212 protein-coding genes, 3 tRNA genes, 3 rRNA genes, 3 pseudogenes and 1 riboswitch (2 of these 222 running past the window's edge) are annotated in these 229,081 nt (G+C 67.4%); of the genes and pseudogenes, 150 read left to right on the top strand and 71 right to left on the bottom strand.

Features of this window, described 5'->3' with window-relative positions; genetic code table 11:
• The 14 genes and pseudogenes from FGL91_RS17220 to argH all read left to right on the top strand — a co-directional run.
• Positions 1–187: the final stretch of a glutamate ABC transporter substrate-binding protein gene (locus FGL91_RS17220; RefSeq protein WP_047524335.1), read on the top strand. It extends 719 nt beyond the left edge of the window; the window shows 187 of its 906 coding nt (coding positions 720–906); its start codon lies off the left edge, out of view; it ends in the stop codon at positions 185–187.
• Between the two features lie 60 nt (positions 188–247).
• A complete protein-coding gene (locus FGL91_RS17215) occupies positions 248–895 on the top strand; it encodes an amino acid ABC transporter permease (RefSeq protein WP_047524336.1) in 648 nt (215 codons plus the stop codon).
• Complete coding sequence (locus FGL91_RS17210) at positions 892–1,818, top strand: amino acid ABC transporter permease (RefSeq protein ID WP_153244460.1); 927 nt, start codon at positions 892–894, stop codon at positions 1,816–1,818. The genes FGL91_RS17215 and FGL91_RS17210 overlap by 4 nt, the downstream gene beginning before the upstream one ends.
• A gap of 51 nt (positions 1,819–1,869) precedes the next feature.
• Positions 1,870–2,910, top strand: coding sequence for a phenylalanine--tRNA ligase subunit alpha (pheS, locus tag FGL91_RS17205; protein ID WP_047524337.1), 1,041 nt, complete (start codon positions 1,870–1,872; stop codon positions 2,908–2,910).
• Positions 2,910–5,419, top strand: a pseudogene (gene pheT, locus FGL91_RS17200) (phenylalanine--tRNA ligase subunit beta). The gene pheS and the pseudogene pheT overlap by 1 nt, the downstream one beginning before the upstream one ends.
• Before the next feature lie 73 nt (positions 5,420–5,492).
• Positions 5,493–6,455 carry an NAD-dependent epimerase/dehydratase family protein gene (locus tag FGL91_RS17195; protein ID WP_153244459.1) on the top strand — a complete coding sequence of 321 codons (963 nt, stop codon included), beginning with the start codon at positions 5,493–5,495 and terminating at the stop codon, positions 6,453–6,455.
• A 6-nt stretch (positions 6,456–6,461) separates the two neighbouring features.
• A riboswitch (TPP riboswitch) is annotated at positions 6,462–6,555 on the top strand.
• Positions 6,546–7,394 (top strand): hydroxyethylthiazole kinase, encoded by an 849-nt coding sequence (thiM, locus tag FGL91_RS17190; protein WP_153244458.1) that lies wholly within the window; start codon positions 6,546–6,548, stop codon positions 7,392–7,394. Its footprint overlaps the riboswitch before it by 10 nt.
• Positions 7,391–9,571, top strand: a complete 2,181-nt coding sequence (locus FGL91_RS17185; protein ID WP_153244457.1) for a bifunctional hydroxymethylpyrimidine kinase/phosphomethylpyrimidine kinase — start codon at positions 7,391–7,393, stop codon at positions 9,569–9,571. The genes thiM and FGL91_RS17185 overlap by 4 nt, the downstream gene beginning before the upstream one ends.
• Before the next feature lie 238 nt (positions 9,572–9,809).
• Positions 9,810–10,862: an N-acetyl-gamma-glutamyl-phosphate reductase gene (gene argC / locus FGL91_RS17180; protein WP_153244456.1), complete on the top strand. Its 1,053-nt coding sequence runs from the start codon at positions 9,810–9,812 to the stop codon at positions 10,860–10,862.
• Positions 10,859–12,016: a bifunctional glutamate N-acetyltransferase/amino-acid acetyltransferase ArgJ gene (gene argJ, locus FGL91_RS17175; RefSeq protein WP_153244455.1), complete on the top strand. Its 1,158-nt coding sequence runs from the start codon at positions 10,859–10,861 to the stop codon at positions 12,014–12,016. Before argC ends, argJ begins: the two co-directional genes overlap by 4 nt.
• Entirely contained in the window at positions 12,013–12,930 is a 918-nt protein-coding gene (argB, locus tag FGL91_RS17170; protein ID WP_131492606.1) for an acetylglutamate kinase, read from the top strand. The genes argJ and argB overlap by 4 nt, the downstream gene beginning before the upstream one ends.
• A complete protein-coding gene (locus FGL91_RS17165) occupies positions 12,927–14,132 on the top strand; it encodes an acetylornithine transaminase (RefSeq protein ID WP_131492604.1) in 1,206 nt (401 codons plus the stop codon). The genes argB and FGL91_RS17165 overlap by 4 nt, the downstream gene beginning before the upstream one ends.
• Entirely contained in the window at positions 14,129–15,058 is a 930-nt protein-coding gene (gene argF, locus FGL91_RS17160; protein WP_131492602.1) for an ornithine carbamoyltransferase, read from the top strand. Before FGL91_RS17165 ends, argF begins: the two co-directional genes overlap by 4 nt.
• Positions 15,058–16,488, top strand: a complete 1,431-nt coding sequence (argH, locus tag FGL91_RS17155) for an argininosuccinate lyase (RefSeq protein WP_131492600.1) — start codon at positions 15,058–15,060, stop codon at positions 16,486–16,488. Before argF ends, argH begins: the two co-directional genes overlap by 1 nt.
• 30 nt (positions 16,489–16,518) lie before the next feature.
• Here argH and FGL91_RS17150 read toward each other — a convergent pair whose 3' ends face one another.
• Positions 16,519–17,115, bottom strand: coding sequence for a DUF1349 domain-containing protein (locus FGL91_RS17150; RefSeq protein WP_153244454.1), 597 nt, complete (start codon positions 17,113–17,115; stop codon positions 16,519–16,521).
• Positions 17,116–17,175: 60 nt separating this feature from the next.
• Between FGL91_RS17150 and FGL91_RS17145 the strand changes: the two genes are divergently transcribed.
• On the top strand, positions 17,176–17,820 hold the full coding sequence (locus FGL91_RS17145; protein WP_153244453.1) for a SatD family protein: 645 nt from the start codon (positions 17,176–17,178) through the stop codon (positions 17,818–17,820).
• The gene (locus tag FGL91_RS17140) at positions 17,817–18,650 is read left to right on the top strand and encodes a hypothetical protein (protein ID WP_153244452.1); all 834 of its coding nucleotides are present in this window, start codon (positions 17,817–17,819) and stop codon (positions 18,648–18,650) included. The genes FGL91_RS17145 and FGL91_RS17140 overlap by 4 nt, the downstream gene beginning before the upstream one ends.
• 5 nt (positions 18,651–18,655) lie before the next feature.
• Here FGL91_RS17140 and FGL91_RS17135 read toward each other — a convergent pair whose 3' ends face one another.
• The gene (locus FGL91_RS17135; RefSeq protein ID WP_047524351.1) at positions 18,656–19,012 is read right to left on the bottom strand and encodes a MerR family transcriptional regulator; all 357 of its coding nucleotides are present in this window, start codon (positions 19,010–19,012) and stop codon (positions 18,656–18,658) included.
• 53 nt (positions 19,013–19,065) lie between these two features.
• On the opposite strand from FGL91_RS17135, the gene FGL91_RS17130 reads away from it, so the two are divergent.
• From FGL91_RS17130 to FGL91_RS17120, 3 genes are read left to right on the top strand one after another with little or no spacing between them, the layout of a single operon-like run.
• Complete coding sequence (locus FGL91_RS17130) at positions 19,066–20,019, top strand: aldo/keto reductase (RefSeq protein WP_131492595.1); 954 nt, start codon at positions 19,066–19,068, stop codon at positions 20,017–20,019.
• 38 nt (positions 20,020–20,057) lie between these two features.
• Positions 20,058–21,359 carry a tyrosine--tRNA ligase gene (gene tyrS / locus FGL91_RS17125; protein WP_194239266.1) on the top strand — a complete coding sequence of 434 codons (1,302 nt, stop codon included), beginning with the start codon at positions 20,058–20,060 and terminating at the stop codon, positions 21,357–21,359.
• A 9-nt stretch (positions 21,360–21,368) separates the two neighbouring features.
• On the top strand, positions 21,369–22,163 hold the full coding sequence (locus FGL91_RS17120; RefSeq protein WP_153244451.1) for a DUF4184 family protein: 795 nt from the start codon (positions 21,369–21,371) through the stop codon (positions 22,161–22,163).
• Here FGL91_RS17120 and FGL91_RS17115 read toward each other — a convergent pair.
• Positions 22,148–23,539 (bottom strand): CoA transferase, encoded by a 1,392-nt coding sequence (locus tag FGL91_RS17115; RefSeq protein WP_153244450.1) that lies wholly within the window; start codon positions 23,537–23,539, stop codon positions 22,148–22,150. The genes FGL91_RS17120 and FGL91_RS17115 overlap by 16 nt on opposite strands.
• A 593-nt stretch (positions 23,540–24,132) precedes the next feature.
• Between FGL91_RS17115 and FGL91_RS17110 the strand changes: the two genes are divergently transcribed.
• The 21 genes from FGL91_RS17110 (at position 24,133) to FGL91_RS17015 (ending at position 46,582) form a co-directional block, all read left to right on the top strand.
• Positions 24,133–25,653, top strand: a 16S ribosomal RNA gene (locus FGL91_RS17110).
• Between the two features lie 413 nt (positions 25,654–26,066).
• A 23S ribosomal RNA gene (locus FGL91_RS17105) occupies positions 26,067–29,162 on the top strand.
• A gap of 108 nt (positions 29,163–29,270) precedes the next feature.
• Positions 29,271–29,387, top strand: a 5S ribosomal RNA gene (gene rrf / locus FGL91_RS17100).
• Together the 16S, 23S and 5S rRNA genes form the textbook arrangement of a ribosomal RNA operon.
• Before the next feature lie 166 nt (positions 29,388–29,553).
• On the top strand, positions 29,554–30,303 hold the full coding sequence (locus tag FGL91_RS17095; protein ID WP_153244449.1) for a hypothetical protein: 750 nt from the start codon (positions 29,554–29,556) through the stop codon (positions 30,301–30,303).
• 47 nt (positions 30,304–30,350) lie between these two features.
• Complete coding sequence (locus tag FGL91_RS17090) at positions 30,351–31,097, top strand: hypothetical protein (RefSeq protein ID WP_153244448.1); 747 nt, start codon at positions 30,351–30,353, stop codon at positions 31,095–31,097.
• Complete coding sequence (locus FGL91_RS17085) at positions 31,097–32,134, top strand: HAD-IIA family hydrolase (RefSeq protein WP_153244447.1); 1,038 nt, start codon at positions 31,097–31,099, stop codon at positions 32,132–32,134. Before FGL91_RS17090 ends, FGL91_RS17085 begins: the two co-directional genes overlap by 1 nt.
• 52 nt (positions 32,135–32,186) lie before the next feature.
• Positions 32,187–32,363: a hypothetical protein gene (locus FGL91_RS18980; RefSeq protein WP_165875382.1), complete on the top strand. Its 177-nt coding sequence runs from the start codon at positions 32,187–32,189 to the stop codon at positions 32,361–32,363.
• On the top strand, positions 32,360–33,157 hold the full coding sequence (locus tag FGL91_RS17080; protein ID WP_153244446.1) for a TlyA family RNA methyltransferase: 798 nt from the start codon (positions 32,360–32,362) through the stop codon (positions 33,155–33,157). The genes FGL91_RS18980 and FGL91_RS17080 overlap by 4 nt, the downstream gene beginning before the upstream one ends.
• Positions 33,154–34,074 carry an NAD kinase gene (locus FGL91_RS17075; RefSeq protein WP_047521820.1) on the top strand — a complete coding sequence of 307 codons (921 nt, stop codon included), beginning with the start codon at positions 33,154–33,156 and terminating at the stop codon, positions 34,072–34,074. Before FGL91_RS17080 ends, FGL91_RS17075 begins: the two co-directional genes overlap by 4 nt.
• Positions 34,071–35,762 (top strand): DNA repair protein RecN, encoded by a 1,692-nt coding sequence (gene recN / locus FGL91_RS17070; RefSeq protein ID WP_153244445.1) that lies wholly within the window; start codon positions 34,071–34,073, stop codon positions 35,760–35,762. The genes FGL91_RS17075 and recN overlap by 4 nt, the downstream gene beginning before the upstream one ends.
• 17 nt (positions 35,763–35,779) lie before the next feature.
• The gene (locus FGL91_RS17065) at positions 35,780–37,474 is read left to right on the top strand and encodes a CTP synthase (RefSeq protein ID WP_153244444.1); all 1,695 of its coding nucleotides are present in this window, start codon (positions 35,780–35,782) and stop codon (positions 37,472–37,474) included.
• On the top strand, positions 37,467–38,048 hold the full coding sequence (locus tag FGL91_RS17060) for an NUDIX domain-containing protein (protein ID WP_134351627.1): 582 nt from the start codon (positions 37,467–37,469) through the stop codon (positions 38,046–38,048). The genes FGL91_RS17065 and FGL91_RS17060 overlap by 8 nt, the downstream gene beginning before the upstream one ends.
• 3 nt (positions 38,049–38,051) lie before the next feature.
• Positions 38,052–38,954 carry a site-specific tyrosine recombinase XerD gene (xerD, locus tag FGL91_RS17055; RefSeq protein WP_047521825.1) on the top strand — a complete coding sequence of 301 codons (903 nt, stop codon included), beginning with the start codon at positions 38,052–38,054 and terminating at the stop codon, positions 38,952–38,954.
• A gap of 155 nt (positions 38,955–39,109) precedes the next feature.
• On the top strand, positions 39,110–39,943 hold the full coding sequence (locus FGL91_RS17050) for a ParA family protein (RefSeq protein WP_194239375.1): 834 nt from the start codon (positions 39,110–39,112) through the stop codon (positions 39,941–39,943).
• Between the two features lie 43 nt (positions 39,944–39,986).
• A complete protein-coding gene (locus FGL91_RS17045) occupies positions 39,987–40,811 on the top strand; it encodes a segregation and condensation protein A (RefSeq protein ID WP_194239374.1) in 825 nt (274 codons plus the stop codon).
• Entirely contained in the window at positions 40,801–41,451 is a 651-nt protein-coding gene (scpB, locus tag FGL91_RS17040) for an SMC-Scp complex subunit ScpB (RefSeq protein WP_227991701.1), read from the top strand. The genes FGL91_RS17045 and scpB overlap by 11 nt, the downstream gene beginning before the upstream one ends.
• Entirely contained in the window at positions 41,448–42,254 is an 807-nt protein-coding gene (locus FGL91_RS17035; protein ID WP_153244443.1) for a pseudouridine synthase, read from the top strand. Before scpB ends, FGL91_RS17035 begins: the two co-directional genes overlap by 4 nt.
• Positions 42,251–43,387 (top strand): prephenate dehydrogenase, encoded by a 1,137-nt coding sequence (locus FGL91_RS17030; protein ID WP_047521833.1) that lies wholly within the window; start codon positions 42,251–42,253, stop codon positions 43,385–43,387. The genes FGL91_RS17035 and FGL91_RS17030 overlap by 4 nt, the downstream gene beginning before the upstream one ends.
• Complete coding sequence (cmk, locus tag FGL91_RS17025) at positions 43,380–44,102, top strand: (d)CMP kinase (RefSeq protein WP_153244442.1); 723 nt, start codon at positions 43,380–43,382, stop codon at positions 44,100–44,102. Before FGL91_RS17030 ends, cmk begins: the two co-directional genes overlap by 8 nt.
• A 40-nt stretch (positions 44,103–44,142) precedes the next feature.
• Positions 44,143–45,615, top strand: coding sequence for a ribosome biogenesis GTPase Der (gene der, locus FGL91_RS17020; protein WP_227992088.1), 1,473 nt, complete (start codon positions 44,143–44,145; stop codon positions 45,613–45,615).
• Between the two features lie 61 nt (positions 45,616–45,676).
• On the top strand, positions 45,677–46,582 hold the full coding sequence (locus tag FGL91_RS17015) for an NUDIX domain-containing protein (RefSeq protein WP_153244440.1): 906 nt from the start codon (positions 45,677–45,679) through the stop codon (positions 46,580–46,582).
• Between the two features lie 30 nt (positions 46,583–46,612).
• Here FGL91_RS17015 and FGL91_RS17010 read toward each other — a convergent pair whose 3' ends face one another.
• The 5 genes from FGL91_RS17010 to FGL91_RS16990 all read right to left on the bottom strand — a co-directional run bounded on the left by FGL91_RS17010 (position 46,613) and on the right by FGL91_RS16990 (position 50,267).
• Positions 46,613–48,028 (bottom strand): HNH endonuclease signature motif containing protein, encoded by a 1,416-nt coding sequence (locus FGL91_RS17010; RefSeq protein WP_153244439.1) that lies wholly within the window; start codon positions 48,026–48,028, stop codon positions 46,613–46,615.
• 63 nt (positions 48,029–48,091) lie between these two features.
• The gene (locus FGL91_RS17005; protein ID WP_194239265.1) at positions 48,092–48,463 is read right to left on the bottom strand and encodes an RNA-binding S4 domain-containing protein; all 372 of its coding nucleotides are present in this window, start codon (positions 48,461–48,463) and stop codon (positions 48,092–48,094) included.
• Positions 48,463–49,131 carry a lysoplasmalogenase gene (locus tag FGL91_RS17000; RefSeq protein WP_153244438.1) on the bottom strand — a complete coding sequence of 223 codons (669 nt, stop codon included), beginning with the start codon at positions 49,129–49,131 and terminating at the stop codon, positions 48,463–48,465. Before FGL91_RS17000 ends, FGL91_RS17005 begins: the two co-directional genes overlap by 1 nt.
• Before the next feature lie 59 nt (positions 49,132–49,190).
• Positions 49,191–49,646 (bottom strand): hypothetical protein, encoded by a 456-nt coding sequence (locus FGL91_RS16995; protein ID WP_153244437.1) that lies wholly within the window; start codon positions 49,644–49,646, stop codon positions 49,191–49,193.
• 36 nt (positions 49,647–49,682) lie between these two features.
• Positions 49,683–50,267, bottom strand: coding sequence for a GNAT family N-acetyltransferase (locus FGL91_RS16990; protein WP_153244436.1), 585 nt, complete (start codon positions 50,265–50,267; stop codon positions 49,683–49,685).
• 188 nt (positions 50,268–50,455) lie between these two features.
• Here FGL91_RS16990 and FGL91_RS16985 point away from each other — a divergent pair.
• Positions 50,456–50,529, top strand: a tRNA-Pro gene (locus FGL91_RS16985).
• Between the two features lie 234 nt (positions 50,530–50,763).
• On the opposite strand, the gene FGL91_RS16980 is transcribed toward FGL91_RS16985, so the two are convergent.
• The 11 genes from FGL91_RS16980 to FGL91_RS16925 are packed head-to-tail and all read right to left on the bottom strand — an operon-like array spanning position 50,764 to position 61,582.
• On the bottom strand, positions 50,764–51,954 hold the full coding sequence (locus tag FGL91_RS16980; RefSeq protein ID WP_194239264.1) for a tyrosine-type recombinase/integrase: 1,191 nt from the start codon (positions 51,952–51,954) through the stop codon (positions 50,764–50,766).
• Entirely contained in the window at positions 51,947–52,162 is a 216-nt protein-coding gene (locus tag FGL91_RS16975; RefSeq protein ID WP_153244435.1) for a helix-turn-helix domain-containing protein, read from the bottom strand. Before FGL91_RS16975 ends, FGL91_RS16980 begins: the two co-directional genes overlap by 8 nt.
• The gene (locus tag FGL91_RS16970) at positions 52,143–52,763 is read right to left on the bottom strand and encodes a hypothetical protein (RefSeq protein ID WP_153244434.1); all 621 of its coding nucleotides are present in this window, start codon (positions 52,761–52,763) and stop codon (positions 52,143–52,145) included. The genes FGL91_RS16975 and FGL91_RS16970 overlap by 20 nt, the downstream gene beginning before the upstream one ends.
• A 14-nt stretch (positions 52,764–52,777) precedes the next feature.
• Positions 52,778–53,251 carry a single-stranded DNA-binding protein gene (locus FGL91_RS16965; protein WP_153244433.1) on the bottom strand — a complete coding sequence of 158 codons (474 nt, stop codon included), beginning with the start codon at positions 53,249–53,251 and terminating at the stop codon, positions 52,778–52,780.
• Positions 53,252–53,301: 50 nt separating this feature from the next.
• A complete protein-coding gene (locus FGL91_RS16960) occupies positions 53,302–55,098 on the bottom strand; it encodes a TraM recognition domain-containing protein (protein ID WP_153244432.1) in 1,797 nt (598 codons plus the stop codon).
• The gene (locus tag FGL91_RS16955; RefSeq protein WP_153244431.1) at positions 55,095–55,637 is read right to left on the bottom strand and encodes a hypothetical protein; all 543 of its coding nucleotides are present in this window, start codon (positions 55,635–55,637) and stop codon (positions 55,095–55,097) included. Before FGL91_RS16955 ends, FGL91_RS16960 begins: the two co-directional genes overlap by 4 nt.
• A complete protein-coding gene (locus tag FGL91_RS16950; protein WP_153244430.1) occupies positions 55,637–57,184 on the bottom strand; it encodes an ATP-binding protein in 1,548 nt (515 codons plus the stop codon). Before FGL91_RS16950 ends, FGL91_RS16955 begins: the two co-directional genes overlap by 1 nt.
• Positions 57,181–58,338, bottom strand: a complete 1,158-nt coding sequence (locus tag FGL91_RS18975; protein ID WP_194239263.1) for a hypothetical protein — start codon at positions 58,336–58,338, stop codon at positions 57,181–57,183. The genes FGL91_RS16950 and FGL91_RS18975 overlap by 4 nt, the downstream gene beginning before the upstream one ends.
• Before the next feature lie 53 nt (positions 58,339–58,391).
• Positions 58,392–59,852 carry an SCO6880 family protein gene (locus tag FGL91_RS16935; RefSeq protein ID WP_153244429.1) on the bottom strand — a complete coding sequence of 487 codons (1,461 nt, stop codon included), beginning with the start codon at positions 59,850–59,852 and terminating at the stop codon, positions 58,392–58,394.
• A 4-nt stretch (positions 59,853–59,856) separates the two neighbouring features.
• Positions 59,857–61,269 carry a conjugal transfer protein TrbL gene (locus FGL91_RS16930; protein ID WP_153244428.1) on the bottom strand — a complete coding sequence of 471 codons (1,413 nt, stop codon included), beginning with the start codon at positions 61,267–61,269 and terminating at the stop codon, positions 59,857–59,859.
• Positions 61,270–61,312: 43 nt separating this feature from the next.
• Positions 61,313–61,582, bottom strand: coding sequence for a DUF6112 family protein (locus tag FGL91_RS16925; RefSeq protein ID WP_062764860.1), 270 nt, complete (start codon positions 61,580–61,582; stop codon positions 61,313–61,315).
• Between the two features lie 506 nt (positions 61,583–62,088).
• On the opposite strand from FGL91_RS16925, the gene FGL91_RS16920 reads away from it, so the two are divergent.
• Positions 62,089–63,579 (top strand): hypothetical protein, encoded by a 1,491-nt coding sequence (locus FGL91_RS16920; protein WP_153244427.1) that lies wholly within the window; start codon positions 62,089–62,091, stop codon positions 63,577–63,579.
• A gap of 78 nt (positions 63,580–63,657) precedes the next feature.
• Here the strand turns inward: FGL91_RS16920 and FGL91_RS16915 are convergent, their stop codons facing one another.
• The 18 genes and pseudogenes from FGL91_RS16915 to FGL91_RS19175 form a co-directional block, all read right to left on the bottom strand.
• Positions 63,658–63,924: a DUF6112 family protein gene (locus FGL91_RS16915; RefSeq protein WP_153244426.1), complete on the bottom strand. Its 267-nt coding sequence runs from the start codon at positions 63,922–63,924 to the stop codon at positions 63,658–63,660.
• A 50-nt stretch (positions 63,925–63,974) separates the two neighbouring features.
• A pseudogene (locus tag FGL91_RS16910) lies at positions 63,975–65,096 on the bottom strand (M23 family metallopeptidase); the annotation flags it as partial.
• A 15-nt stretch (positions 65,097–65,111) separates the two neighbouring features.
• Positions 65,112–65,810 (bottom strand): hypothetical protein, encoded by a 699-nt coding sequence (locus tag FGL91_RS16905; RefSeq protein WP_153244425.1) that lies wholly within the window; start codon positions 65,808–65,810, stop codon positions 65,112–65,114.
• Positions 65,811–65,880: 70 nt separating this feature from the next.
• On the bottom strand, positions 65,881–66,972 hold the full coding sequence (locus FGL91_RS16900) for a ParB N-terminal domain-containing protein (RefSeq protein ID WP_153244424.1): 1,092 nt from the start codon (positions 66,970–66,972) through the stop codon (positions 65,881–65,883).
• On the bottom strand, positions 66,969–67,835 hold the full coding sequence (locus FGL91_RS16895; RefSeq protein WP_153244423.1) for a hypothetical protein: 867 nt from the start codon (positions 67,833–67,835) through the stop codon (positions 66,969–66,971). The genes FGL91_RS16900 and FGL91_RS16895 overlap by 4 nt, the downstream gene beginning before the upstream one ends.
• Before the next feature lie 78 nt (positions 67,836–67,913).
• Entirely contained in the window at positions 67,914–68,372 is a 459-nt protein-coding gene (locus tag FGL91_RS16890) for a hypothetical protein (RefSeq protein WP_153244422.1), read from the bottom strand.
• On the bottom strand, positions 68,369–69,004 hold the full coding sequence (locus FGL91_RS16885) for a DUF2637 domain-containing protein (protein WP_153244421.1): 636 nt from the start codon (positions 69,002–69,004) through the stop codon (positions 68,369–68,371). The genes FGL91_RS16890 and FGL91_RS16885 overlap by 4 nt, the downstream gene beginning before the upstream one ends.
• Positions 69,004–69,918 (bottom strand): bifunctional DNA primase/polymerase, encoded by a 915-nt coding sequence (locus tag FGL91_RS16880; protein ID WP_153244778.1) that lies wholly within the window; start codon positions 69,916–69,918, stop codon positions 69,004–69,006. The genes FGL91_RS16885 and FGL91_RS16880 overlap by 1 nt, the downstream gene beginning before the upstream one ends.
• Positions 69,918–70,997, bottom strand: a complete 1,080-nt coding sequence (locus FGL91_RS16875; protein WP_153244420.1) for an ArdC-like ssDNA-binding domain-containing protein — start codon at positions 70,995–70,997, stop codon at positions 69,918–69,920. Before FGL91_RS16875 ends, FGL91_RS16880 begins: the two co-directional genes overlap by 1 nt.
• A gap of 228 nt (positions 70,998–71,225) precedes the next feature.
• Positions 71,226–72,065, bottom strand: a complete 840-nt coding sequence (locus tag FGL91_RS16870) for a helix-turn-helix domain-containing protein (protein WP_227991696.1) — start codon at positions 72,063–72,065, stop codon at positions 71,226–71,228.
• Positions 72,066–72,195: 130 nt separating this feature from the next.
• Positions 72,196–72,567: an SdpI family protein gene (locus FGL91_RS16865; protein WP_194239262.1), complete on the bottom strand. Its 372-nt coding sequence runs from the start codon at positions 72,565–72,567 to the stop codon at positions 72,196–72,198.
• A 135-nt stretch (positions 72,568–72,702) separates the two neighbouring features.
• Positions 72,703–73,398: a response regulator transcription factor gene (locus FGL91_RS16860; RefSeq protein WP_322619399.1), complete on the bottom strand. Its 696-nt coding sequence runs from the start codon at positions 73,396–73,398 to the stop codon at positions 72,703–72,705.
• The gene (locus tag FGL91_RS16855) at positions 73,356–74,567 is read right to left on the bottom strand and encodes a sensor histidine kinase (RefSeq protein ID WP_153244418.1); all 1,212 of its coding nucleotides are present in this window, start codon (positions 74,565–74,567) and stop codon (positions 73,356–73,358) included. Before FGL91_RS16855 ends, FGL91_RS16860 begins: the two co-directional genes overlap by 43 nt.
• Before the next feature lie 68 nt (positions 74,568–74,635).
• On the bottom strand, positions 74,636–75,448 hold the full coding sequence (locus FGL91_RS16850) for a hypothetical protein (RefSeq protein ID WP_153244417.1): 813 nt from the start codon (positions 75,446–75,448) through the stop codon (positions 74,636–74,638).
• A gap of 25 nt (positions 75,449–75,473) precedes the next feature.
• Entirely contained in the window at positions 75,474–76,286 is an 813-nt protein-coding gene (locus FGL91_RS16845) for a hypothetical protein (RefSeq protein ID WP_153244416.1), read from the bottom strand.
• Positions 76,283–77,203 carry an ABC transporter ATP-binding protein gene (locus FGL91_RS16840; protein WP_227991694.1) on the bottom strand — a complete coding sequence of 307 codons (921 nt, stop codon included), beginning with the start codon at positions 77,201–77,203 and terminating at the stop codon, positions 76,283–76,285. Before FGL91_RS16840 ends, FGL91_RS16845 begins: the two co-directional genes overlap by 4 nt.
• A 323-nt stretch (positions 77,204–77,526) precedes the next feature.
• Entirely contained in the window at positions 77,527–77,967 is a 441-nt protein-coding gene (locus FGL91_RS19180; protein WP_227992094.1) for a hypothetical protein, read from the bottom strand.
• Between the two features lie 46 nt (positions 77,968–78,013).
• A pseudogene (locus FGL91_RS19175) lies at positions 78,014–78,385 on the bottom strand (DNA cytosine methyltransferase); the annotation flags it as partial.
• A 217-nt stretch (positions 78,386–78,602) separates the two neighbouring features.
• Here FGL91_RS19175 and FGL91_RS16830 point away from each other — a divergent pair.
• Positions 78,603–79,451 (top strand): hypothetical protein, encoded by an 849-nt coding sequence (locus tag FGL91_RS16830; protein WP_153244414.1) that lies wholly within the window; start codon positions 78,603–78,605, stop codon positions 79,449–79,451.
• Between the two features lie 193 nt (positions 79,452–79,644).
• Here FGL91_RS16830 and FGL91_RS16825 read toward each other — a convergent pair whose 3' ends face one another.
• Positions 79,645–80,526, bottom strand: coding sequence for a hypothetical protein (locus FGL91_RS16825; protein ID WP_153244413.1), 882 nt, complete (start codon positions 80,524–80,526; stop codon positions 79,645–79,647).
• A gap of 74 nt (positions 80,527–80,600) precedes the next feature.
• On the opposite strand from FGL91_RS16825, the gene mobF reads away from it, so the two are divergent.
• The 5 genes from mobF (at position 80,601) to FGL91_RS16800 (ending at position 90,001) form a co-directional block, all read left to right on the top strand.
• Positions 80,601–84,146, top strand: coding sequence for a MobF family relaxase (gene mobF / locus FGL91_RS16820; protein WP_153244412.1), 3,546 nt, complete (start codon positions 80,601–80,603; stop codon positions 84,144–84,146).
• 157 nt (positions 84,147–84,303) lie between these two features.
• On the top strand, positions 84,304–84,654 hold the full coding sequence (locus FGL91_RS16815) for a sulfate permease (protein WP_153244411.1): 351 nt from the start codon (positions 84,304–84,306) through the stop codon (positions 84,652–84,654).
• Between the two features lie 177 nt (positions 84,655–84,831).
• A complete protein-coding gene (locus FGL91_RS16810; protein ID WP_153244410.1) occupies positions 84,832–86,646 on the top strand; it encodes a DNA cytosine methyltransferase in 1,815 nt (604 codons plus the stop codon).
• Positions 86,643–88,916: an ATP-binding protein gene (locus FGL91_RS16805; RefSeq protein WP_153244409.1), complete on the top strand. Its 2,274-nt coding sequence runs from the start codon at positions 86,643–86,645 to the stop codon at positions 88,914–88,916. Before FGL91_RS16810 ends, FGL91_RS16805 begins: the two co-directional genes overlap by 4 nt.
• Positions 88,916–90,001, top strand: coding sequence for a hypothetical protein (locus FGL91_RS16800; RefSeq protein WP_153244408.1), 1,086 nt, complete (start codon positions 88,916–88,918; stop codon positions 89,999–90,001). The genes FGL91_RS16805 and FGL91_RS16800 overlap by 1 nt, the downstream gene beginning before the upstream one ends.
• Positions 90,002–90,282: 281 nt before the next feature.
• Here the strand turns inward: FGL91_RS16800 and FGL91_RS16795 are convergent, their stop codons facing one another.
• On the bottom strand, positions 90,283–90,846 hold the full coding sequence (locus tag FGL91_RS16795; protein WP_153244407.1) for a dihydrofolate reductase family protein: 564 nt from the start codon (positions 90,844–90,846) through the stop codon (positions 90,283–90,285).
• Positions 90,847–91,018: 172 nt separating this feature from the next.
• Between FGL91_RS16795 and FGL91_RS16790 the strand changes: the two genes are divergently transcribed.
• The 5 genes from FGL91_RS16790 (at position 91,019) to FGL91_RS16770 (ending at position 96,087) form a co-directional block, all read left to right on the top strand.
• Positions 91,019–91,519, top strand: a complete 501-nt coding sequence (locus tag FGL91_RS16790) for a winged helix-turn-helix transcriptional regulator (RefSeq protein ID WP_153244406.1) — start codon at positions 91,019–91,021, stop codon at positions 91,517–91,519.
• Between the two features lie 284 nt (positions 91,520–91,803).
• Complete coding sequence (locus FGL91_RS16785) at positions 91,804–94,161, top strand: phosphoketolase (protein WP_153244405.1); 2,358 nt, start codon at positions 91,804–91,806, stop codon at positions 94,159–94,161.
• Between the two features lie 104 nt (positions 94,162–94,265).
• Complete coding sequence (locus tag FGL91_RS16780; RefSeq protein ID WP_131491319.1) at positions 94,266–94,874, top strand: TetR/AcrR family transcriptional regulator; 609 nt, start codon at positions 94,266–94,268, stop codon at positions 94,872–94,874.
• A complete protein-coding gene (locus tag FGL91_RS16775) occupies positions 94,871–95,467 on the top strand; it encodes a GNAT family N-acetyltransferase (RefSeq protein ID WP_153244404.1) in 597 nt (198 codons plus the stop codon). Before FGL91_RS16780 ends, FGL91_RS16775 begins: the two co-directional genes overlap by 4 nt.
• A gap of 143 nt (positions 95,468–95,610) precedes the next feature.
• Positions 95,611–96,087, top strand: coding sequence for a hypothetical protein (locus tag FGL91_RS16770; protein WP_153244403.1), 477 nt, complete (start codon positions 95,611–95,613; stop codon positions 96,085–96,087).
• Between the two features lie 153 nt (positions 96,088–96,240).
• Here the strand turns inward: FGL91_RS16770 and FGL91_RS16765 are convergent, their stop codons facing one another.
• Both FGL91_RS16765 and FGL91_RS16760 read right to left on the bottom strand, forming a co-directional pair.
• Positions 96,241–96,675, bottom strand: coding sequence for an NUDIX domain-containing protein (locus tag FGL91_RS16765; RefSeq protein WP_194239261.1), 435 nt, complete (start codon positions 96,673–96,675; stop codon positions 96,241–96,243).
• Between the two features lie 58 nt (positions 96,676–96,733).
• On the bottom strand, positions 96,734–97,741 hold the full coding sequence (locus FGL91_RS16760) for a helix-turn-helix transcriptional regulator (protein ID WP_153244401.1): 1,008 nt from the start codon (positions 97,739–97,741) through the stop codon (positions 96,734–96,736).
• Between the two features lie 102 nt (positions 97,742–97,843).
• On the opposite strand from FGL91_RS16760, the gene FGL91_RS16755 reads away from it, so the two are divergent.
• The 6 genes from FGL91_RS16755 to FGL91_RS16730 all read left to right on the top strand — a co-directional run bounded on the left by FGL91_RS16755 (position 97,844) and on the right by FGL91_RS16730 (position 101,797).
• Entirely contained in the window at positions 97,844–98,311 is a 468-nt protein-coding gene (locus FGL91_RS16755) for a VOC family protein (protein ID WP_153244400.1), read from the top strand.
• 72 nt (positions 98,312–98,383) lie between these two features.
• The gene (locus FGL91_RS16750) at positions 98,384–98,863 is read left to right on the top strand and encodes a MarR family winged helix-turn-helix transcriptional regulator (protein ID WP_153244399.1); all 480 of its coding nucleotides are present in this window, start codon (positions 98,384–98,386) and stop codon (positions 98,861–98,863) included.
• Complete coding sequence (locus tag FGL91_RS16745; protein WP_153244398.1) at positions 98,860–99,606, top strand: DNA alkylation repair protein; 747 nt, start codon at positions 98,860–98,862, stop codon at positions 99,604–99,606. The genes FGL91_RS16750 and FGL91_RS16745 overlap by 4 nt, the downstream gene beginning before the upstream one ends.
• Before the next feature lie 48 nt (positions 99,607–99,654).
• Positions 99,655–100,017 carry a hypothetical protein gene (locus tag FGL91_RS16740; RefSeq protein ID WP_153244397.1) on the top strand — a complete coding sequence of 121 codons (363 nt, stop codon included), beginning with the start codon at positions 99,655–99,657 and terminating at the stop codon, positions 100,015–100,017.
• Between the two features lie 120 nt (positions 100,018–100,137).
• Entirely contained in the window at positions 100,138–101,229 is a 1,092-nt protein-coding gene (locus FGL91_RS16735; RefSeq protein WP_153244396.1) for an ATP-binding protein, read from the top strand.
• Between the two features lie 13 nt (positions 101,230–101,242).
• The gene (locus FGL91_RS16730) at positions 101,243–101,797 is read left to right on the top strand and encodes a hypothetical protein (RefSeq protein WP_227991692.1); all 555 of its coding nucleotides are present in this window, start codon (positions 101,243–101,245) and stop codon (positions 101,795–101,797) included.
• A gap of 79 nt (positions 101,798–101,876) precedes the next feature.
• On the opposite strand, the gene FGL91_RS16725 is transcribed toward FGL91_RS16730, so the two are convergent.
• Complete coding sequence (locus FGL91_RS16725; protein WP_153244395.1) at positions 101,877–103,496, bottom strand: amidohydrolase; 1,620 nt, start codon at positions 103,494–103,496, stop codon at positions 101,877–101,879.
• Entirely contained in the window at positions 103,493–104,728 is a 1,236-nt protein-coding gene (locus FGL91_RS16720; protein ID WP_153244394.1) for an MFS transporter, read from the bottom strand. The genes FGL91_RS16725 and FGL91_RS16720 overlap by 4 nt, the downstream gene beginning before the upstream one ends.
• A gap of 181 nt (positions 104,729–104,909) precedes the next feature.
• Between FGL91_RS16720 and FGL91_RS16715 the strand changes: the two genes are divergently transcribed.
• The 3 genes from FGL91_RS16715 (at position 104,910) to FGL91_RS16705 (ending at position 106,628) form a co-directional block, all read left to right on the top strand.
• Positions 104,910–105,512, top strand: a complete 603-nt coding sequence (locus FGL91_RS16715; protein WP_194239260.1) for a TetR/AcrR family transcriptional regulator C-terminal domain-containing protein — start codon at positions 104,910–104,912, stop codon at positions 105,510–105,512.
• Positions 105,513–105,583: 71 nt separating this feature from the next.
• Complete coding sequence (locus FGL91_RS16710) at positions 105,584–105,958, top strand: DUF2255 family protein (RefSeq protein ID WP_134351575.1); 375 nt, start codon at positions 105,584–105,586, stop codon at positions 105,956–105,958.
• Positions 105,959–106,244: 286 nt separating this feature from the next.
• On the top strand, positions 106,245–106,628 hold the full coding sequence (locus tag FGL91_RS16705) for a hypothetical protein (protein WP_047521905.1): 384 nt from the start codon (positions 106,245–106,247) through the stop codon (positions 106,626–106,628).
• 30 nt (positions 106,629–106,658) lie between these two features.
• Here FGL91_RS16705 and FGL91_RS16700 read toward each other — a convergent pair whose 3' ends face one another.
• Genes FGL91_RS16700 through FGL91_RS16690 form a run of 3 tightly spaced genes read right to left on the bottom strand, consistent with a single transcriptional unit; the run spans position 106,659 to position 112,443 of the window.
• Complete coding sequence (locus FGL91_RS16700) at positions 106,659–110,123, bottom strand: error-prone DNA polymerase (RefSeq protein WP_153244392.1); 3,465 nt, start codon at positions 110,121–110,123, stop codon at positions 106,659–106,661.
• Positions 110,123–111,661 (bottom strand): DNA polymerase Y family protein, encoded by a 1,539-nt coding sequence (locus FGL91_RS16695; RefSeq protein ID WP_153244391.1) that lies wholly within the window; start codon positions 111,659–111,661, stop codon positions 110,123–110,125. The genes FGL91_RS16700 and FGL91_RS16695 overlap by 1 nt, the downstream gene beginning before the upstream one ends.
• Complete coding sequence (locus tag FGL91_RS16690) at positions 111,658–112,443, bottom strand: hypothetical protein (protein WP_227991690.1); 786 nt, start codon at positions 112,441–112,443, stop codon at positions 111,658–111,660. The genes FGL91_RS16695 and FGL91_RS16690 overlap by 4 nt, the downstream gene beginning before the upstream one ends.
• Positions 112,444–112,572: 129 nt before the next feature.
• On the opposite strand from FGL91_RS16690, the gene FGL91_RS16685 reads away from it, so the two are divergent.
• The 6 genes from FGL91_RS16685 to FGL91_RS16660 all read left to right on the top strand — a co-directional run bounded on the left by FGL91_RS16685 (position 112,573) and on the right by FGL91_RS16660 (position 116,963).
• Positions 112,573–113,043 (top strand): prepilin peptidase, encoded by a 471-nt coding sequence (locus tag FGL91_RS16685; protein WP_153244390.1) that lies wholly within the window; start codon positions 112,573–112,575, stop codon positions 113,041–113,043.
• A gap of 49 nt (positions 113,044–113,092) precedes the next feature.
• A complete protein-coding gene (locus FGL91_RS16680; protein WP_047521915.1) occupies positions 113,093–113,305 on the top strand; it encodes a hypothetical protein in 213 nt (70 codons plus the stop codon).
• Entirely contained in the window at positions 113,298–113,912 is a 615-nt protein-coding gene (locus FGL91_RS16675) for a CYTH domain-containing protein (protein ID WP_153244389.1), read from the top strand. Before FGL91_RS16680 ends, FGL91_RS16675 begins: the two co-directional genes overlap by 8 nt.
• Positions 113,913–113,975: 63 nt before the next feature.
• The gene (locus FGL91_RS16670; RefSeq protein ID WP_047521919.1) at positions 113,976–115,136 is read left to right on the top strand and encodes a type III polyketide synthase; all 1,161 of its coding nucleotides are present in this window, start codon (positions 113,976–113,978) and stop codon (positions 115,134–115,136) included.
• A complete protein-coding gene (locus FGL91_RS16665; RefSeq protein WP_153244388.1) occupies positions 115,133–115,858 on the top strand; it encodes a methyltransferase domain-containing protein in 726 nt (241 codons plus the stop codon). The genes FGL91_RS16670 and FGL91_RS16665 overlap by 4 nt, the downstream gene beginning before the upstream one ends.
• Entirely contained in the window at positions 115,845–116,963 is a 1,119-nt protein-coding gene (locus tag FGL91_RS16660) for an FAD-dependent oxidoreductase (protein WP_153244387.1), read from the top strand. Before FGL91_RS16665 ends, FGL91_RS16660 begins: the two co-directional genes overlap by 14 nt.
• A gap of 52 nt (positions 116,964–117,015) precedes the next feature.
• Here the strand turns inward: FGL91_RS16660 and lpdA are convergent, their stop codons facing one another.
• Entirely contained in the window at positions 117,016–118,413 is a 1,398-nt protein-coding gene (gene lpdA, locus FGL91_RS16655) for a dihydrolipoyl dehydrogenase (protein ID WP_047521923.1), read from the bottom strand.
• 9 nt (positions 118,414–118,422) lie between these two features.
• Positions 118,423–119,073 carry a copper resistance CopC family protein gene (locus tag FGL91_RS16650; protein WP_153244386.1) on the bottom strand — a complete coding sequence of 217 codons (651 nt, stop codon included), beginning with the start codon at positions 119,071–119,073 and terminating at the stop codon, positions 118,423–118,425.
• Between the two features lie 100 nt (positions 119,074–119,173).
• On the opposite strand from FGL91_RS16650, the gene FGL91_RS16645 reads away from it, so the two are divergent.
• The 3 genes from FGL91_RS16645 (at position 119,174) to FGL91_RS16635 (ending at position 120,990) form a co-directional block, all read left to right on the top strand.
• Positions 119,174–119,659, top strand: a complete 486-nt coding sequence (locus tag FGL91_RS16645; protein ID WP_047521927.1) for an FHA domain-containing protein — start codon at positions 119,174–119,176, stop codon at positions 119,657–119,659.
• On the top strand, positions 119,659–120,345 hold the full coding sequence (locus FGL91_RS16640; RefSeq protein ID WP_131491299.1) for a MerR family transcriptional regulator: 687 nt from the start codon (positions 119,659–119,661) through the stop codon (positions 120,343–120,345). Before FGL91_RS16645 ends, FGL91_RS16640 begins: the two co-directional genes overlap by 1 nt.
• A 99-nt stretch (positions 120,346–120,444) precedes the next feature.
• Positions 120,445–120,990, top strand: coding sequence for a MerR family transcriptional regulator (locus FGL91_RS16635; RefSeq protein WP_047521931.1), 546 nt, complete (start codon positions 120,445–120,447; stop codon positions 120,988–120,990).
• A 75-nt stretch (positions 120,991–121,065) separates the two neighbouring features.
• On the opposite strand, the gene FGL91_RS16630 is transcribed toward FGL91_RS16635, so the two are convergent.
• The gene (locus tag FGL91_RS16630) at positions 121,066–121,878 is read right to left on the bottom strand and encodes a ParA family protein (protein WP_047521976.1); all 813 of its coding nucleotides are present in this window, start codon (positions 121,876–121,878) and stop codon (positions 121,066–121,068) included.
• 93 nt (positions 121,879–121,971) lie between these two features.
• Here FGL91_RS16630 and FGL91_RS16625 point away from each other — a divergent pair, with 93 nt between their 5' ends.
• The 3 genes from FGL91_RS16625 (at position 121,972) to FGL91_RS16615 (ending at position 127,481) form a co-directional block, all read left to right on the top strand.
• Positions 121,972–125,379, top strand: a complete 3,408-nt coding sequence (locus FGL91_RS16625; protein WP_153244385.1) for a pyruvate carboxylase — start codon at positions 121,972–121,974, stop codon at positions 125,377–125,379.
• Positions 125,380–125,445: 66 nt separating this feature from the next.
• Entirely contained in the window at positions 125,446–126,990 is a 1,545-nt protein-coding gene (locus tag FGL91_RS16620) for a MinD/ParA family ATP-binding protein (protein ID WP_153244384.1), read from the top strand.
• Positions 126,990–127,481, top strand: coding sequence for a peptide deformylase (locus FGL91_RS16615; RefSeq protein ID WP_153244383.1), 492 nt, complete (start codon positions 126,990–126,992; stop codon positions 127,479–127,481). Before FGL91_RS16620 ends, FGL91_RS16615 begins: the two co-directional genes overlap by 1 nt.
• A 67-nt stretch (positions 127,482–127,548) precedes the next feature.
• Here FGL91_RS16615 and FGL91_RS16610 read toward each other — a convergent pair whose 3' ends face one another.
• Complete coding sequence (locus FGL91_RS16610) at positions 127,549–129,381, bottom strand: AMP-dependent synthetase/ligase (protein WP_153244382.1); 1,833 nt, start codon at positions 129,379–129,381, stop codon at positions 127,549–127,551.
• 151 nt (positions 129,382–129,532) lie between these two features.
• Between FGL91_RS16610 and FGL91_RS16605 the strand changes: the two genes are divergently transcribed.
• Entirely contained in the window at positions 129,533–130,222 is a 690-nt protein-coding gene (locus tag FGL91_RS16605) for a lysophospholipid acyltransferase family protein (protein ID WP_052193411.1), read from the top strand.
• Between the two features lie 48 nt (positions 130,223–130,270).
• A complete protein-coding gene (locus FGL91_RS16600; protein ID WP_131491295.1) occupies positions 130,271–131,611 on the top strand; it encodes a class II 3-deoxy-7-phosphoheptulonate synthase in 1,341 nt (446 codons plus the stop codon).
• Between the two features lie 75 nt (positions 131,612–131,686).
• Here the strand turns inward: FGL91_RS16600 and pknB are convergent, their stop codons facing one another.
• Both pknB and FGL91_RS16590 read right to left on the bottom strand, forming a co-directional pair.
• Positions 131,687–133,633: a Stk1 family PASTA domain-containing Ser/Thr kinase gene (gene pknB, locus FGL91_RS16595; RefSeq protein WP_153244381.1), complete on the bottom strand. Its 1,947-nt coding sequence runs from the start codon at positions 133,631–133,633 to the stop codon at positions 131,687–131,689.
• Between the two features lie 77 nt (positions 133,634–133,710).
• Positions 133,711–134,898, bottom strand: a complete 1,188-nt coding sequence (locus FGL91_RS16590; RefSeq protein WP_153244380.1) for a LysM peptidoglycan-binding domain-containing protein — start codon at positions 134,896–134,898, stop codon at positions 133,711–133,713.
• A gap of 121 nt (positions 134,899–135,019) precedes the next feature.
• On the opposite strand from FGL91_RS16590, the gene FGL91_RS16585 reads away from it, so the two are divergent.
• On the top strand, positions 135,020–135,388 hold the full coding sequence (locus FGL91_RS16585) for an Rv2175c family DNA-binding protein (RefSeq protein ID WP_416202653.1): 369 nt from the start codon (positions 135,020–135,022) through the stop codon (positions 135,386–135,388).
• 13 nt (positions 135,389–135,401) lie between these two features.
• On the opposite strand, the gene FGL91_RS16580 is transcribed toward FGL91_RS16585, so the two are convergent.
• Positions 135,402–136,490 (bottom strand): polyprenyl synthetase family protein, encoded by a 1,089-nt coding sequence (locus FGL91_RS16580; protein ID WP_227991688.1) that lies wholly within the window; start codon positions 136,488–136,490, stop codon positions 135,402–135,404.
• A gap of 97 nt (positions 136,491–136,587) precedes the next feature.
• Between FGL91_RS16580 and FGL91_RS16575 the strand changes: the two genes are divergently transcribed.
• The 25 genes from FGL91_RS16575 (at position 136,588) to FGL91_RS16455 (ending at position 163,343) form a co-directional block, all read left to right on the top strand.
• Positions 136,588–136,962: a DUF3040 domain-containing protein gene (locus FGL91_RS16575; RefSeq protein ID WP_134351547.1), complete on the top strand. Its 375-nt coding sequence runs from the start codon at positions 136,588–136,590 to the stop codon at positions 136,960–136,962.
• A gap of 244 nt (positions 136,963–137,206) precedes the next feature.
• A complete protein-coding gene (mraZ, locus tag FGL91_RS16570) occupies positions 137,207–137,638 on the top strand; it encodes a division/cell wall cluster transcriptional repressor MraZ (protein ID WP_017830220.1) in 432 nt (143 codons plus the stop codon).
• A 103-nt stretch (positions 137,639–137,741) separates the two neighbouring features.
• Positions 137,742–138,680 carry a 16S rRNA (cytosine(1402)-N(4))-methyltransferase RsmH gene (gene rsmH, locus FGL91_RS16565; protein ID WP_153244378.1) on the top strand — a complete coding sequence of 313 codons (939 nt, stop codon included), beginning with the start codon at positions 137,742–137,744 and terminating at the stop codon, positions 138,678–138,680.
• On the top strand, positions 138,677–139,237 hold the full coding sequence (locus tag FGL91_RS16560) for a hypothetical protein (protein WP_131491289.1): 561 nt from the start codon (positions 138,677–138,679) through the stop codon (positions 139,235–139,237). Before rsmH ends, FGL91_RS16560 begins: the two co-directional genes overlap by 4 nt.
• Before the next feature lie 30 nt (positions 139,238–139,267).
• Positions 139,268–141,034 (top strand): peptidoglycan D,D-transpeptidase FtsI family protein, encoded by a 1,767-nt coding sequence (locus tag FGL91_RS16555; protein ID WP_153244377.1) that lies wholly within the window; start codon positions 139,268–139,270, stop codon positions 141,032–141,034.
• A gap of 27 nt (positions 141,035–141,061) precedes the next feature.
• Complete coding sequence (locus FGL91_RS16550) at positions 141,062–142,474, top strand: UDP-N-acetylmuramoyl-tripeptide--D-alanyl-D-alanine ligase (protein ID WP_153244376.1); 1,413 nt, start codon at positions 141,062–141,064, stop codon at positions 142,472–142,474.
• Positions 142,471–143,577 carry a phospho-N-acetylmuramoyl-pentapeptide-transferase gene (gene mraY / locus FGL91_RS16545; protein WP_047522001.1) on the top strand — a complete coding sequence of 369 codons (1,107 nt, stop codon included), beginning with the start codon at positions 142,471–142,473 and terminating at the stop codon, positions 143,575–143,577. The genes FGL91_RS16550 and mraY overlap by 4 nt, the downstream gene beginning before the upstream one ends.
• Complete coding sequence (gene murD / locus FGL91_RS16540; RefSeq protein ID WP_153244375.1) at positions 143,567–145,102, top strand: UDP-N-acetylmuramoyl-L-alanine--D-glutamate ligase; 1,536 nt, start codon at positions 143,567–143,569, stop codon at positions 145,100–145,102. Before mraY ends, murD begins: the two co-directional genes overlap by 11 nt.
• Positions 145,071–146,276: a putative lipid II flippase FtsW gene (gene ftsW, locus FGL91_RS16535; RefSeq protein WP_047522004.1), complete on the top strand. Its 1,206-nt coding sequence runs from the start codon at positions 145,071–145,073 to the stop codon at positions 146,274–146,276. The genes murD and ftsW overlap by 32 nt, the downstream gene beginning before the upstream one ends.
• Entirely contained in the window at positions 146,273–147,349 is a 1,077-nt protein-coding gene (locus FGL91_RS16530; protein WP_153244374.1) for a UDP-N-acetylglucosamine--N-acetylmuramyl-(pentapeptide) pyrophosphoryl-undecaprenol N-acetylglucosamine transferase, read from the top strand. The genes ftsW and FGL91_RS16530 overlap by 4 nt, the downstream gene beginning before the upstream one ends.
• Before the next feature lie 41 nt (positions 147,350–147,390).
• Positions 147,391–148,791, top strand: a complete 1,401-nt coding sequence (murC, locus tag FGL91_RS16525; RefSeq protein ID WP_153244373.1) for a UDP-N-acetylmuramate--L-alanine ligase — start codon at positions 147,391–147,393, stop codon at positions 148,789–148,791.
• A 3-nt stretch (positions 148,792–148,794) separates the two neighbouring features.
• Positions 148,795–149,742 (top strand): FtsQ-type POTRA domain-containing protein, encoded by a 948-nt coding sequence (locus FGL91_RS16520; RefSeq protein WP_153244372.1) that lies wholly within the window; start codon positions 148,795–148,797, stop codon positions 149,740–149,742.
• Positions 149,743–149,904: 162 nt separating this feature from the next.
• On the top strand, positions 149,905–151,047 hold the full coding sequence (gene ftsZ / locus FGL91_RS16515; RefSeq protein ID WP_047522013.1) for a cell division protein FtsZ: 1,143 nt from the start codon (positions 149,905–149,907) through the stop codon (positions 151,045–151,047).
• Positions 151,044–151,751 carry a YggS family pyridoxal phosphate-dependent enzyme gene (locus tag FGL91_RS16510; RefSeq protein ID WP_153244371.1) on the top strand — a complete coding sequence of 236 codons (708 nt, stop codon included), beginning with the start codon at positions 151,044–151,046 and terminating at the stop codon, positions 151,749–151,751. Before ftsZ ends, FGL91_RS16510 begins: the two co-directional genes overlap by 4 nt.
• Before the next feature lie 43 nt (positions 151,752–151,794).
• Positions 151,795–152,268 (top strand): cell division protein SepF, encoded by a 474-nt coding sequence (locus tag FGL91_RS16505; protein ID WP_047524065.1) that lies wholly within the window; start codon positions 151,795–151,797, stop codon positions 152,266–152,268.
• A 3-nt stretch (positions 152,269–152,271) separates the two neighbouring features.
• Positions 152,272–152,571, top strand: a complete 300-nt coding sequence (locus FGL91_RS16500; protein WP_047524064.1) for a YggT family protein — start codon at positions 152,272–152,274, stop codon at positions 152,569–152,571.
• Positions 152,572–152,752: 181 nt separating this feature from the next.
• The gene (locus FGL91_RS16495) at positions 152,753–153,352 is read left to right on the top strand and encodes a DivIVA domain-containing protein (protein ID WP_047524063.1); all 600 of its coding nucleotides are present in this window, start codon (positions 152,753–152,755) and stop codon (positions 153,350–153,352) included.
• A gap of 9 nt (positions 153,353–153,361) precedes the next feature.
• Positions 153,362–154,018, top strand: a complete 657-nt coding sequence (gene lspA, locus FGL91_RS16490) for a signal peptidase II (protein WP_081997080.1) — start codon at positions 153,362–153,364, stop codon at positions 154,016–154,018.
• 1 nt (position 154,019) lies between these two features.
• Complete coding sequence (locus tag FGL91_RS16485) at positions 154,020–154,940, top strand: RluA family pseudouridine synthase (protein WP_153244370.1); 921 nt, start codon at positions 154,020–154,022, stop codon at positions 154,938–154,940.
• 48 nt (positions 154,941–154,988) lie between these two features.
• Entirely contained in the window at positions 154,989–155,588 is a 600-nt protein-coding gene (locus FGL91_RS16480; RefSeq protein ID WP_153244369.1) for a GNAT family N-acetyltransferase, read from the top strand.
• Positions 155,589–155,727: 139 nt separating this feature from the next.
• Positions 155,728–159,246 (top strand): DNA polymerase III subunit alpha, encoded by a 3,519-nt coding sequence (gene dnaE, locus FGL91_RS16475; protein WP_047524062.1) that lies wholly within the window; start codon positions 155,728–155,730, stop codon positions 159,244–159,246.
• Between the two features lie 71 nt (positions 159,247–159,317).
• Entirely contained in the window at positions 159,318–160,508 is a 1,191-nt protein-coding gene (locus tag FGL91_RS16470) for a hypothetical protein (protein WP_131491276.1), read from the top strand.
• A gap of 1 nt (position 160,509) precedes the next feature.
• A complete protein-coding gene (gene hisD, locus FGL91_RS16465; RefSeq protein WP_131491275.1) occupies positions 160,510–161,814 on the top strand; it encodes a histidinol dehydrogenase in 1,305 nt (434 codons plus the stop codon).
• Between the two features lie 10 nt (positions 161,815–161,824).
• On the top strand, positions 161,825–162,295 hold the full coding sequence (gene nrdR, locus FGL91_RS16460) for a transcriptional regulator NrdR (protein ID WP_047524059.1): 471 nt from the start codon (positions 161,825–161,827) through the stop codon (positions 162,293–162,295).
• Positions 162,296–162,305: 10 nt separating this feature from the next.
• The gene (locus FGL91_RS16455; RefSeq protein ID WP_131491274.1) at positions 162,306–163,343 is read left to right on the top strand and encodes a quinone-dependent dihydroorotate dehydrogenase; all 1,038 of its coding nucleotides are present in this window, start codon (positions 162,306–162,308) and stop codon (positions 163,341–163,343) included.
• Here FGL91_RS16455 and FGL91_RS16450 read toward each other — a convergent pair.
• A complete protein-coding gene (locus FGL91_RS16450) occupies positions 163,318–163,890 on the bottom strand; it encodes a DUF3043 domain-containing protein (RefSeq protein ID WP_047524057.1) in 573 nt (190 codons plus the stop codon). The genes FGL91_RS16455 and FGL91_RS16450 overlap by 26 nt on opposite strands.
• 46 nt (positions 163,891–163,936) lie before the next feature.
• Between FGL91_RS16450 and FGL91_RS16445 the strand changes: the two genes are divergently transcribed.
• From FGL91_RS16445 to FGL91_RS16425, 5 genes are all read left to right on the top strand, one after another.
• Complete coding sequence (locus FGL91_RS16445) at positions 163,937–165,340, top strand: dipeptidase (RefSeq protein ID WP_131491273.1); 1,404 nt, start codon at positions 163,937–163,939, stop codon at positions 165,338–165,340.
• Positions 165,341–165,410: 70 nt separating this feature from the next.
• A complete protein-coding gene (gene erpA / locus FGL91_RS16440) occupies positions 165,411–165,773 on the top strand; it encodes an iron-sulfur cluster insertion protein ErpA (RefSeq protein ID WP_017830247.1) in 363 nt (120 codons plus the stop codon).
• A 143-nt stretch (positions 165,774–165,916) separates the two neighbouring features.
• Complete coding sequence (coxB, locus tag FGL91_RS16435; RefSeq protein ID WP_153244368.1) at positions 165,917–166,819, top strand: cytochrome c oxidase subunit II; 903 nt, start codon at positions 165,917–165,919, stop codon at positions 166,817–166,819.
• Between the two features lie 3 nt (positions 166,820–166,822).
• The gene (ctaD, locus tag FGL91_RS16430; protein WP_047524054.1) at positions 166,823–168,556 is read left to right on the top strand and encodes a cytochrome c oxidase subunit I; all 1,734 of its coding nucleotides are present in this window, start codon (positions 166,823–166,825) and stop codon (positions 168,554–168,556) included.
• A 3-nt stretch (positions 168,557–168,559) separates the two neighbouring features.
• Positions 168,560–168,994, top strand: a complete 435-nt coding sequence (locus FGL91_RS16425) for a cytochrome c oxidase subunit 4 (RefSeq protein WP_153244367.1) — start codon at positions 168,560–168,562, stop codon at positions 168,992–168,994.
• 66 nt (positions 168,995–169,060) lie between these two features.
• Here FGL91_RS16425 and FGL91_RS16420 read toward each other — a convergent pair whose 3' ends face one another.
• The 7 genes from FGL91_RS16420 to FGL91_RS16390 form a co-directional block, all read right to left on the bottom strand.
• Positions 169,061–169,480, bottom strand: a complete 420-nt coding sequence (locus tag FGL91_RS16420; protein WP_153244366.1) for a rhodanese-like domain-containing protein — start codon at positions 169,478–169,480, stop codon at positions 169,061–169,063.
• Positions 169,481–169,569: 89 nt separating this feature from the next.
• Entirely contained in the window at positions 169,570–170,085 is a 516-nt protein-coding gene (locus tag FGL91_RS16415) for a GNAT family N-acetyltransferase (RefSeq protein ID WP_153244365.1), read from the bottom strand.
• 2 nt (positions 170,086–170,087) lie between these two features.
• Positions 170,088–170,495 carry a RidA family protein gene (locus FGL91_RS16410; RefSeq protein WP_131491268.1) on the bottom strand — a complete coding sequence of 136 codons (408 nt, stop codon included), beginning with the start codon at positions 170,493–170,495 and terminating at the stop codon, positions 170,088–170,090.
• Positions 170,496–170,575: 80 nt separating this feature from the next.
• Entirely contained in the window at positions 170,576–172,390 is a 1,815-nt protein-coding gene (locus FGL91_RS16405; RefSeq protein WP_131491267.1) for a cytochrome b, read from the bottom strand.
• Positions 172,387–173,463 carry a ubiquinol-cytochrome c reductase iron-sulfur subunit gene (locus FGL91_RS16400; RefSeq protein WP_134351499.1) on the bottom strand — a complete coding sequence of 359 codons (1,077 nt, stop codon included), beginning with the start codon at positions 173,461–173,463 and terminating at the stop codon, positions 172,387–172,389. Before FGL91_RS16400 ends, FGL91_RS16405 begins: the two co-directional genes overlap by 4 nt.
• 36 nt (positions 173,464–173,499) lie before the next feature.
• A complete protein-coding gene (locus FGL91_RS16395) occupies positions 173,500–174,300 on the bottom strand; it encodes a c-type cytochrome (protein WP_047524047.1) in 801 nt (266 codons plus the stop codon).
• Between the two features lie 20 nt (positions 174,301–174,320).
• The gene (locus tag FGL91_RS16390; RefSeq protein WP_226533298.1) at positions 174,321–174,878 is read right to left on the bottom strand and encodes a cytochrome c oxidase subunit 3; all 558 of its coding nucleotides are present in this window, start codon (positions 174,876–174,878) and stop codon (positions 174,321–174,323) included.
• A 287-nt stretch (positions 174,879–175,165) separates the two neighbouring features.
• On the opposite strand from FGL91_RS16390, the gene trpD reads away from it, so the two are divergent.
• Positions 175,166–176,236, top strand: a complete 1,071-nt coding sequence (trpD, locus tag FGL91_RS16385; RefSeq protein WP_153244364.1) for an anthranilate phosphoribosyltransferase — start codon at positions 175,166–175,168, stop codon at positions 176,234–176,236.
• A 2-nt stretch (positions 176,237–176,238) separates the two neighbouring features.
• Positions 176,239–177,225, top strand: a complete 987-nt coding sequence (locus FGL91_RS16380; protein WP_194239259.1) for a PHP domain-containing protein — start codon at positions 176,239–176,241, stop codon at positions 177,223–177,225.
• A 21-nt stretch (positions 177,226–177,246) separates the two neighbouring features.
• Here the strand turns inward: FGL91_RS16380 and FGL91_RS16375 are convergent, their stop codons facing one another.
• The 3 genes from FGL91_RS16375 to FGL91_RS16365 all read right to left on the bottom strand — a co-directional run bounded on the left by FGL91_RS16375 (position 177,247) and on the right by FGL91_RS16365 (position 179,509).
• Entirely contained in the window at positions 177,247–178,185 is a 939-nt protein-coding gene (locus FGL91_RS16375) for a 5'-3' exonuclease (protein WP_153244363.1), read from the bottom strand.
• 59 nt (positions 178,186–178,244) lie between these two features.
• Positions 178,245–178,745 carry a hypothetical protein gene (locus tag FGL91_RS16370; RefSeq protein ID WP_227991683.1) on the bottom strand — a complete coding sequence of 167 codons (501 nt, stop codon included), beginning with the start codon at positions 178,743–178,745 and terminating at the stop codon, positions 178,245–178,247.
• 275 nt (positions 178,746–179,020) lie between these two features.
• Entirely contained in the window at positions 179,021–179,509 is a 489-nt protein-coding gene (locus FGL91_RS16365; protein ID WP_153244361.1) for a hypothetical protein, read from the bottom strand.
• A gap of 290 nt (positions 179,510–179,799) precedes the next feature.
• Between FGL91_RS16365 and rpsA the strand changes: the two genes are divergently transcribed.
• The 11 genes from rpsA to FGL91_RS16310 all read left to right on the top strand — a co-directional run bounded on the left by rpsA (position 179,800) and on the right by FGL91_RS16310 (position 192,383).
• On the top strand, positions 179,800–181,254 hold the full coding sequence (gene rpsA / locus FGL91_RS16360) for a 30S ribosomal protein S1 (RefSeq protein WP_047524042.1): 1,455 nt from the start codon (positions 179,800–179,802) through the stop codon (positions 181,252–181,254).
• Between the two features lie 145 nt (positions 181,255–181,399).
• Positions 181,400–182,248, top strand: a complete 849-nt coding sequence (locus FGL91_RS16355) for an ABC transporter ATP-binding protein (RefSeq protein WP_153244360.1) — start codon at positions 181,400–181,402, stop codon at positions 182,246–182,248.
• Positions 182,245–183,285, top strand: coding sequence for an aliphatic sulfonate ABC transporter substrate-binding protein (locus tag FGL91_RS16350; RefSeq protein WP_153244359.1), 1,041 nt, complete (start codon positions 182,245–182,247; stop codon positions 183,283–183,285). The genes FGL91_RS16355 and FGL91_RS16350 overlap by 4 nt, the downstream gene beginning before the upstream one ends.
• 2 nt (positions 183,286–183,287) lie before the next feature.
• Positions 183,288–184,139: an ABC transporter permease gene (locus FGL91_RS16345; RefSeq protein ID WP_372492648.1), complete on the top strand. Its 852-nt coding sequence runs from the start codon at positions 183,288–183,290 to the stop codon at positions 184,137–184,139.
• Positions 184,130–186,139 (top strand): acetate--CoA ligase, encoded by a 2,010-nt coding sequence (gene acs, locus FGL91_RS16340; RefSeq protein WP_153244358.1) that lies wholly within the window; start codon positions 184,130–184,132, stop codon positions 186,137–186,139. Before FGL91_RS16345 ends, acs begins: the two co-directional genes overlap by 10 nt.
• A complete protein-coding gene (locus FGL91_RS16335; protein WP_153244357.1) occupies positions 186,136–187,440 on the top strand; it encodes an O-acetylhomoserine aminocarboxypropyltransferase/cysteine synthase family protein in 1,305 nt (434 codons plus the stop codon). Before acs ends, FGL91_RS16335 begins: the two co-directional genes overlap by 4 nt.
• Positions 187,437–188,021, top strand: coding sequence for a CoA-binding protein (locus tag FGL91_RS16330; RefSeq protein ID WP_153244356.1), 585 nt, complete (start codon positions 187,437–187,439; stop codon positions 188,019–188,021). The genes FGL91_RS16335 and FGL91_RS16330 overlap by 4 nt, the downstream gene beginning before the upstream one ends.
• A gap of 31 nt (positions 188,022–188,052) precedes the next feature.
• Entirely contained in the window at positions 188,053–188,652 is a 600-nt protein-coding gene (coaE, locus tag FGL91_RS16325; protein ID WP_153244355.1) for a dephospho-CoA kinase, read from the top strand.
• Positions 188,649–189,866 (top strand): MFS transporter, encoded by a 1,218-nt coding sequence (locus FGL91_RS16320; protein ID WP_153244354.1) that lies wholly within the window; start codon positions 188,649–188,651, stop codon positions 189,864–189,866. The genes coaE and FGL91_RS16320 overlap by 4 nt, the downstream gene beginning before the upstream one ends.
• A gap of 78 nt (positions 189,867–189,944) precedes the next feature.
• Positions 189,945–192,017, top strand: a complete 2,073-nt coding sequence (uvrB, locus tag FGL91_RS16315; protein ID WP_153244353.1) for an excinuclease ABC subunit UvrB — start codon at positions 189,945–189,947, stop codon at positions 192,015–192,017.
• Between the two features lie 15 nt (positions 192,018–192,032).
• Positions 192,033–192,383, top strand: coding sequence for a TfoX/Sxy family protein (locus tag FGL91_RS16310; RefSeq protein ID WP_227991682.1), 351 nt, complete (start codon positions 192,033–192,035; stop codon positions 192,381–192,383).
• 2 nt (positions 192,384–192,385) lie between these two features.
• Here FGL91_RS16310 and FGL91_RS16305 read toward each other — a convergent pair whose 3' ends face one another.
• Positions 192,386–192,628 carry a hypothetical protein gene (locus FGL91_RS16305; protein ID WP_081997077.1) on the bottom strand — a complete coding sequence of 81 codons (243 nt, stop codon included), beginning with the start codon at positions 192,626–192,628 and terminating at the stop codon, positions 192,386–192,388.
• A gap of 45 nt (positions 192,629–192,673) precedes the next feature.
• Between FGL91_RS16305 and FGL91_RS16300 the strand changes: the two genes are divergently transcribed.
• The 11 genes from FGL91_RS16300 (at position 192,674) to FGL91_RS16250 (ending at position 204,591) form a co-directional block, all read left to right on the top strand.
• On the top strand, positions 192,674–193,117 hold the full coding sequence (locus tag FGL91_RS16300) for a MarR family winged helix-turn-helix transcriptional regulator (RefSeq protein WP_153244352.1): 444 nt from the start codon (positions 192,674–192,676) through the stop codon (positions 193,115–193,117).
• A gap of 97 nt (positions 193,118–193,214) precedes the next feature.
• A complete protein-coding gene (uvrA, locus tag FGL91_RS16295) occupies positions 193,215–196,103 on the top strand; it encodes an excinuclease ABC subunit UvrA (protein ID WP_047524031.1) in 2,889 nt (962 codons plus the stop codon).
• Positions 196,103–198,010, top strand: coding sequence for an excinuclease ABC subunit UvrC (gene uvrC, locus FGL91_RS16290; RefSeq protein ID WP_153244351.1), 1,908 nt, complete (start codon positions 196,103–196,105; stop codon positions 198,008–198,010). The genes uvrA and uvrC overlap by 1 nt, the downstream gene beginning before the upstream one ends.
• Positions 198,011–198,044: 34 nt before the next feature.
• The gene (gene rapZ / locus FGL91_RS16285) at positions 198,045–198,917 is read left to right on the top strand and encodes an RNase adapter RapZ (RefSeq protein ID WP_047524029.1); all 873 of its coding nucleotides are present in this window, start codon (positions 198,045–198,047) and stop codon (positions 198,915–198,917) included.
• A 67-nt stretch (positions 198,918–198,984) separates the two neighbouring features.
• A complete protein-coding gene (gene whiA, locus FGL91_RS16280; protein WP_017830285.1) occupies positions 198,985–199,962 on the top strand; it encodes a DNA-binding protein WhiA in 978 nt (325 codons plus the stop codon).
• Positions 199,963–200,147: 185 nt separating this feature from the next.
• Positions 200,148–200,774, top strand: coding sequence for a superoxide dismutase (locus FGL91_RS16275; RefSeq protein WP_017830287.1), 627 nt, complete (start codon positions 200,148–200,150; stop codon positions 200,772–200,774).
• 116 nt (positions 200,775–200,890) lie between these two features.
• The gene (gap, locus tag FGL91_RS16270; protein ID WP_047524027.1) at positions 200,891–201,901 is read left to right on the top strand and encodes a type I glyceraldehyde-3-phosphate dehydrogenase; all 1,011 of its coding nucleotides are present in this window, start codon (positions 200,891–200,893) and stop codon (positions 201,899–201,901) included.
• A gap of 10 nt (positions 201,902–201,911) precedes the next feature.
• Complete coding sequence (locus FGL91_RS16265; RefSeq protein WP_153244350.1) at positions 201,912–203,126, top strand: phosphoglycerate kinase; 1,215 nt, start codon at positions 201,912–201,914, stop codon at positions 203,124–203,126.
• Positions 203,117–203,908 (top strand): triose-phosphate isomerase, encoded by a 792-nt coding sequence (tpiA, locus tag FGL91_RS16260; RefSeq protein ID WP_047524025.1) that lies wholly within the window; start codon positions 203,117–203,119, stop codon positions 203,906–203,908. Before FGL91_RS16265 ends, tpiA begins: the two co-directional genes overlap by 10 nt.
• 81 nt (positions 203,909–203,989) lie before the next feature.
• Positions 203,990–204,238, top strand: coding sequence for a preprotein translocase subunit SecG (gene secG / locus FGL91_RS16255; RefSeq protein WP_047524024.1), 249 nt, complete (start codon positions 203,990–203,992; stop codon positions 204,236–204,238).
• Positions 204,238–204,591, top strand: coding sequence for an RNA polymerase-binding protein RbpA (locus FGL91_RS16250; protein WP_017830291.1), 354 nt, complete (start codon positions 204,238–204,240; stop codon positions 204,589–204,591). The genes secG and FGL91_RS16250 overlap by 1 nt, the downstream gene beginning before the upstream one ends.
• 72 nt (positions 204,592–204,663) lie before the next feature.
• Here the strand turns inward: FGL91_RS16250 and FGL91_RS16245 are convergent, their stop codons facing one another.
• Together FGL91_RS16245 and FGL91_RS16240 are read right to left on the bottom strand one after the other, a co-directional pair.
• On the bottom strand, positions 204,664–205,890 hold the full coding sequence (locus FGL91_RS16245; RefSeq protein WP_153244349.1) for a hypothetical protein: 1,227 nt from the start codon (positions 205,888–205,890) through the stop codon (positions 204,664–204,666).
• Positions 205,891–206,013: 123 nt separating this feature from the next.
• Positions 206,014–206,084 (bottom strand) — tRNA-Gly (locus FGL91_RS16240).
• A gap of 108 nt (positions 206,085–206,192) precedes the next feature.
• Here FGL91_RS16240 and FGL91_RS16235 point away from each other — a divergent pair.
• From FGL91_RS16235 to FGL91_RS16185, 11 genes are all read left to right on the top strand, one after another.
• Positions 206,193–206,266, top strand: a tRNA-Pro gene (locus FGL91_RS16235).
• A gap of 62 nt (positions 206,267–206,328) precedes the next feature.
• Complete coding sequence (tig, locus tag FGL91_RS16230) at positions 206,329–207,810, top strand: trigger factor (RefSeq protein ID WP_153244348.1); 1,482 nt, start codon at positions 206,329–206,331, stop codon at positions 207,808–207,810.
• Positions 207,811–207,878: 68 nt separating this feature from the next.
• Positions 207,879–208,376: a tetratricopeptide repeat protein gene (locus FGL91_RS16225; protein WP_153244347.1), complete on the top strand. Its 498-nt coding sequence runs from the start codon at positions 207,879–207,881 to the stop codon at positions 208,374–208,376.
• Positions 208,377–208,457: 81 nt separating this feature from the next.
• On the top strand, positions 208,458–209,054 hold the full coding sequence (locus FGL91_RS16220) for an ATP-dependent Clp protease proteolytic subunit (protein WP_017830295.1): 597 nt from the start codon (positions 208,458–208,460) through the stop codon (positions 209,052–209,054).
• Between the two features lie 20 nt (positions 209,055–209,074).
• The gene (locus FGL91_RS16215) at positions 209,075–209,716 is read left to right on the top strand and encodes an ATP-dependent Clp protease proteolytic subunit (protein ID WP_047524020.1); all 642 of its coding nucleotides are present in this window, start codon (positions 209,075–209,077) and stop codon (positions 209,714–209,716) included.
• Between the two features lie 156 nt (positions 209,717–209,872).
• A complete protein-coding gene (locus FGL91_RS16210; RefSeq protein ID WP_227991681.1) occupies positions 209,873–210,808 on the top strand; it encodes a sugar-binding transcriptional regulator in 936 nt (311 codons plus the stop codon).
• Positions 210,805–211,806 (top strand): deoxyribose-phosphate aldolase, encoded by a 1,002-nt coding sequence (deoC, locus tag FGL91_RS16205; RefSeq protein WP_153244346.1) that lies wholly within the window; start codon positions 210,805–210,807, stop codon positions 211,804–211,806. Before FGL91_RS16210 ends, deoC begins: the two co-directional genes overlap by 4 nt.
• A 13-nt stretch (positions 211,807–211,819) precedes the next feature.
• On the top strand, positions 211,820–213,262 hold the full coding sequence (locus FGL91_RS16200) for an aldehyde dehydrogenase family protein (RefSeq protein WP_153244345.1): 1,443 nt from the start codon (positions 211,820–211,822) through the stop codon (positions 213,260–213,262).
• A complete protein-coding gene (locus tag FGL91_RS16195; RefSeq protein ID WP_153244344.1) occupies positions 213,259–214,110 on the top strand; it encodes an aldehyde dehydrogenase family protein in 852 nt (283 codons plus the stop codon). Before FGL91_RS16200 ends, FGL91_RS16195 begins: the two co-directional genes overlap by 4 nt.
• Before the next feature lie 169 nt (positions 214,111–214,279).
• The gene (gene clpX, locus FGL91_RS16190; protein WP_047524015.1) at positions 214,280–215,548 is read left to right on the top strand and encodes an ATP-dependent Clp protease ATP-binding subunit ClpX; all 1,269 of its coding nucleotides are present in this window, start codon (positions 214,280–214,282) and stop codon (positions 215,546–215,548) included.
• Positions 215,545–216,081: an NUDIX hydrolase gene (locus FGL91_RS16185; protein WP_153244343.1), complete on the top strand. Its 537-nt coding sequence runs from the start codon at positions 215,545–215,547 to the stop codon at positions 216,079–216,081. Before clpX ends, FGL91_RS16185 begins: the two co-directional genes overlap by 4 nt.
• A gap of 53 nt (positions 216,082–216,134) precedes the next feature.
• Here FGL91_RS16185 and FGL91_RS16180 read toward each other — a convergent pair whose 3' ends face one another.
• Positions 216,135–218,201: a M3 family metallopeptidase gene (locus FGL91_RS16180; RefSeq protein WP_131491244.1), complete on the bottom strand. Its 2,067-nt coding sequence runs from the start codon at positions 218,199–218,201 to the stop codon at positions 216,135–216,137.
• A 31-nt stretch (positions 218,202–218,232) separates the two neighbouring features.
• The gene (locus tag FGL91_RS16175) at positions 218,233–219,150 is read right to left on the bottom strand and encodes a LysR family transcriptional regulator (RefSeq protein WP_153244342.1); all 918 of its coding nucleotides are present in this window, start codon (positions 219,148–219,150) and stop codon (positions 218,233–218,235) included.
• Between the two features lie 83 nt (positions 219,151–219,233).
• Between FGL91_RS16175 and tdh the strand changes: the two genes are divergently transcribed.
• The 4 genes from tdh to FGL91_RS16155 all read left to right on the top strand — a co-directional run bounded on the left by tdh (position 219,234) and on the right by FGL91_RS16155 (position 222,364).
• The gene (gene tdh / locus FGL91_RS16170) at positions 219,234–220,277 is read left to right on the top strand and encodes an L-threonine 3-dehydrogenase (RefSeq protein WP_131491242.1); all 1,044 of its coding nucleotides are present in this window, start codon (positions 219,234–219,236) and stop codon (positions 220,275–220,277) included.
• Positions 220,277–221,455: a glycine C-acetyltransferase gene (locus tag FGL91_RS16165; protein WP_153244341.1), complete on the top strand. Its 1,179-nt coding sequence runs from the start codon at positions 220,277–220,279 to the stop codon at positions 221,453–221,455. The genes tdh and FGL91_RS16165 overlap by 1 nt, the downstream gene beginning before the upstream one ends.
• 70 nt (positions 221,456–221,525) lie before the next feature.
• On the top strand, positions 221,526–222,149 hold the full coding sequence (locus FGL91_RS16160; RefSeq protein ID WP_131491240.1) for an ArsR/SmtB family transcription factor: 624 nt from the start codon (positions 221,526–221,528) through the stop codon (positions 222,147–222,149).
• A complete protein-coding gene (locus FGL91_RS16155) occupies positions 222,146–222,364 on the top strand; it encodes a hypothetical protein (protein ID WP_131491239.1) in 219 nt (72 codons plus the stop codon). The genes FGL91_RS16160 and FGL91_RS16155 overlap by 4 nt, the downstream gene beginning before the upstream one ends.
• A gap of 97 nt (positions 222,365–222,461) precedes the next feature.
• Here FGL91_RS16155 and FGL91_RS16150 read toward each other — a convergent pair whose 3' ends face one another.
• Positions 222,462–222,629: a hypothetical protein gene (locus tag FGL91_RS16150; protein ID WP_416202652.1), complete on the bottom strand. Its 168-nt coding sequence runs from the start codon at positions 222,627–222,629 to the stop codon at positions 222,462–222,464.
• 47 nt (positions 222,630–222,676) lie between these two features.
• A complete protein-coding gene (gene valS / locus FGL91_RS16145) occupies positions 222,677–225,292 on the bottom strand; it encodes a valine--tRNA ligase (protein ID WP_153244340.1) in 2,616 nt (871 codons plus the stop codon).
• A 170-nt stretch (positions 225,293–225,462) separates the two neighbouring features.
• Here valS and FGL91_RS16140 point away from each other — a divergent pair, with 170 nt between their 5' ends.
• The 4 genes in view from FGL91_RS16140 to FGL91_RS16125 are tightly spaced (at most 28 nt apart) and all read left to right on the top strand, a layout consistent with a single transcriptional unit that may run on beyond the window.
• Positions 225,463–227,073: an ABC transporter substrate-binding protein gene (locus FGL91_RS16140; RefSeq protein WP_131491237.1), complete on the top strand. Its 1,611-nt coding sequence runs from the start codon at positions 225,463–225,465 to the stop codon at positions 227,071–227,073.
• Positions 227,074–227,101: 28 nt separating this feature from the next.
• Complete coding sequence (locus tag FGL91_RS16135; protein ID WP_227991680.1) at positions 227,102–228,058, top strand: ABC transporter permease; 957 nt, start codon at positions 227,102–227,104, stop codon at positions 228,056–228,058.
• The gene (locus tag FGL91_RS16130; protein WP_047524006.1) at positions 228,055–228,867 is read left to right on the top strand and encodes an ABC transporter permease; all 813 of its coding nucleotides are present in this window, start codon (positions 228,055–228,057) and stop codon (positions 228,865–228,867) included. The genes FGL91_RS16135 and FGL91_RS16130 overlap by 4 nt, the downstream gene beginning before the upstream one ends.
• On the top strand, positions 228,864–229,081 hold the start of the coding sequence (locus tag FGL91_RS16125; protein ID WP_153244338.1) for a dipeptide ABC transporter ATP-binding protein. It continues 1,291 nt past the right edge of the window; 218 of the gene's 1,509 nt are visible here — the first part of the coding sequence; its start codon is at positions 228,864–228,866; its stop codon lies off the right edge, out of view. Before FGL91_RS16130 ends, FGL91_RS16125 begins: the two co-directional genes overlap by 4 nt.

The raw sequence follows: 229,081 nt of genomic DNA, 5'->3' as shown, positions 1-229,081 counted from the left end.
CAACCTGAAGGTCGTCGGTGAGCCCTTCACCGAGGAGCGCTACGGTGTCGGCCTGGCGAAGGACGACGCCGCGCTGCAGGAGTTCATCAACACGATGTTCACCGATGGTGGCGACATCTGGCAGGCGATCTTCGACAAGAACCTCGGATCGTCCGGCATCGAAGTCAGCCAGCCGGCCGTCGACTGATCGAACAGAGGGGGCGGCTCCAGGGCCGCCCCCTCTCCGAATCGTGAAGGGGAGGGTGGCGTGGACGTCATCTTCGGAAACCTCGACCTGTGGGGCGAAGCGCTCAAGAACACGCTGATCATCTTCTTCGGCGGTGGACTGCTCGCGCTCATCCTCGGGATCATCGTCGGGGCGGCCCGCGTCTCACCCGTGCCCATCGCGCGTGGTGTCGGCACGGTGTACGTGAACCTGATCCGCAACACCCCGCTGACCCTCGTCTTCTTCTTCTTCATCTTCGGCTACCCGCAGCTCGGGCTGCCGAAGCTCAGCACCACGGTGCTGGGCATCCTGGCCATCGGCATCTACACGGCCACCTACGTGGCGGAGGTGCTGCGGGCCGGTATCAACACCGTCCCCGTCGGACAGGCGGAGGCGGCCAGGGCGATCGGCCTCCCGTTCGGACAGGTGATGACTCTGGTCGTCCTCCCGCAGGCGTTCCGCTCGGTCGTGCCACCGATGATGAGCGTCTTCATCGCGCTTCTGAAGAACACCACCGTCGCGGCGGGCTTCTCGATCCTCGAGCTCGGAGCCGTCCGCTCCTACCTCAGCGAACGCGGAGAGAACGCGCTTTCGGTGCTGCTCTGGGTGGCCGTCATCTTCGTCGCGCTCGTCCTGCTCCTCAGCTGGCTGCAACGGTATCTCGAGAACAAGTGGAGGATCGCGCGATGACTTCCGTCCTGTACGACGTCCCGGGCCCCAAGGCGATCCTGCGCAACCGTCTGATCGGTGTCGCCACCGTCGTCGTGGTGCTCGCCCTGCTCGGTTTCATCGGCTACCGCTTCTTCGTGAGCGGACAGTTCGACGCGTCCCGGTGGTACGTCTTCACCTTCAGCGCCGTCTGGGAGCAGATCTTCGGTGCACTCGGCCGAACTCTCGCGGCGTTCGGGCTCGCAGCGATCCTCGCCATCGCGCTGGGGTTCGTGCTCGCCATCGGTCGGATGTCCGATCATGCCTGGGTGCGTGTCCCCGTGACGGCGATCACCGAGATCTTCCGAGCCGTGCCGGTCCTCGTCTTCATGATGCTGCTCTACTACGGTCTGCCCGTCGCCGGCGTCAAGATGGACCCGTACTGGGCCGTCGTCCTCGCGCTCATGGCGTACAACGGATCCGTCCTCGCCGAGGTGCTCCGCGCCGGCGTCGAATCCCTGCCCCGAGGGCAGAAGGAGGCCGGCTACGCGATCGGTCTGCGCAAGAGCGGCGTGATGCGTCTGATCCTGCTGCCGCAGGCGATCCGGGCGATGCTCCCCGTGATCGTGGCTCAGCTGGTCGTGACGATGAAGGACACCGCGCTCGGTTTCATCATCACGTACCCCGAACTCCTCTACTTCGCGAAGCAGCTCACGTCTCAGCAGGGACGCCCCGTGCTGCAGTCGGCGTTCGTCATCGGCGGCATCTACATCATCATGTGTCTGATCCTCTCCGGGATCGCCAAGTGGCTGGAGATCCGCACCCGGCGCTCGCCGCGTGGGCACGACGGCGTTCCGGCCGGCGGCGTGGATCCGCGTCCGCACCAGGACGGCACCGATACCGAACTGATCACGCTGCAGCGCGGTGGGGGAGGGTTCGGCGGACCACCGCCTCAGGGCATCTGATCCGGTTGCGCCGTCGGTCGGTGGGGCGACGCGCCGGTAGACTCGACTCTCGTGTCAGAGTCTCCTGAAATCACCCCGGAAGCGGTCGAAGCCGCGGTCGCCGATGCCCTCGCGGCGATCGCCGCAGCTGCCGACACCGCCGAGCTGAAGGCGGCCCGCGCCGCACACGTCGCCGACGGATCGCCGCTCGCGGTCCTGAACGCCTCGATGCGACAGGTCGCCCCCGAGAACAAGGCCGCGTTCGGCAAGCTCGTGGGGCAGGGGCGCGGGCAGGTGACGAAGGCGCTCGCCGCCAAGGAGGCCGAGCTCGCCGAGGCGGAGGTCGCTGCGCGACTCGAAGCCGAGCGCATCGACATCACGGCCGTGCCTTCTCGCACCCGCGTCGGTGCCCGGCACCCGCTCACGCTCCTCCAGGACCAGGTCTGCGACATCTTCGTCGGCATGGGCTGGGAGATCGCGGAGGGACCGGAGCTCGAGCACGAGTGGTTCAACTTCGACGCCCTGAACTTCGACGTCGACCACCCCGCGCGCCAGGAGCAGGACACGTTCTACGTGGACCCGACATCGCGCCATCTCGTGATGCGCACCCACACGAGTCCCGTGCAGGTGCGCTCGATGCTCGACCGCGAGGTGCCGATCTACGTGCTGTGCCCCGGGCGGGTGTACCGGACCGATGAGTTCGACGCCACGCACCTGCCGGTGTTCACCCAGTTCGAGGGCCTCGTGATCGACAAGGGCATCACGATGGCGCACCTCAAGGGAACCCTCGACCACTTCGCGAAGCTGCTCTTCGGCCCCGAGGCCAAGACGCGTTTCCGCACCAACTACTTCCCCTTCACCGAGCCCTCCGCCGAGCTCGACCTGTGGCACCCGACCTTCAAGGGCGGCGCGCGCTGGATCGAGTGGGGCGGCTGCGGCATGGTCAACCCGAACGTGCTGCGCGCGGCCGGGATCGATCCGGAGGAGTACAGCGGCTTCGCGTTCGGCATGGGCATCGAGCGGGGCCTGATGTTCCGCAGTGACGTCCAGGACATGCGCGACATGGCCGAGGGCGATGTCCGATTCAGCGAGCAGTACGGGATGGTGGTGTGATGCGCGTCCCGCTTTCGTGGCTGCGTGAATACGTCGATCTGGCAGCGGATGCCACGCCCGAGGACGTCCTCGGCGCGCTGGTGACCGTGGGCTTCGAAGAGGAGGACGTGCACCGCTTCGACATCACGGGTCCCGTGGTCGTGGGACAGGTCGTCTCGCTCGAGGCCGAGCCGCAGTCCAACGGCAAGACCATCAACTGGTGCCAGGTGGACGTGGGCGAGGCGAACGGCGGCATCCGAGGGATCGTCTGCGGTGCGCACAACTTCGTCGCCGGCGACAAGGTCGTCGTGACGCTCCCCGGCGCCGTGCTGCCCGGTCCGTTCCCGATCGCCGCGCGGAAGACCTACGGTCACGTCTCCGACGGGATGATCGCGTCCGCGCGGGAGCTGGGCCTCGGCGACGAGCACAACGGCATCGTCGTGCTGTCCGATCTCGGCATCGATGCGCCCGTGGGCACCGACGCGATCGCACTGCTCGGCCTCGACGACGTGGCCGTCGAGATCAACGTCACGCCCGACCGCGGCTATGCGTTCTCCCTGCGCGGTGTGGCCCGTGAGTACGCGCACGCGACCGGTGCGGACTTCCGCGATCCCGCCGAGCGCGACTTCGCCGAGTTGCAGCCGGGCACCGGACACACCACCGTGGTCGACGACGCCGCTCCCGTCCGCGGCCGGGTCGGTGCAAGTGAGTTCGTGACCCGCGTCGTGCGTGGGGTCGACCCCACGCGTCCGACTCCGCCGTGGATGGTCGCGCGACTCAGCCTCGCGGGCATGCGCTCGCTGGGCGTGCTGATCGACATCACCAATTACGTGATGCTCGAACTCGGTCAGCCGCTGCACGGATACGACCTCGACAAGCTCACCGGCGGCATCACGGTGCGGCGCGCGACCCCGGGCGAGAAGATGACCACGCTCGATGGCGTCGAGCGCTCGCTGCACGTCGAAGACCTGCTCATCACCGATGAATCGGGTCCGATCGGCCTCGCCGGTGTGATGGGCGGCGGCACGACGGAGATGAGCGACACCACCCGGAACGTGCTCATCGAGGCCGCGCACTTCGACCCGACGACCATCGCCCGCTCGGCTCGCCGTCACAAGCTGCCCAGCGAGGCATCCAAGCGCTTCGAGCGCGGCGTCGACCCGCTCATCCCGTTCGTGGCTGCGCGCCGGGCGGCCGATCTCATGGTCGAGCTCGCCGGTGGCACACTCACCGAGGAGGGCGGCGCCCTGTTCGCCGAGGTCTTCGTCGGAGAGATCGAGCTCCCGGCCGGCTTCGTGCAGGGGCTCATCGGCGTCGACTACACCGACGACGAGATCACCGGGGCGCTGACCACCATCGGTGCCGACGTGACCGCTTCCGACGCAGGCTCCGGCTGGACCGTGATCCCGCCGACCTGGCGCCCCGACCTGACCGACAAATGGACGCTGGCCGAAGAGGTCGCGCGCATCCACGGACTCGACCGCATCCCCTCGGTGCTGCCGACGCCGCCGTCCGGTCGCGGGCTCACCGCGCATCAGCAGGGTCGCCGTCGCGTGGCCGATGCCCTGGCCGCCGCGGGGCTCGTCGAGACGCCGTCGTTCCCGTTCACCACCGAGGTGCAGAACGACCTGCACGGTTCCGCGTCGGGGGAGCACCTGCCGAGCATCCGCCTGGCGAATCCGCTCGATGGTCAGGCGCCCTCCCTGCGTCGATCGCTCATCCCCGGTCTGCTGCAGACCGCGCACCGCAACATCTCGCGCGGGCTCACCGACCTCGCGATCTTCGAGACCGGCGTCGTCTTCCTGCCCGAGCCCGGTGTGGAGTACGGCACGGAGGATGTGCCGCCCTGGGGGAGCGCCCGTCGGAAGAGACGCTCGCCGCGCTGAACGCCTCGATCCCGCCGCAGCACCGGTTCGTCTCGGCGCTGCTCACCGGCCACGTGTCACCGCGCCAGCCCGGTCGCCCGGCCGAACCCGCCGGTCTGGTCGAGGCGCTGGACGCCGTCCGTGTGATCGCCGCCGCCGCCGGAGTCGAGATCGACGTCGTGCAGGCCGAGCGTGCCGCACTCCACCCCGGCCGCACCGGATCCCTCCGGATCGCCGGGGAAGAGGTCGGCTACGTCGGCGAGCTGCACCCCGCCGTGGCGGAGGGCGCCGACCTCCCCGGCCGTGCGACCGTGTTCGAGCTGGACCTCGACCGCGTCCTGTCGCTCGCGGGCGGCCGTGTCGTGGCCGCGTCGCTGTCGACGTTCCCTGCAGCCACGCAGGACGTGTCGCTGACGCTGCCCGCCGGCACTCCCGCCGCGGACGTGCAGGCTGCTCTCGCCGAGGGCGCCGGTGCGATTCTCGAGTCTGTGCGCCTCGTCGACGACTACCGCGGACAGGGTGTGCCTGACGGCTCCAAGAGCCTGACCTTCGCGCTGCGGTTCCGCGCCGACGATCGCACCCTCACCGCTGCGGAGGCCACCGAGGCCAAGCTTGCGGGCGTCGCGGTGGCGGCCGAACGGTTCGGGGCGGCGCTGCGCGACTGAGCACGGCCTCTGGCGCGATCTGCTCTGAGCGGAAGCTCTTTCGCGGGTGGTCGATTCCTGCTGACATGAAGCCATGTCGAATGTGCTGATCCTCGGCGGTACGGGCTGGCTCTCAGGGCGGATCGCGCGTCGATGGGTCGATGCCGGTGCGGCAGTGACCTGTCTCGCCCGCGGAACACGACCGGCGCCCGAGGGTGCCGAGCTCGTGCGCGGAGACCGGGAGGCTGCCGAGGCGTACGACGCACTCGCGCAGCGCGACTGGGACCATGTGGTCGACATCTCCTCGCAGGCGTCGCACGTCGCTCGTGCCGTCGACGCTCTCGGCGAGCGTGCCGCACGGTGGACGTATGTGTCCTCGATGTCGGTGTACGCCGATGACGAGACGGTCGGGGCCGACGAATCAGCTCCCCGTCATCCGCCCGCCCGTCCCGGAGACGTCTACGAGTACGGGGCGCAGAAGGCCGCGGCCGAAGACGCCGTCTCGGCGCTCGGAGCGCGGGCCTTCATCGTGCGCCCCGGGCTCATCGTCGGGGACGGAGATCCGAGCGACAGGTTCGGATACTGGGCGGCGGCGTTCACGCGCGCCGGCGCGGAGCCGGTGCTGCTGCCACCGCTCGAGGGGAGAGCTGCGCAGGTGATCGATGTCGACGACCTGGCCGAGTTCATCGTGACGGCGACTCGGAGCGGGGTGGTGAACGCGATCGGTGACAGGCATTCGCTCTCCGACATGCTGGAGGCGGTACGTTCGGCAGCAGGGCACACCGGTGACACGGTCGTCGCCGACGAGGACTGGCTCGTCGCTCGGGAGGTCGAGCACTGGGCCGGACCGCGGTCGCTTCCGCTGTGGCTGCCGCCGGAGATGACGGGATTCATGACGCGGTCCAACGCAGCGTTCCGTTCGTCGGGAGGCTCGCTCCGCGCCCTCGCCGACACGATCGGCCGGGTCCTCGTCGACGAGCGCGCCCGCGGCGTCGATCGGCCGCGCCGTGCCGGACTCACCCGGGCGGAGGAACGCGCGCTCCTGACCGATCGCTAGACTGCGAGCAGTGACACGGGGTGCCGCATCCGCGGCTGAGAACAGACCCGTCGAACCTGATCTAGTTCGTACTAGCGAAGGGATGTCGCGATGAGCGATCTTCTGCGTCCTGAATCCACCACCGATCTCGTCGGCTCCGCCGCGGCGCTGTGGGAGGTGGTGCGTGAGGCTCCGCCCTTGACGCATTGCATCACCAACGCGGTCGTCACGGGGTTCACGGCCAACGTGCTGCTCGCCGCCGGTGCGGCACCCGCGATGGTCGACATCGTCGGCGAGGCCGAGCTGTTCGCCGGGGTCGCCTCCGGCCTGCTGATCAACCTCGGCACGCCCACGCCGGAGCAGCGGGCTGCGATCCTCGAAGCCGTCGCCGGCGCGACCGAGTCCGGGACACCGTGGGTGCTCGATCCGGTCGCGATCGGCACCCTGCCGATCCGCACGGCGCTGGCGCATGACCTGGCCAATCAGCGCCCGACCGCGATCCGAGGCAACGCCTCCGAGATCCTCGCCCTCGCCGGGGTCAGCGCGGGTGGCCGAGGTGTCGACGCGACGGACAGCACGGATGCCGCTGCCGACGCTGCGGCTGCCCTGGCGACGAGGACGGGTGCCGTGGTCGCGGTCTCGGGGCCGGTCGATCTCCTCACCGACGGCGAGCGGGTCCTGCGACTCGCGAACGGTCATGAGCTCCTGACCAGGGTCACCGGCGGCGGTTGTGCCCTCGGCGCAGTCATGGCCGCGCTCCTCGGCGCCGCCAGGGTGACGGGGCACGATGCGCTCACGGCGGTCGCCGCCGCGAGCCTCGGATACACGATCGCCGCCGAGCATGCCGCAACGACAGCGCGGGGTCCGGGCAGTTTCGCGGTCTCGTTGCTGGATGCACTCGCAGCGCTGCGCCCGGAAGACCTCGTCGCCGAGGCTCGCGTCGAGAGCGGTGCACGGTGACCGCCGATCTCTCGCTCTATCTCGTGACCGATCCCGAACTCTGCGGTGATCGTGGTGTCGTCGAGACCGTCCGTCAGGCTGTGGAGGGTGGTGTGCGCATCGTCCAGGTGCGGGACAAGACGGCGACGGAGGCCGAGATCGTCGAACAGCTGATCGCGGTGTCGCGGGCGATCGACGGACGGGCGCTCCTCGTCGTGAACGACCGGTTGGATGCTGCCGTCGCCGCCCGCGAACGGGGTGCGCGCGTCGACGGCGTGCATCTGGGGCAGGGCGATGCGTCCGTGCGGCGGGCGCGCGAGGTACTGGGACCCGATGCGCTGATCGGCCTCACGGCGAACAGTGCCGCGCACCTCGAGGCCGTTCTCGCCCTGCCGGTGGGGACGGTCGACTACCTGGGTGTCGGTGTGATCCGTCCCACCGCGACGAAACCGGATCACCCGGCGCCGCTCGGAGTCGACGGATTCCGTGACTTCGTCGCACGCAGTCCACTCCCGTGCGTCGCGATCGGCGGCGTGGGGCTCGACGATGCCGAGGCATTGCGGGATGCCGGTGCAGCCGGCATCGCCGTGGTCTCGGCGCTGTGCACGGCGGAAGACCCCGCGGCGACCGCCCGTGCTTTCCGGCGACGGTGGCTCGCAGGTTCCGTTCCGCGTGTGCTGAGCATCGCCGGGAGCGACCCGTCCGGCGGCGCAGGGATCCAGGCCGACATCAAGTCGATCGCGGCCAACGGCGGATACGGCATGGCCGTGCTCACCGCGCTGACCGCGCAGAACACCCAGGGCGTGCGCGGCGTGCACGTGCCGCCGGCAGAGTTCCTCCGCGCCCAACTCGACGCGGTGTCGGATGACATCGTGATCGACGCGGTGAAGATCGGGATGCTCGCCGACGCCGAGGTCATCCGGACGGTCGCTGCCTGGCTCGACCGAGCCCGTCCGCCGAGCGTCGTCCTCGATCCGGTGATGGTGGCGACTTCGGGGGATCGGCTCCTGGAGCCGGATGCGGAGCGGGAACTGCGGGATCTGCTCCGTCGCGCCACGCTCGTGACCCCGAACCTGGCCGAGCTCGCCGTGCTCTCGGGGCGCGACGTCGGGGACTGGTCGGAGGCGATCGCCGCTGCGGAAGACCTGTCGACGGATGTCGGGGTCGCCGTGCTGGTCAAGGGCGGACATCTCGCGGGGAACGACGCCCCGGATGCGCTGATCGACGCTCGTCACGGGCGACGTCAGGAGTACAGCGGGACGCGTATCGTCACCTCGAGCACCCACGGCACCGGCTGCTCGCTCTCCTCTGCCCTCGCCACGCTGTTGGCACGGGGTCTGGAGCCGGAGCAGGCGGTCCGCGCGGCGCGGAGCTGGCTGCGTGAATCGCTCCGTGCGGGGGAAGCACTGCGGGTGGGTCGCGGGCACGGCCCCATCAACCACTTCGCCGGACTGTGGGCGCGGGCGGACACGACGAGCGGAGTCGCTGCGTCGGAGGTCGCTGTCTCGGAGGTCGCTGCGTCGGAGGTCGCTGCCGAGTGGTGGGAGCGCATCGCCGACGTCCGCACACAGATCGACGAGTTGCCGTTCATCCGTGCCCTTGCAGACGGCTCGCTGGAGCGCGAGCCCTTCCTCGCGTACCTCGCGCAGGATGCCCTGTACCTGCGCGAGTACGCCCGGGTGCTGTCGGAGGCGGCGCGACGAGCCCCGACGTCGGCTGAGCAGGCGTTCTGGGCGCACTCCGCCCACGGGTCCATCGTGGGCGAGCTCGAACTCCATGCGTCGTGGTTGACGCCGCAGCAGGGGGTGAGCGCGGCGACGTTCGCCGCGGAACCGTCGGCGGCGACCACGGCCTACCTCGATCACCTCAGGTCGGTCGCATTCGGTGGCGACTACGCCGAGATCGTCGCAGCCGTCCTTCCGTGCTTCTGGCTCTACACCGACCTCGGCCGGCGCCTGCATGCCGGGGAGTTCGGCGAGTACGCGCGGGATCCGCAGCATCCCTTCGCCTCCTGGCTCGCGACATACGCCGACCCTGCGTTCGAGGAGGCGACCGAGACGGCGATCCTCTACGCCTCCGGGGCGGCCGCACGGGCGGACGCCGCGACCCGCGCGAGGATGAGCCGCGTGTTCGAGGTCTCGAGCGCGCACGAGCTGGCCTTCTTCGCCGCACCGATGGAGTTCTCGCCCGCCGGATGACGGCCCGGATTTGCGGTGGCAGCCGGGGCCGCGCTACTGTCGCGACATGCCTTCGGCCGCCACCGCTTCTCCGACGCTCGCTCCGAGCGTCATCGCTGTGCGCCGACGCCGCGGCCGCCGACTGTAGGCGACCCCGCCCTCCTGCCTGCCCCCTTGCGGCGGTGAGTGCCGGTGTCGCCGCCTCCGGCCCCGCCCCTCGGTCCTCCTTCGAGGAAGACCCGACCGTTAAGGTAGAAGCATGACGTATTCCGTCGCCGTCTCCGGCGCATCCGGCTACGCAGGCGGCGAGATCCTACGCCTCCTGGCAGACCATCCCGACATGGAGATCCGCACCGTCACGGCGCATTCGAACGCCGGGCAACCCCTCGTCGATCACCAGCCGCACCTGCGCTCCCTGGCGCACCTCGCGCTGCAGGAGACCACACCGGACATCCTCTCCGGCCACGACGTCGTCTTCCTGGCGCTCCCGCACGGGCAGTCCGGTCAGTACACCGACGCGTTGGGCGACGCCCCGCTCGTGATCGACGCCGGAGCCGACCATCGGCTGACGTCGGCCGCGGCCTGGGACGCGTTCTACGGCGGTGCGTTCCATGAGGCGTGGACCTACGGCGTGCCGGAGCTCCTGGTCGACGGCGTGAAGCAGCGCGAGCACCTCCGGGGTGCGACGCGCATCGCCGCTCCCGGCTGCAACGCCTCCACCGTGAGCCTCAGCCTCGCCCCGGGAGTGGCCGCCGGGGTCATCGACGCCTCCGACATCGTCTCGGTGCTGGCGGTCGGCCCGTCCGGTGCGGGGAAGAGCCTCAAGACGAATCTCCTGGCGAGCGAGATCCTCGGATCCGCGAACCCGTATGCCGTCGGTGGTACCCACCGGCACATTCCCGAGATCCGTCAGGCGCTCGCCGCAGCCTCGGGCGCAGACCCCGACGGCATCCGGATCTCCTTCACCCCGGTGCTGGTCCCGATGTCGCGCGGCATCCTCGCCACCTCGACGGCGCCGATCGCGTCCGGCGCGACCGATGCGCAGATCCGGGACGCCTGGCAGAGCGCGTACGGGGAGGAGACCTTCGTGCAGCTGCTCCCGGAAGGACGATTCCCGCGGACCGCCGACGTGATCGGCGCGAACACCGCGCTGATCGGTCTCGCGATCGACCGTTCCGCCAACCGCGTCACCGTGGTCACCGCCGTCGACAACCTCGTCAAGGGCACCGCCGGCGCTGCCATCCAATCCATGAACATCGCGCTGGGACTGCCCGAGGCCCGCGCCCTCTCACTGAACGGAGTCGCGCCGTGAGCGTCACCGCCCCCGCAGGATTCGAAGCGGCCGGTGTCGCCGCAGGACTCAAGTCGACAGGCAAGCCGGACGTGGCCGTCGTCGTCAACCGGGGACCGCGCAAGGTCGGCGCCGCCGTCTTCACCGGCAACCGTGCCAAGGCGAATCCGATCATCTGGTCGCAGCAGGCCGTGGCCGATCGCGTCGTCGAAGCCGTCGTGCTCAACTCCGGAGGGGCGAACTGCTTCACCGGCTCCTTCGGCTTCCAGACGACGCACCAGACCGCGGAGAAGGCAGCCGAACTCCTCGGGGTCAGCGCCGGCGACGTGCTGATCTGCTCCACGGGGCTCATCGGCACCGGAGACGAGACCTTCCGGGCGAGGGTGCTCGCCGGCACCGAGCAGGCGATCGCCGAGCTCAGCGCAGACGGCGGGGACGACGCCGCTCACGCGATCATGACCACGGACACGGTCGCGAAGACGGCGGTGATCAGCCGCGACGGCTGGACCATCGGCGGCATGGCCAAGGGGGCCGGGATGCTCGCGCCCGGACTCGCCACGATGCTCGTGGTGATCACGACCGATGCCGTCCTCGAACCGCTGCAGGCCGACGAGGCCCTGCGCCGCGCGACCGGGAAGACGTTCGACCGGCTCGATTCGGACGGGTGCATGTCGACCAACGATCAGGTCACGCTTCTCGCCAACGGTGCCTCGGAGGTCGCCCCGGACCTGGACGACTTCGCCGCCGCCCTCAGGGAACTGTGTCAGGAACTCGCGGTGAAACTGCAGGGTGACGCGGAAGGCGCGAGCCACGACATCACGATCGAGGTCCGGCAGGCGGTGTCCGAGCAGGACGCGGTCGAGGTCGGCCGGTCCGTGGCACGCAACAACCTCTTCAAGGCGGCGATCTTCGGCAACGACCCGAACTGGGGACGTGTGCTCGCCGCGATCGGCACCACGCACGCGCAGTTCGATCCCTATGACGTCGACGTCTGGATGAACGGCGTCCGCGTGTGCACCGAAGGCGGTCCCGACCGTCCGCGGGAAGAGGTCGACCTCACCCCGCGCGCCACCCACGTCGTGATCGATCTGAAGTCGGGCGAGGCCGCGGCCACGGTGCTCACCAACGACCTCACGCACGATTACGTGCACGAGAACAGCGCGTACGCCTCATGACCGACATCCAGGACACTCCGGCCGAGGTCGCCGCGCAGAAGGCCACGACCCTCATCGAGTCCCTCCCGTGGCTGAAGAAGTTCCGCGATCAGATCGTCGTCATCAAGTACGGCGGCAACGCGATGGTCTCGGAAGAGCTGCAGGACGCCTTCGCGCAGGACATCGCGTATCTCCGGTACGTCGGGGTGTTGCCGGTCGTCGTCCACGGCGGCGGTCCGCAGATCTCGAACATGCTGCAACGCCTCGAGATCCCGAGTGAGTTCAAGGGCGGCTACCGCGTCACCAACACCGAGGCGATCAGCGTCGTGCGCATGGTGCTCACCGGTCAGGTGAACCCGCAGCTCGTCTCCAAGATCAACTCCCACGGGCCGATCGCCACCGGGCTCAGCGGTGAGGACGCCGGTCTCTTCGGCGGACGCCGTCGCGGCGTCGTGATCGATGGAGAAGAGGTCGATCTCGGACGCGTCGGCGATGTCGTCGAAGTCGACCCGACCCCGGTGCACGACCACCTCGTGGCCGGGCGCATCCCCGTGGTCTCGAGCATCGCGCCCGACCTCGACCACCCCGGTCAGTCGCTGAACGTCAACGCGGATGCGGCGGCGGCGGCGCTGGCGGTTGCTCTGAACGCCCGCAAGCTCGTGATCCTCACCGACGTGCCCGGACTCTACGCCGATTGGCCGAACCGCGACTCGCTCGTCTCGCACCTCACATCGGAGGCCCTCATCGACATGCTTCCGACGCTCGAGTCGGGGATGATCCCGAAGATGCGCGCGTGTCTCGACGCGGTCGAGGGCGGCGTCGATGCCGCGGCGATCATCGACGGACGGGTGCCGCATTCGGTGCTCGTCGAACTCTTCACCAGCAAAGGAATCGGGACCGAAGTGGTCCTGGGAAGGAATGAGGTGACGGCATGACCGTCTGGCAGGACGATGCGGCACGCGATCTCGTGCTCAACGCGGGGGAGCGGCTCGCGCTGCTGGTCCGCGGCGAGGGTTCGTACCTGTGGGATGCCGACGGCCGACGCCACCTCGATTTCCTCGCGGGAATCGCGGTGACCTCCCTCGGGCATGCGCACCCGGCCTTCGTGGAGGCGGTGTCGGCCCAGGCGGCGACGCTCGCCCACGTGTCGAACTACTTCGCCACTCCGCCCCAGCTCGCCCTCGCCGCACGTCTCAAGCGCCTCGCTGGTGCCGGGATCGACGGACGCGTCTTCTTCTCGAACTCCGGTGCGGAAGCGAACGAAGCCGCGTTCAAGCTCGCCCGTCTGCACGGCGGCGTCGAACGGCCGCGCATCCTCGCGCTCGAGAACGGCTTCCACGGACGCACCATGGGCTCGCTCGCCCTGACGGCGAAGACCTCGATGCGCGCGCCCTTCGAGCCGATGCCGGGTGGTGTCGAGCACATTCCGGCCACGATCGAGGCGCTGCAGGCGGCGATGGATGATCGGGTGGCCGCCGTCATCGTCGAGCCCATCCAGGGCGAGGCCGGTGTGGTGGAGCTGCCAGAGGGCTACCTCGCCGCTGCACGCTCGCTGACCCTCGCGCACGGCGCGCTGCTGATCGTCGACGAGATCCAGACCGGTGCCGGCCGCACGGGTGCATGGTTCGGATTCAGTCATGAGGGCATCACGCCCGACGCGATCACCCTGGCCAAGGGCATCGGTGGTGGCTTCCCGATCGGTGCTCTGGTCACCTACGGTTCCGCCAGCGCGCTCTTCACGCCGGGGTCCCACGGCTCCACCTTCGGGGGGAACCCGCTCGCGACTGCGGTCGCCGACGCGGTGCTCGCCGAGATCGAGAGTGCCGGGCTGGTCGAGAACGCCGCCCGCCGGGGCGCCGAGCTGCGTGAGTTCCTGCTCGGCATGGACTCCCCGCTCGTCGACGGCGTGCGCGGACGCGGTCTGCTGATCGGCGTGGCGCTGTCCGCGCCGGTGGCCGGAGCCGTGGTCGCCGCCGCTCAGGAGCGCGGCCTCATCGTCAACGCTGCCAATCCGGAGACGGTCCGCATCGCGCCCGCCCTCACGATCGGTGACGCCGAGCTCGCAGAGTTCCGTGAGTTGTTCACCGCTGCCCTCGCCGACGTACAGGCTTCCCTCTCCGGAAAGGTATCCGCATGACCCGCCACCTGCTGCGTGACGACGACCTGACGCCCGCCGAGCAGGCCGAGATCCTCGACCTCGCCCTCGAACTGAAGAAGGACCGCTGGGCGGACAAGAGTCTTGCGGGGCCGCAGACCGTCGCGGTGATCTTCGACAAGTCCTCGACGCGCACCCGGGTGTCGTTCGCGGTGGGCATCGCCGACCTCGGTGGCTCGCCGCTCATCATCTCCACCGCCAGCAGTCAGCTCGGGGGCAAGGAGACACCGTCCGACACCGCACGCGTGCTGGAGCGCCAGGTCGCCGCGATCGTCTGGCGCACCTACGCGCAGTCCGGACTCGAGGAGATGGCCGCCGGAACGCGCGTGCCGGTGATCAATGCGCTCTCCGACGACTTCCACCCCTGCCAGTTGCTCGCTGATCTGCTGACGATTCGTGAGCACAAGGGCGAGTTGAAGGGTCTCACGCTCACGTTCTTCGGTGATGGGCAGAGCAACATGGCGCATTCCTACGCCCTCGCCGGCGTGACGGCGGGGATGCACGTGCGCATCGCGTCGCCCGAGGACTATGCGCCGCGCGCCGACGTCATCGAGGCAGCCGACCGCCGTGCGGCCGAGACCGGCGGATCGATCACGCTGTACACCGACGCGGTCGAGGCCGCCGCCGGGGCCGACGTGGTCGTGACCGACACCTGGGTCTCGATGGGCAAGGAGGAGGAGAAGATCGCGCGCATCCGTGACCTCGGCGGCTACAAGGTCACCCCCGAGACGATGACGCTCGCCGACCCGGAGGCGATCTTCATCCACTGCCTCCCGGCGGACCGCGGCTACGAGGTCGATTCCTCGGTCATCGACGGACCGCAGAGCGTCGTCTGGGATGAAGCAGAGAACCGGCTGCATGCGCAGAAGGCGCTTCTCGTGTGGCTGCTCGGCAAGAAGGACGCGTGATGACCGACTCGACGCATGAAGGCACCAACGAGGGGGCGCTCTGGGGTGCACGTTTCGCCACCGGGCCCTCGCCCGAGCTGGTCGAGCTCAGCCGTTCCACACATTTCGACTGGATCCTCGCTCCGTACGACATCGCCGGCTCGCATGCCCATGCGACCGCGCTCGAGGCCGCGGGATACCTCGAACCCGACGAGGCGCGACGGATGCACGAGGGGCTGGATGCCGTGGCTCGCCGTGTCGCAGACGGTTCCCTCCGCCCGGTGCCGACCGACGAGGATGTGCACGGTGCGCTCGAGCAGGCACTGATCGCCGAGCTGGGACCGGAGCTGGGCGGGCGTCTGCGCGCAGGTCGCAGCCGCAACGACCAGATCGCGACGCTCGTGCGCATGTATCTGATCGACCACGCCCGGGTCATCGCGCGAGACATCCTGCGCGTCGTCGACGCACTGGTCGCCCAGGCGGAGGCGCACCCGACGGCGATCCTCCCCGGGCGCACCCATCTGCAGCACGCACAGCCCGTCCTGCTCGCCCACCACCTGCAGGCGCACGGGTGGCCGCTGGTTCGGGAGCTGGAGCGGCTCGTGGATTGGCGTCGCCGCGCCGGTGTCTCGCCCTACGGCGGGGGAGCGCTGGCGGGTTCCACGCTCGGTCTCGATCCCGTGCTCGTGGCGACGGAGCTGGGCCTCGACCGTCCGGCCGAGAACTCGCTCGACGGCACTGCCGCTCGTGACGTCGTCGCCGAATTCGCCTTCATCACGGCGATGACCGGTGTCGATCTCTCGCGCCTCTCCGAGGAGATCATCCTCTGGAACACCCGCGAGTTCGGCTTCGTCACCCTCGATGACGGGTACTCGACCGGTTCCAGCATCATGCCGCAGAAGAAGAACCCCGACATCGCCGAGCTCGCCCGGGGCAAGTCCGGCCGTCTCATCGGCAACCTGTCGGGACTGCTGGCCACGTTGAAGGGCCTCCCGCTCGCGTACAACCGCGATCTGCAGGAGGACAAGGAGCCGGTCTTCGATTCGGTGCAGACGCTGGAGGTCGTGCTCCCCGCGTTCGCCGGCATGATCGCGACGCTCCGCTTCGATACCGCGCGGATGGCGGAACTCGCACCGCAGGGCTTCTCGCTCGCGACCGACGTCGCCGAGTGGCTCGTGAAGCGCCGGGTGCCCTTCCGCGACGCCCATGAGATCTCGGGTGCGCTCGTGCGCGCGTGCGAGGAGCAGGGGATCGGACTGGAGGACGCTTCCGATGAGCTGCTGCTCTCGGTGTCCCCGCATCTCGTGCCCGAGGTGCGTGAGGTCCTCACGATCGAGGGTTCGGTCGGGTCGCGGACCGGCGTCGGCGGCACCGCTCCGGAGCGGGTCGCCGAGCAGCGCGCCGAGCTCATCGCTCGCGCGCAGGCGGCCGCCCACGCCCTCGGCCTCTAGCCGACGGCGGGGCCGCCGGCCCGCAGCGGATCAGTGGAGGTCGGTGTCTGCCGACGACCGTTCCCACCGGGTGAACCGGACCGTGAGTCCGCTGCGCGTGGGCGCGGCGAGGAACGGTCCGGCGGATGCCGTCGCCGTGCCGTCGAACGGGGCGACCCGAACGAGACGCCACGGTCCGTCATCGGCGCGGGCGCGCACGATCACGGAGTCCGCCCAGCGGCTGACGCGTACCGTGATCTCGCTCTCGAGCCACTCATCGACGTGACCGACCGACCAGTCGGAGCCCCCGGCGGTGACCACGGCGCCGAGTCCGAGGTGGTCGTCGGCGTACTCCAGGCCGGTCTTGATCCAGTGCTCGTCGTCGATCCACACGAAGACACCCGCCTGGTCGAACTGTCCGTCCCAGGGCGCGCGGAACGACACCTCCATCGCCTCGCCGACCGCGAGGGGTGCGAGCAGGGCGTGCTCGGTGTCGTGCACGAAGCCGTAGGCGGTGTGCCGCCAGGCGTCGCTGCCCTCCACGGCGGTGATGTCGAGGGGAGCCGAGCCGTCGGGGAGACCGGAGGGGGAGGCGGGGGCGGTGGTCCATGTTCCGTGGGACCAGGGGATGATGTGCGATTCAGGCATGTTCGCAGAATATAGCCAAATAAAGAATAAGTCGAGAGTTATGCGTGTTATGGTTATGCCATGGTCATCGCGGTACTCGCAGACATCGTGGGCTCTCGCCGGCTCGACGATCGCACCGCCGCGCAGCACGTCCTCGACGACACCATAGCCAGGGTCGAGGTCGACTTCCCGCTGGCCGCGCAGCCGCTCACGCCCACCGTAGGAGACGAGCAACAGGGTGTCTACCTCGATCTGAGCGACGCGATGGTGTCGGTCCTGATGATCCAGCTGCGGCTGCCGGACGGTATCGCCTTCCGGTTCGGGATCGGGGTGGGGGAGGTGCGTCCGGTCGAATCCGTCCATCGCGAGCTCGCGGACGGGCCCGGCTGGTACGCGGCCCGCGCCGCGATCGAGACCGTGCATGAGCGCGAGGGTCGCGCCGTGCCGCGCACGCGGTCCTGGATTGTCGGAGCCCCGGGGCAGGATGAGGTCATGGAGAGCACGATCGCCGCATCGAACGCCTACCTCCTCGTCCGCGACGAGCTGGTCGGCGCGATGAGCGAGCGGGAACGGCGACTCACCTACGGCCGTCTGCTCGGTCGATCGCAGCAGGAGCTCGCGGCCGAGGAAGGGATCACGCAGCCCAGCGTCTCGAAGTCGCTGCGCACCGCGGGCACGGCCGCGCTCATCGAGGGAGTGGCCGCGCTTCGAGGGGACCGCGCATGATCGTCGCCGGCTTCATCCTGCTGGCGGTCGGCGCCGCCGACCTGGTGCGTCAATTCGCCCCGCGCCGGTGGATCGGCTACCTCACCGTCACCGTGGTCCTGCTCCTGCTCGGCAGCGTCAGCGACGCGCTTCTCCCCATGGCGCTCGCGCTGGTGGTCGGAGCGCTCTGGGTGTGGAGCATGCCCACCGAGCGCCCCGCCCCTCTGGGGTTCTGGCCCGCCGTCCTACTCGCGGTCGTGAGCGTCGGCGCCGTCGTCGGGCTCAGTGCTCGTCCAGACGCCGGCCTGATCGGCGCGGTCTGGCGCCTCCGGTCACCGTTCGGAGAAGTCCCCTTCGATCTTGCTCTGCTGGCACTGGGCGCCGGGGTGTTCCTCCTGGAATCCGCGAACCTCGTGGTCCGTGCGGCGCTCGACGGGGAGCACACCTGGCGCCCGGCAGACCCGGCCGCGACGCCGGTGACAGCGGTCGCCGACACCGCCGCCGCACCGGACACCGCCGCGGCCCCAGAAACCGCCGCCGCCAGTGAAACTGCCGCCGCCACGCAGACAGATGCTGAGGTGGCGTCAGCACCCCGCGATCCTCGCGGCGGATTCAAGGGCGGACGACTGATCGGACCGCTGGAGCGCATCCTCGTCCTGATCCTCACTCTCGCTGCGGCGTATCCGATCCTCGCCGCGATGCTCGCCGCGAAGGGCATCGTCCGATTCCCGGAGATCTCCCGAGACGGCGAAACCGGTGCTCGGGCGGAGTACTTCCTCGTCGGCAGCCTCGTCAGCTGGGTGATCGCCCTCGGCGCCGCTTTCCTGGTCTGGTGGGCGGCGCACAGCTGACGGAGTCAGTTCGACGACCGGTACCAGTCCAGCTTCTCCTGGAGACGCCGCTGCTGCGCGAGAACGTCGGCGAGTTGCTTCTCGACTGTCGCGGCGTGCTCTTCGAGAAGAGCTATCCGCTCCGGAACGGTGTCGTCGCGCTGGCAGAGCTGGCCGTAGCGACGCAGGCGTTCCACCGGCATACCGGTCTCCCGGAGGCACTTGAGGAATTCCAGGAGTCCGAGCTCGGTATCGGTGTACGCGCGATGGCCGCCGGCCGTGCGAGACACCGCGGGCAGGATGCCCTCGCGTTCGTAGTAGCGCAGTGTGTCGATGCTGAAACCGGAGCGTGCCGCAGCCTCCGCCGGCGTGTACGTGGTCATGGTCCGAGCATAGAGCTTGACCTGGAGCGCACTCCAGGTTGCAGAGTGAGGTCATGACCACTCGGAACACCCCTGTATCCCCGCTCGTCCTGGGAGCGATGTCCTTCGGCACACTCGTCGATGAGGAGACCTCGTTCGCTCTGCTCGACCGCTTCGTCGAGCGCGGAGGAGTCTGGATCGACACCGCCGACTGCTACAGCTTCTGGGTGAGCGACACGGGGCAGGGCGGAGCGTCCGAGGAGGTGCTCGGACGGTGGCTCGCGGCGCGACCACATGCACGGCAGCAGATCCGCATCTCGACCAAGGTCGGCGCCGAGCCCCTGTGGCCGGGGTCGTGGCCCGAGCACCGGGCCGGGCTCTCTCCGCGTGCGATCCGCGCTGCCGTCGAGGGGAGCCTCGAGCGTTTGGGCATCGACCGGATCGATCTGCTCTGGCTCCACCAGGAGGACCGGACGGTGGCGATCGAGGAGACCGTGGATGCTCTCGCGGCGCTCACCGCCGACGCCACCGTGAGCCGCGTCGGCGCCTCGAACCACCCGGCCTGGCGCATCGAGCGTGCCCGTGCGCACGCGAAGTCCCTCGGAAGCACCCCCATCGACGCGCTCCAGCTGAACAGCACGTACCTGCGCACGCGCCCGGGCACGCTTCCGCCCGGGGTGGCCCATCCCTTCGGCGTGCTGAGCGACGAGCAGCGGGACTTCGCGGTGGCGAACGGGATCGAGATCTGGGCCTACACCCCGCTGCTCTCCGGCGCCTACGACAACCCCGCGAAGCCCGTGCCCGAGGTGTATGAGCACCCGGGAACCGCACGTCGGCTCGCCGCGCTGGATGAGGTCTCCGACGCACGGGGTCTCGGACGGGGTCAGATCGTGCTGGCATGGCAGCTCGCGCGGGGCATCCGCCCGATCCTCGGTGGCAGCAAGCTCGACCAGCTGGAGGTCGCGATGGACGCCGCCGCGATCGCCCTGTCCGTCGACGAGATCGCTCTCCTCGACGGACCGCTGTGAGGCGATTCGCCCCTGCCCGCGCTGATAGCCTGGAGCGCGTGTCAACTGCTGATCTGACGACCGCACCCCAGGCGATCGACCCCACGTTCGAGAACGTGTGGGACGAGCTCGTGTGGCGTGGCCTGGTCCATGTGTCCACCGACCAGGAGGCGCTGCGCGCCCTTCTCGCGGGGGACCCGATCACGTATTACTGCGGTTTCGACCCGACGGCACCCAGCCTGCACCTCGGCAATCTCGTGCAGCTGCTGACGCTGCGTCGCATCCAGCTCGCCGGACACAAGCCGCTCGGGCTCGTCGGCGGATCGACCGGACTCATCGGCGACCCCCGCCCCACGGCGGAGCGCACCCTGAACACGCGGGAGACCGTCGAGGAGTGGGTCGGGCGCCTGCGGACGCAGGTCGAGCGCTACCTCAGCTTCGAGGGGGAAAACGCGGCTCGCATCGTCAACAACCTGGACTGGACCGCGCCGCTGAGTGCGATCGATTTCCTGCGCGAGATCGGCAAGTACTTCCGCGTCGGCACGATGTTGAAGAAGGATGCGGTCGCCGCGCGCCTCAACTCCGACGAAGGCATCAGCTACACCGAGTTCAGTTACCAGATCCTTCAGGGGATGGACTTCCTCGAGCTGTACCGCCAGTACGACTGCGTACTGCAGACGGGTGGATCCGACCAGTGGGGCAACCTCACCAGCGGCACCGACTTGATCCGGCGCGCCGAAGGTGTCTCCGTGCATGCGATCGGCACCCCGCTGATCACGAACAGCGATGGGACCAAGTTCGGCAAGAGCGAAGGGAACGCCATCTGGCTCGATGCCGCGATGTGCAGCCCGTACCGCATGTACCAGTTCTGGCTCAGCACGGCGGACAGTGACGTCATCGACAGGCTCAAGGTCTTCACGTTCCTCGGCAGGGCCGAGATCGAGGAGTACGCCGCGCTCGTCGAGACGGAGCCGTTCCGTCGCGCCGCTCAGAAGCGTCTCGCGCTCGAGGTGGTCGCGACCGTGCACGGCATCGATGCGACCGCAGCTGTGATCGCCGCATCCGAGGCACTGTTCGGGCAGGGGGACCTGACTGCGCTCGATGCCGGCACGCTCCGCACCGCGCTCGAGGAACTCCCGAATGCCACGGTCGCCGCGGATACCCCGGTGACTGAAGCGCTGGTGGCGACCGGACTCGTGGCGAGCCTTTCCGAGGCTCGGCGCGCGATCGGCCAGGGTGGCGTGACGCTGGACGGCGAACGCGTGGAAGACGAGGCCGCCACCGTCCGGGGGACGCTCCCCGGAGGCGTGTCGGTGCTGCGTCGCGGCAAGAAGACCCTCGCCGGCGTCTTCATCGGCTGACCCAGACGGATGCCGTTCACTCCCAGCCACGCGCTCGTCGCGCTGCCGTTCCTGCGGACGCCCCTGGTGCCCGCGGCGATCGCGATCGGTGCGATGACCCCGGATCTTCCACTGTTCGTGCGGGGCGTCGGACTGAACTACACCTTCACCCACACGTTCGGGAACGTGCTGTGGACGGCGCTGCTCGCGTTCGTCCTGTTCCTGGTGTGGCGTGTGCTGCTGCGCCCCGCGGTACCCGAGCTCGCTCCGCTCTGGCTGGCCCGCCGACTTCCCCGTGAGTGGAGTGAGGGTGGGGCTGCCGCGGCGGGACGAGCCGTCGGGACGGGGGAGAAGCGCTCGTATCCGGTCCTTCTCGCGGTGTCGTTCCTGATCGGTGTGCTCTCACACATCGTGTGGGACCTGTTCACGCATGAGGGCCGATGGGGTGTGCAGCAGATCCCCGCTCTCGATGAGATGTGGGGCCCGCTTCCCGGGTTCAAGTGGCTTCAGCACGGATCGAGCCTGATCGGTCTCGCGATCATCGGGATCTGGGCGTTGCTCTGGCTCCGTCGTCGTGTGCCGCGGCTGGACACCGCGCAATCGATCCCGCACGGGGTCCGCCTGGCGTGGTGGGTGTCGCTGCCGGTCATCCTGGTCGGAGCCTGGGCGGTGGGTCTCGCCGTGTTCGGTCCGCTCGATGCGGAGTTCACGGTTCAGCACCTCGCCTACCGTGTGCTGCCTCCGGCGTGTGCACTCTGGGGCGTGATCACCGTGGTGCTCTGCGTCGTGCTCGCGGTGCGCGGGCGTCGTCACCAGCGGGGCTGATCCGACCCCCAGGGGTGGGGAGCGTCGAACTCGAATCCGGGCAGTGCCGGACGAGCGGTCGTGAGGCTCGTGTCTTCGAGGACGAAGCGGGTGACGTGAGGATCGACGGCGAAGCCGAGTACCGCGTTCGGCTGCCGACGTCGCGGCATCAGGAGGAGTTCTGCGGCGACCCGGCGCAGCGACGTCCGAACCACCCACGAGCCATCCGGGCGCGGGGGACGCCGTCGAAGCAGCGTCGTCACCGCGGCCGCGAGGAGATAGCCGGCGCTGTGATCGAGGGCCTGCACGGGGAGTGCTCCCGGGCGGTCGCCATCGGGTGATTCGATGAGCGCGATGCCGGACTCGGCTTGGACCAGGCTGTCGAATCCAGCCCGATCCGGATGCTCCGTGCCCCAGGCGCTGAGCTGGGCGACCACCAGCCCGGAGTGGCGGCGGGCGAGCTCCTCCGGATTCAGCCCGAGCCGATCGAGCGCGGCCGGACGGTATCCGAGGACGACGGCATCGGCCCGCTCGATCAGCTCCTCCAGTTGCGGGTCACGCGCATCCAGCACCGCGGACCGCTTGCCGTGGCCCGTGTCGAGATGCTGCCATTCCGGCTCGGGCAGCTGCGGTGGATCGATCCGCAGGACATCGGAACCGAGCAGCGCGAGCGTCCGTGTGCACACAGGGCCGGCGATCACCCTCGTCAGGTCGAGTACGCGCATTCCCTGGAGGGGGCGGTGCTCTGAACGGGCATCGGCCGATGTCGAGCGCGACAAGGGGGAGGGCGACACCGCCTCCACGCGGTTGATCTCGAGCAGCGGGCGCGCACCGAGGAGCCGGTCGGTCGCGGGGGCCTCCGCCATCACCCGAACGGCCAGGCCCCCTGCGGCCGTGATGGTGGCGACGGCCGGTGCGCTCTGTTGCTCCGCGAGCACGTCACGAACCGCCTCGGCACCTGCCCCTTCCTGCAGGCCGAGACCTGCGCGCAGGCCGGCGGCGTGATGGGGGTAGTTCCCGTGGGTGCGGATCCAGCCGTCGGAGGTTCGCCAGAACCCGGAGTACGGCGACCACACCGGCGGAGCGGCGCCGTCGACGGTGAGCACACGGTCGCTTCCGTACGCGACGGCGACCCGCGCGGGGTCGAGGGCCTCGGGTGAGCGACCGGCGGCGACCATCACGGCGCTGACACTGGCACAGGCGAGAGCGGCGGTGTCCAGCCGCGAGGAGAGCGGGACGACAGGGAGCGCCGCAGACGACCGGTCAGTGACCGCGATCCCGAGCTCGCCGAGCACACGCTCGAACAGCTCACCGCCGTCACGCGAGCTCCGACGATCGTCGTCATCCGCATGTGCGTGCGCCGTCTCGAGGAGCGGCTCATCCGGGGGCGTGGGCATGGCGTGATCGTACTCCGTAGCACCTGGCGCAGCCGAAACGTCCCCTGATCCGGTGGAAACCTGACGGGCGAGGCGTCGACACGCCCGGGCGGTGGCCCTCGATTTGCCAGAACCCGGGAACCCACGTAACTTATTACTTGTTCGCCCCACAGGGACGCGGAGGAGCCGAGAGCTTCACCCCCCTCAAGCGGAGAACGAATCCCTTCCACTCTCTCTTGAGAGATCTGGCGCTTGCGTCTAGGATAGGGAATCCACCCTTCTGCGGCTGTCAACAGCTGCGCTGCGGATCACTGATCTGCACGGCGCGCCGATTTGACAAGCGAGACGGGCTGGGTAAGATAGAGAAGTTGCCCTGCGGGCCTGGTTGTGATGACTGGGTCGTGGGAGCATCCGATCCTTGAGAACTCAACAGCGTGCACTTGTCAAATGCCAAATTATCCTCGTCTAGCTTCGGCTGGGTGAGAATTCCTTTGGATCAAAGACCAGCCCTTCCGGGGGCTGGCAATGGATGAAGTCAGCAATGAATTTGTCTCTTTGGTCAGCATCAAACTCGCTGCGTTCATCGTTTTCCCGGTGTTCGTATGCATTTCTTTTTTACGGAGAGTTTGATCCTGGCTCAGGATGAACGCTGGCGGCGTGCTTAACACATGCAAGTCGAACGGTGAACACGGAGCTTGCTCTGTGGGATCAGTGGCGAACGGGTGAGTAACACGTGAGCAACCTGCCCCTGACTCTGGGATAAGCGCTGGAAACGGCGTCTAATACTGGATATGTGACGTGATCGCATGGTCTGCGTCTGGAAAGAATTTCGGTTGGGGATGGGCTCGCGGCCTATCAGCTTGTTGGTGAGGTAATGGCTCACCAAGGCGTCGACGGGTAGCCGGCCTGAGAGGGTGACCGGCCACACTGGGACTGAGACACGGCCCAGACTCCTACGGGAGGCAGCAGTGGGAATATTGCACAATGGGCGCAAGCCTGATGCAGCAACGCCGCGTGAGGGACGACGGCCTTCGGGTTGTAAACCTCTTTTAGCAGGGAAGAAGCGAAAGTGACGGTACCTGCAGAAAAAGCGCCGGCTAACTACGTGCCAGCAGCCGCGGTAATACGTAGGGCGCAAGCGTTATCCGGAATTATTGGGCGTAAAGAGCTCGTAGGCGGTTTGTCGCGTCTGCTGTGAAATCCGGAGGCTCAACCTCCGGCCTGCAGTGGGTACGGGCAGACTAGAGTGCGGTAGGGAGATTGGAATTCCTGGTGTAGCGGTGGAATGCGCAGATATCAGGAGGAACACCGATGGCGAAGGCAGATCTCTGGGCCGTAACTGACGCTGAGGAGCGAAAGGGTGGGGAGCAAACAGGCTTAGATACCCTGGTAGTCCACCCCGTAAACGTTGGGAACTAGTTGTGGGGTCCATTCCACGGATTCCGTGACGCAGCTAACGCATTAAGTTCCCCGCCTGGGGAGTACGGCCGCAAGGCTAAAACTCAAAGGAATTGACGGGGACCCGCACAAGCGGCGGAGCATGCGGATTAATTCGATGCAACGCGAAGAACCTTACCAAGGCTTGACATATACGAGAACGGGCCAGAAATGGTCAACTCTTTGGACACTCGTAAACAGGTGGTGCATGGTTGTCGTCAGCTCGTGTCGTGAGATGTTGGGTTAAGTCCCGCAACGAGCGCAACCCTCGTTCTATGTTGCCAGCACGTAATGGTGGGAACTCATGGGATACTGCCGGGTCAACTCGGAGGAAGGTGGGGATGACGTCAAATCATCATGCCCCTTATGTCTTGGGCTTCACGCATGCTACAATGGCCGGTACAAAGGGCTGCAATACCGTGAGGTGGAGCGAATCCCAAAAAGCCGGTCCCAGTTCGGATTGAGGTCTGCAACTCGACCTCATGAAGTCGGAGTCGCTAGTAATCGCAGATCAGCAACGCTGCGGTGAATACGTTCCCGGGTCTTGTACACACCGCCCGTCAAGTCATGAAAGTCGGTAACACCTGAAGCCGGTGGCCTAACCCTTGTGGAGGGAGCCGTCGAAGGTGGGATCGGTAATTAGGACTAAGTCGTAACAAGGTAGCCGTACCGGAAGGTGCGGCTGGATCACCTCCTTTCTAAGGAGCATCTGACGCTTCGGCGTCCAGAACCCAGTTCGGGAACGTTCGTTTCTCGCTGGGAGCTCATGGGTGGAACATTTGACATGGCATCGAGATCTGATCTTGGAATGAGTACGCCGCTTGCGGTTGGAAGGTTCTGGGTGAGGGGTCGGTGCCTGCACGCTGTTGGGTCCTGAGGGACCGGATGCGCTTTGACCTTCGGGTTGGAAGCATTTGGTTACTCTGGGCCTTTCGTTGTTTCCCCGGTGGGGAAGCGGTGAGGGGTACCGCCCGTACTTTGAGAACTACACAGTGGACGCGAGCATCTTGCAGCAGCCTTCGGGTTGTTGCACAAGATGATCTTAAAGATCATTAGTCAATTTCTGATTCCATTTTCGGATGGGTCGAGTTTTTGATTCAAACTCATGTGATTTCAAGTCTTTAAGAGCAAACGGTGGATGCCTTGGCATCTGGAGCCGAAGAAGGACGTAGCAATCTGCGATAAGCCTCGGGAACTGATAAGCAAGTTTTGATCCGAGGGTGTCCGAATGGGGAAACCCCGCTGGGCGGCGTGCCGACCTAGTGACTCCCGCCTGAATATATAGGGCGGGTAGAGGGAACGTGGGAAGTGAAACATCTCAGTACCCACAGGAAGAGAAAGCAACCGCGATTCCGTTAGTAGTGGCGAGCGAAACCGGATCAGGCTAAACCTAGCGTGTGTGATAGCCGGCAGGCGTTGCACGTTGGGGTTGTGGGACTTTTCAGTCATCTCTGCCGAGGTGGCGGCGTTACAAGAAGGTATAGACGAACGGTCTTGAAAGGCCGGTCATAGAGGGTGCCAACCCGTAGTCGAAATGCTTCTCTTGGCGCGAAGAGTATCCCAAGTAGCACGGGCCCGTGAAATCCCGTGTGAATCTGTCAGGACCACCTGATAAGCCTAAATACTCCCAGATGACCGATAGCGGACAAGTACCGTGAGGGAAAGGTGAAAAGTACCCGGGAGGGGAGTGAAATAGTACCTGAAACCGTTTGCTTACAAACCGTTGGAGCCTCCTTAGTAGGGGTGACAGCGTGCCTTTTGAAGAATGAGCCTGCGAGTTAGCGATATGTGGCGAGGTTAACCCGTGTGGGGTAGCCGTAGCGAAAGCGAGTCTGAATAGGGCGATTCAGTCGCATGTCCTAGACCCGAAGCGAAGTGATCTATCCATGGCCAGGTTGAAGCACGTGTAAGAGCGTGTGGAGGACCGAACCCACTTAGGTTGAAAACTGAGGGATGAGCTGTGGATAGGGGTGAAAGGCCAATCAAACTTCGTGATAGCTGGTTCTCTCCGAAATGCATTTAGGTGCAGCGTTGCGTGTTTCTTGCCGGAGGTAGAGCTACTGGATGGCCGATGGGCCCTACAAGGTTACTGACGTCAGCCAAACTCCGAATGCCGGTAAGTGAGAGCGCAGCAGTGAGACTGTGGGGGATAAGCTTCATAGTCGAGAGGGAAACAACCCAGACCACCAACTAAGGTCCCAAAGCGCGTGCTAAGTGGGAAAGGATGTGGAGTTGCTGTGACAACCAGGAGGTTGGCTTAGAAGCAGCCACCCTTGAAAGAGTGCGTAATAGCTCACTGGTCAAGTGATTCCGCGCCGACAATGTAACGGGGCTCAAGCACGCCACCGAAGTTGTGGCATTGACATTATTGGTAGGCCTTCGTGGTCCAGCCGTGTTGATGGGTAGGAGAGCGTCGTGTGGCCAGCGAAGCGGCGGTGTAAACCAGCCGTGGAGGCTACACGAGTGAGAATGCAGGCATGAGTAGCGAATGACGTGTGAGAAACACGTCCTCCGAAAGACCAAGGGTTCCAGGGTCAAGCTAATCTTCCCTGGGTAAGTCGGGACCTAAGGCGAGGCCGACAGGCGTAGTCGATGGACAACGGGTTGATATTCCCGTACCGGCGAAGAACCGCCCAAGCTAATCCAGTAGTGCTAAGTATCTGAATCCCAGTGACTGATCCCTTCGGGGTGACGCTCTGGGCCTAGCGTACGACCCCATTCTGGTGCGGTTAGCGTATTAACAGGTGTGACGCAGGAAGGTAGCCCAAGCCAGGTGATGGTTGTCCTGGTGCAAGTGCGTAGGCCGAGTCGTAGGCAAATCCGCGATTCATTGAGGCTGAGACACGATGCGGATAAAAAGTGGGTGATCCTATGCTGCCGAGAAAAGCATCGACGCGAGGTTCTAGCTGCCCGTACCCCAAACCGACTCAGGTGGTCAGGTAGAGAATACCAAGGAGATCGAGAGAATCGTGGTTAAGGAACTCGGCAAAATGCCCCGTAACTTCGGGAGAAGGGGGGCCTTCGGCGTATAGGGATTTACTCCCGAAAGCGTTTGGAGGCCGCAGAGACTAGTGGGTAGCGACTGTTTACTAAAAACACAGGTCCGTGCCAAGTCGCAAGACGATGTATACGGACTGACGCCTGCCCGGTGCTGGAAGGTTAAGAGGACCGGTTAGCCGTAAGGCGAAGCTGAGAATTTAAGCCCCAGTAAACGGCGGTGGTAACTATAACCATCCTAAGGTAGCGAAATTCCTTGTCGGGTAAGTTCCGACCTGCACGAATGGCGTAACGACTTCCCAACTGTCTCAACCGCGAACTCGGCGAAATTGCATTACGAGTAAAGATGCTCGTTACGCGCAGCAGGACGGAAAGACCCCGTGACCTTTACTACAGCTTGGTATTGGTGTTCGGTGTGGCTTGTGTAGGATAGGTGGGAGACTTTGAAGCATGGACGCTAGTTCGTGTGGAGTCATTGTTGAAATACCACTCTGGTCACTCTGGATATCTAACTTCGAACCGTAATCCGGTTCAGGGACAGTGCCTGGTGGGTAGTTTAACTGGGGCGGTTGCCTCCCAAAAAGTAACGGAGGCGCCAAAGGTTCCCTCAACCTGGTTGGCAATCAGGTGTCGAGTGTAAGTGCACAAGGGAGCTTGACTGTGAGACTGACAGGTCGAGCAGGGACGAAAGTCGGGACTAGTGATCCGGCAGTGGCTTGTGGAAGCGCTGTCGCTCAACGGATAAAAGGTACCTCGGGGATAACAGGCTGATCTTGCCCAAGAGTCCATATCGACGGCATGGTTTGGCACCTCGATGTCGGCTCGTCGCATCCTGGGGCTGGAGTAGGTCCCAAGGGTTGGGCTGTTCGCCCATTAAAGCGGTACGCGAGCTGGGTTTAGAACGTCGTGAGACAGTTCGGTCCCTATCCGCTGCGCGCGTAGGAAATTTGAGAGGATCTGACCCTAGTACGAGAGGACCGGGTTGGACGAACCTCTGGTGTGTCAGTTGTTCCGCCAGGAGCACCGCTGATTAGCTACGTTCGGGATGGATAACCGCTGAAAGCATCTAAGCGGGAAGCCGGCCTCAAGATGAGATTTCCATACCTTCGGGTGAGAGGCTCCCAGCCAGACTACTGGGTTGATAGGCCAGATGTGGAAGTGCAGTAATGCATGCAGCTGACTGGTACTAATAAGCCGATGACTTGATAACACACCGTTTGTTGGTGCTACGCGTCCACTGAGTGGTTCTCGATGTACGGTCGAGAACCGCATAACAACAATGACTTTGTTATGTGTTTGATTGAAACATCAATAGTGTTTCGGCGGCCATAGCGTGAGGGAAACGCCCGGTTACATTCCGAACCCGGAAGCTAAGCCTCACAGCGCCGATGGTACTGCAGGGGGGACCCTGTGGGAGAGTAGGACACCGCCGGACTCCTTTTAAACAAAATGGCCACCCAACGCTGGGTGGCCATTTTGCGTTTATACGAAGAGAACAGGGATCATCATGCCGGAAGAGGAAGAGCGCCGTCCGCGTCGCAACGACGACAAGGGATCGCGCAGCAATCGCCCTTCCGGCAAAGGCTCTGATCGCAGTCGTGATGGCGCTGCCCCCCGTCGTGAGGGTGGCGGGTACAACCGCGACGGCGCCGCCCCTCGTCGTGAGGGCGGGTACAACCGTGATGGCGCTGCCCCTCGCCGCGAAGGTGGCGGGTACAACCGTGACGGTGCCGCTCCTCGTCGTGAGGGCGGGTACAACCGTGACGGTGGCGCTCCTCGTCGTGAGGGCGGGTACAACCGTGATGGCGCTGCCCCTCGTCGTGAAGGTGGCGGGTACAGCCGCGACGGCGGCGCCCCTCGTCGTGCGGGCGGGTACAACCGTGACGGTGGCGCTCCTCGTCGTAAGGGCGGGTACAACCGCGACGGCGCCGCCCCTCGTCGTGAAGGTGGCGGGTACAAGCGTGATGGTGCTGCCCCTCGTCGTGAGGGTGGCGGGTACAAGCGTGATGGTGCTGCCCCTCGTCGTGAGGGTGGCGGGTACAACCGTGATGGTGCTGCTCCTCGTCGTGAGGGCGGGTACAAGCGTGATGGCGCTGCCCCCCGTCGCGAAGGTGGCGGGTACAACCGTGATGGTGCTGCTCCTCGTCGTGAGGGCGGGTACAAGCGTGATGGCGCCGCCCCGCGCCGCGAAGGTGGCGACCGGGATCGTTCGCGCTCCTACCCGCAACGTGGGGGAGTCGGACGCGAACGTCCCGCGCAGGCGGCGAACGAGCGTCCGCGGTTCGATGAGCCGCAGATCCCGGACGACGTCACCGCTCGTGATCTCAACGGCGCGGCTCGTAATGAGCTGAAAACGCTGAGCAAGGAGAATGCCGAGCACGTCGCGCGTCACCTCGCGATGGCCTCCCGCCTCATCGACGAGGACCCTGCGCTCGCCCACCAGCATGCGCTGGCCGCATCGCGCCGTGCCGGCCGTATCGCGATCGTCCGTGAGACTCTCGGCATCACCGCCTATGCCACTGAGGACTTCGCCCTCGCACTGCGTGAGCTGCGGACCTATCGACGGATCTCGGGCAAGGACGACCAGATCGCTCTGATGGTGGACAGCGAGCGTGGCATCGGCCGGTCCGATCGTGCGCTCGAGACCGGCAGGGCCGTCGATCGTTCGACGCTGGACACGCCCGTCCGCGTCGCGTTGGCGATCGCGATGTCGGGTGCGCGCCTGGATCAGGGCGACCTTGAACTCGCCCTCGGCGAGCTGGAGATCCCGGAGCTGGATCCGGATCGTGCGTTCGAGTGGAGCCCCGCGCTGTTCGCTGCGCGCGCTGCTGTGCTCGAAGACCTCGGCCGCACCGAGGAAGCCGAGTTCTGGTCGCACCGGGCCGAGGTCGCCGCTGAAGCTCTGGGAGTCGATGAGGCCGGTGACGAAGAGATCTTCATCGAAGACAGCATGATCGAGATCGACCTCGACGAGGACGACACCGATGCGCCGGCCGAGCCTGTTCAGGCCGAGCCTGTTCAGGCCGAGCCTGCACCGGCCGAGCCCGCGCCGGTCGAACCCGAGGCTGTGGAGCCCACGGTCGAGGACGAGGTGCGCGAGCTCCTGGGCGAAGACGAGGCCGACGACACGGACCCGGAGGCGTAGTGGCGCTGTTCTCTCGCCGGCGCGCGGTCCGCACGCCTCTCGACGGGGTCGACACCGTGCTGGCTGACCTGGACGGCGTGGTCTACGCCGGACCCGGCGCGCTGCCGTTCGCGGTGGACAGCCTCAACCAGGCGGCGAAGTCCGCACGGCTCGGCTACATCACGAACAACGCGGCACGGACCGATGTCTCCGTCGCGGAGCATCTGAGCAGTCTCGGGCTCCAGGTCGAGGCCTCCGAGGTCGTGACGAGCCCGCAGGCCGCGATGCGTCTGATGGCGACGATCGTGCCGGCGCCGGCGACGATCCTGGTCGTGGGGGGTGACGGTCTCGTCGATGAGGTGCAGAAGGCCGGCTACACGGTGACGCGCAGCGCGGACGACGCGCCGAGTGCTGTGGTGCAGGGATTCGCTCCTGAGGTCGCCTGGACCGATCTGGCGGAGGCGGCGTTCGCACTCAAGCTTCCCGAAGAAGAGGGCGGCATCCCCTGGATCGCGACGAACACGGACTGGACGATTCCTCGTGAACGGGGAGTGGCTCCGGGCAACGGAACCCTCGTCTCTGCCGTCCACACAGCCATCGGTCGGCTGGCGACCGTCGCAGGCAAGCCGGAGGCGCCCATCTTCGAAGAGGCGCTCGCCCGTTTCGGTGCCGAGAAGGCGCTGTTCATCGGCGACCGCCTGGACACCGACATCATGGGGGCGAGCCGTGTCGGCATCGACTCGGCGCTGGTGCTGACGGGGATCGACCGCCCCAAGCACGTCCTCGCGGCACCGGAAGGCTCGCGTCCGACGTACATCCTCGGCGACCTCCGCGAACTGCACGAGCCTTATCCAGAGGTGACGGAGCGAGACGGTGTCTTCGTCGTGAACGGTGCCGCCGTTCGTGTCTCCGGGGCTGACGTCGAGATCGTGTCGGAGTCCGGGTCGCAGATCGATCTGCTGCGCGCCGGCGCCGCCGCCATCTGGGCGTCCGGTACCCCGGTGTTCGTCCTTCGCGTTCCCGAGCGCCTCTACGACGATCCCTTCCACCGCCCCTGAGCGATCTCGCGTGGCTCCTTCGCGCGTCGGAGGGGCCGCGTACAGTGGAACCGTGAGTGAAGAGACGACGAGCGAGCCGACCGACGGCCTGTGGAGCCGTCTGCGCCTGATCGAGGGGCAGCCGCTTCCCGTGCGCGCCGCCGCCTACGCGGCCGTGCACGATGAGCTCTCCCGCCGCCTCGAGAGCGGCGCGAAGCTCGATCCTCGGGAGACCTCGGGATCCCGATGACGCGACTCGACGCTGCCCTCGCCGCCCGAGGACTCGCCCGTTCGCGCAGCCATGCGGCGACTCTCATCGCCGAAGGCCTCGTGAGCGTCGCCGGCCGCCAGGTCGTGAAGGCCTCGACCGCCGTGGACGATGAGGCCGAGATCACGGTCGCGGGCTCCGACCACTACGTCGGCCGTGCAGCCCACAAGCTCATCGCCGGACTCGACGGGTTCGGCATCCCGGTGGCGGGACGACTCGCGCTCGACATGGGGGCGTCCACGGGAGGTTTCACGCAGGTGCTGCGCGAGCGGGGCGCCCGAACCGTGCTCGCCGTCGACGTCGGGCACGGCCAGATGGCTCCGTCCATCGCCGCCGACCCCGGGGTGATCACCGTGGAGGGCTTCAACGTCCGACACATGACGCGCGAGAATCTCGCCGAGGCCACCGGCGTCATGGAGCCCCCCGACCTCGTGGTCGGCGACCTCTCCTTCATCTCCCTCGAACTCGTGCTTCCGGCCGTCGCGGCGGTCGCGACCGCGGAGTCCGACGTCCTGCTGCTCGTGAAACCGCAGTTCGAGGTCGGACGGACGGCCGTGCGCGGGGGACTGGTCACCGACCCCGCCACCCGTGCCGATGCGGTCGCGCGCACGGTGTGGAGCGCCTGGGACGTCGGCTTGGGGATGCTCGGCATCCTTCCCTCACCACTTCTGGGAACGCACGGCAACGCGGAATATCTCGTGCACCTCGCGCCGGGGCGCGGCAGCAATCCGACAGAATGGTTGGACACCATCAATCGACTGGCAGGAGGACGATGAACGAGCGCAACATCCTGGTCGTCGCCCATGCCGGCCGGGTCGACACCGTCGACGCGGCGCGACGCGTGATCGATGCCCTGCGGGAAGCAGGAGCACGGCCGGTCCTGGCCGCCGACGACCACGAGGCCCTCACGGCGGTGGACGCCTTCTTCGCCGGCACCGATGTTCTGGGCCGCTCCGTCGATCCGGCGGACCTCGAGCTCGCGATCGTGCTGGGCGGAGACGGCACGATCCTGCGCGCGGCCGAGCTGGTCCGCGATACGGGAGCGCCCGTGCTCGGCATCAACATGGGCCATGTCGGCTTCCTCGCCGAGATCGATCGAGACGACATGGACAAGGCCGTGCGCCGGGTGATCGACCGCGACTACGAGGTCGAGGAGCGACTCGCCCTGTCGGTGCGTGTGAAGGACGCCGCCGGCACGGTCGTGTATGAGACCTGGGCACTGAACGAGGCCACCGTGGAGAAGGCCAGCCGGGAGCGGATGATCGAGGTCGTCCTGGAGATCGACGGCAGGCCGTTGTCGAGCTTCGGATGCGACGGCATGGTCATCTCCACTCCCACCGGCTCGACCGCCTACAACTTCTCGGCCGGGGGACCGGTCATCTGGCCCAGCGTCGAGGCGATCGCGGTGGTGCCGCTGTCGGCGCACGCGCTGTTCGCCAAACCGCTCGTCGTCAGCCCCGGCGCCGCGGTCGCGATCGAGATGCTCGAGCGCACCGACGGGTCGGGGATCCTCTGGTGCGACGGGCGTCGCTCCCACGATCTCCCGCCCGGCGCTCGGGTCGTCGTCCGCCGGTCGTCGCGCCCCGTGCGGCTCGCGCGTCTGCACCCCACGGCCTTCACCGACAGGCTCGTGCGCAAGTTCCAGCTGCCCGTCGAAGGATGGCGCGGCCAAACCCTGGGGACGCCGTCATGATCGAGGAGATGCGTATGCAGGGGCTCGGCGTCATCGCCGATGCGGTGCTGCCTCTGGGCCCGGGGTTCACCGCGATCACCGGAGAGACGGGCGCGGGGAAGACCATGGTCGTCACCGGACTGGGACTGCTGCTGGGCCAGCGCGCCGACTCCGGGGCTGTCAGGGCCGGTGCCGCGCAGGCGTCGGTGGCGGGTGTCTGGATCGTTCCGGAGGGCGGAGACGTCGCCGAGATCGTCGAGGAGGCCGGCGGCGAGTTGGAGCCCGCAGGAGCGGGAACCGCGGAGTTGTACGTCTCGCGCACGCTCAGCGCCGAAGGACGCAGCAGGGCGAGCGTCGGAGGCCGGGCGGCGCCCGCAGGGGTGCTCTCGTCGCTGGCGGAAGAGCTCGTCGTGGTGCACGGACAGTCCGAGCAGCTGCGTCTGCGCTCCGCCGCGGCACAGCGCGACGCGCTCGACCGCTTCGGTGGGACGCCGATCACGGACGCGCTCGCGAAGTACACGGAGTCCTTCACCCGCTGGCGGGCACTGGACTCCGAGATCTCCGAGATCACCGAGAACCGGGACCGTCGTGCCGAGGAGGCCTCCCGCCTCCGTGAAGACCTGGCACTGATCGAGGCGACCGCACCGGAGCCGGGCGAGGACCAGGAGCTCGCAGATCGGGCCGAGCGTCTCGCGAATGCCGAAGAACTTCGTGTCGCGGCATCGCTCGCGCACGGAGCGCTCTCCAACGAGGACGGCGAACCTGACGCCTCCGCCCTCGTCGCGGAGGCCCGTCGCGTGATCGAGCGTGCGTCCGACGCCAAGCTGACCGAGATCGGGGAGAGCCTCGCGGACATCGGCTACCGGATCGCGGACGCTGCGGGACTCCTGTCCGCCTATCTCGCGGATCTCGACGAGTCCGGCCCTCATGAACTCGCCGCCGTGGAAGAACGTCGCGCGGCGCTGGGTACCCTCGTGCGCGCTCACGGCTCCCTCGACGAGGCGTTGGCGCTCTGGCAGACGGGCTCCACGCGGCTCGCGGAACTCGATGACGACGGCGACCGCCTCGAGCGGCTCATCGCTGAGCGCGATGCGGCACGAGCCGAGCTGGACGCCGACGCGGCGACGCTGACGGCGACACGTACCGATGCCGCCGTCCGCCTCGGCGAGGCGGTGACTGCAGAGCTCCACGCCCTCGCGATGCCCGATGCGCGACTCGAGGTCGCGGTCTCCGAGGGCGCGGAGAGCACCCACGGTCGCGATGACGTCGCGATCCTCCTCGCTCCGCATCCGGGCGCCGAGCCGCGATCGGTCTCGAAGGGGGCCTCCGGTGGCGAGTTGTCCCGGGTCATGCTGGCCATCGAGGTCGTCATCGCCGCGACCGACCCCGTGCCGACCTTCGTCTTCGACGAGGTCGATGCGGGCATCGGAGGCGCCGCCGCGATCGAGGTCGGACGGCGACTCGCCCGACTCGCCGAGAAGTCGCAGGTCATCGCCGTCACCCACCTCGCGCAGGTCGCGGCCTTCGCGAACAACCACCTCTCCGTCGTCAAAGCCAATGACGGCGCGGTCACCGCCTCCAGCGTCCGGCGTCTGGAAGGCGGTGAGCGAGAAGCGGAGATGGCCCGACTGCTCTCGGGACTCGCCGATTCCGACGCTGCTCTCACCCACGCGCGCGAACTTCTCAGCCTCCGCGCCCCCGCCGCCTGATAGGATCGAAGCCCGTGATGAACTCTTCTTCCGCGGGACCCAAGAACGACACGACCAAGCACATCTTCGTGACTGGTGGTGTCGTTTCGTCTTTGGGCAAGGGACTGACGGCGGCCAGTCTCGGCAACCTCCTCACCGCCCGCGGTCTGCGCGTCGTGATGCAGAAGCTCGACCCGTACCTGAACGTCGATCCCGGCACGATGAATCCGTTCCAGCACGGTGAGGTCTTCGTCACGGACGACGGCGCGGAGACCGATCTCGACATCGGTCACTACGAGCGCTTCCTCGACATCAATCTGTCCGAGGCCGCCAACGTGACGACCGGCCAGATCTACTCGCAGGTGATCGCGCGCGAGCGTCGCGGCGAGTACCTCGGCGACACCGTGCAGGTCATCCCGCACATCACCGACGAGATCAAGCGTCGCATGCGTCTGCAGGCGAGCGAGGACCCGCGTCCCGATGTGATCATCACCGAGGTCGGTGGCACGGTCGGAGACATCGAGTCGCAGCCGTTCCTCGAGTCCGCGCGCCAGCTCCGTCACGAGCTCGGACGGGACAGCGTGTTCTTCGTCCACGTCTCGCTGGTGCCGTTCATGGGCGCCTCGGGGGAGCAGAAGACCAAGCCCACCCAGCACTCCGTCGCGGCTCTCCGTCAGGTGGGTATCCAGCCCGACGCGCTCGTGCTCCGCAGCGACCGTCCGGTGAGCGCGAGCAACCGGAACAAGATCGCCCTCATGTGCGATGTCGACGTCGAAGGCGTCATCAACACGGTCGACCTGCCGAGCATCTACGACATCCCCTCCACGCTGAACGAGCAGGGCCTCGATTCGTACATCGTGCATCGGCTCGGTCTCGACCAGAAGGCGGCCGACGTCGACTGGACCCGCTGGAACAAGGTGCTGCACGCCGTGCACAACCCCAAGCACGAAGTGACGATCGGCCTGGTCGGCAAGTACATCGATCTTCCCGACGCCTACCTGTCGGTGACCGAAGCGCTCAAGGCGGGTGGCTTCGCACAGGAGACCAAGGTGAACATCCGCTGGATCCCCTCGGATCTGTGCGAGACGCCGGAGGGTGCCCAGGAGCAGCTGGCCGAGCTCGACGGCATCTGCGTGCCCGGCGGCTTCGGCATCCGCGGCATCGAGGGCAAGCTCGGTGCGCTCAAGTTCGCACGAGAGCAGGGCATCCCGACCCTCGGGCTGTGCTTGGGCCTGCAGTGCATGGTCATCGAGTACGCGCGGGACGTGGCCGGCATCGCGGGCGCGTCTTCCAGTGAGTTCGACCCGGAGACCGCCGAGCCCGTGATCGCGACGATGGCGGAGCAGGTGGACATCCTCGACGGCGGCGACCTCGGCGGCACCATGCGTCTCGGCCTGTACCAGGCGGCACTCGCCGAGGGATCCCTCGCGCGCGAGCTGTACGGGGCTCCGGAGGCCGCGGAACGGCACCGTCACCGCTACGAGGTCAACAACTCCTACCGTGATCGTCTCACCGACGCCGGTCTGGTGTTCTCCGGGCTCAACCCGGAACTCGACCTGGTCGAGTACGTCGAGCTGCCGCGTGACGTGCACCCGTACTACATCGCCACGCAGGCGCACCCGGAGCTGCGTTCGCGTCCGACCGCCCCGCACCCGCTGTTCCGCGGGCTCGTCGGCGCCGCGATCGAGCGTCACCGCGCGAGCGAGCTGTTCGACGTCAGTGCCGATGACTGAGTCGGCGGAGTACCTCCGCGACGAGCCTTTCGAGCCGGAGGTCCTCCAGAGCGACCGCGTCTACAAGGGCTGGGTCTGGGACGTCCGCTCCGACCGGGTGCGCTACGGCGACGGGGAGATCGTGCGCGAGTATGTCGCGCACACCGGCGCCGTGGCGATCCTCGCGCTCGACGACGAGGACCGCGTGCTGCTGATCCAGCAGTACCGCCACCCGATCCGTCACCGCGACTGGGAGCTGCCCGCCGGTCTGCTCGACGTGGACGGAGAGGCGCCGCTCGACGCCGCCCGTCGTGAGCTCGCCGAGGAGGCTGACCTCGTCGCCGCGCACTGGGAGCCGCTGGTCTCCTCGTGGACCACCCCGGGTGGCAACAACGAGATGATCCACATCTTCTTGGCCACCGGAGTCGCCGCGGCGTCTTCGGCACACGATCGGGAGGACGAAGAGGCGGACATCCGCGTCGAGTGGGTGCCGTTGGCGGACGCGGTGGACGCCGTCCTCGGCGGACGGATGCACAACGGCATCCTCTCGATCGGTGTGCTGGCTGCGGCGCAGAGGCTGCGCGACCGGGGCTGACGCATGCTGCTGGAGCGCGCTCTCGACGCCTACCTGCGTCACGTCACGATCGAGCGCGGTCTGAGCGAGCACACGATCGCGGCCTACCGGCGTGACCTCGGTGGGTACTGCGAGTGGCTGGCCGGGGAGGGGATCGCCGACACGTCGGAGGTGACGCCGGCCGTGATCGACCGCTTCATCACGGAGCGTGCGTCGGCAGACCCTGCTCCGGCCTCCACCTCGCTGGCGCGCCTGCAGTCGTCCGTGCGGGGCTGGCACCGGTTCCTGGCCCGTGAGGGCATCGAGGTCGACGATCCGAGCGGGAGACTGCGTCCGCCCAAGGCTCCTCGTCGGCTCCCCAAAGCGCTGACGATCGACCAGGTCGAGAGACTGCTCGCCGCCCCGTCGCCCGAGGACCCGATCGGGGTGCGGGATCGCGCTCTCCTGGAGCTCCTCTATGCCACCGGCGCCCGCGTCTCGGAGGCGACCGGGCTCGACGTCGACGACCTCGCCCACGGCGATGTGCTGCGGCTGCGCGGGAAGGGCTCGAAGGAGCGCATCGTGCCGATCGGCTCCTATGCACGAGAAGCGGTCGACGCCTATCTCACGAGGGTGCGGCCGGCGCTCGCGGCGAAAGGACGGGCATCGGCGCGGCTGTTCCTCGGCGCCCGTGGCGCGCCCCTGTCGAGACAGAGCGCCTGGCTGGTGATCCGCGCGGCGGCGGAGAAGGCGCAGATCACGTCGGAGGTGTCGCCGCACACCCTGCGTCACTCGTTCGCCACACACCTGCTGCAGGGGGGAGCCGACGTCCGTGTCGTGCAGGAGCTGCTCGGACATTCCTCGGTCGCGACGACCCAGATCTACACCCACGTCTCTGTCGATACGTTGCGTGACATCTACGCGACCTCGCATCCCCGCGCCCGCTGACACCGCCCATCCGGGAGAGCCCCCTGCCGCGTGCCGAGGCGGCTGCGGAACGGGCCGCCCGGTACAATCGACCAAGCACGAACGGAGCAGGAGAATCGGTGGCTGAGAAAGTGGCGAAGTCCAGGGCGAAGGCGCAGAAGGCCGACGAGACCCCCATGGGACCCACGGGCCGTCCGTATCACGGGTTCCCGACCCCCGAACCGTTGAAGTCCCACGGGCCCGCGCGCATCATCGCGCTGTGCAACCAGAAGGGCGGCGTCGGCAAGACGACCACGTCCATCAACCTGGCTGCGGCGCTCGCCGAGTACGGCCGCAAGGTGCTCGCGGTCGACTTCGACCCGCAGGGCGCCCTGTCCGCCGGGCTCGGCATCCCGACCCACGACGTGCCGACGATCTACGACCTCCTGCTCGACACCAAGCGCGACGCCCACGATGCGATCGTGAAGTCGAGCGTCGAAGGTCTCGACGTCATGCCGGCGAACATCGATCTGTCGGCCGCCGAGGTGCACCTGGTCAACGAGGTCGCACGGGAGACGATCCTCGCCCGGGTGCTGCGCCAGGTCGCGGGGGAGTACGACGTCATCCTCGTCGACTGCCAGCCCTCCCTCGGGATCCTCACGGTCAACGCGCTGACGGCGGCGCACGGTGTGATCATCCCGCTCGAATGCGAGTTCTTCGCGCTGCGCGGCGTGGCCCTGCTCATCGAGACGATCGACAAGGTCCGCGACAGGTTGAATCCGTCCATCACGATGGACGGCCTGCTGGCCACAATGTACGACCCGCGCACCCTGCACTCGCGCGAGGTGCTCGAGCGTGTCGTCGAAGCATTCGGTGACGACGTGCTCGAGACCGTGATCGGCCGCACCGTGAAGTTCCCCGACGCCTCGGTGTCGGGGGTGCCCATCACCGAGTTCGCCCCCGAGCACGCGGCCGCTCAGGCATACCTGCGGCTGGCGCGGGAGCTGGTCGCCCGTGGCGCTGTCGCCTAGCGGAGAGTCCGTCGACCCTTCGGCCATCGAGCGCGCCGAAGACGTGAGCAGCGGATCGGACGAGCCGGTCGGATCCGCTGCGATCGAACCGGGCTTCCGGGTCTCCCTGTCGAATTTCGACGGACCGTTCGACCTGCTCCTGAACCTCATCTCGAAGCATGAGATGGACATCACCGAGGTCTCGTTGAGCGCGGTCACGAACGAGTTCATCGCCTACCTGGGCGAGCTCGAGAACGATGAGGAACTCGATCAGGCCTCCGAGTTCCTCGTGGTCGCGGCGACCCTGCTCGATATGAAGGTCGCCGGACTCCTCCCGCAGGGCGAGCTCGTGGACGCTGAGGCCGTCGCGCTCTTGGAGGCACGCGACCTGCTGTTCGCCCGGTTGCTGCAGTACCGGGCCTTCAAAGAGGTGTCGGCGTGGTTCTCCCGTTGCCTGCAACGCGAAGACAAGCGGCACGTCCGCGCGGCACGCCTCGATGAGAAGCACCGCTCGCAGACACCCGAGCTCGTGTGGTCGCTCACCGTGGACGACTTCGCGGCGCTGGCGTTGCTGGCCTTCGCGCCCAAAGAGATCCCGCATGTCGGACTCGACCATCTGCACGCACCACTGGTCAGTATCCGCGAGCAGGCGGCGATCGTCGTCACTCTCCTGCGCGGCACCGAGTCGCTGAGCTTCCGCGAACTCGTCGCGGGCGTGAGCGAGCCGGGCATCGTGGTGGCGCGTTTCATCTCGGTGTTGGAGCTGTACCGGCACGCGGCGCTGACCTTCGAACAACTGGAACCGCTCGGCGAGCTCACGCTGCGCTGGGCAGCCGACTCCTGGTCGGACGAGACACTCGCGAGCCTGGGGGCCGACTATGACCGATGACCTGACCGAGACCGAGACCGAGACGTCGATCGACGCGGAGACCGAGACCGAGACGGCGGACGACGGGATCGGCGGGTCCACCGAGATCCCGCTCTCCGAGCGCATCGAGGCCATCCTGTTGATCGTCGACGAGCCGCTGGGGCTGGTGGCTCTCGCCGCCGCCGTCGGTTCGCCGGTGCCGGCGGTGCGGCAGACGCTCGAGACGCTCGTCGACGACTACGACGGCAACGGCACGGGCCCGCGGCGCGGATTCGAGCTGCGCGAGGTCGGCGGCGGCTGGCGATTGTACGTCCGCGAGGAGCTCGACCCGCTCGTGGCGGCGTTCGTCGGCGGACAGGCGCCCGCGCGGCTTTCGCAGGCCGCGCTCGAGACGCTGGCCGTGATCGCCTACAAGCAGCCCGTCACCCGCAGCCAGGTCGCCTCCATCCGTGCAGTGAACGTCGATTCCGTCGTGCGCACGCTGCTCGCCCGCGGTCTGATCACCGAACTCTTCGCCGACTCCGAGACCGGCGCGATCAACTACGGCACGACCGACGCGCTCCTGCAGCACCTGGGCATCAACTCGCTCGACGAGCTGCCCCCGATCTCCCCTCTGCTCGATGACGGCGCAGACGGTTTCGACGAAGGGACCATCCGATGACCGGTTTCGAGGCATCCGCAGGATTCGAGGGTGCGCCCGAGGGTGTGCGCCTCCAGAAGGTCCTCGCCGGCGCGGGTGTGGCATCGCGCCGAGTGGTGGAGCAGTACATCACGGAAGGGCGCATCCGCGTCAACGGTGTCGTCGTCACGGAGCTCGGACGCCGGATCGACCCCGAGCGCGACCTCGTGGACGTCGATGGCACCGCGGTGCAACTCGACGTCTCCAAGCGGTACGTCATGCTGAACAAGCCGACCGGCGTCGTCAGCAGCATGAAGGACGAAAACGGCAGGCCCGACCTTCGCCGCTTCACGGAGCAGTTCGAGGAGCGCCTGTACAACGTCGGACGCCTCGACGCCGAGACGAGTGGTCTCTTGATCCTCACGAATGACGGCGCTCTCGCCCACGTGCTCGCTCACCCCTCGTTCGGCGTGACGAAGGTGTACATCGCGAAGGTCGAGGGGACGGTGCTGCCCCAGACGATCTCGAAGCTCACCAAGGGCATCGAGCTCGAAGACGGCCCCATCGCTGCGGACAAGGCGCGGCTGCTGGACACCTCGCGCGGGTCGAGCCTGGTCGAGCTGACCCTGCACTCCGGACGCAACCGGATCGTCCGTCGGATGCTCGCCGCGGTCGGTCATCCGGTCACGGAACTCGTGCGCCGGCAGTTCGGGCCGCTCCACCTGGGAACCCTCCCGGTCGGGAAGACGCGGGAACTGACTAAAATCGAACTCGGCGCGCTTTTGACCTTGTCGCGCCGTGATTCCGGTGTCGCCGAGGCGCCAGGCGAGCAGGAGAACGAGTGACCGATACCACGAGTGCGCCCACGGCGCGGAGGGCAGGCGCCGTCGCGCCTCGTCTCTCCGGGACCGTCCGCGTCGTCGGCGCCGGTCTGCTCGGGGCGAGCGTCGGCCACGCACTCCGGTCGAAGGGCATCGACGTCGTTCTGACGGACGCGTCGCCCGCACAGCTGCGCCTCGCCGTCGACTACGGGGCCGGCCGCCTCGCCACCGAGGACGACACGCCCTCGCTGATCGTGGTCGCCGTGCCGCCGGATGTGACCGCGGACGTCATCCAAGCCGAACTCCAGCGCTTCCCGGACGCCGTGGTGACCGACGTGGCGAGTGTGAAGCTGGAGCCGTTCCGCACCCTGCAGTCGCGGGGCGTCGACCTCACCCGATACATCGGATCGCATCCGCTTGCTGGCCGTGAGCGCGGTGGGGCCATCTCCGCCCGCGCCGATCTGTTCGTCGGGCGACCGTGGGTCGTGTGCCGCGACGAGGACACGAAGGCGACGGACCTCGCCCTGGTCGAAGCGCTCGCGCTCGACGTCGGGGCGATGCCGCTCGAGATGACGCCGGAGGAGCATGACCGTTCGGTCGCGCTCACGTCGCACGTGCCTCAGGTCGTCGCGAGCCTGCTCGCCGCCCGCCTCGCGGAGGCGGAGGAGGGCGCGCTCCGTCTTGCAGGCCAGGGCGTTCGTGACACGACGCGCATCGCGGCCTCGGCTCCCGAGTTGTGGGTGCAGATCCTCGGCGCCAACGCCGGCCCCGTCGTCGAGATCCTCGATGCTCTCGCCGCCGATCTCGGAGAAGTGGCGGACGCATTGCGGGAGCCGAGCGCGCCCGGAGCGCGGCGCGTGGTCGCCGAGACGATCCGCCAGGGCAACGACGGCGTCGACCGCCTCCCCGGAAAGCACGGACAGAACCAGCGCTTCGAGTCGCTCGTCGTCATGGTCGACGACACCGCCGGTCAGCTGGGTCGCCTGTTCGGCGAGCTCGGCGAACTGGGCGTCAACGTCGAAGACCTCCGACTCGAGCACTCGCCAGGGGCCCAGTTCGGCCTCGCCGAGATCAGCGTCGACCCGGCCGCGCTGCACGGGGCGATCACCGGACTCCAGGAACGCGGCTGGCGGATTGCAGGGAACACCAATGACTGACACCTCGAACGCGTCCACGGCGCCCGCACACGTGGCCGATGCGACGAAGTTCATCGCGATCGACGGACCGGCCGGTTCGGGCAAGTCCAGCGTGTCGAAGGCCGTCGCGCGCACGCTCGGCTTCGGGTACCTCGACACCGGCTCCGCCTACCGCGCACTCGCCTGGCACGTGCTCGATCGCGGTGCCGACACCTCGGACCCCGAGGCGGTCCGCGCGGCGGCATCCGACTTCCCCGTGCGTCTGGGACTCGACCCCGACGACCGCACCGTTCGCGTCGGCGACACTGACATCACCGAGGCCATCCGTGATTCTCGGGTTTCCGCCGCGGTGAGCGGCGTGGCCCGCGTGCCCGAGGTGCGCGCGCAGGTCAACGAGCTGTTCCGCGCACTGGTCGCTGAATCCGCCTACCCCGCCGTGGTGGTCGAAGGCCGTGACATCACGACCGTCGTCGCTCCGGATGCGCCCGTGCGGATCCTGCTCACCGCGGCACCCGAAGTGCGTGCCGCTCGACGCGCCGGCGAACTCGCCGGCGAGAACGCGGCTGCTGTCGCCGCGGCGCTCCACAAGCGCGATGCCTCAGACAGTGCCGTCGTCGACTTCCTCAACGCCGCGGACGGCGTCGAGGTCGTCGACTCGACGGAACTCGATTTCCCCCAGACCATCGACGCCGTGCTCACGGTGATCGAGCGAATCCAAGGAGCACACCGTGGCTGACGACGAATACGAAGGCGGCCCCGACCAGCTCGCCGAGAAGATGGACCAGCTCGACGAGAATCTCGCCGAGCAGCGCGCGGAGACCCTGCGCGCCGGCCTCTCCGACTACGAGCTGGACGACGAGGACGCCGCGCTCCTCGCCGGTGTCACTCTCGGCGAGGACGGCATCCACTACAGCCCGGCTCTGCCCGTGGTGGCGATCGTCGGACGCCCGAACGTCGGCAAGTCCGCGCTCGTGAACCGCATCCTCGGACGCCGTGAGGCCGTCGTGGAGGACACACCTGGCGTGACCCGCGACCGCGTGACCTACAAGGCCGAGTGGGGCGACCGTCGCTTCTCGCTCGTCGACACCGGCGGGTGGGAGCCCGATGCGCGTGGCATCGACCGCTCGGTCGCGATGCAGGCGGAGGTCGCGATCGACCTGGCCGACATGGTGTTGTTCGTCGTCGACGCGATGGTCGGAGCCACCTCGACCGACGAGCACGTCGTGAAGCTGCTGCGCAAGAGCGGTAAGCCGGTGTTCCTCGTCGCCAACAAGATCGATGACGCCCGGCAGGAGCCGGAGACGGCACCGCTGTGGAGCCTCGGGCTCGGCGAGCCGTATCCCGTCTCGGCCATCCACGGGCGTGGTGTCGCCGACCTGCTGGATGCCGTGCTGAAGAAGCTTCCCGAGGTCTCGGCCGTCGCGAAGCAGGAGATCGGCGGCCCGCGTCGAGTGGCCATCCTCGGCCGCCCGAATGTCGGCAAGTCGTCGCTGCTGAACAAGGCCGCCGGTGAAGAGCGCGTCGTCGTCAACGACCTCGCCGGCACGACCCGCGACCCGGTGGACGAGGTCGTGGAGCTCGGCGGGAAGATGTGGCGCCTGGTCGACACAGCCGGCATCCGCCGCCGCGTGCACATGGCGCAGGGCGCGGACTTCTACGCCTCGCTGCGCACCTCTGCCGCGCTGGAGAAGGCCGAGGTCGCGGTCGTCGTGCTCGACGTCTCGGAGACGATCAGCGAGCAGGACGTGCGCATCATCGACCTCGTCCTCGAGTCGGGCCGTGCGCTCGTCCTCGCGTTCAACAAGTGGGATCGCCTGAACGACGATGACCTCGAGAACGCCGATCGTCGCCGCTACCTGGAGCGCGAGATCGAGCAGGACCTCGCACACGTCGCCTGGGCGCCGCGCGTGAACATCTCGGCGAAGACGGGGCGTCACCTCGACAAGCTCGTCCCCGCGCTGGAGACCTCGCTGGAGAACTGGGACCGGCGCATCCCGACCGGCAAGTTCAACGCGTTCCTCGCCGAGCTCGTCGCCGAGCACCCGCACCCGCTGCGCGGTGGCAAGCAGCCGCGCATCCTGTTCGGGACGCAGGCATCGACCCGCCCGCCGACGTTCGTGCTGTTCACCACCGGGTTCCTCGACGCGGGGTACCGCCGGTTCATCCAGCGCCGCCTGCGTGAGCTGTACTCCTTCGAGGGCACGCCCATCGTGATCAACATGCGGGTGCGCGAGAAGCGTCAGCGCTGATCTGTTCCGACGCGTGTCGCGCCGTGGCGCCACGTCCCCGATGCTGTGAAAGGCTGAAGGGGTGACGGTCGTACCTCCTGCCTCTGGCGAGCCGCGTCGCCCGGACGGGCCGCGGAACCCGGGCGATGCCTGGGTGATCGCGGCGTCGGGCGAGAAATACTGGGGGCGTTTCGGCGCTGCCGGGCTTCTCGCCTTTGACCCGGCCCGGGGCATCCTGCTGCAGCATCGCGTCTCTTGGAGCCACTTCGGTGGCACCTGGGGGCTTCCCGGTGGGGCGCTGCACGAGGGCGAGAGCGCGATCGCCGGGGCGATCCGTGAGGCGCAGGAGGAAGCGGGCGTGCCTGATGGTGCCGTTCGTCCTCGGTTCACCAGCGTGCTCGATCTGCGCATCTGGTCGTACACGACGGTCATTGCCGATGTGCAGGTGCCCTTTGACCCGGTGATCAGCGACCCGGAGAGCGTGGCACTCGAGTGGGTGCCCATCGATGAGGTCGACGAGCGACCGTTGCACCCCGGGTTCGCCGCGGCATGGCCGATGCTGCGGGCGCTGCTCCAGGTGCGGCCGGTGGTCGTGGTCGACGCCGCGAACGTCGTCGGGTCCGTGCCCGACGGCTGGTGGAAGGACCGTGCGGGAGCGGCGACGCGCCTTCGTCTCCGGCTGGAGGCGCTGGTGGTCCCCGCGGAGGATCTGGATCTCGGCGGAGACGAGTGGTTCCCCGAGGTCTCGATGGTGGTCGAGGGGCAGGCGCGGGACATCGAAGACAAAGCGAGCACAGTCGCCGTGGTTCGAGCCGAGGCTGCGGGTGACGACGCGATCGTCGCCGAAGTCGAGCGACGCGTCGCTGATGTGCGCACAGTCGTCGTGGTCACCAGCGACCGGGAGCTCAGCGAACGAGCTGAGCGCGCCGGTGCCGTCAAGGTCCGATCTGCCGGGTGGCTGCTCCAACTCCTCGCGGCGCACGGCTGACTTCTGCTCCAGCTTCTCCGTCATCGTCATTCAGACGAACATCACGCGTCGGGGTGGCGGGTCGACGTAGTCACGCCCCAGCGGACTGTGCCAGGTGACGCTGCCGTCCTTCTCCTGCTGGGCGTTCCAGCGATGCGTGTCGGGGATGTCCGGATGCTTGAGGGTGTGATGGCTGCGGCAGAAGTGGCCGAGGTTGTCGAGGCTGGTCTTTCCGCCCTTGGCGTGATCATGGTTGTGGTCGATCTCGCACCGGTGGGCTGGCATGCGGCACCCCGGGAACCGGCAATGACGGTCGCGTGCGCGGAGGAACCGGCGCATCCCTTCGGTGGGCGTGTAGGTGTCGGTCTCGACCACCATGCCGGACGGGTCGAGGAAGAGCCGGGTCCAGCCGGTGTTCCGACCCGCGAGGTCGCGGGCGATGTCGGGATGCAGCGGTCCGTGGCCGTCGAGTTCGGCGGGGTTGTCGTCCGCACCAGTGAGCGTGGTCGCCGAGACCGTGACCTGCACTCGAGCGTGAATGCCGTCGAGGCCGTCTCCGTGCGCGGCGCTGGGGTCTGCGGTCAGGAGAAGATCGGTGAAGAGATCGGCTTCCGTCTGCGCCCACGTCCGCGTGTCGACAGGGAGATGCTCGACCGTGGGATCGGTCGCGAACATGTCGCCGTCGGCGCCCTGGATCACCCCGCTGTCGTACGGGTCGAACGCTGGGTCGTCGAGCGAGAGATCTCCGGGATCGATACCTTCGCCGTCGTCGTCGAACCACCAGGGGAGAGGCGTGACTTCGCGGTTCTCTCGGGCGCGCACGACCGCGCGGGTCATGCGGTTCAGCCTGTCGGCGATCGCGGTGGCGATCCACTCGGGGACTACGGCGGTGAGCAGCGCCAACCCGTCGTCGAGCGACTTCACCGTCACGCACCGTTCTTCGGCGGCACGTCGGTGTCTCTCGACCAGCGTCTCGCCGACGAGGGCGGCAGCGACCTGACGTGCATGCGCTTTCGTGCGCGCAGCTGTGTCTTGTTCGGCGACAACGAGAACCGCGGCCTCGAAGAGCTCCATGACAGTGGCATCGACCTTGCGGTTGCGGATGGCTTCGGCGACGACGGCACCCGCCCTCGTGATCTCACGCACATGTTGGACGCTGACGGCCCCACTCGCGAAGGAGGCTCGGACGGCGGGGAGATGGGCCTGCAACGCCTGCGCATCGGCAAAGGCGAATTCCACCGAACCCTTCGAGAGATGGCCGGCCGCGGAGAACTCCGCGACCATAGAGCGGTAGATCGCTTCGCGATGGAACGGACTTGCGGCGACATCGGCGTCGTGGAGGGCGATCTGCTCGACGAGCAACTCTGCTGCTTCGGCTTCGAGCGCCGCGATCCGACGCCTCGTCGCGACCCACGCATCCACGATGCGACGCCTTTCGTCGAGGTCGAGATCGGTCGTGTTCGCCATGCCTCCAGTTTAGAACTTATGTTCTAAAGAGTCGAGGTGTCGGAGACGACGCATGCCGGGATATCAGTTCAGGCGGTCATCGTGGCGACCGCGCAGCTTGTCGATGTCGCGGCGTTCGCGTTTGGTCGGGCGCCCCGCGCCGCGATCCCGAAGGCCGAGGGCGGCCTGTGGCTCGCGTTCGGGTGTCTTATCCTCGTAGGCGAGCGCCGCGAGAGGCGCTCCGACGCGTTTGACCAGGAGCTGGCGGACGATGAGGATCCGGTCGAATCCCGCGATTCGGATGCGCAGTTCGTCGCCCACCCTGATCTGCTGCGCCGCCTTCACCTTGTCGCCGTTCACTCGTACATGCCCCGCACGGCATGCGGTGGTCGCCGCCGACCGCGTCTTGTAGACACGGATCGCCCAGAGCCAGCTGTCGACACGTGCGGCGTCCATCACCTGGTCCGCTTCCGCAACGCGATCAGGGCGCCGGCGACGATGAGGCCCTGGCCGAGGGTGTAGGTGAGCATCACCGCCGGGCTGCTCCAAGCCGGGAGCCCCGAGGGGAGGAACAGTCGGAATGCGAGGAGCGTGTCGCTGGCGAGGAAGAACGCTCCACCGACCGCGATGAGCGGGTGGCAGCGGGCCGCGAATGCCGCCGTGCCGCCGAGCACGAGTCCGTAGACGGCGACCGCGATCAGCAGCCCGCCCGTGTGCGGGCCCACGACCGCGATCATCGCGATCCACCAGCCGACGTAGACCGACGCCCACCACGGCATCCGCCGGCGTGCGAGGTGGCTAGCGAACAACAGGATGTATGCCAGGTGCGCGATACCGAAGAAGAGCAGCATCAGCGGCAGCTCCGGTGCGCCGGGGAAGAGGGCTCCCGCACTGTCGCCGAGCCAGGAGAACAGGACCGCTGCGAGGAGCAGGATCAGTGTCGCCGGAGGCTTCAGCCAGCGCGCGGACAGTGCCACCGGAACCGCCAGCAGCGGCATCAGGAGGAGTTTGGTCGGGCTGGCGAGCGGACGGTCCACCGCGAGGAGCACGACATGCAACAGCGAGACCGCGGCGTACGGGAGGAACGCCCACATGATGGACGAGGAAGGCGTCCGCCGCTGCATCTCCCCATCGTAGGGGCGCGGCGTTGCAGTCGCAGGGCTCGTGGTCTTCACGCGGACACTCAGGATTCGACGGTGACGTGATCGACGGTGTCGTCGACGCCCAGGTGTGCAGCGGGCCAGTAGCCCTCGGGGAAGTGTTCGCCGCAGGTGTCCGTCAGGTGCAGGACCACGGTTCCGTCGGAGGAGGCCTCGATCGTCTCGAGTGCGAGGTCGGCGAAGGCATCATCGAGTTCGTGTGGCTCGGGCTCACCGGTGCTGAAGTTCGTGACCACGGCGTCTGTCGCGAGCCGTCGCAACGCGTCGAGCCGCGCGACGACCTCGCGCAGACGGGGGAGGAGCGGCGTCACCTCATCGACAGTCGTTCCTTCGAGCATGAGGTCGAGGTCGGTGCCTGCGACCGAGACCGTGCCGACGAACCAGTCGTGGGTGAGTACGGAGCCATCGGTGAGTTCGGACGTTGCCCGGGTGAAGGCGCCGAGCTCGGGGTCGTCGATGGTCGGGTGCGCGTCGGTCATGCTTTCACGCTAGTGGCTGGCGAGCCCGCTGCACGCTCATGCGGCGAGGTCGAGCGCGACGAGAGTGCGCCCCGGCTTGAGTTCCGCCCTCTCGGTGAAGCCGGCGGCCAGGAATGTGCCGAGCGTGCCGTGGAACAGGTCGTTGGCGCGCTGCTTCTCGCCCCCGGTGTCGACCGGGTAGCCCTCGATCACTCGGGCGCCGGATCCGCGCGCATACTCGACGGCGGCGTCCAGCAGGATGCGGTTGAGTCCGGCTCCGCGATGCTCTCGCCGGACGACGAAGCACGTCACCGCCCAGACCGACTCGTCGTCGAAGGGCTCCGTCGTCGCGGCGGCGATGATGCGGGTGCGGGGGATTCGTGCCTGGCGGGTGCGGGGGCCGATCCGGATCCATCCGGCAGCCTCGCCGTCGACGTACGCGACGATCCCCGGCGGTGGTCCTTCGTCGATCTCGGCGCGGAACATCTCGGTGCGCTGCGGCGTCGTCGTCGCGTTCCACTCCTTGTTGGTCAGCACCGGCCAGATGCACTGGCAGCTCGCCCCGTCGCCGCCGCCCGTGAGCGCGTGCTGGACATCGTTCCAGCGAGGAGCGGTCGCCCGCTCGGTCGTGATCGTCGCCATGCACGTGACGGTACGCGCGACCTCCGACACCCGCAACGCCTCGGTTCGCGGAGGCGGTCGAGATGCGGCTAAGATAGGGGAGTTGCCTGCGCGAGAGTGCAGAACAACGGGCTGTGGCGCAGCTTGGTAGCGCACTTGACTGGGGGTCAGGTGAGTTAGAGCGGCGCAGCAGCACGAAAACTAAACAACGGGATGTGGCGCAGCTTGGTAGCGCACTTGACTGGGGGTCAAGGGGTCGCAGGTTCAAATCCTGTCATCCCGACAAAAAGCCCTGGTGAGAGGCAACTTTCACCAGGGCTTCGTCGTTTCTCGCGCTGGTCACTGGCTGGTCCACTCGCTTGATCCGCTCGAACTGGTCGCCGTCGAAGTGGACCAACCTCGTTCGGTGTCGTCGCCCACGAAGTGCACCAGAAGGTGCCCGTGGAGTGGACCAGAATCCGCACAGCGCGATGCTCCGGCCCCATCTGCGAGGGTCGGAGCGATCGTCGGGAGGTGATCACAGGCGGGGTCCGGTGCGGCGGGTGGTGTCCCTTCTGGTGGGGGCTGCGGAGAGGAACTGGTTGGCCTGCCGAGCGGCTTCGGCGAGGTGACGATGGTCGGGGTGCAGGTAGCCCTTGGTGGTCTCGATCGACTGGTGCCCGAGGATCTCTTGGAGCACGTGAAGGGCGATGCCGGCGTCGGCCATCCAGGTCGCTCCGGTGTGCCGGAGGCCGTGCCGGGTGAGGTTGTCGAACCCGAGCTTCGCCACGAGGTCGTCCCAGTGCGTCGCGTCCCGGACGGTGGCGGTGGTGAGGACGCCGCCGCGTGGCCCGCGCAGGAGCGGATCGTCAGGCTCCTTGCCGTCGGTGAGTCGTTCGAGGACGGGTTCGAGCGCGTCCACCATCGGGACCGGGCGGTCTCTGCGGCCTTTGGTCTGCTTGATGACGAGGCCGCCTTTGCCGGGGTAGTGCTGCCTTCTGATCCACACGATGCGGTTGCCCCAGTCCACGTCCCCGGCCCGCAGCCCTGCGACCTCGGAGCCACGGGCGGCGAGGAGAGCGGCGAGCATGACGTGATCGGAATACGACTGGTGCACCTTCCGACACGAGTCCGCGAGCTTCTGCAACGTCGGAAGATCGGGAAGCGCGTATTGGCGGAGCGCCCCGGTGGTGTGGGTGACGTGCTTGCCGAGGTTGCGGCGGGCGCGGTGCTTGGCGGGGTTGATCGAGATGATGTCGTCACGGACGGCTTCGTCCAGGACGCGGACGAGTGGGGCGATGGAGTTCTTGATCGTGGACGCGGAGTGCTCGGCCTCCCAGCCGTCGATCGTGCGATCGATCATCCCGGCGGTGATCTTCGCGACCCGGATATGCCCGAGCGCGGGCAGCACGCGGAGCCGGAGCCCGGTGTCGTAGAGCTCAGCCGTGGAGGTGGGGTCCAGCCCGCGCTGCCACCTGTCGCCGATCGCGGCGGCGTAGCTCGCGAGTGTGACGGTGGTGTCGTTGCCTGTCTCGGTCGCGGCGCGCATCTGCTCGAAGAACTCCTCGACCTCCTCCGTTGTGCGGACGTGGCTGACGCGGCCGACCCGTTTCTTGGTCGAGGGGTCGGTCCAGCGGACGCGGGCACGGAAGCCTTCGGTGCGGCGTTCGACGTCGGTGGTGAGCTTGACGCCGACTGGCGGCATCCGATGGTTGCGGGGGTCAGCCATGTGTGGTCTCCTGCTCGCGCACCCAGGCGCGCACGGTGACGGGGTTGTAGCGGTAGACGCCGCCGACCTGGAGGAACGGTGGCCCGACCTTCTCGCGCCGCCACCGGGACAGTGTGGCCTGGGAGACGGTCAGGAACTCCGACGCCTCCCTGGGGCACCACAGCGGCTCGACGGTGCCGATGCCGCAGTCACTGAGTGGGCTCGTCATCGTCGGGCACCTCGCCGGTTTCTGGATCGGCGCCGAGGCTGGCGTAGAACGCGTCCTCGGCGGCCTGGCGGCGGGCGACATCAGCCTCGACGAACTCCCGGAAGTCCGCCGCACGATCAGGGATCACAACATCCTCGATCGCCTCAGTGGGCGCCTCACCCGGCCATGCGGTCTGCCGGGTGGCGCGGTCGCGGTCCAGACGGGTGCCGCAGGCAGCAACCCAATCGCGCAGGCGTTGGCGGGCGTCGGCGAAGTCGCGGTGCCAGCCGTTCGGTGCGGACCCGTTCTCCTCCGGGTCGTAGGCGCAGAGCCAGTGCAGGTGCAGGGCGCTGAGCTCCCACACCAGTTCGGGGTGACGGTGCCAGAACGGCGGGATCACCGACGCGGGGAGTCCGTAGGTGTGGCGCAGCCAGGTCACCCACTTGTCCAGCTCGACCCACTCGCCGGCGGCCTCCTCAGCAGTGAGGAGGTTCCAGTTCACCGGATGCGGCGGCTCCGCGAGTACACCGGCGTCCTCCTCTGGCGCCTCCATGTCGGTGTCGTCGTGCAGCGGAGCGGGCTCAGGCTCGTCCGCCTCGGGGATGCCATCGATCTCGGCCATCACCATCTCCTCGATCACAGCCCGAGCCCCGGCGCGGCCGATGGGGAGGAGCGCCGCAGCTCCTCGTTGCCTGCGGCCTCTCTGCCCGCGGTCGGTGTCGGGGCTTCCTGCTCCGCAGTATTGGCAGCGCGCGGGTTGCGGTCGACTTCGTAGCTGGTGCGGGCGAGATCGTGGCCGATCTTCTTGGCAACGAACTCCTCACCCTGCACGGTCTGCCCGTCCCGCTCATACCCGTACGGGTGCGCGTAGCCCTCGGCGACGAAGCTGTCGCCCTTCGCGAACCGCTCATGCGCCCGCTCAGCGGTCGCCCGATACGCCACGAGGTCGTGGAACGTGGTCTCCAGCTCCGTGAACGAGCCATCCGGCTCCTTGCGGTAGTGCTCCTGCCCGACCCGGGCATAGAACCTCGCTTCGCCCTTGCCAGTGTGGCTGAGCTGCGGGTCCGACGCGATGAACCCTGTGAACGACTCCTGCGTGTGGATCGCCATGACGACCGTCCCTTCCTGGCGTCGGCGGCCCCATGACAGAACCGCTCTTGTCAGGCAGGTGCGTCAGGGCTCCCCAGCGGTCGGCGTTGCAGCAGTTCCTCGATGCCGGCACGTTCGGCGCGTAGCGTCTTGGCGTCGGGCCGGTCGGTCCATAGGCGCAGTCGGGTGACGATGGGCGGTGCGGCGCGCAGGAGGACGAGCGCGGTGCCGAACGGGAGGGTTCTGATGGTGTCGGGTGGCATGACGGGCACGCGGCGGATGGAGCGTTGCGCGGAGCGGGAGCCGTGGTCGCCGATCGTGGTGGAGTCGGTCACCTCGTCGCGTTCCCCGATGAGTGTGGTCAGGTCATGCAGGTCCTTGGAGTTCGATGCGCCGCCGAGGATGATCTTGACGATGGAAGCGTCCCAGATCGCGCCGGCCGCATTCTCCGACCACTTCTCCCGCGCCTGCGCGAGCGACTGCAACACCGGCATGGTCGTGATCCCGGTGCCACCGCCCTCAGCCATGAGCGTCGGCAGGGACGGCAAGGGCGCGAGGTTGCCGACCTCATCCAGCGCCAGCAACAGAGGCGGGTCGAGGCGTGCGCCGGGGCTGGTCGCGGCGATGCGGCGGGCGGCTTCCACGAGGTCTTCCACGAACGCCGCCACCAGCGCCGCGGAGTTGTTGGCGCCGGCGCCGGTGGCGAGCAGGTAGAGGGTGCCCCGTGCGCGGAGGAACGCTTCGGGGTCGAAGTCCTCGCCTTCCCGTGGGGTCACGGCGTCGAGGATGCGGGGGTCTGCGAGGGCGGCGAGGGCGAGGGAGACGCCTTGCCAGATGGAGTCGCGGGTGCGGGGGTCGGAGTCGATCATCGCCTGCAATGACTCCGCCCACCCGACAGCGGCGTGGGGGTCGGCGGTGAGGATCGCGACTGCGTCTGCGGCGGCGGATGGGTCGAGGGTCCAGCGGAATAGCTCGCCGGGCGGCCGGTGGTCGAGGGCTGCGGCATGGAGCAGGGCTTGGAGGGCGGTGCGGGTCTTTCCCTCCCAGAACCCACCGCCCTCGACACCTCCCGCGGAAAGGCCGGTGCCAGCAGCGAGCCCGGTGGCGCGGATCATTGCCGTCAGTGGGTCCTCGCACCCGCGGATGGGTGACCATCTGAGCCCGGCGGGGACGCCTTCGGCGAGGTGTTGCGGGTCGAACACGGCGACCGGGCCGATCTTCTGTCGGGCGCGGAGGGTGGCGGTGAGGTTGTCCGGGCGGGTGCTCGTGGTGACGACCGCGCCGGGCGCGTCGAGGATCATGTTGATGACGATCCCTGCGCCTTTCCCGGAGCGGGGCGGGCCGAGCAGCAGGATCGAGTCTTCGACCGAGGCCCACACGCAGTGCCCGCGAGAGGCACCGATGCGGTATCCGACATCCTCCGGTGTGGGTTTGTCCAGGGATGAGCGCAGGTGTCCGGCGCGGCGCAGCAGCGCGGGTTCGGAGGCCGCCCGAGCGACCTCGGCGCGGGTGGCGATCCCCGCGATCCGGTACGGGTCGGTCTTGATCTGCCGACCGTGATCGCGCAGCAGCCGCCACCCCCACAACCCGAGCACCCCAGCCGCGACGATCAGGACGGCGGCGGTGATCCAGTACGCCACGGCGTGCAGCCCTTCTGCGTCGAGCGCGGTTGCCGGGTCTGTGGGGTTCAGCAGCACGCCCAAGCCGGTCTCGATGCCGCCTGCGGGCTGGGCGGTGCCGGTGATCCACGCGGCGACCGACCCGGCCGCGCGCAGGATGCCGGCCAGGACCGCGGCGGCGATGAGGATGCCGATGCCGAGGTTGCTGAGCTCGTCACCGAACGACCCGGCGGGGTGTGGAGTGCTCATTCGGGGTGTCCGATGGTGAGGGTTCCCGAGACGCGGCCGAGCAGGACAACCTCGTGGGTCGGGCTCGCGGCGGCTTGCTCGGCGGTGAGGAGGGCGCGCATGGTGCCGTCCGGGCCGGCGTCGCTGTGCGCGATCACGATCGCGATCCCCACGTCCTCGCCGGGCACGAACCCCGCCCCGTGGAGCATGACGAGCTCCGGCATCGCCCGGCGTGCCGGAGCCTCGAGGACGGGCTCTGGCTCGGGACGGCGGCGTGTGCTGGGGGTGATGATGTCGGTGAACACGGTGCCGTCCGCCTCACGCACCTCGACTCGCAACGGCGAACGGCGCTGGGCGGCGAGCTGGTCCAAGATGCGGGCGAAGTCTTCCCTCCGCCACGCCGGGGCGAACGGCTCCGGCTCGTAGGGTGTCCCGTCGACGGTGACCGTCATCCGCCCGTCAGCGGCGATGTCCATGATGACGTGCGGGAGCACGACCGGGACGGGCTCGTCTCGGGGTTCGGGTTCGGTGCCGGTGCGCTTGTAGCGGGGGCGGGCCATCAGGATTCCTGCCGATCGTTCACGCTTCCCGAAGCGGCGTCGGGATTGCTGAACCCGCGGGTTTTCGAGGTCATGCGGGTGGTGGTGTCGAACGCAGCCAGCTCGGCGGGGTGGAGCTGGTGCTGGACGACGAAGGAGCGATCCTTGATCCGCCACAGCCCCTGCCCGGTGCCGAGCCCTGGGAGCAGCTTCTGCTCGGTGCCGGTCAGCCCGAGCGCGGTGGCGGTGGAACCGAGCTGGTCGGCCTCCTGCCGATACACGATCCGGGTCTCCGCGTTCGCCAACAGCGACGACGCCAGCGCCCGCATCGCGGAACCCTGGTCGCCGACATTGTCGAGGTCACTGAGCTTGTGGAAGATCAGCATGTTCGCGATCCCGAAATGCCTCGCCAGACGCCACTGCGCGTCCATGCGGCGCAACAGCGACGGGTAGGCCATGAGACGCCAGGCCTCGTCGTAGATCACCCACCGTTGCCCGCCGTTCGGGTCCGACAGCGCCGACTCCATCCATGCCGAGGAGCAGGTCATCAGCACCGAGATGAGCGTCGAGTTCTCCGCCACACGCGATAGGTCCAGCGACACCATCGGCAGGGACGGGTCGAACCGGACCGTGGACGGGCCATCGAACAGCCCTTGGAGGTCACCGGCCACCAAACGGCGCAGCGCGTGGCCGACCAGACGGCCGTCTTCCGCGAGGCGTCCGTCGGGGTCGTCGGAGGGGTTGGGGGCGAGGATGCGGTCGACCACCATCGGCAGGATCGGCACCTCCGCGCTGCGCACAGCGTCGCGGAGGGCGAGGTCGATCGCGGTGTGCTCCAACGGCGACAACACCCGATCCAGCACCGTCTCGGCGAGGGCACCGATCAGGTCGCGGCGGCGGGAGGCGACCTGCATCGCCCACTCCGCATCCGACACCGCAGAGGGCCGGTGGCCCTCATCGAGCGGGTTGAGCCGGTTCGACAGGCCGTGGCCGAGGACGATCGCCCGCCCGCCGACTGCCTCGGCGACGGCGGTGTGCTCGCCTTTCGGGTCGCCGGGGACGTAGACGCGGCGGCCGAAGGGCAGGGAGCGGGTATAGAGGGACTTGGCGAGGGAGGACTTGCCGGAGCCGACGATCCCGGCCAGCACGACGTTGGGGGCGGTGATGAGACCCCGCTGGTACAGCACCCACGGGTCGTACACGAAGCTGCCGCCGGAGTAGAGGTCCTGGCCGACGAACACCCCCGCCGAGCCGAGGCCCCCTTCGGCGAGGAACGGGTACTGCCCGGCCAACGTGGCGGACGTGTCCTGGTGCTTCGGGAGCCGCAACCGTCCCGGGGTCCGCAGCGCTCTGGGTCCGGGTTCCCCGGCGGCGGGCAGATAGGTCGTCGCGCGTTTCTCCGCCTGCTCGGCCTCCCACTTCGCTTTCGCGTCGGCCTTCCGGGTGTCGCGGGCGGTGGTCTCGATCCGGGTCGCGGCCTTCCGGCGGGCCTTGCGATGCTTGCGGCGCTCGCCCTCCGGGCCGACCAGCACCGCCGTGTGCAGACGGCCCTCCTCCCGCCCGCTCACAGTCCCAGCCCCCGCCCCTGAGACACGGCCGCGCCGGGCCTGCGGGCGAACCAGTCCGTCGCCTCCGCACGGCGCGCGGCCCGCGCCGACTCCGCTTCGACGGTGCGCCGCACCGGGACAGGGTCGGGAGTGACAGCGGGCCGGCGGGCCGGGTCGGGGGTGGTGTCGTGGGCGCGCAGCAGGGAGACGTGGCCGAGAAAGGAGCTGTAGGTGAGGGTGTAGTCGTCCTTGGTCGCGATGCGGTCCAGGGCGCCGGTCGGTGGCTGGTCATAGACGTACCCGTTCTCGAGCGCAGCCTGCGTCGTCTCCTCCCCGAAGTCGTAGCCGGCGAGGTGCTCGATCGCGGCGTCGGGGCCGTCATGGTCGATCACGTCGAGCACCTTGTCGGCTTCATCGCCTTGGAGGAAGACGACACTGATCCACCGACGGGGCATCTTCTCCGTCAGGTCGGGGTCGTGGTCGATCAGCGCCGCGAGCTCGTCCTGGTGCTGGCGTGCGGCGTCGGCCACCCACTCGGGGAACGCGCCCTCGTTGTCGGCGTGCTGGCCGGGATTGTCGATCGCGAACTGGCGTGACTCGGCTGCCGCTGCGAGGAACACCGCGAGCTCGCGCACTGCCCGTGCGGGTGAGACGGGCGCCCCGGCCCCGGTGAACAGGTCCCGGCCCTCCACGCTCTGCCCGGTGGCGGTGTGCTCGATGCGGTAGGCGTAGCGCTGATGCTCACCCAACGGGGTGTCCGGCCACACCGTCAGCCGCAGCTCCCCGGCCTCCACGCTCGCGCGTGCCGCAGGGTCCAGGGGTGCTGGTTCGGGGTGCCAGGCGATCCGCCCGGACTGGCCCATCGCGGCATCCACCCGATCGTGCACGGCATCCAGCAGCGTGCCGGCCTGGTGCAACTCATCCGCGGCGACGAGGGCCGCGGTCGCCCCAACGGCCTGGACGCCAGCATCATCGTGGGCGCGGGAACGCGCGGTGATGTGAGCGGCGGCGAGCTGGTCGAACACTTGACGCAGTGACCGGACTCCGGCCAGGAGCTCGCCGAGCACCGGGTAGGTCTCGGCAGGGTCGGTGAACGTGCGGGTCGCGTGGGCGAGGCCTCGCAGCGCGGCGGACGCCTCCATCGCGTCTTCCACGGGGTTGTCGAAGGTCGGCATGATCGGACTCCTCACAGGATCAGGGGATGTGTGCCGGGAAGGTGCGCCGGCGCTCAGACGGGACGGCATAGGGGCAGTGCGGCGGCGGTGAATGCCTGGGCTTGCTGGCCGACCAGGCGGCGGGTCTCGCAGCTCGCTTGGATCGCGGCCTGCTCGACGGCCGCGACCGCCGCGTCCAGTTCGTCCTCGGTGGGTGCGGAGACGGAGACGAGGCCGGAGACGCGGAGGACGCCGTGCCCGGCGGTCAGGTCCGCTTCCTGTTGCAGCACGTCATCGAGTTCCGCGGTGGAGGCGGCGTCTTCGATCTGGCCGATCTTGCGGCGCTGGGCGGCGTCGCTGATGAGTTCGGTCTTCTTCTTCCGCAGGTCCCGGGCGGCCTGGTCTGCCCGGACCGGGGTGTAGTGCAGCGACAACGTGCGGAGGATGCCGTTGGACAGCACGAGCGGGGCCAGGAACCCCGGATACACCTGCGAGCGGGGCCATTCGGTGACCCACAGCACCGCATGGAAGTCGCTGTCGGAGCGCAGCCGGTCCCAGGTCTCGGTGACCGCCACCGGGCCGGCGGTGGCAAGGTCGCGACCGAGATCCCCGTGACGTTCCAGCGCGGGGGCCGCCGCCGGGTCGTACGCTCCGCGGAGGATCACAGCGACCTCGCCCGGGGTCAGCCACCCGGTGCTGGTGAGCTCGGCCGCACGCAGCGCCGTGGTGAGGGTGGTCATCTCCTGCCGTAGCACCGCCACCGCTCCCCGTATCCCGCCCCCTGCGGTCCTGATCTGCCGGCTGGCGGCGCGCATGTCCAGAGCGAGGCTGATCGTCGTCGCGTGGCGTTCCCCGGCAGGCCCCGCCCGGTCGATGAGCTCGGCGTAGGTCGTAGAGGCCCAGGAGCCATCATCGGTGCCGTGCGTGCGCCACCACTCCGCCAGTCCCGTCCCGGAGTCGGGCAGAGTCCGCTCCGAGACCTGGATGCGGGCGATCCGCCCGGACCGGCACGCGGCGGCAAGCACGCGCCCCCACCCTCCGACGCGGCGTTGCTGCTCGCCGGGGTCGAGGAGCACGAATGCCGGGTGGGAGACACCCAGGATGACGGTGAGGGTCTGGGCGTGGGGGTCGTGGATCATCGCCGCGCCCGTGTCCGGGTCCTCCCATTCCCGCAGCGGTGCCGCGTCGCCCGGGAGGGCGAGAGTGCCGGCCGGGCGCGGCTTGATGATGCGTCGGCGGTAGATGAGCTGGCCGAGATAGGTGCGGGCGACCCAGCGGGTGAGGATCGGCACCCACTCGATGACCTTCCGCCCGCCCGCGGGGATGACTGCGAGCAGCGCGGCGCCGGCCCAGACCGGGGAGGTCCAGGCCAGGCCCATGCCGCCGGCGGTGTAGAGGGCGGTGACGACGGTGAGGATCGCGATGCCGAGGACGATGAGCTGCGGCAGCGACAGCCCCAGGAGGATGCCCCGCCGGGTGAGACGGGAGAACTGCACCGCCCCCAGCGGGTACTCGTTCGTGGTGTGGCTGACCATTGGCTCATTCCTTCCCGGACGGCTTCGAGGACGGCGGCGGCGCCGGCTGCGACCGCCGCGGCACCGCCGGGGCAGACGGTGGCGGGGTGGTCGGTGCCGGGTTCGCCTGCGCGGGCGGCACCGGCGGCGGGGATGACTGTTCGGTCGCCGCCCCGGCATGACCCTCAGCGGCACCGCCGACCGCGGCACCGGCCTTCGGGCCTGCGGTCGCGGCGCCCTTGACCACCGCGCCGCCGACGACGACCGCCGCACCGACCGGGCCCGCCGCCGCACCCGCACCCGCGCTGGCCCCAGCTCCAGCCCCCGCACCAGCACCGGCTCCGGCACTGGCCCCGCCGGTTGCGGCGGGCGTTCCGGTTCCGACCGTTGCGGCCGGGGCAGCCGAGGGTGGCGGCGTCGATCCGCCGCCACCGGCGCCGCCGGTGGGCCTACCGCTGGTGTCACCGCCGCCGTCGAGCACCTTCTTGGCGCTGTCGCCCTTCGGCGATGCGGGAACGGGGACGGGCCGGTTCAGTGCCGACTTCGCCTCCTGCTCGCTGGACATCGCGTGGTACATGTCGAAGCCGACGAAGGACAGGAACTTGTAGGTGATGTACGGGGCGAATGCGGCGATGAACATCAGCACGACCCCGGCGATGGGGTCCGAGATGGAGGCAAGGTCTGCCTCGATGGGGGCGGATACCTGGCCGATGGCGACGAGGAAGATGACGACGAGGACGAGCTTGGAGAAGATCAGCGCGATCACGAACGCCGCCCACTTGGCGAACCATCCCTTGGTGGCGTCCCATGTCGCTCCGGCGAGGGCGATGGGGCCGAAGACGATCGCGACCAGCAGGAGGGCTTTGCGAATCAGGAGGGAGAACCACACGATCGCGGCCGCGGAGATGGCGAGCCCGGCGAGGAAGATGGTCAGGATCGCGCCGACACCGGGTGCGGCGATGTTGATCCCGGCGAGCCCGGTGGCGAGGAGCCCGATCTGGGTCCCCATCCCTTCCATCGTGTTCCCGGTGGCCTGCACGATCCCGACCGCGAGCTGATCGGTGACTTCCAGCAGCAGCGCCGTGAGCGTGATTACCAGGAACGACCCGAGCACGGACTTCGCCAAGCCGAGTGCGGCACGGGACAGGGCGGTCGGGTCGCGGTGGATCAGGCCGGTGATGAGCTGGAGGCAGAAGAACACCAGCATCACGAAGATCGCGACGCCGAACAGGACGTTGTAGACCCCGACGTACTCCGTGCTGGTGACATCGACGAGAGTGGTGGTGTCGAACACCCACCAGACCGCCTCGAACAGCCACGCCGCCGCCCCGGCCATCGCCTGGCCGAGCCAGTCGAACGGGGCCGCGATCAGCGACGCCGTAGCCTCGCCGACCGCGTCGCACACGGAGGAGATGACCGGGACATCGCAGATGCTCACCGGACCCACCCCCGAAGGTGTCGGCGTGCCGTTCGGGTGGTCATCAGACGGCCTGCCCGACGCCCCAGAAGAAGTTGATCAGCGTCACCGCGGCACCACAGATGATCGCCGCCCCGCACGAGACGAGGACGCCGACCTTCCCGCGGCTGGCGAGGTGCGGGTTGGAGGAGTTCGCGCCGAAACCCCACACGATCGCCGAGACGATCAGGGCGAGGACGGAGAGGATGAGGCCGACGGTCATCACCGCGCCGACGATGATGCGCAGTTGCTCGATGCCGGGAAGGCCCGAGCTGTTGGGGTCGATGTCGATCACGATGGGTGCTCCTGACTGTTCACGGGGACGTGGGCTTCTGCCAGTCAGGTGCGCACTCACTCTCTCGCCGTCCGCCCAGGGCGCTTGTGGGTGGTCTCGCATCGCGGGGTGGCTCGATGGATGAGGCGGGGCGGCATGCGAGCGTCGCGTGGCGCGAGTAAATCGACGCGGCCGCGGAACAGGGTCCATGCACTCTCACGCTGTGTTGAGGTGACACGTGATGGCGTGCCCGTTGCACTATGGGAAAGTCGGTGACTGAGAGATTCGGACAGAGCATGAAGCCACGGAGAGCGCGACGGCCACAAGGCCCCCCAGAAGGATGGCCCCCAGCAGCCGCGGCCACCGGGACCGAAGACGTCGCTGACGAACCCTCCAGTGAGACAGCGATTCGCGAGATCGGCAAAGGGCTTCGCTGGTACGACCTGCCCTATCTCCTTCTACGCGGTCTTCAGCGTTCAAACGTGGACCCGTGGATTCCAGCTCGTTGGCGCGTGAAGATCCGTGAGATGTCGAATTTCCTGTATCAGACGCACCACACGCGCGAACGACGCCATGGGGACGAGCTCTATCGTTACGACCAGATAGAGCTGCCTTCCGGGGAGGGCGTGACGATGCCATACGCATCGCTCGTTGAGTACTTCACGGCAAGTGGTGTTCGCGGACTGCACAAGGCGATTCGACGGTCTGGTTGGGACGGTGCTCGGTTCCTTGGCATGGACCCGGGCGGAACAGAGACGGTCACCTCATCACGCCGCGGCGACGGCCGGACATGGTGGCGGATGGCGGAGCTGACATCGAGGTCGGCCGAATACACGTCCATTGATGCGCAGCGGGCAAAGCTGCCTGCTGGCGTCAAGAGCATCAGCTTGATAGGCGTGTCGATCGGCAAAGGGGTAACCGCCGTCGTGGCCGGGTTCTCGCTTGACGAGTCCGTGTCTGCCCGACTCAACGAACAACTGTGGGCACCTCATCAGCACGAAGTGATCAGGAGGAAGGGTCAAATGGCGGTTTCGCAACCGCCGAAAGCCGTTCTGCACTACCGCACACAACGTGCTCGCAGCGAGGTGCATCGCGAGCTCCGTCGTTGGATGAGTCGTACGCTACCCGGAGCTTTCGCAAGCGCTCGCCATCCTCAACCCCTCTTCGACGTCATCTTCTTCAACGTCGCTGAGCCCGCGGTCGACGATGGACAACCCTCTCACCGTGAGAATGATGCATTGCGCGCGATGGGACTGCACGAGCATGTTCCGTACCAAGTGACTAGTGAGGAATTGCCGGGACTGCTCCTGCAGGAGCCCGTATCTCGAGACTGGGCACCGGATACCTCGGAGAACGTCTGGTCTCTATGGGGGAATCGTGACGCGGCAGCCCGCATCACATCAGGGACCGGGCATTCCGGAGTCGAATCTGCCGGCTACTTCGTAGGTTCTCGATCGACCGACTTCATGGCAAGGTGGGGCCTCACAGCGTTTCTACGCCTTCTACGCAGCAATGCGTCTATTGCTCACGACAACGCTCGCGAGCTTCACGGTGGTACAAGCAATCGCGACCTGAAACGGCTTCGCATACGCACCCTCACCACGAGCCTTGATCTCGCGACGCTTGAAGAGGACATCAAGCTATACAACCGTCGACGGTGGAGAGACCGCGAGCCGGTCTTCTATCTTGACTACACAGCATGGTTCAAAGAGCGGGACAAGGCGGAGGGGCGCAAGCCCTTCAAGCCGGTCAACCTGAACAAACAAGAACGGAAGATTCAAGGCCGTCTTGCTCGCGAGCTGGTCGAGTTTGATGCGGAATACCGCGAGGTGCTGAGTACCGTCGCGTCCCTTGGGGCGTCGCTCGATTCACGCCGAGTTCAGCGCGTTGCGATTTGGGTTTCTGTCGTGTCGGTGGTCGTAGCGCTGGTTACGTTGTGGGCGACACAGGAGTCACCGCCGGACCTCGTCGGGCTCAGCTGCTCATTCCTAGGAACGCTCGGCTGGGGGCTTTGCTGACACACAACAGGAGCGTATCGGTCCGATGCTGTGACCGCGCCGGACGCCGCCACCGACTGGCTCAACACCAACGAGCAGCTACAGCTCCGCCCCCACGTCAAGGAGGAAGTTGACCCAGGCGACCCCGGCCCCGGCGAGTGCTGCGGCGCCGAGGGCGACGAACAGGCCGGTGCGGGCTTTGGTCGTGGCCTGGTGGTTGCCGGAGGAGGAGGCGATCGCCCAGACGATCGCGCAGACGATCAGCATCAGCACTGCGATCACGAGGACGAACATCAGCAGCGCGCCGACGATGGAGCGCAGGTCGCTCGCGCCGCCGACACCTGAGAAGTCGGGGAACACGTCCATCAGAGCCCACCGCCTGCCGTGCAGGAGGCCAGGATGGCGTCGCCGCCGCTGATGCCTTCCGCACCGTGCTCGGTCAGCCATGCATCCCCGTCGACGGGTTCCGCGCCTCGCCCGCCGGGGTAGACCTCGAAGTGCAGGTGCGGGCCGGTGGACATCCCACTGGAGCCGACATCGCCGATGTGCTGCCCGGCGGTGACCATCTGCGCTTCGGTGACGTGGATGCCGTGCTGCCACATGTGCGCGTAGTACGTCGCGACCCGCTGCCCTTGGACGGTGTGCTCGATGACGATGAGCCCGCCGTATCCGCCGGAGAACTCCGCCAGCACGACGACACCGTCTGCGGCGGCGAGGATCGGGGTGCCGTCGGCGGCGGCGAAATCGCTGCCGGTGTGGAAGGAGCGTTCCCCGGTGATCGGGTGCGTGCGCCACCCGAACGGGCTGGTGCGCACCCAGGTTCCCTCCGGCAGGGGGAACACGATCCGGGTGGTCTCCGGCACCACCGGATCACCACCGACCCCGTTGCCGGTCGGCGCGGGGCGGGTGAGAGCGCTCAGGATCGCTTCGGCGACCGGCTGATAGTTCTGGTACCGGTCCGGGTACGCCGACACCTCGACCGCCTGGGCGGCCTCGCCGGGGTCCATGCTCTGCCAACCGGGGATGTCCAGCAGTCCGCGCGGTGAGGGGTAGTTGGGTCCGGTGGGTCCGCCGAAGAAGGCGCGTGCCTGGTAGTTCGGGTCCATCAGTTCGGCGACGGTACCCCACCCGGAGGCGGGGCGCATCTGGAACAGGCCGAGGGAGTCGTGGTCGGAGCCGTTGCCGTCGTTCGGGTAGTTCCCGGACTCGGGGTAGGCGCCCGTGTTCGCCAGCATCCGCAGATGCGACTCCGTGAGCGCGGCCATCAACGCGATCACGACGCCGGGACGGCCGACTCCGGCGGTCTGGGAACCGGTGGTGATGATCGTGGCGGCATGGGTGAGCTGTTGTCGGTTCAGCGTGACCGTCTCGCCGTTGCGAGTGGTGGCGGTCAGCGAGTCCGGGATCGGCCCCACGAGCAGCGACCCGGGCGCGCAGGCGGTCATCGCCGGATTCACCACGGCCGCGACCCCGACAAGGACGACAGAGGGTCCCAGGAACAGCAGGGCGACCGCGAGGGCGGCGAGCTTCTTCAACACGACGGTCACCTGCTCTCAGCGGAGGGGGCTGTCGAGTTGGGACAGGCGCAGCAGCTCACATCGCGTGCCGGTGATCCCACGGTTCGTGACCGTGGGGGTGCAGACGATGAACACAGTTAACGTCACCGGCCGGGACGCCTCCACCGGCTCGGTGCCCCAGGTGCCGTCCCGATGCCGGGTTCCCTCGATCGTGTAGGCGACGGCACCATCGGGAATCTGTCCCGGCGCGGCCTGTGCGACGGCGGTCTCCCACGCCGTCGGGATCACCGCAGTGTCGATAGTGAGCCATTGACGGGTCTGGTACTGGCGAAGCTGCGCCCACGCCTGCGGGTTCGGCAGGTAGGCGCGCACATCCCCCGCGAGGGCGTCCGCTTCCTCGTCGGCGGCGACATCGGCAAGCATCTGGGCGTAGTCCACCGCCTGGTAGCCGCTGGTGGTGTCCCAGGTGAACAGCGCCACCGCGACCGAGCGGGCGAACGCCTCCGGGCCACCTGTCTGCGGCACCGCGACCGGCCCCTGCCCGTCCGGCCCGGCCGGTGTCGAGGTCGCGGACGGGACCGGCGGCCCGGCGGGGGTGGTGTCGGTGCGGGATGCCGGGCCGCGCAGCAGCCCGTAGACGCCGACGCCCACCAGCAGGAGCAGCACCAGGCCACCGGCGATGGCAGCGATCAGCAGACGGCGACGACTACGATCGTCGGAAGCGGCGGGGTCCATAGGTCCTCCCAGGAGGCGACAGCGAGGAGTGGTCGCCAGGAAGGTGCACACACCCGTCCCAGAGCGCGGGTCAGGCGATGTGCTCGGCGCGCTCCGCCTCGGCCCGCGCGGCGCGGGCGGTGTCAGCGAACGCGACCGTCCCGGCGATGGTCTCCTCGAACCGGGACCATTGCTCCTCAGACAGTGCCGGGCCGACCTGTTCGGGGTCGTGGTGGAGCCACCAGCCGGCCATGTCGTCCCAGGTCGCGACGAACATGGTCAGCGGGAACGGCACCGCCTCACCCGCCTCCACGGCCGACAGTGCCGGCCGCTTCACGGGTTTGCGTCCCGTGGCCTTCGCGGCTTTGACGCGGGCGAGCGCGTCCTTCGCCAACTGCTCCAGCTCCACCGCCCGCGCTTCCCGCTCCACGGCGGCACGTACCTGCGCGGCCTCGGTGCGGGCCTGCTCGCGCGCCTCGTCCGGTTGGGCGGGGTCTGAGGCGAGCTGGTCGAGCTCGGCGAGGGAGAGTTCGGCGTTGACGCGCAAGTGGGCGGGGTAGACGCTCCCGCCGGCCTTGATCCGCTCGACCTCCGCCGCCGCGCGCTGCCGCACCGCCTCGGGCTGGGAGGGGTCGGCGGCGAGGTCTTCGAGGCGGCCGATGCGCTCCAGCGTGGTGTGGGAGTCGCGGCCGGTGACCATCAACGCGGCCTGCACCGCGGCCTCGCCGGGGGTGGTGTCCCACGGTGCCGTTAACTTAACGTCGCCGTCCTCTCCCGCATCGGCTGCGGTGTGGAATCGGGATGCTTCCTGCCTGCGGGCGGCGTCTTCGGCGAGCAGCGTCTTGAGTTCGCGGTAGAGGGCGGCGGCCTCGAACTGGGTCAGCGGCTTGTGCAGCAGGTTGTCGTCCTGCTCCGCCAGGAGCTGCCCGAGCCGGTCCGAGACCCCGGACCGCACCCACACATTCACCGTCTTCCACCCGAGCAGCTTGATCGCGGCGAGCCGTCGGGCTCCGCAGATCAGATGCCCATCGAGGGTGATGGTGATCGGCTGGAGAAGTCCGTTGCGGCGGATCGACTCGACCAGCGGGGCCAGGTCACCATAGTCCTGCCGGTGCCGGCGCCCGACACCGATGGAGTCCACGGCGCGCTCCAGCTCGATATGCCCGGCCGGCGGGGTACTCATGGCCGATCGGCCCCGGTGTCGGGGGCAGCGAGACCGGCGGTGAGGATGATGTCGTCGTCGCGTAGCAGCGCCCGCAACGGTTCCCGGTTCAGCAGCCGCACCAGCAGGCCACGGCCCGCGTTGGTGCGCGCCAGTGCCGGGTCGGGGTTGCCGAGCACGACCCGCAGCAGCGTCGTCCACGAGCTGCCGGGAAGGTCCAGGAGGGCGCGGGCCTGCCGGTCGCGGCGCAGCGTCTCGAACGCCGACGCCCGCGACGGCGCCTCCGCGAGCCGCCCGGTGATGTACTCCACCGCAGCCCTCGCGGTCGCAGGGTCCCATCCCACCCAGGACAGCAGCGCGATCGTGTCCTCCACCGCCGAGCCGACGTTCATCGTCCGCTCCAACCGCACCTCGTCGTCCTCGGCGGGCTCGTCGTCGGGGTCGTCGGCGAAGGGGTCGAACTGGAACGCGGGGTGGTAGTCGGGCAGCGGGTTCTCCCGATCGCTGAACCGCTCCGCGTCGTGGAACACCGAATAGCGTGGCCGGCGTGCCTGGTGCACCGAGCACAGCAGCCCGTTGCCACGTTCCTCCCCGATACAGGTCACCTGCACCGCCCGGGTCACCACCGCCCACGGGTCCTCCGCACGCCGGGTTGCAGCTCCCCGCATCGCCTCGAACGCCGCCGATGCCGCCTCCCACGGGTCAAGGCCGTGCTTCTTCGCGAGGGCGGCGTATTTGTCGGCCGCGTGCCGCATCAGCAAGGCTGCTTCCGGGTCGCGCCGCCACGCACCCTGCCCGGCCTCATGGAGCCTAGTGAGGAGGGCGCGCAGCGCCTCCGAGTCCTCGAACCGGGCCCGCTTTTCCTGACTGCCTGCCTGTGTCATTTCCGGCACCTCCTGCACAGCAGGTGCGCACGCATCCCCCACGGTCGTGCTCGCCAAATCACGGAGGACGCGCATGGCTCACCCCAACCCGATCCCGGACCGCGACACCCACGAGTGCCGCTCCGCCCCGACGCCTCGGCCGAACGCGGTCACCGGCGGCAGCCTCCGCGCCCGCTCGCTCACCACCCGCACACCCGACCGGGCCACGGTGCGAGTGCCGCGGTAGGCCTGGCCGGGGACGAGACGGGCGCGTCGGGCGAGCTCTGCCTGGAAATCGATGCCCTGCCCGGCGACCCTTCCCAGCCGGGCGGCCAGCAGATCGGAGGGACTCACCCACTCCACCCCCGACCGGCGCCGCCCTGTCGCCGCCTCCGCCGCTGTCTTCTTCGCGGCGGACGGGTCGCCGTGGCGGGCGAGCTCTGATACCTCGCTCCCATCGCCGGAACGGTCCAGCGTCTCCGGCGGCTCGGGATGCTCCCGGCGAAGTGCGGCGGGCTCTGGCAGCGACCTCGTGTGCGGGGCGACGGTGTCATTCATGGTGTCTCCTCACGGTCGGGGTCGGTCAGGGCGGGGCGAGCGAACCAGCGTCCGACCGTGGACGGATGCACGCCCAGGTGGCGGGCGATCTGCTTGTTCGACCACCCCTGCTCCTCCCGCAGCAGCACCGCCACCTCACGACCCGCGGGGCTCGGCGGCGCAGCAGCACCCGCCGTCTCCTGGTCGGACTCCGGTGACAACTCCGACGCGATCACGAGCCCTGGCCCTGGGGCGGGTCGGGTAAGGATGACGGTGAGATGGGTGATTGCCAGCAGCACCAGCGGCGGCACCGCCGCCACGCTCGCGGCCAGGACACCCGGCACGTCGGCGTCAGCGGCGACGACGGCATGGATGGCGTTCGCGGTCACCGACACCACGGCACCGGCGGCCAGCAGCGTCCACGGATACCAGGCCGAGCGTTGTCCTGCGAGGGCGACGACGGCGACGGTCGAGACGACGATGATGCCGTCAACGATCAGCGGCCAAGCCCACGCCTGCCCCTGCCCGACACCGGAACGAGCGGCAAGGTCTGCCAGCGCGGTGAACGACAGCCAGAACGCGCCAGCCGCGATGAACACCGTCCCCGCGATCGCCGTCACCGCCGCCCACCGCCGCCCCGCCCCGTTACGCATCACAACCCTCGACCATTCGGGGCCGTGCGGGCGGGAACCGCCCGACTGAACCAGCCATCGGCGGGCCGCTCCGGCGAGGCCTCGCGGCGGGCGGGGGTGGGATGGACGCTGCGGTAGGCGGAGCGGACGGTCGCAGTGATCTCCCTCGGCCCAAAATCCGACTTCGCCGCCGACAGCACCGCATCCAAAGCGTCAGCCATCGGGACGCCTGCCTCGGCAAGACGGCACGACGCCCAGAACAGTTTGAGGTTCCGGTCCGTGTCCTGCTGGCCCAGCCACCGCGCCAACCGCTCGGCATCCTCCACCCCCACCGGGTCCCACGAGGCGGGACGGGCGCGGGGCTCAGGACGAGGATCGAGGAAGTCCCGCAACGCCTTCCCGTCCACCGTCCTCACCGCACCGGCGCCGACCTCCGCGACCCGATACCAGGCAGTGGTGCCGTCGATGGTGCGTGCGGAGGGCGGGACGATGATGTAGCCGCCGTCGCCACGGAAATCGACCCCGGCCCGGCCCGCCTGCCACGACCGCTGCTCGACCCCCGACGTCGCCGGATAGTAGGCGTGCATCCCTCCCGTAGGCGTGCGCACCAGCACCTCCCACCCGCCGACCATCCCCGCACTGGCGGCACGGTCGAAACTGGCACGCCCATCGGCGGGGCCGTGAACATCCACGTCCACCACCACCAGCCCGGACGGAGCGCCGGTGGGGACGCCGATGTTCGCCGCCGGCCACCGCCGCCACCACGCCGAGACCTGGCCGGCGTCGGTGGTCGCGGCGTGGAAGCCGCGCTCAATGAGAGGACGCTTGCCGCTCGGCACGCACGGGAACACCGGCACCCCCGCGTCCGCGAACCGTCCCGCCGCCACCGGCAACGGCACCCCGGACACCTGGGCGAACAGCTCGGCCGGGCGCATCACAGGCCCCTCACCACGACATCCGCCGCACGCGCGCGTACCGGCTCCACCGGCGGCGCGACGCGCGCAGCCTGCGGGGCACGGTCAACGCGGGCCGCGTCACGAGTCAGGCCCGGCGGGTCACCGCCGCCGAGCTGCACGGTCGGGAGGGCGTCGAGGATCGCCCCGGCCGTCCTGCGCACCCGCTCGCCGGTAGCCTGCACCACCTCGGCCGGATCCTTGTCCTTCACCGTGCCCGCCCACCCCGAGACGTAGGGGATCGTGTAGGCGGTGGTGTCCATGCCGTGCGCGGCACCGATCATCAGCGCCACCGACTCCGCTTCCACCTCCCCGATCCCGCGATGGCCCGTGGCATCCGGGCGGTTCGGGCCATGCAGCTTCACGTGCGCGAGCTCGTGCGCGAGGGTCTTCACCTGAGCGGCAGCATCCATGTCAGTCCGCACCGCGACCGTCCGGTTCGAGTAGTCGGTCAAGCCGTTCGCGCCGTGAATCATCCCGGCGTGCTCGACCCGCAGCACCGAGAACCCCTCCGCCTCCACCAGACCCGCAAGCCCCTCCCACAGCCCCTCCGGCGCCTCGCCTTCCAGCAGCACCGGCGACGGACGCTCCGGGATCGGGTCACCCGCGGTCTGGGAGACATCCCACACATACGCCGGCTTCGCGCCGACCATCCGGGAGCGCACCGCCTCACCCGGCTTCGGCTTCTCGAACCTCCCGAGTCGCCGCCACGAGGCGGCATCCTGCGGTGTCGAAGATGCGAACCGGCCGGTGACCGGGGCGAAGATCATGTAGCCGGGCTGGCCCTTCTCCACCTGACGGCCCAGGGACTGCCACTGCTTGTACCCGGCGACATAGGTCGGCTCCGGTGAGGGCACCCGCCCTTGGTCGAAAGCATCGAGGTGCTGCGCCCAGATCAGCAGCGTGTTCCCGAAGCTCCTCGACCGGAACCTCGCGGCGAACTCCAGCGCCTGCTTCCAGTCGTCTCCGGTCGAGAGCTGACCGACCGCGACCGCCAGCCGCTCGTGCAGCGCATCGAGCTTCGCATCCCGTGCGGCACGCTGCTCCTCGGTTACCGCCATCGGCTTCCTCCTCCCGGCATGTCACACCGCGCACGGCGGGTGACCCCTGCGACCAGAAGGTGCGCCAAGGGCATCAGTGAGGAATCGAGACGGACGACGGACAAGAACAGTGAGCGACCGCCAGGTGCATCACTGAACCCGACGTATCAGCCCACCTCTACCCCAGAAGGACAGACCCTGGTGATCTGACCATCGGATCATGGTCGTTTCACCCGGACGCACGCGCGTTTACTCGGGGTGCAGTGGCAGAGGGGCCTTGCGGCTGATCCGGCGATACTCGCTCGGAGAGACCCCGACGCTACGGCGGAACTGACGAGCCGCGAAATCAGGATCGCCCCATCCCACCGACGCTGCGATGATCGAGATCGGCGAGTCGGTAGCTTTCAGCAGATGCGCCATCCGCTCAGCACGCAACATCGTCAGATATGCGATAGGCGACTTCCCGAACGCATCCGTGAATACCCGGCGCAGCTGCGAGGGAGACAGGTGCACCGCGTCAGCCAGCTCGGGCACTGACCAGTGGCGATCCATTTCAGCGGCGAAGAGATCGGCGACTCTCCGTGCCTCAGGGCGAAGGGGCCGAAACACACGATGCTGCGGGGCCGACGGTACGACCGTGCTCCGCTGAGTCGACGTGACCCGTTGGCCGGTGATAGCAAGATAGGGAACGATGACATCGAGGACAGCTGAGAGCAGAGCTTGCGCTCGATAGAAGTGCTCTGCGAATAGACCGTCAATGCTCAAGGCCGCGAGTTCATCCAGCCACGGCATCAGCAATCCGGCGCGGTCCTCACCGATCCGGACGATCTGCGCGGGCTCGGCATAGTTCGTTTCGAGGAAGCTACTAGCGTCAAGCCGATCCTTGAACTTTGCGGCGTGCTGCCAGAACACCTGATCGATCACATAGTCACGGTCGAGATACACGGTTGTCGTCGTTACCCAACCCTCAGGCTCAGCTCCGCAAAGGGTGTTGGCCGCGAGCACGATGACATCGCCGAGGCGGGCATTTTGACAGCCGAACTCGCTGAACAGCCGAGCACTCCCGGCCCGCACAATGATGAACTTCACATAGTCAAATGCGATCGGTTGGATCGGACGATAGTCGGTTCGTGTGCGGGTGACGATGGGTGAGAACTGGGTTCCGCTCCCTACAGAACGGCTGTCTTTCGAGGCAGAGAAGGCCCCTTGCACGCGGATGTCAAGACTGTTCCGATGTTGCTCGCTTGTAGGCGCGGGCGGCGGCAGCGGCAGGGAAGAACGAGACGATGACCCAGAGGAGAACCCAACCCACGGCCACTCCCAGAAGCACAGCGGCAGTGTTGCCGAACTCGGTAACGGTGAGTACGCCGGCCACGACACCGGCCCCAGTCGCCCCGAATCCACCGATGTACAGGTATGGGGCAGTCGCTTTGTGGACGGTGATCCAGGCGTTCTTGTCGTGCAGAGTGAGAGCGGTGCGGTAGCCGAAGATCCATTGCTGGCGAAGAGTTCCGCGCTGACTCGCTCGGGCCCACCACAGCACCAGCAGGCCGAGCAGGACCACGAGCACAGCACCGATGAATTGGGGCATGGTGACTCCTCCGTGGATATTGGAGAACCGTTGTGGCTTCCGATTCCACGTTACGAATCTCGGACAGTGCCAGGCCACCAACCACGGGTTGAATGATTCCTGCTGCCTGCGCATCCCAGAAGGAGTTTGGCGTGGCTACAGGCCGGTCGTGATACCCAGTCGATGAGCGAGGATGACCGCGTGTACACGGTCGCGGAGGCCGAGTTTGCCGAACACCTTATTGATGTGGCTCTTGACGGTTGCCGGCGAGAGAAAGAGCCGTGCGCTGATCTCCGCATTGGTCATACCTGTGGCGATCGCGAGGAACACGTCGTACTCGCGAGGGCTGAGAACATCGAGTGCGCTACGAGGTTCCTGCAACGGTCGCGCTTGTTCTGCGAGGGCGTGGTCGATGAGTTTGCGTGTGATGCGCGGTTCTACGACGGCGTCTCCCTGGTGGACGGTGCGGATCGCGTCGATGAGACGTTCGGGGGTGACGGTCTTGAGAAGAAAGGCGCTGGCGCCGGCTTCCAACGCGCCGAAAGCGTACTGATCGAGGTCGAAAGAGGTGAGGATGACAACCTTCGTGGCGGGATGCGTGGCGGTGATCTCGCGGGTCGCGGCGATTCCGCCGATGCCCGGCATGCGCACGTCCATCAGCACGACATCCGGCTGACGCTCCTCGCAGGTGGCAATCGCGTCCTCTCCCGAGGAGGCCTCGGCGACGACAGTCATATCTGACGCGCTCCCGACGACGAGAGAGTGCCCAAGCCGGGCAAGTTCTTGGTCATCCGCGATCAGGACGGTGATCATGGTTTTCGGCCCGTCTTCAAGATGGTGCGGGTCTCCCACCCGCGAGGTGAGCGGGGCCCCGCAGTGCTGGTGCCGTCGAACGCCGCGGCGCGTTCAGCGATTCCGATCAGGCCGCGGCCAGTGCCGACGCTCGGCGGCAGCGGAGTGGTGCCATCATCGGCGACGTCGATTGTGAGTAGACCGTGCTCGTGACGTATCGTGACGTCGACGCGGGTGGCTCCGACCGCGTATCGCAGAGCGTTCGCGAGTCCTTCCTGCACGATGCGGTGCATCGTGGTGACAAGGAGGGGATCGTTCGGGATCGGCGCACCGGACTGGGCGAGCGTGACGGGAAGGCCCGCTGCCCGGAACACTTCGATGCTCTCTTCGAGCCGAGGCAAGTCATACCCGGAGCGATGTAGAGCTTCGTCGAGTTCCGCGTCCGAGTTGCGGAGCATCCGAAGAGTGCGCTGCATGTCTTCCATCGCCGTGGCGCCGACCTGTGTGAGGTGCTCCAGCGCCTGCGCGGAACGTTCCGGATCGCTGGCGGAACCCGACCGTGCCCCGTTCGCGAGCGCAACCATGACGGTGAGCGCGTGCCCGACGATGTCGTGCATCTCGGCCGTGATCCGCGCTCTCTCCATGGCCCGGGCGTGGGAAAGCTGCTGTTCAAGAAGAGCGGCCTGTACGCGACGACGTTCCTGGATGTTCTGGATGACGATACCGGCCGCCAGTCCGATCAGAACGTACGGGTCGATGATGCTCGTCCCAAGCCCTACCGGGGGTGTCTCGCCGGAGACGGCGCCGGTGTGCAGGCTGAGCGCGATCTTCACACTCGTACCGATCAGCGGCACCCCGACGCCGATCAAGTAGCCGAGGACTCCCACCCCGAGCCGGCGACGACGAGCGGCTTCGTAGACAGCAACCGCGATCGCTACGGTGAACAGGCGGGGATCGGTAATGGCCGCCAGAAGTGCGACGAGGCTGACAACCAGGATCGGACGCCGTCCTCGCAACAGAAGCAGCGCACCGGCCGCGACCAGGGCAAAAGGTGCGTAGGGACCGTTCGGAGAATCGTTCAGAAGCGCGACGATGAGGAAGGGCACTGTCGCAAGGAGCGCCACGACACCGGTAACGACACGAGGGTGCGACGCCATCCACGCATGAACAGACGCGAAGGCAACACCCCGCGCAATGCCCGACTCGGAATCGTTCGCCTGTTCTCGCATACATCCTTCCTGCCGCACGTCAAGATGCACTTCGCCACGGATGAGTGCGTGTTCGTCTGTTCCTATTGTCACGCGTCACGGTAGCGGTAGACCAGCGCAGCCCCTACGACCGCGATGACCGCCCACCCACCAAGAACAAGCAACCCAGTTGCTGCGTCAAGGCCAGCAGGGTTCACCATCGCTGAGATCGCCGTGCGGCCCGCAACGCTGGGAAAGTACCCGGCGAGAGTGGCGATAGTGTCTCCGCCAACCCATTCCAAGACCGCTGGAACTATCGTGAACAAGGCGATCGGAGCAAGAACAGCTATCACGATGTTGCTGACCAGAACAGCGATTCCGTATGCGACCAACGCGATCCCCGCAAGGTATGCCCCTGAGCCAAGAGCAAGCCCGACCACATCACTAACGGGGGCGTGGTAAGTGACTTCGGTGCCGGTCAGCATGACCGATGGCAGCAGCAGGCCGGCCAGAGCGCCGACCGTACCGATCACGAAAACGACCGATGCGATGACTGCGGCTTTTGCCAATGCGACTGGAACTCTTTTCGGTGTTGCGAGAAAAGACACCCCCAGAAACCCACCGTTCTCAGACGTCGCGAAGAGCACCGCTATGACCGAGATAAGCAACTGGACCCACAACACGCTATCCACGAAGGCGGCCGGCTCCACAGAGGGAATCAAGAAGCTCGTGTCTGGATCTTCTGCCCGCTGCCGCAGCGAAACCGCGAGCAGCACGCCATTCAGCGGCACGAAGAGAAGGGCGATCGCTGCGAGCACCCGGTTCGACCGCAGCGTCCAGAACTTGATCCATTCACCCGCGAGCGCCCCCAGCGCCGGTTTCCCGGGAACGGTGGGAGGGCGAGAATCCCGAGTTTCAATCACAGCGATCGTCCTTCCTTCTCCATAGTCATGCGTCCGTAAGGCGGACGAAGACGGCCGCGCCGATCAATGCCGCCAACGCCCACAAGTCCGTGACGCCAAGCCCCGACCACGGTCCGAGAACTGATGACACTCCGTCCTGCTGCAGGATCAGTAGGCCCGCAGTTGACGGCAAGTACGCAGTGGCGTTTCTGATCCACTCGACCGGCACCGCCCCAAGCACCAACGGCGCGATGCCCAGCAACCCAACCATCGACAACAGCCCTGCAACCGTGTGGCGGACGATCGTGCCGACCGCCAAGCCGAGCACCGCCACCGCAGCCAGATACAGACCGGCCCCGAAGACGAGCTGCGCGCCGAAGTCAACTGAGATGCCAAAAGCGAGGTTGGTGTCAGCAAGCACCAGGGATGCCCCCGCAAGGGCCAGCACGCCACCTACTGCTCCGACAACCAAGCCGACAACTGCCATCAGCCCGGCCTTCGCTGCGAGCACAGGCACCCGTAGCGGCGTCGCCAAATAGGTTGGCTGAACTGTTTGCTGCGCATACTCAGAAGTCGCGAACACAGCAGCCGTGAGCGCAACGAGGAGTTGTGCACCCTGCAAACCTGCGAGCACTGCTCCAGGCTCCAACGCTCCGATCTGCGGCAACTCGTTCGACTGGATGATTCTTGCCCACGCCGACATGAGCCCGAACCCGACAAGCACGATGAGCGCTGATACAAAACTGACCATGTACGCCGGGAGCGAGCTCAGCTTCACCGTCTCTGAAGTAAACACACGGCCCAGCGTCGCCTTCGCGCCTCCTCGCGCGGTGACGGTTGGATGCGTAGCCACCGTCACTTGCCTGACCCTTCGTCAGCAGACGCACCGAACTCCACCGCATCCCGAGTGAGCTCGTTGTATGCGTCCTCGAGAGTTCGAGTGGCCTGTCCCATCTCGTAGATGACGATGCCTTCCTGCGCCGCACGCTCCGCGATCTGCTCCACCGCGACACCCTCGAACTCCACCACACCATGCTCGGAGGTAGTGGAGGTAACACCGGGGCCTTGGACCAGAGCAACCAGACGCGAAACGTCCGGAGTGCGGACACGAACCACAGGCTTCGTCGCGACAAGCTCAGCCAGCGGCTTATCTGCGATGATCTGGCCTTTGCCGATCACGACGATGTGATCGGCAATCAGCGACAATTCGCCCAGCAGATGCGACGACAGGAACACCGTCCGCCCCTCTGCCGCGAAACTCCGCAGAAGCTCCCTGATCCAGGTCACACCGTCGGGGTCCAACCCGTTTACCGGCTCATCCAAGATCAGCGTTTCCGGATCGCCAAGCAACGCCGCAGCGATGCCCAACCGCTGCCCCATGCCCAGCGAGAACCCGCCTACACGTTTCTTCGCCACCGACGTCAGACCCGCGATCTCGATCACCTCATCAATCCGCGAACGCGAGATGCCATGCGTTGCCGCAATCCAGCGGAGATGGTCATACGCGCGACGTGACCGATGCGCCGCCTTCGCATCCAGCAGCGTCCCAACCTCGCGAAGTGGCGCGCGAAGCTCCGCATAGCGACGCCCGCCGATCAGCGCGGAACCTGAAGTCGGATAGTCCAGCCCCACAATCGAGCGCAGCGTCGTTGACTTCCCAGCCCCATTCGGCCCAAGAAATCCCGTCACCTTGCCAGGCTTCACGTCAAACGAGACACCCTTCACCGCGTACGCGCTGCCATACCGCTTCGACAGGTCATTCACCGAGATTGTCACCGAAATCCCGTCCTTCCTCAGTTACGTCACGTCCACCTCTTCGACGCTACGAAGCAGAGCAAAGCCCACACCACCAACCCCGGGTTGAATCACTCAGACTTGAAGCAGAGAGGCAATGGCGTGCACAGCCTGCCTCGGCAGGACACCATTGCCGAGCGCGGTGAGCTGTTGATTCTTCGTGAGGTAGTACCTCGGATGGGTAACCCACCCCTGCGGCAGGCCCATGAGCCACTCCACGAACTCCGGCGCGGGTCGCGGACCGGCCTCACCGCTCAGAATCGCGGGCAACGGAGCGGCACGGCCAGTGATTTTCTCCCACAGGGCTACTGCTCGGGCGTATCGTCCCCAGCGTCGAAGAGCTCCCCGATCAACGTCCACAGGCTCTCCGGCTCCTCCGCCCGCGGGTAGCCGCTCGGCCCGTGGAGGGCGAGGTCGATGATCTGATGACTCAGCGCGATCGTGCCGCGCCGAGCTCTGACCTGCTGCAAGCTCTCGCCGCCCCGCGCGGCGTCTGAGGCCAGCGGCGTGCGGAACAGTGCGGTGGGCGAGGATGAAGACCCGGAACCTGGGGTGGGGTGCGCCGATGGCGGAAGCGGGTAGACCGAGCCATTGCGCGTCATACCGGAGGTCCACCAGGTCGCCGAGCACTGCTCCCGCTGCCCGAAGAGGTCGAGTTGCGGACTCTCCCAGATGCCACGGGTCGGGTTCCAGGTCGCTAGGGGTTGCACCGCCGGGGATTGCGGTGTCGGGGTTGCGTTGCTCATCGCCTTCTCCTTCCGCGGCCGCGCGGATCGCGGGTGCGGAGAGCAGCCCGCGGACGTTCTCGATGACGACCCACTCGGGTTGCAGCTTCTCGATCGCGGTTGCCATGTGCGCCCAGAGGCCGGAGCGGGTGCCGGGGGCGAGGCCGGCCATCTTCCCCACCGTCGAAACGTCCTGACACGGGAACCCTCCGCAGAGCACGTCGACCGTCTCGACCGCGTTCCAGTCGATGGCGGTGATGTCTCCGAGATTCGGCGCGTCGGGCCAGTGGTGGGCGAAGACACGGGCGACAGGTTCGTTGATTTCAGAGAACCAGACCGTGCGGGCGTCGAAGACTTCCTCGACGGCGAGGTCGAGGCCTCCATAGCCGGAGAACAGCGACCCGACACGCAGACGATGATCGTCTCTTGGCTGGTGCATGAGGACTCCGGCAAGTTCGCTATCCCTGGCCGTCGTCCACTCACGAACTCGGCACCAGGCTGGTCACCTGCCAGGTGCTCGCCGCGCATCCACACCCCTCCCGCGCCGGTCGCCCCGTCCATTGCCCGAACCATCCGCCCCGAGCTACCACGCGTCTTGCAGATCGAGGTCGAGCGCGTCGTGAAGGCCAGTCTGCGAACGGAGATAAGGTGCGATCATGGCGAAGCGGCGACCCAAGCGGCAGCCTCAGCGACCTGAGGACAGCGAGTGGCTAAGGCGTCTGGGCCGCATTTCGGATGTCGTTGATGCCTGGCGTAAGCGTGCAGAGAATCCGACATCGCCCGAGCCCGGTAGCTCGCTCGCAGCCGACTCAATCGACGGACTGAGCGTCGATAACCCGGTCTGGTACTCGATGTGCATCTCGTCCGAGCACCTGGATTTCGCAATCGATGCTATGCGGGCAACTAGCACGATGTACCCGACCGCCTACATGACCGTTGCGCGAACAGCGTTCGTGGCGGCGGTCAATGCAGTTTGGGTTCTTGCGCCGCCAACACGGCAAGAACGTCGTGCGCGCGCGCTCAGGCTCCGCGCTGACGACCTTCGCGTTCAGGTGACATCGTTCCGCGACATGCAGATTCCGGAGGGTAAGACCGAGAAAGCTCGTACGGGCCTTTTGGAGCAACTGCGTGATCGGCAGACAGATTTGCAGAGGGTTGCGACTGCACTCGGCGTGCAAGAGGACGTTACGAAGATTCGGTTCCACCAGACGGGAGCGATCGACTGGGTGGCGCAGCACATGCACGGCGTCGATGACGACCTTCTGATCGGGGCAACGCAGGCAATCTGGCGATCAGGTAGCGCCGCTGCCCACGCGCAGTACCACTTCGGCGTCATGCGACTCGACCGAAACGAGGTCGTGCACGAGGAGTCAGGCGGATCGATTGTGCGCCTCCGGGGTGATCTCGACAATGACGTGGGCCCCGCCATCGCAGCGGCGACTATGACCCTGAACGAAGCATTTCGGTTATACGATCTCCGGTCCGTAGCGCACGTTCGCCGCTGAGCGCGGCTCATCCTCCGAAGGAGCACGAGAGTGATCTGATAGGCCTACGCCTTGCAGCATGACGTGCTGGCAGACGCGCCGCCCACGAGGATTGCAGCCGCAACTGCCTGCCTATGCCGGCGCCAGTCTGAAACTTGCGCGTGCAATCCGAGCAGGTCCCTAGCGAGTTCGCGTGCACTGGTCTATCGCAGCGTCAACGCCGTCTCCGCAACCACGGAGGCCTTCGCCGCGCACGAAGTGTTGAAGACCTACTCCCGTGGTTGCGCTGGCGAAGAGCCTCGATGGAATCATCGCTCAGAGCGAACTTCTTCGGCACAGCGCCCTTGATCGCCTTGAGATGGCTTCCGACGACCTCGATGTCCTTGCCGATTCGCACGAGCGGATCGACGGGCAACTCGATGCGCTTCTCGATGTCGAGATCGAGGACGAACGTTCCGCGGAATGGTTCTGGAGACGCCGTTCCCGTGTACTCGGTTTCGACCTCCCAGCGGCGCGGAACCTCGGAGCCGCCATCGAACAACTCCGGCACGCGTCCGAGGAACCATATGTAGGTATTGCCGGGGTTGAGTGTTCGAAAGTGCACCTCTCCGTTGAAGGCCTTATTGATCTCAGCGAAGTGTTCACCCATCATCCCGGGGTTGAAGAACTTCTCCAGCGACGTAAACGGTGGACTCACGCTCAGTCGAACATCGCGTGCTGGACTCACGCCGATGTTTCGCACCGCGATGTAGAGCGTGCCCTTCACTGGTGCGCCGCGATCCTTCTGAACGAATCGATCGGCTTCCAGGGCAACCTGCACCCGGGGCCTAACGGCTTCGATGTTGACCTGGCGCGCCAACTCGTTCGATGCGATCAGTGCCTTGTTCGACTGATCCACCTGCCGAATCTGGTACCAAGCGAAGCCAAGCGCTACGAGAGCTGAAGCACCGAAAACCGCAGACCATTCTTCGGCGGTCGGCATGGCGGGGAACCTCCACCACGATCCCCATATCGCGACGCTGGCAAAGAACAGGCTGAACGCACCGACCACGACAGCAACAACTGTCAGGACGATGCGCGCGGCCGGGGTCTTCACCTTCGAAGTTTATCGGCGAGGGTTACGCGGTGTTTGCGATGCCCGTAGGCGGTACGCCGCGGACACCTACGAGTATGACCGTTTCGATGCGCGTGATGAGCGCCGGCGACGGCTACAAGTACCTGCTACGCACCGTCGCTGCGGGCGACGGTGACAGGTCGCTCTCGACGCCGTTGACGCGCTACTACGCCGAGGAGGGAAGCCCGCCGGGTTTCTGGCTCGGTTCCGGCGTGGGGGCTCTCGGTGGCGGGCAGATCGCCAAGGGCGATCAGGTCTCCGAATCTCAGCTCCAGCTCTTGGTCGGCATGGGTCGTGACCCGATCACCGGGGCACCTTTGGGTCGGGCGTACCCCGAGTACCGGCCGGTGGCCGAGCGGGTCGTTGAGCGGGTCTCGGCCCTCGACCCGACGCTCGGGTCGAGCGCCCGGGCTGAGGCGGTCGCGGCGATCCAGGCTGAGGAGGTCGCGCGCGGGACGCGGCGCGCGGTTGCCGGCTACGACTTCACGTTCTCGGTCCCGAAGTCCGCGTCCGTGATATGGGCAGTCTCAGACGCCGGGACGCAAGCCCTCATTGCAGACGCGCATCATGCGGCGGTTGCGGAAGTGGTTGCGTTCATGGAGCGTGAGGTTGCAGCCACCCGTGCAGGTGCAACCGGCCGCGACGGCGCGGTTGCGCAGGTCGATGTCCACGGGCTGGTCGCCACAGCGTTCGACCACTACGACTCGCGCGCGGGTGACCCGCACTTGCACACGCATGTCGTCATCTCGAACAAGGTGCAGACCGTCCTCGACGGTAAATGGCGCTCTCTCGACGGGCGGCCGATGCACGCCGCCACCGTCGCGCTCTCCGAGCTGCACGAGGCGGTATTCGCCGACCACCTGACCCGCGCGTTCGGCGTGGAGTGGGAGGCGCGCGAGATGGGCCGCGACCGCAACCCCGCCTGGGCGGTCGCCTCGGTGTCGGAGGAGTTGGTCGTGGAGTTCTCGTCCCGGTCCCGGCACATCGATGTCGAGAAGGATCGGCTGATCGCTGAATACGTCGAGAAGCGCGGTCGGCAGCCGTCTGCGGCGACGATCATCAAGCTCCGTGCGCAGGCCACGCTCAGCACCCGCCCGGAGAAGCAGGTCCGCTCCCTCGCGGACCTGACGGCCGAGTGGCGGGAGCGGGCGGGCCGCATCCTCGGCCAGAACGCAACCTCGTGGGCTCGCATCGTGACGGCGAAGGACACGCCTCTGCTGCTGCGCGCGGATGACATGCCATTGGACGTGATTGGCACGCTCGGGCAGTCGGTCGTGGATGTCGTGGGCGAGAAGCGATCAACGTGGCGGCGCTGGAACCTCACGGCCGAGGCGGCACGGCAGACGATGCGCTACAGGTTCGCGTCCACCACGGACCGGGAAGCGATCGTCGGCCTGGTCGTGGACGCCGCCGAAGCCGCATCCCTGCGGCTGACCCCGCCCGAGCTCGCATCGAGCCCGGCCGTGTTTCGCCGCCCGGACGGGACCAGCGTGTTCCGGCCGAAGCACTCGGCGGTGTTCTCCTCCGAGACGTTGCTGGCCGCCGAAGACCGGCTCCTCGAGCGTGCCCGCGCGACCGTCGGCCCGACCGTCCCGCTCGCCACCGTTGAGAAGATCGCGGCACGACCGGACAGGAAGGGCCACACCCTCGGTGACGACCAAGCCGCCGCGCTGGCGAAGGTCGCTGTCTCCGGCCGGCTCGTCGATGTCCTCGTCGGCCCTGCCGGCGCGGGCAAGACCACAGCCATGTCCGCGCTGCGCCGGGCGTGGGAGCACGAACACGGCGTAGGCAGCGTGGTCGGGCTGGCGCCGTCCGCGGTCGCGGCGCAGGTCCTCGCCGATGACCTCGGCATCCAGACCGAGAACACCGCGAAGTGGTGGCAGAACCATCTCACGTACGGCGACACGTTCGGTGTGGGGCAGCTCGTCATCGTGGACGAAGCCTCCCTCGCCGGCACCCTGTCCCTCGACCGCATCACCCACCTCGCGGCCGAGGCCGGAGCCAAGGTGCTGCTGGTCGGCGACTACGCCCAACTCCAGTCCGTTGATGCCGGCGGCGCGTTTTCGCTGCTCGTCCGCGACCGCGACGACGCTCCCGAACTGGTCGACGTGCACCGCTTCGCCAACGAGTGGGAGAAGACCGCCTCCCTGGGCCTGCGGCATGGCCGCAACGAGGTCATGGACACCTACCTCGACCACGGCCGCATCCACAGCGGCGGCACAGAGGAGATGGTCGGTGCCGCGTACGCCGCCTGGCGCGCCGACCGGCAAGCTGGCCGGGCGACGGTGCTGGTCTCCGACTCGAACGAATCCGTCCTCGCCCTCAACCAGCGTGCTCGCACCGATCTGATCCTCGACGGCACCGTGAACCCGCGCCGTGAAGTTGAACTCCATGACGGCACCCGCGCTGCGGTCGGCGACAGCGTCATTACGCGCCGCAACGACCGCCGCCTGCGCGCGGGACGCGGGTGGGTTCGCAACGGGGACAGGTGGACGGTCACCGAGGTCCGAGACGACGGGTCGCTCACGCTGCGTCGCGCGACGGCCCGCTGGGGAGGATCGGTCGTCCTCCCCGCCGACTACGTCGCCGAACACCTCGACCTCGGCTACGCCGTGACCTCCCATCGGGCACAGGGCATCACCGTCGACACCGCGCACGTTCTGGTCGACGCGGCCATGACCAGGGAGAACCTGTATGTCGCGCTGACTCGCGGACGGCAGACGAACATCGCTTACGTCGCCATCGACAAGCCCGACGACTCCCACGACGGCCCGCACCCCGGCGACAACATTGAAGCGACCGCGCGAAGTGTGCTGTTTGGTGTGCTCGGACACGTCGGCGCCGAGCTCTCCGCGCACGAGAGCATCACCGCCGAGCAAGACGCCTGGGCGAACATCGGCCAGCTCGCCGCAGAGTACGAGACCATCGCCGCCGCCGCGCAACGTGACCGATGGGTCACGCTCGTCTCCTCCTCCGGGCTCACCGATGAGGAGACGGAAGCCGCGATCCATTCCCCGGCATTCGGGGCGCTCACCGCAGAACTGCGGCGTGCTGAGGCGAACCATCACGACATCGAGAATCTGTTGCCGCGCCTGGTGCGAGCGCGCGGGTTCAGGGACGCCGACGACATCGCCGCCGTCCTCCACTACCGCCTCGCCCGCGCGACCCAGCGGCCGGCGGGATCGGGGCGGACCCGGAAGACGCCGCGGCTGATCGCCGGACTGGTCCCCGAGGCCACCGGCACGATGAGCGTCGAGTTCCGCCACGCGCTCACCGAGCGACGCGACCTCATCGAGGCCCGAGCCGACGTGCTCCTGGACGCGGCGCTCACCGAACAGGACGGCTGGACCAAGACTCTCGGCACACCGCCGAAGGATGCCAAGACCACGGCGACCTGGCGGCGACTTGCTCGCACTGTCGCCGCCTACCGCGACAGGTACGGCATCACCGACCCAACCCCGCTCGGCGCCGCAGCCGATGATGATGCGCAGAAGATCGACGCCGCTCGAGCCCGCGCCGCCCTCGACCGGGCACGTGGCCTCGCACGTGGAGCGGGGGAGGAGCGTAGGCCGGAACTGGAGCCGGTCCGCCGCGCGCTGTGAGTCCGGTGCCCTTCCCGATGTCAGGCCACCGTCGTACAGTGGAGGACGAGGCGATTTCTATATTGGCGCTGTCGCTCCCCGCGACGGTATGGCCACCCCGCACGCTACGGGCGGTCCTTTCAGGTTCTTGTCGCCGAACCCCTGAAGGACTATGCCCATGTTCCGGCTCATCTGGGCGGCCAGCGTCCGCACCCACAGCATCCTCAGCTACGCGCCCACCAACCTCCTCATCGCCGCCACTCGCACCCGAAGAGGTCTGCGCTGGGGCATCCCCGTGATGCTTCTCGCGATCCCGTACCTGCTCGCTGCCTACTGGTGCGTGACGACCATCGAGGCCGGCGGGCCTGGCTGGCTCAACCTCGTGGTGTTGCTGTGCGCGTGGAACTCGATCAAGCTGATCCTCAACGGCCCGATCACCGTGATCCTGTTGATCCGCGCCATTCTCCGCGACCACCGGGCGCACCGCGTTGCGCGAAGCCTCGAACGTGGCAGCCCAACCCCAGCGTGATGCCTACTAACGGCGCAGGTGCGTCGATGGGCTGCTGACCAGGAGTTTTCTCGCGTGTCTGTGGCGGGGCAGTAGAGTGATCTTGGGGTCGTGTCGGCTCGGCGCGTCGTCCACCCCGACGGTATCGGTCGTGTTCTCCTGGAGGTGAACGCCAAAGTCTGGAAGGAGTGCTGACGCGTGGCGAAGTATGCAGTGAAGCTCGAACGCTCAGCGCCTCTCACCCTTTCGAGACATCCGGACGCCCCCGATGACGAGAAGTTCGCCGAGTGGTGCGCCGCCGAGAAGGAAGCTGGACGCCCGCTTGCCATTGACCTGTTCTCGGGAGCAGGAGGCCTCGGCGCGGGCGTGGAGGCAGCCGGATGGACTGTGGTCACCGCTGTCGACCATGACAAGGCCGCTCTGGAGACGCACCGCGCGAACTTTCGCGGGCAGGCGCTCGACGTCGATATGTCGGATCAGGCCCAGGTCGGCGCGCTGATCGAGAAGCTGCGTCCGTTGGGCATTGATCTCATCGCAGGCGGGCCGCCTTGCCAGCCGTTCAGCAGGGCCGGCAGGGCCAAGATCCGCAGCCTTGTCGAGGATGGCGTGCGTGATGCAGTCGACGCCCGCAAGGAGCTATGGCGCTCTTTCATCGACGTCGTGACGGCGCTGCAGCCTCGCGCCGTGCTTATGGAGAACGTCCCCGATATGGCGATCGGCGATGACCTCATCGTGATCCGAGAGATCGCGGAAATCCTTGAACGAGCCGGCTACATGGTCGATTACCGGCTACTCGATGCTTGGCGGCATGGCGTGCCGCAACACCGCAAGAGGTTCATCCTTCAAGCCCGACGCGACGGCGCCGTTCCCGGGTGGCCATCGCCCAGCCCCTATCGTCCGACCGTCCGCGATGCCATTGAGGATCTCCCGTCTTTGAATGACACGACTGGCGGTCGGGAACTTCCATACTCCGGCGAGCCCAAGAGTGAACTCGCGAAGGCACTAGGTGCCTCCGCCGAGACGGGCGTCATCTACGACCATATGACTCGTCCCGTGCGCGCAGACGACAGGGAAGCGTTCGAGCTCATGACGTCGTCCACGCTTTACTCGGACCTTCCGGATCGTCTCAAGCGCTATCGGTCCGACACCTTCAACGACAAGTACAAGCGTCTGCCCTGGGACGATCTGAGCAGGACAATCACCGCCCACATAGCGAAGGACGGTTACTGGTACATCCATCCGGCCGAGCACCGGACGCTGACAGTGAGAGAAGCCGCGCGCATCCAGACGTTCCCTGACGACTTCCGATTCGCGGGCACTAGGAGCGACGCGTTCCGACAGATCGGGAACGCTGTTCCTCCGATCCTCGGCCGCGTCGTCGCGGAGATGGTTCTCCCGCTTGACCTTCCGCGGACGGACGTCGCTTCCCTGCCCGCGATGCGCGATCGACTCACCGCGTGGGGACGACAGCAGCGCGAGTCCACGTGGTGGCTCTATCCCGGACCCAAGATGACTGCCGCTTCTGCGGCCGTCGTCGCGTTGCTTGACCTCCATCGCCTCCCGAAGGAGTCCGCCGCTTCCATCATGCTTCCGCTCCAAGGAGTGCAGGACCTCTCCATTGCGTCGCTCCAGCACATCGACGTACACGCGCTGAGCAAGACGAAGAAGCAGTCGCTTCGCGAGCTGCTGCGCGGGCCGGGAGCCGTGGACTGGACCCCGCTGGTGGCCGCCTCGCTGGGAACGGCGCAACGCAAGCTCTTCTCCCTCCTCAGAGGAGGGAACGAACTGATCGTCAACGAACGCGTGAAGAACGTCGTCGCTATGCTCATGGACCTGCCTGAGGCCCAGACCGGCCTCCACACTGACATCAAGGTCGCTCTCGCTCAGCTTGTGTCCAGCGGTCCTGACGCCGCGCTCAGAATGAGCGCGCTGCGTTTCATCACCGTGTCCGAAGCCCGCGCGCTCATCAAAGCCACGCCGAGCACGGGTACCAGAACGAAGGCGGCCTTATGAACGACGACGCCTCACAAGCAACCAGCGACGCTCCTGACGGAAGGGGCGCGCTGAGGCCCCGCGCACGCCTGCTCCGCACCCTCGGCAATGACCTCATCAGCAGCGACAAGGTCGCTCTAATCGAACTTGTCAAGAACTCTTACGATGCGGATGCCACCACGGTCCTCATCCGATTCGAAGGTCCGCTGGAAAGCGGAGAAGGCCGCATCGAAGTGTGGGACGACGGGCACGGGATGGACGTGCCCACACTTCAACGATCCTGGCTCGACATCGCCACCGACACGAAACGACGCAAGCCCAAGAGCGACGGCGGACGCCGAGTCCTCGGCGAAAAAGGTATCGGGCGATTGGCGGCCGCGAGGCTCGGCGACGAGCTTCTGCTGGTCACACGGAAAGCCGATGCCCGCGAGATCAACCTCCTCATCGACTGGTCACAGTTCGATCGAGAGGATGCCTATCTTGACGAGATCGAGGTGGCCTGGGAGATCAGCGACCCTGACATCTTTTCGGAGGACGGCCCAGCCGCCTCTGTCTTCTCCGAGTCCGGCAGCGAGACCTGGACACACGGTCGAGGGACGCTCCTCCGGATCGAGAAGCTCACTCATCCCTGGAATGCGGAAGATTTTATCGAGCTCCGCACAGCATTGACTCGGCTGATCCGTCCACGTCCCACCGACCATGCCGTGACAATCGACGCGGTCGAGGCGGATGGCTCCGAAGAAGGCCAGAAGGCAGCGCAACCCGACTTCCAGATTCTCGTAGAGCTTGAGGATGTCCCCGAGTCGCTACAGGGCTTTGCGGGTCCGATCGATCCGTCCAGCGACCTGAGGACACCGCACTACCGGCTGAGCGGGTCGGTCGACGCCAACGGGGTTGCAACCCTTCGCTACGTCCAGCAGGAACCGGCGGTTGACGACGACCTCGGCGAGAAGACGCTCTGGAACAACGACAAGCGTGCCCCGCAAGCCGGACCGTTCGAGTTTGAGATCAACGTCTGGGACCGAGACAAGGACGCGATCCAGCGGACGCTGACAGCGTCGAGCCCGGACGGGCCGCCGCCAACGCCGAAAGACCTAAAAGGCTTCCGGGAGACTCTCGACGATGTCGCCGGCGTCAGCATCTACCGAGACGGTTTCCGCGTCCTGCCCTTTGGCGAGAGCGGCGACGACTGGCTCGGCCTTGACCTCAGACGAGTCCAAAGTCCGACCCTCCGACTCTCGAACAATCAGATCGTCGGCCACGTGTTCATCGGCGCCGATGCCAATCAAGGGCTCAAGGACCAGTCCAACCGCGAAGGTTTCCTCGCCGGCGCGGCATACTCCGATCTCCAAACGCTCGTGCGGGCGGCGCTCAACGAGCTGGAGCGTCGTCGCTACGAGGCACGCCATCCCGAAAAATCGCAGCCCGACAAGAAGGGCGGCTTGTTCGAGCGGTTCGATCTGGGTGAGATTCGTGCCGCACTCGCAGCGAACTATCCCGGGGACTCCCGTTTGATCGGGCTGATCGACGACAAGAACCGTGACATCCAGGAAGGCGTCGTCGAGGTGCAGCAAGTCCTATCCCGGTACTCGCGTCTTGCGACGCTGGGATCGCTCGTTGATCGAATCCTTCACGACGGGCGAACCGTCGTGACGCGCTTGAAGAACATCTCGCGCTTCGGCAAACGCGACCTGGGAAAGACGACTCTGTCAGCCGTCGAAAAGATCGCTATCGCTCAGAAGTCGATGGGGGAGACCGCAGACCAAGCGGACATACTGGCGGCGCTGTTCAACCAGATCGAGCCCTTCGGCGGGCGCAAGCGGGGACGTCCAAAGGAAGTACGGACTCGCGAGCTGATCGAGAAGGCGATCTCGATCATGCAAGTTGAGGCGGACGACCGCGGTGTGAGTCTCGCGGCCGGGGATGCGGACATCTCAACTCGACTCGATGAGGCGGAGGCACTGCTCGTGCTCGTCAATCTGATCCAGAACGCGATCTACTGGGTCTCTACGCAGCCACGAGACGCAGAGCGCAGAGTCAGGGTGGACGCCCGCAACAACGCCGACTCGTCGCTCACGCTGATCGTCAGCGACTCCGGCCCAGGCGTGGCCGACGATCTTCGCCACCGCATCTTCGACCCCTACTTCTCGACCAAACCAGACGGTGTCGGCCTTGGCTTGAGCATCGTGGGGAACATGGTCGAAGACATCTATGGTGGCGAGCTGGCTCTCGTCCAAGAAGGTCCCCTCGGCGGAGCGACGTTCGAGGCCACGTTCAGGAGGCGCGTCTGATGACTGGAAAGACATGGCGCGTGCTCATCATCGACGACAACCCTCAGATGGCGGCAGACGCCCAGCGTGAGATCGTCGACGTGTTCGAGCAGAACCCGGATATCGACGTCGAGGTTTCGATCGAGACCGACTTCGAGAAGGGCTTCAACATCGTTAAGGACGGTGGAAGCGATGTGGTCGTCCTCGATGTCCGACGCGATGCCACGAACTTGACTCCGGTTGACGAGACCGTCGGGCACACGGTGTTCCGTGAGATCAGGGAAGCGAGATTCGCTCCGGTCATTTTCTGGACCGCTCTTCCCGAGAAGGTCGAAGAAGAGGCCATTGCACCGCTTGTCGCTGTGCTCGGCAAGGGCGACATCGAAAAGCTGCCGGCTGCTGTCGAGGCGGCCATCACCAGTCGTACAGTCGACACGATCGCCGACATCGAGAATCATGTGACGTCCGTGCTCACGAAGCACATGTGGACCGAGCTCGGCCCGCATTGGTCGGAATACACGGATGGCGTAGACCCGGCCACGGTCGCGCAGGTGCTCATCAGCAGGCTTGCGCGCATTCTGGACGAAGACCGCGAGCATTCATTCACCGCCCATCCAAGCCATCGCTACATCTACCCGCCCGCATCGGACATGCGTGCCCCAGGGGACGTGCTCCGGGCGCCTGATGGTGATTGGTGGGTGGTCTTGACGCCGGCGTGTGATTTCGAGCAGAAGAAGTTCGAGTTAGTCCTCCTAGCTCGCGCGGGACAGCTCAAGACACACAAGAAGTATCTGGACTGGGTGGCGACGAAGTCCTCGGGAAAATGGGGAGAACTTCGCAAGGATGTCTTGATGGCAACACAGGGTAGATACCACTACCTTCCTGCGTTTCGAGACATTCCGGACCTCGTAATCGACCTTGAGAACGTCCGGTCCGTCACAGCGGATGCGCTTGAGGCGATGGATGCGGTCGCTTCTCTCGTGAGCCCCTTCTCAGAAGCACTTCTTGTTCAGCACAGTCACTTCCGAGGGCGCATAGGTGTGCCCGATCTCGACCCGGAACTGATCAAAGAGCGCCTTGAGTCGGCGTCGTCGGCCAGCGCATAGTGCAGGTTCGGTCCCGCAGCGAAGTGGACCAATCAGGTGACCAACAGCCTGCAAACCCTGCAAAACGTGACGCGCAGAGCATGCTCCTGAAAAGCAAAACCCCAGTTCAGGTGGGATATGAGCCCCACGCCTACCACCTGGGGGTCAAGGGGTCGCAGGTTCAAATCCTGTCAGCCCGACCGAAAAGCCCTGGTGGGAGGAACTTCCACCAGGGCTTCGTCGTTTCCGTCGGAGTGTCGCGCGCGTCGCGGTCGGCGTTCTCCTGCCCGTCGAGAAACGTCCTAGTCGCGCCGGGGTCGATACCTCCGGCCGAAGCTCCTCTCTGCACCCTCGTACGTCTCGACGAGTTCCCAGTCGTAGCGTCGGCCGCCGGGGACGTCGAAGATCCGGATGCCGTCGCCGAGGAACAGCGGGGCGACGAAGACCTGCAGCTCATCGATGAGGTCGTGCTCGAGCGCTTGGCGGGCGATGTCCGCGCTGATGATCTGCACATCCTTGCCATCGGCGATGACTTTGGCACGGCGGACGGCCTCGACGATGTCGACGTCGAGCGGGATGATCGTCGGATCGTCGGCGATCTCGTCGGGTCGGTGCGTGAGGACGAATTCTGTTCCTGACCATGCGCCACCGTACGCTTCGGCGGTCATCTCGTCGCGCTCGTCGCGCTGAGCCTTCGCGGCGTCATAGCCGGCTCTCCCCGAGATGATCACTCCGACGTCGCCGGCCATGCCCGCTGTCATCCCCTCGGGGGCCGGCTCTGCGGCTGACATCCAGCTCATGTCGTGCCCCGGACCGGCGATGAAGCCGTCGACCGAGCTGGTGAACCCCCACGCGACTTTGCCCATGGCTTCATCCGTTCCGGTCGTCGAGATGCTTCGGTGCGAACCCGTCGGCGGCATTCGCCATGTCACTGAGCACGAGAGTCATGTGAGCTCCAAACTACTTGTGTAGGGCAATTGGTTTGAGCGTAGGCATGACCACTGGTATATTGCAAGTGGTTTCGTGAGGGGACGCAAAGTGGACACGCACCGATCCGGATGCCCGATCAACCTCTCGCTCGAGGTCTTCGGCGACAAGTGGTCGCTTCTCGTGCTGCGCGACATCATGTTCGGCAATCGCCGCCACTACGGCGAACTGCTGGCGAACTCGGAAGAGCACATCGCCAGTAACATCCTCGCGAACCGGCTCGCTCGACTCGTCGACCTGGGGATGCTCTCGCGTGCCGCGGATCCGTCCCACAAGCAGAAGCTCCTCTACAGCCTGACCGAGCCGTCGATCCAGCTCGTGCCGGTGTTCGCCCACCTTGGCGCGTGGGGTCGACGACACCTTCCTGCCTCTCCCGAGCTCGCCATCCGAGCAGAACTGCTCGAGAACGGGGGCCCCGCGCTCTGGGACACGTTCATGGATGAGCTCCGTGAAGTGCACCTGGGGCTCCCGCGCGCCGACGGCGCCGCTGGCGTGCTCGACGATCTCACCGCGGCGTATCTCGCGGAGCGCGAGCGATCGGGTACCGCCTAGCTGATTCTCTGCGCTCATTCTTCGGACGTGTCAGACCGCATCCGTTGGTCGGGCGGGCCGATGCGGGTCTCGGCATCGCCGCGCGACCGCTGTCAACCCCCTTCGTGGCGCGAGGGCACGCCTCGTACCGTGGCGTTTCGGCGATCGAACCGAACAATCTGCTCTGCCCACGCCCGTGAGTTCGTGCTGATCTCGCTTCTCGAGCTCGTCGACGACGAACTGTTGGTGGAGGTCCCCGTCCGCACCCGATCAGACGCGAGTCCCGAGGAAGGGAAGATGCCCGAATGAGAGAAGAACAGATCCGGCAACTCGACGCGTGGTGGCGTGCTGCCAACTATCTCAGCGTGGGACAGATCTATCTTCGTGACAACCCGCTGCTCCGCCGCGAGCTCGCGGTCGACGATGTCAAGCCACGCCTGCTCGGCCATTTCGGGACCGTTCCCGGGCTCAATCTGATCTATGCCCACGCGAATCGGCTGATCCGCGAGCGCGATCTCTCCGCCCTGTACATCGCAGGACCGGGCCACGGAGGCCCGGGGATGGTCGCCAACGCCTGGCTCGACGGGACATACACCGAGCGCTATCCCTCCGTGACCCGTGACGTGACCGGGATGACCCGACTCTTCCGCCAGTTCTCCGCGCCCGGAGGCATCCCGAGCCACGCGGCACCCGAGACGCCCGGGTCGATCCATGAGGGCGGCGAGCTCGGCTACTCGCTCAGCCACGCGTACGGCGCCGCCTTCGACAACCCCGACCTGACGGTCTTCTGCGTCGTCGGCGACGGTGAAGCCGAGACGGGTCCGCTCGCCACCGGGTGGCACGGGAACAAATTCCTCAACCCGGTTTCGGACGGTGCAGTGCTACCGATCCTGCACCTGAACGGCTGGAAGATCGCCAATCCCACGCTGCTGGCGCGCATCCCCGAAGAGGAACTCGTCAATCTGATGCGCGGATACGGCCATGACCCGATCATCGTGTCCTTCGAGGCGACGGATGCGGCGGAGGATGTGCACCGTCGGTTCGGCGACGCACTCGAGACCGCGTTGGATCGCATCGCCGCGATTCAACGGACAGCTCGCGAAGGGGCTGCGGCCGACCGCCCCGTCTGGCCGATGCTCGTCCTGCGGTCCCCCAAGGGGTGGACCGGTCCGGTGGAGGTCGACGGGCTCCCCGTCGAGGGCACGTGGCGCGCACACCAGGTTCCGCTACCCTCCGCGCGGGACACCGAGGAGCACCTGCGGCAACTCGAGGATTGGCTGCGGTCGTATCGGCCCGACGAGCTGTTCGACGACTCGGGTGCACCGCTGCCCGACACCGTCGCTCTCGCCCCGGGCGGTGATCACCGCATGTCAGCGACGCCTCATGCGAACGGTGGTCTGCTGCGGCAGGACCTCGACCTCCCGGACTTCCGCGGGTTCGCGGTCGAGGTCGAGTCGCCCGGCGCAGCGGACGCGCAGGCCACCGCGGTTCTCGCCCGCTACCTGGCCGAGGTGATCCGGCGCAACCCGCGCACGTTCCGGCTGTTCGGTCCGGACGAGACCGCGTCCAATCGGCTGGCACCCGCGGTCTACGAAGCGACCGACAAGCAGTGGAACGCGCAGATCCTCGACCTCGACGAGCACCTTGCGCGTGCGGGCCGGGTCATGGAGGTGCTCAGCGAGCATCAGTGCCAGGGGTGGCTGGAGGGCTACCTGCTCACGGGAAGGCACGGCCTGTTCAACAGCTATGAGGCGTTCATCCACATCGTCGACTCGATGTTCAATCAACACGCGAAGTGGCTCGAGGCGTCGACGCAGGTGCCGTGGCGCGCGTCGATCGCCTCGCTCAACTACTTGCTGTCGAGCCACGTGTGGCGACAGGATCACAATGGCTTCACGCACCAGGACCCCGGATTCCTGGACCTCGTCGTCAACAAGAGTTCCGACATCGTCCGGGTATACCTTCCCTTCGACGCGAACACGCTGTTGAGCACTTACGACCACTGTCTGCGCAGCGTCGACTACGTCAATGTCGTCGTGGCAGGCAAGCAGGACAGCCCGCAGTGGATGACGATGGACGAAGCGATCCTGCACTGTTCCCGCGGACTCGGCACCCTCCCGTGGGCAGGCACCGAATCGGACGGTGAGGAGCCCGAAGTCGTCCTCGCGGCGGCGGGGGACGTGCCGACCGAGGAGATGCTCGCCGCCACGGCGATCCTGCGCGAGCGGGCCCCCGAGATCGCGACCCGCGTCATCAACGTCGTCGACCTGATGCGGCTGCAGTCCGAGGACGCTCACCCGCACGGGCTCTCGGATGCCGACTTCGACGGGCTGTTCACGACTGACCGGCCGATCATCTTCGCCTTCCACGGCTATCCGTGGCTCATCCACAGGCTGACCTACAAGCGGAACAACCATGCGAACCTTCACGTGCGCGGCTACAAGGAGAAGGGCACCACGACGACACCCTTCGACATGGTGCTGCTCAACGATCTCGATCGCTTCCAGCTGGTGATCGACGTTCTCGACCGGGTGCCTGGCGCGGCCGAGCGCCACGCGACTCTCCGCCAGGAGCTGCACAACCGACGGGTCGAGGCGCGCGCCTACACCCGCGAACACGGCGAGGACGAGCCGGCGATCGCCGACTGGCGCTGGCCGGGATAGATCTCCGTCGCCGAGCCAGTCGCGGCACGCGCGATACCGGATCGAGCGCGATCTTCTCACCGCACGCCATATAATGAAGATAAATTCATTTCAAAGGGGTGACCATGGTGAGATCGCCGGAGCAGAACGCCGCGCTGCGCGTGGCCACACGCGAGCGGATCGAGACCGCAGCCGTGCGCGTCTTCGCGAGGCGCGGGTTCGCCGCATCGAGCATCAAAGACATCGCCGACGAGGCCGGCCTCAGCGCCGGCTCGATCTATCGCCACTACGCCAGCAAAGAGGCGCTGTTCGACGCCTTGCTCGAGCAGGCGTCATCCGGTCTGGTCGCAGCGTCCGCGATGCTCTCCGCCGATGCCGACCCGGTCGTCCTGGTGCGTGAGTTCACCCGCGTGTTCGTGACCGATCTGATGAACGGGAACGGCGAGGCCGAGTTCTTCCTGGTCATCAACCAGGGATTCATCTCCGACACCCCGGCCGGTACTGCGGAACGACTGGCACGCACCCAGCGGCCGCTCTGGGATGCCTTCGAAGCCGTCGTACGTCGGGGGCAGGCGGCTGGACAGTTCGATGACGGCGATCCGGCGCAGCTGACCGCCTACTACTTCGCGATGCTCTCGGGCATCGCCGGCATGCGAACGGTCATCCCGACTGCGATGACCGAGGCGGGCATCGACCTGGTGCTCCGCCTGCTGATGAGAAAGGACGCTTCATGACGATCACAGTCGAACGCGGTGACGCGCTGGGGGAGGCGTATCGCCGGCGCATCACCGAGGTCCTCGTCCAGGGGTTCGCCGAGGACTTCGAGTTCTTCTCGAAGGATCCACGGGTCCTCGCGGATGCGTTCGCGCACATGATCCTCCTCGACCGCTTCTTCGTGGCGCTGGTCGACGGAGAGCCCGCCGCGATCGCCTCGGTCACCGAGGGGCAGCAGGAGTGCTTCGACCCTGACCGTCGAGAGATCCAGCGCACGCTCGGTGGACTGCGCGGCCTCGTGTGCTCCTTCATCGTCCGGAGCCAGTTCCTCGGCGCGTACGAGGGGGCACGCCCCGGCCTGGCGGAGATCGGCTTCGTGACCACCGCGCCGCAGCACCAGGGCAAGGGAGTCGCCACGGCCCTGATGAGTCACCTGTTGCAGTTGCCCTACGACGAGTTCGTGCTCCGCGACATCAAAGACACGAATGCGCCCGCGCTCGGGCTCTATCGAAAGTTCGGCTTCACGGAGTCGAGCAGCCGTCGAGTGCGGTTCGCCGGACGTGCCGGGTTCTCCGCCTACGTGTCGATGAGTCTGAAGGCCGTGGCTTCGTAGCGCTTGCGCTCCGGGTGGTCGGCGTTGCTACGGTGTTTCGGGTGAATCGCTCTTCGGTCTTGATCCCGTTCGTGCTCACCTCCGCTCTTCTCCTGAGCGCCTGCTCTGCGCAGGATCCGGAACCGCCCGGAGAAGATACGACTATGGGGGACGAGACGATCAGCGTCGACGGTGGCCCCGATGTCGCCGACGTCTTCGACCGGATCGGCAGCTGCGACACGGTCGCGACCCATGTCGCCCCGTACATCGAAGGTCTTGTGCCGTTGGATTCCAACGCGGTGGACGAATACGGTGCGTACTGTCAGTGGGAAGCCCCCGAAGACCTCGGAGATCTCGCGTCCGTCGAGGTCATGGTCGTTCCCAGCGAGACCAGTGAGGTGGAAGATCCCGACATCATCGAGCAGGCCGGTTTGACGCTCATCCCTGACGGTGCGCTCGACGCGGCGGGAGGCATCGCCTACGGTCTCGACGGTGAAACGGCTGTGGCCGCGGTCACCGTCACATCCGTCCGCGTGCCCGGCATCAACATCGACATCACCGGTGGACAGTGGGGAGACCGCCCTGCCCTCGACGGGCCCGCGGCCGTCGGCGTGGCGAAGGGGATCCTCGGCATCGGCTGAGGGTCTCAGGGGAGTGGTCATGCGATCGCTCTGCCGTCGAGGATCTCCGTCGGAGACCACGTCGAGCCATAGTCCGGGTTCGCGCTGCAGTTGTCACCGACCAGTTCGGATCTGACGTGCAGCTCGACACGAACCACTTGAGCGGCGCCGTTTTCAGCGAACTCTCAAAGCCCAATCTGCGATGGCATCGTCGAGCGGGGAGATCGCGAGTGTAGAAGCGCTCAGGGGTCTCCTCCAGATGAAGGCGTCGAGCTCAGCGCTGTCCTGGGGGGATTGGTTTGTCGCGCTGGCGACGTAGATCGCGCCGAGTTCGTCACGCGCCGGGTCTGCGAGCGAGAATCGAGCGTATCCGAGTAGTTCGAGCGTGTCGGTGCGGATACCTGACTCTTCTTCGAGCTCACGTTGCGCCGCGTCGTGATAGGTCTCGCCTTCGCCGACCATTCCGCCGGGGAGTTCGTATTCCTGCCGCCAGCGATTGCACCCGAAGAGGACCGTGCCCCTCGTTTCGTCGACGAGGACGACGAGTGAGAGCGGGCAGGGCGTGCGCTCGGCGGCCTCGTCAAGGTGCGCGATCGACGCGATCGACAAGTCGGTGAGGACGTTGCCGCGACGGTCTGTGGCGAGAGGCGTGGGCACCCGCAACAGGCTACCGATGTCGTGCCGCTGTCGGGAGACCTACGGCGTGGTGCGCTCCTCCCCGAATCGGCACTGACGGTATCGAGCCGGTGATGCGGGCGGCGAGTCCGTCGGCGGCATCGAGGAACTCTTCGGGTCCGAGGATGGTGAAAGGGGCGTCGAATCGCAGGATCCACGACAGCAGTCCTGCCCAGGACCAGGATCCGACCCGGATGCGGCACTCGGAGGAGGAGACCTGTTCCATCTCGGCGTCGCCGAGCCAGGGCGCGGCGTCGGCGGCGGGGAGGTGCAGGAGGAACTCTCCCTGGCAGGGCCAGACGTCCTCGCTGACCGAGCCTTTGGAGCGCGCTGCGAGGAAGGTGAGAGCGTCTCCGGTCGGCAGAGCGCGCGGTGCGAAGGGTGTGCCTCCGGCGAACTTCGGGACCATCCTGTCGAGCCGGAAGATGCGCCAGTCGGACACATCGAGGTCCCAGGCGATGAGATACCAGCGAGCGTTCCGCGCCAGGACCGAGTGAGGCTCCACGCGGCGAGGCGGGCGATCGGTCGACTCACCGTAGTCGAAGCGGAGAGTCCTCTGCTCCTGGACAGCAGCGCTGACCGCTTCGAGCACCTGCGGGTCGACCCGCGACTCGGCTGCGGTGTCGGTGAAGCGGATGCCGTCGATCCGGTGGCGCAACCTCGACGGCATCACCTGTCGCACGGTCGCCAGTGCGCGCGCCGCGGCCTCGTCGAGATCGACTCCGGTGGACGGGGAACTCTGCAGAGCCACGGCGATCGCCACCGCTTGCTCATCGTCGAACAGCAGCGGTGGAAGTTCTGCTCCGGCCGCGAGCCGGTAGCCACCGTCAGGCCCCTTGATCGCGGCGATCGAATATCCGAGGTCCCGTAGCCGGTCGACGTCTCGGCGGACGGTGCGCGTCGTCACCTCCAGCCGCTCCGCGAGCACGTGTCCCGGCCAGTCCCGGCGCGACTGCAGCAACGAGAGCAGCGCGAGCATGCGTGAAGACGTTCCCGACATGATTCCAGTATCCGCGAAGTAGAGGACTCATCCTGTCCTCTACTTCTTGCAGTGTGGGGTCACGGCATCCCGCCGTGACCAACGCAGAAGAAGGACACGCAGATGAGCATCACCACGACCACCCACCTCAACTTCCCCGGTACGGCGCGTCAGGCGCTCGACTTCTATCAGTCCGTGTTCGGGGGCACCGTCGTCGCGGCGACCTACGGTGACCTCGGCATGCCGGCAGATGCCCCTGGTGCGGACAAGATCCTCTTCGGCCAGGTCGCGAACGACCACGGGTTCCGCGTCATGGCCTACGACATCCCTGGGCAGGACACCACTGACACGTCGCGCACCGCCGGGAGCACACGTCGTGAGAACGGCGTCACGGTGACCGATCGCACGTTCTTCCAGTCTGTGCGCGGCGAGACGCTCGATGAGGTCACCGGGATCTGGAACGCGCTCGCAGCCGGCGCGGACGTCGTCGAGCCCCTCGCCGCGTCGCCGTGGAGCCCGGGCTTCGGAATGCTCACCGACCGGTTCGGCGTGACCTGGGTGATCGACGTGCAGCCCGCACGCGGCGCCTGATCGGGCCGCGGCCGGCCCTCGTTCAGTGGGGGCCGGCCGCTACGATGTAGCCGCCTGATAATATGGCGGCTAATGAATGAGATTCTCGATCTGAAACACGAGCTTCTGCGATCACGGGCGGGCAGCGGGCCTGGCGCGGAGCTCATCTTGGGGCTGTTGACCACGGCACGCAAGATCGACGCCGCCTGTGCGGAGATCCTTGCCCGGTACGGGCTGTCGGAGGGTCGCCTCGCGGTGCTCCTGGCAGTGAGCGATACTCCCGGCATCGCGCCCGGGCAGGTGGCGGAACAACTGGGGGTGACCAGGGCCACCGTCACCGGTCTCACCGATGCCCTGGAAAAATCCGCCCTGCTGGAACGGGCGGCCGTGAGCGGGGACCGCCGCTCACTCAGCCTCCGGACTACCTCGGCCGGCGAAGCGCTCGTGGCCGAACTCAGCCCGATCTACCGTGACTGGCTGACGGTCATCGCGGTGGATGTCTCTGCGGATCAGGAACGTGCGACGTCGGCTGCTCTCGCCGCGATTCAGCGGCGCCTGGACGAAACCCCGTGACCGTCGCCAGCCGCGGGGCCGCGAACGCCCACGCCGTTCAGTCCGGCCGTGCGGAGTCGCGCACGCTCGCCGAGATCCTCACCATCGATCACGGCGAGCTGCTCGATCATGTGCTGCCCGCTGCGCCCGAGGCGTTGCGCGCGGCGGTGCGAGAGGCGCAACCGCTCGGTATCCTCGCCCGGATGCAGGCCATCGGCGTGGCCCTTCATGGGCAGCTCGGCGCAGAGGCGTGCACCGCACTGACCGAGCACGTCTCTGACACCGTGCGCGGTTGGGGCTGGTTCGCGCTCACCGCCGCACCGAGCGCGCAGGCACCGGCGGACCTGATCGGACTCGTGCTGCCGGCTGCAGGCGACCCGCATTTCGGTGTGCGCGAGTGGGCCTGGATGACGGTACGCGTCCCGCTCGCGGCAGATCTCGCCGCGAGTATCCCGGCACTCGCGGCGCTCACCGACCATGCGTCGGAGCGGGTTCGGAGGTTCGCCTGCGAGACGTTGCGGCCCCGAGGCGTGTGGGCGAAGCACATCCCCGCGTTGAAAGCCGATCCGCAACTCGGAGAGGCGATTCTCGAACCGTTGCGAGCCGATCCCTCGCGCTACGTGCAGGACTCGGTCGCGAACTGGATCAACGACGCCGCCAAGACCCGACCGGACTGGGCGACCGCCCTCGGAGAGCGCTGGACGGCCGAGAGCGTGGAGACGAGCACCGCGAGGATCATCCGCCGCGGCCTCCGATCCCTGTAGCTCCCGGCGAGGTGCACGGCACCGTGGCGATTTCCGTACGCTGGGCTCATGATGACGTCCGCCTCCGCTGTGCAGCGCCCGGTGCGCCGGCGGCTTCCGTGGGTGCTGATGCTTCTCGCCACGGTGCTCACCCTCGGAACCATCGCGTTCATCTGGCTCGTGGCCGTGCCCGTGGGGCCCCTCGTCTGCGCCGCGGTGGATCCGCCGACGAGCAACTGCTTCCTGTCTCACCGTCAGGGGAGCGCGCTGGTGATGACCGTGATCGTCATCGCCGTCTACCTCCTCGCCCTCGTCCCGGCGTTGCTCCGTCGCGCGCGGGGTGTGCTCGTCGTCGGAGTGGTCCTCCTCGCGTCCGCGCCGTTCGTGTCATACGCGGTGGTGGCCTGGGCACCGGGCTTCGCGATGGCGTGAGAGCACCTCTGCACTGGTGAACGGGCGCTCGATCAAGGAAGATGTCGATCACCGCCTCGGTGAAGCGATCGCATCCGATCGGATCGCCACAGCATCTCGAACGAAAGGCCCACCGGAACGATGACCACCCTCACGATCGGAACTGCTCTCGGCGATCCCAACGCCAAAGTCGCGCTGGATGCAAGGCGTTTCAACCGACACACGTTCTGGGTCGGTCAGAGCGGAAGCGGCAAGACCTACGCGCTCGGCGTGGTGCTCGAGCAGCTCCTTCTGGAGACCGAGCTGCCGATGGTCGTCTTCGACCCGAACGGGGACTTCACCCGGTTGCAGGAGACGCGCCTCACGGCGAACGAGGCGGATGCGGCCAGAGTCGCGGCATCGGACATCCGTGTGTTCCGTTCCGGGGCAGGGGAGGGGGAACGACTGCACGCGCGGTTCGTCGATCTCTCGGCGGCCTCGAAAGCGGCGGTGCTGCAGATGGACCCGATCGCGGACGCGGACGAGTACAACGCCCTGATCCATCTGGAGCAGGACGCCGAGAGCCTGGACGGGCGCGGCATGGTGCCGGACCTGCTCGCGTCGGCCGACCCTGCCAAAGTGAGGCTCGCGAAACGTATCGAGAATCTGCAGGTGCTCGAGTGGAACCTGTGGTCTCGCGGTGCGAATTCCGTCGTCGACGTCGTCGATGACAGGCCGCGTGTCACGGTCCTCGACCTCGGCGGCTTCGAGCACCCGGCGGAACCCAAGGTCGCCGCCCTCGCGGTGCTCGAACATCTCTGGGCGCGACGTGAAGAGCGGCGCCCCGTGCTGATCGTGATCGACGAGGCGCACAACCTCTGCTCACCCAACCCTGAGACCGCGGTCGAGCGGGCCCTCACCGAACAGCTCGTGCAGATCGCCGCCGAGGGGCGGAAGTTCGGGCTGTGGCTGCTGCTCTCCACGCAACGGCCGACGAAGATCCATCCCAACGTGCTCTCGCAGTGTGACAACCTGGCGCTCATGCGTGTCAACGCGCCCCGTGACCTCGCGGAACTGGCCGACGTGTTCGGGTTCGCCTCGGAGGACGCCATCCGGCGCTCCGCGGAGTTCGTGCAGGGGCAGGCCCTCTTCGCGGGCGGGTTCATCTCGGCGCCGACATTCGTGCAGATGGGGGCGCGGATCACGGAGGAAGCCGGAGGAGACGTGAAGGTACCGCTGCGTGCCGAACGTTGAGAGGGTGTTCGGTGTGACAGACGAGAGGAAGACGCGGCGATCGGCTGCCGACGACGGGATCCTCCGGGTCCACCGAGCGTTGAGGTCGGGGTTCGGGACCGAAGCGGCCGTGTACGGCACGATTCTGGTCAGCGGCCTCGTCGCGGTGTCGTCCGCGCACGGCGAGACGTCGTTCGCGGTGCTCCTGACCGTCGCGGTCACCGTCCTCGTGTTCTGGGGAGCCCACGTCTACGCCGGAACGGTGGCGAGGGTCAGCGACCGTGCGGAACGTGAGCAGGGGGAAGCGGTCGGCGTGCGAGCAGCGTTCGCCGCGTCCGTGAAGCACTCCCTCGGCATGCTCAGTTCCGCGACCGTCCCGGCCGTCATCCTGCTCGCGGGAACGACGCGGGTGATCCCCGACGGGCTCGCGAACGACCTCGCGCTCTGGTCGGGAGTCGTGATCCTCGCCTTCCTCGGCTATGTCGCCTTCCTCCGCCGGGGGAGTCCCTTCTTCGTCCGCGTCCTCGGCGCCCTCGGAACCGCATCCTTCGGGCTCGTCTTCGTCGTTCTAAAGGCTCTCGTGCACTGACGGCGCGTACGGTCAAGGGCGTGGCCGCTCCGGGGCACGTCGGCGACCCGGGATAGGCGGCGCGCCCGTCAGGTGAGGATCACGAGTTCTCGCGTCGCGCGGGCGGAGACGACGCGGCGAAGACCGTGCGTCCCGCGATCACGGTCTGCACGACCCGGGCCCTCAGCAGCGTCTCGAGATCTCCGCTGAACGGATCGGCGTCCAGGACCACGAAATCGGCCGCGGATCCGGGGGCGATACGTCCGCGCCAGCTTCCGTCGCCCATCGACGTCGCCGCATCTCGCGTGGCATGCGCGATCGCCCGTTCGAGCGGGAGCGCCTGCTCCGGGTGCACGCCTGCCATACCGGGCACCAGCGCGGACGCTCGGGTCGACGCGACGAACATGTTCGGGAGCGCCTGATGCGGAGCGGTCGGCGCATCGGTGGAGAAGGCGAGGAGCGCACCCGCCTGCTCGTACTCCGACCAGGCGAACGCACGGTCGACGCGCTCGTCTCCGAGCTGTGCCGCCCAGTTCCCGAAGATCGCCGGGTCGGCGTGCACAGGCTGCATGGAGGCGGTGACGCCGAGGCGCGCCATCCGTTCCGCCGTTCCCGGCGCTGCGTACTCGAGGTGTTCGATGCGGTGTCGGCGCGGTCGTTCACCGTTGGTCGCGATCGCGTGCTCGATCGCGTCGAGGGCGAGCGTGCTCGCGGCGTCCCCGATCGCGTGCATGGCGATCTGCAACCCGGCCGCATCCGCCGCCGCGACGACCGGGAACAGGCGCTCGGCGGGCCAGATCGGCCCCGCGTTGGTGCCGTCCGCGTACGGCGCGCCCATGGCTGCCGTACAGGCATCGATGGTGCCGTCGAGGACGAGCTTGATGCCGAGCACGCGTGCCCCCGCCGCCGGCGTCGAGGCGTGCACGGCGGCCTGCTCGACCTGCGCGAGGTTCGCGGCGTCGTCGCCGGTGTTCGCGACGAACCAGTGCGCGGCGACACGCAGAGGCAGTTCGCCGCGCTCAGCGGCGCGTGCGAGTGCGGCGAGTCCGAGCTCATCGAAGGCCATGTCCACCGCCCCCGTCACACCGGCGGCGATGTAGGCGGACACGACTCGCCGGACCGCCGCATCGCGCTGCGCGTCGGTCGTGTTCGCGTCGCGGTGCGCCCAGGCGTGCAACTGTGCGGCGGTCTCATAGAGCATTCCGGTCGGCTCACCGGATGCGTCGCGGGCGATGCGTCCGCCGAGGGGATCGGGTGTGTCCCGCGTGATCCCCAGCTCCGCGAGAGCCGCCGTGTTCACCCAGCATGAGTGGTAGTCGTTCGCGTCGAGGTAGACTGGGATGTCGGCGACGGCCGCGTCGATCATCGCGGCGGTCGGCTCTCCGTCCGGGATCGCATCGAAGAGCCAGCCGCGCCCGCGAAGCACGCCGGATGCCGCCTCGCGAGCCCCGCGAAGTCGGCGCTGTATCTCCTCGAGAGAGGTGGCATCCGTGAGCCCCACCTGTCCGAGAGCTTCGCCCATCATCAGCAGGTGGGTGTGCGCGTCCGTGAATCCGGGGAGCACGGTGCGACCTTCCAGGTCCACCACCGTGTCCGCGGCGGGCGCGTCGGTGTCGGATCCGACGTGGACGAACACGTCGCCGTCGACGACGACTGCGTCGGCCCATCGTGATTCGTCTCCGGTGAAGATCCGGCCGTTGCGGTAGAGGGTGCGGGTCATGCGTCGTTCTCCTGTGCGGTGAGGCGTTCCAAGCGGGTCGAGACCAGGGCGATGGCTCCGGTGGGGATGGCCAGGACGAAACTCGCGATCCCGAGTGCGACGGCGAAGCCCTGGTAGCCGAGGGCGCCGACGAGCGCTGCGCCGATCACCGGCGTGAGCGCTGATCCGACGAGGTAAACGGCCAGCAGCGGGCCCGACCAACGGCCGTCGGCATCCAGTGCGGCCGAGGTCGAGACGAAGTACATGAACGCGATGGCATACACGGAGTTCCAGGCGATGAAGACGACGATGAAGGTGGTCGGGTCGGTCACGAAGCCTTCGCAGATCTTCAGGACTCCACCGGCGATCAGCAGGATTACGAGAGGGACGGCGCGCCCGAAACGGGCACCGACGATCATGAGCAGGACCGAACCGAGGAGTCCGCCCGCGGTCGCGCCGCTGAGTGCGATCCCGAGGCCTTCCGGTGTCAGGGCTGCTTGTTCCGCGCCCATCACCCCGGCCATGGCCCAGAGCGAGTCCTCACTCACCGCCCACAGCGCGAACGTGATGAGGAGCCCGAAGCCCGCGATCGTGACTTTCCGCGAGCGGGCCGGGGAGACACGAACCGTCCCGGTCGGCGGGATCTCGATCGGCATCGCCTCGGCGACGGCTGCTCCCGCCTGTGGAGCGACGACCGGTGCGGCGGGGAGCCACACTGAAGCGACCAGGCCGATCAGGTTGAACAGGGCCAGCGTGCCGAAGACGTCGATCGGTGCGAGCCCGATGAGGGGGATCACGGCGAGCACCACGGTGATGACACCGCGATTGGCGAGCCCGTTGAAGCCGGCGACCCGGTCCGGGTTCCGGAAGGCGGCGAGGGCGGCGCCGGAAGCGGCGACGGCACCGCCGGCTCCTGCTCCTCCCAGGAGCAGGCCCGGGAGTATGGCCGCGGGGGCGAGCGCGGCGGTCGCGAAGCCGATCACGGCGAGGCTGAGGCCGGCGCGTGCCACGGTCCGACGGTGAATCCCGGCGCACAGCGGGGCGATGGCCAATCCGGTGACCGCGGTGAGTAGGAGGGTCGCGGTGACCAGCCAGCTCGCGGAGAGGACGTCGATTCCGAGGCCGCTCTGGGCGGCGGAGATCATGTACGGCGACAGGTTGACCCCGAGGTATCCCGCGATCCCGATGGCGAAGGTGGCGGTGGCGGTGGGGAGACGGAGGGGGATCCGGGTGCGGAGGTCGAGAGTGGTCATGAGGCTCCAAGGGGAGGGCACGGCATTGTGCGCGAGGGAGGGCAGAGGGCGTGCGTCGGTGGGCACGACTTCATAAACGAATGGTGTTCGTCAACGAATGGTGTTCACTATTATGCACAGGAGAGGGTTCGTGCGGAACCCCGATCTTCATGTCCGGTCTTCCGGAGAAAGCGAGCCCACCATGCCCAGGCCTTCGTCCCCGCTGCTCTCTCCGGAGATCATCGGATCCGCCGGGCTGGCGCTCGCGAAGGCGGGGAAGCCGTTCGGGGTCAACGCGATCGCGCGCGAGTTGGGCGTGCGGCCGTCCTCGTTGTACAACCACGCGGACGGCATGGATGAGATCCTCGAGCTCATGCGCGGCAGGCTCGTGGAGGAATACCGCGTCGAGTGGCGGGGTGAGCCCTGGCCCGAGTTCCTGCACGTGATGCTCCGCACGCAACGCCGGATGTACGCGGATCATCCGCAGCTCGTGCCCCTGCTGGTCGGCAAGACGATCACGAGCCCCGCGGTGATCGCCGTGTACGACGACCTGGCATCGGTGCTCGTCGACGGGGGATTTCCCGAAGATGAGGTGCTCTCGGTCATCGCCGTGCTCGACGCCTTCGCGATCGGCTTCGGTCTCGACCTCGCCTCACCCGACGAGATCTGGCAGCCCGAGGGCGAGACGCGCACTCTCAGTCGGCTCATCGACGGAGCCGAACAGGGGAGTGCGCGATCGGATCGCACGTTCGAGCTCGGCGTCGGTCTTCTCATCGACTCCCTGCGTGCACGGCTCACCCGGTGAGCGATCGTGAGATCCTCCTCGATCTGACGTAGCATGCACTCTGCCTCACCCACCGATCTCGAGGAGGACTCATGACGACCTGGAACCCCGAGGAGCTGGCACGCATCGCCGCGCCGGAGATGTTCGACCTCTCCGCGCAGCTCGCAGACGGCACGACGCCGAAGACGGTCGGCATCTGGGCGGTCGCCGTGGATGGCCGCCTGTTCGTTCGCTCCTACACGGGCCTTGCCGGCAAGTGGTACGCCCCGGCTCTCGCGAGCCTGCGAGGGCGTGTGTCGGCGGGCGGCATCACGAAGGACGTCCGCTTCGAGCCCGTCACCGACGAGGCGACCAACGTGGCGATCGATGCCGAGTACCTCGACAAGTACACGCCGAGCCCCTACGCGCCGGAGATGGGGCAGGAGCCGGTGCGGTCGAACACCCTCGAGGTCATCCCGATCGACTGAGTGCGGTTCCGAGGCGTCGGGTGCGGCGCGGGAGTGGGCCCTCCCGAACGATCCGCCCCAGACGTATCGTCGAGAGGGCTCTCCGTCCTTCCCGGACGGTGGGGGAGGCGGCGAAGTTCGCTGCGCTCACGGCTGAATCCCCAGTCCATCAGCCTCGTAGCCCCCGCTACGTGAGCAGAGTATCGCTTAATCGTCTTGTCCGCCATTTGGGGGACAAAGATATTTTCGGAACTTTCTCGCTGAGACGTTCTGTTGCCTTCCGGGCGGCGTTGCCTAGGGTGGACACATGGACAGGTTGCTCGTCGTCGCCGCGCAGGTCGCCATCGCTCATGGGCACCGGGTCGAGGTGACGGAGCAGATCGACCCGCTCGCCGGGGAGCCTGTGGTCCTGTCCATCGTCGACCTCGACACCGGTATCCGCTACCGACGTGCAGAGGATCCGAGTGGCGACCTCTCTCGGTGGATCGGACGTGTGTTGGAGTGCACGGTGACCATCGGGGGAGCCGACTCCCGCACCTCTTTGCTCGTCGATCCCATCGGTCCGGGGGCGACCGGAGCGAAGCGCGCTCTGCGTGGCGCGGACGCCGCCGCGGATGCCGCGAAGGCCGAGGCCGACAGATGGGGCGGCGCCGACCGTCCACCTCCCGAGGAACACGAACGCTTCTGGTGACGCCGAAGCCGGGTGCAGGGCTCCCGTCGCTCATCGGAAGTCCCTGGACCGGTGTGTGAGGCCGGTGCGGAGATCCTCGAACCCGTCGGCGAGCACATTGACCACCCCCTCGCTCGACCGCTCCAGGATGCCGCGGATGATGAGAGCCGGTGAATCCCGGGCGACGCGACGGTAGCGGTTCCAGACCCCTGCCGAGCAGACGACGTTCACCAGACCGCTCTCGTCCTCGAGGTTCACGAAGGTGATCCCGGCGGCCGTCGCCGGTCGTTGCCTGTGAGTGACGAGTCCCGCGACCTCGATGCGCCGACCGACCTCGTGGCTCTGCAGATCGACGGCGGTGAGCACCCCGCGGGTGCGCAGTGCCTCCCGGAAATGCGCCATCGGATGGTCATCGGTGGACACGCCGGTCGCCCAGAGATCGGCGGAGAGACGCTCGTAGCTGGTCTGGTCGGCGAACAGGGGAGGCTGCACGGCGACCGTGGTCCCCGGGAGGAAGCGTGAGCGGTCGTCCGCCGCGGCTCCGGCCAGCCAGATCGCCTCTCGGCGCTCCAGCCCCAGACAGTCGAAGGCCCCTGCCGTGGCGAGGGCCTCCAGCTGTGCGGCGGTGGCATCCGTACGCCGCACCAGATCGTGCAGATCCCGGTAAGGACCGTGTGCGTCACGTTCCGCGACGATCCTCTCCGCCAACGGCACACCGATCCCCCGGATGCCGCTGAGGCCCAGTCGCACCGCGAATCCGCCGTCCCTGCGGTGGGCAGCGGACTCGTCGGGAGCCTCCCGGTCGAAGCGGAGGACAGCAGGTTGAGGAGCGGCGAGGCACTGCGTCCGGCCGGTGGGTCCGCCTTCGGAGTCATCGGCGAGCGGCTCCAACGAATCCGTCGCTCCGGACAGGTGCAGATCGGGCCGACGGACCTCCACTCCATGCCGCCGTGCATCCGCAGTGAGGGTCGCGGCGGAGTAGAAGCCCATCGGCTGCGCGCGCAACAGCCCGGCGAGGAACGCGGCGGGATAGTGCAGCTTCACCCAGGAGCTGGCGTAGACCAGCAGGGCGAACGACAGCGAGTGCGACTCGGCGAACCCGAAGTTCGAGAACGCCTGGATCTGCGCGTAGATCCGGTCAGCGGCGTCGGCATCGAGCCCTCGTCTGCTCATGCCCGCGTAGAGCTTGTCCTTGACCTTCTCGATCTTCTCCAGCCCGCGCTTGGAGCCCATGGCGCGCCGCAGCAGGTCGGCCTCATCCGCGGTGCAGTCACCGATCGCCGTCGCCATCTGGATGAGCTGCTCCTGGAAGATCGGAATGCCCAGCGTGCGTTTCAGGATGTCTTCCAGATCGCTGTGCGGGTAGGGGATCGTGAACTCCAAGGGGTCTTCACCACGCCGTGCGCGCTCCCGGTTCTCCTCGTCGACCCGGTCCTTGGCGATCTTCCGCCGCACGAACGGATGCACCGCACCGCCCTGGATGGGGCCGGGACGGATGAGGGCGATCTGGATGGCGAGGTCGTAGAAGCTCCGCGGCTGCAGACGGGGGAGCAGCCCGATCTGTGCGCGGGACTCCACCTGGAAGACACCGATGGAGTCCGCGCGACAGAGCATGTCGTAGACGGCGGGCTCCTCCTTGGGGATGGTCTCGAGCCGCCACTCCTCACCCGTGGCCTGTCGGATCAGATCGAAGCAGTGCTGGAGGGCGGCGAGCATCCCGAGGCCCAGGAGGTCGAACTTCACGAGCCCCATGAACGCGGAGTCGTCTTTGTCCCACTGGATGACGGTGCGGTTCTCCATGCGCGCATGCTCCACCGGTACGACCTCGCCGACCGGACGAGCGGTGAGCACCATGCCGCCGGAGTGGGTGCCGAGGTGGCGGGGGGCTTTCAGCAGTTCGCCGGCATAGGCGAGCACGTTCTCGGGGATGTCGTGGTCCTCGGCCGGCTCCAGCCCCGCACCCCAGCCGTCGACCTGGCGGGACCAGGCGTCCTGCTGACCGGGGGAGTGACCGAGCGCTCTGGCCATGTCGCGCACCGCGTTCTTCGGCCGGTACTGGATGACATTCGCCACCTGGGCCGCCCGCTCCCGGCCGTACTCCTGGTAGACCCACTGGATGATCTCCTCGCGACGGTCGGAGTCGAAGTCGACGTCGATGTCAGGCTCCTCCGTCCGCGTGGTCGCGAGGAACCTCTCGAAGGGGAGACGGTAGAGGATCGGGTCGACCGCCGTGATCCCGAGCAGGTAGCAGACCGCGCTCGCCGCAGCCGAACCTCGCCCCTGGCAGAGGATGCCGCGTCTGCGTGCCTCGGTGACGATGCCATGCACGATCAGGAAGTATCCGGGGAAGTCCTTCTCCTCGATCACATCCAGCTCACGGGCGATCCGGTGCTTGCCCTCCTCGTCCAGGCGGGGATACTTCGACGGCACGGCCGCCCAGACCAGGTGACGCAGCCAGCTCATCGGTGTATGCCCCTCCGGCACCTTCTGCTGCGGGAGCGCGGGTCGTGCCAGGCGCAGGGGGAAGGCGGAAGCCGTCGCCAATTCGAGCCCGTAGGAGATCGCTCCGGGATGCCGGTGGAAGCGCGCCGACATCTCTGCGCCGCTGCGGAGATGGGCGCCCCCGTGCGCGGGCAGCCAGCCGTCGAGCTCATCCATGCTCCGCACCGCGCGGACCGCAGCCACGGCCTCGGCGAGTGGCGCCTGTGCAGGAGTGGCGTAGTGCACGTTGTTGGTCGCCACCACCGGCAACCGCATCCGTCGTGCGAGCCCGGCGAGAGCGTCGTTGCGGCGGGTGTCCAACGGGTCCCCGTGGTCGAAGAGTTCGACGGCGACGTGATCGCTTCCGAACAGGTCGACCAGGGTTCGCAGCGGGGTGAGGCCGTCGCCTGCTTCGAGCCCGCGGCGCACGGCACCTTTGCGACAACCGGTCAGGATCGTCCAGTGGCCTCCTGCACGTTCGGCCAGATCGTCGAGGTCGTATACCGGTCGTCCTTTCTCGCCCCCGCGCAACTGCGCCGCGGTGATCGCCCCCGAAAGCCGGTGGTACCCCTCCTTCCCCCTGGCGAGGACCAGCAGATGTTCTCCCGCGGGGTCGGCGGAACCTCGTTGCGGCGCGGGCAGATCGAGGGACAGCTCGGCCCCGAACACGGTCTGCAGCGGACTCTCCATGAGGTCGGCGACTTCGGCGAAGCGTGCGGCACCGTAGAAGCCGTCGTGGTCCGTGAGCGCGAGTGCGGTCAGTCCGAGGCGGTCGGCTTCGGCGAGCAGATCTTCGGGGGAAGAGGCCCCGTCGAGGAACGAGTAGGACGAATGGGCGTGCAACTCGGCGTAGGGCACGGCATCGTGCGGACGGGGGATGCCGATGGGGGGAGTGCGCTTGCGGCGACGGCTGACCGGTCCGGGATCGCTCCGTGTGTTCTTCGGCTCGGCGCCCGGAGGGGGCGAGGGGGACTCCTCGCCGCTGAGGGTGCGCTCCAACTCGTTCCACGACAGGGGCGGATTGTGCCAGCCCATCAGCGATACCTTCCCTCGACCCACCAGCGCTCGCCGGTATGGAAGACCAGCCAGGCGCGATCCTGGTCATCGACGATCTGGAGCCGATGCCCGCGTTTTCCGCCCCCTGCGGTCCAGCGGCGTTCGTGAACGGGCCAGGGACCGGCCCAGGCCTGCACGGAGACACCGTCGATGCGGGCGGGGTCTTGCGAGAGGGCTCCGCGTTCATCGACGCTGACCGTGGTCTCATCCGCGGCGAGGACTCCGATGGGGCGCGGAGGGTGGAACACCTCGGCAGGCAGAGGGTCGGGGAGGCTGCCGGGCCACGGCGACCCCGGATCCCGTGGAGGGACGGCGCGCTCCCCCCACGGGGTCAGCACCTGACGGTCGGCGAGCCAGCGACCACCGGAGATCGCCGCGGTGACCACGCCCTGATGGCCCAACATGGTCTGCACGCGCGAGACCGCGTGGTGCAGGCGCTCATCGGTGCCGGAGCCGAAGAGCCCCGGTTGGTGATGGGCGGCATCATCCACAGCAGCGGGGGTGATCCGTACGGCGGTGATGCCGCCGAACGCTCGTGCCTCGTCGACCGGTTCCTTCGCGGACTGCGTGGCCAAGGCCTCCAACTGCCAGCGCACCCGATCGACGAGGTCGGAGGCGTCGAAACAGGTGGGGTGCAGCCAGGATCTCGAGAAGACCGCCCCGTTGTCGTCGGTCAGATCGATCCGCACCTCCGTGCAGACGACCGAGGCCTCCCCGAGAGCGAGCATCACCGCGTCGGCTGTCTGCCGCACCGCGAAGGCGATCTGATCGGCTCCGCCCAGCGGCGAGTCGAACTCGACGCTGCGCACGAGCTCGGGGTCGGGTGGGCGCGGGGTCAGGGGGCGGGAGTCGGCACCCGCGGCGAGCGCGTGCAGACGCGCACCGTGTTCACCGAAGCGGTCGCGCACGTCAGGCGCGGCGAGGGCGGTGAACTCGCCGAGGGTGCGTATGCCGAGCCGGAGGAGGAGTCCGGTGATCTGTTCGTCGCGCAGCACCTGCACGGGGTAGGGGGCCAGGAACTCCCGGGCGGTGCCGGACGGTACGACCGTCCAGGGCGTCGGGCCTCGAGCGGCGATCTCGGCGGTGAAGGGGCCGTCTGCGATGCCGATGCGCACCTCGGGGAACCCGGCCTCTCCGAGGATGGTGGCGAGTGACGCGGCGGCCTCCGCTTCCCCACCGTGATAGCGGGAGATGCCTCTGGCGCGGAGGATCGCGAGCCCGGGGCGCAGCAGGGTGACTCCCGGGGCGTGCTTCTCGATGAGCTGGAGCACGGGAAGGAAGGCGCGTTCGTCACGGGCCGGGTCGTGCGGGAGCACCTGGAGGGAGGAGAGGTGGCCCTGCGCGACTCGGCGGCGCTGACCGGTGCGGACGCCGTGCTCCCTGGCGGAGGCGGTGCAGGCGACGATCGTGTTGGCTTGCACCAGGGCGGTGGGCGGATGTGGAGATGCGCCGCCGAGCGCGGCTCGCATCGGCCAGTCGGGGAACCACAGCACGAGGACACGGAGAGGGGTGTTCATCCTGCTTCCGCCCATCGCAACAGCTCCGGGGGAGCAGATTCACCGAGGGAGGACCTCTCCGGCGAGAGCGCAGGGAGTGCGGTGAGCTCTGCCCCGACGGCCTCGAGAGCGCCGTGCCCTCCCGGCAGCTGCACGCGCACACTCGAGGGGCGAGGGCTGTGTCGTGTTTGCGCCGTCACCGTCACGGTGCAGTCGGAGAGCAACCCCCAGCCGGCGCCGAGACCGTGCCAGTGCGGGTCATGAAGGCGTATCGTGCCCTCGCTCTGCGGCCATCGTCCGGTGCCGGAGGACTCGGTGACCAGAAGCGTGCAGCCGCGATCACGCAGGCGAGCGCTCAGCCGGGAGACGTCGGCGTCTCCGGCCCGGGTGCCGGGGACGACGACGATCAGAGGCACGACCTCGGCCAGCGCGGAGGTCGCCGCGAGCCAGCGCTCGCCGGGGGTGGGCACGAGGATCAGGCGGGCGAGGTCGATGCCGAACGCGGCCGCTGCTTCGACGCCGAGCGTGGGCATGCCCACCACCGCGCACCAGTGCCCTTTCCGGGATGCGGCGCTGAGCAGCGCGAGCACCAGGCTCGGCGAGGGGGAGACGGTATAGGACGTGCCGGTCTGCAGGCCCTCTTCCGGCAGGAGCGCCGCGAAGGCGGGATCGAGGGGGAGCAGCGCATGCTCGCTGCGACGTCGTTGCATCCTGCTGATCTCGCGGCGCAGTCGCAGTACTTCACCCGCGCGGGAGTCGCTCGCCGGAGAGAGCGAGGTCACCGCATCGAGCCCGATCACCATGCGTCCATTCTCGAAGGTATGTACGAATAAAACAAGTCGCACAGATGACGATAGTTCGCACATCGGACATCGCGTCGAGTTCTCCACAGGGCCCACGCGGGCGATCCGCCCATCTCCTAACCTGCGGGGATGGACATCCGGTTCGCGCTCATCGCCCTCGTGCACGTCGCTCTGGTCGTCGTCGGCGGCGCGCTGATCGTGATCGACGCCCGCACGCACCGACTGCCCGACCTGATCGTGCTGCCGACGCTCGCATCACTCGTGGCCCTCACCGCGGTCGACGCCCTCCTCACCGGGCGCGGCGACGCGCTCCTCCGCGCCCTCCTCGGCCTGGTGATCCTCGGCGGGTTCTATGCCGTGCTGCGAGCGATCAGCCGCGCAGGGATGGGCGGCGGCGACGTGAAGCTCGCTGCCGTGATCGGCCTTGTGCTGGGGTGGCACGGGTGGGATTCGCTCGTGATCGGTGCCGCGGCGGCATTCGTGCTGGGCGCGTTCTACGCACTGGCGCTCATCCTCCTGCGTCGCGCGACGGCGGCGACCCGCATCGCCTTCGGGCCCTGGATGATCGCCGGAGCCCTTCTCGGCATCGTCCTCGGCTGAATCCGCCCGTCCTCGTGCCGACACCGCGAGGACGGGCTACCCTGAGCACATGGCACTCGCACGACTTCACGGCGGCCCGCTGGACGGGCAGATCATCCCTCTCGGCGATGCGGACGACAAGCTGATCGTCCCCTACAGCGAGACGCAGGTGGTGTACAACCGCCGCGGTGGGCCTCAGAACACCGGTCCGGATGACGGGCCCACGGAGGTCGACTACTGGTTCGAGGAGTCTCTCGAGGATCTCACGCTCGACGATGACTGAACCGTCTCGCACCGTCGAGGTCGAACGCAAGTACGACGTTGACATCGAGACCCCGTTGCCGCGCTGGGACGCGATCCCCGGCGTCGACGCCGTCACCGCCGGCGAGGGTCGCGCATTGGACGCCCGATACTTCGACACCGCCGACGGTGCGCTCGCCCGTGCCGGCGTGGCGCTGCGTCGTCGTACCGGCGGGCCGGACGCGGGCTGGCACGTGAAGGGTCCTCGCCAGGGCGACGGCCGGCTCGAACTCGGCTGGCCGCTCGGCGACGGTGACGACCTTCCTCCGGCCGTCGCGGAGACCGTCGCGACCTGGACGACCGCACCGCTCACCCCGCTGGCGCGCATCGAGAATGATCGCACCGCCTATCTGCTCAGCGGTCCGGACGGGGTCGTGGCCGAGTTCGTCGACGACCGGGTGCGGGCCACCGACCTCCGCGGCGGCGTGCAGCGCGAATGGCGCGAGTGGGAGATGGAGCTGGGGCCCGCCGCTCCTGACGATGAGCTGCGGCGCACGGCGTTCTTCGACGCCGTGGAGCACGCCGTCCTCGCCGCGGGCGGCCGCGAATCGGCATCCGGCTCCAAGCTCGCTCGCGCGCTCGGTTTCTAGGCAGAGGCCGCTCGCGAACGCAACCCCTTCCCCCAGGGGCGCGGCGCATGCTTGAGTGACAGCATGAGCCGACCGCCTGTGCTTCGATCGCTGCAGACGATCGTCCCCGAAACCGTTCTCGTGCAGGAGCAGGTGCGAGACGTCTTCGCGCAGCAGCCCGATCTCGGACGGCTCGCGCAGCGGATCGTGACGACGTCGTTCAACGTCTCGGGCATCGACACCCGGCACACCGTGATCGATGAGCTGTCGCTGGAGTCGGAACCGGCCGACCCCGTCTTCTTCGACCGTCGTACCGGGATGCTCCTCGCGCCCGGCACGAGAGCACGCAACGACCTGTACACCCGGGAGGCGGCGAAGCTCTTCGTCGAGGTCGCGCGGCAGGCCCTCGACGCCGATCCTGAGATCGGCCCCGAAGACGTCACCCACGTCATCACGGTCTCCTGCACCGGGTTCCACGCCCCGGGGCCGGAGTACGAGATCGTCCGCGGACTGGGACTCTCCGATGCGGTGCAGCGTTTCCATCTCGGCTTCATGGGCTGCTATGCGTCGATGCCGGCGTTGCGTGCGGCGAGCCAGTTCTGCGCCGCCGATGAGAACGCCGTGGTCCTGGTCGTCAGCGTCGAGCTGTGCACACTCCATCTGCGTTCCTCCGAGGACCCGGACACGATCGTCGCGTCCTCGTTGTTCGCCGACGGTGCGGCAGCCGGCATCGTGACGTCCCGTGATCTTCCGTCGCCGTCCTCCTCGCTGCAGCTGGACCGTTTCCACACGGCCATCGCGCCGGAGGGCGAGAAGGACATGGCTTGGACGATCGGTGACACCGGCTTCGAGATGATCCTCTCGACGTCTGTTCCGCAGATCATCGGGGAGACGATCATCGGTGCCCTTCGACCGCTGTACTCGGCCGAAAATGGCCTGGCCGAAGCCTTCGAGGCCGGGACGGTGGGGGACCAGGTGCAGCATTGGGCCATCCACCCCGGCGGCCGCAGCATCCTCGACCGGGTGCAGGAGCGGATGCAGCTCAGCGACGCGCAGCTGCACCCGGCGCGGGAGGTCCTGCGGGAGAACGGCAACATGTCGAGCGCGACGGTGCTCTTCGTCCTCAAACGGATCCTGGAGGATGAGGGGGCCAGCGGCGGAGAGCGCGTGGCGGCGATGGCTTTCGGGCCGGGGCTCACGGCCGAGAGCGCACTGATGACCGTCGTCGCGCCGACCGGGTCATGAGCCCCGATCTCACGCTGCGAGATGTGGAGGTCCGCGAGCGGATGGACGATCCGCATGCGGACGCTCGGAAGCTGGCGCGGACCTACGGACGGTTCGGTCTCGTCAACGCGCTCGTCTCCCGGCCCGGGGCTATGTATCGGCGCGACATCCGTCCTCGCGCGGCGCGTACCGGGCGACTGCGGATCCTCGATGTGGGGGCCGGTGGGGGAGACCTCTGCCGATTGCTCGCGTGGCGTCTGCGTCGAGACGGTCTCTCGGCGGAGGTCACCGCGCTCGATGCCGACGACCGTGCGATCCGCTGGGCAGCGGCGCATGATGGCGGTGCGGGCGTGCGCTACCGCTGCGCGCTGACCACGGAGCTCGTCGCCGCGGGGGAGACTTACGACGTCGTGCTGTCCAACCACGTGCTGCACCACCTCGATGACGCCGAGCTCCAGGGCGTGCTCAGCGACTCCGTGCGCCTCGTCGCTGCGGACGGAGTGGTGGCGCACCACGACATCGCCCGCAGCCACACCGCGTACGCCCTGTTCGCCGCGGCCACCTGGCCCATCTCCCGCAGCCTCCTCGCCGACTCGTTCATCCGTGAGGACGGGCTCCTCAGCATCCGTCGCTCCTACACCCTCGCCGAGCTCGCGGCGGTCGCCCCAGACGGGTGGAGCGTACGCGGCGGTGCACCCTTCCGCGTGGAGCTGCGATGGGACGGGGCACATGCCCGACCATGACGTGCTGATCGTCGGCGCGGGGCCGGTGGGTCTGCTGCTGGGCTGCCTGCTGCTGCAGCGCGGTCTGCGGGTGGTGGTGTGCGAACGTCGAGCGGACGCGGATCAGCGGACCAGGGCGATCGGCATCCACCGCCCGGGGCTGGACGCCTTGGACGCTGCGGGCGTCGGAGACGAGGTGCGCGCGGAGGCGCTTCGGCTCGAAGGTGGGGAGGTGCGCAGTCGTCGGCGCACCCTGGCGTCCGTCGACTTCGCATCGGATCGTCCGGTCCTGATCCTCCCGCAGCCGCGCAGCGGCGCGCTGCTGCGGGGCCGGATGCACTCGCTCTCGGAGGAGGCCCTGATCACCGGATGCGCCGTGCGCCTCGTCCGGCAGGACGCGGATGCCGTGCACGTCACGGCGGACTCCGCGGAGGGAACCCGCATGATCTCGGCGGCCGTGGTCGTGGTGGCCGACGGCGTGCGGAGCCGTCTGCGTGAGGGGCTCGATGCCGGATGGCGTCGTCGGGCCGGACGCGCCGCGTATTCGATGCTCGATGTCGAGGAGCCGACGTCGGAGAGCCGGGCCGTCCTGCACTGCGAGCCGGAGGGTCTGGTCGAGTCCTTCCCCCTCCCCGGTGGTCGCCGTCGATGGGTGGTGCGGGGCAGTGCAGACGCCCTTCGCACCGCCGATGACTTCCGTGCGACGATCGAGCGGCGTACCGGGATCGGCATCGAACCGGCCGCCACGGACGCCCCCACTCCCTTTCTCGCCGCACAGCATGCGGCGACGCGCCTCCATCAGGGCCGGGTGGTGCTTCTGGGCGATGCCGCACACGAGATCAGTCCGATCGGCGGACAGGGCATGAACCTCGGGTGGGTCGATGCCGTTCGTCTCGCGGAACGACTCTCCGGCACGCGGCCCGGCGCGGTGCCGGACCTGGGTCCGTACGACCGACGGGTGCGCCGATCGGCATCCCGGGCCCAGCGCCGCTCCGCGTTCTACATGGCGATGGGGGCGCCCGCCCCGGCGCCGGTGGTGCGCGGCAGGGAGATGCTGATGAGGACACTCGGGTCCGCTCCGTTGCGCGGCTGGACGGCAGGGCTCCTCACGATGCGCGGCCTGTGACGCACGAAGGCCCGGTCCGCACTCTGCGAACCGGGCCTTCGTGATGTGAGGATCAGAAGTTGATCATGTGTCCTGCGAGGCCGTGGAAGCCTTCCTGCAGCGCCTCCGACAGCGTCGGGTGGGTGTGCACGTTGCGGGCGAGCTCGAGTGCGGTCAGGTCCCACTTCTGGGCCAGCGTCAGCTCGGGCAGGAGCTCGGAGACGTCCGGGCCGATCATGTGCGCGCCGATGAGCTCGAGGTGCTCCGCGTCGGCGATCAGCTTGACGAAGCCGACCGGCTCGCCGAGGCCGTGCGCCTTGCCGTTGGCCATGAACGGGAAGGTCGCGACCTTGATCTCGCGCCCCTCGTCCTTGGCCTGCTGCTCGGTGAGCCCGAACGATGCGACCTGCGGCGAGCAGAACGTCGCACGCGGCATCATCCGGTAGTCGCCGAGGGTCTGCGTCTCCGCGCCACCGATCGTCTCGGCGGCGACGACGCCCTGTGCCTCCGCCACGTGGGCGAGCTGCAGCTTGGCGGTCACATCGCCGATCGCGTAGATGCCCTCGACGTTCGTGCGCATGTGATCGTCGATGTCGATCGCGCCGCGTTCGGTGAGCTTCACACCGGTCTTGTCGAGGCCGAAGCCCTCGATGTTCGGGGCGAAGCCGACCGACATCAGCACCTTGTCGGCCTCGATCGACGACTGCTGACCGTCCTTGCCCGTGTAGGTGACGGTGACGGAGGAGCCGTTGTCGACGACCGTCTCCACCTTGGTGGAGGTCAGGATGTCGACGCCGTAGTTCTTGTACTGCTTCGTGATCTCCTTCGACACGTCCGCGTCCTCGTTGGGGAGCGCGCGGTCGAGGAACTCGATGATCGTGACCTTGACCCCGTAGTTCGTCATCACATAGGCGAACTCCATGCCGATCGCGCCCGCGCCGACGATGACGATCGACTTCGGCAGCTCACGGGTCATGATCTGCTCTTCGTAGGTGACGACGTTCTCGCTGAGCGTCACGCCCGGCAGCAGACGGACCTTGGAGCCGGTGGCGATGATGGCGTTGTCGAAGGTGACCTCTTCGGACGTGCCGTCGGCCTTGGCGACCGAGATCGCCTTCGGGCCGGTGAAGGTGCCGCGACCGTTGTACTCGGTCACCTTGTTCTTCTTCATCAGGAAGTGGATGCCCTTGACGCGACCCTCGGCGACCTCACGGCTGCGATCGAACGCCTTGCCGAAGTCGATCGTGAACTCGCCGGAGATCCCGAAGAAGTCCGCCTTGTGGTTCAGGGTGTGCGCGAGCTCCGCGTTCTTCAGGAGCGCCTTGGAGGGGATGCAGCCGACGTTGAGGCAGACACCGCCCCAGTACTTCTCCTCGATGATGGCGGTGGACAGACCGAGCTGCGCGCTGCGAACCGCAGCGACGTATCCGCCAGGACCTGCACCAAGGATGACGACGTCGTAGTGTGGCATGCCTTAAGCCTATCGCTCCGACGGGGTGTCGGAATCGGTCGGAGCCTCACCTCGGCGGCGGCTCGCGACGATCCAGATGACCACTCCGGCGACGACCAGGACAGCGATGATCGCGAGCACCCAGACCCATGCGGAACCCGTGTCGGCATCGTCGGGGACCGGTGTGGGCGTCGAGGTCGCCTCGGGCTCCGTGGTCTCCTCCGCCGTCGGCGCTGCGCTGGTCGGGGCCGCCGTGGGCTCCGCGGTCGCAGACCCGTCGTCGCCGACGGTCACCATGAAGGAGTACTCGCCGGAAGTGGGGTGTCCGTCGCTGGAGACGACCTTCCAGATCACGTGGTACTCGCCGGCCGGACCGGACCCCTGCAAGGGCTGGGTGACGATCGCGCCTTCGACCGTCGCCGCGCCCTCGGTGACCGACGTGCCATCGGGGGCGGTCACGACGACCTCCGTCGCACCCTCCCCGTCGATGAGCTTGGCGCTGAAGGTCAGCGTGAGCTCTTCGGGGACGGTCTCGACCGATTCGTCGGCAGCGGGAGACGACGACACGAGCGCGTCGTGCGCGGACGCCGAGAGCGGGGAGAAGAGCACGAGGAACACGGCGAGCAGGGTCGCGGCGAGGGCGATCGGGGTGGCCGACGGGCGCAGAGCTTTGGTCTTCACCACTCCACCTTATGGATAAGCAGTATGTGACGGCTGAGTGTGAATGCGGCCTCCCGCGAGCGCCTCGGCATCCGTTAGTCTGGATGATCAGGAGGGCACAGTGACAGACAGCGACAGCCGACCGGCCGGTGAGGACGCGATCCACCGTTCCGGCGAGCAGAAACACGACGTGACGCAGACGTTCGGACACGATTCCGACCTGTCTTTCGTGCCGTTCGGGGTGGAATTGACCGACGTGGAGCAGACGGCCATCGCCGCACTGCCTGCGGGATCCGCGTTGCTGCTGGTGCGCTCGGGCGCTCTCGCCGGTGCGCGCTATCTGCTCGACACCGATGTGACCACGGTCGGGCGGCACCCCGAGGCCGACATCTTCTTCGACGATGTGACCGTCTCGCGTCGGCACGCCGAGATCACCCGCAGCGGATCCGCCTTCGAGATCATCGACCAGCGCTCCCTCAACGGGACGTATGTCAACGGGGAGCGCGTCGACCGCAGCGCGCTGGTCGACGGCTCCGAAGTGCGCGTCGGCAAGTTCCGTCTGAACTTCTTCGTCTCCCCTCACGATCGCGCGGCGGCGAACGACTGATGGCGGCCACTCCCGCCCGCGAACGTTCCGCGTCCGCGGGCTTGCTGAGTATCGGCCAGGTCCTTGCTCGGCTCACACCGGAGTTCCCCGACCTCACGTCCAGCAAGCTGCGCTTCCTCGAAGTGCAGGGCATCGTCAGCCCCTCCCGCACGGAGTCGGGCTACCGCAAGTTCTCCGCCTCGGACATCGAGCGGTTGCGCCTCGGTCTCACGCTGCAGCGCGATCACTATCTTCCGCTGAGCGTCATCCGGGAGCAGCTCGATGACGCCGCCGCCGGCGGGGAGGCATCCGCCCTCGCTCCGCCGCCCTCGATCACGCCGGCGCCGCGTCGCTACCGCCGAGATGAGTTGCTCGCCGCCGCCGGTGCGGGACCGCAGCTGCTCAACGATGCGATCAGCACCGGCGTCATCACGGCGCAGGAGAGCTACCCGGAAGCCACCGTCACGCTGCTGCGCGGTCTCGTCGCCCTCGACCGCCACGGCATCGAACCCCGGCACCTGCGGTCGTTGCGCCAAGGGGCTGAGCGGGAAGTCGCGCTCATCGAGTCGGCGATGTCCGCACTCCTGCGGCGGACCGACGCCGCGTCCCGGGCGAAGGCCAGCGAATTGGCGCCGGAACTGGCGACGCGGATCGATGAAGTGCGCTCGCTCTTCGTCAAGGATGCGCTGTCGCGAGTGCTTTCGTAACGAACTGATTGCGACACACCTTCGTTGTCGCACGGATGTCATTGCCGGTGCCCAGGCACTGCTCTACCGTGGAAGAAACCGTTCCAGGGAGGATTTCAGATGAATGCGGATGAGCTCGCAGGAGACCCGCGGTTCGTACCCGAACTCCTCTTCACCGACGGCCTCCCGGCCATGGACGACGAGGTCGGATACCGCGGTGCGGTCGCAGCTCGTGCAGCTGGCATCACGTACCGTCAGCTCGACTACTGGGCGCGCACCGAGTTGGTGGAGCCCACCGTGCGCGGCGCCAGCGGCTCCGGTTCGCAGCGCCTCTACGGCTTCCGCGACATCCTCGTCCTGAAGCTGGTGAAGAGCCTTCTCGACACCGGCATCTCCCTCCAGCAGATCCGCACCGCCGTCGAGGAGCTGCGCCGCGCAGGCATCCGCGACCTCGCGGGCACCACGCTGATGAGCGACGGTGCCTCGGTCTACCTCTGCACGTCGAACGACGAGGTCATCGACCTCGTGAGCCGCGGCCAGGGTGTCTTCGGCATCGCCGTCGGCAAGGTCCTCCGCGAGGTGGAGTCGACCCTCGTGGCATTCGACCCGACCGCTCCGGACCCCGTCGACGAACTCACCGCTCGTCGCGCGAAGCGTTCCGCCTGACCACAACTTTCCGCTTCAGACGGAAAACGGCCGCCCTCGATGAGGGCGGCCGTTTCGTCGTGCGCGTCGTGCGGATCAGCTCTGCGGGCCGTTCTCCGGAACGGCGATCCGACCGGTGCGGATGATCCTGTCCAGAAGCTGGTCGAAGTCGGCGGCGAGTTCCTGCGCGGAATCGCCGGGCCAGATGTGCAGCGGCTTCGCGGCACCCTGGGCCTGCTGCAGCGAGGTGCGCTCGGGCAGCTGAGGGGAGAGCACGAGAGGTCCGAACATGTCGCGAAGCTCCTTGATGCGGAACTGGTGCTCGATGGACTGCGGGCGTACGCGGTTCACGACGATGCCGAGGGGCTGGAGCCGGGGCGAGAGTCCCCGACGGATCTCCTCGATGGCGCGGAGGGCGCGGTCGGCGGCGGCGACGGAGAACAGTCCGGGTTCCGTGACCACCATGACGCGGTCGCTGGCGGCCCAGGCGGTGCGGGTGAGCGCGTTCAGGGAGGGAGCACAGTCGACGAGGACGAGGTCGTAGTCGGCCTCGACCGAGGCGAGCGCCTCCTCGAGCTTCCACACGTCACGCACGCTCGGGTGCGGCCCGTCGAAGTTGATCGCGGAGGGGCTCCCGATCAGCACATCGATGGTGCCGGGGTGGACCTTCGCCCATCCGCTCGAGGTGATCGCCTGTCGGACGACCTTCTCCTTCGGGTTCGCCAGGACGTCGGCGATGTTGAGCCGACCTGCCACTTGGATGTCCATCCCGGTGGAGACGTCGGACTGAGGGTCGAGGTCGACGACGAGAGTCCGGACGCCCCGAGCGAAAGCCGCGGAGGCCAGCCCGAGTGTCACGGTCGTCTTGCCGACGCCCCCCTTGAGAGAGCTGACGCTGAGTACGTGCACGGACACCACGTTACCTTCCCCTAGGCTGGGGGAACACTCAGCCCCGCCCCATGCGCATCGAAAACGCTGTGCATCGAGCTCCCAGAGGTGTGCATGTTCCAGAAGATCCTTGTGGCGAACCGCGGCGAGATCGCGATCCGCGCCTTCCGTGCGGCTGTCGAGGTGGGGGCGCGCACCGTCGCGGTCTTCCCCCATGAAGACCGGGGTTCTGTGCATCGTCTCAAGGCCGACGAGGCCTACGAGATCGGCGAGCGCGGGCACCCGGTGCGGGCGTACCTCGATGTCGACGAGATCATCCGCGTCGCGCTGGAGTCGGGAGCGGATGCCATCTATCCGGGATACGGCTTCCTGTCGGAGAATCCCGAGCTCGCGGAGAAGGCCGCGGCGAACGGCATCGTCTTCATCGGTCCTCCCTCGAACGTGCTGGAGATGGCGGGCAACAAGGTCGAGGCCAAGCGGCACGCGATCGACGCGGGAGTCCCGGTCCTGCGGTCCACGGAGGCCTCCGACGACGTCGACGCACTCGTCGCCCAGGCAGAGGACATCGGGTTCCCGCTCTTCGCGAAGGCGGTCGCGGGTGGCGGTGGCCGGGGGATGCGCCGCGTCGAGACGTCCGGTGACCTCGCTCCGGCGTTGGCCGAGGCCATGCGCGAGGCCGCCAGCGCGTTCGGTGATGCGCGGATGTTCCTGGAGCAGGCCGTCGTCCGCCCCCGGCACATCGAGGTGCAGATCCTCGCCGACAAGACCGGCGAGACCGTGCATCTGTTCGAGCGCGACTGCTCCGTGCAGCGTCGTCACCAGAAGGTCGTGGAGATCGCTCCGGCGCCGAACCTCGACGACGACATCCGCACGGCACTGCACGGATACGCCGTCGCGTTCGCCCGCTCCATCGGGTACGAGAACGCGGGCACGGTCGAGTTCCTCCTCGAGACGGCGGGGGAGCGGGCAGGCGAAGTCGTCTTCATCGAGATGAACCCCCGCATCCAGGTCGAGCACACCGTGACCGAGGAGGTCACCGACGTCGACCTCGTGCAGAGCCAGATGCGGATCGCCTCGGGGCAGACGCTGGCCGACCTCGGTCTGCAGCAGGAGAATCTGCACCTGCGCGGCGCCGCGCTGCAGTGCCGGATCACGACCGAGGACCCGACGCAGGGCTTCCGTCCCGACACGGGGAAGATCACCACGTACCGCTCTCCCGGTGGGGCCGGGATCCGTCTCGACGGCGGCACCGTGCACCAGGGCGCACAGATCAGCCCGCATTTCGATTCGATGTTGGCGAAGCTCACCTGTCGCGGGCGGGACTTCCCGGCCGCGGTCGCTCGGGCGCGCCGAGCACTCGCCGAGTTCCGCATCCGCGGCGTCGCGACCAACATCCCCTTCCTGCAGGCTCTCCTCGAGGATGACGCCTTCATCGCCGGAGACGTGAGCACCTCCTTCATCGACGAGCGCCCCGGACTGCTTCGCGGCCGTGTCTCGAAGGACCGCGGGACGAAGCTCCTGAACTGGCTGGTCGACGTCACGGTCAACAAGCCGAACGGTGCCCACCCCGGTGTGATCGATCCCGCATCCAAGCTGCCGGCGATCGATCTGAGCGCGGAGCCGGCTCCCGGCTCACGCCAGCGCCTCCTCGAGCTCGGGCCCGAGGGATTCGCCCGCAGCCTCCGGGAACAGACGGCGCTCGCGATCACCGACACGACCTTCCGCGACGCGCATCAGTCCCTCCTGGCGACGCGAGTGCGCACGAAGGACCTCGTGGCCGCGGCGCCCTACCTCGCCCGGTCGACCCCCGGACTCCTGTCCGTCGAGGCGTGGGGCGGGGCGACCTACGACGTCGCCCTCCGCTTCCTCGGTGAGGACCCGTGGGAGCGCCTCGACAAGCTGCGCGCCGCACTGCCGAATGTCGCGATCCAGATGCTCCTGCGAGGGCGCAACACGGTCGGCTACACGCCCTACCCGACGGCGGTCACCGAGGCGTTCGTCGCCGAGGCTGCGGCCAGCGGTGTCGACATCTTCCGCATCTTCGACGCGCTCAACGACGTGGAGCAGATGCGGCCGGCGATCGAGGCCGCGCGCAAGACCGGAACGGCGGTCGCCGAGGTGGCGCTCTGCTACACCGGCGACCTGCTCGATCCGGCCGAAGACCTCTATACCCTCGACTACTACCTGCACCTCGCAGACCAGATCGTCGACGCGGGGGCGCACATCCTCGCGATCAAGGACATGGCGGGGCTGCTGCGCCCGGCCGCCGCGGCGAAGCTCGTCGCAGCGCTGCGGGAGCGGTTCGACCTGCCGGTGCATCTGCACACGCATGACACCCCCGGCGGGCAGCTGGCGACCCTGCTCGCCGCGAGCGCCGTCGGGGTGGATGCGGTGGATGCCGCGTCCGCGCCCCTCTCCGGCACCACGAGTCAGCCATCGCTGTCGTCCCTCGTCGCCGCCCTTGCCCACACCGACCGGGACAGCGGCATCCCGCTCGACGGCGTCTCCGATCTGGAGCCCTACTGGGAGGCGGTGCGGCGGCAGTACGCGCCGTTCGAATCCGGGCTTCCGGGACCCACGGGACGTGTCTACCACCACGAGATTCCCGGTGGCCAGCTGTCGAACCTGCGCCAGCAGGCCAAGGCGCTGGGGCTCGCCGACGATTTCGAGCTCATCGAGGACATGTACGCCGCGGCCGACCGCATGCTCGGTCGCGTTCCCAAGGTCACTCCGTCGTCCAAGGTCGTCGGTGACCTGGCCCTGCACCTGGCCGCGGTGAAGGCGGATCCGGCCGACTTCGAGGCCACCCCCGAGAAGTACGACGTGCCGGACTCGGTCGTCGGTTTCATGGCGGGCGAACTCGGCGATCTTCCGGGTGGATGGCCCGAGCCGTTCCGCAGCAAGGTGCTCGCCGGACGCACGGTGCGCGTCGGCCTCACCGAGATCAGTGCTGATGATGAGGCCGCACTCGCCGGGACCAGTGCCGAACGCCGTGCACGGCTGAACACCCTGCTGTTCCCCGGTCCGAGCGCCGAGTTCGCGGAGCGGCGGGAGTTGTTCGGAGACCTCTCCGTGCTCGACACGGCCGACTACCTGTACGGGCTCGTGGCCGGGCAGGAGCACCTGATCGAGATCGATCGCGGCGTCCAGCTCTACGTGGGTCTCGAAGCCATCGGGGATGCGGACGACAAGGGGATGCGCACCGTGATGACGACCCTCAACGGGCAGCTCCGGCCCGTCTTCGTGAGGGATCGGTCGATCGTCGTGGATGTGCACGAGGTCGAGAAGGCGGACACCTCCGTGCCCGGCCAGGTCGCGGCGCCCTTCTCCGGGGTGGTCACGCTGAAGGCCGAGGTGGGCGCCGCCGTCCGCGCCGGCGAACCCGTCGCATCCATCGAGGCGATGAAGATGGAGGCGGCCATCACGGCCCCCGTGGACGGCGTCATCGAACGTCACGCGATCGCCGAGACGCAGCAGGTGGATGCCGGAGATCTTTTGGTCGTGATCCGTCCAGCGCACTAATCTTGTGCGGGCGAGGCCAGCGCACGATGTGCGTACCCGGGGCCCGCACAGGCTGGGAGCGACATCGTGACACCGAAGAACACCACGGACCCCGAGGATAACCCGCTGGGGGTGCTCGACGAAGCCGCGTCACTCGACACGGCAGGCATCGGGATCCTCGGGGCGACCGCGCAGGTCAGTGTGACGCTGCCGAAGGACGAGGACGACGACCTCGCCGACGACGGGGTCGTGGACGGCGAGGTCGTCGGCGAGCTCGTGATCGATCCGCCTCGCGTCGAGGAGCAGGCGACCGACGCCCGTCCGGTCGAGCCCCCCGCCGTCGCGGCGCCTCGAATCGTGCGGCCGTCTTCGGAGAAGGTCATCGATGCCGTCGTGGTCGACGAGCCCGAGACCCCCGAGACGCCTGCGGTCGTCGAAGTCACCGACGACGCGCGGCACCAGGCCGAAGAGGCAGCCGCCGCGGCACGATTCCTCGCACGAGCGAGCGCGGAAGCGCCGCCGTCTCCGTCGACATCTGCTCCCGTACGAACATCCGTCGAGAAGGAGAACAGATCCGTGTCCGCTCCGGAGGAGAAGAAGACCGTCATCTCGCAGTCCACCCGCACGACACCGCGCACCGACGTGACGCTGACGTCCAAGCGTCTGGACGACCTGGGAGAGTCCTCGCGCGAGTCCGCGGATCTCCTCACCGCCGACAGACTGCTCGATCCGCATCGGGTGGCCAAGCCGGAACCGGAGGGAGCGTGGAGCCACTTCCTGTACACGATCTCCGGGCGTCGGATCAACATCGGCGACGGCAGGCGCGCGCGGGAGCGCAAGGCGCTCTCGGCGCGGATCGCGGCTCCGCTCGCGGGCGGTGCACGCTTCGTCCCGGTGCTCTCCCGCAAGGGCGGTGTCGGCAAGACGACGATCACCGCGCTGCTGGGGATGGCACTCGCGGACGCCCGCGAGGACCGGGTGATCGCCGTCGATGCCAATCCCGATCGAGGAACCCTCGCCGAGCGCATCGTGCGGCCGCATCACAGCAAGTCGGTGCGCGATCTCGTCCGGATCCACGATGACGTCAAGGGATACCACGACATCTCCGCCATCGTCGCGCGTGACGCGACCCGTCTCGATGTCCTCGCCTCCGATTCCGATCCCCGCGTCGCCGAGGCGTTCAGCGACAGTGATTACCGTGACGTGGCCGGCGTGGCCGCCCACTACTACTCGCTGGTCCTGACCGACACCGGCACCGGGATCGTCCACTCCGTGATGTCGGCGACGCTCGACCTCGCGGACCAGATCGTCATCGTCTCGGGATTGAGCGTCGATGAGGCCCGTCTGGCATCCGAGACGCTCACCTGGCTCGAGACGAACGGCTTCGCGGAGCAGGCGCGTGAGGCGATCGTCGTCCTCAACCAGTCCACGCCCGGGACCCCGTTGGTGCGGCTGAACGAGCTGGAATCCCACTTCGCCACCCGTGCGCGGAGCGTCGTCCGCGTGCCCTACGACCCGCAGATCGCGGGAGGGGGGACGATCGTCTTCGCGAACCTGTTGCCGGAGACCCGCATCGCTGCGCGTGAGCTGGCGGCGCTCCTGGTCGAGGGCCTGCGGGCCAGGGCCGCCTGATGTCGGTCCGAGAGATCCGCATCTTCGGCGACCCCGTCCTGCGCACTGTGTGTGCCCCGATCGAGGAGATCGACGAGGGGGTGCGCGCACTCGTGACCGACCTGGTCGACACGGTGGAGCTGCCGGGTCGCGCCGGCGTCGCCGCACCGCAGATCGGCGTCGCGCTGCGTGCGTTCAGCTACAACATCGACGGCGACATCGGCTACGTGCTCAATCCCGTCCTCACCGAAGTGCGGGGGGAGCCGGAGCCGACGGGCGAGGGATGCCTCTCGGTACCCGGACTGTGGCACGACGCACTGCGGCATCCGTGGGCACGCGTGGAGGGCATCGATCTCGACGGCAATGCCGTGGCGCTCGAGGGGGAAGGACTCCTCGCGCAGGCTCTGCAGCACGAGACCGACCATCTCGACGGCAAGCTCTTCCTGACAAGGCTCGATGCCGAGACGCGCAAGGTCGCCATGCGCGAGGTGCGGGAGAGCGTCTGGTTCTGACGGCCTGAACTCCCACCGCACGAAGAAGGGCCCCGCGCGAGCGGGGCCCTTCTTGCTGTCCGGGGTGTCAGCCGCCGATGGCGACGTTGGTCGTGGCGACCGGCTCGTCGTAGATCGCGGCGATCTCGTCGGCGAAGTCGTTCATGATGACGTTGCGCTTGATCGAGAGCTTCGGGGTGAGGTGGCCGGAGGCCTCCGTCCACTCGGAGTCGAGGATCGTGAACTTCCGGATCGACTCCGCGCGCGACACCCGGTCGTTCGCGGCGTCGACCGCCCGCTGCACCTCGGCGCGGACGGCGGCGTTCGTGGATGCATCCGCCAGCGACATCTTGGCATCGAGGCCGTTGTTCGCGAGCCAGGTCGGAAGCATCTCCGGGTCGAGCGTGATCAGAGCGGAGATGAACGGACGCTGGTCACCGACCACGACGACCTGCCCGATGATCGGGTTCGCACGGATCGGATCCTCGAGCGCAGCGGGAGCGACGTTCTTCCCTCCGGCGGTGACGATGATCTCCTTCTTGCGCCCGGTGATCGTGAGGAAGCCTTCGGAGTCGAAGCTGCCGATGTCGCCGGTGTGGAACCAGCCGCCGTCACTGAAGGCCTCGGCCGTCGCCTCGGGGTTGTTCCAGTACTCCTTGAAGACGTTGATGCCGCGGACCTCGATCTCGCCGTCCTCGGCGAGGCGCAGTCCGACACCCGGGAGAGCAGGGCCGACCGTGCCGATCTTCGACTTGTCGGCCAGGTTGACCGTCGCCGGGGCAGTCGTCTCGGTGAGGCCGTAACCCTCGAGGATGACGACGCCCAGGCTGTGGAAGAAGTGGCCGAGGCGCGAGCCCAGGGGAGCGGAGCCCGAGACGGCGTACACGACGTTGCCGCCCATCGCCTCGCGGAGCTTGCTGTAGACGAGCTTGTTGAACAGCGCGAACTTGAGCTTCATGCCGAGCGGGATCTTCTTGCCCTGCTCGAGCAGCTTCGAGTGCTCGATGGCGACGTCGGCCGCCGAGCGGAAGATCTTGCCCTTGCCGCCCGCCTCCGCCTTCTGCTCCGCGGAGTTGTAGACCTTCTCGAAGACGCGCGGGACCGCGAGGAGGAAGGTCGGCTTGAAGGAACCGAGCGCCGGCAGCAGCTGACGGGTGTCAGGCTGGTGTCCGGTGCGGACGCCGGCGTGGACGTCGAGGATGGAGATGAAGCGGGCGAACACGTGTGCGGTCGTGATGAACAGCAACGTGGACGCGCCGGGCGTCTGCACGACCTCGTCCAGGGCCTTGGCCGAGTTCCGGGAGAGCTCGACGAAGTTGCTGTGCGTGAGCACGCATCCCTTGGGGCGGCCGGTCGAACCGGAGGTGTAGATGAGCGTCGCGATGTCGGATCCGACGGCGAGGCTGCGGCGGCGCTCGATCTCTCCGTCCGTCACCGACGCACCCTGCGCGGTGAGGGTGTCGATCGCTCCGAGGTGCAGCTGCCAGACCTCCCGGATCAGGGGCAGGTCACCGCGGACCTCATCGAAGCGGGCGAAGTGCTCGGGGGACTCCACGATCAGCGCGATCGCGCCCGAGTCTTCGAGGATCCACTGGATCTGCGAGGGCGAGCTCGTCTCGTAGATCGGCACCATCACGGCGCCGGCGTAGAAGAGGGCGAAGTCGATGAGCGTCCACTCGTACGTGGTGCGCGCCAGGAAGCCGACCTTCTCACCGGGCTGGATCCCGGCGGCGGCGAAGCCCTTCGCCAGGGCGACGACCGCCGTCTGGAAATCGGCGGCGGAGATGTCGCGCCAGCCGTCGCCCTCCGGCACGGAGAAGAGGGCGCGATCCGGAGTGGCTTCGACGCGCTTGACCAGGAGGTCGGCGACGTTCGCATCGGGGTCGGCGGGGACGATCGCAGGGACTTCAAACTGGACCACGGCAGCTCCTTCGGTACCGGTCGGGCAGGGCGTGGCTTCGAGTCTAGGGCATGGAACCGAGTTGCGTCCGGGGTGAAACTGGGTCGCTCGCGCGGAAGCGCCGTGGACAAGACCGGGGTGGATGCGACCCTCGGCGCTAGACTTCCACTCGATGTTCTATTGGCTGATGAAGTACGTGGTGATCGGCCCCGTGGTCAAGGCGGTCTTCCGACCGTGGATCGTGGGGCGGAAGAACGTGCCCGCAAGCGGTGCGGCGATCCTCGCCAGCAACCATCTGTCCTTCGCCGATTCCATTTTCCTTCCGCTCATGATCGACCGGTCGATGTCGTTCCTGGCCAAGAGCGACTACTTCACGGGCCGGGGTCTGAAGGGGTGGTCCACGAAGTTCTTCATGAAAGCCACCGGACAGATCCCGATCGACCGTTCCGGGGGCAAGGCTTCGGAGGCGTCCCTGAACACGGGCCTCCAGGTCCTCGGCGGAGGCGACCTCCTGGGCATCTACCCGGAGGGGACGCGGAGTCCCGACGGCACGCTGTACCGCGGCCGCACGGGGATCGCCCGCATGGCTCTCGAAGCCAAGGTCCCGGTGATCCCCGTGATCATGGTCGACACCGATACGGCGATGCCGATCGGACGGCGGTTGCCGCGCATCGTCCGCGTCGGGATCGTCATAGGGGAACCTCTCGACTTCTCCCGCTACGCCGGGATGGAGAACGACCGCTACATCCTCCGCTCCGTCACCGACGAGATCATGGTGGCCCTGCAGCGCCTCGGTGAGCAGAAGTACGAAGACGTCTACGCGTCGACGGTCAAGGACCGGCTCCCCACCCGCGTCACATAGCCTCCCGCGCGCATCTGCGTGGTCCCTGCGACCACTAGGCTGGAAGGCATGCTCCCGCACCACATCGAAGCACTTGATGCATGGCGTTCGCTTCCCATCAAGCAGCAGCCGCAGTGGCCCGACGCGGACCGCGTCGCCGACGTCTCGCGCCAGATCGCAACCCTCCCGCCGCTGGTCTTCGCGGGTGAGGTCGACAACCTCCGCGACCGGCTCGCCCGCGCGGCTTCGGGACAGGCGTTCCTGCTCCAAGGCGGCGACTGCGCCGAGACCTTCGCCGGCGCGACGGCCGAGCAGATCCGCAACCGCATCAAGACGGTGCTGCAGATGGCCGTGGTGCTCACCTATGGCGCATCGATGCCGGTCGTCAAGATGGGCCGCATGGCCGGTCAGTTCGCGAAGCCGCGCTCGAGCGACTCGGAGACGCGCGGCGACGTCACGTTGCCGGCCTACCGGGGCGACATCGTCAACGGCTACGACTTCACCGAGGGCTCTCGTACGGCCGACCCGGGTCGGTTGCTCCAGGGCTACCACACGGCCGCGTCGACGCTGAACCTGATCCGCGCGTTCACCCAGGGTGGATTCGCCGACCTCCGCGAGGTGCACTCGTGGAACAAGGGCTTCGCGCAGAACCCCGCCAATCAGCGCTACGAGCGCATGGCGGCCGAGATCGATCGCGCGATCAAGTTCATGGAGGCGGCCGGCGCCGACTTCGACGAGCTGAAGCGCGTCGAGTTCTTCACCGGTCACGAAGGCCTGCTGATGGACTACGAACGACCGATGACGCGTATCGACTCGCGCACGGACACTCCGTACAACACGTCGGCTCACTTCCTCTGGATCGGCGAGCGCACCCGCGAGCTCGACGGCGCGCACGTCGACTACTTCTCCAAGATCCGCAACCCCATCGGCGTGAAGCTCGGACCGACGACGTCGCCCGAGACGGCGCTGCAGCTGATCGACAAGCTCGACCCGGACCGCGAGCCCGGCCGACTCACGTTCATCACGCGGATGGGCTCGGGCAAGATCCGTGACGCCCTGCCGCCCCTGCTGGAGGCGGTCCGCGATTCCGGTGCGCAGCCGCTGTGGGTCACCGACCCGATGCACGGCAACGGCATCACCACCCCGACGGGCTACAAGACGCGTCGCTTCGACGACGTGGTCGACGAGGTGCGCGGCTTCTTCGAGGCGCACCGCGCAGTCGGGACGTTCCCGGGTGGCATCCACGTCGAGCTCACCGGCGACGACGTCACGGAATGCCTGGGTGGATCCGAGCAGATCGACGAGGCGGCTCTCGCGACGCGCTACGAGAGCCTGTGCGACCCGCGCCTGAACCACATGCAGTCCCTGGAGCTCGCGTTCCTGGTGGCTGAGGAGCTCGAGAAGCGCTGATCTGCTCCTCGCGTCACGAAGAGAGCCGCCCTCCCCGAACCTCGGGAGGACGGCTCTCTCGTGTGGGCTGGGGGATCAGCCGGTGAGCTGGATGGAGAGGTTCACCGTGCCCCCTCGCGGCAGTGACTTGTCCGCTCCCGGGTCCTGGCCGGTCACCGTGGCCATCTCCGCGAACCCCGGCAGGTCGCCCCAGGCCGCGTAGCTCGCCGTGAAGCCGTTGTCGGAGAGGATCTGTTTCGCTTCGTTCAGGGTCCTGTTCGTGACATCGGGGACCGGGAAGAGTTCGGGTCCCTTCGAGACGATCAGCTGCACCGTGTCTCCGGGGCGCCAATTGCCCTCGGAAGCCCGGTCCGCCACGCCGATGACGATGTCCTTGGCGACATCGTTGCTGAAGGCGTACTGGGACTCCTCGTTGACGACCAGGTCCTTTCCGGTCAAGGTCGAGGTCGCCTCGTCGACCGACATGCCGGACACGTCGGGGAAAGCACCCGCGGAGACGTACAGTTCCACGGAGTCGTCTTCGAAGACGGTGCATCCGTCACCGCAGGCATAGGCGTCACCGCCTGCGCGCGGGGTGACGTAGGCGTTGATGACGATGCCCGCGTCGGCATTCGAGAAGAGGATGAGGGTCTCGTCGTCGACGTTGACGTTGACCCCGGCAAGATAGTCGCGCGCGTCCTGCTCCGTTCGTCCGTTGAGCTTTTCGAGATCGTGCGAGGCGGGGCCTGCGGACACGATCACCGTGACGGCGTCACCTTTGTCGAGCCGAGTGCCTTCGCCGGGGTCGGTCTCGATCACGGTTCCGGCGTCGATGTCGACGGAGAACTCGTTTTTCTGCGTGGGGACGAAGCCGGCATCCACCAGCACGGCCGCGGCGTCGTCGTAGGTCTTGCCGGCGACGCTGGGCACAGCGATGAGCGACCCGGGGCCGGAGCCGAACCACCAGCCGACGCCACCCGCGAGCACGGCCAGCAGCAGCACCAGCGTGAGGAGGAAGGCGCCGCGCGCGCGCCGCTTCGACGCGCGGCGTCGAAGGAGCGTCGCGTTGTCGATCGGGGTGGCCACGGGGGCGGCAGGATCCGCGATCACCATCGTGCTCGGCATCACCTTGGTGAGGTCGCCGGAGTCGCCGGGGCTGTGCTGCGGAGCGGTTGCGCGGGCGGCCATCGGGGTGATGCCGAGATCGCGTTCGATCTCGCGCAGACGCTCGAGCATCTGCTGGGCGTCGTCCGGGCGCTCGTCCGGCGACTTCTCGGTCGCCCAGAGCACGAGTTCGTCGAGATGCTCCGGCACCGCGGGGTTGCGGACGCTCGGACGCGGGACGGATTCCGTGGCGTGCTGGAAGGCGATCTGCATCGGCTGCTCGCCCTTGTACGGCTGCTCCCCCACGAGCATCTCGTAGAGCATGATGCCGAGCGCGTAGATGTCGCTGCGCGCGTCGGCCGTGCCTCGGGTGACCAGTTCAGGCGCGAGGTACGCGATGGTCCCGAGCAGCTGCTGCCCGGTCGCCGTGTTCGCCGTCGTCGCTCTGGCGAGGCCGAAGTCGCCGATCTTGATGCGTCCGTCCTCCGCGAGGAGCACGTTCTCCGGCTTGACGTCACGGTGCACGATGCCGGCTCGGTGCGCGGCGGAGAGCCCGGCCAGGATCGCATCCATGATCGTGATGGTCTGCGGGATGGTGAGGCGCTTCTGCTCGCGCAGCAGCTCGCGCAGCGTGATCCCGGGGAGGTACTCCATCACGAGGTAGGCGAGCTCGCCGTCCTGCCCCTGGTCGAAGACGTTGACCACGTGCGGATCCGCCAGACGGGCGGCCGCGCGGGCTTCCTGGATGAAGCGGCTCTGGAACGCGGAGTCATCGCTGAGGTGCGCATGCATCACCTTGAGGGCGATGCGCCGCTCCAGCCGAAGGTCGGTGGCGACGTACACCGTCGCCATCCCGCCACGGGCGATGCGAGCACGCACACGGTAGCGGCCGTCGACAAGCCGCCCGATGAGGGGGTCGGCCTGCTGATTGGTCGTCACGTCAGAATTCTATGGAGGACTGCCTGAAAGTCAGGGGAGCGGCTCACCTCTCGGCGGTGTCGGTTTTCCGGATGTCGTCACCCGTAGAGCGCGAGCCAGGCATAAGCTTGCGTCTCCCATTGGCCGTATCGGTCGGGATAGGCCGAGATCTGCACGGCCTGAGCGGCCGAGGTGAACGGCATGCTCTCCCAGCCGGGGATGTCGAGGAGCCCTCGCGTCGCCTGTCCGTTCGGATCGTGCTGACCACCGAAGAACACTCGCGTGCTGCGGTCCGCGTCCATGATCTGCGCGGGCGTTCCCCATCCGGTGCTCGGGCGTTGCTGGAAGATCCCGAGTGAATCGCGGTCGCCCCAGTCGAGGTTGCGGAGTCCCGACTCGACCATGCCGGTCGCGAGTGCCAGAGCGATGGCGCGATCGCTCACACCGAGCTCGCGGCCGATGCGGATGATGAGGGCGGCGTTCGACGCCTGCTCGGCGGTGAGGCTCGCGGAGCGCTGCCCGCCGGTCGCGGCGGTGCTCGACGCCGCAGGGGCAGGGGCGGCCTGCACGGCGAGTCGCTGACCGGGGTAGATGATCGATGACGGGCCGAGTCCGTTCAGGGTGAACAGCGCGTGGGTGGTGGTCCCGTACTTCTGCGCGATGCCGAACAGGGTGTCACCCGCGACGACGGTGTGGGCCGCCGCGGATGCAGGGGGAGTGGCAGGCGTGGCAGCCGGCGCGGCGGCCGCCTGCGGCGCAGCGGAGCCGGAGACGACGAGGCGCTGTCCCGGATAGATCACCGAAGCGCGTGTCAGCCCGTTCGCAGCGAGCATGGCATCCACGGTGGTGCCGTACTTCCGGGCGATCGCGTACACGGTGTCGCCGGCGACGACCTGATGCGATGTCGCGGTCGCCGTCGGAGCCGGCGCCGGCGCGACGGCCGGTGCGGCCGACGCCTGCAGGGTCAGGGTCTGGCCCGGGTAGATGACCGAACGCCACGAGAGCCCGTTCCAGGACAGCACGTCGACCGTGCGGAGCCCGAAGCGTGAGGCGATCGCCGAGACGGTGTCACCGGGCTGGACGACATAGTTCGACGGTGCGGACTGGGCGGGTACTGTGCGCACGGGCACGCTGCGCGGGCGCTCGATCGGCGAGAAGTCCGTCGTCGTCGTCGAGGCGGCGTCGGCGGGAGCGCTGGTGAGCGTGGCGGCCAGAGCCCCCAGGACGGCCGCAGGCAGTCCGAGCTGCAGGTTGCGCGTTCGACGCGTGGCGGTCTTGATTCCCAAGGCGAGCCCCCTTTTCGAGCACTTCACGCTGACACGGATGTAAACGGAAGTCAACAGAAGTGACGGAAGTGACGCATGGGGCTGATGGGTCGATATGCGGCATCCCGGCGGAGATGAGATAGTGGGCAACGTGTCTGAGAACGTTGCTGGATCCCCTGCCGCCGCTGCCGTCGAGTGGCTGACGATGCCCGACCTCGTCGAGGTGCTCGACGAGCCGCTCGGTCGCGTGCGCCGTCTGATCGACGAGCACTACCTGGTCGGGTCCCGTCGCACCGGCACCTTCGCCGTGCCGGCGGTGTTCATCGTCGACGGGCGTCCACTGAGCTCCTTGCGGGGAACGATCATCGTGCTCCAGGATGCGGGCTTCACCGACGACGAGCTGATCGACTGGCTGCTCGCGGACGAGGAGAGCCTGGGGCGTTCGCCGATCGACGCACTGCTGGCGGGGCACAAGAGCGCCGTGCGTCGACTCGCACGCACTCTCGCCTGAGGGGTCCGTCGGGTCAGGCGGAACGGACCGTCGCTGCGCGTGCGAGTTCACGCAGTTCGCCGACCGCGGCGTTGTCGAGCCGGGCGCCCGAGAGGGCGCGGTCAGCGTCCCGGGCGTAGTCCGCGATCATGGTCTCGACCTGAGCGAGCGCACCCGAGTCGGTGATCGTCGCCTGCAAGGAGGTCACCTGCTGCGGTGTCAGCTCGACGTCTCCGAGCATCTCGTCGAGCAGATTCCTCGCTGAGGTGTCGAGCGCCTGCCGCGTGAGAGCGATCAGAACCGTGCGCTTGCCTTCCCGAAGGTCGTCACCGGCCGGTTTCCCGGTGACGGAGGCGTCGCCGAACACTCCGAGCACGTCGTCGCGCAGTTGGAAGGCCATCCCGATCGGGTGACCGAAACGGCGAAGCGCGTCCAGCTGATCGGCGTCGGCACCGGCGAGTGCGCCGCCGAGGACCAGCGGCTGCTCGATGCTGTATCTGGCCGACTTGAGAGATGCCACGCGCAGCGCCCGATCGGCGTGCAGCGCTCCATCGTTGACGCTCCAGGCCGACTCCTCGGCGATGTCGAGGAACTGCCCCGTGGTCACGTCCCGGCGCATCCGGGCGTACTCGGAGCGCACGGCGCGCGCGTGCGGCTGGTCGTCCAGCGCGGCCTCGAGCAGATCGTCGCTCCAGGCGACGAGAAGGTCGCCGAGAAGAATCGCGGAGGCGCGGCCGAACGACTCGGCATCTCCCGACCACCCGGCTTCGTCGTGCGACGCCTGGAGCGCGCGATGGGCTGCCGGCCTCCCGCGACGGGTGTCGGAGTTGTCGATCAGATCGTCGTGCACGAGAGCCGCGGATTGGAAGATCTCCAACGCGGTGCACACGTCCCAGAGCGCCTCGGTCTCTGCCGCGTCACGCTCGTGGAAGCGTGCGACGGCGCGCCAGCCGGCGTGGCAGAACCGGGCGCGCAGTCTCTTCCCTCCTTCGAGGGTGCCGGCCGCGGCATCGAGAAACGAGACGGCGTCCGGGCCGTAGTCGGCGGATTCGTCGCGCATCCGTGCGAGGAAGCGGTCGAGGCGAGCGGCGACCGCGCCGGGGACGGGGGAGGAGGACGACACGACTCCCAGCATACGTAAAGCAAGGGGACGTCGAACTGCTAGCCCCGGACGCCTCCGCGCGCGTAGAATGGGAGGCACGATACCCGAGGGGGACGAAATGCCACTCTCCGAACAGGAGCAGCGTCTGCTCGACGAGATGGAACGCCATCTCCTTCACAATGATGCCGACGTCGTGAGCGCGCCGTCCGGCGACCGCGCACTGAGCTACCGAAATCTGGTCTACGGTGCTCTCCTTCTCCTCGCCGGTGTCGGCGGCCTCGTGGCCGGCGTCATCCTCGGCGGCGTATGGGGCATCGTGGTCGGCGTGATCGGATTCGTGGCGATGCTCGCCGGTGTCATCGTGGCCGTCACGCCCGTGCGGCGCACGGCTCCTGCGCAGCCTCGGGAACGCTCTGCGGCGAAGCGGCAGGATTCCGCCTCGTTCATGGACCGTATGAACGACCGCTGGGATCGTCGGCAGGACGGTCACTGACCCCCACACACTTCTCACGACAGAAGCCCGGATGCTGAGCATCCGGGCTTCTGTCGTTAACGCGCGGGCCGCCACGCTCCTCCACTGAGCCTCCACTTCACTCCACCGCGGAATTCCGCGGGATTTCAGCATGCCCTTTTGCGCGCGACCCGTGATTTCCCGGATTGGTCGTAGGTAAGTGGAGGAAAGTGGAGTAAAGTGGGGCGCACCTCGAGTTGGCCGGACGCAGAGGGGGTGATGGCCGATGTTGCTGGGTACGCACTCTCCGAAGCTGGACGACAAAGGACGGGTCATCCTTCCTGCGAAGTTCCGCGAGGACCTCGGTGGCGGCATCGTCGTCACCCGCGGCCAGGAGCGGTGCCTCTACGTGTTCAGCACGGCCGAGTTCGAGGCGATGCACGAGCGGATCCGCCAGGCTCCGCTCGCCAACAAGCAGGCGCGTGACTTCATGCGTCTGTTCCTCTCCGGTGCGAGTGCGGAGATGCCCGACAGTCAGAACCGCATCACCATCCCCGCGCACCTGCGTCAGTACGCAGGGCTGCAGAAGGAGCTCATCGTCACCGGAGTCGGCGCCCACGCCGAGATCTGGGACGCGGAGAGCTGGAACGCCTACCTCGCCGCTGGTGAGGAGACCTACTCCGACCTCGAGCAGGAGGTGATTCCGGGACTCTTCTGACCACGGCTGTGATGCCCCGCCGCTCCCGCCCCGACACACTTCCCCGGTGCCGGGTCGAGAAGCGGAGGGGGATCAGAGCCGATGGTCACCCCCGAGAAAGATCATGAACCTCCGAGACATCCACACCCCCGTCCTGCTCGACCGCTGCGTCGAGTTGCTCGCTCCCGCCCTTCACGCGGACGGAGCGGTGCTCGTGGACGCCACGCTCGGTATGGGCGGCCACTCCGAAGCTCTGCTCGAGCGTTTTCCGAACATCCGACTGATCGGGCTCGACCGCGACACCGACGCGTTGCGCATCGCGGGGGAGCGGCTCGCCCGATTCGGGGACCGCGTCACGCTGGTGCACACGGTGTACGACGAGATTGGACTGCACGCGCAGGGCGCGGCAGGGATCCTCTTCGACCTCGGGGTCTCCTCCCTCCAACTCGACGAGGCCGAGCGCGGATTCGCATACTCGAAGGATGCTCCTCTCGACATGCGCATGGACCAGACCAAGGGCGTCACCGCTGCCGATGTCATCGCGACGTACAGCGAAGGCAACCTGCGCCGCATCTTCGAGCGGTACGGGGAGGAGAAGCTCGCCGGTCGCTACGCGCGCTTCATCATCGAGGCGCGTCAGAAGCAGCCGATCACCCGCTCCGGCGAGCTCGTCGAGATCCTGATCGCGGCGACTCCCGCTGCCGCACAGCGTGCCGGGCATCCGGCCAAGCGCGTGTTCCAGGCCCTGCGCATCGAGGTGAACACCGAGCTCAACGTGCTGGCCGACGCGATCCCGTCAGCGATGGATGCGCTCGATGTCGGCGGACGCATCGTGGTGATGTCGTACCAGTCGCTCGAGGACCGGCTCGTCAAGCAGGCCTTCGCCGCGGCGTCGGCCTCGACGGCGCCGGCCGGGCTTCCGGTGGAACTGCCCGAACATGCTCCGCGGTTCCGCATCCTCACCAAGGGTGCGGAACTCGCCGGCGACGACGAACGCGCGCGCAACCCCCGGGCGATCCCGGTGCGGCTGCGCGCCGCCGAGAAACTCCGGGAGAGCGCATGAGTCTGAACGCGGTGGTCCGCAAGCCCGCGACGCCCCTCACACCGACCCGTGAGCCACAGAGGCGGCTGCAGCCCGTCACGCGGCCGGCGGTCCGTCGCAAGCCGAAGCTCGCGTACGCGCTCGTCGCCCTGGGTGGGGCCCTGGCGATCGGTGCGGCACAGGTGGGGTTTTCGCTCGCGATCACCCAGGATTCGTTCACCTTGGCCGGGCTCTCCTCGCAGCAGCGTGAACTGGATCTCCGGTCCCACGCGCTGCAGGAAGAGCTCACCGGCCTCAGCTCGCCGCAGGTGCTCGCCAGCAGCGCTGCCGATCTCGGCATGGTCGTCGCCGGTTCTCCCTCGTACCTGCGGCTCAGCGACGGAGCGCTCTTCGGCACCGGAGCCGGCGCGGAGGGGATCTCGACCGTCAACCCCGACGGCGCGGCGGCTGTGGCCAACTCCCTGATCGTGGAACCGCCGCCGGCGGAGACCGTGACCGACGACGGCGACACGGCCCAGACGACGCCGGACCTTCCGCCGGCCATCACCGACGGGCTCCCGAGTCCCACCACGCACTGACCCGCACGAAATGATCGATGGAGAGATCGCATGACGACACGAGCAACCCGCGGTCCTCGGCGACGGACCGTCGTCGCCCTCGCCGTCATCCTCTCCGTGTTGGCGGCTTTCGTCGTACGCCTGATCGACATCCAGGTCGTGAGCGCCGACGAGCACGTCGCGCAGTCCCTCACCAAGATCGGCGCGGGGGACACGATCCCCGGCCGACGCGGATCGATCGTCGACGCGGGGGGCACCGTGCTCGCATCGAGCGTGCTGGTCTACGACGCGCAGCTGAATCCGAAGGTCATCATGCAGCTGGAGGAGAAGGATCCCCAGGTGCCGTGGGCCGAAGCGTCCGAGAAGATCGCCGCGATCACCGGGCAGACCGGCGATGAGGTGCGTGCCCTGGTGTCGGACGCGCTCGCAGAGAACTCGCAGAGTCAGTACGCGCCGCTCAAGAATTCGCTCACCACGGAGCAGTACATCGAACTGCGCGACCTGAAGCTCGCCTACCTCCACATGGCGGGCAGGGAGACCCGCGTCTATCCGAACGGTGCGGTCGCCGGGAACATCCTCGGCTTCCTGGACGGATCGGGGAAGGCGCAGGCCGGGATCGAGCAGCTGAGTGAGAAGTGCCTCGCACCCATCGACGGCGAGGAATCGTACCGCAGGGGATCGAACGGCGTGGTGATCCCCGGCAGTGAACGCACGGTGGAGGCCGTCGACGGCGGTTCCGTGGAGCTCACCATCAACAGCGACCTCCAGTGGTATCTGCAGCAGATGATCGGTGAGGAGGCGCAGAAGCAGGGCGCCAAGGGCGGTACCGTCACGGTCGTCGAGGTCAAGACCGGCAAGATCCGCGCGGCAGCCGAATGGCCCTCGATGGACCCCAACGATCTGGACTCCTCGACGCCGGAGACCCGGTACAGCCAGATCTTCCACAAGGACTTCGAGCCGGGATCCACGTTCAAGGCGATCACGGCCGCCGCCGTCATCGAGGGCGCGGGTCTCACGCCGCGGAGCACGGTCACCGCGTCGTCGCGGGAGACGTTCCCCAACGGGGCCGTCGTGAACGACGCGTTCAGTCACCCCGCCTACAACTACACGCTCGCCGGTGGGCTCATCGATTCGTCGAACGTGGCGCTGTCGAAGTTCGGCACCATGGTCTCCCCGGACGTGCGCTACGACTACCTCGAGAGGTTCGGAGTCGGCCAGAAGACGCTCGACTTCCCCTCGGAGGTCGGCGGCATCCTCCACCCGGTCAGCGACTGGGACAGTCAGTCCCTCTACACGACGACGTTCGGCCAGTACTTCACGGTGACGGCGCCGCAACTCGCCGGTGCTTACCAGGCGATCGCTAACGGCGGGGAGAAGATCGATCTCTCCCTCGTCGAATCGTGCACGGCCGAGGACGGCACCGTCGTGAAGTCCGAGGCGCCGAAGCATGAGCAGATCATCAAGAAGCAGACCGCGGCCGAGCTGACGCGCATGCTGGAGAACGTGGCGGTGCAGGGCGGCAACGCGGACCGCATCCAGGTCCCGGGCTACCGCGTGACCAGCAAGACCGGTACCGCGCAGGTGTCCGACGGCAACGGCGGCTACAAGGCCGGCGTCTACTACACCAGCATGGTGGGGTTCGCCCCGGTGGACGATCCGCAGTACGTCGTCGTGGTCACCCTGGACGAGCCGACTAAGGTTGTATCGTCCGCGGCCACCGCATCCGCCTTCCAGAAGGCGATGACGCAGGTGATGAAGACCTATCGCGTGATGCCGTCCACTGTCCCGATGGACGAGCTCCTTCCCAAGTTCGGATAGTCGGCGAGAGCCGCGCATGGAGATGAAATGATCGCCCTGACGCTCGCTGAGATCGCCGCCGCAGTCGGCGGTGAACTGCGCGTGGCCGGAGAGGACACGACCGAGACCGTCGTCGACGGGATCGTCGACACCGACTCCCGCACGATGACTCCCGGCTCGGTCTTCGTCGCGAAGCCCGGCGCGGAGACCGACGGCCACCGGTTCGTGGGTGCGGCTGTCGCAGCAGGGGCCGCCGTGGCGATCGTCGAGCACACCGTCGACGTCCCCGTCAGCCAGGTCGTCGTGCCGGACGCCGTCGTGGCCCTCGGCGCCCTCGCGCGCGAGGTGGTCGCTCGCGTCCGTGCCGAGGGGCGCCTCCGCATCGTCGGCATCACCGGGTCGAACGGCAAGACGACGACCAAGAACTTCCTCGCGCGCATCCTGGAGGACGAGGGCGAGACCGTCGCTCCCGTCAAGTCGTTCAACAATGAGGTCGGCGCTCCCGTCACCATGCTCCGCGTGACGAAGAGCACCCGTTTCCTCGTGAGCGAGTTCGGTGCGGCCGCGCCGGGGAGCATCGCGCACCTCGCGGGCCTGGTGGAGCCGGATCTCGCCGTGGTCCTCATGGTCGGCATGGCTCATGCCGGAGGGTTCGGCGGGATCGAGGCGACGGCCAAGGCGAAGTCGGAGCTCGTCTCGGCAGCCCGCGTGCCCGGCACGGCCGTGCTCAACATCGACGATCCCCGAGTGGCCGCGATGAAGGATCTCGCGCTCTCGCGCGGCCTGGACGTCATCGGCTTCGGGCAGAGTGACGCCGCCGACGTGCGCGCGGTCGACATCGAGGTATCGGCCTCGGGCACGTCCTGCGTCATCGAGGTCGGCGGGGAGCGGCTCCCGTTGCGACTTCGCGTGCTCGGTGCACATCACATCACCAATGCCCTGGCGGCGATCGCCTCCGCCCTCGTCCTCGGCATCGCCCCGGCAGACGCCGTCGCGCGTCTGGAGACGGTGGAGATCGCCGAACGATGGCGTATGCAACCGCTCGGCAGCGATCGCGTCCGCATCATCAACGACGCCTACAACGCCAGCCCGGACTCGATGGCCGCGGCGCTGCGCACCCTCGCCCAGATCACCGGTCCCGACGAGCGGACGGTCGCCGTGCTCGGCGCCATGAGTGAACTCGGCGAGAGCGCGGGGGAGGAGCACGATCGGATCGGTCTGCTCGCCGTGCGTCTGAACATCCAGCGAATCGTCGTCGTCGGACCGGAGGCCAGGCGGCTCTATCTCGCCGCCGTCGGCGAAGGCTCCTGGGACAGTGAGGCCGTGCACCTTCCCGACCAGGACGCGGCGTACGAGTACCTCCGCACCGAGCTCCGCGACGGCGACCGCGTGCTCGTGAAGTCATCCAATTCCGTGGGCCTCCGGCATCTCGGCGATCGTCTGGGAGAATTGTTCTCGTGAGGTCTCTCATCATGTCGGCGGCGATCTCGCTCGCCTTCACCCTGTTCCTGACCCCCGTCTTCCTCCGGCTCTTCCGGAAGTGGGGCTGGGGACAGGTCATCCGTACCCCGGAGTCGGTCCACAACCCGAGCCATGAGGCGAAGCGGGGGACCCCCACGATGGGCGGCGTCATCTTCATCCTCGGCTCGATCGTGGGCTACTTCACGGGCGTCCTCGTCAGCGGCGAGGTTCCCGCCCTCTCGGCGCTTCTGGTGATCTGGCTGATGGTCGGCTTCGGTGCCGTGGGCTTCATCGACGACTACATGAAGGTGCGCAGCCAGCGGAGCCTCGGGCTGTCGGGCTGGCGCAAGGTCATCGGCCAGCTCATCGTGATCGTGCCCTTCGGCATCGTCGCGCTCAACTTCCCCAACAAGTGGGGGCAGACGCCTGCGAGCTCCGCGATCTCCCTCTTCCGCGACATCACCTGGCTCAACCTGTTCGCCTTCGGTGTCGTGCTCGGCTGGATCCTCTATCTGGTGTGGATCTCGGTCATCGGCGTCGCCACGTCGAACAGCGTCAACCTGACGGACGGTCTGGACGGCCTCGCCGCCGGTGCCGGCGTCATCGTCGTCGGTGCGTACAGCGTGATCGCGTTCTGGCAGTTCAAGCAGCCCTGCATCGGCGGAGACCCCGATGCGCTCGGCGGATGCTATGAGGTACGCGATCCCTTCAACCTCGCCATCATCGCGGCCTCGGTCGCGGCAAGCCTCATCGGGTTCCTGTGGTGGAACGCCCCCAAGGCGAAGGTCTTCATGGGCGACGTCGGCTCGATGGCCATCGGTGGCGTGATCACGGCCATGGCGATCCTCACCCGCACCGAACTCCTCCTCCTCGTGATCGCCGGGGTGTTCGTGCTGTCTTCCGGTTCGGTCATCCTGCAGCGGGGCTACTTCAAGCTCACCCGAGGCAAGCGCCTCTTCCTGATGAGCCCGTTCCATCACCACCTGGAGATGCGCGGCTGGTCCGAGGTCACGATCGTCGTCCGCATGTGGATCATCGCCGGTCTGCTCGCCGTGTCGGCCGTCGGCCTGTTCTACGTCGAATGGCTCACCCGTGTCGACTGAGCGCCTCGCCGGACTCACCAGTTGGAACGCCGACTGGCGGGGTCTCCGGGTCGCGGTTCTCGGGCTGTCCATGACCGGCTTCTCCGTGGCCGATACGCTCACCGAACTCGGCGCGGACGTGCTGGTGCTCAGCGAATCCGCGGAGGAGGAATACGAGCGGCTGCTTCCGGTGATCGGTGCACGCCTCGAGCTCGGATCACTCGCCGAAGTCCCCGCCGTGCTGGTGGATTTCGCGCCGGAGGTCGTCATCGCTTCGCCGGGGTTCCCGCCCTCGCACCCGCTCATCCGGTGGGCACAGGAGTCGGGCGTGGCGATCTGGGGCGACGTGGAGCTCGCGTGGCGCGTCCGCGACAAGGTCGTCCGTGCCGACGGTTCGCCGGCCGACTGGGTGCTGATCACCGGGACGAACGGCAAGACGACCACGACTCAGCTGACCGCAACACTCCTCGTGGCGGGGGGCCTGCGCGCGGCACCGTGCGGCAACATCGGCGTGCCGGTGCTCGATGCCGTGCGCGACCCGGCGGGCTTCGACGTGCTGGTGGTCGAGCTCTCGAGCCATCAGCTCTGGTACCTCGGACAGTCCCGCCCCGAGGGTGAGCTGTTCCCGTACTCCGCCGTCTGCCTCAACCTCGCCGACGATCACCTGGTCTGGCACGGCAGTGCACAGGCGTACCGCGATGCGAAGGCCGTGGTCTATCGGAACACCCGTGTCGCCTGCATCTACAACAAGGCGGATGAGGCCACCCGCCACATGGTGGAGGAGGCGGAGGTCGTCGAGGGGGCCCGCGCCATCGGCTTCGATCTCGGGATCCCAGGTCCGAGCGACCTCGGCATCGTGGAGGGGCTCCTGGTCGACAGGGCCTTCCTGGACGACCGTGCACGCAGCGCCCTCGAGCTCACGACCGTCGCCGCTCTCGATGAGGCGGGCCTCGCGGCTCCGCACATCGTGCAGAACATCCTCGCAGCGAGTGCGTTGGCGCGCTCCCTCGGTGTGGAGCCGGAGGCGATCCACGCAGCGCTCCAGTCCTTCCGCCTCGACGCCCACCGTATCCAGGTGGTCGCGCGACACCGGGGGATCACCTGGGTCGACGATTCCAAGGCGACGAATCCGCACGCGGCAGCGTCGTCGCTGCGTGCTTACCCGGGGGCCGTGTGGATCGTCGGGGGCGACCTCAAGGGCGTGGACATCGCCGAGCTCGTCGCCGAGGTCGGTACCACGGCTCGTGCGGCCGTCGTGATCGGCGTCGAACGTGCCTCCGTCGTCGCGGCATTCCGGCGACACGCGCCGACGGTGCCGGTGTTCGAGGTGGATGCTGGCGAGACTGGTCAGGTCATGAACCGTGTCGTGGAGATCGCGTCGGGGATCGTCGACGGCGAGGGCACAGTCCTGCTGGCCCCGGCTGCGGCGTCTTTCGACCAGTTCTCCGGCTATGCGGATCGCGGGCATCGCTTCGCCGAGGCGGTGCAGGACTGGATCGACCGGGGGAGCGCCGATGACACAGGTGTCCCGCCCTCCGCGCTCTGAGTCCGGAGGGCTCGCAGCCCGAGTCTCCCTCGGGCGTCGGTTCACTCCGGTGTCGACGGAGTTCCTCCTCATCGCATCGACCGCCCTGCTGCTGACGCTGTTCGGTCTGGTCATGGTGCTGTCCGCCACGAGTGCCTCCGCGGTCGCGAGCGGCAAGGACCCGATGGGCGGTGTGCTGCGTCAGGGGGTGTTCGCCCTTCTGGGTGTGCCGCTGATGTTCCTCGTCAGTCGGATGCCGGTCGCGTTCCTGAAGAAGATGGCGTGGCCCGCACTGTTCGGCGCGGTCGCTCTGCAACTGCTCGTGTTCACGCCGCTGGGTATCGAGGATGGCGGAAACCGGAACTGGATCCAGATCGCCGGGTTCACGCTGCAGCCCTCCGAGTTCCTCAAGCTCGCCCTGGCCCTCTGGATCGCGGCGGTGCTGCTGCGCAAACAGGCGATGCTCGGCACCTGGCATCACGTCTTCATTCCCGTGATCCCGGTCGGTGCGCTCGCGATCGGTACCGTGCTCGCCGGAAAGGACCTCGGCACCGCGATGGTGCTTGTCCTCATCCTCCTGGGGTGTCTGTTCTTCTCGGGGGTCAAGCTCCGGTTGTTCATCCTGCCCGTGATTCTCGGCGTCATCGCGGTGCTCGCCTACGCGCTGTCCAGCCAGGACCGCATGCGCCGCATCGTCGCCACGTGCGACGACATGGCGCTGTACGAGGGCGACTGCTATCAGTCGATCCACGGCATCTGGGGCATGGCATCCGGGGGGATCTTCGGACTCGGGCTCGGCAACTCCCAGGAGAAGTACGGATGGCTGCCTGCAGCGGGCAACGACTTCATCTTCGCCATCGTCGGAGAAGAGCTCGGGCTGATCGGCTGCATCGTCGTCCTGGCCCTGTTCACGTTCTTCACGGTCGGTGCGTTCCACATCATCCGGAAGACGCCGGATGCCTTCATCCGCGTCGCGGCCGGGGGCATCACGGTGTGGATCGTCGGTCAGGCCGTCCTGAACATCGGCGTCGTCATCGGTATCTTCCCCGTGATGGGCGTCCCTCTCCCGTTCATGTCGCAGGGAGGCACAGCACTGCTCGCCGTGCTGATCGCCTGCGGCGTGCTGCTCGCGTTCGCACGCACGATCCCCGTGACCGAGAAGCAGTCAGCGGAGCGGGGTAGGGTCGCCAGGTGACCTCGTATCTCCTCGCCGGCGGTGGCACCGCCGGCCATGTGAATCCCCTGCTCGCCGTCGCCGATGCGCTCCGTGAACGCGTCCCCGACGACTCGGTCCTCGTGCTCGGCACGGCGGAGGGGCTCGAATCGCGACTCGTGCCCGAGCGAGGCTATGAACTGCTGATCGTGGACAAGGTTCCGTTCCCGCGCCGACCGAACCGCCAGGCGGCCGCCTTCCCCGGGAGGTTCCGTCGGGCGATCGCCCAAGTGCGCGAGCACATCCGTCGGCACGACATCGACGTCGTCGTCGGGTTCGGCGGGTATGCGTCGGCGCCGGCGTACGTCGCCGCTCGTCGCGAGGGTGTTCCGTTCGTGGTGCACGAGGCCAATGCCAAGCCCGGACTGGCCAACGTGCTCGGTGCCCGCCGCGCGGCGGCCGTGGGCGTCGCGTTCGAGGGCACGCCTCTCCGTGGCAGCGAAGTGGTCGGGATGCCCCTGCGCCGCGAGGTGATCGCGCTCGATCGTACGGCCGCTCGCGCGGAGGCCGCGGAGCACTTCGGGCTCGACGCCCAGCGTCCGGTGCTGCTCGTCTTCGGTGGTTCGCTCGGTGCGCAGCGCCTCAACGAGGCTCTGGCGGATTCCTGGCAGGACATCCTCGCAGCGGGCTGGCAGCTGCTGCATGTGACCGGCGAACGCAGCGATCTGGCGGATCCCGGAGTCGACGGCTACGCGTTGCGTCGGTACGTGGATCGCATGGACCTGGCCTTCGCGCTCGCAGACCTGATCGTGTCGCGGTCCGGCTCGGCGACGGTGAGCGAGATCAGCGCGCTGGGGATCCCCGCGCTCTACGTGCCCTATTCGGTGGGCAACGGTGAGCAGCGACTGAACGCGGCCTCTGCAGTGGCGGCCGGTGCTGCAGAGCTCCTGGACGACGCCACCTTCGACGGCGACGCGGTACGCCGGATCGTCGTGCCCCTCTTGGGCGATCAGGCGCGGATCGACCGGATGGCGGCCGCCGCCGCGACGGCAGGAACGCGCAACGGCACGGAGAACGTGATCACCCTGATCGACCGCGCGCTGCATGCGGCCTGACGCGGTCGACACCACCGAACGAAAAGTAGACTGAAGCGGACATGATCAGACCCGACCTCTCCCTCCCTCTTCCCGAGACGATCACCTCCGCGCACTTCATCGGCATCGGCGGCTCCGGCATGAGCGGGCTCGCGAAGATGTTCCTCGACGCGGGCATCCGCGTCTCCGGAAGCGACCGCGCCGACAGCGACAACCTGCGGGCGTTGGCCGCGGCGGGAGCCACGGTCCATGTCGGTCACGATGCCGCGTACCTGGGCGACGCCGACACGGTCGTGCACACCGGCGCGATCTGGCCCGAGAACCCCGAGTTCGTCACCGCGAAGGCGCGTGGCCTGCACGTGATCCACCGTTCCCAGGCGCTGCACTGGCTGATCGGGTCCCGTCGCCTGGTGTCGGTCGCCGGCGCGCACGGTAAGACGACCTCGACGGGCATGATCGTCACCGCACTGCGGGAGCTCGGGGCCGATCCCCATTTCGTCAACGGCGGTGTGATCGAGCAGCTCGGAACGTCGAGCGCTACCGGATCGGGCGACCTGTTCGTCGTCGAAGCAGACGAATCGGACGGCACCTTCCTGCTCTACGACACCGCGGTCGCTCTCATCACGAATGTGGATCCGGATCACCTGGACCACTACGGTTCGGACGAGGCCTTCCATGACGCGTTCGTCCGGTTCGCGGATGCCGCCTCGGAGGCCGTCGTGATCTCTAGCGACGATGCCGGGGCGCTCCGAGTCGGCGCCGGGATCACCCACCCGAACGTGCTCACGTTCGGTCAAGCGGCCGATGCGGATGTGCGCGTCACCGACTTCGTGACCGACGGAGGCGTCGCAGCGACCATCACCCACGGTGGCGAGCAGGTGCGGATGCAGCTCGCCGTCCCCGGTGTGCACAACGCCATCAACGCGGCCGGCGTCGTCACGGTGCTGCGCGCCCTCGGGTATCCGCTCGTCGACGCGGTCCGCGCCGTCGAAGGTTTCGCGGGAACGGTTCGCCGCCTCGAACAGCACGGGGTCGCGCGCGGCGTGACCGTGTACGACGACTACTCGCACCATCCGACCGAGGTCAGGGCGGCACTGGAGGCGATGCGCAGCATCGCGGGCACGGGGCGGGTCATCGCGATCCAGCAACCGCACACCTACTCCCGCACGCAGCACATGTACCAGGAGTTCGCCGACGTTCTCGAGGAGTTCGCCGACCACACGGTGATGCTGGACGTCTACGGGGCTCGTGAGGATCCGGTCCCCGGAGTCACCGGCGAGCTGGTGAGCAACGCGTTCCGCGACCCGTCGCACGTGCACTTCGTGGCGGATTGGCAACAGGCTGCCGACTACACGGCTACCGTGGCGCGCGACGGAGATTTCGTCGTGACCCTCGGCTGCGGCAACGTGTATCAGATCATCCCGCAGGTCTTGGAGTCCCTCCGCCGGACCGACGAGGCCTAGCCGATGCGTCGGCCCGCACCGCTTCCGTCCACCCCGGAGAGTTCGGGGGAGAAGGGCGCCGCGACGCAGGCGACGCGCCGTCCGAGTCGGCCCGGCGCCGCGGTGGAGGAGAAGTCCGCTGCCGCGGCGGAGGAGAGGCCCGCTGTCGCCGAGGAGCGCGCACCGGCGGAGGACGCGACGCTCGATGCGCCGGAACCGACCTCGACGAGGGATGTCTGGCGCGCGGCGCGCGCGCGGCGCAAGGCTCTCCGCGCAGAGATCCGCCGGTTCACCCAACGCTCTCGGCGACGACGGATCATCTGGTGGAGCAGCCTCGCCGCTGTGGTCGTCGTGATCGGAGGGAGCATCGCGGCCGCGTACAGCCCGCTGTTCGCCGTCGAGAAGATCACGGTCGTCGGGGCGACCAGCCTCGATCCCTCCGCGGTCGAGGCGGCGCTCAGCGATCAGCTCGGCACGCCGCTGGCTCTGGTCGATTCCAGTGAGGTGAAGGCCGCGCTGCTGGCGTTCCCTCTCATCGAGACGTATGCGCTGGAGGCGCGGCCTCCGCATGACCTGACGGTGCGCATCGTCGAACGCACCCCGGTCGGCGTGATCCGCTCGAACGCTGGATTCACGCTCGTGGACGCGGCGGGGGTGGCGCTTTCGACCACGCCCGATCAGCCCGCAGGGCAGCCTCTGATCGAGATCGACAGCGGGGTCGATTCGGCCGCGTTCCGCAGCGCGGGGCTCGTCGTGAGGTCCTTGCCCGCCGATGTCCGATCACAGTTGGCGGGGGTCGCGGCGACCACCCAGGACGACGTGACCCTGACGCTGAGCAGTGGGCTGACGGTGGTCTGGGGGAGCGCGGAGGACTCGGGTCTCAAGGCACTGACCCTCTCAGCGGCGATGGGCGCCCATCCCGGGGCACGGTCGATCGACGTCACGTCGCCCGAAGTCGCCGTCGTCGGCTGACCTCTTTCGTGGGGAATGGCGCGACACGCCCAAGTGGTTGCGTGCGCGCGGCCAGGCGGCGCTTACCTTCGATCAAGAGAACGCAATACCGGGAAATACTTTACACCTCTAGTTGAGGTTTAAGGTTCATCCTTTTCAGGCTCGAATAATCGGAGGCCGGCCATGAGCCAGAACCAGAACTACCTCGCCGTGATCAAGGTCGTCGGCGTCGGCGGTGGCGGCGTCAACGCCGTCAACCGCATGATCGATCTCGGTCTCCGCGGAGTCGAGTTCATCGCCGTCAACACCGACGCCCAGGCGCTGCTCATGAGCGATGCCGACGTCAAGCTCGACGTCGGTCGGGAACTCACGCGTGGTCTCGGCGCCGGAGCAGACCCCGAGGTGGGGCGCCGTGCCGCGGAGGACCACGCCGAGGAGATCGAGCAGGCCCTGACCGGTGCGGACATGGTCTTCGTGACCGCCGGCGAGGGAGGCGGCACCGGAACCGGTGGTGCTCCCGTGGTGGCCCGCATCGCGAAGTCCATCGGCGCGCTCACCATCGGTGTCGTCACCAAGCCGTTCTCGTTCGAAGGTCGCCGTCGCCAGAGCCAGGCAGAGGCGGGCGTCGCGAAACTCAAGGAAGAGGTCGACACCCTCATCGTGGTGCCGAACGACCGTCTCCTCGAGATCAGCGACCGTGGGATCTCCATGATCGAGGCCTTCGCCACCGCGGACCAGGTGCTCCTCGCCGGTGTCCAGGGCATCACCGACCTGATCACGACCCCGGGTCTGATCAACCTCGACTTCGCCGACGTCAAGTCGGTCATGCAGGGCGCAGGTTCCGCCCTCATGGGCATCGGCTCCGCCCGCGGTGCCGATCGCGCGATCAAGGCCGCCGAGCTCGCGGTCGAATCGCCGCTGCTCGAGGCCTCCATCGAGGGTGCGCACGGCGTGCTGCTCTCGATCCAGGGAGGTTCGAACCTCGGCATCTTCGAGATCCACGACGCGGCCGACCTCGTCAAGGAAGCGGCACACCCCGAGGCGAACATCATCTTCGGTACCGTCATCGACGACACTCTCGGCGATGAGGTGCGCGTGACCGTCATCGCGGCCGGATTCGACGGCGGTGAGCCTTCGCTCCGACTGGACCCGATGGTCGTCTCCCGGCCTTCGGCGACGGCTCTCCCCGAGGTCTCCCTCGACGAGGAGCCGGAGGCGAAGAGCGACGCGGCACCGGCGGAGCCGGTGCAGCAGCGAGTGCCGACCACCAGCATCGAGCCGGCTTTCGCAGACGACGACATCGACATCCCCGAATTCCTGAAGTGAACACTGCGGCCGACGGGCAGGGGCGGTCGGACCTGGCGGCGCGGCTGACGGCGATCGACGAACGCATCGCCGTCGCCGCGCGCGCCGCGGGGCGGGATCCGGCGGAGATCACTCGCATCGTCGTGACGAAGTTCCATCCGGCCTCTCTGGTCCGTGAACTGCGCGCGCTCGGTGTGAGCGACGTGGGAGAGAATCGGCAACAGGAGCTGTCGGCGAAGCAGGCGGAACTCGCAGCCCTCGACCTGACCTGGCACTTCATCGGCCAGGGGCAGACGAACAAGGCCGCGGCCATCCGGCGCAGCGCCGACGTCGTGCATTCCGTCGACCGGGGCCGATTCGCCGACGCGCTGGACCGCGCGGCCCAGGACGATGGCCTCCTCGACGTGCTCGTACAGGTCAACCTGACCGACGATCCTGGTCGCGGGGGAGTGGCACCCGCTGACGCCGTCGCACTCGCTGAGCACGTGCTGGCGCTGCCATCGCTCCGTCTGCGGGGCGTCATGGCGGTCGCGCCACTGGATGAGGAACCCGGCGCTGCATTCGCGCGCTTGCGTGCCGTCGCTGAGGGCGTCCGCGCCGTTCAGCCCTCCGCATCGTGGATCTCCGCCGGGATGACCGGCGACTTCGTGGAGGCGATCGACGCCGGCGCGACACACCTGCGGATCGGCTCCGCAATCACCGGCCCCCGGCCCGACCGGGGTTAACCTGTGAAAAGACCAGCCCCAAACGTTCGAACCGGAGGACACGATGGGTAACCCGCTGAAGAAGACCATGGTGTATCTCGGCCTCGCCGACGAGGAAGAGGTCTACGAGGAGGAGGCGCAGGCTCCTGCGCGCGCTCACCGCGAGCGCGACCGCGAGCGCGAAGAGCCGGCTCCGGCTCCCGTCACGCCCCTCCGTCGTCCCGTCGCCGTCCGCCAGCCCTCTGCAGGAGCCGTGAACGAGATCCTCACCGTCCACCCCAAGCAGTACCGCGACGCTCAGCTGATCGCGGAGAGCTTCCGCGAGGGCGTCCCGGTCATCATCAACCTCTCCCAGATGAGCGATGCCGACGCGCGCCGTCTCATCGACTTCGCGAGCGGGCTCTCCCTCGGCCTGTACGGCCGTATCGAGCGGGTCACCTCGAAGGTGTTCCTGCTCTCGCCGGAGAACATCGCGGTTTCGGGCCACGGGGGCATCGCGCACGCAGACGCTGAGTCTGCGGGCTTCGACCAGTCGTAGCTCGTGGAGTTGGTCTCCGTCGCAGCGAGCATCGTTCATCTGGTGCTGCTGCTCTACATCTTCGTGCTCTTCGCGCGCCTCATCCTGGACTACATCCCCCTCTTCAATCGGGAGTGGCGTCCCAAGGGGTTCGGTCTGGTCGCCGCTGAGGCTGTCTACACGGTCACGGATCCGCCCATCCGGTTCTTCCGGCGGCTCATCCCGCCACTGCGGATCGGTTCCCTGTCGCTCGATTTCGGGTTCACGCTCACCCTGTTGATCGTGCTGGTCCTGATGAACATCGTGCGGCTGTTCATCCGCTGAACTCCCGGCGATCCGCCCGGATCCGCCACGTGGACTTCGTGTTCTCTGGGTGTCGTGACATCGCGGCGCTGAGGCGCGGGGGCTATGCTGGCACCCAGGTGCGCGCCCCGGGTTCGCGCCACATCACGACCACGCCATACATCGATACTGGCATTCGTACTCATCGAAAGAGGAGCCACTCATGGCACTTACCCCGGATGACGTCGTCACCAAGCAGTTCCAGCACGTCCGCTTCAAGGACGGCTTCGACCCGGATGAGGTCGACGACTTCCTCGACGAGATCGTCATCGAGTGGCGCAAGGCTCTCGAAGAGAACGTCGAGCTGAAAGCCAAGCTGGCCGCCTACGAGTCCGGCGAGGCCCCCGAGGCCGCCGCTCCGGCCGCGGCACCTGCGGCGCCCGAGACTCCGGCTCCCGTGGCCGAGGTTCCCGCAGAGCCTGCTCCGACCGGTTCCGCGACCGCGACCGCCGGCATCATCGAGCTCGCCCAGCGTCTGCACGACGAGCACGTCGCCGAGGGTGAGGCGAAGCGCAACGCGCTCATCGCCGAGGCCGAGACCGAGGTCGCCCGGATCCGCACCGAGGCCGAGGCCAAGCAGCGCGAGGAGTCGGCACGCCTGGAGCGCGAGCGCAACACGCTCGAGGCTCGCATCACCGAACTCCGCAACTTCGAGCGCGACTACCGCTCGCAGCTGCGCGGATACATCGAAGGCCAGCTCCGCGAGCTCGACGAGAAGTCGGCGTCCACGGACTCCACGCCCGTCTCCGCGATCGGTCTGTAAGGCGCCCTCTTGTCAGGACGTCGTCCCCTTCGTCGGTCGGCGGCCGGTGCGATCGTTGCGATCCTCGCAGCGCTCGTACTGGCCGCCGATCAGTTTGTGAAGTACCTCACGATCGAGAACCTGCCGCTGCAGGTACCGGTCCCGGTTCTCGGTGAGTTCCTTCAGCTGTACTACGTCCGCAACCCCGGCGCGGCGTTCTCGCTCGGTTCCGAGGTCACCTGGATCTTCACGATCGCCCTCGCGGTCGTCGCGTCGATCATCATCTGGAAGGCGTTCGGGCTCAAGTCCCGGCTGTGGGCCGTGGTCCTCGGCTGCCTGCTCGGCGGCGTGCTCGGCAACCTCACCGATCGACTGTTCCGGGAGCCCGGGTTCCCGGTGGGACATGTCGTCGACATGATCTCGATGCCGTGGATGATGCCGGCCATCTTCAACGTCGCGGACATCTTCATCGTCACCGGCATGATCTCGGTGGCCCTGCTCGTGGTCTTCGGCCTGCGCTTCGACGGCACGCGCGAGCGCGATCACGCGGTGGTCGAGACCGAGGAAGAGGCGGAAGCTGCGGCGATCGCCGCCGAGGCGGCGACCGAGACGGACGCGGACGAGGTGGACGCGGGCGACGATGACGCACCTTCGGAGGATGCGGCTCCCGCATCGGAAGGCCGCTGACGTGGAGTCCCGATCTCTGCCGGTTCCTGACGGCTTGGACGGCACGCGGGTGGATGCCGCGCTCGCGAAGCTGATGGGTTTCTCCCGCACCTTCGCTGCGGATGTCGCCGCGGCCGGCGGAGTCCGTCTGGACGGCGTGACGCTCGACAAGTCTGACCGCTTGCGCGGTGGTGGCTGGCTCGAAGTCGAATGGGCGCCGAAGGAGGCGCCGCGAGTCATTCCGATCGCGGTTCCCGAGCTCGGGGTCGTGTACGACGACGACGACATCATCGTGGTCGACAAGCCCACGGGCGTGGCCGCGCATCCGTCCGTCGGGTGGGAGGGCCCCACCGTCGTCGGCGCACTCGAGGCCGCCGGATTCCGCGTCGCGACGAGCGGTGCCGCCGAGCGTCAGGGGATCGTGCACCGGCTGGACGTCGGCACGAGCGGCCTCATGGTCGTGGCGAAGTCTGAGCAGGCGTACACGACGCTGAAGCAGGCGTTCAAGGACCGTACGGTCGAGAAGATCTATCACGCGGTCGTGCAGGGGCATCCTGATCCGCTGGCGGGAACGATCGACGCGCCCATCGGGCGCCATCCGAACCACTCCTGGAAGTTCGCCGTCGTTCCCGACGGGAAGCCCTCGGTGACCCACTACGAGACGCTCGAAGCTTTTCCGGGCGCTTCGCTCCTCGAGATCCATCTCGAGACGGGGCGCACGCATCAGATCCGCGTGCACATGGCTGCTCATCGGCATCCGTGCGTCGGCGATCCGCTGTACGGCGCCGACCCCACGATGTCAGCCCGGCTTGGGCTCACACGTCAGTGGCTGCACGCACATCAGCTCGCGTTCGCGCACCCGGCGACGGGGGACTGGGTGCGGTTCGAGTCGCCCTATCCGGCAGACTTCCGCCACGCGTTGGACGTGCTCCGCGGCGAATAGTCGGCGCTGCGCCGGCCCGATGTCGGTGTCGTGCGCGACACTGAGCGCATGAGCATCGAGGTTCGTCCTGCAACCGTGTTCGACGATGTCGCAACCCTCGTCGGGCCGAAGAAGCCGACGTCGAACGTGTGCTTCTGCCTGAGCTATCGCATCGGCAACAAGGAGAACCTTGCGCTCAAGGGCCCGGCCCGCGCCGACCGGGTGCGCGAGCTGTGCCACCAGGATCCGCCCCCCGGCGTGATCGCCTATCTCAACGACGAGCCTGTCGGCTGGGCGGCACTGCATCCGCGACGCGACACGAGCTTCGCCCGCAATCGGCTCATCCCGCGGATCGATGACCTCGACGTCTGGTCGCTGTGGTGTTTCCGGGTACGCCCCGGGTACCGGAAGCAGGGCATCTCCCATGCGCTGATCGACGGTGCTGTCGCATATGCGACGGAGCGCGGCGCGCCCGCCATCGAGGGGTATCCGGTAGACAACGGGGGCGAGAAGGTGAATCTGACGATGGCGTACGTCGGCACGCGAGCGCTCTTCGAGAGTGCAGGATTCGTGAAGGCCGCGGATACGGGTTCCGTACTCGACGGGTTCCCGCGGGTGCTGATGAGGCTCGACCTGGGGACGCCACAGAGATCGTCGAAGAAAGCGTGACCACAGACAGAGCGAGGCTGACGTCTCAATTCCTACATGACTTTCGGAGTTAGGCGTCGTCGATTCACTGCCGTGAGGGAACCTCGACGCAGCCCCCCGCCGACCTCCGGTGTCGGGGCTCCGCCGTAGACTCGAAGGCATGGCATCCGACTCCTTCGTCCACCTGCACGTGCACAGCGAGTACTCCATGCTGGACGGTGCGGCGAAGATCAATGCGATGACCCAGGCAGCCGCCGAATACGGGATGCCGGCCATCGCAGTGACCGATCACGGCAACACTTTCGCGGCATTCGAGTTCTACAACGCGGCGCGGAACGCGGGCATCAAGCCCATCATCGGGCTCGAGGCATACATGACCCCGGGCACGCACCGCAGCGACAAGACGCGCGTGCAGTGGGGCTCACCCGACCAGAAGAGCGACGACGTCTCCGGTTCGGGCGCGTACACCCACATGACGATGTGGAGCCAGAGCACCGCGGGCATGCACAACCTCTTCCGGATCAGCTCCCGGTCGAGCATGGAGGGTTACTACTTCAAGCCCCGCATGGACCGCGAGCTGCTCCAGACCTACGGCAAGGGCATCATCGCGACCACAGGATGCCCCTCCGGCGAGATCCAGACGCGGCTGCGGCTGGGGCAGTACGACGCGGCACGCGCGGCGGCTGCAGAGTTCCAGGACATCTTCGGCAAGGAGAACTACTTCGCCGAGATCATGGACCACGGTCTCTCCATCGAGCGACGGGTGATGACCGACCTGCTCCGCCTCGCGAAAGACCTCAACATCCCGCTCGTCGCGACCAACGACTCGCACTACACGCACCAGCACGAGGCCGACGCTCACGAGGCTCTGCTGTGCGTGCAGTCGGGCTCCACCATGGACGATCCGAACCGCTTCAAGTTCGACGGCGACGGCTACTACATCAAGACCGCCGCCGAGATGCGGCAGCTGTTCCGCGATCACCCCGAGGCCTGCGACAACACACTCCTGATCGCCGAGCGCTGCGAGGTCGAGTTCGACACCTCGGCGAACTACATGCCGCGCTTTCCGGTCCCAGACGGTGAGACCGAGGACAGCTGGCTCATCAAGGAGGTCGAGGCCGGCCTGCACTACCGGTACCCCGGTGGCATCCCCGACAAGGTGCGCAAGCAGGCCGAGTACGAGACCGGCATCATCCTGCAGATGGGTTTCCCCGGCTACTTCCTCGTCGTCGCAGACTTCATCAACTGGGCCAAGGACAACGGCATCCGTGTCGGTCCCGGCCGTGGTTCGGGTGCCGGGTCGATGGTCGCCTACGCGATGCGGATCACCGACCTCGACCCGCTCGAGCACGGTCTGATCTTCGAGCGCTTCCTCAACCCCGACCGTGTCTCGATGCCCGACTTCGACGTCGACTTCGATGATCGTCGCCGCGGCGAGGTCATCGAATACGTCACCGAGAAGTACGGATCCGAGCGCGTCGCCCAGATCGTCACCTACGGCACGATCAAGTCGAAGCAGGCGCTGAAGGACGCCGGGCGCGTTCTCGGGTTCCCCTTCAGCATGGGGGAGCGCCTCACGAAGGCGATGCCGCCGCCCGTGATGGGCAAGGACATGCCCCTGGACGGCATGTTCGACTCGGCGCACCCCCGGTACAAGGAAGCGAGCGAGTTCCGCACGCTGATCGAGACCGACCCGGAGGCCAAGACCGTCTTCGACCGCGCTCTCGGTCTCGAAGGGCTGAAGCGTCAGTGGGGCGTCCACGCCGCCGGCGTGATCATGTCGTCCGATCCGCTGCTCGACATCATCCCGATCATGAGGCGCGAGCAGGACGGCCAGATCGTCACGCAGTTCGACTACCCGTCGTGTGAGTCGCTCGGGCTGATCAAGATGGACTTCCTCGGGCTGCGCAACCTCACGATCATCTCCGATGCGCTCGACAACATCCGGACGAACCGGGGCGAAGAACTCGACCTCGAGCACCTCGGTCTCGACGACCCGGGTGTGTATCAGCTGCTCGCGCGCGGAGACACCCTGGGCGTCTTCCAACTCGACAGTCCGCCGCTGCGCTCGCTGATGCGCCTGATGAAGCCGGACAACTTCGGTGACATCTCGGCCCTCATCGCCCTGTATCGCCCGGGTCCGATGGGCGCGAACTCGCACACCAACTACGCACTGCGCAAGAACGGGGTGCAGGAGATCACCCCCATCCATCCCGAGCTCGAAGCGCCGCTCGCGGAGATCCTGGAGGAGTCGTACGGGCTCATCATCTACCAGGAGCAGGTCATGGCCATCGCTCAGGCCGTCGCCGGCTTCAGCCTCGGACAAGCAGACATCCTCCGTCGCGCGATGGGCAAGAAGAAGAAGTCGGAGCTCGACAAGCAGTACGAGGGCTTCGCGGGCGGGATGAAGGAGCGCGGCTTCGGCGAGGACGCGATCAAGGCGCTGTGGGACATCCTGCTGCCCTTCTCCGACTACGCCTTCAACAAGGCCCACTCCGCGGCGTACGGACTCGTGTCGTACTGGACCGCATACCTCAAGGCGCACTATCCCGCCGAGTACATGGCGGCGTTGCTCACCAGCGTGGGCGACTCCAAGGACAAGATGGCCCTGTACCTGAACGAGTGCCGTCGCATGGGGATCAAAGTCCTTCCGCCCGACGTCTCGGACTCGATCAACTTCTTCGCGGCCGTCGGAGACGACATCCGCTTCGGCCTCGGCGCTGTGCGCAACGTCGGCAGCAACGTCGTCGAAGGGATCGTGCAGGCGCGCAAGGGGGAGCGGTTCACCTCGTTCCACCACTTCCTCGACACCGTGCCGCTGCATGTCTCGAACAAGCGCACCGTGGAGTCCCTGATCAAGGCCGGCGCCTTCGACTCGATGGGCGACACCCGCCGAGCGCTCATGGAAGTGCACGAAGACGCGGTCGAGGCAGCCGTCGACCGCAAGCGCAACGAGGCACAGGGCGCGATCGGGTTCGACTTCGACAGTCTCTACGACGGCATGGAAGAGGCCGCTCCGGCCAAGGTGCCGGCCCGCCCCGAGTGGGTCAAGAAGGACAAGCTCGCCTTCGAGCGGGAGATGCTCGGCCTGTACGTCTCCGATCACCCGCTGGCCGGGCTCGAGGTGCCGCTCGCGAAGCATGCGTCGATCTCGATCCATGACCTCAACAACTCCGAAGACCTGCAGGACGGCGATCAGGTGACTGTGGCGGGCCTCGTGACCAGTGTGCAGCACCGCGTGGCCAAGGCGAGCGGTAATCCGTACGGCATGATCACGGTCGAGGACTTCAACGGCGAGGTCACCGTGATGTTCATGGGCAAGACGTACACCGAGTTCCAGCACACCTTGCAACAGGACGCGATCCTCGCCGTGCGCGGGCGCGTGTCCCGTCGTGATGACGGCCTCAACCTGCACGCGCAGTCCGCGTTCGCGCCCGACATCGGCTCGTTCGACGCCGCAGGGCCACTGTCGTTGGTCTTGGCGGAGCAACGTGCCACCGAGCGGGTGATGGGTGAGCTCGCCGAGGTCCTGCGTCGGCACAACGGCGACACGGAGGTGCTGCTCCGCGTGCACCGCGGCGGCACTGCGAAGGTCTTCGAGGTGCCCATGCCGGTGAAGGTCTCGGCAGACCTCTTCGGTGACCTCAAGTCCCTTCTCGGACCCACCTGTCTGGGGTGAGCGGGTAGGATCATGAGCCGTCGGCAGCACGACGAATCCCCCCGTCGAGCACGGTGACGAAAGGACCACGCATGAGCACGGAACTCCCTGAGCCGGGTGTCGAAGATGCGGATTTCAGCGATGACGACGGTGTCCTCTACGACGATGAGGTGACTCCGGAGTACGGGATCCTCGGATTCACCCTCCGTGAGCTTCTCATCGTCAGCGTGTGGCTGGTCTCCTTCGTCGTGTCGTTCTTCCCGCTGGCCGGGGGCGCCTCGCTCTGGGGCGTCGGAATCCAGTGGATCCTTCCGGTTGGTGTCCCCACGGTCGCCGTGTTCCTGCTCGTGCTCCGTCGCTTCTCGCCTGACGGTATCCGTCGCGTCGGGTCGCTCGGCATCGACCAATTCGCCTCTGTGGCCTTCTCGGTCGCAGCCGTCGTCTGGGCCGGGAACGTGTGGCTCACGATCTCAGGGCTGATCGCCACCGGGTTCTGGTCACTTCCGTGGAGCGGGGTGGTGATGGCCGTCGCCGCTCTGGCCCTGGTCGTGCTCACGGTCTTCGCTCCACTCATCCCGGGGCTGAAAGAGGACTTCCACGGACGTCTGGTCACCCTCGCCCACCGCAACGCCAATCCGGTGCGCCCCGTCATCGCGCGACCGCGACCCGAACCGGTCCTCACGGAGCCCGAGCCACAGACCGCCGCCGACGGCGACCGGACGGATGTGGGCGTGGATGCTTCCGCGCTTCCTCCGGTCGCAGACGCAGACAGCCGGGATTCCGGGAGCCAGGCCACGGACGAGGTCGAGCGCGTCGACCTCGCCGCTCAGGTGCCCCTCACGGCACACGCGTCCGGTGGTGACATCGGCACCGTGCACGGCACAGATGACGAGGAGTACGTGCCCACGTACTCTCGGCGTTCTCGGGGGCAGGAGCCCGAGATCGTCTCGGACACCGGGAGCATCGAGTCCCTCCTCGAGACCGCTGCGACATACGAGACCGCTGTCGTCCCGGACGACACGGAAGCTCCGATCGTGGAGGGTTTCGCCGACGCGGACCTCGATGCGACGAACCCGCGCGAGTCGACTCCCGTCGCGCAGCCGTTCTGGATCCTCGCGCCCTCTGAGCGTGACGTCCACGACGAACGCGGTGACGCGTTGTTCCGCATCGGCCCGAATGCCTGGGCGCTCGTGATCGAAGACCGTGGAGGTGCCTACGTCGTGCGACATGACGACGGGCGGATCGGCTACCTCCACGACATCTCCGACATCACGAAAGGCTGAAATGCGCACGATCGATCTGCGGGGGCGCGAGCTCTCGCCCGCTGACATGCTCGCCGCCGTACCGCGAGCCACACAGGCGCGTGCCGAGGCGCTCGACACCGCCGCCCGCCTCGTGGACGACGTCCGCGACCGCGGTGAGGCCGCTCTCCGTGAGCAGGCGGAACGCTTCGACCGGGTCGCCGGACACTCCGTCCGGGTTCCCGCCGCCCACATCGACGAGGCGCTGGCCGAGCTCGCCCCCGAAGTGCGTACCGCTCTCGAGGAGGCGATCCGCCGCGTGCGACTGGCCTCCGCAGCCCAGGTTCCGGCCGCGCAGGTCACCCGCATCGGCGACGGTGCCGTCATCACGCAGCGCTGGCAGCCCGTCCACCGCGTGGGTGTGTACATCCCCGGTGGGAAAGCGGTCTACCCGTCCAGCGTGATCATGAACGTCGTGCCGGCTCAGGTGGCAGGTGTGGAGCAGATCGCATTGGCATCGCCGCCGCAGGCGGATCAGGGAGGGCGAATCCACCCGACGATCCTCGCCGCGGCCGCCCTGCTGGGCGTGACCGAGGTCTATGCGATGGGCGGAGCGGGGGCGATCGGCGCGTTCGCGCACGGTGTCGCCTCGCTCGGGCTCGACCCCGTCGACGTCGTCTCCGGGCCCGGCAACAACTACGTCGCCTCCGCCAAGCGCGCGGTCGCCGGCGTCGTCGGGACGGACTCGGAGGCCGGCGCGACCGAGATCCTGGTCGTCGCCGATGCCGATGCCGATCCGCGCCTCATCGCCGCCGACCTCGTGAGCCAGGCGGAGCACGACGAACAGGCATCCGCGGTACTGGTCACGGACGCCGCGGAGCTCGCTGCACGCGTCGCCACCGAAGTCGAGCGGATCTCCGTCCTCACCCGTCACAGCGAGCGTGTCGCCGCGTCCTTGGGAGGACCGCAGTCGGCGATCGTCCTCGTCGACGATCGCGCCATGGCGACCGCGTTCAGCAACGCCTACGCGCCCGAGCACCTCGAACTCCACCTCGCCGATGCCGAGAGCGCCGCGTCGGCCTTCACGAGCGCCGGAGCGGTCTTCGTCGGAGACCAGACGCCGGTGAGCCTGGGGGACTACATGGCAGGGAGCAACCACGTGCTCCCGACCGGCGGTCAGGCGCGGTATGCACCGGGACTCGGCGCGTACACGTTCCTGCGTCCTCAGCAGGTGATCTCCTACGACAGGGCCGCACTGGCCGCTGTCCGAGCGGGGGTCGTCGCTCTCGCCGAGTCCGAGGCGCTGCCGGCGCACGGTGAGGCGATCGAGGCGCGCTTCACCGCGTAGGATCGGTCAGATGCACTGCCCCTTCTGCCGTCATCCCGACTCCCGCGTCATCGACTCCCGCACGAGTGACGACGGGCTCTCGATCAGGCGGCGTCGTCAGTGCCCAGAGTGCGGGGGCCGTTTCACGACCACCGAGACGGCGAGCCTCAACGTCATCAAGCGTTCCGGCGTGATGGAGCCTTTCAGCCGGGAGAAGGTCATCTCCGGCGTGCGCAAGGCGTGTCAGGGGCGGCCGGTGACCGAGGCCGATCTCGCCATCCTCGCGCAGCGCGTGGAGGAGGCTGTTCGCCAGACGGGGGTGTCGCAGCTCGACACGAACGAGATCGGTCTGGCCATCCTCGGTCCGCTGCGTGATCTCGATGAGGTCGCTTTCCTCCGCTTCGCCAGCGTCTACCAGGCGTTCGACTCGCTCGAGGACTTCGAGGCGGCGATCACCGACCTCCGCGCCGACCACACGAAGCAGGAGGCCGAGGAGCGGTAATCTGGCAGGGATGTATCCGCTGCTCTTCCGCGCTGTCCTCTCGCGCTTCGATCCCGAGTTCACCCATCACGCCGGCATGGCGGTGATCCGCGTCCTCGGAGTGCCGCCGTTCTCCTGGGCGACCCGTGCCCTGACCGCGCCGGATCCGTCCTTGCGTGTCGACGCACTCGGGCTCAGCTTCCCGTCGCCCTTCGGCATCGCGGCCGGTTTCGACAAGAACGCCGTCGGCGTCCGCGGACTGGCGGCCCTCGGGTTCGGCCACGTGGAGATCGGTACCGTGACGGCGATCCCGCAGGAGGGGAATCCCAAGCCGCGTCTGTTCCGTCTGTTGGCGGACCGCGCCGTCGTCAACCGGATGGGGTTCAACAACGACGGCGCTGATGCGGTCGCCCGTCGCCTCGCTCGACTGCGCCGTGGCGCACCGGACACGGTGATCGGCGTCAACATCGGTAAGAGCCGCATCGTGGACGTCGAGGATGCGACCGCCGACTACGTGGCCTCGGCAACCCGCCTCGCCCCGCTGGCCGACTACCTCGCGGTGAACGTGTCCTCGCCGAACACCCCGGGACTGCGCGGGCTGCAGGCAGTGGAGACGCTGGCACCGTTGCTCCGGGCGGTCAAGGAAGCATCGGGGTCCACGCCGCTGCTCGTCAAGATCGCTCCGGATCTTCCGGATGACGAGATCACCGCCATCGCGGAGTTGGCCGTGGCCGAGGGGCTCGCCGGAATCATCGCGCACAACACCACGATCAGTCGAGACGGACTGCTCACGGACGCGGCGTCGATCGAAGCCGCGGGCGCGGGCGGACTGTCGGGGGCGCCGCTGAAGAAGCGCTCGCTCGAAGTGCTCCGGATCGTGCGTGACGCCGTACCGGCAGAGTTCTGCGTGATCGCGGTCGGTGGAGTCGAGACCCCGGCCGATGTGCAGGAGCGTCTGCAGGCCGGTGCCACTCTCGTTCAGGGTTACACGGGATTCCTGTACCGCGGTCCGTTCTGGGGCCGCGAGATCAACAGGGGGCTGGTCAGTCGGGGTACTGGCCGCGCTTGACCTGCGGCTTCGGCAGTCGCATGAAGCGCATCTGCAGCGCGCGCATCGCGGCGTACCAGCCGAGGCCGCGCTCGAGGCGCTCCTTGCCGAACTTCGCTGCGGCCTTCCGCTTGACCCGCATCCCGAGCAGCACCATGCCGCCGATCGCGATCACGAGATACCCCATCATGACGATGTAGGCGTAGAACGAGATCATCATGTTCGTCGGCAGGAGCGAGGCGAGGATGACCAGCACCATGACGCCCATCACGAACTCGGCCGGGTGCCACCCCGCGTCCACGTAGTCGCGCACCCAGCGGCGCTGCGGGCCCTTGTCGCGGACCGGGAGGTACTTCTCCTCGCCGGCGGCCATGCCGGCCTGGGCGCGAGCGCGACGCTCGTTGAGCTCGGCTTTGGCAGCCGCCTTCGCCTCTTTGGTGTTGGCGACCAGGGGGCGGCGACGTGCTGCCTCCTGCTCCGCGCGGGTCGGCGTCGCGCGCCCCTTGCCGACGGCAGTCGTCTCGGAGGCGTCGTCGTTCGTCGAAGGGGAGGCGGGGTTAGTGGACACGGAGTTCCTCGGTTCGCTGGCGGGGGATCACCTTAAGATTACTCGCATGACCTCTCCTGTTCTTCCCCCTGAGCCCGATGCCGCCGTTCTCGAAGCCGTGGCCACCGGAATCCCCGCTGCGCTGTCGGATCTCGGACACCTCGTGCGGATCCCCGGGATGGCATGGCCGGCGTTCGATCAGACGCAACTGGAGCGCAGCGCGGCAGCTGTCGCGTCACTGGCCGAGGACACCGGTGTCTTCGATGAGGTCCGTGTGCTGCGCGCAGCGATCCCCGGCACCGAGGAGCAGGGGCAGCCGGCGGTCCTCGCCACCCGTGCGGCGCGGAACGGGAAGCCGACGATCCTCCTCTACGCGCACCACGACGTGCAGCCTCCGGGGGACGACGCCCTATGGGAGACGCCGCCGTTCGAGCCGACGGTGCGGGACGGACGTCTCTACGGGCGTGGTGCGGCGGATGACAAAGCGGGGGTCATGGCGCACATCGCGTCGATCCGGGCGGTCAGCGAGGTCCTCGGGGACGATCTCGACCTGGGTATCGCGATGTTCATCGAGGGGGAGGAGGAGTACGGTTCCCGCTCCTTCGCGCAGTTCCTCTCCGACAACAAGGAGGCTCTGCGCGCAGACGCGATCGTCGTGGCGGACTCCGGCAACTGGGACTCCGTGACGCCGGGACTCACGGTCTCGCTGCGCGGCAACGCGCGCTTCACGCTGCGTGTGCGCACACTCGACCACGCGTCGCACTCGGGGATGTTCGGCGGTGCGGTGCCCGACGCGATGATGGCCACCGTCACGCTGCTCGCGACGCTCTGGGACGAGGACGGCGCGGTCGCGGTCGAGGGGATGACCGCGCGCGATGCGGCCACTCCGGACTACACCGAGGCGACGCTGCGGGATGAGGCCGGGCTGCTTCCCGCCACCACACCGATCGGCAACGGGACGATCCTCAGCCGGATCTGGAACAAGCCCGCGGTCACCGTCATCGGTATCGACTCCACGACCGTCGCCGCAGCCTCCAACACGCTCCTTCCCGAGGTCACCGTGGTGATCAGTGCTCGTGTCGCACCGGGCCAGACGGGGCAGGAAGCCTACGAGGCGCTCGAAGCCCACCTCCGCGCCCATGCACCGTTCGGCGCGGAGCTCACGTTCTCCGACGTCGATCTCGGCGACGGCTTCCTGGTCGACACGAGCGGGTGGGCCGTGGCGTTGACCCGTGACGCGATGCGCGACGGCTACGGAGTCGCTCCGGTCGACCTCGGCGTGGGCGGATCCATCCCCTTCATCGCGGATCTGGTGCGGGAGTTCCCCGCCGCACAGATCCTGGTGACCGGGGTCGAAGACCCCCACTCGCGGGCGCACAGCCCGAACGAGTCGCTGCACCTGGATACGTTCCGCCATGCCGTCGCGAGCGAGGCTCTGCTCCTGGCTCGGATGAATGCCACCCAACTCTGAGCCTCACAGCGTCTGCGGCGGTAGAATCGTCCGAGAAGCCGTGCACCTGCGGCCCGTCACAAGGAGCGACATGAGCGACACCACCCTCTCCCCAGAGACCACCCGCGCACACGGCGTCACCCTGACCGACGCTGCCGCCACGAAGGTCAAGAACCTCCTCGAACAGGAGGGGCGCGACGATCTGCGCCTCCGTGTCGCCGTGCAGCCCGGTGGCTGCTCGGGCCTGATCTATCAGCTGTACTTCGACGAGCGCTACCTCGAGGGCGATGAGACCGTCGACTTCGACGGCGTCGAGGTGATCATCGACAACATGAGCGTCCCGTACCTCGATGGTGCGGCGATCGACTTCAAGGACACGATCTCCGAGCAGGGCTTCACGATCGACAACCCCAACGCGGCGGGTAGCTGCGCGTGCGGCGACAGCTTCCACTGATCCTCGCTTCGCGGACCACGGCCGCCGTCACCGATCGGTGACGGCGGCCGTTCTGCATCCCGCAACCTGCGTGGATGGCATGAATCACGTGTGAGGTTGCCCTAGACTTGGGTGTGCTCTGTTCGCGATCTGAAAGGTGCATCGTGCCCTCGAAACGCAGCCTTCGTTGGGCCGCCCTCCCTGTGGGAGTTGCGGCAGCCTTGGCCCTGGCGGGATGCTCTCCCACCGAGCTGAACGGCTTTCTTCCGGGCTTCGTGGAGGGTGGCCCCGCAGCCACCAATCAGACCGAGCGCGTCTCGTCGCTCTGGGTGAACTCGTGGATCGTGCTCCTCGCCGTCGGAATCATCACCTGGGGCCTGATGGCCTGGGCTGCGATCGCGTACCGCCGTCGCAAGGGCCAGACCGGCCTGCCGGTGCAGATGCGCTACAACATGCCGATCGAGATCTTCTACACGATCGTGCCGCTCTTCCTCGTGCTGGGCATGTTCTTCTTCACCGCTCGCGACCAGACCGCGATCGAAGCCAAGTGGGACGACCCCGATGTCGAGATCACCGCGATCGCCAAGCAGTGGGCGTGGGACTTTCAGTACGACGGCGACGAAGAGGACAACTCCGACGCCGTCTGGACGATGGGCATCCAGGCTCAGCCGGACAAGGACGGCAACATCGACCAGGCGCAGCTGCCCACGCTGGTGCTGCCCGTCGACAAGAAGGTCACGATCAACCTTCAGTCGCGTGACGTCATCCACTCCTTCTGGATCATCGACTTCCTCTACAAGAAGGACATGTACATCGGGAAGGACAACTCGTGGTCCTTCATCCCGACCCGCGAGGGCGAGTACGCCGGCAAGTGCGCCGAGCTCTGCGGTGAATACCACTCGATGATGCTCTTCAACGTGAAGGTCGTCTCCGAGGACGATTACGAGGCCTACCTCCAGACGCTCGAAGAGAAGGGCAACACGGGCGACATCACCGACGCCTACGACCGTCTCTCGAACTTCCCGGGAACGACCCCGACGACCGACACCGAGGAAGGAGGGGAGTAAGCCATGTCGACCACTGAAGCTCCCCGTACCGACGAGGCTCCCAGATCTCGTCCCACCAGTCTGCCCGCCCGCCAGGCCGCTCTCATGAGCTCCTCGCGCGTGGAGCAGAAGGGCAACATCGTCGTCAAGTGGATCACGTCCACCGACCACAAGACCATCGGGTACATGTACCTGATCGCCTCGGTGATGTTCTTCCTCCTCGGCGGTGTGATGGCCCTCGTCATCCGTGCTGAGCTGTTCGCGCCGGGAATGCAGATCATCCCGACGAAGGAGCAGTACAACCAGCTGTTCACGATGCACGGCACGATCATGCTGCTGATGTTCGCGACGCCGCTGTTCGCAGGTTTCGCCAATGCGATCCTTCCGCTGCAGATCGGTGCGCCCGACGTCGCCTTCCCGCGTCTGAACGCCTTCGCCTTCTGGCTCTTCCTCTTCGGCTCGACCATCGCGGTCGCGGGCTTCCTCACGCCCCAGGGCGCGGCCTCCTTCGGATGGTTCGCCTATCAGCCACTCGCCGGAGCGTCCTTCTCTCCGGGCGCCGGTGGGAACCTGTGGATGGTGGGACTGGGAATCTCCGGTTTCGGAACGATCCTCGGTGCCGTCAACTTCATCACCACGATCATCACGATGCGTGCTCCTGGTATGACGATGTGGCGCATGCCGATCTTCTCGTGGAACACGCTCATCACGAGCCTTCTGATCCTGATGGCGTTCCCGGTCCTCGCTGCGGCCATCTTCGCCGCAGCCGCGGACCGTATCCTCGGCGCCCACATCTACGACCCGGCCAACGGTGGTGTCCTGCTCTGGCAGCACCTGTTCTGGTTCTTCGGGCACCCTGAGGTCTACATCATCGCCCTGCCGTTCTTCGGCATCGTGTCGGAGATCTTCCCGGTCTTCAGCCGCAAGCCGATCTTCGGGTACAAGACGCTCGTCTACGCCACGATCGCGATCGCCGCGCTCTCGGTGGCGGTGTGGGCTCACCACATGTACGTCACCGGCTCGGTCCTGCTGCCGTTCTTCGCTCTGATGACGATGCTCATCGCGGTGCCGACCGGCGTGAAGATCTTCAACTGGATCGGAACTCTCTGGCGAGGGTCCGTGACCTTCGAGACGCCGATGGTGTTCGCCCTCGGGTTCCTGGTCTCGTTCGTCTTCGGTGGTCTGACAGGTGTGATCCTGGCAGCCCCGCCGCTGGACTTCGCGCTCTCCGACTCCTACTTCGTCGTCGCGCACTTCCACTACGTGGTGTTCGGCACGGTCGTGTTCGCCATGTTCGCCGGCTTCTACTTCTGGTGGCCCAAGTGGACCGGGCGCATGCTCAACGAGCGTCTCGGCTACGTGCACTTCTGGTTGCTCTTCATCGGCTTCCACATGACGTTCCTCATCCAGCACTGGCTGGGTGTCGACGGAATGGTCCGTCGCTACGCGGACTACTCGGCCGCCGACGGCTGGACCTGGCAGAACCAGGTGTCGACGATCGGTGCGATCATCCTCGGCGCTTCGATGCTCCCGTTCTTCCTGAACGTCTGGATCACGGCTCGCAAGGCACCGAAGGTCACGGTCAACGACCCGTGGGGGTACGGCGCTTCGCTCGAATGGGCGACGTCCTGCCCGCCGCCGCGTCACAACTTCACGTCGATCCCGCGCATTCGCAGCGAGCGTCCTGCGTTCGACCTGAACCACCCGGAGGCCGCCGAGTTCGCGACCACGGCACCCGGCGAGCGAGAGGCCCACTAAGTCATGCGCGACAATGTCATTCTCTGGTGGATCCTGACGGCGTTCTTCGCCCTCGTCGGTGTCATCTACACCGGCTGGCACATCCTCGCAACGCCGGCGGACGACTTCGCCATGCGGATCGAGTGGGTCGGTACGGTCGCTCTGTTCTTCTCGGCGTTCATGGCCGCGATGATCGCGTTCTACCTGGACCGCACGCACAAGGCGCAGAGCGGTGAGCTCCCCGAAGACATCCTCACCGCGGACATCGACGACGGTGACCCCGAGCTCGGCGAGTTCAGCCCGTGGTCCTGGTGGCCGATCGTGCTCGCCGCTTCTGCGGGAGTCTTCGTCGTCGGCCTGGCTGTGGGGCACTTCCTGCTCCCGATCGGCCTCGCGATCTTCGTCGTCGCGATCGTCGGCTGGGTGTACGAGTACTACCGCGGCAACTTCGCTCGCTGACGCGACTGACGTCGAGAAGGCCCCCGGATCCGTCCGGGGGCCTTCTTCATGTTCAGCGCGAGGCGGTCAGGCGCGGGTTCGGATGCGCGCAATCCCGGTCAGTGGGTCGACCGGACGTCGGTGCGTCCCGTCGGCGTCTTCGACCGGATAGCCTTCGCGCACCCAGTACTCGAAGCCGCCGATCATCTCACGCACGTTGTAGCCCAGTCGGGAGAACTCGAGTGCGCCCTTGGCGCCGGCGTTGCAGCCGGGGCTCCAGCAGTACACCACGACCTCGGCGTCGGGGGAGATCTCACGCGGTGCTCTCGCCGCGATCTCGCTGTAGTGCATATGGATGGCACCGGCCACGCGCCCCTGTGCCCATGCCTCTTCGGACCGTACATCGACCACGACGATGTCGCTCTGGGCCTGACGGGCTGCATGGACATCGCTGGCGTCGGTCTCGTAGGCGAGTTTGGCGGCGTAGTAGTCGGCACGGTCGATCATGTGCCCAGCCTATTTCGCCGAGCTCCGCGGCGTCCTTCGTGTTCCTGCCGATCGGCGTGCGAAAACGGTCAGCGATATCGCCGCCGCGGTCAGAGGCGTACCGTCATCTGCACGCGGGGCCCGTGGCGCAGGAGACCGAGCTCCTCCTCGACCTGGACCAGGCTGCACAGCAGAGGGGTGTCCGGCGTCGTCACGGCGAAACCGCAGGACGCGTAGAACGGCGCATTCCAGGGGACATCCGCATAGGTGCGAAGCGTCATCCTCGAGCTGCCACGACGTCGGGCCTCCGCCATCGCAGCCGCCAGCAGTCGGCGTCCGATACCGCGTCGCCCGAACTGCGGAAGCACCGAGAGCTGCTCGAGGTGGGTGCCTCCCTCGATCTCCAGAATATGCGCGAAGCCGATGAGGTCCGACGACGAGGTCTCATCGCCGTCGTGCTCGGCCACGAGTACGAACCCGGGCACCGTGGCACGCTCGTGCGGGGGCGTGGGCGGCGGCCAATCGACGGCACCGAACCTCTCGACCAGCAGGACGTCCGCGGCGATCTCGATGCGCTCCGTGGCTGCGTCGTCGGCGGGACGTGCCTCGCGGATCAAGACCTCCATGATCACCCGTCGGCGACGGCGGCGATCGCCTCGATCTCCACGAGCTGGTCGTCATAGCCGAGGACCGTCACGCCCAGCAGGGTGCTGGGCACATCGTGCGCGCCGAAAGCGGCATGGATCACATCCCACGCCGTGACGAGGTCTGCTTGCGACGTGGACGCCACGAGCACGCGCGTGCTGATCACGTCGGTCAGGTCGGCGCCCGCGACCTCCAGTGCGCCCTTGAGCGTCTCGACGCAGCGTGCCGCCTGGGCCGCGTAGTCTCCGGGCGCAGCGGTCGAGCCGTCATCGTTGAGCGGGCACGCGCCGGCGAGGAAGATGAGGCGGGATCCGGCCGGTGCGGTGGCAGCGTAGGCGTAGGGGGTTTCCGCGAGGTTGTCGGCACGGATCAGGCGGACGACGGATGACATGGTTCGATCCTTTCATCGGGCGGGTGACGAAGAAGGCCCCGTTCGTGTGAGCGGGGCCTTCTTCGATGGGGGAGTGGCGACTACTCGCCGTCCTCCGACTTCTTCTTCCGAGGCTTCTTCACCGGCTCGGTGGCGATCACCGTGCTGGGGGTGTTCGGCGTCTCGTCGACGTGCGTCTCATCGACGGTGAGCGGGGCGTCAGGGAAGCCGGCGCGCTCGTGGGCGCCCTGGATCTCTGCGGCCTCGGTCTCTTCGTTGTGAGCCGTGACGTGATGCTGATGGGCGTCGGCTGCCTCGACCTCAGCCTGCGTGAGCGGAGCGATACGGTCCTCGAAGAACCAGCGGGAGATCGAGGAACGGAGGTTCTCCGTCCACGGGATGCGGCCCTTGGCATTCGGGCGAACCACGAGGGGCTCGTAGCTGTCGACGTCGATGAGCTTCCAGCGGTCGTACTTGTCGACGGGCTGGTGCACCTCGATGAACTCACCACCGGGGAGGCGGACGATGCGTCCGGACTCGTATCCGTGCAGGACGATCTCACGATCCTTCTTCTGCAGCGCGATGCAGATGCGCTTGGTGACGAAGTATCCGAGGATCGGGCCGAGGAACAGGAGCGCCTGCAGCGTGTGGATCACGCCTTCCATCGTGAGCATGAAGTGCGTCGCGATGAGGTCGGACGAAGCCGCTGCCCACAGGACCGCGTAGAAGATGACGCCGGCGGCACCGATCGCCGTACGCGTCGCCGCGTTGCGGGGACGCTGAGCGATGTGGTGCTCGCGCTTGTCTCCGGTGACCCATGCCTCGAGGAAGGGATAGATCGCGACGATCACGATAAACAGACCGAGCACCAGGACCGGGGCGATGATCCCGAACGACCACGTGTGGTTGAGGAACACGATGTCCCAGTTCGACGGAGCCAGGCGCAGCGCGCCGTCGGCGAACCCGATGTACCAGTCGGGCTGGGTACCGGCGGAGACGGGCGAGGGGTCGTAGGGGCCGTAGTTCCAGATCGGGTTGATCTGGAAGAACGTCGCGATCAGCACGATGGTGCCGAACACGATGAACAGGTAGCCGCCCATCTTCGACATGTACACCGGCATCATCGGGTAGCCCACGACATTGTCGTTCGTGCGGCCGGGGCCGGCGAACTGCGTGTGCTTGTTGACGATCATCAGCATCAGGTGCACGACGATCAGCGCGATGACCAGCATCGGGAGCAACAGGATGTGCAGGGTGTACAGACGTCCGACGATGTCGGTTCCCGGGAACTCGCCACCGAAGAGGAGGAACGAGGTCCACGTGCCGATCAGGGGGAGACCCTTGATCATGCCGTCGATGATGCGGAGGCCGTTACCCGAGAGCAGGTCGTCGGGGAGCGAGTAGCCGGTGAAGCCCTCTGCCATCGCGAGGATGAACAGGACGAAACCGATGACCCAGTTGAGCTCGCGCGGCTTGCGGAATGCGCCGGTGAAGAACACGCGGAGCATGTGCACGCCGATTCCGGCGATGAACACCAGAGCGGCCCAGTGGTGGATCTGACGGACCAGGAGGCCGCCTCGCAGATCGAAGGAGATGTGCAGCGAAGACTCGAGAGCCGCCGACATCTCGATCCCGCGCATCGGAGCGTAGGCGCCGGTGTAGTGGGTCTCGACCATCGACGCGTCGAAGAAGAACGTCAGGAAGGTTCCGGAGAGGAACACAACGACGAAGCTCCACAGCGCGATCTCGCCGAGCATGAACGACCAGTGGTCGGGGAAGATCTTCCGTCCGAGTTCCTTGACGAAACCGGAGATGCTGGTGCGCTCATCGATGTAGTTCGACGCGGCACCGACGAAGCGACCGCCGAGGGGCGCCTTGGTGTCGTTGTCGTCTTTGGACAGCGTTGCGGTGCTCAATGGCGCTCCCAGAAGCTCGGGCCGACGGGTTCCTTGAAGTCGCTGCGTGCGACCAGGTAGCCCTCGTCATCGACGGTGATGGGCAGCTGCGGCAGCGGACGTGCCGCAGGGCCGAAGATGACCTTGGCGTGGTCCGTGACGTCGAACTGCGACTGGTGGCACGGGCACAGGAGGTGGTGCGTCTGCTGCTCGTAGAGGGCCACGGGGCAGCCGACGTGCGTGCAGACCTTGGAGTAGGCGACGATGCCGTCGTACGACCAGTCCTTGCGGTCCTCAGCTTCGATCAGCTGCTCGGGACGCAGGCGCATCATGAGGACGATGGCCTTCGCCTTCTCCTCGAGGTAGCCGTCGTGGTGACTGAGCGTGGCGAGCTCTTCGGGGATCACGTGGAACGCGGATCCGAGGGTCACGTCCGCAGCGCGGATCGGGGTGCCGTCGGGGTCGCGGACCAGGCGGCTGCCCTCTTCCCACATCGTGTGCTTGAGGAGTGCGACCGGGTCACCGGCGATGGGGTCGTCAGGCGTGGAGTGCGGTGCGAGGCCACGGAACAGTGTGACTCCGGGGATGATCGAGGCGACGATCGCGGCGAACAGGGAGTTGCGGATCATGGAGCGGCGCCCGAAGCCCGACTCCTCGTTCGCGTCGGAGAAGGCCTTGATCGCAGCCTCGCGCGTCGAGTCCTTGCCGCGCGTGGGGTGACGGTGCTCGATGAACTCCTTGTCGGACATGAGCGCCTTGGACCAGTGGATCGCACCGATTCCGAGGGCCAGGAGCGCGAGAGCGATCCCGAGACCGATGAAGAGGTTGTTCTGCCGGATGTCGATGAGCGCGCCGCTCTCGATCGGGAACAGCATGTAAGCGGCGACCGCCCAGATGCTTCCCGCGAGCGAGAGGTAGAACAGCGTGTAGACAGTGCGGACAGCGGCCTTCTCAGCGCGCGGGTCCTTATCGGTCATCCGCTCGCGATGCGGCGGAAGCCCGGGGTTCTGCACGGGATCGCTGACTGCGACACCCAGCCCCGGAGAGGGCTGGTAGGCCCTGTCAAGAGCCTGCGAGTCGTCGTCGTGTGCCATGGTGCTCCTCGTACGTTCCTCTTCGATGAATAAGCGTCAGTTGGACTTCGCCGTGATCCACACGGTGGCGGCGACGAGCGCGCCGATACCGAAGATCCACACGAACAGTCCCTCGGAGACCGGTCCGAGGGAGCCGAGCGAGAAGCCGCCGACCTGCACGGACTGCTGCTGGAAGAGCAGAGCCGAGATGATGTCGCGCTTGTCCTCGTCGGACAGGTTCATGTCACCGAAGACCGGCATGTTCTGCGGGCCGGTGACCATGGCCGCATAGATGTGCAGGGCACTGGTCTCGGTCAGGGCGGGGGCGTACTTGCCCTCGGTGAGTGCACCACCGGCTGCGGCCACGTTGTGGCACATGGCGCAGTTCACGCGGAACAGTTCGGCTCCGTGCGAGACGTCGCCTTCCCCGTCGAGGATGCGCTCGTCCGGGAAGGTCGGGCCGGGGGCCGTGGACTGCACGAACGAGGAGATCGCGAGGATCTGCTCTTCGGTGAACTGCGGCTCCTTCTGCGGCGCCTGCGGTCCCTGCATCTGCAGAGGCATGCGACCGGTCGACAGCTGGAACTCGGTCGCCAGCTCGCCCACGCCGTAGAGGCTGGGGCCGTTGGCGGTTCCCTGCAGGTCGAGACCGTGGCAGGTGGCGCAGTTCGCCGTGAACAGCTTCTCGCCGTCTTCGACGGTCAGCTGGGTCGTCGCAGCCTGCGTGTCGGACGCTGCGAATGCGGCGGTTGCACCGGCATAGACCGCGCCGGTGATCATGAGGCCTGCTCCGATGAGCGCGGCCGCCGCCAAAGGGCTGCGACGACCGCTGGAACGGCGCTTCTTCTCTCGTGCCATCTCGGGGATCAGCTCCGCTCTTATTTCAGGAAGTAGATAACGAGGAACAGCACGATCCAGACGACGTCGACGAAGTGCCAGTAGTAGGACACCACGATCGAGGAGGTCGCCTCCTTGTGCCGGAAGTTCTTGACGGCGTAGGCGCGGCCGATGACGAGCAGGAACGCGACGAGCCCACCGGTGACGTGCAGGGCGTGGAAGCCGGTCGTCAGGTAGAACGCCGAGGCGTAGGAGTCGGCGCCGATCGGCATGCCTTCAGCGACCAGCTGTGCGTACTCCCAGACCTGGCCGGACACGAAGATCGCGCCGAGGGCGAAGGTGAGGAAGAACCACTCGACCATTCCCCAGCCGAACAGACGACGGCGGCCGGCGCCGTTCTTCTGCCCCTTGCCGATCTTGTAGGGCTGCAGGTCTTCTGCCGCGAACACGCCCATCTGGCACGTGAACGAGGACAGGACCAGGATCGCAGTGTTCACTGCGGCGAACGGGACGTTCAGCAGCTCGGTCCGGTCAGCCCACAGCTCCGGTGAGGTGCTGCGGAGGGTGAAGTAGATCGCGAAGAGTCCCGCGAAGAACATCACCTCACTGCCGAGCCACACAATGGTGCCGACAGCTACCGGGTTGGGCCGCTTAATCGTTCTCGCCGCCGGGGCATACGTCGCTGAGGTCGTCACCCCTCCATTATGGCCGATCTCGGGCGTGATTCTTGCACCAGCGGCCTTCGATTCACTCGTCTGCGACTTAGGGGACCCTAAGAAAACCCTGCGAATACCTGGTGAATCCGCGGGAAACAGCGGTCGGCCGCGGATCGGAGCTCCGATGCGAAGGATCTGCATGTTTTCTCCGCGCCGATAGGATCGCACACATGGCTGATTCGCTGACCTGGTCCGACGTGCTCACTTCTCTGCTGGAGCGTCGCGATCTCAGCGTCTGGGAGTCCACCTGGGCCATGCGTCAGATCATGCAGGGCGAGGTCAGCGAAGCCCAGCTCGCAGGCTTCCTCATCGCATTGCGGGCGAAGGGCGAGACGATCGATGAGATCGTCGGCTTCCGTGATGCGATCCTCGAGGCGGCCGTTCCCCTGCCGGTGTCGCCGGATGTGCTCGACATCGTGGGAACGGGCGGCGACCGCGTGGGCACGGTGAACGTGTCGACCACGGCGGCGATCGTGATCGGCGCGACCGGTGTTCCTGTGGTCAAACACGGGAATCGCGCCGCGAGCTCGGCCTCGGGTTCGTCCGACGTCCTCGGGGCGCTGGGGCTCGAGCTCTCCCTCGATCCGGCGGCCGTGGCGACCATCCTCGATCGCACCGGCATCACGTTCGCGTGGGCGGGCGCTTTCCACCCCGGTTTCAAGCACGCGGGCGCCGTGCGCGCCGAGCTGGGTGTCCCCACCGTCTTCAACATGCTCGGGCCGCTCTGCAATCCCGCGCGTGCCGAAGCCAATGCCGTGGGCGTCGCGCAGATCGAGCGCGTTCCGCTCATCACCGGTGTCTTCCGGACCCGCGGCGCCACGGCGCTCGTCTTCCGTGGGGACGACGGCCTCGACGAACTCACCACGACCGGGCACAGCCGGATCTGGGAGGTCACGCGCGGCGACATCCACGAGCATGACCTCGACCCGCGCGACCTCGGCATCCCGATCGCGGATCTCGCCGACCTGATCGGTGGCTCGCCCCAGCACAACGCGGAGGTGCTCCGACGCACGCTGGCGGGGGAGCCCGGCGCTGTGCGCGACATCGTGCTGCTGAATGCCGCTGCCGGCATCGTGGCCTTCGAGCTGTCTCAGGACGCAGGTCAGGTGCAGCGTCCGATTCTGGAGCGCCTTCGCGAGGGCTACGAGAAGGCGTCGGCAGCGATCGACGACGGGCGCGCGCTCGCGAAGCTCGACCAGTGGATCGGTGTGAGTCGCGAACTCTCGTCACCGAAGGAGTGACCGTGGATCCCGTCGACGCGCTGCTCGAGATCGCCTCCCTGCTGGAGCGTGAGCGTGCGTCGCGGTATCGCGCGAAAGCCTTCCGCCAGGCAGCTGCGACCCTGCGGGATCTGCCCGACGACGTTCAGCGCGATCCCACGCGGCTGCGTGCAGCCAAAGGTATCGGCGAGTCCACCTTCGCGGTGATTCGCCAGGCGCAGGCCGGGCAGGTCCCCGACTACCTCGTCGAGTTGCGCGGTGATGTCGAGCCCGAGCGGATGTCGGAGCTCCGGGGGAAGCTCCGCGGCGACCTGCATGCGCACACGGACTGGTCGGACGGGACCACACCGATCTCGGTGATGGCTGCCGCTGCCAGGGCGCTCGGACATGAGTACCAGGCGATCACCGATCATTCGCCGCGCCTCCGGGTCGCTCGGGGGCTGTCGGCCGAGCGCCTTCGGGAGCAGATGCCGCTGGTCCGCGCGGAATCCGGTGACGGCTTCACGCTGCTCGCGGGCATCGAGGTCGACATCCTGGAAGACGGGGGCCTCGACCAGGAGGGCAGTCTGCTCGCCGAGCTGGACATCGTCGTGGCGTCGGTTCATTCCAAACTGCGCATGGATGCGCGGGCGATGACCGCACGCATGATCGCCGCGGTCGCGCACCCTCGGGTCAACGTGCTCGGGCACTGCACCGGACGCCTCGTGCAGGGCGACCGAGGAACGCGCCCTCCGTCGACGTTCGATGCCCAGGCCGTTTTCGCCGCCTGCGCGGAGAACGGCGTGGCGGTCGAGATCAACTCGCGACCGGAGCGGCAGGATCCGCCGGACGATCTGATCGCGATCGCTCTCGCTGAGGGATGCCTGTTCTCGATCGATTCGGATGCGCACGCGCCCGGCCAGCTCTCGCTGCTCGACCACGGAGCAGAACGTGCAGAGCGCGCCGGCGTCCCGTCATCGCGGATCGTCACGACCTGGGGTCTCGAGCGGCTGCTCGCCTGGGCGGAGTGATTCGCCGTCGGACCCCGGCCGTCAGTCTGCGGCGAGGGCGGCGTTCGACACGGCAGTGAGGGCACGCGTCATCGAGCCGCCGAGGTTCCATTTCTCGGCGAGAGCCGTTGCGGCATCCGCCTCCGCGGGGTCGAGCACGCGCAGGGGGACGTCGGGGACCGTAATCGGCAGCGACGTCGCGACCGCGACCACCGTCGGGGCGACGTCGAGATAGTCGGACGCGGCGAGCAGCTTCGCCCGTACTCCGGCGCTCATCCCTTCGCCCGCTTTCGCCGCGGCACGGATGCCCTCCAGGTCTGCGTGCGTCTGCAGCAGGGTGGCCGCGGTCTTCTCACCCACGCCGGCGACGCCGGGCAGGCCGTCCGAAGCATCGCCGCGCATGGTCGCGAAGTCGGCGTACTGCGAGGGGAGCACCCCGTACTTCGCGACGACGGTGGCGTCGGTCACGACCTCGAGGTTGCTCATTCCGCGGGCGGTGTAGATGACGCGGACGTCGCGTGCATCGTCCACCAGCTGGAACAGGTCACGGTCGCCGGTGACGATGTCGACGGGCATCGTGGCCTTCGTGGCGAGGGTGCCGATCACATCGTCGGCCTCGTGCTCGGCGACGCCGATGATGGGAATGCCGATGGCCGCCAGAGTCTCGCGGATGAGGGGGATCTGCGCTTCGAGGGGGTCGGGGACCTCTTCGACATCGGGGCCGCTGGCGACCACCTCCACGACACGGTGGGTCTTGTAGGTGGGGATGAGGTCGACACGCCACTGCGGTCGCCAGTCGTCGTCCCAGCAGGCGATCACGTGCGTGGGCTCGTAAAGGGTGACGAGCTTGGCGATGATGTCGAGGAGACCGCGAGCAGCATTGATCGGGGAGCCGTCCGGTGCCGTCACCTTGTCGGGGACGCCGTAGAACGCACGGAAATAGAGGCTGGCGGTGTCGAGCAGCATCAGTCGATCGGTCACGAACGACAGTCTGGCACGGCGGTCCGACGCAGGGTGCGGAGAGCGGACTGTCCTGGCGCTCAACATCCCGTGGCGCGGGGTCGTTCGGCACAGGTGCGAGCGACGAGAGCGGTGTCGGCCTCGTAGATGCGGATCCGCTGCGCGGAACCCTCGATGGCGAGTTCGCCGGTCACCGGGAACCAACCTCCACCGATATCGACCTCTGCCGTGTAGTACGCCGTGACGTGGGTGAGGAAGGTTCCGCGTGTGCGATAGGTATGGCTCGTCGGCGTCGGAGTGAACGGCGCCTGCCCGAGTGCGGTCCACGTCTGGCCACCGCCTGCTGTGGTCGCCGTGCTCCCATCCCCATAGGAGAAGACGAAACGAGCGGGGGAGAACCGCACGCTGACAGGTCGGCCCAGGAGAGTGCCGCTGCGGGTCTGCACCGATGCCGAAGCCACGAAGTTCATCGGCAGCCCTGCGACGCCCACGTTGCCGGGCTCGCCCACTGGCGTCACGGGCGCGGGCGCGAACTGCGCGACATCGGTGATCGTGAGCGGCGCGCCGTCGTCGTTCGTCACGCGCTCCGCCGAGATCCCACAACTCGTGGTCCGGACTGGATCGGGAACACACGGCGGCGGTGCGTCGGGCGTGTCTGGCGAACCGGGGGAAGCGCCATCCGGAGACTTCTCCGTTTCGGTGGCTGAGATCGTCAACTTGCTCCCGTCGTTCTGAGCAGTGCACAACCCAGCAACCTGGAGTTCGCGAGCGCAAGACATGGCTTGGGGCGGAACACCCAATGACGTAGCTGTCGCGGGCAGGCTTGCCAAGAGGAGCATGAGCGACGCGGTGATTCTCAACATTCTTCTACCGGCGCATTCGTTTCGTCTTCGACAAGAAACGCAGTTCCGGATGCACTCATGGACGTGAAGAGCGCGATGCTTCCGCCGCGTTTGACCGGAGTAACGTCGGTTCCAGCAGAGTCGACGACTCGCGTGCGCGACACGTCGAGGCACACGAGTGCGGTGAGCGATGTGTTCTGGGAATCGAAATCCGCTGTCAGTCCGCGAAACACAGTGATCGTCACGTTTCCGACCACCTCGAGGCCCTGGGAACGAAAGTAGTCGGATGCTTCTAGGTCAGCCTCAAGTGCTCGACCGATTAGGTAGTCCTCGGGACTCGCGGAGCCGTCACCAGATCGACGTGCGTTGCTCGCGTCGTTGTACGCGCGGTAGGTGGCCTCGGCGGCGGCGAACGCTTCTTCTTCGGACGCGAAGGCGGCGGTCGGGGTCGGGGTCGGCCCGGGGTCGGGGGCGCACCCCACGAGCAGCGCGACGGCGGCCACGAGGATCGCAAGTCGCGGCGGAAGGGCGGGGGTCAGGGGAGTAGCCGGTGTCACCCCGCCACCGTAGGAGGAATGGGCTTCGGTCGGTTCGAGTTATCCACAGGGAGGGCGTTCGGATCCGACTCCTGCGGTGCGCGAACTTCTGATAGCCTTAACCGTCACTCGTGGCGTGCATGCGCATGCCCTCGTGACGAGAAAACCAAAATCCAACTGCTGAGAAGCATGCTGTCGGCCGTGCGCGGTCGTTGACTCTCAGCCCGAGTCTCCATTCAACAAGGACAACCCACTACATGACTACCGCAACGACCGCCCCGGCCACCAAGCAGGTCGCCATCAACGACATCGGATCTGCTGAGGACTTCCTGGCCGCGGTCGAGAAGACCCTGAAGTTCTTCAACGACGGCGACATCATCGAAGGCACGATCGTCAAGATCGACCGCGATGAGGTCCTCCTCGATGTCGGCTACAAGACCGAGGGTGTCATCCCCTCGCGCGAGCTCTCGATCAAGCACGACGTCGACCCCAACGAGGTCGTCGCTGTCGGCGATCTGGTCGAGGCACTCGTCCTCCAGAAGGAGGACAAGGAAGGCCGCCTGATCCTCTCCAAGAAGCGTGCTCAGTACGAGCGTGCATGGGGAGACGTCGAGAAGATCAAGGAGAACGACGGCGTCGTCACCGGTACGGTCATCGAGGTCGTCAAGGGTGGACTCATCGTCGACATCGGCCTCCGTGGCTTCCTCCCGGCTTCGCTCATCGAGCTGCGTCGCGTCCGCGACCTCACGCCGTACCTCGGCCAGGAGATCGAGGCGAAGATCCTCGAGCTCGACAAGAACCGCAACAACGTCGTCCTGAGCCGCCGCGCGCTGCTCGAGCAGACGCAGTCGGAGTCGCGCACCACGTTCCTGAACAACCTGCACAAGGGTCAGGTCCGCAAGGGTGTCGTCTCGTCGATCGTCAACTTCGGTGCGTTCGTCGACCTGGGTGGCGTGGACGGCCTCGTGCACGTCTCCGAGCTGTCCTGGAAGCACATCGAGCACGCCTCCGAGGTCGTCGAGGTCGGCCAGGAGGTCACCGTCGAGATCCTCGAGGTCGACCTCGACCGCGAGCGCGTCTCCCTGTCGCTGAAGGCGACGCAGGAGGACCCGTGGCAGGTCTTCGCCCGCACCCACGCGATCGGTCAGGTCACGCCGGGTAAGGTCACGAAGCTCGTTCCGTTCGGTGCGTTCGTTCGCGTCGCAGACGGCATCGAGGGCCTCGTCCACATCTCCGAGCTCTCCAGCAAGCACGTCGAGCTGGCTGAGCAGGTCGTCTCCGTCGGCGAAGAGGTCTTCGTCAAGGTCATCGACATCGACCTCGAGCGTCGTCGCATCTCGCTGTCGCTGAAGCAGGCCAACGAGTCGGTCGACCCCAACGGCACCGAGTTCGACCCGGCTCTGTACGGCATGCTCGCCGAGTACGACGAGAACGGCGAGTACAAGTACCCGGAGGGCTTCGACGCCGAGACCGGTGCGTGGAAGGAAGGCTTCGACGCCCAGCGCGAGGCATGGGAGCAGGAGTACGCTGCAGCCCAGGCTCGTTGGGAAGCGCACAAGGCTCAGGTCGTCAAGGCGGCCGAGGCCGAGGCCGCAGCCGGAGAAGACTTCGGTGGCCAGGCCTTCGCCACCGAGGTTGCCGGCGCCGGCACCCTGGCGGACGACGAGGCTCTCGCAGCTCTGCGCGAGAAGCTCTCGGGCGGCAACGCTTAAGCACGTCTCTGAAACGGGTCGTCGCCCCGCCTTCGGGCGGGTGCGGCGGCCCGTTTCGCGTACCCGCTGTTCCCCTCCACGTCTTGCGTGACGGAACATTACAGCCCCATTCGTAACATCGGAGCCCGTCGGCCAGCATGAGGGTATGACCACGCTGTTGCCCTCGCCGCGCCTCGCCGACGCATCGACTGCGGCCGGGACGGCGCAGAGCGTGCGGCTCGACGGTGTTGAGCGCTCCTTCCCGCTGCCGCACGGGCGACGCGACGTGCTCCGGGGGATCGACCTCGACATCAGCGCCGGCGAGATCCTCGCGGTGGTCGGTCCGTCCGGCTGCGGCAAGTCGACGCTCCTGCGCCTCGTCGGCGGGCTGGACACCCCGACCCGTGGCAACATCCGCCTCGATGCCGTCGGCGTCACCGATGTCGACGAGCGCACCGCCATCGCCTTCCAGGAGCCCCGGTTGCTGCCGTGGCGTACGATCGCCCAGAACGTCGAACTCGGTCTGCCCCGCGGAACGGCTCGTCGTGCCGGACGTGAGCGCGTGCGGGAGCTGCTGCACCTGGTGGGCCTCGAACAGGCCGCCGATCAGCGTCCGCGCGAAGTCTCCGGCGGAATGGCCCAGCGTGCCTCGCTCGCCCGCGCTCTCGCCCGGAACCCTGGTGTGCTGCTGCTCGACGAGCCCTTCGGCGCGCTCGACGCTCTGACGCGCCTGCGCATGCACGATCTGCTCCTCAAGATCCATGCGGCCGAGCCCACCACCGTCCTCCTCGTCACGCACGACGTCGAAGAGGCCCTCTATCTCGCCGACCGAGTGCTGTTGCTGCGAACGCTGAACGGTGCAGACGTCGACGAGCCGTCCATCTCGCGCACGATCCTCGTGCCGGGCATCCGTCCTCGCGACCGCGCCGATCGCGGACTCGCCGACCTGCGCGCCGAGCTTCTCGAAGGCCTCGGCGTCGACACCCACCACCGCATCACCGAGGAGTCCAGATGAGCATCACCACCCGCCGAATCATCCCTGCGATCGCGGTCGCCGGGACGATGATGCTCGTCGCGACGGGCTGCGTCGCCGGCGAGAACGCCACCGCATCCGACACCGGGAGCACCTCGGGGTCCACGGAGTGGTCGTCCGACACGCTGTCCGTCGACTTCGCGACGTACAACCCGCTCAGCCTCGTCGTCCGCGACCAGGGCCTTCTCGAAGACATCCTCGGGGACGACGTCGACGTCGAGTGGGTGCAGTCGGCCGGCTCGAACAAGGCCAACGAGTTGCTTCGTTCGGGGTCGGTGGATGTCGGCTCGACAGCCGGATCGGCCGCGTTGCTCGCGCGTGCCAACGGTTCTCCGATCCAGGTCATCGACATCTACTCGCAGCCGGAATGGTCGGCCATCGTCGTCGGCCCGGACAGTGACATCGCTTCGATCGAAGACCTCAAGGGCGCCTCGATCGCGGCCACGAAGGGCACGGACCCGTACTTCTTCCTGCTGCAGGCGCTTGAAGAGGGCGGGCTGTCTCTCTCCGACGTCGAAGTGCAGAACCTGCAGCACGCCGACGGCAGGGCCGCGCTCGACGGCGGCTCGGTGCACGCATGGGCCGGACTCGACCCGATCATGGCCGCGGCTGAGGTCGAGTCGGGGGACAAGCTGATCTACCGGAACGTGGACTTCAACACCTACGGCTTCCTCAACGCCACCGAGGACTTCCTCACCAACCACCCCGACCTCGCGCAGGCCGTCGTGGACGCCTACGAGAAGGCGCGCGAGTGGGCGCTCGATCACCCCGAGGAGACCGCGGCGCTGCTCGCCGAGGTCGCAGGTATCGATTCCGAGGTCGCGACGACGGTGATCCAGGAGCGTTCGAACCTCGACGTCAGCGGGATCCCCGGCGATGACCAGATCGCGGTGCTCGAGAAGATCGCTCCCGTGCTCGTCGAATCCGGCGACGTCCAGGGCGGCAAGGAGTCCGTCGACAAGGCGCTGGCATCGATCGTGAACGACACGTTCGCGAAGAAGGCGGTCGGCGGCGAGTGACGATTCCGGATCGGCTGATCGTCCCTGCGGACTCGCAGGACGCCCTCGACTTCGCCACGGGGAAGCTCGCGAGCTCGGCAAGCGCGAGTCGCCGCACCTGGGATCGTCCCGCGGTGCGGGTACTCGGCGGGCTTCTGCTGCCGGCGGTCATCCTCCTCGTGTGGCAACTCGCGACGACGTCCGGTCTCGTCGAGTCCTATCGGCTGCCGACGCCCGCCTCGGTCTATCAGGCGGGCGTCGAGCTGGCTGAGAGCGGGCAGCTCTGGACGCATATCGCGATCTCGGTGCAGCGCGTCCTCCTCGGGTTCGCGATCGGATCGGTGATCGGGCTCGCGGCGGCGGGCATCGTGGGGTTGTCCCGCTGGGGCGATGTGCTCCTCAGCCCGACACTCGCTGCGGCCCGGGCGGTGCCGTCGCTCGCCTGGGTGCCGCTTCTCATCCTGTGGATGCAGATCGGCGAGGAGTCGAAAGTCACACTGATCGCGATCGGCGCGTTCTTCCCGGTCTACACGACGGTGGCCTCGGCTCTGCGGCACGTCGACCCGCACTTGGTCGAAGCCGGACGCTCGTTCAGCCTGCGCGGATGGTCTCTGTTCCGCACGGTGCAGCTTCCCGCCGTCGTCCCCTCGGTCGTGTCGGGCCTTCGTCTCGCCCTCGCGCAGGCGTGGCTGTTCCTCGTCGCTGCGGAGCTGATCGCCTCATCCATGGGCCTCGGCTTCTTGCTGACCGACTCGCAGAGCACGGGGCGCATCGACCGCATCCTTCTCTCCATCGTGCTGCTCGCACTGCTCGGAACGCTGACCAGCGGCATCCTCGCGCTGCTGGAGAAGTACCTGCTCCGCCGATGGGTGTGAGCGTGACCGAGGCACGACTGCAGGAGTCGCGGGTGTACGCGGCGGCGTCCGGGTTCGGCGACGCGAACGTCACCGAGGAAGCATATGCACGGGGCGCGGCCGATCCGATCGCGTTCTGGGAAGAGGCAGCGCGTCGGCTCGACTGGTCTGTCCCGTGGGAGACGGCACACGAGTGGGATCCGCCGGTCGGGGACGCCGTCCCCGCCGCGCGCTGGTTCGTCGGCGGGCGTCTCAATGTCGCCGTCAACTGTGTCGATCGGCATGTCGACGCCGGACGGGGCGACAAGGTCGCGCTGCACTTCGAAGGCGAACCGGGCGATCGCCGCGCCGTCACCTACGCCGAGCTGCAGGAGCGTGTCGCCCGCGCGGCAAACGCCTTGGTCGCACTCGGCATCCGACCGGGTGACCGGGTGGTGATCTACCTCCCCGTGCTCGTGGAGACGATCGTCATCACGCTCGCGTGCGCTCGGGTGGGTGCCGTGCACTCTCTCGTCTTCGGCGGGTTCTCTGCGGAGGCGGTGCGGTTCCGGCTCTCGGACACCGGGGCGAAGCTCCTCGTCACGAGCGACGGTCAGTACCGACGCGGCGTCGCCACGGAGGTCAAGTCCACGGCCGATGTCGCCGCCGCCGATCTTCCCGAGCTCGAGCACGTTCTCGTGCTCCGCCGCACGGGCCAGGACGTGCCGTGGACCTCCGGTCGTGACGTGTGGTGGCACGACGTCGTCGACTCGGCCTCTCCGGTGCATGAGGCGGACTCGTTCGACGCCGAGCATCCGCTCTTCATCATCTACACCTCCGGCACCACCGGAAAGCCCAAGGGGCTCGTGCACACCTCCGGCGGATACCTCGCCCAGGCGAGTTGGGCCCATTGGGCGCACTTCGATGCCAAACCCGATGACGTACACTGGTGCACCGCCGACCTCGCATGGGTCACCGCGCACACCTACGAGATCTACGGCCCGCTCTCCAACGGACTCACACAGGTCATCTACGAGGGGACGCCGGACACCCCGCATCGCGAACGCCACCTCGAGATCATCGAGCGCTACGGGGTGACCGTCTACTACACGGCGCCAACGCTGATCCGCACTTTCATGACGTGGTTCGGTGCCGAGCTTCCCGCCGGTCACGACCTGTCGACCCTTCGGCTCCTCGGCACGGTCGGCGAGGCGATCAACCCCGAAGCGTGGGTCTGGTTCCGCCGCAACTTCGGTCGCGACGAACTGCCGGTGATCGACACGTGGTGGCAGTCCGAGACCGGTGCCGCGATGATCGCTCCGCTCCCGGGGATCACGAGCCTCAAACCGGGGTCGGCGTCGGTGCCGCTTCCGGGGATCGATGTCGCGGTGGTCGATGCGGACGGACGCGAGGTGCCGCCCGGCCGTTCCGGGACACTCGTCGTCCGACGTCCTTGGCCGGGGATGGCCCGCACCGTGTGGGGAGATCCGCAGCGCTATCGGGACGCGTACTGGTCCACGTTCGCCGGACTCGGTGAGTTCGGCGGTTTCTACGTCGCCGGCGATGGCGCGACGCGGGATGCCGACGGGTACATCTGGATCCTCGGTCGTCTCGATGACGTCGTGAACGTCTCCGGTCATCGGCTTTCCACGATCGAGATCGAATCGGCGCTCGTCGCTCACGACACGGTCGGAGAGGCCGGGGCTGCCGGAGTCTCCGACCCGGTCACGGGGCAGGCCGTGGCGGTCTTCGTGACCCCGTCCGGGCGTGCAGACGTGACCCCGTCCGATCTGCGCACCCAGGTCGCTCAGGCGATCGGCCCCGTCGCCAAGCCGAAGCACATCGTCGTCGTCCCCGATCTGCCGAAGACGCGTTCGGGCAAGATCATGCGCCGACTCCTGGCACAGTTGTGGGAGGCCGAGCAGGACCGCCGCGCGGGGCGCGAGCCGCTTCCGCTCGGCGACACCACTTCGCTGCAGAACCCTTGGGCCGTCGACGACATCGCCGACGCGCTCACCGACGCCGAACTGAGGACAGCATGACGGAAGAACACCGTTTCGGATTCCGCACCCGAGCCCTGCATGCCGGGGGCACCCCCGACGCGTCGACCGGCGCGAGGGCGGTGCCGATCTATCAGACGACGTCCTTCGTCTTCGATGACGCCGCGGATGCGGGCAATCTCTTCGCCCTGCAGAAGTACGGCAACATCTACTCCCGCATCGGCAACCCGACCGTCGCGGCACTCGAGGAGCGTCTGGCCTCGCTCGAAGGCGGCATCGGAGCGGTGGCGACCGCGTCCGGCATGAGCGCGGAGTTCATCACCTTCGCTGCGCTCGTCGGTGCCGGCGACCACGTCGTCGCTGCAGCCCAGCTCTACGGCGGGACGGTGACGCAACTGGACGTGACCCTGCGGCGGTTCGGCGTCGAGACCACGTTCGTCGCCTCGACCGACCCCGCTGACTTCGCTGCGGCGATCCGTCCGGAGACCAAGGTCGTCTACGTCGAGATGATCGGCAATCCGTCGGGCGAGATCGCCGATATCGAGGGGCTCTCCGCCGTCGCGCACGAGGCGGGGGTGCCGCTCGTCGTGGATGCGACGCTCGCCACGCCGTACCTCGCACGCCCGCTGGAACACGGCGCAGACATCGTGATCCACTCCGTGACGAAGTTCCTCGGCGGTCACGGTACGACTCTCGGCGGTGTCGTGATCGAGAAGGGCACGTTCGACTGGGGAAACGGCAAGTTCCCGCAGATGACCGAGCCCGTCGAGTCGTACGGCGGCATCAAATGGTGGGACAACTTCGGCGAGTACGGCTTCCTCACCAAGCTCCGCTCCGAACAGCTCCGCGACATCGGCCCGGCGCTCAGCCCGCAGGCGGCGTTCAATCTGCTGCAGGGTATTGAGACGCTGCCGCAGCGGATCGATGCGCACCTCGCGAACGCACGGGTCGTCGCGAACTGGCTCGCCACCGATCCCCGGGTCGCGTACGTCACCTGGGCAGGACTCGAGGGACACCCGCACCACGAGCGTGCGGCGAAGTACCTGCCTCTCGGACCGGGTTCCGTCTTCGCGTTCGGCGTCGCAGCGGACGACGGCCGGCGCGCGGGGGAGAGCGTGATCGAGAACCTGCAGCTCGCCTCTCATCTTGCGAACATCGGTGACGCCCGCACGCTGGTCATCCATCCCGCGTCGACCACGCACCGCCAGCTCACCGAGGAGCAGCTCGCCGACGCCGGTGTGCGCCCCGACCTGATCCGCATCTCCGTGGGCCTGGAAGACCCCGAAGACATCATCTGGGACCTCGACCAGGCACTCACGACCGCGACGGGAGCGAACCGATGACCGCGACGGAAACCACCGGCGGCGAGGCGTGCAGCTTGCCGTCGACGACGGAGGCCGTTTCCTGCGCACTCCCCGGCACCGCAGCCGCACATCCGGAGCGGAGCTGGCGAGGACCGGATCAGCAGGAGCGCTTCTCGCTGCTCCGGCGCGCGACGTCGATCGCGATCGTCGGGGCATCGAACAACCCTGCGCGCGCCTCCTTCTTCGTGGCGACGTATCTGCTTTCCAGCACGGCGTACGACGTGTATCTCGTCAACCCGCGCGAGAAGGAGATCCTCGGGCGGCCCGTCTACGCATCGCTGAGCGATCTGCCCGTCGTCCCCGACATCGTCGATGTGTTCCGCCGGCACGATGACCTCCCCGGCGTCGCGCAGGAGGCGATCGACATCGGCGCGCGGACGCTCTGGTTGCAGTTGGGTTCCTGGAACGAGGACGCGGCAGCGATCGCGGAGTCGGCAGGATTGTCGGTCGTGATGGATCGGTGCATCAAGATCGAGCACGCACGCTTCCACGGCGGGCTCCACCTCGCCGGCTTCGACACGGGCGTGATCAGCTCACGGCGGCAGCTGCTCGCACGCTGAACCGCAATCGGGCGAACCCTAGACTGGCGTCATGCCTCTCATCGCGCTCACCGGTGGTATCGCCTCCGGGAAGTCGACCATCGCCCGGCGTCTAGCGGAGCACGGCGCGATCGTCGTCGACGCCGATCAGATCGTGCGCGACGTGCAGGCTCCGGGCTCGGCGGTGCTCGATCGCATCGCGGAGACCTTCGGCACCGAGGTCATCGGCGGGGACGGCGCGCTCGATCGCACTGCCCTCGGTTCGCGGGTCTTCGGAGAGCCCGAGCTCCTCTCTCAGCTGAACGCGATCGTGCATCCCGCGGTGCGCGAGGAGTCTCAGCGTCGATTCGACGATGCCTTCGCCGGTGATCCGCACGCCGTCGTCGTGTACGACGTGCCTCTCCTGGTCGAGGCCCGAGTGGACGATCCGTGGGATCTCATCGTGGTCGCCCACGCGCCGTCGGCCATTCGACGCCGTCGACTCGTCGAACTGCGAGGCTTGGACGAACGTGCGGCGCAGGACCGCATCGATGCCCAGGTGTCCGATGATCGGCGACTCGCCATCGCCGACGTCGTGATCGACACGTCGGATACCCTCGAGCGGACTCGTGAGCAGACGGACGCTCTCTGGGAGCGGATCAGCGCCCAGTGACCTTCTCCGGTCACGCGCGTGGTTCACGTGAGTATCGGCGTCTCATCGTCGGTCTGTTCTTCGCGGGCATCGCGACCTTCGCGCAACTCTATTCCGCGCAGGGCGTGCTGCCGCAGATCTCATCCGACCTCTCGGTCAGCCCGGCGACGGCGGCCCTCAGCGTGTCGGCTGCCACCCTCGGCCTGGCGCTGGCCGTGGTCCCATGGTCGATGGTGGCGGACCGTATCGGTCGCGTACCTGCGATGGCCACAGGTGTGCTCACGGCCACCGTCGTCGGTCTCTCGGCACCGCTGAGCAACGAGATCTTCGCTCTGCTCGCCCTGCGGTTCGTGGAGGGAGTGGCGTTGGGGGCGGTCCCCGCTGTGGCTCTCGCATATCTCAGTGAGGAGGTCGAGGCGGGCTACGCTGCTGCCGCGGCCGGCAGCTACATCGCGGGCACCACAGTGGGTGGATTGCTCGGCCGGATCGGCGCGGGGATCGTCGGCGAAGTGGCCGGATGGCGGGCCGGGGTCCTGGCCGTCGCCGTGATGTGCGCGGTGGCCGCGGTGCTCTTCCTCTGGCTCACCCCCCGCGCCCGAGGATTCGTCCCCGGACGACTGCGTGCGGACCGGGGCCCGGGCATCCTCGAGAAGCTCCGTGGTCCGTTGCGATCTCCTCGCCAGTGGGCGCTGTACGCGCAGGGATTCCTGTTGATGGGAGCGTTCGTCGCGGTCTACAACTACCTCGGCTTCCACCTCGCGGCAGAGCCGTTCGACTTGCCGGCGTGGCTGGTGACGATGCTCTTCCTCGCCTACCTCGCGGGCACGGTGTCCTCGCCGTGGGCCGGCGTGCTCGCTTCGCGGAGCGGACGCTTCCCCGTGCTGCTCGCCTCGATCGGCGTCATGGCTGTGGGCGCCGTGCTGCTGCTGGCGCAGGTCGCGGTGTTGGTGTTGTTGGGGCTCGTGCTCTTCACGGGCGGCTTCTTCGGAGCCCATGCCATCGCCTCGGGGTGGACACCGGTCGCGGCCACCCCCGGCAGCAGGGCCCAGGCGTCGTCCCTGTACTACTTCGCCTACTACGCCGGATCCAGCCTGTTCGGATGGATGCTCGGCCTCGTGTTCGTGGGCGCGAGCTGGGGATGGTTCGTGGCGGCCGTCATCGTGATGTGCGCGGCCGCGGCTCTCGCCGCCATCTCGGTCCTTCGTGGCGCTCCGGGCGTTCACCGGTCTTCCTGATCCCCGCGTCTCTCTCCGTTCGAGGTCGAGTCCGCCGCTCACGGCCTCGATGTCGGAGGGGCGGCATACGCTGGAGTCATGCAACCCACGCGCAGCGTCCGCCCCTTCGAGGTCATCAGCGAGTACGCGCCGGCCGGAGACCAGCCGCAAGCGATCGCCGAACTCGCGGCACGTATCAATGCGGGGGAGACCGACGTCGTGCTGCTCGGAGCGACAGGTACCGGAAAGTCGGCGACCACCGCATGGCTCGTCGAGCAGGTGCAGCGTCCGACGCTCGTGCTGGCGCACAACAAGACCCTGGCCGCGCAGCTCGCGAACGAGTTCCGTGAGTTGATGCCGAACAACGCGGTCGAGTACTTCGTGTCCTACTACGACTACTACCAGCCCGAGGCCTATGTGCCGCAGACGGATACTTTCATCGAGAAGGACTCGTCGATCAACTCCGAAGTCGAGCGGCTCCGGCACTCGACGACGAACTCGCTGCTCAGCCGACGCGACGTCATCGTGGTCTCCACGGTCTCGTGCATCTACGGTCTCGGTGCGCCCGAAGAGTATCTCCGGGCGATGGTGGCACTGCAGGTGGGGGAGCGCTATGACCGTGATGCACTCATCCGGCAGTTCATCGCCATGCAGTACAACCGCAACGACGTCGACTTCTCCCGCGGCAACTTCCGTGTCCGCGGCGACACGATCGAGATCATCCCCGTCTACGAAGAGCACGCCATCCGGATCGAGCTGTTCGGAGACGAGATCGAAGCGCTGTACTCACTCCACCCGCTCACCGGTGAAGTCATCGAGAAGCTCGACTCCGTGCCGATCTTCCCCGCCTCGCACTATGTGGCCGGGACCGATGTGATTCAGCGTTCGATCGGCACCATCGAGGCCGAGCTTGAGGAGCGTCTGGCGGAGTTCGAACGGCAGGGCAAGCTCCTCGAGGCGCAGCGTCTGCGCATGCGGACCACCTTCGACCTCGAGATGCTCCAGCAGTTGGGGTTCTGCTCGGGGATCGAGAACTACTCGAGGCACATGGACGGTCGCGAGCCGGGGGAGCCGCCGCACACGCTGCTCGACTTCTTCCCCGACGACTTCCTCATGGTGATCGATGAGTCGCATGTGACGGTGCCGCAGATCGGGGCGATGTACGAGGGAGATGCCTCCCGCAAGCGCACCCTCGTCGACCACGGGTTCCGCCTCCCGAGCGCGATGGACAACCGTCCGCTGCGCTGGGACGAGTTCAAGAACAGGATCGGTCAGACCGTGTATCTGTCGGCCACCCCCGGCAAGTACGAGATGGGGATCGCTGACGGCGTCGTCGAGCAGATCATCCGTCCGACCGGGCTGGTGGATCCCCACATCGTCGTCAAGCCCTCGAAGGGGCAGATCGACGACCTGCTCGAAGAGATCCGCCTCCGCGTCGAACGCGACGAACGCGTGCTCGTGACCACCCTGACGAAGAAGATGGCCGAGGAGCTCACCGACTTCCTCGGCGAGCACGGTGTGCGGGTGCGCTACCTGCACTCCGACGTCGACACGTTGCGTCGTGTGGAACTGCTCAGCGAGCTGCGGTCGGGGGTCTACGACGTGCTCGTGGGCATCAACCTGCTCCGAGAGGGCCTCGACCTTCCCGAGGTCTCGCTCGTGGCGATCCTCGACGCCGACAAGGAAGGCTTCCTCCGTTCGGGAACCTCACTGATCCAGACGATCGGGCGTGCCGCTCGTAACGTTTCGGGTGAGGTGCACATGTACGCCGACAAGATGACCGACTCGATGGCGAAGGCCATCGAGGAGACCGACCGTCGTCGCGAGAAGCAGATCGCGTACAACAAGGAGAACGGCATCGACCCGCAGCCGCTCCGCAAGCGCATCGCGGACATCACCGAGGTGCTGGCACGCGAAGGTGCCGACACTGCAGAGATGCTGTCGGGTCGTGGTCGCGCGTCGGGCAAGGGCAAGTCGCCGACGCCGAGCCTTCGTCGGACCGGCATCGCCGCCGAAGGTGCCCAGCAGCTCGAGGCCACGATCCAAGATCTCTCGGATCAGATGCTCGCGGCCGCATCCGAGCTGAAGTTCGAGCTCGCGGGGCGACTGCGCGACGAGGTGCAGGACCTCAAGAAGGAGCTTCGCGCGATGGAGCGCGCGGGACACGCGTAAGCGAGGCGGGGATCGATGGATGCAGCAGGAGACGAACTCGCCGACCGGATCAGGGCACTGTTGAGCGCCGACGTCGAGATCGAGGAGCGGCGCATGTTCGGCACGCGGGCCTTCCTCGACGACGGCCGCATCCTCTTGGGAGCGCGACCGGGCGGCGTCCTCCTGGTGCGGGTCGATGACGAGAGCGGGGCGACGCTGCTCACCCGACAGGGAGTCGCGCGCGCGGTGATGGGATCACGCACGATGAGCTCAGGCTGGCTCGACGTCGTGCCCGGTGTGATCGAAGACGACGACGAGCTGATGTTCTGGCTCGACGTCGCGCGGGAGTCGACAGGGTCAGCCGTGGCGACGCCGGAGACGGACTGACATCAGGGGCAGTGCACGAGCGGTTTCGGCCCGGAACGGTCGATCGTGTGCAGCGTCATGGGTGCCCCGCAGAGCGGACATGCCCGTTCGGCTCGTTCCGCAGGGCTGGGCGGAGGAGTCTTCTCGTACGGACCGACCGAGGCGGGGCCGGCGAACCGGATCAGGTTCGTGTTCACCCAGGAGTAGACGCCCCCTGCCTCGCGGATTCGCGTTCGGAGGGGCGGGCGGTCGGAGTCCTTTGCCATGTTGGTTAGTGTACTAATGATTAGCGCGGATGTATAGTTTCCCCTGTGACGGCGACCGATGACCTGCTCAAGTTGGAGAACCAGCTGTGCTTCGCGCTGGTGACCGCGGCGCGCAATGTCGTCGCCCTCTACCGACCGATCCTGGAGCCGTTGGGTCTCACGCATCCGCAGTACCTCGTGATGCTCGCGCTCTGGGAGAGGGCCCCGCGCACGTTGAATGAGCTGGCGGTCGACCTCGCACTCGAACCGGCCACGGCATCGCCTCTGGTCAAGCGGCTCGAATCTGAGGGGCTGGTGGCCAGGCAGCGCAGCACTGAGGACGAGAGACGCCTTGAGATCACGCTGACGACGGCGGGGGCGGCCCTGCGCGAGAGAGCCGTCGACGTCCCTCGTCGAGTCATGGAGGCGGTGGGTATGGACGTCGACGAGATCGCGGCACTCAGGGACGGCCTCAGCCCGTTCGCAGGGCGGCGTCCCGAGCTCGGCTGACCCGTCATCGCTTTCGCCTCGACCCGCGTCGGCGACGGAAGAGGTCGCGGGACGCTCCAGCGGAGCCGATGTCGGTGGCCCCTCGTAGACTTGTCGGGTGCCCATCGTCCCCGTTGCTTCCTCAGGAAAACTCAGTGTCCGCGGTGCCCGCGTCCACAATCTCAAGAACGTCGACATCGACATCCCACGCGACTCTCTGGTCGTGTTCACCGGCCTATCCGGGTCGGGGAAGTCCAGTCTCGCGTTCGACACGATCTTCGCCGAGGGGCAGCGTCGCTATGTCGAATCGCTGAGCGCCTATGCGCGCCAGTTCCTCGGTCAGGTCGACCGTCCAGACGTCGACTTCATCGAGGGGCTGAGCCCGGCGGTCTCCATCGACCAGAAGTCCACCAACCGCAACCCGCGGTCGACCGTCGGCACCATCACCGAGATCTACGACTACATGCGTCTCCTCTGGGCGCGCATCGGGGTCCCGCACTGTCCCGAGTGCGGTGAGCGGATCCAGCGTCAGACGGTGCAGCAGATCGCCGATCAGCTCATGGAGCTGCCCGAGCGCACCCGGTACCAGGTCGTCGCCCCGATCGTCTCGCAGAAGAAGGGTGAGTTCGTCGACCTGTTCCGCGAACTCGGTGCCAAGGGGTACTCCCGTGCGATCGTCGACGGGGAACTGATCCAGCTCGCCGAACCGCCGACGCTCAAGAAGAGCTACAAGCACGACATCGCCGTGGTGGTCGACCGCCTCGTGGCTTCCGATGACATCCTCGGTCGCGTCACCGACTCCGTCGAGACCGCACTCGGGCTCGCCGGGGGAGTGGTGCAGATCAACTACGTCGACGGCGAGGGCGACGACGCGTGGCAGACGTTCTCCGAGAAGCTGGCGTGTCCGAACGGGCACGCGCTCACCCTCACCGAGATCGAGCCCCGCACGTTCTCGTTCAACGCGCCGTTCGGTGCCTGCCCCGCGTGCTCCGGCCTCGGCACCCGGATGTCCGTCGACGTCGACCTGATGCTCGGCGACGAAGACCTCTCGATCCGTGAGGGTGTCATCATCCCGTGGACCACCCAGGGCAAGGGTCTGTTCCAGTACTACGAGCGCCTTCTCGAAGGGCTCTCGCGTGACCTCGACTTCTCGTTGGACACGCCCTGGCGCGAGCTCCACTCCGATGTGCAGGACGCCGTGCTGCGGGGGGAGAACTACAAGGTCACCGTCAAGTGGAAGAACCGTTACGGGCGTGAGATGCGCTACGCCTCCGGTTTCGAGGGCGTTGTGCCCTACATCGAGAGGCAGTACCTGCAGGCGGAGTCGGACAACCAGCGCAACCGGTGGGGCGAATACCTCCGCGAGGTGCCGTGCCCGGTCTGCGACGGCGACCGGCTCAAGCCCGAGGTGCTCGCCGTCCAGGTCCACGGCCACTCGATCGCAGAGGTCTCGCACCTGAGCCTCGCCGACGCCCGCGCGTTCATGGAGACGCTGACCCTCACCGACCGCGAGGCGAAGATCGCTGCGCAGGTTCTGCGTGAGATCCGGCTTCGTCTCGACTTCCTGCTGCAGGTCGGGCTCTCGTACCTCAATCTCAGCCGCTCGGCGGGGTCGCTCTCCGGTGGTGAGGCGCAGCGCATCCGGTTGGCCACGCAGATCGGTTCCGGCCTCACCGGCGTGCTCTACGTGCTCGACGAGCCCTCCATCGGACTCCACCAGCGTGACAACCGTCGCCTGATCGAGACCCTGCTCACGCTGCGCGATCTCGGCAACACGCTCATCGTGGTGGAACACGACGAGGAGACGATCGAAGCGGCGGACTGGGTCGTCGACATCGGACCCGGTGCCGGCGTCAACGGCGGCGAAGTCGTGCATTCGGGCCCCTACTCGGCTCTGCTCAACGACAGCGCGTCGATGACGGGGGAGTATCTCTCCGGCCGCCGCGAGATCCCGATGCCGACGAAGCGTCGCAAGATCGACAAGAAGCGGATGCTGAGTGTCGTCGGTGCGCGGGCGAACAACCTCCGCAACGTCACAGCCGACTTCCCGTTGGGCGTGCTCACCGCGGTCACCGGCGTGAGCGGTTCCGGAAAGTCGTCGCTCGTCAACGACATCCTCTACCAGGTGCTCGCTTCTCGGTTGAACGGTGCCCGCACGGTTCCGGGAAAGCACACGCGCGTGACGGGACTCGACAACCTCGACAAGGTCGTGCACGTGGACCAGGCGCCGATCGGCCGCACCCCGCGATCGAACCCGGCGACGTACACCGGCGTCTTCGACCGCATCCGCACCCTGTTCAGCGAGACGCCCGAGGCGAAGGTCCGCGGGTATCTGCCCGGCCGCTTCAGCTTCAACGTCAAGGGCGGCCGCTGTGAGGCCTGTTCCGGCGACGGCACCATCAAGATCGAGATGAACTTCCTGCCCGACGTGTACGTCGACTGCGAGGTCTGCCACGGCAAGCGGTACAACCGCGACACCCTGGCGGTGCACTACAAGGGCAAGAACATCGCCGAGGTCCTCGAGATGCCGATCGAGGAGGCGGCCGAGTTCTTCGAGCCGATCCAGGCCATCCACCGCTACATGAAGACCCTCGTCGACGTCGGGCTCGGTTACGTGCGTTTGGGGCAGTCGGCGACGACACTCTCGGGCGGGGAAGCGCAGCGTGTCAAACTCGCCACCGAGCTGCAGCGCCGGAGCAACGGACGCAGCATCTACGTGCTCGACGAGCCGACCACGGGCCTGCACTTCGAAGACGTGCGCAAGCTTCTCGAGGTCCTGAACGGTCTGGTCGACAAGGGCAACACCGTGATCGTCATCGAGCACAACCTCGATGTCATCAAGTCCGCCGACTGGGTGATCGACCTCGGCCCCGAGGGCGGTTCCGGCGGCGGTCAGATCGTGGCCACGGGCACCCCGGAGCAGATCGCGCGTGTCGAGGAGAGCCACACCGGTCTGTTCCTCGGCGAGATCCTGGGTGAGGGGCGCGCCGCGCGGAAGGCCAGCTGATGGCCGACGTGCTGCCGTACAAGCCGCGCCCGGGGGAGATCCCGACCGACCCCGGTGTGTATCGCTTCCGGGATGCCGCCGGGCGCGTGCTCTACGTCGGCAAGGCGAAGAACCTGCGTCAACGGCTCTCGAACTACTTCGCGCCCCTGCGGACGCTGCACGAGCGCACTCGACGGATGGTCACCACGGCGGCCTCCGTCGAGTGGACCGTCGTCTCCACGGATGTCGACTCCCTGCAGCTCGAGTACATGTGGATCAAGGAGTTCGATCCACCCTTCAACGTGCGCTACAAGGACGACAAGTCCTACCCCTTCATGGCGGTGACGCTCGCGGACGAGGCACCTCGCGTGATCGTCACCCGAAACAGGAAGATTCCTGGAGCACGGTATTTCGGTCCGTTCCCGAAGGTCTGGGCGGTGCACGAGACGATCGATCTGATGATCAAGGCGTTTCCGATCCGCACCTGCAGCGACTCCAGCTACCGGCGCGCCATGCAGACGGGCAGACCCTGCTTCCCCGGACAGATCGGCAAGTGCGGTGGCCCGTGCTCGATGACGGTGAGCATCGAGGAGCATCGCGCGATGGTCGACGACTTCGTCGCGTTCATGGCCGGCGGTGATGAGCGCTTCACCCGGGAACTCACGAAGCGGATGCTGGCTGCATCCGCGGCGATGGACTACGAGGCCGCGGCGAAGTACCGCGACAAGCTCTCCGCGATCGAGGCTGTGTTGGGGAAGAGCGCGCTCGTGCTGCCCGCGGACGAGGACGCGGATCTGTTCGGCATCGCGGAGGACGAGCTCTCCGCCGCGGTGCAGCACTTCGTGATCCGCGGCGGCCGAGTGCGCGGTGTGCGCGCGCTGACCATTGAGAAGGAGATCGACATCTCCAGTGGCGAGCTCGTCGAGCAGGTGCTGCAGCAGGCATACGGTGAAGCGCAAGACGTCCCTCGTCGCATCCTGGTTCCGACACTGCCCGACGACGCCGCGGAACTCGAGACATGGTTGCGCGAGCGACGCGGCAAGAGAGTCGAGATCGCCGTCGTCCAGCGCGGCCAGCGCGCCGACCTGATGCGCACGGCGACATTGAACGCGCAACAGGCGCTGATCCGGCACAAGACTCGACGCACGACAGACTATGTCGCCCGCACCCAGGCCCTCACCGACCTGCAGGAAGCGCTCGGCATGGACGAAGCCCCGCTGCGGATCGAGTGCTTCGACATCTCGCACCTCGGAGGGACGAATGTCGTCGCGTCGATGGTCGTCTTCGAAGACGGGCTGCCGCGCAAGGACCAGTACCGGTCGTTCAACATCGCCGAGACCACGGACGACACCGATTCGATGTACCAGGTGCTCCGTCGGCGGTTGGCCTACCTCGACCGTCCCGAAGAGGAGTCCGAGGTGGTCGACCCGACGACCGAAGAGGTCGTGTCCGAGGACGTCGGCGCAGCGACGGTGCGTCGCAAGCCCCGCTTCGCCTACCCACCCCAGCTTCTGCTGGTCGATGGCGGGCAGCCCCAGGTGGAGGCCGCAGCACGAGCACTCCGCGACGCGGGGCACACCGAGATCGCGGTCTGTGGAATCGCGAAGCGCCTCGAAGAGGTCTGGCTGCCCGGAGACGATTTCCCCGTCATCCTGCCTCGCACGAGTGAGGCCCTCTATCTGTTGCAACGACTGCGTGACGAGGCACACCGATTCGCGATCACGCATCAGCGCAAGAAACGGCGCAACGACATCAGTTCGGTGCTCGCAGAAGTGCCGGGACTCGGCAGCTCACGGATCAAGGTGCTGCTCAAGCATTTCGGCTCGGTGACCGCGCTCCGTGCGGCCGCACCAGCGGAGATCGAAGAAGTCCAGGGAATCGGCCCCGTGCTCGCCCAGAACATCCACACGCACCTGTCCACTCGCTAGGCTGGAGTCCGAGGGGGAGAGGGAGCACTGAGTAATGGCTGACGAGGAAAAGGGCGAGTTCCTCATCGTCACAGGGATGTCTGGCGCGGGTCGGACCACCGTGGCGAACGCTTTGGAAGATCTCGGCTGGTACGTGGTCGACAACCTTCCGCCGCAGATCCTGCGCCCTCTGCTCGACCTGACCGACATGGGCGGCACCGCATTGCCGAAGGTCGCTGCCGTCGTCGATGTGCGCGGCCGCAATCTCTTCGACGACTTCCCCGGCGTGGCGCGTGCCCTGCGCTCGCGCGGCTCCGTGCGGGTCCTGTTCCTCGATGCCTCCGATGATGTGCTGGTGAGACGGTTCGAGTCCGTCCGACGCCCGCACCCGCTGCAGGGCGAAGGTACCCTGCTCGATGGCATCCGTGTCGAACGGACCCGGCTGGCCCCGATCCGCGAGGGCGCCGACATGGTGATCGACACGTCCACGCTGAACATCCATCAGCTGGCGACCCAGGTCTCGGACATCTTCTCGGAAGAGGGGGAAGCCCGTCACCGCGTCACCCTGCTGAGCTTCGGTTTCAAGTACGGGCTGCCGACCGACGTCGATATCGTCGCCGACATGCGGTTCCTGCCGAATCCGTTCTGGAATGAGGAGCTGCGCGGTCTCACCGGCCAGGACGAACGGGTCAGGGAGTACGTCCTGTCCCGCGAGGGTGCGACGGAGTTCCTGGATGCCTACTCGTCGGCGCTGGTGCCGGTGCTGGAGGGATACCAGCGCGAGAACAAGAGTCACTCGACGATCGCGATCGGCTGCACCGGGGGGAAGCACCGCTCGGTCGCGATGTCGGAAGAGCTTGCGCGCAGGCTCGCCGCCGTCCCCGGCGTCGCCGTGAGCGTCCGTCACCGGGATCTCGGCCGAGAGTAGCGAGCCTTCCGGCCGAGTAAGCTGGACGTTTGCGTCGCGATCCGACGCGTGAACGTGAAGGAGTGTCGTGGCACTAACCACCGACGTCAAGGCCGAGCTGGTCAGCATCCGCAACGCACCCCCGACGGTGCGGGTTGCGGAAGTCACCGCGATCCTCCGGTTCGCCGGTGGTCTGCATTCGATCGCCGGTCGCGTGGCCGTGGAAGCCGAGGTGGACGCTGAGACGCTCGCACGTCGCGTCGCGCGAGACCTCGCCGAGATCTACGGAGTGCGCCCCGAGATCGCGCAGGTGCAGTCGAGCACCGCGAACGACGGAGCACGGTGGGCCGTCCGTGTGATCGCCCAGGGCGAGACCCTCGCGCGCCAGACCGGTCTCCTCGACCAGCGCCGTCGCCCCGTGCGCGGGCTTCCGAACCGCCTCACCACCGGCTCTCGCGCCGAGGTCGCCGGTCTCTGGCGCGGCGCGTTCCTGGCGGCGGGGTCCCTGAGCGAGCCCGGTCGATCCGCGATGCTCGAGGTCGTCTGCCCCTCGTCGGAAGCGGCGATGGCACTCGTCGGCGCCGCCCACCGTCTCGGTGTCGCCGCCAAGGCGCGCGAAGTGCGGGGCATGCCTCGGGTCGTGGTGCGTGAGGGTGAGGCGATTCGCACGATCCTCAACGAGATGGGCGCGCAGAAGACCGCCATCGCATGGGAAGAGCTGCGTCAGCGACGTGAGGTCCGCGCCGGTGTCAACCGCCTGGTGAACTTCGACGACGCCAACCTGCGTCGGTCCGCCCAGGCTGCCGTGGCCGCATGCGCGCGTGTCGAGCGGGCGTTGGAGATCCTGGCCGACGAGGTGCCCGATCACCTGAAGGTCGCCGGTGAGCTTCGTCTCGCACACCGCGACGCCAGCCTCGACGAGCTCGGTCACCACGCCGATCCGCCCCTGACGAAGGATGCCGTCGCCGGCCGCATCCGTCGTCTGCTCGCGATGGCGGACAAGCGCGCGCAGCAGGAGGGCATCCCCGGGACGGAAGCCGCCGTCCCCGTCGGACTCGACGTCTGATCCGTATCCTTCGACGAAGACCCGCCGCCCACGATGAGGGCGCGGGTCTTCGTCATCTGGCGGAAGGTTCGAGGGCGCATCCGCGTTGTCGTCAGTAGGATGAATCACGTCCGCTCTACGCCGCACATCGGCGGCGCGGAGGATCGGCAAGCGCCGCGGCGCGGCGCGGATTGGATGAAAGCGATATGGCGACTTACACGCTCCCCGACCTTCCCTACGACTTCGCAGCGCTCGAGCCGCACATCAGCGGCAAGATCATGGAGCTGCACCACGACAAGCACCACGCGGCCTACGTCGCCGGCGCGAACACTGCTCTCGACCAGCTCGCCGAGGCCCGTGAGAGCGGCAACCTCGCGAACGTCAACAAGCTCGAGAAGGACCTCGCGTTCAACCTCGGTGGTCACGTGAACCACTCGATCTTCTGGACGAACCTGTCGCCGAACGGCGGGGGACAGCCCGAGGGTGAGCTGAAGGCCGCCATCGACGAGTACTTCGGCTCGTTCGAGAAGTTCCAGGCGCACTTCACGGCTGCCGCCACCGGCATCCAGGGTTCCGGATGGGCCGTGCTCAGCTGGGATTCGATCGGCTCGCGTCTGATCATCCAGCAGCTGTTCGACCAGCAGTCGAACACCGCGCAGGGCACGATTCCGCTGTTCCAGCTCGACATGTGGGAGCACGCGTTCTACCTCGACTACCTCAACGTCAAGGCGGACTACGTCAAGGCCGCGTGGAACATCGCGAACTGGGAGAACGTCGCCCAGCGTCTCGAGGTCGCCCGTAAGCAGACGAACGGCCTGCTGGTACTGTCGTAATCGGGTTGCGTCCCGGCGGGCCTCGGCTCGTCGGGACGCTCTCTCAGCCAAAAACCCCCCGCGCATCACGCATGCTGGAAAGTGGCGTGCTGCGCACGAGAAACAGGGAGACCTGAGTGTCTGTCAAGATCGGTATCAACGGCTTCGGCCGCATCGGACGCAACTACTTCCGCGCGGCTCTCGCGCAGGGAGCAGACCTTGAGATCGTTGCCGTCAACGACCTCACCGACAACAAGACCCTGGCGCACCTGCTGAAGTACGACTCGGTCGGTGGCGTCCTCGACGCCGAGATCAGCTACGACGACGACAGCATCACCGTCAACGGAAAGACCATCAAGGCCTTCGCCGAGCGCGACCCCGCCGGTCTTCCGTGGGGCGAGCTGGGCGTCGACATCGTCATCGAGTCGACCGGCTTCTTCACCAAGGCCGAACTCGCCAAGAAGCACATCGAGGCCGGTGCGAAGAAGGTCCTCATCTCGGCTCCGGGTACCGGTGTCGACGGCACGTTCGTGATGGGCGTGAACGAGGACACGTACAACCCGGAGACGGACCACATCATCTCCAACGCGTCGTGCACCACGAACTGCCTCGCGCCGCTCGCGCAGGTCTTCAACGACGCGTTCGGAATCGACCGCGGCTTCATGATGACCGCGCACGCCTACACCGCAGACCAGAACCTGCAGGACGGTCCGCACAGCGACCTCCGTCGTGCACGCGCCGCCGCGATCAACATCACGCCCGCGTCGACCGGCGCTGCCAAGGCGATCGGCGAGGTGCTCCCGGAACTCCAGGGCAAGCTCAGCGGCTCGTCCTACCGCGTCCCGGTTCCCACCGGCTCGATCGTCGACCTCACCCTCATCACCGACCGCGAGAACCTGACGGTCGACGAGGTCAACGAGGCCTACAAGAAGGCTGCGGCCGAGGGGCGCCTCGCGGGCTTCCTCCAGTACAACGAGGACCCGATCGTCTCGAGCGACATCGTGCACAACCCGCACTCGTCGATCTTCGACTCCACCCTCACCAACGTCAGCGGAAACCTGATCAAGGTGTCCAGCTGGTACGACAACGAGTGGGGTTACTCCAACCGTCTGGTCGACCTGACCGAGTACGTGGCCGAGCGCCTCTAAACTCAGAAACATGACTCTGCGCACCCTGGACACTCTGGGGTCGCTCGAGGGCAAGCGTGTCATCGTCCGTTGTGATCTCAACGTCCCCCTGCGGGATGGGATCATCACGGACGATGGCCGTGTCCGCGCCTCGCTGCCGACCCTCAACACATTGATCAACGCGGGCGCCCGCGTCATCGTGTGCTCCCACCTCGGACGCCCGGACGGCGCGCCCGACCCGCAGTACAGCCTGGAGCCGGTGGCGCAACGCCTCTCCGAACTCCTCGGCTCCCCGGTCGCGTTCGCACGCGACACGGTCGGCGAGTCGGCGACGGATGCCGTCGAGTCGCTCGAAGACGGTGGAGTCGTCGTCATCGAGAACCTGCGGTTCAACCCGGGGGAGACCTCGAAGGATGAGGCGACGCGTGCGGCCTTCGCGGCAGAGCTCGCGAAGCTCGGCGACGTGCTCGTCTCCGACGGGTTCGGGGTGGTGCACCGCAAGCAGGCGAGCGTCTACGAACTCGCCGAGTTGCTGCCTTCCGCTGCCGGTCTGCTGATCGCAGCCGAGCTCGATGTGCTGGACCGTCTGACCGAGAATCCGGAGCGTCCCTACGCGGTCGTACTCGGAGGCTCGAAGGTCAGCGACAAGCTCGGCGTCATCTCGCATCTGCTTCCGCGGGTCGACAAGATCCTCGTCGGTGGCGGGATGCTGTTCACCTTCCTCAAGGCACAGGGCCACGCCGTGGCATCGAGCCTCCTGGAAGAGGACCAGCTCGACACCGTTCGCGGTTACATCGCCGAGGCCACCGAGCGCGGTGTGGAGCTCGTGCTCCCCACCGACGTCGTCGTGGCCGCGTCCTTCGGCGCGGACGCCGCACACGAGGTCGCTGCGGCCGACGCGATCGAATCCACGCCGTTCGGCGCCTCGGGCATCGGCCTGGACATCGGTCCCGAGACGGCGGCGCGATTCGCCGAGGTGATCCGCGGCTCGAAGACGGTGTTCTGGAACGGCCCGATGGGCGTGTTCGAGTTCCCCGCCTTCGCAGCGGGGACCAAGGCCGTCGCGCAGGCGCTCACCGAGGTCGACGGTCTCAGTGTCGTCGGCGGGGGCGACTCCGCTGCCGCGGTGCGTCAGCTGGGCTTCTCCGATGAACAGTTCGGTCATATCTCGACCGGCGGCGGCGCGAGCCTCGAATTCCTCGAGGGCAAGAAACTACCTGGGCTGGAGGTCCTCGGATGGGCGTGAACTCCCGTACCCCGCTGATCGCGGGAAACTGGAAGATGAATCTCGACCACCTTCAGGCGGTCGCGTTCGTGCAGAAGCTGCACTGGACGTTGAAGGATGCGAAGCACGAAGACGGGTCCGTCGAGGTGGCGGTCTTCCCGCCCTTCACGGACATCCGCAGCGTGCAGACGCTCATCGATGCGGACAAGATCCCCTTCGCTCTCGGCGCGCAGGATGTCTCGGCGCACGACTCCGGTGCGTACACCGGCGAGGTGTCGGGCGCGTTCCTGGCGAAGCTCGACGCGAAGTACGTCATCATCGGCCACTCCGAGCGTCGCGAGTACCACTCCGAAGGCGACGACGTCGTGGCGGCCAAGGTGCAGGCTTCCCTCAAGCATGGCCTCGTTCCGGTGATCTGCGTCGGTGAGACGGCAGAGGACCTCGAGAAGTTCGGTGCGAGCGCGGTTCCCGCCGGTCAGCTCGAGGCCGCACTCCAGGGCGTCTCCGCGCAGGCGGACATCGTCGTGGCGTACGAGCCGGTGTGGGCCATCGGCTCCGGTCAGGCGGCGACTCCGCAGCAGGCGCAGGATGTCTGCGCCGCGCTGCGTGGGGTCATCGCGAAGGTTCTGGGCGACGAGGCCGCCGCGCGCACGCGGATCCTCTACGGCGGATCCGTGAAGGCGGCGAACATCGCCAGCTTCATGCGTGAGCCCGATGTGGACGGCGCTCTCGTCGGCGGGGCGAGCCTCGTCGTGGACGAGTTCGCGGCGATCATCCGCTTCGAGAAGCACGTCGGCGTGTGAGTGCAGCGGGGCTGCGGCCCCGCTGCACCGTATACTTGACCGTTACGGGGGCGCTCCGGCCCCATCGAAAGGCTCTTTCTCGTGGCAATTCTTGAGTTCGTCCTGCAGGTCGTGCTGGGTATCACCAGCGTCCTGCTGACCCTCCTCATCCTCTTGCACAAAGGTCGCGGCGGTGGCTTGTCCGACATGTTCGGTGGCGGCATGACGTCTGCCGTCGGCTCCTCCGGCCTTGCGGAGCGGAACCTGAACCGCTTCACCGTCGTCCTGGCTCTGACGTGGTTCATCTCCATCGTCGCGCTGGGCCTCATCACGAAATTCGAGGTCATCTGATGGCTACCGGTGGAAACGCGATCCGCGGCACCCGCGTGGGCTCCGGCCCGATGGGGGAGCAGGACCACGGTTATCACGCCGACCGCATCGCGGTCTCGTACTGGGACGGGCTCGGCAACGAGACCGTGCGCTACTTCGCAGCCGGTCTCCCGGAAGAGGAGATCCCGGAGACGATCGACCACCCGCAGTCCGGTTTGCCTGCCGGACGCGACAAGGAGAATCCGCCTGCGCTCGCGAAGGCGGAGCCCTATAAGACGCACCTCGCGTACGTGAAGGAGCGTCGTACAGACGAGGAAGCGGTCCAGCTGCTCGACGACGCGCTCACGCAGCTGCGTGAGCGTCGGGGCCAGTGACCTCGACCTGACATCGAAGAAGCCGCCGCGAGTGATCGCGGCGGCTTCTTTCGTCTCGCCCGGGTGCGGCGCTCAGCGGCACCCGGCAGCGGCGTCGATGTACTCCTGTGGCGGGTAGCCGTATGCCCAGACTCCGTTGGCGTCATCGGTGTATCCCATGCTGATCGCCCAGGCGGTCGCCCACTTCTCGATGCTGTCCTGCGTGGAGGCGTCGTACATGTCCTCGCACTTCACGCTGATCGCGTGGCCCACCTCGTGAGCGACGAGCGCTTTGCTCCGCTCGGCGGGCCACTGCTCGGCGACCGAGTTCGACAATTCGATGATCGCGCGATCCGGGTCATCCCACCACCACGTCGTGTAGCCGCCCATGCTGCCGTTGTACCCCGCGCCGTTCACCACGGGAGCCCAGTCGAACTCCAGCAGGACTCCGGGGGCGAGTGACCGCGCGAAGGCCTCGATCTCCATTCTCGCGTTCTGCAGGGGCCCCGCCTTCTCCGCCAGCTCTTGGGCCTCGGTGGCGACGACCTCGGCGGCGGCTCCCTGCAGGGACAGGTACGTCGTCGCCGCAGCGGCGTCCAGGGTGGTCGTCGCGGCGGCGTCTGCAGCGGCGTTCCGCAACGCGATCACGGCATCGTTCCTCGCGGAGAGATGCGCCTTCTCGAAGCCGGCGGCGGCCTCGCCCGCTGTCGCGAGAAGGGCCACCCCGCTCCGGGAGACACCGTCACCGACCGTGGCGATCTCGGTCGTCACCGTGCGCAGATCGTCGGAGAGGCGGCTTGTCGATGCCAGGTGCTGCTCCAGAAGCGTCGTCGCTCCGAAGAGCTCCCAGAACCACACCGGCTTCTCGCCGGATGAGGGAACCTCGGTCGCCACGATCTCCTCGGCGGAGACGGCGACGATCTCCGCGTCCTCGGTCGCAATGGTCAGCGCGGCCCCCAGCTCCGCATCCACGGCGACAGCCGGCTTCTCGACGGAGAGGATCTGCTCCGCCGCATCGATGACATCGCGCAGTTCGGTGATGTCGCTGCGAACCTCCGTCTTCGCCATGGACGCTGTCTCCGCGGCCTCGGCGTACCGCGATGCGGCGTTGTCGTAGCCGAGGTTCGCAGCCACCTGCGTGATCGAGAGAGCGGCGATCACCGCGACACCGCCGACCAGTCCCAGGATCAGCCCACGGCGGTTCTTCCGCTGTGCGGGAGGGGAGAGGGGAGGCGGGGTGGACGAGAACGCGACAGGTAGTCGATGCTCGCCGGAAGAAGGCGTCGGCGTGTCGAGAGGTGGCGGGGTCGGGATTGTCACATCGTGCCCGTTCGGTGGGGCCTTCCGGCCGGTGGCTGCCTGCATCGATGCTGTCAGCGTATTCGACTGTCGGGCGGAGAGACGAGAAGGCCCCCACCGCGGGGTGGGGGCCTTCTGGAGCGGAGGGGCTGACGGGAATCGAACCCGCATCATTAGTTTGGAAGACTAAGGCTTTACCACTAAGCTACAGCCCCGGATCCGAGACTCCGGAAGTCTCGGTACCGACTCAACGACTATACCGGACTCTGGCGCATGCTCCGGTCCGTTAGACTCGGTGGGGCTGAATCTGCGTGCGGATTCCCCGGGGCGTAGCTCAGCTTGGTAGAGCGCCCGCTTTGGGAGCGGGAGGTCGCAGGTTCAACTCCTGTCGCCCCGACACGGCCCCACGGACCTTACAGCCGCGATACCGCGCGGAAATCACAAGGAGAACACACCAGCATGGCGAACAGCACCGTCGAGAAGCTGACCCCGACCCGGGTCAAGCTCACCATCACGGTCACCCCGGACGACCTCAAGCCCAGCATCGCGCACGCCTATGAGCACATCGCTCAGGACGTGCAGATCCCCGGCTTCCGCAAGGGCAAGGTTCCGGCGCCCATCATCGATCAGCGCATCGGCCGCGGTGCCGTCATCGAGCACGCGGTGAACGAGGGCCTGGACAAGTTCTTCCGCGACGCCACGGTCGAGCACAAGCTGCGTGTCGTCGGTCGTCCCGCGGCGGACATCACCCAGTGGCCGAGCGAGAAGGACTTCTCGGGCGATCTGCTCGTCGACATCGAGGTGGACGTCCGTCCGGAGATCGAGCTCCCCTCCTACGACGGCATCACGGTGACCGTCGACGCCGTCGAGGCGGATGACGCTGCGCTCGACGCTGAGCTCGACAACATGCGTGCCCGCTTCGGCACGCTCGTCCCGGTCGACCGTCCGGCCACAAAGGGTGACTTCGTGGACCTCGACCTCGTCGCCACCATCGACGGCGCCGAGATCGACCGCGCCGAGGGCGTCTCCTACGAGATCGGCTCCGGCGAGCTGCTCGAGGGCATCGACGACGCGATCGAGTCCCTCACCGCGGGTGAGGACACCACGTTCCGCTCGGCTCTCGTCGGCGGCGACCACGCCGGCTCCGAGGCCGAGGTCTCCGTGACGGTCAAGGCCGTCAAGGAGCGCGAGCTGCCCGAGGCGGACGACGACTTCGCTCAGATCGCGAGCGAGTTCGACACGATCGCGGAACTCCGCGAGAGCCTCGCCGAGCGTGTCGCTCAGCAGGGCGTCTTCACGCAGGGCTCCGCGGCGCGCGACAAGCTCGTCGAGGTGCTTCTCGAGCAGATCGAGATCCCGGTTCCGCCGCAGCTCATCGAAGACGAGGTCCACAACCACCTCGAGGGCGAAGGCCGTCTCGAGGACGACGTGCACCGTGCCGAGGTCACCGAGGCGAGCGAGAAGCAGTTCCGCACGCAGGTGCTGCTCGACACGATCGCCGAGCAGGCCGACGTGCAGGTCTCGCAGGAGGAGCTCAGCCAGTACCTCATCCAGTCGGCTGCGCAGTACGGCATGGCGCCGCAGGAGTTCGTCGAGGCTCTGCAGTCCTCGAACCAGCTCCCCGCGCTCGTCGGTGAGGTCGCCCGCAACAAGGCCCTCGCGATCGCGCTCGGCAAGGTGAAGGTCGTCGACAGCAACGGCAAGGCCGTCGACCTGTCCGACTTCATCGTGACCGATGACGAGGCCGCTGAGGCTGAGGCTGAGGCTGAGACCGCCGAGGCCGAGGAGAAGCCCGCCAAGAAGGCCCCGGCCAAGAAGCCAGCCGCCAAGAAGGCTCCGGCCAAGAAGGCCGACGAGGCTGACGAGGCCGAGAAGCCGGCCGCCAAGAAGCCGGCCGCCAAGAAGGCTCCGGCCAAGAAGGCTGCCGACAAGGCCGAGTGATCGACACGATCCAGTGAAGAGGGCGGATGCTGCGGCATCCGCCCTCTTTTCCTATCGAGGGGACAACCATGACGAAGAGCTGGGACGAGCGCGTGGATGAGGTGTGGGCGCAGGCCTCCGGCGAGGAGGTCGGAGCCGACACGGTCGCGCGCATCGACGCACTGGCCGCGGAGCGCGGACCCGATGACGCCCGTGCGGAGTTCGAACGGGCCGGTGCCCGTGACTCTGCGGGCTTGCCGGCCGAAGCGGTCGCGCTGTATCGACGGGCTCTCACTTTGGGGCTCGACGAGGAGCACCGTCCGCAGTGCGTGATCCAGTTGGCGAGTTCGTTGAGGAACCTCGGTGAGTACGACGACGCCCTCGCCGTCATCCGCGCGGAGGAGGAACGGTCGGCCGACGGTCCGTACCGCGATGCCGTCGCCACGGTGCACGCGCTCATCCTGGCGAGCGCGGGTCGGCCGGCACAGGGCCTCTCCGTGGCGTTGCTCGCCCTGGTGCCCCACCTTCCGCGTTACCACCGGTCGATGACGGCATACGCCCTCGAGATCGCTGACGCCGACACCTGATATGCCGACGGCGAACACGGCCTGGGTGCCGCGCCTGCGCCGGTAGATTCGAATCACTGAAACACGGAATCAGGAGCTGACATGGCTGCAGAACCCCTCCTCGCAACGAGCGTCTTCGACAGGTTGCTGAAGGACCGCATCATCTGGCTCGGCTCGGAGGTGCGAGACGAGAACGCGAACGAGATCTGCGCGAAGATCCTTCTTCTCGCCGCAGAGGACTCCGAGCGAGACATCTACCTCTACGTGAACTCGCCCGGAGGCTCGATCACCGCCGGCATGGCGATCTACGACACGATGCAGTTCGTGCCGAACGACATCGTCACGGTCGGAATCGGTATGGCCGCATCGATGGGGCAGCTGCTCCTCACCGCGGGCACCAAGGGCAAGCGCTACATCACCCCGAACGCGCGTGTGCTGCTTCACCAGCCGCACGGTGGCTTCGGCGGGACGTCGAGTGACATCCAGACCCAGGCGCAGCTCATCATGTCGATGAAGAACCGTCTCGCGGAGATCACCGCGGCCCAGACCGGCAAGTCGGTCGAGCAGATCAACGCCGATGGTGACCGCGACCGCTGGTTCACCGCCGAGGAAGCGCTGGAATACGGCTTCGTCGACCACATCCGCGAATCGGCCTCCGACGTCATCGGCGGCGGCGGAACCGACCAGGACACCGAGTAACGGAAAGCGAAAGGACGCTCATGTACACACCCACCTTCCGCTCATCCGGTGACCTGCCCTCCAGCCGCTACGTGCTCCCGCAGTTCGAGGAGCGCACCGCCTACGGCTTCAAGCGTCAGGACCCGTACAACAAGCTGTTCGAAGACCGCGTGATCTTCCTCGGCGTGCAGGTCGACGATGCGTCTGCCGACGATGTGATGGCTCAGCTCCTCGTCCTGGAGAGCCAGGACTCCGAGCGCGACATCACGATGTACATCAACTCGCCCGGTGGCTCGTTCACCGCGATGACGGCGATCTACGACACGATGCAGTACGTCGCGCCGCAGATCCAGACCGTGGTCCTCGGGCAGGCGGCCTCGGCGGCCGCCGTGCTGCTCGCGGCCGGTGCGCCGGGCAAGCGACTCGCGCTTCCGAACGCTCGCGTGCTCATCCACCAGCCCGCGATGGGCGAAGCCGGTCACGGACAGGCTTCCGACATCGAGATCCAGGCCGCGGAGATCCTCCGCATGCGGACCTGGCTCGAGGAGACCCTGGCCGGGCACACGAACCGCACCCCGGAGCAGGTGAACCGCGACATCGATCGCGACAACATCCTCTCCGCCACGCAGGCACTCGAGTACGGCATCGTCGACCAGGTGCTCACCACGCGCAAGCGCGTCTGAGCGTCTCAGACATCGAAAGGACGCCCGTCGGATCCGACGGGCGTCCTTTCGTCGTCTCCGGCGGATGTGCAACCTCCTTCGCTCGGTCTGCGCATATGAGCACGCAGGTGCGCGGACGCAGTATTGGGCCTACCCTGGAGGAGGAAGGAGGATTCCGTGGAAGAAGATCTGCTCATGGTTCGCGTCGCCGAGCTGTATTACGACGAGGACAAGACCCAGGACGAGATCGGCGGACTTCTCAAGATCTCCCGCTGGAAGGTCGGTCGTCTGCTCACTCAGGCGAGGGAACGCGGAATCGTGCGTATCGAGATCGTGCATCCTCGGGCACGGCGCCTCGGCCTCGAACGGCTCCTCGTCGAGAGGTTCGGACTGACGGACGCCGTCGTCGTTCCTTCGCCGGAGGGTGACGATGGGACGCTGGAGCGGGTCGCGCAAGCCGCGGCCGATTTCCTCACCGCTCTGCGACCGGTTCCCCGCACCCTCGGCGTGAGCTGGGGTCGCACCCTGCGCGCCGTCGCGGAGGCCCTTCCCGACGGGTGGGCCAACGGCGTCACCGTGGTGCAGCTCAATGGGGGAGTGAGCCTGAACCGCCGTTCCGGGGGCGCCGCGGGGCTGGCCGTCACGATCGCCCAGCGGGCGTCGGGTCAGGTATCGCTGCTCCCCAGTCCCGCCATCCTCGAGCGAGTCGAGACCAAGCAGGCCATCGAGTCGGACCGCACCGTCGCGGCCGTGCTCGAAGAGGCTGCGGAGGCGCAGGCGTTTCTCTTCACCGCAGGCCCCTGCGACGCCTCGTCCGCCCATGTCGAGAACGGATACCTCCGTGCGGAGGACGTGGAGGAACTCGCGCGCCGAGGCGCGGTCGGCGACGTTCTCGGCCGCTACGTCGACGCGGAGGGCAACATCGTCGACTCGCAACTCGACGCCCGGACGGTCGGCGTCTCGCTCGACCGTCTTCGCGGAGCCACCCATGCGATCTTCGTGACGGCGGGTCCCGCCAAGCACGACATCGCACGTACAGTCGTGACCAGTCGCCTGTGCGGCGTTCTGGTGACCGATGAGACCACAGCACGAGCATTGTTGGAGGAACAGTGACGACCAAAGAACTCAGCCGCAGGACGGCGGTGGATGTTCTCGGCGCCGAGCCGGACGACGCCACTCTCCGGCGCTTCCTGCACGGACTTCCGGGAGTGGACGCCGTCGGTCTGGAACAGCGCGCAGCCGGACTCGGCACGCGTTCGATCAAGACCACGTCGAAAGCCTGGGCGCTCGACACCATCATCAAGCTGATCGACCTCACGACGCTGGAGGGGGCGGACACCCCCGGCAAGGTGCGCTCGCTCGTCGCCAAGGCGAAGACCCCCGATGCGGCCGATCCGTCGACACCGCGCGTTGCTGCGGTCTGCGTCTACGGCGACATGGTCGGCGACGCGGTGAGCGCGCTCGGCGGTCTGCACGGCGACCCCGACGACGGTCTGATCTCGGTCGCGGCGGTGGCCACGGCATTCCCGAGTGGGCGCTCATCGCTCGCGATCAAGCTCGCCGACACCGCTGAGGCGGTCGCCGCCGGCGCTGACGAGATCGACATGGTCATCGACCGCGGGGCGTTCCTCTCCGGCCGCTACGGGCTCGTGTTCGACCAGATCGCCCAGGTCAAGGAAGCCTGCCGGCGTGAGGACGGCTCGTACGCCTCTCTCAAGGTGATCCTCGAGACCGGTGAGCTGAACACGTACGACAACATCAAGCGCGCGTCCTGGCTCGGCATCCTTGCCGGTGGCGACTTCATCAAGACCTCGACCGGCAAGGTCCAGCCAGCCGCGACGCTCCCCACGACGCTGCTCATGCTCGAGACCGTCCGCGATTGGTATCGCGGGACCGGGGAGAAGATCGGTGTGAAGCCCGCCGGTGGCATCCGCTCCTCGAAGGACGCGGTGAAGTACCTGGTCACCGTCGCCGAGACGGTGGGCGAGGAGTGGCTGCAGCCGCACCTCTTCCGTTTCGGAGCCTCCAGCCTGCTCAACGACGTTCTCCTGCAGCGTCAGAAGCTCACTTCCGGCCACTACTCGGGCCCCGACTACGTCACGATCGACTGACGGGAAGACGAACATGTCATTTCTGGAATACGCTCCGGCACCGGAGTCCACCGCGATCCTGAACCTCAAGGACAGCTACGGTCTGTTCATCGACGGCGAGTTCGTCGACGGCTCCGGTTCGTCCTTCTCGACGATCTCGCCGTCGAGCGAGAAGCACATCGCCGAGATCGCCTCCGCCAGCGACGAGGACGTCGACCGTGCGGTCGCCGCCGCGCGCCGCGCCTATGACAAGACGTGGTCGAAGATGAGCGGACGCGACCGTGGGAAGTACCTCTTCCGCATCGCCCGCCTCGTGCAGGAGCGCGCCCGTGAACTCGCGGTCGCCGAGAGCCTCGACAACGGAAAGCCGATCAAGGAGAGCCGCGACGTCGACGTGCCCCTCGTCGCCTCCTGGCTCTTCTACTACGCAGGGTGGGCAGACAAGCTCGATCACGCCGGACTCGGGGCGAATCCGCGCGCGCTCGGCGTCGCCGGACAGATCATCCCGTGGAACTTCCCCCTGCTGATGCTCGCGTGGAAGATCGCGCCCGCTCTCGCGGCCGGGAACACCGTCGTGCTCAAGCCCGCCGAGACGACCCCGCTGACGGCGCTCCTCTTCGCGGAGATCCTGCAGCAGGCCGACCTTCCGGCCGGTGTCGTGAACATCGTGACCGGAGCCGGCGCGACCGGATCGACGCTGGTGCGCCACCCCGACGTGGACAAGGTCGCCTTCACCGGTTCCACGGGGGTCGGTCGTGACATCGCCCGGGCCGTGGCAGGAACCGCCAAGAAGGTCACCCTGGAGCTCGGCGGCAAGGCGGCGAACATCGTGTTCGACGACGCGCCGATCGATCAGGCCGTCGAGGGCATCGTGAACGGCATCTTCTTCAATCAGGGCCATGTGTGCTGTGCCGGAAGCCGTCTGCTGGTCCAGGAGTCGATCCACGACGAGGTCGTCGACCGACTCAAGACTCGCCTGTCGACGCTGCGGCTGGGGGACCCCCTCGACAAGAACACCGACATCGGTGCGATCAACTCCGCCGCGCAGCTCGCGCGGATCCGCGAGCTCAGCGACATCGGTGAGGCGGAGGGCGCGGAGCGGTGGACCGCTGACTGCGCCATCCCCGAACAGGGGTTCTGGTTCGCTCCGACGATCTTCACCGGGGTCGAGGCGTCGCACCGCATCGCCCGCGATGAGGTCTTCGGCCCTGTGCTGTCGGTGCTGACCTTCCGCACCCCGGCCGAGGCGATCGCGAAGGCGAACAACACACCGTACGGCCTCTCCGCCGGCATCTGGTCGGACAAGGGATCGCGCATCCTCGCGGTGGCCGACCGACTGCGCGCCGGGGTGATCTGGGCCAACACGTTCAACCGATTCGATCCGTCGAGCCCGTTCGGCGGTTACAAGGAATCCGGGTACGGCCGCGAGGGCGGACGTCAGGGACTCACCGCCTACCTCAAGGGAGCCGTAGCATGAGCAAGCGTCTGACCGTTCCGAAGACGTACAAGCTGGCGATCGGCGGCGCCTTCCCGCGCAGCGAGTCCGGACGCACCTACGAGGTGCTCTCACCCAAGGGCGCGTTCCTCGCGAACGCCGCCAAGGGGTCACGCAAGGACGCCCGCGATGCCGTGGTCGCCGCGCGTGCCGCGGTGAAGGGCTGGTCGGGTGCGACCGCCTACAACCGCGGGCAGGTGCTGTACCGCGTCGCCGAGGTGCTCGAAGGCCGCAGGGCGCAGTTCATCGACGAGATCGTGGCGCAGGAGGGGGCTTCGTCGTCCGCTGCTGCCGCTCAGGTCGACGAGGCGATCGATCTGTGGGTCTGGTACGCCGGATGGTGCGACAAGTACGCCCAGGTGGCGGGCAATGCGAACCCGGTGTCCGGTCCGTACTTCAACATCTCCGTACCGGAACCGACCGGTGTGGTGGCCATCGTCGCCCCGCAGGACTCGTCGTTGCTCGGATTGGTCTCGGTCGTCGCGCCTGCTCTGGTCGCGGGTAACACCGTCGTGGTCGTCGCGAGTGAGCAGCACCCGCTGTCGGCCATCAGCCTTGCGGAGGTTCTGGCCACGAGCGACGTCCCCGGCGGCGTCGTCAACGTGCTCACCGGTTCGCCGGCCGAGATCGCCCCGTGGCTCGCCTCGCATCAGGACGTGAACGCCCTCGATCTGGCCGGCGCGGGCGACCTCGACTGGGTCGACATGCAGATCGCCGCCGCCGACACGCTCAAGCGCGTGCTCACCCCGGGGGAAGTGATCGCCTCCCCGGAGCGGATCGGTGCCTTCACCGAGGTGAAGACCGTCTGGCACACCAAGAGCATGGTCTGATCCGCGTCCGCGGATCTCTCCGAACGCTGCGGCGTCTCGACCGGTGCGCACCGGTCGAGACGCCGCAACGTCGTCCGGCTTCCGACGTGTCCGCGCCAATGCGGCCCTGTGTCACATGCAGCGGTTAGGCTCGAAGGACGATCTCTGATCCCCCCATAGGAGGACGCGCATGGCACGCATCGGTGAAAGCGCTGACCTGTTCAAATGCTCTTTCTGCGGAAAGAGTCAGAAGCAGGTCCAGCAGCTCATCGCCGGCCCCGGCGTGTACATCTGCGACGAGTGCGTCGAGTTGTGCAACGAGATCATCGAGGAGCGGATGGCGGAGTCGTCCGCCGACGGGGCAGCGGAGTTCGAGTTGCCCAAGCCTCGTGAGATCTTCTCCTTCCTCGAGGAGTACGTCGTCGGCCAGGAGCCCGCGAAGCGCGCTCTCTCGGTCGCGGTCTACAACCACTACAAGCGCGTCCGCGCGCACGGCACACTTCAGACGGCGGAGCAGCGCGCCGAAGAAGTCGAGATCGCGAAGAGCAACATCCTCCTCATCGGCCCGACGGGCTGCGGGAAGACCTATCTCGCGCAGACGCTCGCCAAGCGCCTCAACGTTCCCTTCGCCGTCGCGGATGCCACGGCGCTGACCGAGGCCGGCTATGTCGGTGAAGACGTTGAGAACATCCTGCTCAAGCTCATCCAGGCCGCCGACTACGACGTCAAGCGCGCCGAACAGGGCATCATCTACATCGACGAGGTCGACAAGATCGCCCGCAAGGCGGAGAACCCGTCGATCACGCGTGATGTCTCGGGCGAGGGTGTGCAGCAGGCACTGCTCAAGATCATCGAGGGCACGGTGGCCTCGGTGCCCCCGCAGGGCGGACGCAAGCATCCGCATCAGGAGTTCCTGCAGATCGACACGTCGAACGTCCTGTTCATCGTCGCGGGAGCCTTCGCCGGCCTGGAAGACATCGTGTCGGCGCGGGTCGGCAAGCACGGCATCGGCTTCGGCGCCCCGTTGCATGACAAGGGCAAAGACCTCGATCTTTTCAGCGAAGTGCTCCCGGAAGACCTGCACAAGTTCGGCCTGATCCCCGAGTTCATCGGGCGTCTCCCCGTCGTCACGAACGTCTCGCCCCTCGACCAGGACGCCCTGATCGACATCCTCACGGGGCCTCGCAATGCGCTGGTGAAGCAGTACCAGCGCATGTTCGAGATCGACGGTGTGCAGCTCGAGTTCGAAGAGGACGCACTGCGATCGATCGCCGACCTCGCCGTGGAGCGCAAGACCGGCGCGCGTGGCCTCCGCGCGATCCTCGAGGATGTCCTCGGACCCATCATGTTCGAGATCCCGTCGGCGGAAGACGTCGCCAAGGTCATCGTGACTCGGGCGGCTGTCGAAGAGGGCGCGCCGCCGACCATCGTGATGGAGCGCAAGCGCAAGAGCGCGTGACCGGACGCCCGGCGCCCTGGACGACGCCGTCGAGCGAGACCATCGTCGAGGACCGATGGATTCACGTGCGGGCTGATACCTGCGAAGACGTGAGTGGTCGACGGATAGCGCCTTTCTACGTGCTGGAATACGGCGACTGGATCTCGGTACTGGCTCTCGACGAGAACGACGATGCGATTCTCGTCGAGGAGTATCGGCATGGCGCGGGGATCGTCGCGATGGGCACGATCGGTGGGGGAGTCGAGCCGGGGGAATCGCCCCGCGATGCAGCCGCGCGTGAGTTGCTCGAGGAGACCGGTTTCGTCTCCGAAGAGCTCATCGAGCTCGGTGCGACCTGGGCTAACTTCGGCAACCACACCAACCGCGTGCATCACTTCCTCGCGCGACGCTGCAGCCGCATCGGGGAACAGACGCTCGACGACAGCGAGGCGATCGCTGTACACGTGCTGTCACTCGAGGGACTCAGCGACCACCTCTCCCAGAGCTACCACCAGCTCACGTGGTACAAGGCGATGGACTGGCTCCGACGCTGACGACGACGCGGCTCCCGCGGGTTTCGCAGCTTAGGGGAAAGCGGCGAAAGCGGTCAGCGTCCCACGATTCCGTCGCTGAGTCCCCGCCGTTTCAGGAGCGGTTCGATCTCGGCGTCGCGTCCACGGAAGTCACGGTAGGCGGCGAGAGGATCTTTCGAGCCCCCGACACCGAGCAGCCGCTCGCGGAACCGATCGCCGTTGCCGCGAGTGAGACCGCCGTTGTCGCGGAACCACTCGACGGTATCGGCGTCGAGCACCTCGCTCCAGATGTACGAGTAGTAGCCCGCGCTGTATCCGCCGGAGAACACGTGGGCGAAGTAGGTGGAGGAGTAGCGCGTCGGCACCGCGGGGTCATCGAGGCCGATGTCGGCCAACGCGGCAGCCTCGAACGCGGCGACGTCGATGACCTTCGCGTCGGTGCCCAGCCGGTGCCAGGCTTGGTCGAGCCAGGCAGCAGCCAGGTACTCGCTCGTCGCGTGCCCCTGGTCGAACGTCTCGGTGGCGCGCAGACGCTCCACGATCGCGGGATCCAGAGGGGCGCCGGTCTCATGATGACGCGCGTAGTTGTCGAGGACCTCCGGCCACAGGATCCACATCTCGTTCACCTGGCTCGGGAACTCGACGAAGTCGCGGAACACGTTCGTCCCCGCGAAGTGCGGGTACGTCACGCGCGCGAAGAGTCCGTGCAGGGCATGCCCGAACTCGTGGAACAGCGTCGTCACCTCGTCGAGCGTCAACAGGGTCGGCTCCCCGTCACCCGGCAGCGGCACGTTCAGGTTGTTGACGACGACGGGAGCCGTGCCGCGCAGTCGCGACTGACTCACGATCGCGTTCATCCAGGCGCCGCCGCGCTTCGAGTCACGCGTGTAGAGGTCGAGCACGTAGAGGCCGACAGGTGAGCCGTCGGCGTTGCGCACCTCGAAGACCCGCGCACCCGGGTGGTAGGCGACGAGATCCTCACGCTCGGCGAAGGTGACGCCGTACAGCCGCGTCGCCGCGTAGAAGACACCGTCCTGCAGGACACGCTCCGCTTCGAACCAGGGGCGCAGGGCACGGGAGTCGATGTCGTAGCGCGCAGTGCGGACCCGCTCGGTGTAGAACGCCCAGTCGTGGGCTTCGACGGCGAACGGGGCAGGCTCGGTCTCGTCGACGATCGCCTGGAGCGCCGCCCGCTCTTCGCGCGCATTCCGCGCTGCGGGGCCGGCGAGGCGACGCAGCATCTGCTCGACAGCGTCCGGAGTACCGGCCGTCTCGTCGGCGGTGACGTAGGCGGCATGCGACTCGTACCCCAGCAGAGCCGCTCGCTCCGCGCGCAGCCGCACGATCTCGGTCAGCACGGCACGGTTGTCGTTCGCGTTCCCTCGGGAAGCGCGTGCGAGCGATGCCGCCATGATGCGACGTCGAGACTCTCGCACGCGCAGCTGGGCCAGCGCCGGGTGCCCGGTGAAGAGCGGAAGCGTGATGAGGAACTTCCCCTCCAGCCCCCGGTCGGCCGCCGCACGTGTGGCCGCCGAGAGCTCACCGCTGCTCAGACCCTCCAGCTCGGCCGCGGAGTCGAAGACGACGGCGAGGTCGTTCGTGTCGTTGAGCAGGTTGCGCTCGAAGGTGTTGGTCAAAGTGGACAGCCGCTGGTTCAGCGCGGTCAGCCGCGTCTTGGCCTCGTCATCCAGGCCCGCGCCCGCGTGCGTCATCTCCCGGTGATGGCGTTCCACCAGATACCGCTGCTCGGCGTCGAGGTCCAGAGCATCGCGCTGCTCGTACACCTGCCGTATCCGCCAGTACAGGGCGCCGTCGAGCGTGATCGCGTCCTGGTGTGCGGCCATGAGCGGCGCGAGCTGCTCGTCGATCTCCTGGATCTCCGGCGTCGCGTCTGCTGAGCTCACGGTGTAGAAGACGTGTGCGACGCGGTCGAGCAACTCGCCGGAGCGCTCCAGAGCCTCCACGGTGTTCTCGAACGTCGGCATCGACCGGACCATCGTGATGCGCTGGATCTCGCGGAGCTGCTCGTCGAACCCCGCCTGGAACGCCGGGAGATAGTGCTCGGGCCGGATCGCCGGGTAGTCGGGGAGGCCGTACGGGAGGGGCGACGGCTGCAGCAACGGGTTCGTGGCGTCGGTCATCCTCCGAGCCTATCCATCGACCTGCGCAGGCTCAGGAACCGTCTTCGCTCAGGCGCGTCATCACCCGCCGCAGTGCTTCCACGACCGTGCGGACCGAGCGTCGACGCAGGTTCTCCGGACGTGCGAGCACGTCGATCATCCGATGGGTGCTCACCCCTTCGAGCGGGATGCGCACGATGTCCCGGTCGTCCACACTGCGCGACGTGTATCGCGGCAGCATCCCGAGCACCCCGCCGGCGGCGACCACGGCGGAGACGGCACCGTAGTCGTTGATGCGGTGATGGATCTCGACGGGCCGGTTGGCGACGGCGGACACGGCGCGGAGCACATCGTCGGGGGAGTAGCCGATGCGGCTGGTGACCCACCGTTCGCCGGCGACGTCGGTCGGCATGAGGCTCGACCGGGTGGAGAGCGGGTGCGACTTCGACACGGCGACGTCGAGGGGCTCGCGTACGAGCGTCAGACTTCGCATCCCCGCTGTCGGCCAAGGTGCCGAATGCTCCATGCGATGCGCCAGGACGAGATCGTAGCGCGCCGTCAATGCGGGGAACTCGCTCTGTGCGACATCCTCGTCGGTCACCTGCACGCTCGGTGCGGACGCGTCGCCCGTGAACTCGCGCAACAACGGTCCGAACAGGGCTTGCCCCACGCTGTGGAATCCGCTGACGCTGACGACTCCGGTCGGGGAGTCCTCGAACTCCTCCACGGCATGCCGGGCTGCGGCCATGGCATCGATCGCCTCGGTCGCCGCCGCTGCGAGGACCGCGCCCGCGGGAGTGAGCGAGAGGGTCCGTCCCTGCTTCTTGGTGAGGGGTGTGGGGAAGCCTCTCTGGAGTGCCGTGAGCTGCTGCGAGACCGCGGAGGGGGTGACCCGGAGGGCGTCGGCCACGGCCGTGACGCTTCCGAGCGCGCCGAGTTCGCGCAGGATCTGCAATTGATGGAGCTCCATCCGCAAAACATTAGCATTTGCTAAATGATCACTGCAGACGATGGCGATTGCTCTACATGGTCGGATGCGGTGGGATCGGAAGCATGAAGGCACTGTTCAAGGATGCACCGGGTGCCGGGCTCGAGCTCGTCGAGCGTCCGGACCCGACCGCCGGCCCCGATGAGGTCGTGATCCGGGTCCTGCGCACCGGGATCTGCGGCACCGACCTGCACATCCTCCGCTGGGACGACTGGGCGGCCTCGGCGATCGCCGCCCCGCTGATCCCCGGCCATGAGTTCTACGGCGAGGTCGTTGAGGTGGGACCCTCGGTGCACGACATCGCAGTCGGGGACCGCGTCTCGGGAGAAGGGCACATCGTGTGCGGCACGTGCCGCAACTGTCGAGCAGGTCGTCGTCAGATGTGCATCCGCACGATCGGCCTCGGGCTGCAGCGGGACGGCGCCTTCGCGGAGTTCCTCGCGCTGCCCGCGGCGAACGTCTGGGTGCATCACGCCGATGTGACGCCGGAGCTCGGAGCGATCTTCGATCCGCTGGGGAACGCCGTCCACACGGCGCTGACCTTCCCGCTCGTCGGCGAAGACGTTCTGGTGACGGGCTGCGGTCCGATCGGACTCATGGCGATCGCCGTCGCCCGGCACGCCGGAGCCCGCTTCATCGCGGCGACCGATGTGAGCGCCCCGCGGCTGGAGATGGCACGCCGGATGGGCGCCGACGAGGTCGTCGACGTCTCGGTGCGGGACATCCGCGACGCGCAGCACGCCCTCGGCATGCGGGAAGGCTTCGACATCGGATTCGAGATGAGCGGCGCGGCATCGGCGCTCCCGGCGCTGATCGACAACATGAACCACGGCGGGCGCATCGCCATGCTCGGTCTGCCGAGCAGCGGCTTCGAGATCGACTGGGGCAAGCTGGTCACCCACATGCTCACGATCAAGGGGATCTACGGGCGCGAGATGTTCGAGACCTGGAACGCGATGGGGGCGATGCTCCAGACGAGCGCGACCCTGCGCGATGCCATCGGACGTGTGATCGCCGACGTCGTCCCGGTGCGCGACTGGCGAAGAGGCTTCGCTGCGGCGGAGTCAGCGGGAACAGGCAAGATCATCCTCGACTGGACGGAGTTGTGATGTACGGAACCTTCAAGGACCACGTGGCGGGAGAGCTGGCGGCCATCGAGGAGGCCGGGCTCACCAAGCATGAGCGCGGCATTCGCGGCCCCCAGAGTGCCGAGATCACGGCGGACGGCGCGGAGGTGCTGAACTTCTGCGCGAACAACTACCTCGGCCTCGCCGATGACCCGCGCATCCTGGATGCGGCGACCGGGGCACTGCAGGAATGGGGCTACGGGCTCGCGAGCGTCCGCTTCATCTGCGGTACGCAGGAGCAGCATCTCGAGCTCGAACGCCGTCTCGCCGACTTCCTCGGGACGGACGAAGCGATCCTCTACTCGTCGTGCTTCGATGCGAACGGGGGAGTGTTCGAGACGCTCTTCTCCGCGGAGGACGCCATCATCTCGGACGAGCTCAACCACGCGTCGATCATCGACGGCATCCGGCTCTCGAAGGCGCGCAGGCTCCGCTACCGCAACCGTGACCTGGCCGACCTCGAGGAGCAGCTGCGGGCGGCGTCGGATGCGCGGCACAGGGTCATCGTGACCGACGGGGTCTTCTCGATGGACGGCTACATCGCACCCCTCGCTGAGATCTGCGACCTGGCCGAGCGCTACGACGCCCTGGTGTTCGTGGACGACTCCCATGCCGTCGGGTTCGTGGGCGAGAACGGGCGGGGGACGCCGGAGCTGTGCGGGGTCGCCGACCGCGTCGACATCTACACCGGAACATTCGGGAAGGCCCTGGGCGGAGCATCCGGCGGCTACGTCGCATCGCATGCGGAGATCGTCGCGCTGCTGCGTCAGCGTTCGCGCCCGTACCTGTTCTCGAACACGCTCGCGCCCGCGATCGTCGCCGGGACCCTGACCGCACTCGATCTCGTGGAGGGCTCGGCAGACCTCCGGTCGCGTCTGCGCAGCAACGCGGCACTCTTCCGCGAGCGGATGGAAGCCGAGGGATTCGACCTGCTTCCCGGTGAGCATCCGATCGTCCCGGTGATGTTCGGGGATGCCGCGAAGACAGCGCGGATCGCTCGCGAGATGCAGGAGCGGGGGGTCTACGTCACCGCCTTCAGCTTCCCGGTCGTCCCCCGCGACCTGGCGCGGATACGGGTGCAGCTCTCGGCGGCGCACACGCCGGAGCAGGTGGAGAGATGTGTCGCGGCGTTCGTCGCGGCCCGTGCTGCCGTCGCCTAGACGGGAGTGCCAAGGAAGCCTTGCAAAGAGATACTTGCAAAGAAATCTTTGCAAGAGTATCTTTGCATGCATGACGAACGAGACGCAGGTACGCACCCTCGACGCCGGTGCGCTGAAGGCTCTGGCGCATCCGCTCCGAGTGAAGATCTTCGACCTGCTCGCCTCACGCGGCCCGCAGACCGCCAGCTCACTCGCGGCCCTCGTCGGAGAGACCTCCGGATCCACGAGTTATCACCTCCGCGCTCTCGCCGCCCATGACCTGATCCGCGAGGTCGAGGGGCGGGGCACCGCACGGGAGCGCTGGTGGGAGCGGCCCAAGGGGCGCATCGACGTGCCCGGGCCCGATGACATGACGTCGCCGGCCAACCGCGCGGCGGCACAGATCGTGACCTCGGAGTTCTTCCGCCTGCGTCACGAGACGTTGATGTCGTACCTGAACCGCCCGCAGTCGGAGGTGCCCGAGGCCTGGAGCGAGGTGGGAATCACGATCACGACCCACCTCGACATGACTCCCGACCAGGCGATGTCCCTTCGGCAGGAGCTCGAGGCGATCGTCGAGAGTGCCATCGAGCGCTACCGAGGTCAGACCGGACCCGACGTGCGGCGGGTATCGCTCCGCGCGGAACTCTTCGACCTGCCGACGCCGTCGACCGCGGTGCAGGGTTCGACCGACGATGCTGTGGAGGAATCATGACCAGTGCGACACTTCACCTGACGGCGCCGACGCAGACCGAGCGGGGGCTGCTGAAGCTGGCCGACCGCCTCACGGTCTACGTCGAGCACCGGATCGCCCGACGTGCACAGAAGCGCGTGCTCGCGCTCGACCTCCTTCGCGAACAGCAGGCGCGCCGACACGATCCCCGCGCGGTGGACCACCTGCTCGCGCAGCTGGGGGCTCCCCGCCGCTGACTGTTCCGGACACGCGCCGACGCCCCTGGTGAATGCCGAGACCCCCTGCTGCCTACGCGGCCAGCAGGGGGTCTCGGCGCTGCACGGGGGTCTCGCGTCAGTCCTCGAAGGGGCGCGCGATGATCTCGCCGGAGCGGTCCTGGAAGACCTCCCAGCCGGCATCGAGCTCTGCGATCGCGCGGCCCTCGAGCCACGTGAGCGTCCAGTGGCCCGTGAAGCCTTTCGACTCCACCTCGGCGATGGCGGCACGTAAGGAGGCGGGCACCGAGGCCGGAGCCTCCGACCCTGCGGCCCAGCGCGTACCGAGCTGCATCAGGACGCCTCGACCGGGGCGAGCTCGATCGCCGTCACCGCGAACTCCTCCGATTCGCTGAACTCGAGCTCGGCGATGCGGCCGACCGCACGCAGGTCATCCGCCGCTGCACGGAGTGCGTCGAGCTTCACGGAAGGCGCGGAGATCGCGGCGCGGGAAACGGGGGTCTTCTGCGACGCCTTGGCTTCGGTCTTCGCACGACGGATGCCGATCAGCGCCTCGCTCGCGGCGGCGAGGACCGCCGGATCGCCGTCGATGCCGAGGGGCGTCGGCCACGCGGCCGTGTGCACCGAGCCCTCCTCGAACCACGACCAGGACTCTTCGGTCGCGAACGAGAGCACCGGGGCGAGCAGACGGAGCAGCGTCGACAGCGCAAGGCGCAGCGAGAGTGCCGCGGAGGCCTGCCCCACGTCGGTCTGGTCGTAGGCACGCTCCTTGACCAGCTCGAGGTAGTCGTCGCAGAACGTCCAGAAGAACGCCTCCGTGAGCTCCAGGGCCCGCGCGGCGTCATACCGGTCGAAGGCCTTCGTGGCTTCGATGACCACGTCGTCGAGCGCGGTCAGCATCGACGCATCCAGCGCGTGGGTCACCTGCGCGCCTTCCGGCACGGGGAACGACAGCACGAACTTCGCGGCGTTGAGCACCTTGATCGCCAGACGGCGGCCGATCTTCACCTGCGTGGGGTTCTGCGGGTCGAAGGCGGCGTCCATGCCGAGGCGGCTCGATGCGGCCCAGTAGCGCACCGCGTCCGAGCCGTGGGCGTCGAGCACGTCGGCGGGTGTGACGACGTTCCCCTTCGACTTCGACATCTTCTTGCGGTCGGGGTCGACGATGAAGCCGGAGATCGCGGCGTTGCGCCACGGCGTCCGGTCATCCTCGAGCGTGGAACGCAGCATCGTGGAGAAGAGCCAGGTGCGGATGATGTCCTGTCCCTGCGGGCGGAGATCGAACGGCGCAGTGAGCTGCCAGAGCTCCTCGTCGCGCTGCCAGCCCCCGGCCAGCTGCGGCGTGAGCGACGAGGTCGCCCAGGTGTCGAGGATGTCCGCTTCGGCCTCGAACCCGCCCGGCACACCGCGCTGGTCCTCGGTGTACCCCGCCGGCACATCGGTCGTCGGGTCGATCGGGAGCGTCGCCGCATCCGGGGTGAGCACGCGGTCGTAGTCGCGCTCCCCGTTCTCGTCGAGGGCGTACCAGAGGGGGATCGGCACGCCGAAGAAGCGCTGACGGGACACCAGCCAGTCGCCGGTCAGGCCACCGACCCAGTTCTCGTAGCGCACCCGCATGAACTCCGGGTGCCAGGCCAGCTCCTGACCGTGTGCGAGGAGCTTGTCGCGCAGCTCGCCGTCACGGGCGCCGTTGCGGATGTACCACTGGCGCGTGGAGACGATCTCGAGCGGACGGTCGCCCTTCTCGAAGAACTTCACGGCGTGGTTGAAGGGCTTGCCGACCGCGGTCATGTCGCCGGTCGCCTGCAGCTTCTCGACGATCGCCTTGCGCGCGCTGAAGACGGTCTTGCCCGCGAGCTCCTCGGCGTACCAGGCGATCGCGTCGCTGTTCGCGACAGAGGAGGGTGCTTCGGGCAGGAAGCGGCCATCGAGGCCGATCGTGGTCATGTTCGGCAGCGGCTGGTCCTCGGTGGTCCGCAGCTCGCGCCACCACACGATGTCGGTGACGTCACCGAAGGTGCAGACCATCGCCGCGCCGGTGCCCTTGTCGGGCTGGGCGAGGTGATGACCGTGGATCTCGATCTCCGCACCGAAGAACGGCGTCCTCACCTTGGTGCCGATGAGGTGCTTGTGTGGCCCTTCCGGATGCGTCACGAGAGCGATGCAGGCGGGAAGCAGCTCCGGGCGGGTGGTGTCGATGGCGATCGATCCCGAGCCGTCGGCGAAAGGGAACTCGATCGTGTGATAGGCCGCCTGCTGGTCGCGGTCCTCGAGCTCGGCCTGCGCGATCGCGGAGCGGAAGTCGATGTCCCACAGGGTCGGGGCCAGGGCCTGATAGGCCTCGCCGCGCTCGATGTTGCGGAGGAACGCGAGCTGGCTCTGACGGATCGTGTCGTCCGAGATCGTGCGGTAGGTCTGCGTCCAGTCCACGCTCAGACCGAGCTGGCGGAACAGCGCCTCGAACTGCTTCTCATCCTCGATCGTGAGGCGCTCGCAGAGCTCGATGAAGTTGCGACGGCTGATCGGCTGCTGGTCGGCGGCACGGCTCGACTTGTTGTCGCCGCCCTCGAACGGCGGGACGAAGTCCGGGGTGTAGGGGAGGGACGGGTCGCAGCGCACGCCGTAGTAGTTCTGCACACGGCGCTCGGTGGGCAGGCCGTTGTCGTCCCAGCCCATCGGGTAGAACACGGTCTTGCCGCGCATGCGCTCGTATCGCGCCTTCACGTCGGTGTGGGTGTACGAGAACACGTGGCCGATGTGCAGGCTGCCGGAGGCCGTCGGCGGCGGGGTGTCGATCGAGTACACGCCCTCACGGCCGGCCTGTGCCGCACGCAGGCGGTCGAACAGGTACGTCCCCTGCTCCGCCCACGCGGAGTCCCACTTCGCTTCGAGGCCTTCGAGAACGGGCTTGTCGGGAATCTGGTTCTGCGTCGATTCGGATGCAGGCATGGAAGGTCTCCTCGAACGATGTATGCGGCACTGTGTGAGCGTGCCTGAGTGTGGGTGTGCCGATCAGTCTACCGAGCGTCCCGGAGAGCGGCCGACCTGGCATATCGACCCAGTCCAACAATTCGCCGTAGGATGGGATCACCCCGACCCGCTCTTTCTGAGGAATCGTCATGCCCGCACACCCCGCGCGCCGCCTGCTGCCCTTCGCCGCGCTCGCCGCCACCACCGCTCTGGTGCTGAGCGCCTGCGCCACCCCCGGTTCCGACGGGGACGGCGGAGAGCTCGTCTGGTCCATCGAGGGGGCGAACCTCTCGGCCGGGCACATGGATCCGCAGGTGAGTCAGCTCGACGTCTCCGGCATGGTGCAGCGGGCGGTGCTCGACTCGCTCGTGTTCCAGGAGGACGACGGATCCTTCTCACCCTGGCTCGCGAAGGACTGGACCGTCTCGGACGACAGCACCGAGTACACGTTCACTCTCCGCGACGACGTGACCTTCACCGACGGTGAGAAGTTCGACGCCGCCGCGGTCAAGGCGAACTTCGACCGCATCGTCGACCCCGAGACCGCGTCCGCGCAGGCGGCCAGCATGCTCGGCGCCGACTTCTACGAAGGCACCGAAGTCGTCGACGAGCACACGGTGACGGTGACCTTCACGCAGCCGTACGCACCCTTCCTGCAGGCCGCGAGCACGCCGCAGCTGGGCTTCTACTCGCCGGCCGTCCTCGAGACCTCGGCGGACAAGCTGAAGGCGGGCGGGCCCGACATCACCGTCGGCACCGGTCCGTTCGAACTCACCGAGTACACCCCGGATCAGGAGATCGTCTACACCCGCAACGACGACTACGCGTGGGGGCCGCACGATACGAAGGCCCCGAAGTTCGAGACGCTCCGCGTGGAGATCCAGCCGGAGGCCGCCGTCCGCACCGGCGTGGTGACGAGCGGTGAGGCCGACCTCGCCAGCAACATCCCGCCGAACCTCGCGAAAGACCTCGGCGACGGCATCACGGTCGACTCGATCGAGTATCCCGGTCTGCCGTACTCGCTCTACCTGAACGAGAAGTACGGGGTGTTCGCCGACGAGAAGGTGCGTCAGGCGTTCGCTCGCGGCATCGACATCGACGCCGCCGTGGAAGAGATCTACTTCGGCCAGTTCCCGCGTGCATGGAGCATCCTCGGTTCGACGACCCCGGGCTACGACGCGTCGCTCGAGGGCAGCTGGCCGTTCGACCAGGACGCCGCGAACACGCTCCTCGACGAGGCCGGGTGGACCGCACGCGACACCGACGGCATCCGGATGAAGGACGGCGAGCGGCTCTCGGTGCGATGGATCGCCTGGACCCCGGTGCCGGATGACCGTGCCGCTCTCGCGAACGCGATCCAGTCCGATCTCAAGGGGATCGGCTTCGAGGTCGAGCGCGAGGTGCTCGAGCCCGGGGCGTACAACGAGCAGTACGAGCCGAAGACCTTCGACCTCACCGACTGGGGTTTCTCGGGCGTCGACCCTGATCTCCTGCGCAGCCACCTGCACACCGACGGATTCCAGAACGCGTCGCAGGTGAGCGACCCGCAGATCGACGCACTGCTGGAGCAGGCCGTCGCGACCAGCGACCAGGATCAGCGCAATGAGCTGTACACGCAGCTGCAGCAGTGGAACGCCGAGTACACGGCCATCGTGCCGCTCTACAGCCCCTCGGCGATCACGGCTGTCGGCGACCGCGTCGAGGGCCTGCAGTACGACCTCTACGGTCGGCCGCTGTTCTACGATGTGACGGTCGGCTGAACCACCGGCTGAGCGGAGGGCACGAGTGGTGAAGACTGCTCTCGTCCGCATCGCCGGCCTCGCCGCCTCCGTCGTGCTCGTCCTGTGGGGTGCGGCGACCGTCGCCTTCCTCGCGTTCCGGGTGGTCCCCGGAGACCCGGTGTCGGTGATGCTGGGACCCCAGGCGCAGGTGAGTGAAGCGGTCAAGGACGGCATCAGGGCCGATCTCGGGCTCGATCGACCACCGTTCGAGCAGTACCTCGGCTTCATCGGTCAGCTCGCGCGGGGCGACCTGGGGGAGTCGTACCAGCTGCGGATGCCCGTGACGGAGGTGATCGGGCGTCAACTCGGTGCGACGGTGCAGCTGTCCGTGCTGGCGCTGCTGATCGCCGTCGTCCTCGCGCTCGCCGTGGCGGTGTTCGTCCGCGGGCAGGTCGGACGCACGGTCGCCGCCGGTATCGAGCTGGTCATCCTCTCCTCGCCGGTGTTCTGGATCGGGCTCGTCCTGCTCAGTGTCTTCGCCTTCGGGCTGGGCTGGTTCCCGGTGTCGGGTGCCCGTAACCCCGCCACCCTCGTGCTGCCGGCGATCACTCTGGCGCTTCCCGTGGCCGCGCTGCTGAGCCAGGTGTTGCGCGACGGACTGGTGCAGGCGGAGCGCATGCCGTTCGCCGAGACCGTCCGGGCCCGTGGTGCGAGCCCTTCGTGGTTCACGCTGCGGCACGGGCTCAGACACGGCGCGGCTTCCGGCGTCACCCTGACCGCGTACCTCACGGGATCCGTCCTCGGGGGTGCCGTGCTCGTGGAGACCGTGTTCGCGCGCCCGGGTCTGGGCAGGGTCACGCTCGCCGCGATCAACGACCGCGATCTTCCCGTCATCACGGGCATCATTCTGCTGAGCGCCCTGGCGTTCGTCGTGGTGAACCTCGTCGTCGAGCTCGTGCATCCGCTGATCGATCCCCGGGTGGTGGCGGCTCCGTCTCGAGGCACCCGATGGGGCACCCGATGAAGCGGGCGCAACGCGTGCTGCTGTGGGCCGCCGTCGCCGTCCTCGCCGTGATCGCGTTCTCGGCGCTCTGGCCCGCTGCCCTCGCGACCCACGACCCTCTCCAGACGGAGGTGCGCTCCGCCCTGCTCCCGCCGAGCACGGAGCACCTGTTCGGCACCGACCAGAGCGGGCGCGACGTCTACTCCCGGGTCGTGTACGGAGCCGGACGCTCTCTCGGCATCGGACTGCTCGCGACCGTCGTCGCCCTCACGGTCGGTCTGCTCCTCGGAGCCTTCGCGGGGGTCGCGCCGCGGGGCGTCGACGCCACCGTGATGCGGGTGAACGACATCCTGATGGCCTTTCCCGAATTCCTCGTCGCGCTCGTCGTCGTCGCGGTGCTCGGCCCGGGGACGGTGAACATCGCGATCGCGGTGACGCTGGCGGCGGTTCCCGTGTACATCCGACTGGCACGGGTGCAGACGCAGACCCTCCGGGCCGCCGAGCACGTGGAGGCTGCGCGCATCCTCGGGGTGCCGCGAGCGACGGCCTTCCTGCGACACGTCGCTCCCGGTGTGCTCGGGGCGCTGAGCGTGCTGGCGACGATCGGCATCGGGTCGAGCATCCTCGCCGCGGCGGGGCTCAGCTTCCTCGGGCTCGGGCCGTCCGAGCCGACACCGGAGTGGGGGCTGATGCTGGCGGGTGGCCGCAACGTGCTCGGGCAGGCATGGTGGATCTCGGTCTTCCCCGGCATCGCGATCACCCTCACCGTCGTCTCGGCGACCGTCGTCGGGCGCATCCTCCGCGCGCGCGGAGACGGGAGGACGGCATGAGCGCTGCACTGCAGGTGCGGGGTCTGCGCATCTCCTTCGAGGGTGAGCCGGTCGTGGACGACGTGTCCTTCACCGTCGACCGCGGAGAGTGCATCGCGATCGTGGGGGAGTCCGGGGCGGGAAAGTCCCTCACGGCACGCGCACTGCTGGGTCTGACTCCCGCGGAGGCCGACGTCGCGCTGGATGAGCTCATCGTGGACGGCACGGACACCGC

The sequence above is a fragment of the Microbacterium sp. CBA3102 genome, from assembly GCF_007954505.1.
Classification (GTDB): domain Bacteria; phylum Actinomycetota; class Actinomycetes; order Actinomycetales; family Microbacteriaceae; genus Microbacterium; species Microbacterium aurugineum.
This window is presented reverse-complemented; position numbering and strand designations above follow the sequence as displayed.

Excerpts from the sequence above, each read along its gene's own strand:
- FGL91_RS16715 (WP_194239260.1), top strand. The coding sequence starts at position 104,910 with ATGCCCAGGCCTTCGTCCCCGCTGCTCTCTCCGGAGATCATCGGATCC.
- FGL91_RS16780 (WP_131491319.1), top strand. The coding sequence starts at position 94,266 with ATGGTGAGATCGCCGGAGCAGAACGCCGCGCTGCGCGTGGCCACACGC.
- FGL91_RS16355 (WP_153244360.1), top strand. The coding sequence starts at position 181,400 with ATGACCACGCTGTTGCCCTCGCCGCGCCTCGCCGACGCATCGACTGCG.
- FGL91_RS16470 (WP_131491276.1), top strand. The coding sequence starts at position 159,318 with ATGAGCACGGAACTCCCTGAGCCGGGTGTCGAAGATGCGGATTTCAGC.
- FGL91_RS16305 (WP_081997077.1), bottom strand. The coding sequence starts at position 192,628 with ATGGCAAAGGACTCCGACCGCCCGCCCCTCCGAACGCGAATCCGCGAG.
- FGL91_RS16395 (WP_047524047.1), bottom strand. The coding sequence starts at position 174,300 with ATGGCACGAGAGAAGAAGCGCCGTTCCAGCGGTCGTCGCAGCCCTTTG.
- FGL91_RS16275 (WP_017830287.1), top strand. The coding sequence starts at position 200,148 with ATGGCGACTTACACGCTCCCCGACCTTCCCTACGACTTCGCAGCGCTC.
- FGL91_RS16785 (WP_153244405.1), top strand. The coding sequence starts at position 91,804 with ATGAGAGAAGAACAGATCCGGCAACTCGACGCGTGGTGGCGTGCTGCC.
- FGL91_RS17080 (WP_153244446.1), top strand. The coding sequence starts at position 32,360 with ATGACGCGACTCGACGCTGCCCTCGCCGCCCGAGGACTCGCCCGTTCG.
- rpsA (WP_047524042.1), top strand. The coding sequence starts at position 179,800 with ATGACTACCGCAACGACCGCCCCGGCCACCAAGCAGGTCGCCATCAAC.
- FGL91_RS17065 (WP_153244444.1), top strand. The coding sequence starts at position 35,780 with ATGAACTCTTCTTCCGCGGGACCCAAGAACGACACGACCAAGCACATC.
- cmk (WP_153244442.1), top strand. The coding sequence starts at position 43,380 with ATGACTGACACCTCGAACGCGTCCACGGCGCCCGCACACGTGGCCGAT.
- FGL91_RS16755 (WP_153244400.1), top strand. The coding sequence starts at position 97,844 with ATGAGCATCACCACGACCACCCACCTCAACTTCCCCGGTACGGCGCGT.
- acs (WP_153244358.1), top strand. The coding sequence starts at position 184,130 with ATGGGTGTGAGCGTGACCGAGGCACGACTGCAGGAGTCGCGGGTGTAC.
- FGL91_RS17050 (WP_194239375.1), top strand. The coding sequence starts at position 39,110 with ATGGGACCCACGGGCCGTCCGTATCACGGGTTCCCGACCCCCGAACCG.
- FGL91_RS16735 (WP_153244396.1), top strand. The coding sequence starts at position 100,138 with ATGACCACCCTCACGATCGGAACTGCTCTCGGCGATCCCAACGCCAAA.
- FGL91_RS16410 (WP_131491268.1), bottom strand. The coding sequence starts at position 170,495 with ATGTCATCCGTCGTCCGCCTGATCCGTGCCGACAACCTCGCGGAAACC.
- FGL91_RS17000 (WP_153244438.1), bottom strand. The coding sequence starts at position 49,131 with ATGCAGCGGCGGACGCCTTCCTCGTCCATCATGTGGGCGTTCCTCCCG.
- valS (WP_153244340.1), bottom strand. The coding sequence starts at position 225,292 with ATGCCTGCATCCGAATCGACGCAGAACCAGATTCCCGACAAGCCCGTT.
- FGL91_RS16675 (WP_153244389.1), top strand. The coding sequence starts at position 113,298 with ATGACTGAACCGTCTCGCACCGTCGAGGTCGAACGCAAGTACGACGTT.
- FGL91_RS16880 (WP_153244778.1), bottom strand. The coding sequence starts at position 69,918 with ATGCGCCCGGCCGAGCTGTTCGCCCAGGTGTCCGGGGTGCCGTTGCCG.
- FGL91_RS16165 (WP_153244341.1), top strand. The coding sequence starts at position 220,277 with ATGTACGGAACCTTCAAGGACCACGTGGCGGGAGAGCTGGCGGCCATC.
- FGL91_RS16250 (WP_017830291.1), top strand. The coding sequence starts at position 204,238 with ATGGCTACCGGTGGAAACGCGATCCGCGGCACCCGCGTGGGCTCCGGC.
- FGL91_RS16775 (WP_153244404.1), top strand. The coding sequence starts at position 94,871 with ATGACGATCACAGTCGAACGCGGTGACGCGCTGGGGGAGGCGTATCGC.
- FGL91_RS16625 (WP_153244385.1), top strand. The coding sequence starts at position 121,972 with ATGTTCCAGAAGATCCTTGTGGCGAACCGCGGCGAGATCGCGATCCGC.
- FGL91_RS16955 (WP_153244431.1), bottom strand. The coding sequence starts at position 55,637 with ATGGCCCGCCCCCGCTACAAGCGCACCGGCACCGAACCCGAACCCCGA.
- FGL91_RS16660 (WP_153244387.1), top strand. The coding sequence starts at position 115,845 with ATGCCCGACCATGACGTGCTGATCGTCGGCGCGGGGCCGGTGGGTCTG.
- FGL91_RS16200 (WP_153244345.1), top strand. The coding sequence starts at position 211,820 with ATGTCATTTCTGGAATACGCTCCGGCACCGGAGTCCACCGCGATCCTG.
- FGL91_RS16415 (WP_153244365.1), bottom strand. The coding sequence starts at position 170,085 with ATGGAGGTCTTGATCCGCGAGGCACGTCCCGCCGACGACGCAGCCACG.
- FGL91_RS16665 (WP_153244388.1), top strand. The coding sequence starts at position 115,133 with ATGAGCCCCGATCTCACGCTGCGAGATGTGGAGGTCCGCGAGCGGATG.
- FGL91_RS16425 (WP_153244367.1), top strand. The coding sequence starts at position 168,560 with ATGCGCGACAATGTCATTCTCTGGTGGATCCTGACGGCGTTCTTCGCC.
- FGL91_RS17035 (WP_153244443.1), top strand. The coding sequence starts at position 41,448 with ATGACCGGTTTCGAGGCATCCGCAGGATTCGAGGGTGCGCCCGAGGGT.
- FGL91_RS16555 (WP_153244377.1), top strand. The coding sequence starts at position 139,268 with ATGACGACACGAGCAACCCGCGGTCCTCGGCGACGGACCGTCGTCGCC.
- scpB (WP_227991701.1), top strand. The coding sequence starts at position 40,801 with ATGACCGATGACCTGACCGAGACCGAGACCGAGACGTCGATCGACGCG.
- nrdR (WP_047524059.1), top strand. The coding sequence starts at position 161,825 with ATGCACTGCCCCTTCTGCCGTCATCCCGACTCCCGCGTCATCGACTCC.
- FGL91_RS16195 (WP_153244344.1), top strand. The coding sequence starts at position 213,259 with ATGAGCAAGCGTCTGACCGTTCCGAAGACGTACAAGCTGGCGATCGGC.
- FGL91_RS17145 (WP_153244453.1), top strand. The coding sequence starts at position 17,176 with ATGGTCATCGCGGTACTCGCAGACATCGTGGGCTCTCGCCGGCTCGAC.
- FGL91_RS16445 (WP_131491273.1), top strand. The coding sequence starts at position 163,937 with ATGACCTCTCCTGTTCTTCCCCCTGAGCCCGATGCCGCCGTTCTCGAA.
- FGL91_RS17120 (WP_153244451.1), top strand. The coding sequence starts at position 21,369 with ATGCCGTTCACTCCCAGCCACGCGCTCGTCGCGCTGCCGTTCCTGCGG.
- rsmH (WP_153244378.1), top strand. The coding sequence starts at position 137,742 with ATGAACCTCCGAGACATCCACACCCCCGTCCTGCTCGACCGCTGCGTC.
- ftsW (WP_047522004.1), top strand. The coding sequence starts at position 145,071 with ATGACACAGGTGTCCCGCCCTCCGCGCTCTGAGTCCGGAGGGCTCGCA.
- FGL91_RS16710 (WP_134351575.1), top strand. The coding sequence starts at position 105,584 with ATGACGACCTGGAACCCCGAGGAGCTGGCACGCATCGCCGCGCCGGAG.
- FGL91_RS16130 (WP_047524006.1), top strand. The coding sequence starts at position 228,055 with ATGAAGCGGGCGCAACGCGTGCTGCTGTGGGCCGCCGTCGCCGTCCTC.
- uvrB (WP_153244353.1), top strand. The coding sequence starts at position 189,945 with ATGCAACCCACGCGCAGCGTCCGCCCCTTCGAGGTCATCAGCGAGTAC.
- FGL91_RS16830 (WP_153244414.1), top strand. The coding sequence starts at position 78,603 with ATGGCGAAGCGGCGACCCAAGCGGCAGCCTCAGCGACCTGAGGACAGC.
- FGL91_RS17095 (WP_153244449.1), top strand. The coding sequence starts at position 29,554 with ATGGCGCTGCCCCCCGTCGTGAGGGTGGCGGGTACAACCGCGACGGCG.
- FGL91_RS16990 (WP_153244436.1), bottom strand. The coding sequence starts at position 50,267 with ATGGCGACGATCACGACCGAGCGGGCGACCGCTCCTCGCTGGAACGAT.
- FGL91_RS16455 (WP_131491274.1), top strand. The coding sequence starts at position 162,306 with ATGTATCCGCTGCTCTTCCGCGCTGTCCTCTCGCGCTTCGATCCCGAG.
- argH (WP_131492600.1), top strand. The coding sequence starts at position 15,058 with ATGACCGACTCGACGCATGAAGGCACCAACGAGGGGGCGCTCTGGGGT.
- FGL91_RS17115 (WP_153244450.1), bottom strand. The coding sequence starts at position 23,539 with ATGCCCACGCCCCCGGATGAGCCGCTCCTCGAGACGGCGCACGCACAT.
- FGL91_RS16505 (WP_047524065.1), top strand. The coding sequence starts at position 151,795 with ATGGGTAACCCGCTGAAGAAGACCATGGTGTATCTCGGCCTCGCCGAC.
- FGL91_RS17195 (WP_153244459.1), top strand. The coding sequence starts at position 5,493 with ATGTCGAATGTGCTGATCCTCGGCGGTACGGGCTGGCTCTCAGGGCGG.
- FGL91_RS16225 (WP_153244347.1), top strand. The coding sequence starts at position 207,879 with ATGACGAAGAGCTGGGACGAGCGCGTGGATGAGGTGTGGGCGCAGGCC.
- lpdA (WP_047521923.1), bottom strand. The coding sequence starts at position 118,413 with ATGCCACACTACGACGTCGTCATCCTTGGTGCAGGTCCTGGCGGATAC.
- FGL91_RS17005 (WP_194239265.1), bottom strand. The coding sequence starts at position 48,463 with ATGGACGCCGCACGTGTCGACAGCTGGCTCTGGGCGATCCGTGTCTAC.
- FGL91_RS16935 (WP_153244429.1), bottom strand. The coding sequence starts at position 59,852 with ATGGTCAGCCACACCACGAACGAGTACCCGCTGGGGGCGGTGCAGTTC.
- FGL91_RS16350 (WP_153244359.1), top strand. The coding sequence starts at position 182,245 with ATGAGCATCACCACCCGCCGAATCATCCCTGCGATCGCGGTCGCCGGG.
- hisD (WP_131491275.1), top strand. The coding sequence starts at position 160,510 with ATGCGCACGATCGATCTGCGGGGGCGCGAGCTCTCGCCCGCTGACATG.
- FGL91_RS17135 (WP_047524351.1), bottom strand. The coding sequence starts at position 19,012 with ATGACCACGTACACGCCGGCGGAGGCTGCGGCACGCTCCGGTTTCAGC.
- argB (WP_131492606.1), top strand. The coding sequence starts at position 12,013 with ATGACCGACATCCAGGACACTCCGGCCGAGGTCGCCGCGCAGAAGGCC.
- FGL91_RS16215 (WP_047524020.1), top strand. The coding sequence starts at position 209,075 with ATGTACACACCCACCTTCCGCTCATCCGGTGACCTGCCCTCCAGCCGC.
- tpiA (WP_047524025.1), top strand. The coding sequence starts at position 203,117 with ATGGGCGTGAACTCCCGTACCCCGCTGATCGCGGGAAACTGGAAGATG.
- rapZ (WP_047524029.1), top strand. The coding sequence starts at position 198,045 with ATGGCTGACGAGGAAAAGGGCGAGTTCCTCATCGTCACAGGGATGTCT.
- FGL91_RS16390 (WP_226533298.1), bottom strand. The coding sequence starts at position 174,878 with ATGTTCTTCGCGGGACTCTTCGCGATCTACTTCACCCTCCGCAGCACC.
- FGL91_RS16310 (WP_227991682.1), top strand. The coding sequence starts at position 192,033 with ATGGATGCAGCAGGAGACGAACTCGCCGACCGGATCAGGGCACTGTTG.
- FGL91_RS16685 (WP_153244390.1), top strand. The coding sequence starts at position 112,573 with ATGGACATCCGGTTCGCGCTCATCGCCCTCGTGCACGTCGCTCTGGTC.
- FGL91_RS16400 (WP_134351499.1), bottom strand. The coding sequence starts at position 173,463 with ATGGCACACGACGACGACTCGCAGGCTCTTGACAGGGCCTACCAGCCC.
- murC (WP_153244373.1), top strand. The coding sequence starts at position 147,391 with ATGATCAGACCCGACCTCTCCCTCCCTCTTCCCGAGACGATCACCTCC.
- FGL91_RS16420 (WP_153244366.1), bottom strand. The coding sequence starts at position 169,480 with ATGATCGACCGTGCCGACTACTACGCCGCCAAACTCGCCTACGAGACC.
- ctaD (WP_047524054.1), top strand. The coding sequence starts at position 166,823 with ATGTCGACCACTGAAGCTCCCCGTACCGACGAGGCTCCCAGATCTCGT.
- argF (WP_131492602.1), top strand. The coding sequence starts at position 14,129 with ATGACCCGCCACCTGCTGCGTGACGACGACCTGACGCCCGCCGAGCAG.
- FGL91_RS16615 (WP_153244383.1), top strand. The coding sequence starts at position 126,990 with ATGTCGGTCCGAGAGATCCGCATCTTCGGCGACCCCGTCCTGCGCACT.
- FGL91_RS16575 (WP_134351547.1), top strand. The coding sequence starts at position 136,588 with ATGCCACTCTCCGAACAGGAGCAGCGTCTGCTCGACGAGATGGAACGC.
- FGL91_RS16560 (WP_131491289.1), top strand. The coding sequence starts at position 138,677 with ATGAGTCTGAACGCGGTGGTCCGCAAGCCCGCGACGCCCCTCACACCG.
- FGL91_RS17075 (WP_047521820.1), top strand. The coding sequence starts at position 33,154 with ATGAACGAGCGCAACATCCTGGTCGTCGCCCATGCCGGCCGGGTCGAC.
- FGL91_RS16705 (WP_047521905.1), top strand. The coding sequence starts at position 106,245 with ATGGACAGGTTGCTCGTCGTCGCCGCGCAGGTCGCCATCGCTCATGGG.
- der (WP_227992088.1), top strand. The coding sequence starts at position 44,143 with ATGGACCAGCTCGACGAGAATCTCGCCGAGCAGCGCGCGGAGACCCTG.
- mraZ (WP_017830220.1), top strand. The coding sequence starts at position 137,207 with ATGTTGCTGGGTACGCACTCTCCGAAGCTGGACGACAAAGGACGGGTC.
- FGL91_RS16700 (WP_153244392.1), bottom strand. The coding sequence starts at position 110,123 with ATGGGCTGGCACAATCCGCCCCTGTCGTGGAACGAGTTGGAGCGCACC.
- FGL91_RS16740 (WP_153244397.1), top strand. The coding sequence starts at position 99,655 with ATGATGACGTCCGCCTCCGCTGTGCAGCGCCCGGTGCGCCGGCGGCTT.
- FGL91_RS16980 (WP_194239264.1), bottom strand. The coding sequence starts at position 51,954 with ATGGCTGACCCCCGCAACCATCGGATGCCGCCAGTCGGCGTCAAGCTC.
- FGL91_RS16815 (WP_153244411.1), top strand. The coding sequence starts at position 84,304 with ATGTTCCGGCTCATCTGGGCGGCCAGCGTCCGCACCCACAGCATCCTC.
- FGL91_RS16330 (WP_153244356.1), top strand. The coding sequence starts at position 187,437 with ATGACCGCGACGGAAACCACCGGCGGCGAGGCGTGCAGCTTGCCGTCG.
- FGL91_RS16265 (WP_153244350.1), top strand. The coding sequence starts at position 201,912 with ATGACTCTGCGCACCCTGGACACTCTGGGGTCGCTCGAGGGCAAGCGT.
- FGL91_RS16915 (WP_153244426.1), bottom strand. The coding sequence starts at position 63,924 with ATGGACGTGTTCCCCGACTTCTCAGGTGTCGGCGGCGCGAGCGACCTG.
- clpX (WP_047524015.1), top strand. The coding sequence starts at position 214,280 with ATGGCACGCATCGGTGAAAGCGCTGACCTGTTCAAATGCTCTTTCTGC.
- FGL91_RS17140 (WP_153244452.1), top strand. The coding sequence starts at position 17,817 with ATGATCGTCGCCGGCTTCATCCTGCTGGCGGTCGGCGCCGCCGACCTG.
- trpD (WP_153244364.1), top strand. The coding sequence starts at position 175,166 with ATGGCTGATTCGCTGACCTGGTCCGACGTGCTCACTTCTCTGCTGGAG.
- FGL91_RS16600 (WP_131491295.1), top strand. The coding sequence starts at position 130,271 with ATGCTCCCGCACCACATCGAAGCACTTGATGCATGGCGTTCGCTTCCC.
- FGL91_RS19180 (WP_227992094.1), bottom strand. The coding sequence starts at position 77,967 with ATGAGCAACGCAACCCCGACACCGCAATCCCCGGCGGTGCAACCCCTA.
- FGL91_RS16640 (WP_131491299.1), top strand. The coding sequence starts at position 119,659 with ATGGCGGCCACTCCCGCCCGCGAACGTTCCGCGTCCGCGGGCTTGCTG.
- FGL91_RS16805 (WP_153244409.1), top strand. The coding sequence starts at position 86,643 with ATGAACGACGACGCCTCACAAGCAACCAGCGACGCTCCTGACGGAAGG.
- FGL91_RS16800 (WP_153244408.1), top strand. The coding sequence starts at position 88,916 with ATGACTGGAAAGACATGGCGCGTGCTCATCATCGACGACAACCCTCAG.
- FGL91_RS16865 (WP_194239262.1), bottom strand. The coding sequence starts at position 72,567 with ATGCCCCAATTCATCGGTGCTGTGCTCGTGGTCCTGCTCGGCCTGCTG.
- FGL91_RS17165 (WP_131492604.1), top strand. The coding sequence starts at position 12,927 with ATGACCGTCTGGCAGGACGATGCGGCACGCGATCTCGTGCTCAACGCG.
- FGL91_RS16690 (WP_227991690.1), bottom strand. The coding sequence starts at position 112,443 with ATGGTGATCGGGCTCGATGCGGTGACCTCGCTCTCTCCGGCGAGCGAC.
- FGL91_RS16495 (WP_047524063.1), top strand. The coding sequence starts at position 152,753 with ATGGCACTTACCCCGGATGACGTCGTCACCAAGCAGTTCCAGCACGTC.
- FGL91_RS16335 (WP_153244357.1), top strand. The coding sequence starts at position 186,136 with ATGACGGAAGAACACCGTTTCGGATTCCGCACCCGAGCCCTGCATGCC.
- erpA (WP_017830247.1), top strand. The coding sequence starts at position 165,411 with ATGAGCGACACCACCCTCTCCCCAGAGACCACCCGCGCACACGGCGTC.
- FGL91_RS16970 (WP_153244434.1), bottom strand. The coding sequence starts at position 52,763 with ATGGCCGAGATCGATGGCATCCCCGAGGCGGACGAGCCTGAGCCCGCT.
- FGL91_RS16770 (WP_153244403.1), top strand. The coding sequence starts at position 95,611 with ATGGGGGACGAGACGATCAGCGTCGACGGTGGCCCCGATGTCGCCGAC.
- FGL91_RS16720 (WP_153244394.1), bottom strand. The coding sequence starts at position 104,728 with ATGACCACTCTCGACCTCCGCACCCGGATCCCCCTCCGTCTCCCCACC.
- dnaE (WP_047524062.1), top strand. The coding sequence starts at position 155,728 with ATGGCATCCGACTCCTTCGTCCACCTGCACGTGCACAGCGAGTACTCC.
- recN (WP_153244445.1), top strand. The coding sequence starts at position 34,071 with ATGATCGAGGAGATGCGTATGCAGGGGCTCGGCGTCATCGCCGATGCG.
- FGL91_RS17060 (WP_134351627.1), top strand. The coding sequence starts at position 37,467 with ATGACTGAGTCGGCGGAGTACCTCCGCGACGAGCCTTTCGAGCCGGAG.
- FGL91_RS16160 (WP_131491240.1), top strand. The coding sequence starts at position 221,526 with ATGACGAACGAGACGCAGGTACGCACCCTCGACGCCGGTGCGCTGAAG.
- FGL91_RS16975 (WP_153244435.1), bottom strand. The coding sequence starts at position 52,162 with ATGACGAGCCCACTCAGTGACTGCGGCATCGGCACCGTCGAGCCGCTG.
- xerD (WP_047521825.1), top strand. The coding sequence starts at position 38,052 with ATGCTGCTGGAGCGCGCTCTCGACGCCTACCTGCGTCACGTCACGATC.
- FGL91_RS16155 (WP_131491239.1), top strand. The coding sequence starts at position 222,146 with ATGACCAGTGCGACACTTCACCTGACGGCGCCGACGCAGACCGAGCGG.
- FGL91_RS16220 (WP_017830295.1), top strand. The coding sequence starts at position 208,458 with ATGGCTGCAGAACCCCTCCTCGCAACGAGCGTCTTCGACAGGTTGCTG.
- FGL91_RS16750 (WP_153244399.1), top strand. The coding sequence starts at position 98,384 with ATGAATGAGATTCTCGATCTGAAACACGAGCTTCTGCGATCACGGGCG.
- FGL91_RS16140 (WP_131491237.1), top strand. The coding sequence starts at position 225,463 with ATGCCCGCACACCCCGCGCGCCGCCTGCTGCCCTTCGCCGCGCTCGCC.
- mobF (WP_153244412.1), top strand. The coding sequence starts at position 80,601 with ATGACCGTTTCGATGCGCGTGATGAGCGCCGGCGACGGCTACAAGTAC.
- FGL91_RS16900 (WP_153244424.1), bottom strand. The coding sequence starts at position 66,972 with ATGAGTACCCCGCCGGCCGGGCATATCGAGCTGGAGCGCGCCGTGGAC.
- FGL91_RS16520 (WP_153244372.1), top strand. The coding sequence starts at position 148,795 with ATGCGTCGGCCCGCACCGCTTCCGTCCACCCCGGAGAGTTCGGGGGAG.
- tig (WP_153244348.1), top strand. The coding sequence starts at position 206,329 with ATGGCGAACAGCACCGTCGAGAAGCTGACCCCGACCCGGGTCAAGCTC.
- FGL91_RS16890 (WP_153244422.1), bottom strand. The coding sequence starts at position 68,372 with ATGAATGACACCGTCGCCCCGCACACGAGGTCGCTGCCAGAGCCCGCC.
- FGL91_RS16905 (WP_153244425.1), bottom strand. The coding sequence starts at position 65,810 with ATGGACCCCGCCGCTTCCGACGATCGTAGTCGTCGCCGTCTGCTGATC.
- FGL91_RS16175 (WP_153244342.1), bottom strand. The coding sequence starts at position 219,150 with ATGGAGCTCCATCAATTGCAGATCCTGCGCGAACTCGGCGCGCTCGGA.
- FGL91_RS16795 (WP_153244407.1), bottom strand. The coding sequence starts at position 90,846 with ATGGGCAAAGTCGCGTGGGGGTTCACCAGCTCGGTCGACGGCTTCATC.
- FGL91_RS17210 (WP_153244460.1), top strand. The coding sequence starts at position 892 with ATGACTTCCGTCCTGTACGACGTCCCGGGCCCCAAGGCGATCCTGCGC.
- FGL91_RS16725 (WP_153244395.1), bottom strand. The coding sequence starts at position 103,496 with ATGACCCGCACCCTCTACCGCAACGGCCGGATCTTCACCGGAGACGAA.
- FGL91_RS16670 (WP_047521919.1), top strand. The coding sequence starts at position 113,976 with ATGAGCCGACCGCCTGTGCTTCGATCGCTGCAGACGATCGTCCCCGAA.
- FGL91_RS17010 (WP_153244439.1), bottom strand. The coding sequence starts at position 48,028 with ATGGCGAACACGACCGATCTCGACCTCGACGAAAGGCGTCGCATCGTG.
- FGL91_RS16960 (WP_153244432.1), bottom strand. The coding sequence starts at position 55,098 with ATGAGCACTCCACACCCCGCCGGGTCGTTCGGTGACGAGCTCAGCAAC.
- FGL91_RS17090 (WP_153244448.1), top strand. The coding sequence starts at position 30,351 with ATGGCCTCCCGCCTCATCGACGAGGACCCTGCGCTCGCCCACCAGCAT.
- FGL91_RS16180 (WP_131491244.1), bottom strand. The coding sequence starts at position 218,201 with ATGACCGACGCCACGAACCCGTTGCTGCAGCCGTCGCCCCTCCCGTAC.
- FGL91_RS16695 (WP_153244391.1), bottom strand. The coding sequence starts at position 111,661 with ATGAACACCCCTCTCCGTGTCCTCGTGCTGTGGTTCCCCGACTGGCCG.
- FGL91_RS16480 (WP_153244369.1), top strand. The coding sequence starts at position 154,989 with ATGAGCATCGAGGTTCGTCCTGCAACCGTGTTCGACGATGTCGCAACC.
- FGL91_RS16550 (WP_153244376.1), top strand. The coding sequence starts at position 141,062 with ATGATCGCCCTGACGCTCGCTGAGATCGCCGCCGCAGTCGGCGGTGAA.
- tdh (WP_131491242.1), top strand. The coding sequence starts at position 219,234 with ATGAAGGCACTGTTCAAGGATGCACCGGGTGCCGGGCTCGAGCTCGTC.
- FGL91_RS16895 (WP_153244423.1), bottom strand. The coding sequence starts at position 67,835 with ATGACACAGGCAGGCAGTCAGGAAAAGCGGGCCCGGTTCGAGGACTCG.
- FGL91_RS16855 (WP_153244418.1), bottom strand. The coding sequence starts at position 74,567 with ATGCGAGAACAGGCGAACGATTCCGAGTCGGGCATTGCGCGGGGTGTT.
- FGL91_RS17130 (WP_131492595.1), top strand. The coding sequence starts at position 19,066 with ATGACCACTCGGAACACCCCTGTATCCCCGCTCGTCCTGGGAGCGATG.
- uvrC (WP_153244351.1), top strand. The coding sequence starts at position 196,103 with ATGGCCGACGTGCTGCCGTACAAGCCGCGCCCGGGGGAGATCCCGACC.
- FGL91_RS16875 (WP_153244420.1), bottom strand. The coding sequence starts at position 70,997 with ATGGCGGTAACCGAGGAGCAGCGTGCCGCACGGGATGCGAAGCTCGAT.
- ftsZ (WP_047522013.1), top strand. The coding sequence starts at position 149,905 with ATGAGCCAGAACCAGAACTACCTCGCCGTGATCAAGGTCGTCGGCGTC.
- FGL91_RS18975 (WP_194239263.1), bottom strand. The coding sequence starts at position 58,338 with ATGCCGACCTTCGACAACCCCGTGGAAGACGCGATGGAGGCGTCCGCC.
- FGL91_RS17150 (WP_153244454.1), bottom strand. The coding sequence starts at position 17,115 with ATGCCTGAATCGCACATCATCCCCTGGTCCCACGGAACATGGACCACC.
- FGL91_RS16680 (WP_047521915.1), top strand. The coding sequence starts at position 113,093 with ATGGCACTCGCACGACTTCACGGCGGCCCGCTGGACGGGCAGATCATC.
- argC (WP_153244456.1), top strand. The coding sequence starts at position 9,810 with ATGACGTATTCCGTCGCCGTCTCCGGCGCATCCGGCTACGCAGGCGGC.
- FGL91_RS16965 (WP_153244433.1), bottom strand. The coding sequence starts at position 53,251 with ATGGCGATCCACACGCAGGAGTCGTTCACAGGGTTCATCGCGTCGGAC.
- FGL91_RS16995 (WP_153244437.1), bottom strand. The coding sequence starts at position 49,646 with ATGACCGACGCGCACCCGACCATCGACGACCCCGAGCTCGGCGCCTTC.
- FGL91_RS16605 (WP_052193411.1), top strand. The coding sequence starts at position 129,533 with ATGTTCTATTGGCTGATGAAGTACGTGGTGATCGGCCCCGTGGTCAAG.
- coaE (WP_153244355.1), top strand. The coding sequence starts at position 188,053 with ATGCCTCTCATCGCGCTCACCGGTGGTATCGCCTCCGGGAAGTCGACC.
- FGL91_RS16635 (WP_047521931.1), top strand. The coding sequence starts at position 120,445 with ATGAATGCGGATGAGCTCGCAGGAGACCCGCGGTTCGTACCCGAACTC.
- FGL91_RS16920 (WP_153244427.1), top strand. The coding sequence starts at position 62,089 with ATGTCGAATTTCCTGTATCAGACGCACCACACGCGCGAACGACGCCAT.
- FGL91_RS16760 (WP_153244401.1), bottom strand. The coding sequence starts at position 97,741 with ATGTCGGGAACGTCTTCACGCATGCTCGCGCTGCTCTCGTTGCTGCAG.
- thiM (WP_153244458.1), top strand. The coding sequence starts at position 6,546 with ATGAGCGATCTTCTGCGTCCTGAATCCACCACCGATCTCGTCGGCTCC.
- FGL91_RS16885 (WP_153244421.1), bottom strand. The coding sequence starts at position 69,004 with ATGCGTAACGGGGCGGGGCGGCGGTGGGCGGCGGTGACGGCGATCGCG.